Origin of the sequence: Paenalkalicoccus suaedae, assembly GCF_006965545.2 — a bacterium.
Lineage (GTDB): Bacteria > Bacillota > Bacilli > Bacillales > Salisediminibacteriaceae > Paenalkalicoccus > Paenalkalicoccus suaedae.
This window is the reverse complement of record NZ_CP041372.2, coordinates 1-230,686: the sequence shown is the minus strand read 5'-3', so window position 1 is coordinate 230,686 and position 230,686 is coordinate 1. Positions and strand designations below refer to the sequence as shown.

Here is a 230,686-nt window from a genome sequence, read left to right as displayed (position 1 = left end):
TGCAAATTGTCTTGTTGTTGTGCTAGCATCAATCGCAATTATTTCCCCCTCTTGAACAAACTCGAGTGCTTTTTGGGCTATTTTCTTTTTTTCGGAAAGATTATGTTGCTCTCTCTCTAAAGATGGCACTTCGAATCCTTCCGCTCCCGTTTTAACGGCGCCTCCCCTTGTTCTAATCAATACGTTGCTATTTTCAAGGTATTCCAGGTCGCGTCTAATGGTCTCTTCTGTGACCTGAAGCATCTTACTTAAGCCACTCACTTTAACTTTCCCGTTAGACTGAAGTTCTTCTACAATCCGTTGTCGTCTTTTCGCTACTTTTGGCTCTTCTTGAAACATGCTAAAAACTCCTCATTTCATATTCGATCTTTTAACCATCATTATAACGAAATTTAGTAGCCTCGTCTTAATCTCTGTAGTTTTATTTTACAACAAAAATCTTCGTAAACAAAATAATTTATTGAAAACATAAAATACTATCGTTATAATACGTATATCAGACACATTCTTATGGAGGTAATCATGGTTAAAAATTTATGGAATACACAAGATGAAGCGTCGTTGTCAACAGGACTTGATGAATTAGTTTATCGCTCAAATTTAATTGGAACAGACAGAGCTGTTTGTAACTTTGGTGGCGGAAACACGTCGATGAAAACGACTGAAAAGGATTTTAGAGGTCGAGATATAGAGGTGATGTGGGTAAAAGGAAGCGGCTCAGATCTCGCCACATTGAAGCATCATAATTTCACAGGCTTAAATCTAACAGACATTCTTCCTTTACAAGATAAAGAGGATATGTCTGACGAAGATATGGTGAACTATCTTTCCCATTGTATGATTGATAGTAAACATCCCCGTGCATCCATTGAAACGCTCTTACACGCTTTTCTTCCATATAAGAATGTGGATCATACACATCCTGACGCCATTATTAGTATTTGCTGTGCAGATAACGGACAGGAAATTGCGAAAGACATATTTGGAGACCGATTTGTATGGGTTCCTTATATCCGTCCAGGCTTTAAGTTGTCTAAAATGATCGCCGATGGGGTAAAAGCCAACCCTAACGCAGAGCTTGTACTAATGGAAAAGCATGGTCTAGTTGTTTGGGGTGACACGGCAAAAGAAAGCTACTACAAAACCATTGATGTGATTAATGAAGCGGAAGCATATATTAAAAAAGCAGCCGAACAAAAACAAACCTTTGGCGGTGTAAAGTATTCGTCCTTATCTGAGGATCAACGGAAGGAGAGCTTGTCCGCTGTCCTACCTCATCTCAGAGGACAGGTTTTTGAAGAGAAGGCGATGATTTTAACGTACGACGATAATACCGAAATCCTTTCATTTGTAAACAGTCAGCATGCAGAGAATCTCTCGCAGGTTGGAGCGGCATGTCCGGACCATCTTGTCCACACAAAACGGACTCCTCTCTTTATTGACTGGGATCCTTCCAGTCAATCAACGGATGAGTTAAAACAGCTAATCACAGACAAAGTCGCTTCTTATAAAAACGAGTATCGAGAATACTTTGAGCGCAATAAAAACGAAGGGGATATCATGTTTGAGCCATCCCCGCGTGTTATCTTGATTCCAGGAATCGGGATGATTAATACAGGTAAAGATTTGAAGATGGCGAATGTTAGTGGCGCTCTTTACAATCGTGCCGTGCAAGTGATGAAAGGGGCAACTGCGCTAGGAGAGTTTGTCTCTCTTAATGAGAACGAGTCTTACGAAATCGAATACTGGCCACTTGAGCTTTATAAGCTTTCCTTAGCCCCTGCAGAAGCAGAGTTTTCTAGAAAAGTGGCTCTAGTCACCGGTGGCGCAGGAGGAATTGGCAGCGAAACATGTAAGCTGTATGCGGAGGGTGGCGCCCATGTGGTAGTAACTGACCTAAATCTCCAAGGTGCAGAGCATGTGGCTAAAGAGATTAATCAGCAATATGGAGATAAGCAGGCCATTGCGCTGAAAATGGATGTAACGAAGGAAGAGGATATTCAAGCTGCCTACAAGGAAGCTATTTTACAGTATGGTGGCGTTGACATGATTGTGAATAATGCCGGGTTAGCAACATCTAATCCTATCGAAGAAACCACGTTAAAAGAGTGGCAACTAAATATGGATGTCTTAGGAACTGGTTATTTCCTCGTCGGACGGGAAGCGTTTAAGCTAATGAAGGAACAGGGAACCGGCGGCTCTATGGTCTTTGTAGGATCAAAAAATTCTGTGTATGCAGGAAGAAATGCATCCGCCTATAGTTCAGTAAAGGCTTTGGAAACACATTTAGCTCGTTGCCTCGCTGCAGAAGGGGGACAATATGGAATTCGTGTTAATTCGGTATTACCTGATGCAGTACTTCAAGGGTCTGCTATTTGGAATTCCTCTTGGAAGGAAGAACGTGCTGCTGCCTATGGGATTGAACCAGATGAATTAGAAGACCATTACCGTAAGCGGACTGCACTGCTTGTAAATATCCTTCCAAAGGATATTGCAGAATCTATCGCATTTTTATCCTCTAGTAAGGCTGCGAAAACAACAGGCTGTATGATAACAGTTGATGGCGGTGTTCCTGCTGCATTTACTCGCTAATAGGAGGAAGAGAATTTACAGGCCTAACTAGTTTGTTAGCTGGTAAACGCTTAACGATTACAGCCCCCTCTCTCTTCGCAAAGAGAGAGGGGGGATAATAGGGGTGATGTGCAATGAGTACCTCGCTAGCTGTTGATATTGGTGCCTCAAGTGGACGAGTTATTGCTGGGACCATTAAAAACGGAAAGCTATCGATGCAAGATATTCACCGTTTTTCTAATACAATGGTGAAGGATGGGCCTTATGAATGCTGGGATATAGAAAGGCTTTATAAAGAAATCGTAATTGGCATGAAAAAAGCCGCAGATTTAGGATTAAACCCCCAGAGCATTGGGATTGATACATGGGCTGTTGATTACGTGCTACTTGACGAAAAGGATGAGCTGTTAATGAAGCCTATTGCATATAGGGATAGTCGTACGCAAAGCATCATTGATGACGTACAAGGTGTGATAAATCAAGAAGCCTTATATGACCGTACGGGCATTCAGTACCAGCCATTCAATACCATTTATCAGCTTTATGCACACAAAAAACAAGAACCAACCGTATATAAAAAAGCAACAACTTTGCTAATGATTCCCGACTATCTTCACTTCCTCCTCACTGGGGTTAAAGGGAGTGAGTATACAAATGCCACCACTACTCAACTCGTGAATGCTCAGTCAGGAAATTGGGATCAAGATATTCTAAACAAATTAGGGATTGATCAACACCTTCTTCCTACAATTAGAATGCCCGGGGAACGTCTCGGCAGAATAAAGCCTGAAATAAGGGAGGCTACAGGACTAGACCTAGACGTTATCCTTCCCCCCACTCACGATACCGGCTCTGCAGTAGCTGCTGTGCCTGCAAACGAACAGGCGCTTTATATTAGCTCGGGTACATGGAGTCTTTTTGGAACGGAACATGACACCCCAGTTAACCATCATCGCGCCCGCTCCTATAATTTAACGAATGAAGGCGGGTATAATAAGCAGTTTCGATTGTTAAAAAACATCATGGGATTGTGGATGATTCAGGAATTGAAACGGGAATACGATGACGCTTATTCTTTTGCCGAATTTGTTGAACTGGCCAAAAAATCAACTTATGAAGAGTATATCTCTGTAAATGAAGAACAATTTTTACGGCCTGCTTCTATGAAGGATGCTATTCGACAGGTGACAAGACAAAATGGAGTAGCTGCGCCTGAATCACCAGGGGATTTCGCCCGATGTATATTTAATAGTCTTGCTATCTCTTATCAACGTACAGCAAAAGAGATTGAAGAAGCTACAGGTACATCGTTTAGTACCATTCATATTATTGGAGGCGGTTCACAGAATGAATGGCTGAATCAGCTGACAGCGGATAAAAGTGGTAAAGTGGTAAAGGCAGGGCCGATTGAAGCAACAGCCCTAGGAAATTTAGTCGTACAATTTATCGGTATAGGCCATTTTCAATCGTTATCCGAAGCGAGACAGATGATTCAACATTCTTTTGAGATTAAAACCTTCAGACCGAATGAGGAGGCTTCACTATGAGTGTGAAAGAACGATATGAACTAGCAAAAAAACAGTATGAAGCATGGGGCGTAGATGTAGAAAGCGCTATGAAAACTGTTACAAATATTCCTATATCCATTCACTGCTGGCAAGGGGATGATGTGACAGGATTTGAGACAAACGATCAGGAGCTGTCTGGGGGGATTGAGGTCACAGGCAATTATCCTGGCAAGGCAACTACACCGGAGGAGCTTCGTCAGGATATTGCGAAAGCGCTCTCTCTTATTCCTGGTAAGCATCGTCTCAATCTACATGCTATTTATGCTGAAACTGGAGAAGAAAAAATCGATCGTCATCAGCTAAAACCCGAGCACTTTAAAAATTGGGTTGCTTTCGCAAAAGAACATGGAGTGGGTCTTGATTTTAATCCAACATTATTTTCTCACGACAAGGCAAGTGACGGGCTAACGTTATCTCATCCAGATAAAGAAATACGTGACTTTTGGATTGAGCACTGCATTGCTTCACGGAAAATTGGCGCATACTTTGGAGAAGAATTAGGCGCACCTGCTCTGACAAACATTTGGATTCCGGACGGCTATAAAGACGTCCCTTCTGATCGACTCACACCACGAATTCGTTTAAAGGAATCTTTGGATCGTATCTTTGCCGCCGATATATCGGCAGAGCATAACCTCGATGCAGTTGAAAGTAAGCTTTTTGGCATCGGTTCAGAGGCTTACGTCGTTGGTTCACACGAATTTTATATGAGCTATGCGCTTAAAAATAACATCATGTGCTTATTGGATACTGGACATTATCACCCAACGGAAATGGTGTCCAACAAAATTTCAGCTATGCTACCCTTTAACGATATCTTGGCACTACATGTCTCTAGACCAGTACGCTGGGATAGTGATCATGTAGTCGCTTTTGATGATGAACTAAAAGAAATTGCTCTTGAGATCGTCAGAAATGATGCTGTTGACCGCGTAAAAATAGGTCTAGATTTCTTTGATGCTAGCATTAACCGAATTGCCGCTTGGGCCATTGGCACACGCAATATGATGAAGGCTCTACTATTTGCCGCTCTAATGCCTAACAACCATTTAAAAAAGCTACAGGACGAAGGTAATTTTACGGAGAGGCTTGCCATTCAAGAAGAATTCAAAACCTTTCCTCTTGGTGCAATATGGGATTATTACTGCGAGCAAGAAAACGTCCCTTCTGGCACAGACTGGCTAAAGAATGTCCAAAAGTACGAAGAAGAAGTCCTGTCAAAGCGGGACTGATTAAAGGAGTGAAGCATCATGTCTCAAGGAAAAAAAACGTGGTACATTCCCGATGGATTTATCCCACCTGAAAGCAGCGGGAGACATATCAGTCATGAAGCTATTTGTGTGCTAAATGACAGCGGTCATTCGGCATCCCTCACGATGACCGTTTATTTTGAAGATCAAGAGCCAATTAGAGATCTTACCGCAACTGTGGAAAATGAACGGACGGCTCATATCAAAACCAATGAGCTCAAAAACCAAAACGGAGCTACGATTCCTGTTGGCGTTCCATATGCTATGAAAGTTGAAGCGAATACAGATATTATCGTTCAGTATAGTCGTCTGGATTCTACGCAGCCTGAATTAGCGCTTATGTCAACAATCGCTTATTAATTTCCCCTTTATCTAATAAAAAACGGAGGCTGTCCCCTATTAAGGTGACAGCCTCCGTTTTAGTTGAGAATAACGAGGAAGCTCTACATGGATCTCAATTTGCAGACTTGTTAAAAGCTAATAACGGATACATGCACGAAGCTTTATTCAACCAGCTATAAATCGAAACCAAATAGTCCTCATTATACTTGTTTACGCACGTTTATCTGCACTGGCCCAAGTAAGCCAGAAGGGAATGGGATCTGATCCATCTCGCATGCTTTACTGTTTGTTACACTTACCGTCAATCGATTAGATGTTTGTTTGAGTAGCATGGGATTGACTGTGAATATGTACGGTTGCCACATGCCTACACCGATCTTTTTCCCATTAAGATGGACCTCTGCAATCTCGTAAACCTCTCCTAAATCCAATAAGAGCTCTCTTTCATTGGGGAGAGGGTCCCAATCAAAGACTGTTTGGTAAGTGACAGTCCCCGACCATGTTTGAAATCCTGTTATATCAGTCCATGAGACTAGTTGCGTAACCTCGTTATTAAATATTCGATCTGCTGACCAGGATGTCAAGAGACGACCAGTCTCCCATTCCTCCTTGCTGACGTATGATAAAGGAAGTCGAAGCTCTTGCTCGGGATTCATTGTAATTACCACAAGCTCCCGTCGATTTAGTGTAAAAAGAATGGTCGTTCCTTCCTCTGATTTTTGGTACTCCAACCGACACATCGTCCCTTCCCACGGAGACCAGGCTTCAGGATAGCCCGTTTCATTAATAAAAATACTTCCTTTATAAAAGGATTCCCCCTCATTAGAAACGATGAAAAACGTCTTACCCATTTTACGTACGTGAGCTAGTCTTATATGGTCATTGGTAGGAATTAGTCTCGCACGCTGCGGACGCATCTCCTCTAGAATTTCTATCAATTTAGAGTCAGTCGTTGCTCGCCGTGCCCAAGTTCGTCTATCCCCCCTTGTCAAAACCAAGACTCCTGCATCAGCTACTTGGTGAAGAGAGGAGATAAGCGAATCGGACAAGGGAAGGTCCTCATCAATAATCAAAACGCGATACGCATGCTCCCTTACGTGGATATGTCTATCAAACACGTTAAAAGGTTCATGTAAAAAAGATGACTCTAGATAATGAAATTCCACCTGATTCTCGTACAAAGGTTTTACGACCTTCCACGGAACATGTAGATCGGTACAAAGAACAGCTATTTCTACGTGGTTCGTACTATCTGTTAAAAGCCAGCTCATCCGCTTTATATACTGAGAAAAACGACCAAAAAATGGCCACCAGCCACTGTGAAGACCTATATCTGGTGGACGCTCGTGACTACGTTCCCTTCCACGAATAGAATAGTAAAAGGCATGAGGAACAATCATATTGACACCCCGGACAAATAGCCAGTCAAGGTACCATTTCACGTCATCTAATGGTAAATGCCAGCTACCATTTCGTCCACATGCACCGAGGACTTCATTTAAATTACGTCTTCTGCCTCTATGTCGAGCCGCATCTGCTGCTGACTTACCTAAAACAGAATGAGAGCCAGTGAGACTATTTTCTTTATCTGGAGAAACCCACCTCCAAACAAGATCCTGCCCAGGAATATGAAACGTATCTAGCAAACTCATATCATCACTTTCTGCAGGATGTCCTGTTAACGCGATACCATTGCTCTCACACCAATCTGAAAGCTGTTTGTAATAGCTTAATTGTAGTTGATCATGTAATAAGGAGGAGTATGCTGTTCGTATTTTCTCGCAGTCTTTTGTTTCTATCCAAAGGGAAAGAAGATCTCTTTCCTTGAGCCCTCGGGCCTTCCAATCAGATAGCAAACCTGACGTCCATGGCTTCATTCCCGGTTTAGCCTGGCGCCCAACAATATCCGGCTCATCTGTAAACATAGCGATGACTGTTTTCCCAAAATAATCAGATAGCCATGCTTTATAACGCTCGTGAGTGAGAGATATAAAGGCTTGTACGGCTTTTGGATTCAATAGGTCAGCAGAGCGCGGTGCCCCCGGTTCTCCATCATCCTCCCCTGGATGTACCCCTCTAATTGTGCCTTGCGTGTATCCTTCGATGATCCATACAAACATCCATTCCTCCCCGGAAGAGGCATTAAATCTATATGCTCCATCACCTTCTTCGGGAATTAGGATCGACACATTTTTAACATCATTCGTGATCCTCTGAGGAATCACGCCAACAAATAGTAGCTCCTCTCCTTCTTGAAGCTCTGGTTTTAATACATTCATTCCTTGTTTGCAATTCTGCTCTATATACGCAATTCCTTTACTAGCAAAGGACTGGTTTTGTCTAACAACCTCTCCATTGGCTGAGCCAGATGGGTACATGCCTTCATCATATAAAATAACCTGCATACCTTCTCTCTTCGCTGTCTCTACGGCAAATTGAACTAATGTCATAAAAGAGTCAGATAAATAGCTAAGCCGTTTTGAGAGGCCCATTCTTGGATGCAAGATAAAGCCGGTTACCCCCTTCTCTTTAAATGCAAACAGCTGCCTCTCAATTTCAGCAGCTGTCACATCATCGTTCCAGAACCATAATGGAAATGGTGTAAATTCATCATCAGGTTTTATAAAAGCTTGACGCAGTTCCTTCATCTCGCTCACCTCTATTATGTGAGGAGGGAGTTCTCTTAACAACAGCCCCCTCCTTCCCTTATTCTCTCTTTACACACATGCGCAACTGGCCCTATCAATCATTCTTTCTGTTCATTTTTCTGTATTGGCCTGGCGGCATCCCATAGTGTTTTTTGAAAATACGATTAAAATACGTATGACGATAGCCAACCTGTTCTGCAATATCATTAATTTTCATATTCGTGTCTGCTAACAAACGTTTGGCCTCGTCCATTCTTAGATCCGTTAAATAATCAATAAAATTAATCCCCTGAATCTTTTTAAAGGATTTACTTAACGTGTAGGGGTTCACCCCAATCTTCTCCGCACACGACTCTAAAGAAATATCCTCATGATAGTGCTCATGAATATATAGAACAACTTCCTCCACGTTACGTTTTGTTTCTAAATTAAGTTTCCCTTCCATTACTCGGATAAATGGTCGAATGACTTCGTTCATCATCCAATCGATCATTTGGCGATCTTCTCGGATATGCTGCAATTCCTCTAAAAGATTTCTTCCAGTGAATAAGTGCTCTGGATGAATACCTGTATGCAAAATCTCGTGTTGGATCTTTCCATATAGCTGAATCATCCCTGGAAGTATCTGCATTTCACTGACACCTTTTACAGTCATTTCGTTAACGAATTTCTCCAGTAATAGCTCTGTATCCTCGAGATCACCTTTACGTACAGACTGAATAATTTCTTTTTCTGTTTCGAAAGGATAGTAGATTCGCTTTTCCTGAACGCGATTATGTTCTTCATTATTTAAGTCAATCAGCTGATTTTTGTTTTCGAATTTTCTATACCGCTTACCATGACTAACATCTTCAAATAACGTTGGGATCTGCTTTACCTCATCGGTTATTCCGCTTATTGTAAGCGTTACTTTCATCTCTGTTAAATCATTAATTTTTTCCATGACATCATGACTAAAATGGATGACTACATGATGATTGTACTCTTTACGACTTACGCAAATAAACACACTTAAAGATAGGTCATAGTGATTCATCAGGGTAATATCTGAAAAATAGTCGTCCGCTGTCGTCTGAACTATATTCATAGAGCTAAATATCGCCACTGTTTCATCCTGGTCATCAATTGTAGTAGAATCATAAAGACCGGTTAACTGGAGGTCTATAACAATAAAAACTGCCTCCTCTACCTCCCAGCCAAAATTACTCATTCTTTTCCTCAAGCTTTCCTCTGTACTATCGTATAGGTAGCCTTTTGTTAATTGGTGCAGAAAGTTCTCTCGAAGCTGGGGCTCCTGTTCCGAGAGTTTATTTTGAAGAGAGACGCGTTCATTCGTTAATGTTTCCCATCGCTCCTCGATAATCTCTAATTCATTCATCGGAGCGTGATTGTGCCCTTCATCAGACAGCTTTTTGGAAAGTCTGCGAATAGGTTTAAAAATATTGCGGGATGCAAGCCACGTAAAGATAAAAGCAATAATTACAATACCTGCGCTACCAGCTAATACAATTTGAGAAATAAATAGAATTGGGGAAGTGATAGAAGAAATGGGAGCTGCCGACACGTACGTCCACTCGTCTGATAAACGAGCCATTGACCCAGTTGAAACCGTATACACTTCGTCCCCTGCCTCGTATTGAAAGGACGTTTCCCCTTCAGCTAGTCGGGCTACTTCAATAGTGAGGTCCTCTATAAAATACTCCAATTCGGTCTCATTAGAAGATAACAACACTTCTCCATTGCCATTGAGCAGAATGGTTGCCCCAAATTCATATGGAGCCAACGTTTCAAGGTGTCTCATTAAAGCGTTTACATCTAAATGAACGACTAATGCGCCGTAAGGATTTCTACTGACCCCCGGTACACTATGCATGAGCATCAATGAATAGTAGTTGGAATCTATTCCTTCGGGAGACTCGGTCTGCCAATCGATATAGCGTGGGCTATCTGCGTAGCCTCGGTACCACTCGACTAATTCTTGATTCTCTACTAATGTAAAGCTCGGTCGGAACAATACTGGACCTCTATCTGTATCCATAAATAATTCGACATTTCTGACAAGTGGATTACTCCCCTCCAACGTTTGAAGAGTCCGAACAATGTCTCTCGTCTCTAAGAAATCAAAAGTAAAATTCACGTCGACAATATCCGTACTAAACCTCGGTTCAAATGCCCAGTAAGACAGCGCATTCTCCAGAGCATCTAGTTGTTCATTTATATGCTGAGCCCTTGTATCGATTTGAGTTCTATGAAGGTTCTGAAGCTGATTTTCGACTTCCTTGACTCCAATAAAATAGATGGCTGAGCCCACAATAATCCCGGGAATAGCAGATATAAATAAAATAATAATAAAGCTTTTTCGATAATACCTACTACGCCAATTATCCTTAGTCCCTTTCATCCAGTTAGCTAAAATTCCGAGCATTCCTATCACCCGCCTGCCCTGCACAAGTTTCATTACTGTTACAGAAATAATTTTTGCATTTCAAATAATTTAGACTTATCCTAAAGTCTACCATTGTACAGGGCTTTTGACTATGGGGAGTAATGGTTTTCCTATTAGATGAATACCTACTAATAGTAAATAGAGATAAAACGAACGTAGAGGGTCATGTAAAGCCGTTTCGCTTCACATTGCCCCAACCGCTCTTTACCACGTGTACCGTTCTGGTATATATATAGGTTGTTATTACTGTTTTAAATCTGCTGCTTACTATCCTTTAACAGAACCGAGAAGCATTCCCTTCGCAAAATATTTTTGCAAGAAAGGATATACAAACATAATTGGAATAGTCGCTACTACGATGACAGCCAGCGTTAAAGATTGATCTGGCTGTTCAACTAACTGATCGACTTCTCCAAACCGAACATCTGCCATCGTCATAATATTTTGTAATAAAAGCATAACCGGATATTTTGCATTGTCAGTTATATAGAGTAATGCGTTAAAATAATCTCCCCAATATTGAACGGCATAAAAGAGGGTAAATGTTGCAATAATCGGTTTTGATAGTGGCAATGCAATTTTTAGGAAAACTCCCATATCCGTTGCACCATCAAGCTTGGCAGACTCCTCTAATTCAACTGGAAGTGTACGGAAGAATGAGATGACGATAATGAGCCACATTGGGTTCATCGCAATAGGCAGGATTAATGCCCAGAGCGAATCAAGTAAACCAAGATCTCTAATAAGTAAGTACGTAGGCACCATACCACCTTGGAAAATAATCGTGAAAATAACGAGATAAATCATTACCGTATGTCCAATTATCCTTGTTTTGGATAAGGCATACCCCATCGTTAACGTTAACGCAAGACTCGTAATTGTGCCTCCAACTGTTACTAGTATGGATACTCCAATACTTCTTAAAAAGGTAGTGGTCGAGAAGATATACTCATAGGCTGCAAAAGTAATTGTTTCTGGCAAAATAAAGAATGGTCGTGCAGCTAATTCTGCCTCTGTAGCTAGTGAACCGGCAATGACATACATAAACGGAAGGACCATCGCCAGACCAATAATACCAAGAAATATATAGTTAAATACGTCAAACACTCTTCCCATAGGTGTATTGTGCTGTTTCATTTAGGGAACCCTCCATTTCCATCCATTAAAATAACGTTTCCTGATTCAATCTCTTGGCAATATAGCGTGTACCAAGGATAAGAACAATTCCAACGACACCTTTGAATAAGCCGACTGCTGTACTGTGACTAAACGCGCCTTGTGTGATACCAGTAAAGTAGATGTACACATCAAAGACCTCTGCCACTTGCCGGTTCAAAGCGTTTGTCATTAGATAAATTTGCTGGAAGCCCTGATCAAGGAAGTTACCCATACGGAGAATTAACAAAATAATAATGACGTGGCGGATCGCCGGTAAGGTTACATGCCACATACGACGAAATCGTCCAGCACCATCCACAATCGCTGCCTCGTATTGTTCTTTACTAACACTTGTTAATGCTGCTAAAAATATTATTGTACCAAAACCCGCATCCTTCCAAATTTGTTGACCAATGATCATCGTTCTAAACCAATTTGGATCTCCCAAAAAGTTAACGGTAGAACCAGTAAAGTATTCAATGATCATGTTAACAACGCCACCATTTGTTGTGAAGAAAACAAACGTTAGACTTGCAATAATAACCCAAGACAAGAAGTTCGGCATATACACTAGCGTTTGAATCGTTCGCTTGTAGCCAGTCATGCGAATCTCATTTAGCATTAGAGCAAGTATAATGGGTGCAGGAAAGACAAAAATTGTTTCATAAAAGGCTAGAATTAATGTGTTACGAAGTACTCTGAAAAAATCCGGGTTTTGAAACAGTCTCTCAAAGTGATCGAATCCAACCCATTCACTCCCCCAAAATCCTAAAAAGGGTGAGTAGTTTTGAAATGCTATCAATGTCCCCCACATTGGCACGTACTTAAATACGATGAACCAAATTAGACCAGGTAGCACGAGGAAATAAAGCCACCGATCCCGTTTCATTTTATCCCAGAACGATATTTTGTTCGTTTCCAGTGCTTGAGTGGTATTCTTAGCCATAGCGACGTCTTCCCCTTTCAGTCATGACGAAGCAGGACAAAGCCTGCTCCGTCACCTACTTCTCTCTTCGCTGTATTACTGTGCTGCCTGAGCCTCCTGATAGGCTTCATTAATTTCCTGCATATATTCTGTTCCTCCGGAATTTAACCATCTTTCCACAGCTTCATCTAATCCACTCTCGTCAATTTGACCGACGATATATTGGATACGAGCATCATCAATGATGTTATCTAATTGAGACCCACGCTCTCTATACGTATTTGATACAAGTGGTTCAGCTGGGTTTGGAACAACATACTCCATATTCTCCTCCATTACTTCATCCGCTCTCTGCTGAAGAGCTGACTGTGGAGGTAATTTGAATTTTTCTTCTGGAATTGCTACTTGGAACTGGTTAAGGTCACGAACCTCACGATCAAACAGGTCTCCGCCCTCACTTTGCGAAGTGATGTCGACTGTACCATCTTCGTTAACCTCGTGGTGCACGCCTTCTACCCCATTGTAGGAAAGATTCTGAGGCTCCTCATCGCTTAGATCATTTAAGAATTGGAGAACTCGGCGAAGCTCCTCTTCGGTTTCGACTGAGGTAGTCGAAATAGCAAGCACACCATGATAGCCAGTTGTCGGTTTAATTTGAAGTCCGTTTGGTCCTTCAACGCCACCAAATACATCAACAATTATTTCATCATCTGAATAGTCATCTGTAATTTGGTTCTGTAAGCGATTTGCTTGGTCAGCTACATCGACTACCATTCCTGCCTGTTGGCTCACAAACGGATCAAACCATTCGCCAGAGTCCATGATTGCAAAGTCTTCATTGACTAACCCTTCTTCATACATTTCTCTGAAAAACGCTAACGCATCACGATATTCGTCTGACATAAAGTCTGGTTCGAGTTCTCCATTCTCATTTTCGCCCCATTCATTAGGTGTACCAAACCAGACTTGCATTTGGTCCCAAGGGCCTTCCCACTCAGAGACAACCATGCCATAGGTATCGTCTTGACCGGACTGGTTTGGATCATCATAAGTAAAGGCCCGAAGAACCTCGTGGAATTCTTCAATAGTTGTTGGCATTTCCAAACCAAGATTCTCTAGCCACTGAGTATTAATCGTAGCAGCGTTACGCCCTAAAGGACGAGATCGATAAATACCATATTGGCGTCCATTAATACTTGCGTTATTTAAAACAACCTCGTTGGCACCGCTCAGATTCTCATAGTCATCAAGATAATCGGTTACATCCCAAAATGCACCGTCCTCAGCTGCACTAATAAAAGAGGCATCCTTATAAGCAACGATGATTTCAGGTAAATCCCCTGATGCAAGTGTGACATTAAATCGATCTTCGTAGTTTGCATTTGCAACGAATTGTAGCTCTATATCCATATTTGTGTAATCCTCAATTGCTTGAAGGGCTGGGCTATCATTGCCAACCGGATCGGGTGCAAAGGAAGGCGCCATAATTCTAACCGACATCCTCTCTTCTGACAGATCACCATTTGAATTTGTTCCATTGTTACTTGCGTTAGCACTTTCATCATTATTACCACCACACGCGGCAAGTCCAGCAACTACTACCATACCCGCTACAGGTAAAAGAACCTTTTTCTTATAACGCTTCATTCATCTTCCCCCTCTTTTTAAATTGGAATTCGATTTAAACCAGTTCATCAAAGCTGGTTCTCCTTAAAATTAAAGCGTTTTCATTTTACAAGCAATAAGACATTTTTATCCTTTATCAGAAAATTCTAAAAGGCTAATATATCAATGGTTTAAGCGCTTTCTTTAGCACTTTTTCACTTGTTAATACTTTCTTGCAATGCCCCTTAAATCTGTAAATGTGGCTTACAAAGAGGAATTATGAGCAGGTATATGATAGCGCATACATTTTTGTGCATTCTGACAATTCAAATGGGTAGCCTTGCAATAATAACTATTACTTTTACTAGGTACTTATTTCTAATTGTTCATTTCGTTTTTCTACAGCAGCAAATGTAAAACGCGTAATGAACATAATAACAAACGCTGACAAGCTTATCCCAAGAAATATAATGAATATTGGAAATACGTATAGAAATTGTGACAACAGAATACATGCGCCTACTAGTAGGATCGTTCGGAACGGCCGATAAATAATAAGCTGTAACGATCCTTTTACATGCGTCAGGATCGGAGCCTCATAGTGTACTAAAAGCGGAAATACATATAGAAGCATGAGAGAAGCTACAACGATAACCCCAATTGTTACAAAACGAATAGCGATGAATACCCATGTAATATCCGTTGTAAAAAGTTCAATATTTGTATAGAGAACTGACCCAAACAACATGATGATAAACCCAATTATATTAGCTTTTACAAAAAGCTCTTTATATACGGACCAAAACTTCTTCCAAGTGTTTGTCTGCTTTCCCATGAGTCGTTCTCGGATGACGGCAAACACGGCTGCTAAAGCAGGAGCCCATCCAAGTGCTACGGCCCCCAATGCAGTAAACAGTATCCATAATACATTTAAATACAATAAAAGAACGAAGTACTCACCAAATTTCATAAACCCACCAAAAATAGATGCTAATGCTCCTTCTCTCATGTACAATCACCTCTTTGTTCGTTTAAATAGTTGTGGATGCAGGAACACCTGGTAACGTATCGAACTCAGGCACCTGAACTTTATATATATTCCCGTATCCATCTTTGTCACTTGTAAATAAGACATAGGTGGAATCTGGGCTGAATCGTGGATGAACATGGACCTTTTGAGAATGAAAGCTTCCGCGGTGTTTACAAAGGATACGGGGTCCTTCCATCTTCTCCCCAATGCGCTTCCAAATAAAAATACAGTCTTTATATGTCTCTCCATGATATGCACTTGCCTGTTGTCCATCCCCAATAATAAACGTGGCGTCGTTAGAATGAATGTGCATATTTTGATAAGGGAAATGAAATTCTTCTTTAAAAGAATTATCGTATGAGGTATAGCCAAGAAGTTTCCCCTCTGCTTGGTCTAACGATTCCGTATACCCGTGATATCCAATCGTTTCTCCATCTGCATACCAATATTCATGACCAGCATATTCATTGTCAGCACCTTCACGTATTTTCTTTGGAAGCCTTTCATGTATATCCATGACCCATATTCTATGATCAACTTGATCCCAAGGACCTTCATGACAAAAACTAATGAGCTCTGGACGAGTTGGCGATGCATTCACATGCCCGATCCATCGCTTTCTTTCTAAAATAATCTCTAATTCCCCAGACTCTAGATCCAGCATACATATTTTACTCATCGGTCTCGCTTTTTCTATTTCTTCAAATCCAGCGTATCCACTTCCCAGATTAGTTGCAATTTGCTCACTCAAATCCTCAACTTGGGCGAATACTATCCTTTTACCATCCGCCGTACAGCTAACATTGCTAAAATTCCAGCCCTTTTGCAGGTTAAGAAGTTCTGATCGTTCCTTCGTTTCTAAATGTAAACACTGTATCGTACCATTAGCGATAAAATAGGCCTCATTACCAAGCGGATTAATAAAAGCGGCCTGAAGGGAAGTATCATCATATGATGTAAAATCAGTCAATCGTTCCATTTCGCCTGAAGTTAAATCCAGAGCATATAAATTTTCAGAATTGCCACGATCTGAACAAAACAATAGAAAACGATTGTCTTCTCCAAACCAGCCATTATTCGTAAAGTACGTATGATAGCTGTGAGCAAAATGATTGGTCAATTGCTCTACTGTTACTCCGCTTAAAGAATCCTTATACGTTTTTCTTTCTGACGGCCATTTTTGCTGTTGCATTTTTTTACCTCCTTAAGAAATAGCTATTAGTCATTGGATCAACCATAACGTGTATCTTACTTCCCGACAATAATACTTTTTTGCATATGTAAGCGCTACCTTATTTCTTTCTACCTTCTCTCTTCTACGAAAGCGAGAAAGTCTCATCCTGATCTCTAGGATGCTTTCATAGATAAAAAAATCCGAGGGCTCCCTAAAAGGAGGGAACCACTCGAATTTTAGTTTTTGAGTATGTCTTACTTTAATTAGCAGGCTGAGATTTTAATCTTTCCCTCAGATAGCCATAGGAGTTATGAAATATTTCGTTGTTCTAGAAGGGAGGCCAGAAACACTAAAGCAAGTCCTTGTCCCCATCCCTGTACGCGCTTCGCTGGTACTTTCTCATAGCCTTCTTGATTATTCATAACGGCTGTACCAGCAGAAACATTCATCACGGAACCATCTTCTTTAATATTCTTTAATACACCAGCAATAGATTTTTGGATGTATTTATTGTATAACTTCCCACGCACGAGTAACGATGCAGCTATGCCGCATGACCCCGATAGTTCATCATAAGAGTCCGGATTCAGTAGAACCGTAGACCACAGGCCTGAGTCATTTTGTAAGCGGACTAATGCACTTTGTTGATCACGAAGCGAGCCATCAATGATCATGTATGATGGATGCTGTACTTCAACGAATTCTAGTGCTCTAGCCATCGTTATAGCTGCCCAGCTGTTCCCACGTGCCCAAAATATTCCGGACATATTTGTACCAGCGATATTATCCCATCCGTGGTAGTAAAGGTTAGTAGCGTCGTCTTGAAGAAATTTTTCATGTCCGTGGTACTGTTTTAAACCAAAATCAAAGAAATCTTCTCGATCCAGAAGTTTGCCAATTCTCAGTAGGAAATATCCAGCCATAAACATCGTATCTACCCATGCTTGCTCAGGAAACGTATACTTATCTCCATTCACTGTATGCTGTAGCACATCATCATCAAATTTTTCGGCATCATGGATTAAATATTCCGCCATTTCAATGGCAATATTCAGGTATTTTTCATCCTCTGTGTATTCATGCATAGACAACATAATATGTCCAATAGAAGAGGCATTTACTGTTAATCGTGGTAAGCCATCTTCAAGCTCTTGATCAATCCAATCCTTCAAACGATCCATGTATTCAGATTTACCTGTTGCTTTGTAAGCCTCTGTAATACCATAAAATGCAACACCTCCTGGCCAATCCCAAGGATAGTCCATATTAAAAGTACGTTCCACAACGCTATCAATCACATCTCTAATTTCCTGTTCATTAAATTCAAGCTTTGGCATCGTATATCTTCCTCTCTGTTAAAAAATATAATAATGGTTAAGACATTTTTATGATGACAACTTCTCTAGATTCAATTGTTAGAGTATCATCGATTGGTTCATCCTTTAATAACGCAACACCTTTCCATCCTGTCTTTACTGTCTTTGTTTCTTTTGAATGGTTTAATAAGAAGAGGAAGCGTCCATTCTCCCCTGTTCGTTCCTGAATTTCCAAGCCCTCCTGGTGCGCTTTAGGGGACGCAATTCCAGCGTCCTTTAGTCGACTCAGTATGAATTCGGAGAGCCATTCTGGATCTGGACTTGTTCCTATATAAAACACATCTCCGTCACCATAACGATTATGCGTCACAGCAGGATACTCATTCAGCCAAGTATCGGTAAAGGCAGCTAACGCCTCTGCGTTTTCAAGCTGTATACTTTCTGTCCAGGTTTGGCAGGCGTAAACACCCGATTTATCACGAAGTTTAACCTGTTCACCTTCCGCTAAGGGGACAAATTCATCTATCGATAAACCTAAAAGCTTTCGGATTGGACCTGGATAACCGCCAACATAAATGCGGTCATGCAGATCAGCTATACCACTAAAGTAGGAAAATACCATCTTCCCCCCCTTACGTACATAAGTTTCAAATGAGGTAGCAGTACTCTCCTTCATGGCATAAAGCATGGGGGCAATAACAAGCTCGTATCCGGATAAATCTGTATCCGGATGTACGATGTCTATGGCTACGTTTACGTCATATAGCGGCTTGTAATACGCCATCACTGTCTCCATGTAATCCAATTTATTATGTGGTTTCCCTTCAAGCTCAACTGCCCACCAATTCTCCCAGTCGAACAGAATAGCAACCTTTGCCTCTACTTTACTACCCGTAAGCTCTCCTAGCTTTTTAAGCTCGTTACCAAGAGCTTGAACTTCTCGATACGTCCTACTTTCTTCAGAATCAGAATGAGGGATCATTGCAGAATGGAATTTCTCTGCACCAGCTTTCCCTTGGCGCCACTGGAAGTACATAATGGCATCAGCGCCTCGTGCTACAGCACTGTAGCTCCACAGCCTCATCTCGCCTGGTTCTTTTGTTAGGTTTATATCTCGCCAGTTCACATGTCCGCTCGCTTGCTCCATAATAAAAAATGGCTGGCCGTGGCGAAGACTTCTCATTAAATCGTGGTGAAAGGCATGTCTATACGGGACACCCTCTCGAGGGTCTGGATATGTATCCCAGGTTACAACGTCTGTTTCCTTCGCCCACTCGTGGTAGTCCAATGGTTTAAACTGATACATGAAATTAGTGAATACAGGAATAGTTGGAGTTACATCTCGCAAAATACGCTTTTCGATCATATACAGCTCAAATAGACTATCATTCATAAAACGCTTGTAATCCAATTTTTGTCCGGGGTTATAAAAAGTAGCCTGTCGGACAGGAAAATCAATTTCTGACCATTCTGTGTAACGCTGACTCCAAAATGAGGTTCCCCATGCCTGATTTAACTCTTCAATTGTCCCATACCTCTTTTTAAGCCAATCTCGAAAAGCGTAGAGAGAATAGGTGCTATAGCATTCTGAAACATGGCAGCCGTACTCATTATTGATGTGCCACATTTTCACACCTGGGTGATCCTTATAGCGCTCTGCCAGTGCGCTTACAAGTTTCTCTACAGCTCTCTTATAGGAGGGACTGTTGGGGGAGTAATGCTGTCTTGAGCCAAAATGATACGGTTGGCCCTGTTCATTTACTGCTGTCACGTCCGGATACTTTTTAGTTAACCATGCTGGTGGAGAGGCTGTAGCGGTTGCTAGACAAGCATAGATGCCATGCTCATAGAGAAGGTCAAGGACACGATCTAGCCACTCAAATTCAAACTGGTCTTCCTGAGTCTCAAGTACAGACCAGCTAAATATACCAACGGAAACGAGATTAACACCTGCCTTTTTCATAAGCTCGGCATCTCGTTTCCACACTGACTCATCCCATTGTTCCGGATTGTAGTCCCCGCCAAACGACATGTTTGGCAAAATTTCCTGAATCGATTTCATCCGTTCTTTCACTCCTTTTCCTTAGATCTTGGTAAAGTAACGCGAGGAATTGGTACATTCCCCCAATCTATATCCGATGCAAAATAAAAGGAGGGGTATGCTGGCTGATTGTAACAAATATTCTGATTAGCTGTACCTGCTCGATATTGACTATCATGCATTAACGTGTACATCTTTCTATCCGTTATTTCTGTATTTGTAAAAATACGGATAGCAGAGCTGTCTTTTAAAGGGACAAGTAGTTCCTCCCTCCAGTCTCCAAACAGATCAGCTACTAGTCCAGGATTCCCTTTTGTTCCATTGTTCGTTACTGTACCTTCTGCTTTTAGCTGTTCGCCTCTTAGCCAATCCATGATAACTGGGGCATCACCTTGAGCACCTTCAATGATTTGCGTACTCATATCGCCCTTCCAACGAATACTCATATTCGTACCAGGCATCTCTTTACTCATCTTGGTACCTTCGGCTGTAAATAAGCCTTCTGCCCACGTTTCTAATCCTCTTTGTCCAGGTATAACGTCTCCAATCATGCCTCTACCAGTATCGTAGCCACTGTACTCGCCATAGAGGACCCTTCCATCCTCCGCTTGACGCAATGCATAGCCATATGGAGCCCACGTGCCACCTTCATGAACCATAAATATTTCCTGACCCGGTCTATCCGGAATGATAGTAGCTACATGAATGGCATCTCCGTGACCCAGCTTCGCAACCGCTCCTGGCTTAGCGCTTTGCTCAGGAAGGGTATCAGAAGAGCTATATAACAGACTTCCGTCATGGTCAATTGTAGCCCCACCGTAAATAATCTCCTGCTTACCGTCAAAATCAACATCTGCGATTGTTAAGAAGTGTGCCCCTTGTGTGCTTAATGCACCGTGATGAGCATCTTCTCCTTCTACAAGATGAGGATTATCGTTAAAGGGATTTGTCATTGGAGTCCAACCGCTATCCGTCACAAATCGCTCCTTTAAGCTGGTCCCATCCCAATCATATGCCACGACACATGCCCTCGTGTAATATCCTCTAGCAAACACAGCCGAGGGCCGCTCCCCATCTAGATACACAACCCCCCCTAGAAACCGATCGACGCGATTCCCCGGCTCGATATGTGACATGGCATAATCGCCCCACATTAACCCGTCGTCAAAACGACCGGGTTTATAACGTATGGTCTGAAGCTCTCGCCCTGTTTCCCCTTCAAATACAGTTAAATACTCTGGTCCCTCCACAATAAAACCTTCAAAAGCGGAAAGGTTATTTCTTTCGCTTCTAGATTTAGCGTAGTCCTCCATGAAATATGTCACCATTTCCAGCGCGTTCTCTTCCGAAAGTGGATAATCATATTTTTTATCGATCCCGAAGCATTCCTCGAGGGTCGAAGGCCATCTGCCTCCTGTAACTTCAGGATGCCTATGCCAATTCATAAACCTGTTTTTTAAATAGTGGCGGTAATCATCTGTGCTCATTCTGTAATCATCCTGATGAGCATAGCCTGCCTTTATATCCTCATCTGGCATTGTAATAAATACTGTTTCTCCATTTCGGATTGTGTGTGTGCCAGGAGCCGTTTTAAACATAAGCTCCGCTTTCCCATCTCCATCAAAATCTGCTACAAGGAATTGCGTGTAGTGTGCCCCCGAGCGAATATTTTTACCTATATCAATTCGGTAAAGCTGCGTACCGTCAAGCTTATATGCGTCTATCAAGGTAGGCCCCGTATAGCCAGTGTGAGAAACATCTTTAGAATTGGATGGATCCCATTTCACGATTAGCTCATATTCGCCGTCTCCATCTACATCTCCTACACTTAGATCGTTAGCATGATAGGTAAACGCTTCCCCAACAGGTGTAACCCCATCTTTTGGCTTTTGTAATGGAACGTCTACATACGCATTCTCCCATGGCGTTACTGCTGTACAAGGCTCATGTTCTTTTTCGTTCATTATTAGGGAGACTTGATAGCTGTCTTTCCTAGTTCCATGCTTATCCAAATAATTCGTGCTATCCGTCACTTCAACGAGACGCTCACCATTACGATAAACAACAAAATCACCTGCCTGAAGACCTTCTGGTAAAGCTTTTTGTACTTCACTTACAAGAAGTCGCCAGCTAAGAAAAATTCCTTCATTTGTAGGGACGGCGAGTAAACCGCGATCCAGATACTCCAGTTGAATGGTTTTAGGATTGACAGCCTCTACTGTCAAAATCTCTGAGTGATCGTACTCTTCTCCATCTTTCAAAGCAACAATCTGTAAATACTGCTTACTATGTGTACTCAGATGTAATACGGTGTGGGGCTCCGTCACTTCTTGCACCGTTTTTAGCTTCATTTGGCCTGTCATTTTATCGGACCAAGCAAGCCGATAATACTCTGCATCTGCTACTCGTTCCCATTTTATCGCTATACGGTCTGGCGATACGTCTTTTTCTACAAGATTAATCACATAGTCCCCTCCCTTACCTTCCATTTAAAATAGCATTTAATAAGTTAGTAGTTGTTCAAGCAATAAAATAGAGTCTTCTGTCTTAACAGAATACAAAGGTACAGCCGCAGCCATCGGACGATCTGGCTCAATTCCCAGCTCCTTAAGAAGGTACATATTTGCATCTAATGGAACTGCAAATACGTGTTTAGACCCAGATTCAGGAAGAATTTGCTCGTAAAACGTCCCTTCAAGGTCCAAGGATTCTGGTAAAATGTCGTCTAGAGGCGCCAAACCTTCTGGCTCCATGATCTGCTCAATCATATGCTCGTCCATAATTAATAAATCGCCTAATTCCGCAGAGACGTCTACAAAGAATTTTTCATCCAACGGGATATGAAAAGTAACACGTACATCCTCTTCCAAAGTATGCGGTAATTGTTGAACAAGGTCTCTAAACGTATCCTCTTCAATCTGATCACTAATGCCATTTGTATATACATATATGTCATAGTTTTCTTCAGAATCAGTGCTACAACCACTCACCAGGAAGAAAACGGTTACAATAAGAAACAAACGCATCGTTCCTCGCCCCTTTTTTTAGTTGTGTAAAAAGGATTCCACATAGCGCTTTGAAGCCCTCATCTCTTCTGGGGAGCATTCTTCAAGAATAATAGGAACACCAGGCTTATATGCACGGAGCCTTTTCATGTATAGTTCATAATTCATCGTTCCTTGACCCGCTGGGACAACCTCCAATGTACCGTCTTCCCCAAATCTTCTATCCTTTGCATGAGCAGCCAAAATGCGATCTCCCAATAGGTCAAATGCCTCTTCTATAATGTCATCCTGCTGTTTAAAGTTAACTTCCGTCATTAAATTACCAGGATCCAAGATGACTCCTATATTGGAAGAATCCACTTGATCTAGCAACCATCTTAACTGCTTGGCTGTATGGAGGAGATGACCATTAGCCGCTTCCAGCGCTAAAAACACTCCCCATTGTTCCGCCTCTTTAACAAGCTCTTGTACATTTTGAACGAGTCGGTTCCATTCGGCTTCTGAACCCCCTTCTTCGGCAGGACCTGTTTCTGTCCCAACCATCGGCGCTCCAAAAAATCGAGCATAACGAATACATTCTTTATACCGTGCTATCGTTTTAGATCGGGAGGCTTCATCTGTTTCATGAAGATGAAGGTAGGACGCTAAAACAGCGATGGATATTCCTTGTTTTTCGAATGATTTACCGATGTCCATTGCAAGTGCCGGACTCAGCTTACCTGGTTCACTGAAATCAGCATCGTCCAGAGCTTTCCACAAAGCAAGCTGTATCTGAGTAAATCCCTTCTTTCCAATTCGAGCTGCTAAGTCTGTGGCTGGACGCTGACCATACAAATGTGCGAGCAATCCTACTGACATGATAATGTCCCCCTTAATAAAAATGTTGGTTTCACAGATTTCACATGAAATGATTTAGATTATTTTTATCTAAATAAGCATTGTCGAGTTCGCTTATGTTCGTTATAGTGTGATTATAGCAACTATATTCGCAAGGAACAACCCGAATCACTGAATAAATAGCGTCTAGGTTATGTAAGCAAACCATAAAATGAGAGAGCAATATCTAGTAAACTACTACGTTAACAGGCATTTTGTCTCTTCCTTACTTCGCATATTTTTTGTGTAAAACAAATATTTTTGTTGGTTTTTTGTCAAATGAAAGAGTTATTCTACTCCTTTCTTCTTACACATATTTCGTAATTGACAAAAACGATTTAGATAGATAAGGCATAAAAGGTAGGAATAGATCGAATGCTTTTACTTACATATATGTCTCTTTCACGTATTTTAAGATCTAATGCACTATGGAAAGGAGCTTATTATGTTATCAATTGAACGATACGAAAAAATCATGAATGAACTCGATAAAAACGGTACCGTCCGCGTATCTTTTTTGAGTAAAGCACTACATGTTACCAACAAGACAATTCGTATTGACTTAGAACACTTGGAAGAAAAGGGGCTTCTCCAACGTATACACGGCGGCGCTATCCTTCCAAAAAGTGAGAATCAACTACTTCCAATAAAGGATCGACAAGAGGATCTCACTGATGTCAAGCATGCCATAGCGCTTGAGGCCATTAAAGAGATACAGGACGGCGATACGATCCTTATTGATGGGGGAAGTACAACATACGCCTTTGCTAAAGCCCTGCCAGACATTCCGATCACCGTTATTACAAACGATATTCATATCGCCTCCGCTATCTTAAGGAAAAGTCAGATTCAACTGATGGTCACGGGTGGAACGAGAATTGGGGAATCAGCTGCCTTGTTTGGTTCTGAAGCAGAAAGAATGCTTCAACATATACGCGTCAATAAAATATTTTTTGGTACGACTGGTCTGTCTTTAGAGGGCGGTCTCACCGTGTTTAATGCTATCCATGCCGATTGGAAGCGTAAAGCACTAAACTGCTCCAAAAAGTATATTCTGCTAGCTGATGCGAGTAAATTTGATAAGGATGCGCTTATTCAATTCTCATCCATTGAACAAGTAGGGACGATTATTACAGACGATCAGCTTTCCGAAGAAATAGCTACTCGCTATAAGAGTAAAGGCATTCACCTTATTATTGCGTCAGGGGGAAAAGAATAATGCATCTCACACCTTTACATAGACTCCCGTCCGGAAATCATGGTATCTCATGGGGGGTACCGTGGAAGCAGGGAGAAAGATGGCCAAAACAATCCCTTCAGCTTTTAGCGGAGAAGGGGCAAACCTTTCCATTAACAAGCTGGGTTATGGCTACATGGCCTGATGGTAGTGTGAAATGGACAGGACACTCGGCTGTCATTGACGGTAGCATAGCAAACTATGAGCTTGTTACAGAGGATCCTTTTATAAACAGCCCTAAAGGTCAGTTGCGCATGAAAGAAACAGATGAATCCTTTGAGATCCATACTGGAGCTGCTACATTTTGCATAGCCAAAAAGGGGACCAAGTGGCTGAAGATAGGTTCTATTCAACACCAGGATATTCTTAAAGAAGCGGAAATTGTAACAATTACAGAAGCTATATCTTTTTCAGACGAAACAAAAATCACAAAAGAGAATTCATATATAGGGACTATTAGCGAGGTTGTAGTAGACCAACTAAATGATGTGACATGCGTCCTGCATGTGAAAGGAAACTCTCTTCACCACACCTCTCTAGAGCTCCCGTTTTCCTTTCGCATCTATTTTTATTCAAACATTGCTACCTTTCGAATTGTTCATACGACAACGATTGACACCGATGACTATTCCGTACAAATTAAAGGACTCGGAATTCGTTTTCGTACGTCTCTGACTGGAGATTATTGGTCACGCCACGTGAAATGGAGCGGGGAAACCGGAATGTATAGTGAGCCAGCACAGCTCCTCTCGACTCGAAAATATCGAAATGAGAAAAACTTATTTGCACGTCAAATTCATTCCTCTTCTACACTTACTGACGTGCCGGATACACTTTCACAAGAAGCAAGTCAGCAGGCTGTGTGGAATGATTTCCTTTTGTTCCAATCTTCTCCTGATCAATACCGCTATCAAAAGCGCACTTCTCCACCATGTAGATGGGTTGATGGTGATGTTGGAACGGCTGCAGGAGGCCTCTGTTATGTTGGAGATTCACAACTAGGCATCTCCGTAAGTATTAAAAGCTTTAGAGAAAAATACCCGAGCGCCTTTCAAGTTACAGGTTTGGCCGAATCTAACACGACACTTGACTGCTGGCTTTGGCCGCCTCAATCGGATGCCATGGACCTTCGACATTACAGTGATAAAACTTATGTGGAAGCCGCCTATGAAGGTTTTCCTGAGCTACGAGCGACACCACATGGTATTGCCAACACAAATGAGCTAATAGTAACCCTCTTTGAGCAACCACCAGCGCACGAAGCTCTTTATGAAAGAAGTCTTATGGAACAGCAGTCCAATTTGCTTATAGCTACTCCACAAACGTACGCGGAAAGTGGTGCTTGTGGCCAATGGTCCGTACCAGATCGTTCCTCTAGGGAAAAACGATTTTTAGAGGATCAGCTCGATTCCGCTTTCTCTTTCTATAAGAAGGAAATAGAACAACGAAAATGGTACGGCTATTGGAATTACGGCGATGTCATGCATACTTATGACCCAGTAAGACATCAATGGCTCTATGATATGGGCGGCTTTGCGTGGCAAAACACAGAGCTAGTCCCAAATACATGGCTTTGGTACAGCTTCTTTCGATCAGGGGACCCTGAAAAGTTCGAGATGGCCGCAGCCATGACCCGCCACACTTCAGAGGTCGATCAGTATCATCTTGGTCCGTACAAGGGGCTGGGCTCGCGACATAATGTAAGTCATTGGGGATGTGGCTGTAAAGAAGTCCGTATCAGTATGGCCTGGCTCCATCATTATTTTGCCTATTTAACAACAGACGATCGACTCTTTGATATTCTCCATGAGGGTAGAAATGCCGAATATGCAATAGAACAGCTTGATCCGCTACGCGAGTTTTTTGACCCTAGTCAGGACTTCTCAGTTCATATTCGCACTGGTCCAGACTGGTCTGCACTGGTATCCAACTGGTTGTTAGCATGGGAACGAAGCGGCGATGAAATGTATCGTAAAAAGATTGAGAGAGGTCTAAGCGATATTAAAGATACCCAGCTTCGACTATTATCGGGCCCAGCCTTTGGATTTGAACCAAAGAGTGGGCGCCTTATTGAACTGGAGAATGGTGTTATTGGAGGATACCATATGATGATTGCCTTTGGAGCACCTCAAGTGTGGATTGATGCATCTAACCTCTTAGAAGACAACGAGTGGAAGGAAATGCTAGCAGAATATGCTCGCTTGTATTACGCTGACCAGGAGGAGAAAAATAGTTTCTCAAACAATCAGTTACAGGACACGTATTTTCATTGGCCAATGTTTAATGCTGGACTGGCTGCCTTTGCTGCAGACCATTCCCAAGACTGTGAACTGGCGCAAAAGGCTTGGTATAATCTGCTAAATCGTGAACGAAGTCATACACCACTGCCTATTCTATCAACAAGCATTGATGCTTGGCGTCCACTCACCGAAATACCGTGGATCACGACAAATACAATCTCACAATGGTGCTTAAATCTAATGATGGCTCTACACTTTATACCAGACGCAATGCCTAAAGAAGAACTAACAGATTTGATGAAGGAGGAGACGATATGACACATTCGCAAGAGCTTGTAACCTACGATCATGATTTTTCTGACAATAGCGTGTTTGATGATTGGATATTTGAAGGACCTGGAAAGGGAACGATTGAATCAGGGCGGCTTGTTCTTGAAAGTACAGTTGATGCAGAGGCTTACGAGGATCATGCTCATTGGGTGCTTTGGTGTAAGCAACGATTCAGCGATCACATCAAAATCGAATGGACGTTTTTACCGCTTGAAGAACCAGGATTGTGTATGATTTTTTTCTCGGCGGATGGTAAGGATCAGCTAGATCTCTTTGATTCGTCCTTATCAAAGCGAACTGGCTATTATCCGCAGTATCATTCAAGTGATATTCACGCGCTACATCTGTCTTACTTTAGGCACCGGCACCCTGAAGAACGTCATTTCCGAACGTGCAACCTCCGTAAAAGCGCAGGTTTTCACCTGTGCAAAACGGCAGCAGACCCTCTCCCGCCGGCAAAGGATGCTCTAGAGCCTTACCGAATGAAGCTCATTAAATCTGGCAAGAAGGTGTCCTTCTCTATTAACGACTTTCCTGTGCTTGATTGGGAGGATGATGGCAAGGAATATGGGCCAACTCTCAAAGAGGGGTATATCGGATTTCGTCAAATGGCGCCGATGAGAGCGGCCTACAGTGATTTTAGCGTTACTTCCATTTCTCCAAGAGATACATGATATACCTCGTAACCTAGCAACGATAGTTTATAAGGGGCGGGGACAACAGTCCCCTATAATTAAAAAAATGGACGAACCTCCCAATTAGATGAGGTCGTCCACTTTTCGTTGCTTTTTATGTCCTACCGTCAAAGGAAGCTCCTGGTCTGTTTATGAAATCTCAGTAGCATATTGAACAACCTTTATTAATGGAGAATCTAGTTAAAATCTAAAAGAGAGTCTACTCGAATGGCTTGCTCTCTTTTAAGGGAGTAATTTCCAGCAATACCTGTCAAAATCGACTTTGCCCCATCGATATGGTTGGCAGCACGATTAAATCTATCTTGAACGGGCTCTCCGAATATATCATTTAATAGAATTGGATCTCCACCACCGTGACCACCAACGCCCTCCTCCATTTCCACTTCATAGGACTCTGAAAACATTGGCATAACCATTAATTTCCGCTCTTCAAGTGCACCCTCATCAGCTTTCTTTCCTCCTGAATTAACGTACGAACGCTCTACCACCTTAGCTTCTAGGCGACCTTTTGTTCCATTTAAAATAACATGAAATCCTTCCCAGGACTGATACGCATTAAGAGAATAGCTTAATACTGCCTTGTTTTTATAAACGACATTAACTGCAAGCGTATCTTCAATGTCAATTCCATCTCCAAATACGCTTTGATCCCTCTGATAACCATCTTCCATTTCCGCATCTAGATACATTGATTTTAGGTGTTCGTTTTGGTCGAGATGAAGAGCGAAAGGATCCTCCTTCGCATGCTCACTACCGTAGGCTCGCTGATAAAAATGTTTCACACCTCTTTTTTCGGCATTATCCTTTCCATAAAAGCGTAGTCCGCCAGAGGCAAATACTGTTTTGGGCTCAGAATTTAACCAAAAGTTCACAAGATCAAAGTGATGAGTGGACTTATGTACTAATAGTCCACCGCTGTTTTGTTTGTTTCTGTGCCATCTTCTAAAATAGTCAGCCCCGTGCTGTGTATCAAGTGCCCATTCAAAATGAACAGATGTTACTTCCCCAATAACATCATCCTGAATCAATTCACGAATCTTTGTATTGTGAGGTGCGTACCTGTAATTAAAGGTCACACGTACCTCTTTGCCTGTCCGCTTAACCGTATCAAGTATTTCTTGACACTTTTCTTCGTCTACGGTCATCGGCTTTTCGGTTATTACATGGCAACCTAATTCCATCGCACGGATGATGTATCGGTGGTGGGTACGGTCTACCGTTGTAACGATCACATAATCCGGTCTCTCGTTATGAATCATGTCGTCAAACCGATCTGCTGTATACGTATTAACTCTCGGATGCCGATAAGTTTTTTCTAACAAACCATTCGCATAGTCCATTCGTGTTTGGTTAACGTCGCAGAATGCTTTCAATTCTCCTGTTGCTTGATAATCAGTTACTAGTGCCCCGTAAAAAAATTCTGCGCGACCACCTGTACCTACTAGTACATACGATTTTTTGCTCATCCTTTATCACTCCCATTTTATTATGTTATTTCATTCGTTTTGACATTTATCCTTATCGGTTAAAAAAAGGTAGGGAATCCGTTTTATGCGTTTAACGCTTCCTTATTTAGGTATGGGGTCGTTTTTTAATAATGGTCACCATATTGCTCTTTAACGATTCATTTAAATAGCTAGTAACAGGCTCTGTCAGATTCCCGAGCCAGCGGGCATCTTCTTCCCATATGAGGTGACTGCTTAACACATCCTCAACAAGTTTTTTAAAATTGCCGTGCTTTTGGTAATCGGTCCAAAAGCGATCTAGTTCTAGTAAAATCGTTTCTGATTCATATAACGGATAGAACTCTTCCATTCTCTTCCCAAAATAAACGCTTTCATTTTTTTTAGAAGGCCTAAACATTTGTAGTAACCCTGCAAGTGCTAAAGCGTAAAGGTCCGATATGTCAACCACGCTCTTCTCTCGAATAGCCGGAAGAATTCGTGTCTTGAATTTGCTGACACCACTCATAGAAATGGCATGAAGGTAATGGTCATTATAAGGATTGCAAAAGCGAGCTTGTACGTCCTCTATAAAAGTATGCTTCTCCTCATTTGAATATGGGAGAGAAGCAGCTAGTTCATGAAATACTTCCTCCATCACAGGACTTGATAAGTCACTTTCCATTACATCTCTTACTAAATGATACCCTGCCGGGAAAAATAGTGATGTCATTATCGTGTGTGGGGCGTTTAATAGACGAACCTTTATGTCACTATGTTTTTTTACATTACCCCACCTCACGTTGAAGTCGGTTTCTGCAAATGGGAGACGATGACGTATTCGTTCCTGCCCTTCTATAACAAAAAGATGGTAGGGTTCTCCAATGACAAGCCCCCTGTCCTCGTAGCCTATTGCATCAAAGAAGGCAGCTGCATCCTCTTTTGGGTAGCCCGTTACAATCCGATCTACAAGTGTATTGCAAAAGTCATTTTCTTTAGTCAGCCAGTGATAAAACGATTTATCGTAGTCCCAATCAGCGGCGTGCTGACAAACCATTTCCTTTAGGTTATCTCCATTTTTTTGCACCAACTCACACGGTAAAATATCAATTCCGCCTCCGATACCTTCAAAAGCCTTAAAACGTTCATATAATAAACTCGTTAGTTTTGCAGGGAAGGTAGAGGGGATAGCGCCATTAATAGGACACGCTTGTTTTTGATACGTTAGCCCTGCTTCCGTGGTATTGGAAACAATTACTTCAAGCTCTGGTGAGCGAGCGAGCTTGATTACCTCATTCCATTCCTGATAGGCCAGTGTTCTAGAAACAGACGTGATGAGAGTGTATTCCTCATGTGCCGCCCTATCCACCATCCCTTGTAGACATACGGTATATAAATAATCCTGCGCCTTTAAATAATCATGTGTACTTCCACCAGGATTAGGCTGATATATAACGGTACTTCCCGCATAATCCGTCTCGCGATTAAGGCCTTCTAAGAGCCAGTTGAAAAAACCACGTAAAAAGTTTCCTTTTCCAAACTGGAGGATCTTTTCTGGTCCCCGCTTTATTGTCATGCCTGTTTGTGTATGCAACATTTGCTTTGATAGTTGCTTCATACTCGCCTCCTTTCCTATATCACGATTTGATCTCATCAAGATCAAAGAATTCTACAGCATTGTAATAGCAAATATCTTTTATTATATTTCCTAAAAGCTCGTAATCTTCAGGTACCTCTCCTGCCATCACCCACTCTCCAATCATCGTACAAAGGATACGACGAAAGTATTCATGGCGTGTGAAGGACAGGAAGCTACGTGAATCCGTTAACATTCCGACAAATGTGCTGAGCAAACCATGATTGGATAAGTCAGTTAATTGCTTTCTCATGCCCATTTTCTGATCATTAAACCACCACCCCGAGCCTAATTGAAGCTTTCCACGAATGCCTGAAGATTGGAAGTTGCCGATTGCTGTTGCAACAACCTCGCTATGAATAGGGTTAAGTGGATAAATAATCATTTTTGGTAGCTGGTCTGTCACGTCCAAATTGTTTAAAAAGCCATTAAGTGGTTCAGCTAAATTAAAATCATGAATGGAATCAAATCCAGTATCTGGTCCCAACTTATCAAATTGTCGGTGGTTATTATTTCGTATTGCCCCTATATGCAGCTGCATTACCCAGCCCCTGCGGTGATATTCTTTTCCTAGGAAAAGGAGCATATATGTTTTAAACTGTTCGATTTCCGTGGTGGTAAGTGATTTCCCCTCATGCCTTTTCTTAAAAATTTCTGCCGCCTCTTCCTCGGCGCACGGTTGAAATGGTAAGGTCTGAATACCATGGTCAGAAGCCCGGCAGTCTAGTTCCTCAAAAGCATCCATTCTTTTTGTAAGGGCAGCAAGAAGATCACTTATATGTGTAATTGCCATGCCTGTTACGTTCTCTAGTTTATTCATATATGGGGCAAAGCCGCTCGCCCCAATTTCGATTGCTTTATCTGGTCTAAATGTTGGCTTTACAAAAACCTCTATATCTTCTTTTTTTGCTATTGATTGGTGATGAGCAAGGTCGTCACAAGGATCATCGGTTGTAAAAATAGCTTTTACTTGTGACTGCTGTAAAATATCCTGAACGTTTAATGTGCCTGATTGAAGGCGCTCATTTGTTTCTTTCCAAATATACTCTGAACGGTGTTCATTTAGTAGTTCATCTAGGTCAAAATACCGTTTTAGCTCGAGATGAGTCCAATGATACAAAGGATTCCCAATCGTCTGTGGGACCGTTTTAGACCAGTTACTAAATAGTTGTTTATCAGATTGACTACCGGTAATTTGATCTTCTGTAAACCCTGCCGCTCGCATAGCACGCCATTTATAATGATCTCCATAAAGCCATATCTCCGATATCGTAGTAAATTGATGATTTTCCCTTATCTCCTTTGGGTTAAGGTGACAGTGAAAATCAATTATTGGCATCTTTTTTGCATAGTCGTGATACAGTCTTATAGCTGGTTCATTTTGAAGCATGAAGTTCTCGTGGATAAATGATGTCATTTTAAGACCCCCTCCAACACGAAGTATGTAGGTAGCTGTGCTCCCCAATTTTACAAGTTGCTCACGCGATAGCATAAACTTCCACTAATCACCCTGAAAATAACAACGTTGTTATTTGTGTCATTATAGCATATACGGGTACCCCGCATACCGATGAACGTTAATTTTTATAGGCTTTTTGGTAGAATGGCTTTTCAAACGCTTCTCCTGTAGCGGTTCACGCACAGCTAACGAATATCTCTTGAACCTCCTACCTTTTATGATACGATTAGGGCTAGTTATGCACGTATTCATGGTAAAAGGAATGATTTTATGACTGTCACAATTAAAGATATTGCCAAATCTGCTGGAGTCAGTTACTCTACGGTCTCTAAAGCTTTACGGAATAGTTCTCTTGTTAAGCAACCGACAAAAGAAAAAATTCGTGCCATCGCATTGGAACTTGGCTATGAGCCTAATCTGGCGGCGCAAGTGCTCGTTTCTAGAAAAACGTTTACGATTGGGGTCGTCTGGCCAAGCGTGGATCGCGAGATGCAGGCTGCATTGATTACACTTTTGAATAATCAACTTGAAGAAGAAGGGTATACGACTCTCATTTCTATTAATGATATTTCTCGCTCTGTTAAAGCTTTTCAACGACTCCAGGTTGATGCAATGCTCATTTTTGACGACCAGCAGCATCAGGATACGCTACCGAAAACAACAATCCCGACAGTGCTATTTGGCTTAAAAGAAAGAAGCCAATTTCCTGTGATAGATGTCAATCGGCATGAGGCCGTCAAAAAAATTACGGAATACGTAATAGAGGAAGGTGCCCTTAGCATTCTCTATGCAGGGTTAACAGAGGGGGAAGACCCGCTTCAAGCAGCTAAATTTGAAGGGTTTTTAGCTGCCACATCATCCTTGCAAGGAGCGACTGCTGTATATAACACAAAAGGATTAAATCGCCTTGATGGATATAAAGCAATGAAAGCAATCCTGCAATTAGGAAGTCCACCACATGCCATTATTTTTGGAAGCTATGATTTAACGGTTGGGGCTATAGATGCCATACATGAGTTAAATATCACAAAGACTAACCATTTGCGTATAGCAAGCTACGATAATATGTCTGGACACCATGAACTGACATTCCCGGTGTTATTCACTGGCGTTCCATTAACCATTATTGTTGAAACGCTCGTAGATAAATTGTTGCAAGCTGCTGATGGACAACCTGTCACCTCCATTTCTCTTGATCCGGTTATCCATCCTTCCGATATCCTTTAATGGAATACATCCTCTACACAGGTATTTCTAGTACCTTGTCAAACTGCTTGTCCTTTTTCTAAATCGAACTAACGTTCGTTAAATTTATAAAGTTTGTTATTTTTCAAACTATTTTTAACTTTTTGTATGTATGCATATCTCTTCTCAAACATTATAATTCAAAATGTAAGCACTTACAAAAATAGCTCAAGGGGGGAATTCGTTCATGAGATTTAGATCTGTAAAGGGGTTACTTTTCGTCGTACTTATTATGTCACTCGTCTTTATTTCTGCGTGTGGCGGCGATGGGAGCAACGCTACTAACGGGAATACTACTGGCAGCGCTGGCGATGGCAATAACGACGGGAATGGAGACACAAATGAAACAGCAAGCTCTGGCGATGGTGAGGAAGAGGTTACGATTCGAGTAGCATGGTGGGGTGGTCAAGAACGACATGAAATGACGCTCGATGCCATTGATTTATTTGAGGAAGAGTATCCACATATCACTGTGGAGCCTGAATATACAGATTGGGATGGTTACTGGGAACGACTAAGTACGCAAGGAGCAGGTAATAACCTTCCAGATGTGATCAATATGGATAACTCTAGAATGACAGAGTACAGTAGTCGAGATTTACTCATGGATCTTCAACCACTCATTGATGAGGGTCTCATTAATTTGGACGATGTCGATGATGTCTATCAGGATATCAATGTGACAGAAGATGGCGCTGTTTTAGCCATTTCATTAGGCGCTAATGCGTTGGGTATTATCCAAAATGATGACGTCTTATCTGAATATGGGGTCACTCTCGAGCCTGGATATACCTATGAGGACTTACAAGAAGCAATGACACAAATTGCTTCAGAGACAGACGAAGAATTTTTTGGCTTTGATCTTAACAATGCGGACTTTGAACTATTTTATATTTATGCAAGACAGCATGGACAGTCTGTTTTTAATGAAAACGCTGATGGTCTAGGATTTGATGAAGATATCCTCGTATCCTACTTTGAGTTTATTCAATCAAATGTAAATAATGGGATTTCCCCACCGCATGATGTAACAATGGACTACATCGACGGCGGTAATTCCATGACAGGAGAAGGAACGGCTGCTGCTGCAATGGCGGCTAGTAACCAAATTATCGGGTTGGCCCAAACGACAGATATGGAGTTAAGCTTAAACCTTCCACCTACTTTGAGCGCTGGCGAAAACGGGAACTGGATTCGACCAAGTATGTCATTTGCAATTTCATCAAGCAGTGAGCAACAGGAAGCATCTGCTGCATTCATCGATTTCTTTACAAATAGTATAGAGGCGAATGAAATTTTGCAGGCCGATCGTGGTGTCCCGATTTCTTCAGAAGTAAGAAATCATTTAGCTGACCAAGTAGAAGGTCCAGTGGCTCAAACATTTGAGTATCTCGAATTAGTAGAGGACTACACAAGTCCCGCTGATCCGCTTCCACCACCAGGTGAAGGAGAAGTTCGAGGTTCTTTCCAACGTATGGTAGAGAGCTTGAAATACGATATGGCTACACCTGAAGATGCTGCACAGCAGTTTATGCAAGAGGCCGAATCTATTTTACAATAACCATTTTTGTATGGAGGGCAAATGAAGGGGTACCTTCTGCCCTCTATTTTTACAGGGAGGAACAGCTATGTCTCAATCGAATGTATCAGATCAGCGCAAACATGTATCTAAACTCCCACCGCCTGATGCCGATCAACAAAAGCGGCTTCGTAAAAAAGCCTTTAAGGAGAGCCTGACAGGTTATATGATCATTTCACCTTGGCTGCTTGGCTTCTTTTTGCTCATTTTAGGTCCGATCATTGCTTCACTTTATTTCTCTTTTACTGACTATGACCTACTATCTAGTCCTAACTGGGTTGGATTCGACAACTATATTAACATTCTTACAAATGATCCTCGGTTTCGACAATCCTTAACTGTTACACTTATTTTTGTCTTTGTCTCCACGCCATTAAAGTTAATCTTCGCCTTAGCACTAGCAATGCTTTTTAACACCGGAAGAAAAGGAACTGGCTTTTTTACAACGATTTATTACATTCCTTCTATCATTGGCGGAAGTGTAGCGATCGCGGTTGTATGGAGGATTATTTTTGGTCGCAATGGTGCTGTAAATGAGCTCCTGCAAAGCGTAGGTTTGTCCGGTACTAACTGGATCGGCAATCCTGATACTGCACTATCCATCTTAATTTTATTAATCGTTTGGCAATTTGGCTCTCCAATGATTATCTTTTTGGCTGGTTTACGCCAAATTCCGACGGAGCTTTATGAAGCCGCGTCTGTAGATGGAGCCAATCGCTGGCAATCATTTAAAGGTATTACCATACCAATGCTGACACCTGTTATCTTTTTTAACCTGATCATGCAAACAATCGGCGGATTCATGATATTTACTCAGGCCTACCTCATCACGCAGGGTGGTCCAATGGATTCGACGTTATTTTATGCACTTTATTTATATGAGATGGCCTTTGAATATTTACGAATGGGCTATGCGTCTGCTATGGCATGGATACTTTTAGTAATTATTGCATCTATAACTCTCTTGCTGTTTATTACTTCGAAGAAATGGGTCTTCTATGAGTCAGAAGGAGGGAAATCATGAAAAAGAAACACTCATCCTTTTCAAATTTTATTTACTACACGTTTGTCATTCTCTTTGGATTTGTCATGGTTTACCCGATACTCTGGATGATTATGAGTTCTCTAAAGCCCGAAACAGAAATTTTTGGTAACGCAAGCTCCTTGATTCCTAGCCAATTACTATTTGAAAATTATGCTCGTGGCTGGGAAGGCTTCGGGCGAACAGGGTTTGATTTATATTTTCGAAATTCAATGATCGTGACCTCTCTTGTTGTAATCGGTACCGTCCTGAGTGCCAGCATCGTAGCCTACGGATTTGCACGCTTAAAATTCCGATTTAAACCTATCTTATTTGCTTGCCTAATGGCCACGGTCATGCTTCCAGTACAAATTACATTGATTCCACAATACATTTTGTTTCACAACTTAGGTTGGGTGAATACCTTCATCCCACTCATTCTTCCGGCCTTTCTAGGCGGACAGCCTTTCTTTATTTTTCTGCTGATTCAATTTATTCGCGGCATTCCTAGAGAGTTGGATGAAGCAGCGATCATTGATGGGTGCTCTACGTTTGGTATCTTTACAAGAATCATTTTGCCATTATTAAAGCCTGCACTAGTCACTGTTGTTATTTTTGCTTTCATGTGGACGTGGGATGATTTCCTCGCCCCATTGATTTACTTAAATAATGCCAACCTTCACACTGTCACACTTGGCTTACGCAATTTCATGGACGCAGACTCTGGGACAAATTGGGGACCGCTGTTAGCGATGTCCTCCCTCTCTCTGCTACCTCAGCTTATTCTTTTTGCGTTTTTCCAAAAGTACCTTGTTCAGGGTATTGCTACAACAGGTCTTAAATAAACCTTTGTATCGCCTGCAAAGCAGAGTAACATCCGCTTTGCAGGCGTTTACAGTATAGGATCAGAATTGCAAAAAAGTGTTATTGTAGTAAAATGAAAAACAAGTATGATAAGAGATATACCTGATGGATTAGGGGGAGTAGTTATGAAAGGGCTTACAGACGGTGCTTTTTCTATCTTTGAACGTCTTATGAATCTGGCTATATGGAATATAATCTGGGTTGGTCATACGCTAATGGGATTCATTATCTTTGGCTGGGCGCCAGCTACAGCGGCATTATTTTCCGTCCTTCGTGACGAAAAATTGAAGCAGCGAAATGATAGGAAATTAAAGACCTTCTTTTATTACTATAAGCAACACTTTTTTAAAGCAAATGTGATTGGTTTCCTTTTAATAGGGGGAGGACTCTCTATTATGTTTACCTTTTACACGTTAATCGATATGACATTTTGGATTAGGCTCCTCCTAGGTACAGTGCTGTTTGTTGTCTTTATTCTTTACTTGATCGTTGCTTTTTTTATTTTTCCAGTATTTACTCACTTCCATACAGATCTTAACCTCCACATTCGCTATGCATTAATGATCGGACTTGCATACTTACCGCAGACGTTTTTAATTGCCATGACCTTAGCCCTGACTGGAATCGCCTATCAGCTATTTCCTGGCATTATGCTATTTTACTTAGCCAGTGCACCTGCCGGTATGGTGTTAGCTATCTCACTGCATGTTTTCCAATCTATCGAAGAAAAGGCTCCTCCCGTATCGCTCAAGTATCACGAAGCATAATAAAGGATGAGAGCTATGAATATATTTAAGCGATATAAGGTTCAAAGTATTTTTTTCGGGAGTTTTCTTCTATTTTCCTTTTTGGTGTTAGGGATTACAACCTTTTTTAGCTACCAATTCTCCTCGACTCAGCTGATTGATAAGACAACAGAGTATCAGGAGGAGTCGCTTGAGCGCCTCAGCTTGGAAATCGGAGATAATCTTCAGCGCTTCCAGGAATACTCGGTTATTTTATCAAGACAACAGGCCTTTCGAGACTTGATTGCAGGTCATAGTTCCTCTCGTCTACCAGTCTCTTTTCGGACATCTGTAAATAACGACTTTGCAAATTTTATCTATAGCGCTAAAACGGTTCATTCTGTAGAAATATATATGAATCGACCTCCTGTAGACAACATTTCTCTGCCGGTTCGGTATGAATCACTTGAAACGCTAAGGGAAAGTAGCTGGTTTGAGGAGCTCGATAATATCTCTTATAGCTGGCTTGGTAGTAGACGAACAAACACCGTTGCTGGGGAAACAGATGTCGTCAGTTTTGGAAGGAAAATTAACTCGCCATCAGGTGACTTACTATCCGTTCTCCTTCTTAATCTTGATCCTTTAATCGTAGAGGGCTGGCTCCATAATGCCGAATCAGACTCTGAAGTTCTGCTTATCGATCATAAGGGCAGAACGGTCTCCTCAACAGGAGAAAGTCCCGTTGGCGATACAAATGATCACACGTTCAATAATGCTACTACCAATAAAAACGTAGTCAACACACTTGGCTTAACAGGTCTAGCTTCGGAGGACTTGGTCGTTTCATCCCCTATTCCTGTGCTCAACTGGCACCTTGTTCAGATTACACCTTTTGAGGAAATTACGGAAGACAGTCGAATGATGGCACGAAATTTATTTGCAATTGGTATGATGACGAGCTTATTAATCATCGTCAGCATTCACTTTTTAACAAGGCAATTTACCTATCCCATTCAGCGATTAACTACTGCAATGAAAACGTATCAACTTCATGAAAAGAACCCTGCCCTCCCGAATGACTACGCGAATGAGTTTGGGGAGCTCTTCTCAGGGTTTAATGAGTTAACAGAGCACGTAGAATCACTTTATAAAGAGATAGAAAAACAATATAGGCGACAAAGAGAAGCGGAAATTAAAGCGTTACAAGCGAATATGAATCCTCACTTCATTTACAATACGCTCGATCAGATTAATTGGACCGTTATCGAGCAAGGTAATCTAGAAGCAAGCAACATGATTGAACAATTGGGCAACATGCTCAGGATCGGCCTTTCAAAAGGCGAAAGTATTATTACGATTCAAGAAGAGCTAGATTATCTACAGTATTATATGAACATTCAGCATCTTAAATATGGAGACTCATTCACGTATTCTGTTGATGTGGAGGACTCCCTACGAGCCATGGAGATCCCTAAACTGACTCTTCAGCCTTTTGTAGAGAACTCGTTTATTCATGGGTTCCGAAACCAAGACGAGGGGCATATTCATCTTTTTATTGTGAAGGATGCCAATACAATTATTATTCGTATTTGTGATGATGGCATCGGCTTTGACAAGGTATTGAAACCATCTAATAATCAAGATATCGGAGGGTACGGAATAAAAAATGTACAGGAGCGCTTTGCCATCTATTATGGTGAGCACGCCTCTATTCGCCTCGACAGCTCGACAGACGGCACAACGGTTACACTAAGGTATCCACTGACAGCAGAGCATCTTAATAGGAATGCAACATCACAAAACCAGTAACAGGGAGGGAAGAGCCATGTGTAATGTTGTTATTATTGATGATGATGAAAAGGTTCGAAAGGGCATGAAAGCAATTATTCCTTGGAAAGAATTACACTGCCACTTTGCCGGATTTGCAACCAATGGACAAGAGGGTCTAACACTCATTCACGATACGCAACCGGATCTCATCATCACCGATATTTATATGCCTGTTATGAACGGTTTGGATATGGTCGAAAGTCTTCGCAAGGACGGAATAACGTCTCATATCATTATCTTAAGTGGTTACAGTGAATTTGAATATGCAAGAAAAGCGATGCGATTAGACATAGATGATTACATATCAAAACCCGCTTCTCCACAAACGATCAGTGATGCAATTCGTACGTGTATGAACAAAATGCCTCACTCAAATCACGAATATATTGTTGACTGGAAAGAATCAGCAAAGCCTCCGCTAAAGATTTTACACATACACGATACCCATTCCTTTCTTTCAGCGATTCGGAAAGCCGACTGTGAGCAGGCGTACGCTTTGATTGACTATATCTATCACTATCACGAGAAGGATGTGTTTAATCAGTCCGTTTGCATAGGATACGGGATTGAGATTTGGAATCTCATCACTAGTGCTCTACAGGACCTCGGTTTGAAGACTGAGGATTTCTTTGACGATCCGTTCCATTTTCATCAGCAGCTTTCAAGTCAAAGAAGCTGGGCACACTTTAGTGAATGGGTAAAATCACTTATCAATCAAATATGTACACACGATCAATGGGAGGAAAACATAAAGCATCGTCAATTAGTAGAGGAGATGATTCACTTTATAGATGGTCATCTCTCTGAGAATATTACGCTTCATGATCTATCAGCCGAGCTGTATATTTCCAGGAATTATTTAGGGCAAATCTTTAAACGGGTGACAGGAGAATCCTTTAAAAACTATTTAACGAAGGTACGTATGGAAAAGGCCAAAAAAATGATTCAGGATGGACATTATATGATTTATGAGATTTCGGAAGCGGTAGGGTTTCCGAATCCCGCCTATTTTACAACGACCTTTAAAAAATATACGGGTTATACCCCTTCAGACATGATTAATCGAACGATGCAGAGTTAAAACTCGTAAAATAGGAATACAAACATAAACGAACCACACTTTTTTAATAGATTTAAAAGGTTTCCATCACTTCCCTTGTTTTTATAGATATAGTCTAGTATCATTACAACTATAATGAACATTTTCAAACATTATAGGAGGTTTTTGAACAATGGAAATTCGTCATGCAACGAACCCGACTGACTTTAAGTCTTACACATCTGATCGACTTCGAAACGATTTTTTAATGGAAAACCTATTTGTTCCAGGAGAACTGAACATGGTGTATTCACACTATGATCGCGTGATTACAGGTGGTGTCATTCCGACAACCAGCGAAATAAGGCTAGATGCAGGAGACAAGCTACGTACAGAGTACTTCCTGGAAAGACGTGAAATCGGTATTGTCAATATCGGAGAAAAAGCCGTTGTAACGGTCGAAGGAGAAACGTTCGAATTAAATAAGCGTGATTGTTTGTATGTTGGTAAGGGAAATCAGAACGTGACCTTTGCAAGTGCGGACCCTGATAAGCCAACGAAGCTCTACCTTGTTTCAGCAAATGCACACAAAGAGTACCCAACTCAGCTGATGCCAATTAAAGACGCCACACCGACTAAGCTTGGTAGTGATGCAGAATCGAACAACCGTACTATCTATAAGTATATCCACGGCGATGGCATTCAAAGCTGTCAGCTTATGATGGGGATGACGCTTTTAGAGCCTAACAACATGTGGAATACGATGCCAGCCCACGTCCACGACCGACGCATGGAGGTTTATCTGTATTTTGATATGGACGAAGAGTCTCGAGTCTTTCACTTTATGGGAGAGCCTAAGGAAACAAGACATATGCTTATAAGAAATGAACAAGCTGTCCTCTCTCCACCTTGGTCTATTCACTCAGGTGTCGGAACAAATAACTACACGTTTATTTGGGCAATGGCTGGAGAGAATTATACGTTTACAGATATGGATTTCGTTGATATGAATGATTTACGATAGGAGGATACGTTTAGATGACTAATCTTTTTTCACTATCTGGTAAAACTGCGGTCGTGACTGGGTCTACACGAGGACTTGGACAGGGTATGGCGGTAGGATTAGCGGAGGCCGGTGCCGATATCGTTGGCATCAGCTTCAGTCCTCAGACTGAAACAAAGGCGCTTGTTGAGAAAACGGGCCAGCAGTTTTTTGAAATTCAAGCTGATCTAGCTGATCAATCCAGCCTCACAACAGTCGTCCATGATGCGATCTCCAAAACAGGGCGAGTCGACATTTTAGTCAATAATGCGGGAATTATCCGTCGGGAGGAAGCGGAGAATTTTACGGATCAAGACTGGGATGATGTCATAGATGTCAATTTGAATGCCGTGTTTCGATTAACAAGGGGCTTTGGCAAGCACATGCTTGAAAATGGGTCCGGTAAAATAATCAACATTGCTTCGATGCTATCGTTCCAAGGCGGTATGCGCGTCCCTGCCTATTCTGCAACGAAGCACGCCGTTGCAGGACTAACAAAATCGTTCGCAAACGAGTGGGCTAAAAAGGGTGTGAACGTCAACGCCATAGCACCAGGATATTTTGCTACGGATAATACAGCACCAATCCGAGAGGATAAAGCACGAAATGAGTTTATCACCTCCCGAATTCCACAAGGCGAGTGGGGTAAACCCGAGGACTTGAAGGGTCCCGTTGTCTTTCTCGCTTCCGATGCTGGCCATTACATGAATGGACACATTCTATGTGTAGATGGTGGCTGGATGAGCTCTTAATCTCAGCAAAAAAGCTTTCGCCTACTCTGGCGAAAGCTTTTTTGCTCTATTATCATGTAGCCTTGTGGGAAGAAGTGAGCGACAATTCCTTGCTACTAGTGGTTCCCTTTCAAAGCTGGGCAACGGTCGTTATGTGTAAGGGAAACGTTTTTGCTTATTGTTATAAGACTACTCCGTCTTTAAAAATCGAGATCTCTTTAAAACCATACCGTTCGTTGTTCGTTTTTGTTTTACCAGATGCCAAGTCGATGATATAACGCATGAATTCCTCGGCAAGATCCTCTTTATCTGTCCCTTCCACGAGAACCCCAGCATTAAAGTCAATCCAACGCTTTTTACGAGCGGCTAACGCTGTGTTCGTAGATAGTTTAACCGTCGGCACAGGCCCACCAAAAGGCGTTCCTCTGCCCGTTGTAAAAAGAACTATTTGGGCTCCTGAGGCAGCTAGTGCGGTGACAGATATTAAATCATTACCTGGCCCCTCCAGTAAATTAAGACCAGGAGCTACTAGACGATCCCCGTACTTTAAGACGTCAGATACTTGAGCAAAGCCCCCCTTTTGAACATTTCCCAACGATTTTTCCTCCAGTGTAGTTATTCCTCCATCTTTATTACCCGGTGAAGGGTTCTCATAGATTTGTTGCCCATGTCGTAAAAAGTACTCTTTAAAATCGTTGACCATCGTTACAATGTTATTAAATACACCTTCGTTATCCGCTCGCTCCATTAGCAGGTGTTCTGCTCCGAAGAGTTCCGGTGTCTCCGTCAGAACCGTCGTGCCGCCCTCTGCAATTAACCTATCCGAAAAGGCCCCAAGTAATGGATTGGCTGTTATACCAGACAATCCATCAGACCCGCCGCATTTTAAGCCTACCTTTAATTTAGATAAAGGAATGGGTTCCTTTTGAAAAGTAGAGGCATAGGCAACAAGCTCCTCGATGGCATTCAGTGCTTCTTCTATTTCATCCTCTACCTTTTGCACCTCGAGAAAGGCAATTCGTTCTTGATCAATCTCACCTATGACGTCCTTAAACACTTGGATGTAATTATTTTCACACCCTAATCCCATAACAAGAATAGCAGCTGCATTGGGATGGTGAATTAATCCACTAAGAATTTTTTGTGTGTTATGAAGGTCGTCTCCAAGCTGAGAACAGCCAAATAAATGTGGGAAGTGATAAACGCCGTCAATACCATCCTCTTCTGAAAATGTCTCATTAGCCATTTTGACGACCGTCTCACAGGTTTTATTAATACAACCAACTGTATTAATGACCCATACTTCATTTCGAATTCCTGCCTGCCCATCCTTGCGGTTGTACCCTTCAAATGTATATCCTTGCCTATCAGGCAGGCTCGCCTGAGGTTTTGGTACGTAGTCATAGTTCTGAGTTCCTGATAACGAGGTTTTTAGATTATGAGTGTGTACCCATTGACCTGCTTTAATTTCCTTTGTAGCATGACCTATTGGATACCCAAACTTATAAACGGACTCCCCTTTTGTGATATCCTTGCGCGCTATTTTATGCCCAGATGGGGTATCAGCTTCGACCTTTAAGCTTACTTCCCGCCCTTCGATCTGATCCCCTTTTTTATACTCTCTTAGCGTAATGAACACGTGATCCGCTTCGTTCACCTGAATATAGTCCACATTTGCTTTACTCATGGTAGCCCCCTTCATAATGATGATCACCAAACCGCCTACAGTCAAAATAACAACGTTGTTATTTCGGCTGTAGGCTAGTATACTACTAGCCTTTACGGATTAGTATATCCTTCTTAACGAGTGGTTCCCTGTGTCCCTTCCATAAAATGAGTAAGCTCACTCACGCTAGGATTACCCTCCCAGTCTCCTTTATATTGCGTAGCCAAAGCTCCCATCGCATTAGCACGAGTAGCAGCTGTTGGTATCAAATTCTTTAGGATGGAAGAATTTAACGGCTCTCGCTCTTGTAATAATACGGATAAAAATCCTGCGGAAAAGGCGTCCCCTGCTCCAACCGTATCAACGATGTGAGAGATACGACGAGGTGGCTCTCTGTGGAATGTGTCATTAAAACCTGTTATGGAGCCTTCTTCACCAAGCTTCATGACCACCACTTTGGGACCTTTAGATAAAAACTGAGCAAGGGTCTCCTCTTCTTGGTGACTACCTAGCAAAAGCTCAGCTTCCTCTTTACCAGGCATAAAAATATCAACAAGAGGTAGAAGCTCCATGATAGATTTCTTCCAAAACGATACTGACTGAAGCTTTAAACGAATATTAGGATCAAATGAAACAGTCATACCTCGTTCTTTTGCTTTCTCCATAGTAGCCTTTACCAGATTTGGCGTACTTTTTCCGATTGCAAGAGTGATCCCTGTTACATGCAAATGTCTTGCACCTTCAAACCACGAATCTTGTATATCGTTTACTGATAGCTTACTAGCGGCAGATCCGTTCCTGTAATAATAGACCTTTGGATCTCCTTGAACGGACTTCTCTTTAAAAAATACAGCTGTTTTTTCGCCATCAATTTGCTTTACGTCCTCTACGTCGACACCCTCTCCTGCCAAAGCGGATAGGATTAGCTTCGAGAATGGATCGCTTCCGAGATGACTGATCCACTTCGTAGATAAGCCAAGCCTAGATAAAGCTGTGACTACATTAGACTCCGCCCCACCTACAGATGGAACGAAATAGGGACTGAATGGAATTTGTGCCCCTTCCGTCGGTTGAAACAAAACCATACTTTCTCCAATTGTAACGACATCAATGACTTTCTCCGCCATGTTGTAATCCCCTTTTTATAGCGTGGATATAGGCCTCCGCTTTATCTTGAATCGTTTGGAAATCGCCTTTTTTAATAGCGTCTACATCGCATAAATTCCCACCAAGTCCAGCTGAGAAAGCGCCGGCTTGTAAATAGTCATAGATATTATCCGTGTTGATTCCGCCTGTTACCATCATAGGAATATGACATAAAGGACCACGAATATTTTTTAAATAGCTAGTACCCATCGCTCCGATAGGAAAGACCTTTACTGCCGCTGCGCCTGCCTCATACGCATTTACAATTTCAGTAGGAGTAAAGGTACCTGGCAAAACTTCGACACCTTGAGCTAGGCCATAATCAATAACGGCTTCATTAACGTTTGGAGACACAATGTATTCTGCGCCTGCAGCCACTGCCTCCTTGGCCATCTCTAAATTAAGGACGGTTCCAGCCCCAATCCTCATTTCCTCGCCAAACTGATGTTTAGCATCAGCGATCATGTCCAGTGCTCCATCTGTATTTAAGGTGATTTCAAGGAAGCGGATTCCTCCCGCTCTCAAAGCCTGAGCTGTCGACTTCCCCTCCTTATAAGTAATTCCACGGATAATAGCGATAAGCTTTGCTTCCTCTAATTCTTTTAATAGCTGACTCATTCTCTATCCACCTACTCTTTTTGATAATTTTTCTCTATTAACCTCAGGTTTGAAAATGTTCGTTTACGTTTATTATTGTATCATGCTCCATCATTCCTAAACAATGATTAGTTCAATAAATCTAGTTCTAACATTCACTTCCGATCTGATAGGCATAGTTCGAGTTCTATGGCTACTAATAAGTACCTCAAGTGCTATTACGATCACCGATTTGATAATTATTTTCAACATAACCTCTCTCCTTTACCTATTCATTTTTATTTAAAGTATAAAACGAAGCAAAAGATGCTTGTTGAATTAGAGCTTTCAATAGCAGAAATTTCATTGCTATTACAATTCAGTGATTAGAGCTATTTTTCTAGTACATTTAAAAAGCATAAAGGACTAACGCCTAAGTAATATAGGAATACAAATAATCATTTTTTCAGATTAAAGTTTATAATATTTAAACTATATAGTTAGTTTTTAAGTTAATAGAAAGATTATTAACAATGATTGATATGCATTTTTGGTATTAAATCCTTATCAGTAGTTAATTACTTAAATGCTAAATGATTGTAATTGTTAAATTAAATACTCATCTATACACTTGCATATACAAAAATAGTAGAGTAGAATTAACAAAAATTGCATTCAGTCATCTGATGACCTTATGATTTAGTTGTTGCAAGTAAAGCTTCCCTTTAATTATGAAGAATGGACTTTTAATAAGTAAAAATTTTATTCCTCAAGCTAGAACTACATTTTTTACAGAAGTTGATATACAAGGTCTTAAAATTTTTTATGGGAGAAAGATCGGAGGATAAACGATGAAGGTTTCTTTATTTATTACGTGTTTAGCAGATGTGTTTTATCCGGGTGTCGGACAGGATACAGTCGAGGTGCTAGAGCGTCTTGGCTGTGAGGTCGATTTTCCAACAGGTCAGACGTGCTGTGGGCAACCGGCTTATAATAGCGGCTATAAAAAAGATACGGTAAACGTGGCTAAACATACGATCACCACTTTTGCGCACGCAGAATATGTCGTTTTACCATCAGGATCTTGTGCATCAATGATTCATGAGTACCCACACTTGTTTGAGAGTGATCCCGAATGGAGAGAACGCGCCGAAGCGCTCGTCAAAAAGACGTATGAATTTACGCAGTTCCTCGTTCATGTATTAAAGGTAGAAGACGTTGGTGCAAAGCTATCAGCGCGAGCAACTTACCATACTTCCTGTCACATGACGCGACTACTGGGGGAGAAGGAAGCACCGTTAAAGCTACTTGAAAACGTGGAAGGATTAGATCTGCAACCACTGCCTAACCGGGAATCATGCTGCGGATTCGGAGGCACGTTTTCTGTAAAAATGGGTCAAATCTCAGAGCAAATGGTCGATGAGAAGGTCGAGCATATTAAGGAGACGAAGGCGTCGATTTTGATCGGGGCAGACTGTGGGTGTTTGATGAATATCGGGGGCAGAATGGAACGGAAAGAGGAGCCGGTTAAGGCGATGCATATCGCACAGGTGTTAAATAGTCGCGGGGAGGAGGAATAGCATTGGGGATTAAAATCGGAGATCAAAACTTTAAAAAGCGCGTCGAGGACGGTGTGTCAAATACGTTTATGCGCCAGGCTGTTTCGTCGGCTCAGGAACGTTTGAAGGGTGCCAAGGGTGCGGCTGAAATCGAGCTAGGCGACTGGGAGGAGTGGCGTAGTTTAGCGGAAGAGGTTCGCATGCATACGGTCGAAAATATTGATTACTACTTACATCAGCTAAGCGAAAATGTGAGTGAACTTGGTGGACACGTATTTTTTGCAGAGACAGCCGATGAGGCAAACGCTTATATTACGAAGGTTGCTAAAGAGAAAGAAGCAAAAAAAATCATTAAATCAAAGTCGATGGTGACAGAGGAAATCGGGATGAATGAAGCGTTAGAGTCGCTAGGCTGCGAGGTGATTGAGTCTGATTTAGGAGAGTACATCCTTCAGCTTGATGACCACGATCCGCCGTCACACATTGTTGCGCCAGCGCTTCATAAAAATAAAGATCAAATTCGCGATACGTTTAAGGAGAAGCGCGGCTATGACAAGACATCTGATCCAGAGGAGCTTGCGTTATTTGCTCGTGAGCAGCTTCGGCAAGAGTTTCTCACCGCAGATCTGGGAATAACGGGCTGTAACTTTGCGGTTGCGGAGTCTGGAAGTATCTCGCTTGTTACAAATGAAGGGAATGCGCGGCTTGTGACGGCACTGCCTAAAACGCAGATCACGGTGATGGGAATGGAGCGCGTCGTACCTACGTGGGAGGAGCTCGATGTGCTTGTCAGCATGCTCTGTCGGAGTGCAGTTGGCCAGAAGCTGACGAGCTATGTAACGGGGCTTACCGGACCGCGCGGCGAGGGCGAAGTCGATGGGCCAGAGGAGTTTCACCTAGTCATCGTTGATAACGGGCGTTCAAAGATTTTGGGCACGGAGTTCCAGGCTGCATTAAACTGCATTCGCTGTGCAGCGTGCATTAACGTTTGTCCGGTGTACAGACACGTTGGCGGACATGCTTACGGCTCGATTTATCCAGGACCGATCGGCGCGGTGCTCACTCCTTTACTCGAAGGCTACGACGATCATCAGGAGCTACCTTATGCATCGACGCTATGTGCGGCCTGCACGGATGCGTGTCCGGTCAAGATACCTCTGCACGAACTGCTAATTAAGCATAGACAGAAAATCGCGGAACAAAAGCGCACGCCGTTTTCCGAAACGCTCGCGATGAAAGGCTTTGGAATGGCAGCGAGTGCGCCAACCTTCTTCCATTCCGGCACAAAGTCAGCGCCGTTTATGCTCTCGTCATTTACAAAGAGTGGCTCGATTAAAAAGGGGCCTGGTCCGATGAAGCCGTGGACCGATATTAGAGACTTCCCAGAGCCAAAGAAGGAGCGCTTCCGCGACTGGTATAAAAAGCGTAGCAAGGGAGGCGATGCGCATGATTGAGAATCGTGATCGATTTTTAAAGAGGATAGCTAGCCGACTTGGGCGAGAGGAGCCTAGGCTTACTGGTGTAAAGCGACCAGTCTATTCAAGGTCTCCTCAGCATCGTGTGCTAGAAGGTGCGTCTACAGAGGAGCTTGTTGACGTATTTACGAAGCAGTGTGCGCGAATTCATACGGATGTGAAGGTAGCGACGGTTGATACGCTTGAAGTGGTGTTACAGGGTGCACTTGATGAAATCGGAGCAAAGTCTGTATTGGCATGGGATGACGCCCGATTTTCGCAATATGGATTAGAAGGATTTGTCGGAAAGGTGGATGTGTGGAGGGAAGGTGAGGCGTCTTTAGTCGACACTGCCGAGCGGGCGGATGTTGGTATTACGTTTAGCGATCGTACGCTCGCAGAGTCGGGCACAGTTGTACTTTTTAGTGGTCCAGGTCGAGGACGGTCGGTAAGCTTACTGCCGGAGAGTTACATTGCGATCGTTCCAAAGAGCACGCTCGTGCCACGGATGACGCAGGTGACGACAGAGATCCATGAAAGAGTAGCGCGCGGAGATGATATGCCTTCCTGCATTAATTTTATTAGTGGACCGAGTAACAGCGCAGATATTGAGATGAGCTTAGTCGTTGGAGTTCATGGACCTGTGCGAGCATGCTATATTCTTGTTGATGACGTATAATAAGTCCATAGAGACAAGTGAGGTGCGTCCAATGGAATTTAAGCAAGTACAGACAAAAAAAGTCGCGGAAGTCATTCGCGAAGAACTAGAAGCGATGATTCGTCAAGGCGATCTAAAGCCGGGCGAACGTCTCGATTCCGTCGAAAAGCTATCGCAGCAATTTAAAGTCAGTCGCTCGGCTGTGCGCGAAGCGTTAAGCGCGCTTCGTGCGGTCGGACTAATCACGATTCGTCAAGGAGAAGGAACCTTTGTAAATAAGTTTGATTTCTCTGAGCTCGTCGCGCCAGTTGCAGAGGCGTTTATTTCGAAGCAAGAGGTGTTAGAGCTGTTTCAAGTGCGCAAAATGTTAGAGTCAGGCGCCGCACGAATTTCGGCTAAAGAGCGAACGGAAGAGCAACTGGCTGAGATTCGCCAGGCACTTGAGGAAATGAACCAGGCGGAGGACAACCATGATTTAGGGCAGCAAGCCGACGTTCGCTTACATTTAGCGATTGCCAAAAGCACGGGTAACACACTCCTGCAGGAGCTCATGCAACAGATGGCAGAGACAATTGGCAAAACGATGTACGAGAGTCGCCGTATTGCCTTATTTGGCGATTCGAAGCAGTTCCACCTCCTGCAAGAAGAGCACGAAGCAATCGTTCAAGCTATCGAAGCTCGTGACCCCGAGCGCGCGGAGCAAGCGATGCTCGAGCATTTGATGCGCGTCGAGGATGGGATGATGCTATATAGTGAGTAGAGTATTAAGATAATTTTAAAAATTACACGCACCATCCGCAACTCCGTGGACTTTTTGTGAAGTATTTAATCAGCGGCTAAAAAAACATTGCTTTATTTCTAGCATCTTTACTCTTGTAATATTGATTTGATAATCATGAGACTTACGGGATCAAGGCTCTGAAGCAACAGAAAAGGAGTACCTCCCTAAATGTCGAAATAAGTAGTTACCACACCAACTTATAAGACTTGAGGAAGTCTCCGTATGACTATTATAAATAAGACAAGGAACTCTGTTTGGACTACAAGAATTATATGATATGAAACCTGCCCAACGATTTGAAGATGTTTTCTCTGCCATTAATGTTGACCCTATCTTCGATGTGGTAACGAAGAAATCCTGATTTGGCATGCCAGTAGACTTGAATTATGCAGCAATGATCTACTCTCTGGTCGCTCGTATAACTGAGCAAATTCCTTTCGTCAAAGATCTTGTGAAGCGATTATAGAACGATATGATGTTTCAATTAGATTGCGGCTTTTTAGTCTCTGATTCTGTTCCATCTGAATCGGCTTATTCAAGAATGGTGACTACTCTTAGTGAATCCAACGCTCTTGAAAAAGTGAAAGAACTGATTATCTATTAAGCTATAACAGAAGGGTTTCTCAAAGATGATACTGTTGCATAGATGCGACTCACTTCAAAGCAAAAGATCAAGCGCCTTTAAAGGAAGATAAACCTAAAACAAAACGAAGAAACGCGGACGAAAATCAAAAGAGGAAAGAGAACAATGGGTCATAGAACAAGCGGAACGCGAAGGGTTGGATAAACTTTTCGCTCCGACTTGTTTACGAGAACATTCCTATCGATATGATAGCTATGATAAGAAATACGAAACACTCATGTACACACATCCGAAGGAATGTCATGACTGTCCTCTTTTACATGAAGGCATGTGCCAAAAAGTATATAAAGTAAAAACCACGACAGTCCTGCGTAAATATACCGCATCAGCTAAAAGGCTCCTTAGCTTGGAAAAACATTTTCAATCGTCGCACTGCAGTGAAATGTGTAAACGCGGATTTGAAGGTATATTTTCAACTAGATAATGTCCGTTATCGAACAGGTAGACGTGCGGAAGTTCACGTTTATTTGGCCACGCTCGTTTATAATGCTTCAAAGCTAGCTGCGGATCGCATAAACATTAGATTAAAAATTCAAAAACAACCTGCATAAATTGAAAAAAAGGAAGAAATAAATTCTGCCTCTCTAACTTCACTCAAGAAAAGAGGCATTATGAAATAGATTCAATAGCTTGATTAAATTAAGAAAATAGATAATTATATAGACAATATCTTTCACCAGTCAGGCGTTTCATATGAATTTATTTTAGAAATATCTGGTTATATATTAGTTACACACTCTCGTTTGTTCTTACCCATTAGAATACTTATATCGATTCTTCTATATTTTTGCAATAAGTCAAAGAAAAATTATTTAGAAAACATCAATTCCTTTTAGATTGATCGGTTCTTTTACTATATACTAGATACACAATAGTCTCCTCTAATGAAACTTTATATTCACGCACGAATCAATCAAAAACCTATAATTGGACATTTCAAAAATAATTGTCTTCCTCGCTACATCAATTTGAAGTAATTGTTAAGTAGATCCATGTATTTATAGAAATGGGGACTCACGCTCCCTAATCATTTGTCTATTTTATTTTAGTATAGGGTAGTTACGGATCGCAACAAGCGCATCCATCTTGATTCGTTGGACAATATTAGTGAATCTAAGTGGCATATTCTTATATTTTCACCACGGCGTTATTTATTAGCACCTATTCCTGCTCTGCTAATCTTTTAAGGTTTTTCTTAACATACAAAGCTGTGTAGATCGATACAATCGCTGAAATGGCTGTAATGATAGATAATACGATCACCATGGTAAGACCTCCCTAATTAGAATAAGCTACCTCTCTCCCAACACGTTTTTACTCCTCGCCCGATGCCTCTTTGACCATCTCATGCTGACGAATGGAGGAAACATTCCATCCCATTTGATGAAGCTTGATGGCTAGAGGTCGTTCAGAATCTAGCGCGAGTTCGAGCTCACTACCTAACTGAGAGAGACCCCATGCAACAAAGCGGCCGTCCTCTGTGTTTGCTACGATATTAAGGATCTTGTTGCCGTGCATGGCAACGACTGCGTACTTTCCTTCATCTTCAAATCGATAATAGCTGGCTCCCCTTGCTTCAGCGGCATACGCATCGTGCTGCCAAAACGGTCGACCGTGGAGTAATTCTTCAAAATCAGTTGCCGAGGCAGGCTGCCATTTAGATTCAGATGGTACACCGTGCTTGGGACTTGTGAAGTAATGAATATCTCGAAGCACGCGGAACCCATTTTTCTTATAAAAAGCTAGGGCTGGCTCATTGGCTTGAATGACCTCGAGTATGTGCGTTGCACCGAGCTCTGCCACAAGCTCCTCCTGATCGTCGAGCAAGAGCTGTCCGACTCCGTGCTTACGGTGCGCAGGAATAATTGCAAGTGCTCCGCACCGAAACACCGTCTCCTCACCGTACTGCTTCACACCGCCTAAAATTGCGCCAACGACCTCGTCGCCTTCAAGCGCAACAGCCGAATAGCGAAGCTCGTTTTTATCGAAATCGAAGAAACGCTCTCGGAACTCATCTAACGTCAACGTCACGTCGACATAATAGTCCACAAATCCTTGTGTGATGACTTCGTACACTTGCTCAATCGATGGATTTCGAATAATTTCAACCATGTGCATCCCTCCTACTTGTACATGTACCCTATCTCACGCTCTGCTACTAATGCTTCTATATACTCCCGCGCAGCTAGATCCGTTGCCGCTTGATCGCCTTCGACTATCTCGATATTTTCTAACGCAAAGGTGCTAACTAATTCATGCCGATATATGGCTGGTTCAAAATAAGCATCTATGTACTCTTCTTCCTCTATACCCAAATATTCTGCGCGCTCGGCAATGGCAGCACTATTAGGTTCAATTAATCCTAACTCGGCAGCCCCACCGGCTTCGATCTGAAATCCTTGAGCTTCTGCTTCTTCTACTACCACTAGCTCCTCGACATAGTATCTAATAATAGATTCACGGTGTTCGTGACTATAGTCGAATCGATGCACATACACCTCTTCTTCCGTGATCTCTTCGCCATCAATTGTCGCTACAACATCCGTCGAGATTGACGGTGACTGACACGCGACCGTGAGCATGGCAATAATTATAAGCATCATCTTCACTCTCATCAAAAAATCCCCCTCTATGATCTTTCCATATTTTTATTTACGGAAAAGAGAGGGGGGGGGTGTTTTTTCTGGCTAGAAATAGATTTAATATTGGGTAACTAAATTATTTCTTAAATAATATTTATTATCAGAATCTATTTAATTCATCTAGCTGCATCTAATGACAATGAAATATGCGAGAAGATTAAGGTTAATTCTACTTCATACACATAATTTATTTTAGTAGCTTTTATAATAATTGAAAACATGCACAAACATTTTAGATTTATTATTTTAGTAGCATAATATTTCAAGATTTATAACGAGTCTTTTAATCGTAATCATTATTTGAATTAGTTAAGTTTGAGCTCTTTTTTACTATCTTCCTAATAAATGTATTGTAGGTAATATTCCAATTATAATACGATTCCTGAGTTATGAATCCCCAGATTTCACTTTTTAATTTTTTATCCGAATCATTACCAGTAGAAATTATTTGATGAAATGAAGATATAAGTCTATCATTTAAAGTTTTTCTTTGTTTATCTGAAAAACCAGGATACTTAGCGAAGTCATTCAAATAATAAAAATAATCTGACTCATATATCTTTTCTTTTGCACCTTTAGATATATAATATTTTGTATTAAATTCCACAACATTATACAACTTCATAGCTACAGTCTTATACATTGAGTTAAGACTAGAGTCTTCTTTCTCTAAAATATAATACCCAATGCTACAAGAAATAAAATATTCACTTTTATTTTTGTCTAGAATTTCGCATAAAAAACTGGCTGGCATTCTTTTATCTAACATTCTCATAAACGGAATTAATTCATACATATAATTTATATTTTCTATATTATTTTTTAAAATTATAAATAAATGTTGATACATTTTCTCTTTGAGATAGATTAAGGAATCTTTTTTTTCATCTATTTTAATGAACTCTGTTTTTGTTAATGGAAAAGTTAATCTGCTTAATTCTAAAGTTATTTCATTTTCAATTTTTTTTATAGCATTGAATATTTTAATATATATAGCAATTAAGTAGTTTGTGCTTTTATAATTAATGTTAATACTATAAATATTAGAAACTACTTCGATGGAATGCTCTATTATGTGTTTATGTCTTCCATCAAAAAAGATCGAAGACCTTATGGTCTTCAAGAAATAGTTAATAACTCTCGTATTAGATTGAGGTATACTCGAGAGCATATTCTCCATATTATAAAGTAAATCGTTCCACTCATACCTCGACCCTTTATAATCTGTAAAATCTATCTTTTTTAAAATTGAAGATAACAACTTTTGACTATTAAATCCTTCAAAAGCTTTTTTCAAAATTATTATAGAATTATCTGATATGTTAAATGGCCTTTCTTGTAGCTCGGACTTACTAACATTTAATGAAAGGTTGAATTCCATTAACGCAGAATTTAAATAATTCTCAATTAAATCAATAGTTTTCTTGTTTTTTGCAAATAAAAAATAGTCGTCTATAAACCTGTACATTTTATAATCAAGATGATGTACTAAATTATTCTCTTTAGCAATTGAGAATACCATAGTGTCTATCTTACCTAATAACATTTCCGCTAAAACTCTTGAGAATTCAGGACCAACAATTAACCCGTGAGTCTCATTAAAATTTATTATTTGCGCAATTTTGTCTGTAGCATTTGGAAACGCCTCTTCTAAGTTTTTATATTTTTTTGCTATCGACTTATCTCCAAAAAGTGCCCAAGATAATGAATGAGTATAAATACTCGGGAAACACTTTTGTATATCTAATTTTAAAAAATAATTGTATTTGTATTTATCCCTATTAAATTTAACAGAATTATATAAATTAGTTATTTTTTTATATTTATTATAAGAAAAATAATTATAAAACATAGTTTGATCTTCATCACTTGTAACAGACATTTCATTCAGAAAATTATATTCTTCTTCAATTTTTTTATATTTCTTTCTTTTAAGTTCTAGATCACGATACTTAGGCAAATTACGCTTTATAGGTGCCCTAACACTAAATGGGGATTTTTTACAAAAGGCAGTGATCATTTGTTCGTATGTAATAATATAATTAAACATTTGAATTTGCGCTATAGGATGAACTAATGCTATTTTTCTTCTCTCAGAATCATTTTTCGGAACATAAAAAAATAGAGGAACAGTATCTCGATTTTTAAAATTCTTAATAAATGCCTGAATGTCGACGTCCCTTAAATATTTTTTGGTAATATTTGAATAAACATTTTTATTTGAAAAAGCTATAGGTATCTCTTCAGGTAATACATCCGTCCTTAAAAAAAAGTGTTCATTCAATTTAACACACTCCCAAATATTGATACTTGAACAAAAATGATGTAAAATTTACATTATAATATAGTTAATTATATTATACTCAACCCTTCTGTGCAATTTGTCTTTGCACAAACCTCAATTCATAATGAGAAATCAAATGCTGATGAGAGGTACACACGTGATGGTCACTCAGAACAATTTGTGACCAACAAAGTATTAACTTTGTTTGCCCTTTACCTTGAAATATCGGTAAGGGGTGAAGGGTTGATTTGAAATATTAGGAGGAAATCAATATTAAAAAAATCCCAAGCTTAGATAAAATAATAACTGAAAAAAGAAGCTTTTATACTTTTACAGATAATGAAAAAGACTCTTTTTACAAATTAAAAAATGAACTAGAATACAAATACGGTATTAAGCCACTCTCTAGAGATGCTATTATAAAAGAACTAATCTCCACAATAACTCATGGTGATTATAAGAATTATTCAATTCCTAAAGCTGGACTTTATATTATAAGAACTGATATCAAAAATTTCTTTCCTTCTATTAATAAACATGTTTTATATAGGAAACTTACTAAATCTAGTCTATTATCAAAACAATCATTGGATACTTTAAAACCGATGTTTTTCTCAAGCAAAGTTGATGGAATTCCCCTCGGCCTACCTTTTTCTAGCGCACTATCAGAAATTTATTTAGAACATTTTGATGAAGACTTGCAAAGCACAATAAACCCTCTGTATTACTTCAGATATGTAGACGACATTATACTAATAAATTACATACCCCATGATGGATTAGATCTAAATAATGAAATAAATAAAATTATCGATGTCTTTAAAAAGCATTTTTTAGAACCTAATTTATCGAAAACTGAATTTATTCTTTATGAACCTAAAACTAATGATAAATATTTTAGTTATTTAGGATATCAATTCAATTTTGAGAATAATCAATTAAGAATTAGTATAGCTAGCAGTAAATTTAAAAAAGTCACAGACAGGATTAAAAATTATTGTTTTTTATATAGAAATAGCAATAAAACGAAAAAAGATTATTGGAAATTGTATTACAGATTAAAAAACACTTTATATGGAATTAGATCTTATAACAAAAATAAGAAAATAATGAATTTTGGAGTAGGTTACACATATAAATATGTTAATGATTATGAACAAATTAACGAGATTATTGATGTTACTCAAGCTCAAATTTTAACTTGTAATTTAAAAAATAAAGAGAGAAAGCTCCTAATTAATTTAGTGAAACCCTCTAGTCAAGAAAATAGTTTGTTAAAAAAAAGATATGATTATACTAAGTTAACTCCTAATCAAATGAATAAGATCAAGATGAATTTAAACATCACTAAAAATACAACTGAATTAAAAGATATCTTCTCTGTTATATATAAAAATATTCATAAATTTAAATAATACTAAAACCCTTATTTTTAATTAGTTTATTTAAGTTGCATGAAATCATTTTTATTGCACTTATTACTTTATCTATTTTTATCAAATTAAAGCAAGAGCCTACACCCCCAAGTGTAAACTCTTGCTCTTTACTATCCCAACTACCTCAACTCATCATCCAGCGGCACGATTTGCTCGTCTAACATGTGCTTCCATTCTCGTTTCATCATTTGTGGGTACTGGAATGGTTTTACTTCGGGATGCTGCGCTTTGAATGTTTCGTAGTCCTTGCTTTCGATGATGCTTCTCATGTTTGGGATCGCATCCATGCCAACTGTGTACTGAATCGCAGATGCGTGTAACTCATTAATAGAGATGCACCAGTACGTGCTAAAGCCCTCAATCAACTGATCCTTTTTCTGTGTAAAGAAGTGTCGCTTGACGGCAAATATATCTTGCCCCTCTTTAATGCCTTCCTCATCAATCGCATTCAAAATGCTACGATAGACGTCTTTTACTATCTCGACTTTATTCAATTTCTGGAGCGCCTTCTCGATTTCTTCGCGAACATCCGGATTATTCGCCTGATAAACGCCTAGTAGCTGATCGATATAACTAGAATCTATGTCATAGAGCCTCTTTGTGGAGTCGCTATAAAAAGTGAGTTCGGAGAAGTCTGAATCATTTCCACCATCATCATCTTCATCGATATGGACGAGCGATCCCTTCACCGTCTCATACACACCAACCTCTTCCTTCAGCACACCCACCTGATCCTGGAGCGCGCTTGATGTACCTATATCTTGATTATAAGTATCATACGTCACGAGCGCTTCATATGCATTATTCATCTCTTGGAACGCCTTTACATAGTCCACGCGCGTTTCGACCGACGACTGCTCATCGACATTTCCTTCTGATTCGACAATAGCAGAAAATTCTTTATGCGCCTTTTTAAACCGTTTCTTTGCTTCCTCGTACGTTGGATAAATAAGGCCCGTCTCTTCATTAGCCTGTGAATATAGCTTCGTTGCCTTTTCTACGTTTTGTTCCATGGTGCTCGGCTTTCGGAACGTGACGATTAATCCCTTTGTTTTATCTGGATACGTTCGATTCGTTCGAGAAAATGCTTGGATTAAGCCTGCGTATTCTAAGTTCCGATCCACAAATAACGTTTGAATGGTTGGCGCATCGAATCCTGTTAAGAGTCGATCCACGACGATAACAATATCTACTTGTCGACCAGGCTGCTTAAATTCGGCGCGCTTTCGAGCTAAGCGGTTGTTAATATCGCCATTGTAGCGCTCGATATCTTGCAATGACCAAGCTGTTCCATAATACGTATTATAGTCATCAATAATGCCTTGCATCTCTTTTTGTTGATCAGCCGAGTCTTCGTTATTTTCTTCTAATGAGTACGTAATCGCAATACGCGGAAAGTCCGGATCATCCATTGTGCGTCCCTCACGAATCGGCAAGTCAGGAAAGACGCTTGTCATCCAATCGTCCTGTTGCGTCATTTCTTTAATAGCACGGTAATAGCGCTTTGCCATGGCAATCGAACTCGTCGTCAAAATCGCGGACTTTGTCGGCTTTCCGTTCTTAAAGTCAAACTTCGTATAAGCATTATCTGGTCGCAGAACCTTTTGAATCACTTGCTTGACGTGCTCATCACTTTCATACGTACTACTTTCTATATACTTTTCCTTTTCAACACCGGTCATCTCATCAATCACACGATTAATCTCTGCCCCAGGTTTAGTCGCGTACTTGTCAACCTGCCTCAGCTTTTGATGAATCATATTGTCGATGGACGTTGGTTCAATCGTCGCCTCGTGCTCTACTTGAAATCCAAGTACAGCGCCATCTTCTAGCGCATTTTTAATCGTGTATGTATGGAGGACTTCCCCGTACTGATCAAATGTTGTTCTAGCAAGCTTGCCCTTCGCCTGCTTTTTATTCTCTTCAAAAATAGGTGTGCCAGTGAAACCAAACCAAGTGGATCTAGGAAAGAAGGCTTTAATCTCCTCCATATTCTCTGCACTGAGCGCACGATGGCATTCATCTACAACAAAAACAATGTGTTGCCCTATGAGTTTCTCGTAACGGTTTGTTCCCTTTTGCTCTTCTACCTTTTTAGCATGCTTTAAAGCAGCATCGAGCTTTTGACGCGTCGTGATAATCACGACATTGGAATTCGCGTCTGCTAACAGAGTTTTACTCAGCTCCTGCGCACTACCCGTTCCTACGATGAGGCTGTTCGCAGGCGTCGTTCCTGAAGAAATGCCAGTATTAAACTCTGACGCAAACTTCGTAAATTCACTCGTCGTCTGATTATCTAAATCCTTCCGATCAACTAGCATAATCGTGCGATCAATGCCCGACTTTTTCGCTAGTAGCTTCGTAGATACAAAGCTTGTTAGTGTCTTCCCAGATCCAGTCGCATGCCACACATAGCCGGACTTATTCTTATTTGCGGCTGTAAACAGAGCCTCAATAGCATGTATTTGATACGGATGAAGCACCATTAGCGTCTTATTATCTTGATCCTCACTTACGACCGTATAGTGCGCGATTAGCCGATGTGCATCCGGAATATTAAGCGCCTGCTTACAAAATTCATACAGATTGTCCACCTTTTTATTATCTTTCGTACGCCAGCTAAACATAAACTTCTTGTGCATATTCTTCGGCATCGTATTCGCGATATATCTCGTCGTTTGCTCGTTAGAAACCACGAATAGTTGCAAAGTCGAAAAGATGTTGTTACGAAACACTCCTTCTTCGGCATATTTCTTCACCTGATTAAATGCTTGATAAACACCGTCACGTGCGGTTACCTTTTTCAATTCGATTTGTACAATTGGTAATCCGTTGATCAATAACGTCACATCAAAGCGGCGATCTCGCCCTTCACTTTGGTCTCGCTTTTTCGCAATTTGATTAACGACTTCGTAGCTGGAGATCCCACCGCCAATATCCTGATTTGAATACAAAATGAGCGAAACAAAGCCAGCTTGATCATTCTCCCGCTCAATCGTAATACGCGCGATGCCGTTCTCCCCTTTTAACCACTTTGCCGCATCAAAAGGCGTTTGCGTACGTAAAAGAAGTTCTGTTTTAATCGCCTCAAACTCTTTATCCGTTAATGGCTGATCTCCAAGCTCTGAAAGGTTATTTTGCGTAATTTTTTGACGAAGGTTTTGCCAAAGGTCTTCCTCCGACTTTAAATCGTTCCGATACGTCCACTGGTTATGACCATCTCCGAGTACCTCGATTAAATGCGATTCAATTTCCGCTTCCGAACGATGTGATAATTGATGCAAAAGAGCCACCTCCTATACGAACATTTTCTGTAAAAATCCTCTTTTCGTTTCCTTTAACAGCTCAAGCTCTTTTTCATGAAGGGAAATATTGTCGTCTAGTTGTTTAAAAAATTCACCGATTTTTTGTTGTTCTTCTTTGCTCGGCACTTTAATCAATGCATTTTTTAAATCAGAAGAATTAATAGATTCAAATGTTGACCCACTAGAATAATGCCTCCAATAGTCGTCACCTTTCATTTTTTTTAATGTCTGATAAATAAAGTCGTTCCCTCGAATACTAGCTACACCTCTTCCAATAACAACTTCATAATTAGTTTTTCCTATCTCACCTACAGGGGCCCTCACGCTGATTATCAGATCACCCTCAAAAGCCTGCTTAGTTATTTCTTTAGTCCAAACACGTGGTTTAACCCAACCGTTTTTTATGTCAGCATTACCTTGAACTAATATATAGTCGTTTGGGTTATCAGTATAATTCTCTCCCTTGGGTGAGTGACCCATTGTAATTGTTGTAACATCTTTTAGCTTTATAGAACTCCACTCCCCACTAAACCCCTCAAACCGAACCTCCGGCACTCGTTCGCCGTCTTTCGGAAACATCTTCTGCAAAAATCCTTGTTTGCTCTCTTTTAATAATTCGATTTGACGTTGCTGAAGAGCGATTCGGTCGTCTAGCTCTTTGAAGAAGTCGCCGATTTTTTGTTGTTCATGTATAGTTGGAATATTAATTTTATAAGTTTGAAGTACATTAAAATATAGCCTTACGCGTGTCCCGCCCTTTTTTTGCATAGTAGCAAATCTAGTGAAATCTTTGGAATGATTTAAGTTACGTATCACAAACTCATCATACGCATCTTTATTAGTTGTAAAAACAGGATACTCTTTACTAACGAGAATTGGAGAACCTGTTCTGTTTTTATTGAAATGAAAAATTGAATCATCAGACATATGACGATAAGTAATAAAATTATTTGGTACTAAATGAAAATCCAAACTCTTATCGATGCCACTTCTCTCTCCTTTAAAATAATCAGACTGGAGAAATAATCCTTTTCGTGAAGAGGTAGCAATGGGGTATCTATCGCCTTTACTAATTTCATTATGTTCTTTCAATATTTCTTTCAATTGGTACTCTTCCCACTCTCCACTAAAACCATTAAACCGAACCGCAGGCACATTACTACTTTTCATCATCAAACACCTCTAACGCTCCCTTAATCCACTCGGCATCTTTCTCACTGTATTGAAGGGAAGAGATACTCGCAAATAAGCTTTGCTGTAGTTCTTTTTTGCTCTGTTGAATGTCTTTGATTTCAGTGCCAACTGCTTTCATATCAACTGGTGCTTCTTCTTCAAACGTATCTACGTAGCGCGGAATGTTTAAGTTGTAGTCATTCTCTTTGATCTCTTCAAACGTTGCGAGGTGTGCATACTTCTCTACGCCTTCTCGTTTGTTGTATGTGTCGACGATTTTTTCGATATTTTCTTTCGTCAGCTTGTTTTGGTTCTTACCTTTAATAAATTCTCGGCTAGCGTCAATGAATAGCACGTCGCGTGTACTGCGGTTTTTCTTCAGTATAATAACGGTTGTCGGAATCGATGTTCCAAAGAATAAGTTCCCCGGCATTCCGATGACGGCGTAAATGCTTCCGTCCTCTAATAGCTTTTTACGAATGACACCTTCAGCTGCACCGCGGAAAAGAATACCGTGTGGTAGGACGATTGCCATCGTACCTGTTTCTTTTAAGTGATAGTAGCCGTGCAAGACAAACGCAAAATCAGCCTTTGATTTTGGCGCAAGCTTTCCGTAACGGTTAAAGCGAGAGTCATCCAAGAACGTGTCATCTGCGGACCATTTTGCGGAGTACGGTGGGTTCATGACAACGGAATCAAATGTATATGGTTCATCCGTTGGCCAATCTTTATTTAGCGTGTCCCCGTTGCGAACGCGCATCTCTTCCGGATCGACGCCGTGTAAAATCAAGTTCATCTTTGCTAGGTTGAACGTTGTCGTGTTCAGTTCCTGACCGTGATACTTCACTTTATCTGGGTGCTGAAGGTAGTTTCGTACATTCAGCATTAAAGAACCGGACCCCATCGTTGGGTCAAACACACTAAACCATTTTTTGTCTTCCTGTCCGATTGCGACAATCTGTGACATCATATCTGACACCATATGAGGCGTGTAGAATTCCCCCGCTTTCTTACCCGCTTCAGAGGCAAATTCGCCGATTAAATACTCGTATGCATCCCCAATGACGTCTCCTTCATAGCCAATTAAGTTCACGTCATTGAGCTTTTTTAACACATCCGTCACGGTAACGTTACGCTGCTGGTCATCAGATCCTAGCTTCTTCGACTGCAAATCAATATCATCAAATAAGCCATTAAATGCTTCGTACTTTGTCGATAGCTGAATGAACGCTCTATTTAAGTCATTTAGCTGAAACACATTCTTTTTAGCTTGCTCTGCCAGTACGTTAAATAGATACGGTGGCTCTATGTCATAGCCTAACGTGTCCACAATCGTCGCAATGAGATCTTCCTTTGTATCCTCGTCTGCAAGTAGCTCTTCGTAAAGCTCTGTTTGCTTCTCTATCGTTGCATATGTATCTACTGACTCGTCGGCTAGTTCCACGACTTTTAACAGTAGCTTATCCGATAAATATTTATAAAAAATCAAGCCTAATAAATAGTTCTTATACTCCGATGCATCCATCTTACTGCGAAGATGATCAGCCGCACTAAATAGTTTTTTATTTAAGTCTGCTCCCATAGTCGTCATACTCCTTGTTTGTTCTATTGTTAAGCAAGATACCTTTAATATCTCTCACTCTTTCGTTGATTATCCCCTAATTTTATCAGATATTTGGGTGTCGTGCCGGCCGTCTTCTACTCTTTTAATGTCCTAGACCTTAATCCAATTTCACATTTGGACGCTTTTATATGATCGCAGAGTAAAACGTTAATCATAAAAAAACAAGCACGGATAACAGAAGTAAGCAAACCTATGTTTTAAAATACGATTTGAGCATTAAAAGGGGACCGTGGTGATTTATGGTATTTAATGTTAAAGTCAATACAAAGAGTTTTTATCAACCTATCAAACTATGTAGGAAAAAAGGAATGGAGGAAAAAATGAAAAATGTCTTAACTATTTCTTGTTTAAGCTTCGCTTCTGTCTTTTTAATTGCGTGCTCATCTTCTACTCAATCTGCTGAAGATACCGATCTTCACATTGAAGACTTTTACGGAGAATGGGTATTTAACGAAGTTGCCTATGTTGAACAATCTTCTTCCGTAAGTGACGAGCAATATCAAGATGACGTGAAAGCAATATCTGACCTATTTTCAGGTGCAGAATTTACTATTGGAGAGAGTTATTTTTACGAAACTTCAGGAACGTTTGGTGAAAACCCATCAGAAGGCTTTGAGTTTATACGCGCAGAGGAATATGAAAGTAGATTATACGATGACGCGGCCATAGAGAATTCTGAGAATGTGCAAGAACTAAGCTCTTTGTTCGACTATGAGGAAATTAAAGAAGCATTAGATGTAAATGACATCGAGCATTATCTGATGTATACAGATGGTGGGGTTCTATCAAATCCATTATTCTATGTAACCGAAAACGATATTTTTGTCGCAAATGAATCCATCTCCTTTGGAGAAACAGAGGATTCTATAAAAGGATATACACATTATTTATTGAGGCTTGAAAAGGAATAATGGGTTCTGTATCCCAGTGTAACTGCTAAATAAAACATAGTTACTATTAAGATTCGAACCCATCTTGTCAATTGCATGGAGGGAAACTATCCGCTTCGTCTTGCGATACTCTTTTCTCCAAAGCGCCTAAGTAAATAGAAAGACAGTATTAATCCTACGAAAACCATTCCTAGATGTAAGCCTCCGCTAATATCTGTGAATCTTAGAACGAGTAAAAGGAGGATGACTATGCCGACACCTAGATAGAATTTTGCGTAGTCGTTGTAGCTCATGTGTAGTCCTCCTTTTTTAAAAATGTAAGTACGCATTGTGTACTACTTTAACATGACTATTCTCTTTTTTGGTAAATGTAAACCAGTTATGGATTTATGAAGCTGTTATCCCCAAACCCTCTCCACTTTTCCCGCACTCACCCACCACACATCCGGATTACTCATGTCCCACCACATGTCAAAGCCAATCCGCTCATCATAGTGCATGAGCAATAGCGTCATGATATTTCCGTGCGTGACAACAACGATTGTCTCCGCTTCTCCTGCTAGCACCTCATCCGTCGATTTTACAATCCGGTCCATCGCCTCACGGCTTGATTCGCCACCTGCAAAAGTAAGATCTAGATCGCGAAACGTTTCCTCTAAGCTTTCTAGCCAATTTGGTAGGTCCTCACTACTTAGCCTGCGTTCGGCTAAGCGCTCGTCGACCTCGACTTTAATACCGAGGGATGCGCTGAGTGGCTCGATTGATTGGATCGCGCGTGTAAATGGACTTGCAACGATACGCTCCACCCCTTTGTGGGCGAAAAACGCGGCGAGCTCTTCGGCTTGTATCACTCCCTCTTTTGTAAGGACCGCTTCTGGGGCTTGTCCTTCTGCCTTGCAGTGTCTGACGAGATAAATCGTTTTGTTCATAGGTGTGACCTCCGAATTCGTTTGTATGTATGGACCTATTCGTTTATGTAGCGCCTTCTCATTTAGCGGATTCATACATCCATTTTTTCCTACATTTAGTATACTATGAGTAGCAATTATTTTCATAAAAGGGGTAGTGATAACGATGGATATGATCAAGCAGTGGAGTGATGCAGATGCTCGATTTGTGCGGCAGAAAGTGATTGAGCATAATATGCAAAGGCTACCGGAAGCGCTGAAGACGCCGAATGAGGATGTGAGTGTGATCGTAAAGGATGACGCTGGGACGATTTGTGGAGGCATCACGGCGAAAGTGTTTTGGCATCATATGCACATGGAGTCGCTCTGGGTCGATGAGCGTCTGAGAGGACAGGGCTACGGGAGCGCGCTGTTGAGGGAGCTAGAGGCAATAGCCGTCGAGAAGGGCTGCCGGTTTATTCACTTAGATACGTTCAGCTTTCAGGCCCCCGAATTTTATAAGCAGCACGGCTACGAGGCGTTTGGCATGCTCGAGGATCACCCTAAAGGCTTTACGCAGTATTTTTTGCAGAAAAGGCTTGAAGGAGCGGGTAGGTAGAGAATGGCAATGGTTTCTCTAGCCAAAAAGCCTCTCCCCTACCCAAAACATGCCTAAAAATGCTACATAGGCCAAAACACTGTCTATGATTACCTTCACGGTGAACGCCTTTCGTCCTTTGCAATGGTTACTATAAGCTAATGTAAATAATAGTGCTGGATAGATATAGAAAATCGTATCTGCAATCATCTTGTGAGACCTCCTAGCGAGCCTTAGACGAGATCGCAATTTGCGTGTCGCGTTGCATGTTGGATATTTTTCTTAGAATGCGTGTTACCATTTTGGTTTTGCGAACTACTTCTGCTTTTTTCGCTTTGTGGTCCATTTCTTTCTTTACAGAGTAGCATCCTCTTTCCCTTTTGCCGATAATCGGATTAAAAACACGATGACGAAGCCAATAATGACTCCTGCGATTACTGCTGGAAAAACGTTCATTGTGCCTTCGGACACAAGCTGCCAAAGCTGGACTCCAAGAAATCCGCCGATTCCGCCTAAGAAAGGTGCAGCGAACATATAATTAGTATTCAAGTTACTCCCTCCTTTTCCATATAACATACAGGAGGTGATTAATGATGTCAAAGGGTAGTAATAGACCATTCATCACCTGGCTGTCTCGCGCACAAAGAATACATAAACGAGAGGGATTATTAACATACACAAAAATAAGATGATTCCACTAATTATCCATAAAGCCTCTACATTTGGAACTGTGATAGCAGGCTCTTCTGAAGAGGGGGCTAGTCCATATGTTTGAATGATAGATAAAAAATTAAAGAATACATGTGCCAATATTGGCACAATAATTGTTTGATATCGTATATAGAGAATCGATAGAAAAATAGAAATGATAAATGCGGATAGCATAGATAAGGGATGAATGACTGCAAAAAGGAGCGCTGTTAATACGATACCAATTACACGTCCGTATTTGAACGACAATTTGTTTTGTAGTATGCCTCTAAATAATAACTCTTCCACGATCGGAGCGGTAAGGACGGTAAGCAATATGTGAATGAGTACTCGTAAGAGAGTTTCTTCCACAACAGGTCCACCACTTCCCGCATCCGTAATAAAAGATGGAAAAAGATACATGAGATACAAGATGCCTGCTACTGTTATCGCGGTACTTAACACATACATAAGAGTAGTGGTGATTCCGATTTTTAGCCACGGTACTTTTCGCGTATTACCGATAGTTAATTCTTTAAATGAGATATTATGCTTTTTGAAAAAAAGATAGATCCATAAGAAAATAGTTAAGTATAGGTAAATACCATAAACGTTGAAAGTGTTTAGGTTTTGGGGCAATATTACTGCCAATACTAGGGAACCCCCTCCCCCAATACAGATAATCCAAAGTAAAAGCTTCCAAATCCTAAAGTGCGTCATATTTTGCAATCAATCAGTTCCTCTTCTCATCCACGCTTTTAAATCTATTATACAAAAATTGTATTTTAACTACAATAAAGGATTATCCAGACATCTATTAATACATAAAATGCAAATGAATTTATATCAAAATTATCCCAAAACATATTTTGCTAAATTTAATGTTTGCGTATATAATTTGTCTACATACTATTCCCAAAGTACCACTACCATACAGGAGGTTTACCATGCATACAGACCAGAAAGTGACAGATGATTTAGTGGTAAGTGCTATAGAGGACAATTTAGCTATCATCCGTTTCGATGAAAACCGCAAAATAGCGTACGTCAATCCTATTTTTGCGAAAACCGTTGGATTTGAGGTCCATGACCTTGAGGGTCGGTATCATAAGGAGCTTTGCTTTGATGATTTTGCAAACAGCTCAAGCTACGAGAAGTTTTGGCGCGATTTATTTCACGGTAAATCCTTTCAAGATACAATCGAGCGCAAGCATGCGAATGGGAATCCTATCTGGCTTGAGGCGACCTATATGCCCGTTTTTGACGAACAAAAGCGCACCGTCATCGGCGTTTCTAAAATAGCGACAGATATCACTGCGAGGTATCAAAACTCCAAGGAGATGGCGGAGGATCTGCAGAGCATGTCCGAGCAGCTCAACCAGTGGTCGGCGGAGGGCGTCATTCGGAGTCGCAAATTGCTTGATAAGATCGATCATATCACCACCGTCTCGTCAGAAAATGCGGAGACACTCACCTCACTTAATAAGCGAACAGAGGAGATCAATGGTGTCGTGAAGACGATTAATGGCATCGCAAGTCAAACCAACCTACTCGCATTAAACGCAGCGATCGAAGCTGCACGAGCTGGCGAGCACGGTCGCGGGTTTACGATTGTAGCAAACGAGGTCCGAAAGCTATCGGCGCGCGTGGAGGAAGCCATCGGAGAAGTAAAACAAACGGTCGATGCGATCACGAGAGAAGTCGATACGATCAATACTGGCACACATACGGTCATGGACAACGTGACGGAGAGCCAGGAGCAGATTAAAACAACGGTGGAAGACTTCGAGCGAATCGGCTCGTCAGCACAACAGCTGAACGAGAAGTCGAAGCAGTTTGTGGAGTTGATTTAGGGGGAGTTTCGGGTTCGGGTTCGAGTGGAGAGAAAACACCAGCGACAGATCCTGTGGAGAGGGCTTGGTGCTGGTGTTTTTAGGTTGGGGAGCGGTTACTGCGTTCAGTTCTCATTTAATTGTCCCATTCCGCTCCACCTCTTTATTTCTCGTCACTTCTCCCAACTTGCTCGTCACTTCCAGCATCTTTCTCTTCACAATGGCTACGGTTCGCTTCACTTCCTAATTAAAGACATACAAAAACCCTTCCCGGAAATCAGGAAGGGTGTATAGCCTCAACTATTTCATTCTATTACAAGCTTCCTATCAAGCCCGATCATCATACCGATAGGACTTCGCTCCAGTTACGCCGGGGCTGTATGTAAAGATTCCGCCTGCGTGGGGTTCTTGTTCGAGCTCTTCGTCTGACTTCCCTTCCCGTCCAGTCGTGATATAGAGTACATCCATGTTTTTACCGCCGAAGCAACATGAAGTAACGTTGGTCGCAGCGACGTCCACTGTTTCTAACACCTTCTGATCATCCGGGCAAATGCGTCGCACGCAGCCGCCGTCAAAGAAGGCGACCCAAAGCTTGCCTTCATCATCGATCGTCATACCGTCTGGGTGTCCGAAGTCGTCTGGCGCAGTAAAAACAACCTCTGGCTCTCCAAGCGTACCCGCTTCAACGTCATACGGATAGCGACGGATTTCGTGCGTTGGCGTATCAATATAATAAAATACTTCCTTCCGTTCATCCCACGCTAAACCGTTTGATATGGTTGCGCCTGTCACAACCGTCGAGACCTTACCACCGCTTAGACAGTAAAGCGCAGCGTCTCCATCATCGCCATCTAACACCATTGTTCCAGCATAGAAACGACCTTTTGGATCGCACTTCCCATCATTAAATCGATTCCCTGGCTTATCTTCCTCTGGATCATGAATACTGTGAAGCTTCTTAGATTCCAGCTCATATCGGTAAAGTCCGTTATCGAGACCAACGTAAACATCTCCGCTCATACCGCGAACGGCACAGCCTACCCGTTGCTCAAGTGAATGCTCTTCGTTCTTACCCGATGGATCAAGGAAATTAACCGTCTTCCCTTCAATATCGACCCACATTAGCTGCTCATTATCCTCGTCCCAAACCGGTCCTTCTGCAAGTTTTGCCTTTGCATCGTATAGTAGTTCTGCTTTCCCCATGTTATCACCTCTCCACTCTATTACCATTCCATGACAAATAAAAACCTCATACTACTACTTTACTTCTGGCGAGAAAATAAAGTAGCACTCTTTTAAGTAAGAATTTAACCATATTTTCTAAAGGAGGAAAGGGAGAGATCTGTTTGGTGATCCTGGAACGGAGAGGTTTCGTTCGGCGTTAATAGGGAAAACTTCCACCAAGATTAGGAAAAGGGGTGGAGCACATGGATACATACGGATCATTAGAAGGAAAAGTGGCGGTCATTACAGGCGGAGGCTCGGGAATGGGCAAGGCAGCAGCCCTACAGCTCGCAAAGCAAGGCGTCCGCATCTGTCTCATTGATGTAGATGGAGAGGCTTTAGAAGAAGCCGTGAAGGAATTTGATGGCGATGTCATCTCGGCTGAGGTCGACACGACGGATGAGCAGCAGGTGAAAGACGCCTTTAAGCGTACAGTGGATAAATTTGGTCGCGTAGATATCGTATTCGCGAATGCTGGCGTGAACGGAACTGTGGCTCCTATCGAGGATATTGAAACGTCCGAGTGGAATAAAACGATCGAGATTAATTTGAACGGTACTTTCCATACGGTCAAAGCGGCTATCCCTCATATGAAGGAAAACGGCGGTAGCATTATTTTAACGAGCTCCGTCAACGGCACGCGCGTATTCTCTAACTTTGGCATGTCCGCTTACAGTAGCACAAAAGCCGGGCAACTGGCCTTTGGTAAAATGGCGGCGCTTGAGCTATCAACCTATAAAATCCGCGTCAATATCATCTGCCCAGGCTATATCGAAACAGATATCGTCAACAAAACGCATCCAAAAGAGAAAGAGTTAGAAAAAGTGGAGATCCCCGTTGAGTATCCAGATGGCGATCAACCACTAGAAGGCCCAGGCGCTCCCGAGCAGGTAGCCGACCTCGTGTCCTTCCTTGCATCTGATGCCTCTCAGCATATTACAGGTACGGAGCTGTTTATTGATGGAGGATCGTCGTTGCTGTAGGTGTATGTGGGGAAAGTTGTCGTTACGATAGTGGTAAACAAAGAGGCTGTCTCACAGAGTTTGTGGGGCGGTTTTTGTTGGGTGTGTGGGTCCATAACTTTTAAATTGGGAACATAAACTCTAAGTCAGGAACATCACTCTGCATACATCCATTTTCACTCTCTAAATTTAAAAGAAAAAATGTATGAATAGAACCTTAACTAGCGCGAGAAAAGATGACATCTTATAGATACAGTGGCAATTCGTGCATCAAGCAAGTCTATGCGCGCGTTCAATGGAGGAAGTCCATAACTTCAGAATAAGGCACATATTTCTGAAATGGGGAACATAACTTTATAAATTAGGAACATACATCTACTTTAGACCTTAAAGAAGTCCATAACTCTCAAATGCGGAACATAAAATCCCAATGAGGAACATAACTTTAAAATCAGGAACATAAACCACACGCATACAAGCGCAACTCCTCCGAACCCCCCCACATAAAGCACCTAAACCCGCTCCCCACCCCAAAAAAAACACAAAAAACCCTTCCTGCAAGGGTTGGTAAAAAGCAGGAAGGGTTTGATATGCGAAGGTCTCGTCCACAGAGACACGGCTCGCTTTTGTTGTTGAAAGAATTAACGCTTCGAGAACTGAGGCGCACGACGTGCTGCTTTAAGACCGTATTTCTTACGCTCTTTCATACGTGCGTCACGAGTTAGGAAACCAGCTTTCTTAAGAGCTGGACGGAACTCTGGATCAGCTTGTAGTAGCGCACGAGAAATACCGTGACGTACCGCACCAGCTTGACCAGTGTATCCTCCACCGCTAACACTTACAAGCACATCGTATGTGCCTTCTGTTTGTGTTTCAGCAAGTGGTTGCTTTGCAATAACTTTTAATGTCTCAAGATCGAAGTACTCGTCGATATCACGCTTGTTGATGACAATCTTGCCATCTCCAGGTACTAGACGTACACGTGCAACGGAGTTCTTACGACGACCTGTTCCGTAGTATTGAACTTGTGCCAAGAGAATTCCCTCCTTCTATATTAACCGCGTAGTTCGTAAACTTCTGGCTTTTGCGCAACGTGTGGGTGCTCATTACCAGCATACACGTGCATCTTTTTCGCTACTTGGCGTCCTAAAGAGCCTTTTGGTAGCATTCCCTTTACTGCAAGCTCGATAAGTTGAGTCGGCTTGCGGTCACGCATTTCTCCTGCAGTCATAGACTTAAGAGATCCTGGGTAACGGCTGTGGCGGTAGTACATCTTGTCCGCTAGTTTGTTACCAGTTAGGTGAATCTTTTCAGCATTGATGATAATTACGTTATCACCAGTGTCCATGTGCGGGGTAAACGTTGGCTTGTGCTTGCCACGAAGTAGTGTTGCTACTTCAGAAGCTAGACGACCAAGCGTCTTACCTTCCGCGTCAACGACGAACCATTTGCGATCGATTTCGCTTGGCTTAGCCATATATGTTGTACGCATCATATTAATTTCCCTCCTAATACTCACTCAAAAAAAAATAACCAACATTACGATCAGATTCCGTACCCGGGGCAGTGGGCATAAGAATACCATAGACTATAGTATAATATATAGCAGTCTATGTCAACAGGAAAAAAGCAACTCTTCCTGGTGTTTTCTTATTTTTTTCTTGTTTCCTTTAAATGCGCTGTTAACGCCTTTTCGTCATAAAAAACCTGGGATAAATACAGACCATGACCAGGTGCTGTTTTACCTGCAGCCGCGCGGTCTTGTGCCTCAAGGATCATTTTTACGTCCTCTACCTCACGCATTCCGCGACCGACCTCTAAAAGCGTGCCTGTTAAAACACGCACCATCTGATAAAGAAAGCCGCTCCCAACAAATCGCAACGTCCACTCGTCGCCGTCCCGAATCACATCGATTGCATACATTGTACGCACTTTATCGACCACATCCGTTTTCGGTGACGAATAGCTGGAGAAGTCATGCGTGCCGAGTAGCAAATTTGCCGCTCGTTGCATCGCATCCTCGTTAAGCTCCGCATCAAGCTGATACACATAGTTGCGTCTGAATACGTCTAGCTCGCCCGTGGTGAGCTTGTAGAGGTATTCCTTTGCAACAGCGCCATACCTTGCGTGAAAGTCGTGAGACACGATTTCACAGCTTCTGACGATGATATCATCTGGGAGGAGCGCATTAAGCGCCCTCGGCCACCGCTCTATCGGAATAGAGAGTGGCGAATCGAAGTGAACGGGCTGCAAGATGCCGTGCACGCCTGCATCCGTTCTTCCTGACGATGTAGATCGCCACGAGTCCGCCTTATGGATTTTTGCTAGCGCCTGCTCCATCTCCCCTTGGACAGAGCGAGCGTTTGGCTGTCTCTGATAGCCAGAAAAGCCGCTACCGTCATACGAAATCATAGCGAGTATACGTGTTGTGTTTACCATAGAAGACCTCCCATGATCGTAATCAGTGCAAATCCAACGTAAATAGCTAGTGCGATCGTATCCTTCGTTTGCCATGTAAGCTCTCGATATTTCGTGCGGTGATCGCCACCCTCGTAGCCTCTTGCTTCCATAGCCGTTGCAAGGTCCTCTGCGCGTTGAAAGGACTGGACAAAGAGTGGAATCAGGATTGGGGTTACCGCCTTTAATCGTTGCCATATAGAGCCGTGTACGAAGGCCGCTCCGCGAGCCATTTGTGCGTGTATAATCTTCGATGTTTCCCCCAGAAGAGTTGGGATAAAGCGCAGGGCAATCGACATCATCAGAGCAAGCTCATGAGTCGGTACGTTCAGGCGCTTAGCGGGACTAAGCAAACGCTCAAGTCCATCAGTCAAATCGATCGGGGGCGTGGTGAGCGTGAGGAGTGTCGCCGTCACAATCAGCATCAACAGCCGAAAGGCGATGAGCGCCCCCTCAATGACGCCACCCGTGTAGATGGTAATAAAACCAGCGTCCACGAGCACCGTGCCTGTGCGATTAAGCAACAGTTGCAACGTCCCAGTGATCAAAATCAAGATAAAGATGAACCGAAGCCCTTTTAAAAAGAAGCGCCACGGGACATTTGCTAGGATGACAGCAAGCGTCGTGATCGTCGCACCGACCGTGAGCGCTACTGCATCGCGCGTCGTAAAGATAAACACCATAAAGATCAGCACGCACAAAAACTTCGAGCGTGGATCTAGACGGTGGATAATCGAGTCGCGAGGGACATACTGTCCGATAATGATATTATCTAACATCCCGCTCCCCCTTCAACGCCGCAGCAAGCGCATCCGCAACCGCCTCAAGACGTGTATCCGTCTTAGAGAGCGTCACACCAAGCGCCTCCTCGGCACCCTTTAAGAGCCTCAAAGCATCCGGCAAATCAACCCCCAGCATTCTCTTATTTAAGAAAATATCGAGAGGCTGTCCCTCGGTGATAAGGGCTCCCTCTTTAAACACAAGCATATGCTCGGCATAGGTAAGCACTTGATTCATCTGATGCGTCACCAGCACAATGCTACGTGACGCTTCTTCTTTAAACCACGTAGAAAAGAGCTCCATCACTTCCTGTTGCCCTATTGGGTCCAGGCCTGCTGTTGGTTCATCCAACACAAGTACAGTCGGCTCACAGGCTAATACACCTGCAATCGCAACGCGACGCTTCTGCCCCCCGCTTAGTTCAAAGGGAGACCGATTAAAATCGGCTTCCTTTATACCAACTAGCGTTAAATAACGTATCGCGCGCTCTTTTGCCTCTGTCTGTGTCGCTCCATAATTGAGTGGTCCAAACATGACGTCCTGAAGCACCGTCTCATCAAACAGCTGGTGCTCAGAAAATTGAAAAACCATGCCTACATGACGACGTAACTCATATAGTTCCTTTTGCTTGGTGTCTTTTTTTACTGTTGTTTTGCCAATCGTAATTGAGCCAGCGGTCGGTTTTAACAGACCGTTTAGATGCTGGATGAACGTAGATTTGCCTGATCCCGTCTCTCCAACAATAGCTGTATAGCTTCCGGGCGCAAGTGACACACTAACATCTGTAAGTGCACGCGACTCAAAGGGCGAGCCTTCGCCGTACGTGTGCGTTACGTTTTTTGCGTGTATGTGCATAGGGCCATCACCAGCTCCTCTTCTGTCATCACATCAGGGAGCGCAATGCCTCGAGCTTGTAGCGCACGCGCGACCTGCACCGCATAAGGCGCGACAAGTCCAGCGTGCGCTAAAATCGCATCATCCCGGAAGACTTCTTTAGGGGGTGCATGTGTGACGGTCCTGCCGTCCTTTAAAACAAGCAGATGATCAGCATCAACAGCTTCTGACACATCGTGCGTAATCGTGATGATCGTGACACCACGCTCACGTAGTGTGTGGATCATGGCGAGTACCTCGCTTCGTCCTTTCGGGTCGAGCATCGCGGTTGCTTCGTCTAAAATGACAACGTCAGGCTCTAAAGCCATAATTCCAGCAAGCGCCACCCGCTGCTTCTGACCACCAGACAGGCGATGTGGCTCTGATGCCTCAAGTCCCGTAAGACCGAGTAACGATATACTCTCCTTCACACGTTTACGCATTTGCTCTCTCTCTATCCCCGCATTCTCAAGCCCAAACGCAACATCATCACTAACGGTCGTTGCGACAAGCTGATTATCCGGGTTTTGAAACACCATTCCGACTCTTCTACGAAGCTGCATCACGGTCTCATCGCTACGCGTGTCAAAGCCTGCGGCAGTGACGGTGCCTGAAGATGGCAGATAAAGACCATTCAAACACTTTGCGAGCGTGGATTTGCCTGATCCATTATGACCGAGTACAGCAAGCCATTCACCCTTCTTTACAGTAAAGGTAATGTCGTGAAGCGCATCTTGCTCTGCTCCTTGATAGCGAAATGATAAAGAATCAACCGAGATCACCCATGTCCGCCCCCTTTGACGAAAAGCCTGGTTAAACCAAATAAAAAAGGGCACAGATCCATAACCTACGGAAGGTTAAGGTCTCGCCCCTGTGATAGATACTAGATTAAACTAGTTCTACGACTGCCATTTCTGCACCGTCTCCGCGACGAGGTCCAAGCTTAAGAACTCGTGTGTAGCCGCCTTGACGATCTTCATAACGCTTTGCAACATCGTCGAAAAGCTTTTGAATAGCGTCTTGACCAGACTCTGTGTCTGCTACTTCTTTGCGAACAAATGCAGCAGCTTGACGGCGAGCATGAAGATCTCCACGCTTACCTAGAGTGATCATTTTTTCCGCAACAGAACGAAGTTCCTTTGCCTTTGATTCTGTTGTTTCGATGCGCTCGTTGATGATTAGATCTGTCGTTAAGTCACGTAGTAACGCTTTACGCGCACTGCTGTCACGACCTAATTTTCTGTATGCCATCGTAAATTCCCTCCTTCACCAATGCGTATCTATTAGCCCGAAGCTAATAGAATCTATTCTTCCTTGCGAAGACCTAGGCTTAGTTCAGCAAGTTTCTCCTGAACTTCTTCTAGAGACTTACGTCCGAGGTTACGGACCTTCATCATGTCTTCTTCTGACTTTTGTGTTAGCTCTTGAACGGTATTAATTCCCGCTCTCTTTAAGCAGTTATAAGAACGAACGGATAAGTCTAGCTCTTCGATAGTCATCTCAAGCACTTTTTCCTTCTGATCTTCTTCTTTTTCGACCATGATCTCAGCGTTTTGCGCTTGATCAGTTAGGCCTACAAAGATATTTAAGTGCTCGGTTAAAATCTTCGCACCTAAAGAAACTGCTTCCTCAGGACGGATACTTCCATCTGTCCATACATCAAGTGTTAGCTTGTCGAAGTTTGTTACCTGTCCAACACGAGTGTTTTCAACCTGGTAGTTTGCTCTCGTTACCGGAGTAAAGATCGAGTCTACAGGGATCACACCAATTGGTAGGTCACCTGTGTTATTTCCATCAGCTGGAACATAACCACGGCCACGCTTTGCTGTCACTTTCATTTGGAAGTTCGCACCTTTTGAAAGCGTCGCAATGTGAAGCTCTGGATTTAAAATCTCTACGTCACTATCGTGAGTAAAGTTAGCCGCTGTAATAACGCCTTCTCCGTTTGCTTCAATCTCTAACGTCTTTTCTTCATCTGAGTAGATTTTAAGGGCGAGCTTTTTCAGACTTAAGATGATCGTTGTTACGTCCTCAACGACACCTTCAATCGTAGAAAACTCGTGTAATACTCCGTTAAACTGTACCGTTGTTACGGCAGCTCCCGGTAAAGAGGAGAGCATGATTCTGCGAAGTGAGTTTCCTAGAGTTGTTCCGTATCCACGTTCCAGAGGTTCTACGACGAATTTACCGTACGAGTGATCGTCGCTAAGTTCGACCGCTTCAATTTTCGGCTTTTCTATCTCGATCATTAAACAAACCCTCCTTCAAAACGTCGAAACCCCGGTTGTGATGGAGCCACAACCGGAATCCCTCACTGGGCACACCTTGACCTGCTACGAAACCGTCAATATTATAGTTGCCATTCTGTTAAATGGCTCACTACTGGCTATTAAACCATTATTGACAAAGGTATGGCAACCCATACCTTTTCATGTTGCGATTAAACGCGACGACGTTTTGGTGGACGGCAGCCGTTGTGTGGAACTGGCGTAACATCTTTAATCATGTTTACTTCAAGACCTACAGCTTGAAGGGAACGGATTGCAGCTTCACGACCTGCACCAGGACCTTTTACAGATACTTCGACAGTCTTCATGCCATGTTCCATTGCAGTTTTAGCTGCTGCTTCTGCTGCAGTTTGAGCCGCGAATGGAGTTGACTTACGAGAGCCTTTGAATCCTAATCCTCCAGCGCTTGCCCAAGAGATTGCGTTACCTTGAGGATCTGTGATTGTTACGATCGTGTTGTTAAACGTAGATCGGATGTGTGCAATCCCAGTCTCAATATTTTTCTTTTGACGACGCTTTGAACGATTCGTTTTTGGTTTAGCCATAATTACCGGTTACCTCCCTTACTTTTTCTTGTTCGCTACTGTACGACGAGGACCCTTACGAGTACGTGCATTGTTCTTCGTCTTCTGTCCACGAACTGGTAGTCCACGACGGTGGCGGATACCACGGTATGAACCAATTTCGATTAAACGCTTGATATTAAGAGAAATCTCACGACGAAGATCCCCTTCTACTTTCACTGCATTAACTACTTCACGGATTTTCCCTAACTCGTCTTCTGTTAGATCACGAACGCGTGTATCTTCAGAAACACCAGCTTCCTTAAGAACTTGGATAGCACGAGACTTTCCAATTCCGAAGACGTACGTAAGAGAAACGACTACTCGCTTATCACGAGGAATGTCGACACCTGCTACACGTGCCATGCTTTACACCTCCTGTGGTTTTACCCTTGCTTCTGTTTGTGTTTTGGATTTTCGCAAATTACCATGACGGTACCTTTTCGGCGAATAACTTTGCACTTTTCGCAAATTGGCTTGACTGATGGTCTTACCTTCATGCTCTTTACCTCCTTATAATGCGGAGTGACTAAAACTTGAGTCGAACTTATTTATATCGATACGTAATACGTCCGCGAGTCAAATCATACGGAGATAATTCAACCGTGACTTTGTCTCCTGGTAGGATACGGATGTAGTGCATACGAATCTTACCTGAAACGTGAGCCAGGATCTTATGACCGTTTTCTAACTCTACGCGAAACATTGCATTGGGAAGCGGCTCAATGACCGTTCCTTCTACTTCAATTACATCTTCCTTGGCCATGAATTTACTCTCCTTCCTTCAGTAAATTATCGTTGATATATGATGAAATTGCAAAACGCAATTTTGCATTGGTTACACGACCCGTTTCAACAATACTGTTCTTAACTTCCGGGGAGACAAATTCGCTGCATTCAATGTGCTGAAGATTCTTCTTCTTAGGACGATCAACTTTGCGTTTATCCCCATCGGCGATATGCACAAACTTCTCATCTAGCACCTCGATAATACATGCTACTTGATCTTTATCCCTTCCATGAAGAATTCTCACAAGTTCACCGACTTGCGGAACCGAATCAGGATCTTTCATTTGTTGACCACCTTTATCCACTAATGGATTTTTGTCATAATTTCATATCCTGTATCGACAATAGCAATTGTGTGTTCGAAATGGGCACACCGTTTGCCGTCTGTCGTCACGACCGTCCAGTTATCCGGTAGCGTTCTAACATGACGTCGTCCAGCATTCACCATCGGTTCGATGGCAAGTACCATTCCCGTTTTAAGCCTTGGTCCGCGACCAGCTGGACCAAAGTGCGGGATCGGCGGGTCTTCGTGTAAGCTTTGACCAATTCCGTGACCAACATACTCTCTCACAACGGAAAAACCGTGTTGCTCCACATACGTTTGAATTGCATGGGAGATGTCGGATAATCTAGCTGCGGGCTGTGCAAACTTCAATCCTTCAAAAAGAGCTTGTTCTGTCACGTCAAGCAGTCGCTTGGACTCCTCGTCGATCGTACCTACCGCGTATGTCCACGCTGAATCACCATGGTACCCCTCGTACTCTGCTCCGATATCGATGCTAATAACATCTCCATCGTTGAGTGTACGATTACCGGGAACACCGTGTACCAATTCTTCGTTTACTGAAGTGCAAATACTTCCAGTAAATCCATTATAGCCTTTAAAAGATGGAACCGCATTACATGATCGAATAAATCTATCTGCGATATGGTCCAATTCTTTTGTCGTTATTCCAGGCTTGATGTGCTTTTGCAATTCACTATGCGTTTTTGCGACGATCTCGCCTGCTTGGCGCATAATGTCCAACTCTCGTGGAGTTTTGCAAATGATCATTGATTACTTACTCCCTTGAAGTAAAGAATCAATGTCTTGGAACACAGAATTAATCTCTTGCTGACCATCAATGTTGCGAAGATAGCCTTTAGCCTCGTAGAAGTCTACAAGTGGCTTTGTCTGCTCAAGATTAACCTCCAATCGCTTATCAACCGTTGCCGGCTTATCGTCTTCTCGTTGAATCAAGTCACTACCGTCTTTATCACATTTACCTTGAACCTTTGGAGGATTGTAGATCTCATGATACGTTGCTCCGCATGTTGGGCAGATCCAACGACCAGTCAGACGCTTAAACAAGTCCTCACGAGGTACTTTAATATATAAAACGTGATCAAGCTGACGTCCTAACTCTTCTAGCATATCGTTTAACGCAGAAGCTTGCGCTACCGTTCTTGGGAAGCCGTCTAAAAGAAAGCCATTCTGGCAATCATCTTGACTTAGTCTCTCACGAACAATACCAATTGTTACTTCATCCGGTACTAGTGCACCTTCATCCATAAATGCTTTTGCCTTTAAACCTAAGTCCGTACCTTCTTTAATAGCTGCACGGAACATATCGCCAGTTGAGATATGAGGAACGCCATACTTGTCGACGATTCTTTCTGCTTGAGTTCCTTTACCTGCTCCAGGAAGTCCCATCAAGATTAAGTTCATGTCTTTCCCCTCCATCGTAGAAATCCGAAGGTAAAGGGAGTATTACACTCCCTTATTTGATAAAGCCCTTATAGGATCTCTTAATTAACTGACTTTCTATTTGCTTCATCGTGTCTAAAGCGACACCAACAACGATCAAGAGCCCAGTACCACCGATCTGGACGGCCGGAGGTAATCCTGCTACTTCAGTGAAGAATACAGGAAGGATTGATACGGTTGCCAGGAAAGTTGCTCCAACGAAAGTCAAACGATATAGGATCTTCGTGATGTAATCTTGCGTTGTCTTCCCGGGACGAATACCAGGGATGTACCCACCCTGCTTTTTCAAATTATCTGCCATCTGTTCCGGGTTTACCTGTACGAACGTATAGAAATACGTAAAACCAATAATTAACACAACATAAGCAACTAAGCCAAATGGTTGTGTATAATCGAAGTTTTGCACGACCCAGTTAGCAATTGCATTTTCATCTCCAAAGAATCCAGCCACGGTTGGTGGGAAGATAAAGAGTGAGAGTGCAAAGATAACCGGAATAACCCCGGCAGAGTTAACCTTTAACGGAAGGTGGGTTGATTGACCACCCTGCGGCTTCCCAGCAACTAATCGCTTAGCATACTGGACAGGTATTTTTCTTAGGGCTTGCTGAACAAAAATAACTCCTACAACAATCGCTAGTAGTGCTAACAATAGTAATAGCACGGTTACGATGTTAAGAAACAAGGCATCTCCTGCGCCTTCGAATTGAGTTACATAAATTTGATTAACTCCATTCGGAATCCCAGCAGCAATCCCAGCAAAGATAATAATTGAGATCCCGTTCCCAACTCCGTTTGCCGTAATCTGCTCCCCTAACCAAAGTAGGAAAGCTGTCCCTCCAGTGAGCGTAAGTGCAATAAGCAAGTACGTCTGGATGGATGGATTCGGAACGAGGTTTGGAAATAGATTGTTGAAACCAATAGACATTCCTAAGGCTTGAACAAACGCGATCACAATTGTACCGTATCTTGTCACTTGTGCTAGCTTCTTGCGACCAGCTTCCCCTTGCTTACCCCACTCGGCAAACTTCGGAATGACATCCATTCTTAAGAGTTGCACGATGATGGAAGCTGTAATGTAGGGCATTATTCCTGTCGCAAAAATTGAGAAATTCTCCAACGCACCACCGCCAAAGGTATTAAGAAAACCAAAGGCGTTTAATTCCCCGCCGAAGTCAAGCACATTTGCATCTACTCCTGGCGCGGGGATATGGGCGCCGATTCGAAAGACGATTAAAATCGCTAAGGTGAAGAAGATTTTGTTCCTCAGATCACCCACTCGAAAGATATTGGAGATCGTCTGGAACATTAAACCACCTCAGTAGATCCGCCGGCAGCCTCAATCGCTTCTTTTGCTGTTGTAGAAAACTTACTAGCTTTCACAGTCAGCTTACGCTCTAATGTCCCGTTACCAAGGACCTTCACACCATCACGCTCATTTTTAACTACACCAGTCTCGATTAAGAGCGCTGGAGTAACTTCCGTTCCATCTTCGAAACGGTTTAGCGTGTCAAGATTCACGATCGCGTATTCAGTACGGTTAGGGTTTGTAAATCCGCGCTTTGGAAGACGACGGAAGATAGGCATTTGTCCACCTTCGAACCCTGGGCGTACGCCACCGCCTGAACGTGCGTTTTGACCTTTGTGACCTTTACCTGCTGTCTTACCGTTACCAGTACCGACACCACGTCCTTTGCGCTTACGCTCTTTACGTGATCCTACTGCAGGTTTTAGTTCGTGAAGTTGCATGTTGACACCTCCTCAACTGTTTACTTTTTTATGCGTCAATTTCTTTTACACTGACGAGATGAGAAACTTTGTTTACCATTCCGCGCATTGCATCGTTATCTTCTTGTACGACAGAGTGGTTCATTTTGCGAAGACCAAGAGTCTTCACTGTAATTCGCTGATCTTCCGGACGGCCGATCAAGCTTCTTGTGAGGGTGATTTCTAATTTCTTTGCCATGCCAAATCCCTCCTTAACCTAGCAACTCTTCTACAGATTTGCCGCGTAGTTTTGCAACGTCTTCAGGGCTCTTTAAGCTAGATAGCCCTTCTAATGTTGCACGTACCATATTGATTGGGTTATTAGACCCTAGAGACTTAGATAGAATGTCGCCTACACCAGCTAATTCTAATACCGCACGAACAGGTCCGCCCGCGATAACTCCAGTACCTTCAGATGCTGGCTTTAGAAGCACGCTTCCAGCTCCAAATCCTCCAGTGATCTGGTGAGGAATAGTTGTTCCTTGAATCGGAACACGGATAAGATTTTTCTTACCGTCCTCAATCGCCTTACGAATCGCTTCCGGCACTTCAAGTGCTTTACCCATTCCGAAGCCAACGTGACCGTTTTTGTCTCCGACTACAACTAGTGCAGCAAAACGAAAACGACGTCCACCTTTAACAACCTTAGCTACTCGGTTGACCGTTACGACTCTCTCTTCAATTTCAAGTTTGCTTGGATCGATACGCAATGTGTTTCCCTCCTTTGGCGCTTATTAAAACTTAAGACCTGCTTCACGAGCAGCATCTGCAAGTATTTGGATACGACCGTGATAGAGGTATCCTCCACGATCAAATACAATTGTTTCATATCCTTTATCAAGGGCACGCTTTGCAACAAGTTCGCCAACTTGGCGTGCTGCTTCTTTGTTCCCGCCGTTTTCAACATTAAGTTCTTTATCTAAGCTTGTAGCACTTGCTAATGTAACACCAGCTACATCATCAATTAACTGTGCGTAAATATGCTTACTAGAACGGAAAACATTTAAGCGAGGACGTTCCGCAGTACCAGTGATCGTACGACGAACATGCGCATGTCTTTTCTTACGCGCCGCGTTCTTATCAGTCTTCGTGATCATTGAACGTCAATCCTTTCTTCCCGTTAATTTAGGGGTTTATTTACCAGTCTTACCTTCTTTACGACGTACATATTCACCTTCGTAACGGATACCTTTACCTTTGTAAGGCTCAGGCTTACGAACCGCACGGATGTTTGACGCAAGTGCACCAACGCGCTCTTTGTCAATACCCTTAACAGTGATCTGCGTGTTAGCAGGTACATCGATTTCAAGACCATCTTCAGGTACGAATTCTACTTGGTGAGATAGACCAACGTTTAAGATAAGCTTGTCGCCTGTCTTAGTCGCACGGTAACCGACACCAACTAGTTCTAGTTTCTTCTCGTAACCCTTCGTTACGCCTTCAATCATGTTGCTTACAACGCTACGAGTTGTACCATGCAACGCACGGTGAGTTTTATGATCAGAAGGACGCTCAACAGTGATCGTGTTATCTTCGTGCTTAATGATCATGTCTTGGTGAAGTTCACGAGTGAGCTCACCTTTAGGTCCTTTAACTGTAATCGTTGAGTTGTTGAACTTCACTTCTACATCAGAAGGAACTTCAATAGGTTTTAAACCAATTCGAGACATACGTTACACCTCCATTCTGTTGCTTTTTCTTACCAAACGTACGCTAGTACTTCGCCGCCGACTTTTTGTTGACGAGCTTCTTTGTCCGTGATTAGTCCATTAGATGATGAAATAATCGCGATACCAAGTCCACCTAGTACACGTGGTAGTTCATCAGACTTCGCGTAAACGCGTAGTCCAGGCTTACTGATTTTCTTAAGTCCAGTGATAACCTTTTCGTTATTCGCACCATACTTAAGGAAAATACGAAGAACGCCTTGCTTGCTATCTTCAATAGATTCGTAATCGCGAATGAAACCTTCGCGCTTTAAAATGTCAGCAATTTCTTTCTTGATCTTGGAAGCTGGAAGCTCCAAGCTTGTATGACGTACTGTATTCGCATTACGGATGCGAGTCAGCATATCAGAAATAGGATCTGTCATGACCATCGTATTTTACCTCCTTCCTTTAAACGGAATTACCAGCTAGCTTTTCTAACGCCCGGAATTTGACCTTTGTATGCAAGTTCACGGAAGCAGATACGGCAAAGCTTGAACTTACGGATTACACTGTGAGGGCGTCCACAGCGTTCGCAACGAGTGTATTCTTGTACACCAAACTTCTTCGTGCGCTTCTGTTTTGCGATCATCGATTTTTTCGCCAAGGTCTTCACTCCTCTCTTTGGTCGTTTTTATTATTTTTGGAACGGCATACCCATTTGAGTTAATAGCTCACGCGCTTCTTCGTCCGTGTTAGCAGTTGTAACAATAACGATATCCATACCGCGGACTTTATCAACGTCATCATAGCTAATCTCAGGGAAAATAAGCTGTTCTTTTACACCTAAAGTGTAGTTACCGCGACCGTCAAATGCTTTCTTAGATACACCACGGAAGTCACGTACACGTGGCAATGAAACAGCAATTAGCTTGTCGAGGAAGTCGTACATACGCTCACCGCGTAGTGTAACTTTCGCACCGATTGGCATACCTTCACGAAGCTTGAAGCCCGCGATAGATTTCTTTGCCTTTGTGATTAATGGCTTTTGACCAGTGATTTGAGTTAATTCCTCAACAGCCTTATCAAGAACTTTAGAGTTCTGAACTGCGTCACCGATACCCATGTTCACAACGATCTTCTCTAGACCTGGAACTTCCATAACGGAAGAGTAGTTGAATTTTTCTTTTAGTGCAGGAGTAATCTCCTGATTGTACTTATCTTTCAGACGACTCATCGAATGAACCTCCTTTCAACAGCTGGTCGATTACTTCTTATCAAGTACTTCGCCAGATTTTTTAGCAATACGTACTTTGTCTTTACCTGTTCCTTGGTATCCAATACGCGTTGGCTCACCAGACTTAGGGTCGATGACCATAACGTTTGACACGTGGATCGACGCTTCTTGGTTAAGAATTCCGCCTTGTGGGTTAGCTTGAGATGGCTTCGCATGCTTCTTAACCATGTTTACACCTTCCACAAGCACACGCTGCTTGCTTGGATAAGCTTCAAGAACTGTTCCTTCTTTACCTTTATCTTTACCAGAGATGACTTTTACGTTATCTCCCTTTTTTACGTGCAATTTCGTTTGGGACATGAGGGCACCTCCTCTTTACTCGAATGTTTCCGTTCTATCTATATGCCTTACAGTACTTCTGGAGCAAGAGATACGATCTTCATGAATTGGTTCTCACGAAGTTCACGTGCAACTGGTCCGAAGATACGAGTTCCTCTTGGGCTCTTATCGTCACGTACGATTACTGCAGCGTTCTCGTCAAACTTGATGTAAGATCCGTCTGTACGACGAGCTCCAGTCTTAGTACGTACGATTACCGCACGAACAACTTCACCCTTCTTGACAACGCCACCAGGTGTTGCTTGCTTTACAGAACAAACGATGATATCACCAATGTTTGCAGTCTTACGACCAGTACCGCCTAATACTTTAATACAAAGTAATTCACGTGCACCAGAGTTGTCAGCAACTTTTAAACGACTTTCTGATTGAATCATAGGATCTTTTACCTCCCTTCAAGTGACACTGACTTAGATAATTACAGACTCTTCTACTACCTCAACGAGGCGGAAGCGCTTGTCTTTTGATAGCGGACGAGTTTCAACGATGCGTACAACGTCACCCATCTTAGCTGTATTGTTTTCGTCATGTGCTTTATACTTCTTAGAATATTTAACACGTTTGCCGTATAGCTTGTGCTTCTGATACGTTTCAACAGTAACAGTGATTGTTTTGTCCATCTTATCAGATGTCACACGCCCGACATAACTTTTGCGGTTATTTCGTTCTTGCACAGTGCAGACCTCCTCTCAGGACTATTCGTTCGTGATTCCGAGTTCACGTTCACGTAAAACTGTCTTCGCACGAGCAATTGCCTTCTTTACTTCACGAATGCGGGCTGGATTGTCTAATTGTCCAGTCGCAAGTTGAAAGCGAAGGTTGAATAGCTCTTCTTTTAAAGACTTAGACTTTTGTTCGATTTCTGCAGTGGTAAGGTTGCGGATATCATTAGCTTTCATTTGCGTCACCACCCACTTCTTCACGTTTTACTACCTTTGTTTTGATTGGAAGCTTGTGAGATGCAAGACGTAATGCTTCACGAGCAACCTCCTCAGAAACTCCAGCGATTTCAAACATAATCTTCCCTGGCTTTACTACCGCTACCCATCCTTCAGGAGCACCTTTACCAGAACCCATGCGGACTTCAAGTGGCTTTGCAGTGTAAGGCTTGTCTGGGAAGATCTTAATCCATACTTTACCGCCACGCTTCATGTAACGAGTCATGGCAATACGTGCAGATTCGATCTGACGGTTTGTGATCCAAGAAGCTTCTAAAGCTTGTAGACCATATTCACCGAATGTAACTTCCGTTCCGCCTTTTGCACGTCCGCGCATCTTTCCTCGATGCTCGCGGCGGAATTTAACACGTTTAGGCATTAGCATGATTAATTTCCTCCTTCCTCTTGATTCGTTCCTTTCGTTGGAAGGACTTCACCCTTGTAGATCCAAGTTTTAATTCCGAGCTTACCATAAGTAGTATCTGCTTCAGCAGTACCATATTGGATGTCAGCACGTAGTGTGTGAAGTGGAACAGTTCCTTCGCTGTATGATTCAGAACGAGCAATATCAGCGCCGCCAAGACGACCAGATACCTCAGTCTTGATTCCTTGTGCACCAGAACGCATTGTGCGTTGGATAGTTTGCTTCATCGCACGACGGAATGAGATACGGTTTTCTAATTGACGAGCAATGTTTTCAGCAACAAGCTTCGCATCAAGATCAGGACGCTTAATTTCGTTGATGTTGATGTGTACTCGCTTGCCAGTAAGTTCATTTAATGCGTTGCGAAGTGCTTCAACTTCAGATCCACCCTTACCAATAACCATACCAGGCTTGGCAGTGAAGATCGTTACGTTTACACGGTTTGCAGCACGTTCAATTTCAATAGTAGAAACTGAAGCTTCGCTTAAGCGCTTCTCCAAGTATTCACGAATTTTGATGTCTTCGTGAAGTAGGTCAGCATAGTCTTTGTCAGCGTACCATTTTGACTCCCAGCCACGGATAACACCGATTCGGAGTCCATTAGGATTTACTTTTTGACCCACACTTATCCCTCCTTCTTTTCTGTTAAAACAACGGTAATGTGGCTTGTTCGCTTATTGATTCGGCTCGCGCGACCTTGCGCACGTGGACGGAATCTCTTAAGTGTTACGCCCTCATCTACAAATACTTTACTAACAACTAAGTTGTCAGGTTCTAGGTCATAGTTGTGCTCTGCATTCGCAATAGCTGAGTTTAAAAGCTTCTCAACAATCGGAGATGCTTTCTTTGGAGTAAGACGAAGAATCGAAATCGCTTCTCCAACCTCTTTCCCACGGATTAAGTCTACGACTAGACGAGCTTTGCGAGGAGCAATACGCACTTGACTTGCAACTGCTTTTGCTTCCATGATCAGTACCTCCCCTCTCTAATTAACGTCGTGTTTTCTTATCGTCTGAAGCATGGCCTTTGTAAGTACGAGTTGGTGCGAATTCACCAAGCTTGTGCCCTACCATATCTTCTTGGACGTATACTGGTACGTGCTTGCGACCATCATATACTGCGATTGTGTGGCCAATGAATTGTGGGAAGATCGTTGAACGGCGTGACCAAGTCTTAATGACTTTTCTGTTATCCTCGGCGCTCATTGCTTCAACCTTTTTCATTAGGTGATCATCGACAAATGGTCCCTTTTTTAAGCTGCGACCCATAATGGTACCTCCCTTCGTGATTGCGCTACGGTTCTACCATAGAACCGTAGAACAACCGCGTTATTTTTTACGACGACGCACGATATATTTATCTGTGTCTTTGTTTTTCTTACGAGTTTTGAAGCCAAGAGTTGGCTTGCCCCATGGTGACATAGGTGACTTACGTCCGATTGGCGCACGTCCTTCACCACCACCGTGTGGGTGATCGTTAGGGTTCATTACAGAACCACGAACTGTTGGGCGGATACCCTTCCAACGTGAACGTCCGGCTTTACCGACTTTCACTAGCTCGTGCTCAACATTTCCAACTTGACCTACTGTCGCACGGCAAGTTGCAAGGATGAGGCGAGTTTCACCAGAACGAAGACGTACTAGTACGTAGCTTCCTTCTTTACCAAGAACCTGTGCTTCTGCACCAGCAGAGCGCACTAGCTGTCCGCCCTTACCAGGACGTAGCTCGATGTTGTGGATGATTGTACCAACTGGAATGTCTTTAAGTTGTAGAGCATTACCAACCTTGATGTCAGCATCTTTACCTGACATGATCATCGTTCCAACTTTAAGATTCTTAGGTGCTAGGATGTAACGCTTTTCACCATCAACGTAGTTGATAAGAGCGATATTCGCAGTACGGTTTGGATCATATTCGATCGTAGCAACGCGGCCTGGAATTCCATCTTTGTCACGCTTAAAATCAATAATACGGTATTGACGCTTATGTCCGCCACCCTGGTGACGTACTGTCAATCTACCTTGGTTGTTACGTCCGCCGCGCTTAGATAATGGCGCTAGAAGTGACTTTTCCGGCTTGTCAGTTGTCAAGTCTTGAAAGTCAAGAGTCGTCATTCCACGACGTCCGTTAGTAATCGGTTTATACTTTTTGATAGCCATGAGCTTTTCCCTCCTTCTCTTTAGATTTATTATGCTCCTTCAAAGAACTCTAGTTCTTTGCTGTCAGCAGAAAGCTGAACGATGGCTTTTTTGCGCTTGCGAGTATAGCCGCTGTGACGACCAAAACGCTTGAATTTACCTTTGTAGTTCATTGTGTTTACAGAGTCTACTTCTACACCGAAGATTTCTTCGATTGCAGCGCGGATCTGAGTTTTTGTAGCACGAGTGTCAACTTCGAACGTATATTTCTTCTCTGCCATAAGATCAGCAGTACGTTCTGTGATAATTGGGCGCTTAATAACATCTCTTGCGTTTGCCATTATGCAAGCACCTCCTCTACGTGCTTCACAGCATCTTGAGTAATAACTAGCTTCTCATGGTTAAGAATGTCTAGTACATTGATTCCGTCTGCTGTTACGAATTTCACTCCAGGAAGGTTGCGAACAGAAAGCTCAACTGCTTCGTTCACATCAGCCGTTACAACAAGAACTTTCTTGTTTGCTGATAGACCAGCTAGTACAGCTTTCATTTCCTTCGTTTTAGGAGCGTCAAAGCTCAATCCTTCTAATACTAGAATGTTTGAATCATTCACCTTAGAAGAAAGAGCAGATTTTAGCGCCAAACGACGTTGCTTCTTTGGTAGCTTATATGCGTAGCTACGTGGCGTTGGTCCGAATGTTACACCACCACCAACCCAAATTGGTGAACGCGTGGAACCGTGACGAGCACGTCCTGTTCCTTTTTGTCTCCAAGGCTTACGACCACCACCGCGAACGTCTGAACGACCTTTCGTTGCGTGTGTACCTTGACGACGGGATGCTTGTTGCATGATAACTGCTTCATAAAGAACACTTTCATTTGGTTCAACACCGAAAATACCATCAGATAGTTCGATGTCGCCTACTTGAGAGCCATCCTGTTTGTAAAGAGTAACTTTAGGCATCTGGGCTCCTCCTTTCTTTTTCGAAATTAGTCAGCTTTGATAGCTGATTTAATAGTTACAAAGCTCTTCTTCGCTCCAGGTACGTTACCTTTTACTAGAAGAACGTTTCGCTCAACGTCTACCTTTACGATCTCAAGGTTTTGGACTGTAGTAGTCTCTCCACCCATGCGACCAGGTAGTAGTTTACCAGGACGTACGTGGTTAGGATCTACAGGACCCATTGAACCAGGACGACGGTGGTAACGAGAACCGTGGGACATTGGTCCGCGTGATTGGTTATGACGCTTGATCGCACCTTGGAATCCTTTACCTTTGGACTTCCCAGTTACGTCAACCACATCTCCTTCAGCGAAAATATCTACTTTGACTTCCTGACCAATCTCGTAATCCGCTGCGTCTACGTTACGGATTTCCTTAACGAAGCGCTTAGGAGTAGAGTTTGCTTTATCAGCATGTCCTTTAGCTGGTTTGTTTTGGTGACCTGGCTTTTTGTCAAATGCACCAATTTGAATTGCTTCGTATCCATCAGCTTCGCTTGTCTTCTTTTGAAGAACGACGTTAGCTTCCGCTTGGATTACTGTTACGGGAATTGCTTCACCAGTTTCAGAGAAAATCTGAGTCATGCCTAGCTTTTTACCTAAGATTCCTTTGGTCATTAGTCACACCTCCTGTTAATAGTTAGTTATTATTTATATTACTTATAGTTTGATTTCAATGTCGACACCAGATGGTAGGTCTAAGCGCATTAGCGCGTCTACTGTCTGCGGTGTTGGATCAACGATATCGATTAAACGCTTGTGAGTACGCATCTCGAACTGCTCACGAGAGTCCTTGTACTTGTGCACCGCACGTAGAATCGTATAAATTGTCTTTTCAGTTGGAAGTGGGATCGGGCCAGATACACTAGCACCAGAACGCTTCGCTGTTTCAACAATCTTCTCTGCAGACTGATCTAGGATACGGTGATCGTATGCCTTTAATCGAATGCGAATTTTTTGCTTTGCCATTTTATTACCTCCTTTTTCGCCCATTTTGTTTAAATAGACTTGCTCCACGGAAATCTCCCCCACACCAGGTCCATGGCAAAGGGCCCGGGTGTGTCGGCAACCTCCCGCATCAAAGCCTGTCAAGTGGCCAACATTAAATAGTATACAGGTTTTACACCTGTGATGCAAGACCTTTTATATAAAAATTTATTCAGCCACACTCAAAGTATTATACAGCGTAAGCCTATATATATCAAGGCCTTTTTCGTATTTTAGTTTCTCCCAAAATGCAACTCTACAAACAGTGGTGCTAGGAGGAATAATTCTCTTTCCTTTTCCGATTGCTTAGGGTTAATCACGTTCACAATATCCCCTCGCAAATTCCCAAATAAGCTTATTGCTTCTATTGGAATACCATCGCGTTTGAGCTCGATCACTTGGTCACCCTGCGAATCTTTTATTCGGACGTATTGTCCGGAGAATCCTCCATCATTTTCGCCTAAAAACGTCCCGTCCGCGCAGTAGATCTTTGCGTTTGCCTTTGTCACCTTCCAAAGGTCAAGCTCCACCATACCAAGCTTGTCCTCTCCTTTGTATATATGAAACCTCTCTCTAACTCCCCAATCTTTTTTTAGAAAATAGCGTGGCTCCTCTTCTACATAGACAATTAGCTCTTGCTTAAGAAACGGACGCAAACCTATTAGATGGAGAAGTAGCTTTCCTGCTCGTTTAACCCCTGTCGCTGTTTCTTTCGCATATAGAATTGATTGACCTTTTGGGGTGAAGTAGATGACCTCGCGTAGCCAGTGCACGACAGGAACTGCAATGAGTCGGCGATGCTCTGCAAATGGCGTGAGAGGTTCTTCTTGTGTGATAGTGGGAATCTCACGCTGCTGCGAACGTTTGTATAAAGCTCCGAGTAAAAGTCCAGGTCCCATAATAGCAAGTGGAATGAGAGCTAATAACGTATCTAGTTTATCCTCCACGATGAATAAAGATAGCGATACTCCTATTAATAGAAGAGTAATGAATGAACCTACCCTTATGTAAGTGCGAATTGTTCGTGTGAAGTAATCATAAATTGTCATGTTGTGTTGCGTCCCTTCTATATAAGATGCTGCGGCGAGTATGTTAAGTAATACGTGTAAGGTAGGTGGGGTGTTTCGTTTAGAGTGAATGGTTGTGTAGATTTTAGGGGATGAACAATTTGAGTTAAGGTGGAGTCAGGTGCCCGCAATTAAACTTTATATATATGTATGGGCGCCTAGCTTCTATTTTATATGATTTTTTTGGGATGATGCAGAGCTATTTCCTCGTGTAATATGCATTTTATAGTCGGCGGTGTGCATTTCTTCCATGCTAGTGCGCATTCTCTCTCGTACTGTCTGCATTTCTCCATCCACAGCGTACATTTCCTCTCACAACAACTCATTTATTTCCTACATATAAAAAAAGCCCTAGCGGAAAATCCGCTAGGGCCGTGTAAAAAGCTTATCGCTTTTTATTACTCAGTGATTTCAGCAACTACGCCCGCACCTACAGTACGACCACCTTCACGAATAGAGAACTTAGTTCCTTCTTCGATCGCGATTGGAGAGATTAGTTCAACAGTCATTTCGATGTTGTCTCCAGGCATAACCATCTCAACGCCTTCTGGAAGCATAGTGATTCCAGTTACGTCAGTTGTACGGAAGTAGAACTGTGGACGGTAGTTTGTGAAGAATGGAGTGTGACGTCCACCTTCTTCTTTAGATAGTACATAAACCTCAGCTTTGAACTTTGTGTGAGGAGTGATTGTTCCTGGCTTAGCAAGAACTTGTCCACGGTTGATGTCGTCACGAGATACACCACGTAGTAGTGCACCAATGTTGTCACCAGCTTCAGCGTAGTCAAGAAGCTTACGGAACATTTCAACACCAGTTACAGTAGACTTAGATGGAGCTTCTGCTAGACCGATGATTTCGATTTCGTCACCAACGTTTAGCTGTCCACGCTCAACACGTCCAGTTGCAACTGTTCCACGACCAGTGATAGAGAATACGTCCTCTACTGGCATCATGAATGGCTTGTCCTTGTCACGGTCTGGAGTTGGGATGTAAGAATCAACTTCAGCCATTAGGTCAAGGATGTTTTGCTCGTGAGTAGCGTCTCCTTCAAGTGCTTTAAGAGCAGAACCCTTAACAACAGGAATGTCGTCTCCTGGGAAGTCATACTCAGAAAGAAGGTCGCGTACTTCCATTTCTACTAGCTCTAGTAGTTCCTCATCGTCAACTTGGTCAACTTTGTTTAGGAATACTACGATAGAAGGTACACCTACTTGACGAGATAGTAGGATGTGCTCACGAGTTTGTGGCATTGGGCCATCAGCAGCAGATACTACTAGGATAGCTCCGTCCATTTGTGCAGCACCAGTGATCATGTTTTTAACATAGTCAGCGTGTCCTGGGCAGTCAACGTGCGCATAGTGACGCGCATCTGTTTCGTACTCAACGTGTGCTGTAGAGATTGTGATTCCACGCTCGCGCTCTTCTGGAGCTCCGTCGATTTGGTCGTACGCCATAGCAGTACCTTTACCAGATGACTTAGCTAGTACGTGAGTGATTGCAGCAGTTAAAGTTGTTTTACCGTGGTCAACGTGCCCAATTGTGCCGATATTGGCATGGGTTTTGGAACGATCGAATTTTTCTTTTGACATGATCGAAATCCTCCTTCATATAGTTAAAAAGTTTATTTTTAATGGGTAAGGTGAGAGACAGTGTCTGTCACCTCCCCTAGCTTACAACAAATTCGTTAGAGTGACAATGAAAAACCTATTTAGTTTCCAGCGCTCTTCTTAACGATTTCTTCCGCGATGCTCTTAGGTACTTCTTCATAGTGGTCGAAGTGCATAGAGTAGTTACCGCGTCCTTGTGTGTTAGAACGTAGAGATGTCGCATAACCGAACATTTCAGATAGTGGAACCATCGCTTTAACTGTTTGAGCGTTACCGCGAGCTTCCATTCCTTCTACGCGTCCACGACGTGACGTAATGTCACCCATGATATCTCCCATGTATTCTTCAGGAATAACAACTTCTACCTTCATGAGTGGCTCAAGAAGAACAGGATTACACTTGTTCTTTGCTTCTTTCAAAGCAAGGGAAGCTGCTACCTTAAATGCCATCTCGTTTGAGTCAACATCGTGGTAAGATCCGTCGAATAGACGAGCTTTAATATCAACGATTGGGAATCCAGCAAGCATACCGTTGTCTAATGAACTCTTAACACCGTCAGCAACAGAGTTAATGTATTCACGAGGTACTACACCACCAACGATATTATCGATGAATTCAAAACCTGCTCCTTCGTCGTTTGGAGAGAACTCAATCCATACGTGACCGTACTGACCGCGTCCACCAGACTGACGTACGAACTTACCTTCACACTTCGCAGCTTGGCGAATTGTTTCACGGTAAGATACCTGTGGAGCACCAACATTAGCTTCTACTTTAAACTCACGGCGCATACGGTCAACGATGATATCAAGGTGAAGCTCACCCATACCAGCGATGATTGTTTGGCCTGTTTCGTCATCAGTGTGCGTGCGGAATGTTGGATCTTCTTCTGCAAGCTTAGCAAGTGCCATACCCATCTTATCTTGGTCAGCTTTCGACTTAGGCTCTACAGATAGAGAGATTACTGGATCAGGGAATTCCATAGACTCAAGAATTACAAGACTCTTTTCGTCACATAGAGTATCTCCTGTTGAAGTATCTTTAAGACCTACTCCAGCCGCGATATCTCCAGCGTAACACGTTGGGATTTCTTCACGGTGGTTAGCGTGCATTTGTAGGATACGTCCCATACGCTCACGTTTACCCTTAGAAGAGTTAACAACGTATGAACCAGCGTCTACTTTACCAGAGTAAACTCGGAAGAAAGTAAGCTTACCTACGAATGGGTCTGTTGCTACTTTGAAAGCTAGAGCAGCGAATGGCTGATCGTCGCTAGATTTACGTACAACTTCCTCTTCTGAATCAGGGAGGATACCTTTAATGTCAGCAACATCAGTTGGTGCTGGCAGGTAATCAACAACTGCGTCTAGAAGTAGCTGTACACCTTTGTTTTTGAATGCAGAACCACAAAGTACTGGGTAGAAATCAACGCTGTTCGTTGCGTTACGGATCGCAGCCTTAAGCTCAGGAATCGTAACTTCTTCCCCTTCTAGGTACTTCATCATTAGTTCTTCATCAAGTTCAGATACTGCTTCAATTAGCTTGTCGCGGTATTCTTCAGCTTGTGCTTTGTATTCTTCAGGAATCTCACGAGCTTCCGTTCTAGTACCTTCATCGTCAAGGTAGTAGAAAGCGTTCATCTCAACTAGATCAATGATTCCTTCGAAATCGTCTTCAGCACCAATTGGAAGCTGGATAGCTGCCGCATTAGCACCTAGGCGATCCTTAAGAGTACCTAGTGAGTAAATGAAGTCCGCACCTAACTTATCCATTTTGTTAACGAATACGATACGTGGTACCCCGTAAGTAGTTGCCTGACGCCATACTGTTTCTGTTTGTGGCTCTACACCAGACTGCGCGTCAAGAACGGCTACAGCACCATCAAGTACTCGAAGGGAACGCTCAACTTCTACTGTGAAGTCTACGTGACCAGGAGTATCAATGATATTGATGCGGTGACCTTCCCACTGTGCAGTTGTTGCAGCAGAAGTGATAGTGATCCCACGCTCTTGCTCTTGCTCCATCCAGTCCATTTGAGAACCGCCGTCGTGAGTTTCACCGATTTTATGAATGCGCCCTGTATAGAAAAGAATACGCTCAGTTGCAGTAGTTTTACCTGCATCAATGTGCGCCATGATCCCGATATTACGAGTCTTTTCTAAGGAGAATTCTCTTGGCATATGTCACTTTCTCCTTCCTATATTGAGAGATTTCCGCTCGAAAAGGCATAAGTAGACGGGCCACTATGCCTTTTCAGCTGGAAAAAAGCTTTTATCCTACCAACGGTAGTGAGCAAACGCTTTGTTTGCTTCTGCCATACGGTGAGTTTCTTCGCGCTTCTTGACAGAAGCACCAGTGTTGTTAGCTGCATCTAGAATTTCGTAAGCTAGACGCTCTTCCATTGTCTTCTCTCCGCGTAGTCGTGCATAATTCACTAACCAACGAAGTCCAAGAGTAGTACGGCGCTCAGCCTTTACTTCGATCGGTACCTGATAGTTAGCTCCACCTACACGGCGTGCTTTTACTTCAAGTACAGGCATAATGTTCTTTAGCGCGTTTTCGAAGACTTCATGTGGGTCTTCTCCTGAACGTTCGCGTACAAGATCAAATGCATTATAAAGAATTGACTGTGCTACACCTTTCTTACCGTCAACCATGATGCGGTTGATAAGGCGTGTAACAAGCTTAGACTTGTAAATAGGATCTGCTAATACATCGCGACGAGTTACTGGTCCTTTACGAGGCATTGGAGTCCCTCCTTTCCCATTTTTCTATCGAAATAGATGAATTTAAAAATATTATTTCTTAGGACGCTTTGTTCCGTACTTAGAACGGCTCTGCATACGGTTTTCAACACCTGCAGTATCAAGCGCACCACGAACGATGTGATAACGTACCCCTGGTAAGTCTTTTACTCGTCCACCACGGATAAGAACAACACTGTGCTCTTGTAGGTTGTGTCCGATACCTGGGATATATGCCGTTACCTCAATTTGGTTAGTCAAACGTACACGAGCGTACTTACGAAGTGCAGAGTTTGGCTTCTTAGGAGTCATAGTCCCTACACGAGTACATACACCACGCTTTTGTGGAGAGCTCTCGTTTGTTTGCGACTTCTTAAAGCTGTTGTAGCCTTTATTTAGTGCCGGAGAGTCAGACTTTTGTACCTTTGACTTACGGCCTTGTCGTACCAATTGGTTAATTGTTGGCATGATTGTTTCCTCCTTCCTTATCTAAAAATCTAAGCCCACTGGTCCAGGTGGTTCACAAATGGGTAAAAGGAAAGTCTCTGCCAGCTTTCGCTGGCAAAAACTTTTTTACTTTTTAATGGCTACAATTGCTGCATTGACATCTATTCCACAAGCTTTACCAAGCTTCTTCATAGAGTCGACGTACTCAATAGATACTGATTTGTTCTCTGCGCTTGTAAGTACCTTAGCAAGCACATGCTGATCTGCATCCTTTGCAACAACGAGCTCCTTAACCTGCTCATTTTCCAGTGCTTTTAACGTCTGTTTCGTGCCGACGACTTTATTCGTTGCCTGGGCTACTTTTTCATAAGACATTGTTGATCCTCCAAAGCATCAGGTATTTGGCACACTTTGATATAGTACCACCGTGAGAAAAAAGTGTCAACACTTTTTGAGATTATTCTTGTGCTGTTACTTCTTCAACTGCATTCTCTGGTGCAACTACCTCGTCACCCTGCTTAGGAAATGCTTGACGATAGCGCTGCATACCTGTACCAGCAGGTACGAGCTTACCGATAATAACATTTTCCTTCAGACCAACAAGTTCGTCTCGCTTCCCTTTAATTGCTGCATCAGTTAGGACACGAGTCGTCTCCTGGAAGGATGCTGCAGATAGGAAGGAATCCGTTTCAAGTGAAGCCTTTGTAATACCAAGTAATACTGGACGTCCAGATGCTGGGCGACCGTTCTTGAGGAGAATATCTCTATTAGCCTCGTTAAACTGGTGAATCTCAACAAGAGATCCTGGAAGTACATTTGTATCTCCCGCGTCCATAACACGGATCTTACGCATCATTTGACGAACCATTACCTCGACGTGCTTATCGCCGATTTCTACCCCTTGCATACGATATACTTTTTGTACTTCACGTAGAAGATACTCTTGTACACCGTGTACACCAGATACAGTTAGAAGTTCCTTCGGATCAATAGAACCTTCAGTTAGCTCTTGACCAGGCTTCACTTCTTCTCCAACCTTCACTTTCAGGCGAGCACCGTACATAGTTGGGTAGTTACGTGTTTCAATTGCGCCTTGAACGACGATTTCCTTCTTGTCATTCTGCTCTTTCACATCGATAACCTTACCTTCGATTTCAGAAATAACAGCTTGACCCTTCGGATTACGAGCCTCAAATACCTCTTGGATACGAGGTAGACCCTGTGTAATATCGTCTCCGGCTACACCACCTGTGTGGAACGTACGCATTGTAAGCTGTGTACCTGGCTCTCCGATAGACTGGGCTGCAATAATACCAACTGCCTCTCCAACCTCTACGTTAGATCCAGTAGCTAAGTTACGTCCGTAACACTTCTTACAAGCACCGTGCTTCGTGTCACATGTGAACACAGAACGAATTAATACTTCTTCAATTCCTGCATCTTCAATGACCTTCGCTGTGTCTTCAGAAATGCTTTCGTTACGATCTACAATGACTTCGTTCGTTTCAGGATGGACGATCTTCTGGAAGGATACACGACCTACTAAACGGTCATATAAGCTTTCAATGATTTCCGAGCCTTCGCGAATCGCTTTTACTTCTAAACCACGGTCCGTTCCACAGTCATCCTCACGGATAATAACATCCTGTGCAACGTCTACAAGACGACGAGTTAGGTAACCTGAGTCAGCCGTCTTAAGGGCTGTATCGGCAAGACCTTTACGCGCACCGTGTGTCGAAATAAAGTACTCAAGTACCGTCAGACCCTCACGGAACGAGGACTTGATCGGAAGCTCAATGATTCGACCAGATGGGTTTGCCATCAGACCACGCATACCAGCAAGCTGCGTAAAGTTAGAGGCGTTACCACGGGCACCAGAGTCACTCATCATAAAGATCGGGTTGCGCTTATCAAGTGTTCCGAGAAGCTTCGTCTGAATAACGTCTTTCGCTTTACTCCAGATCTCGATAACTTTATCATAGCGCTCTTCTTCTGTAATAAGACCGCGACGGAATTGCTTCGATACCTTCGAAACTTTTTCGTCAGCCTCATCAAGAATCTCTTTCTTATCCTTTAATACGACGATGTCAGATACACCAATCGTGATACCGGCTTTCGTCGAGTAATGGAAACCAAGGTCCTTCATCTTATCAAGCATGATAGACGTCTCAGAAATCTTAAATTTCTTAAATACCTCTGCGATGATATCTCCAAGGAAGCCTTTCTTAAATGGTGATACAAGATCACGCTCTTTAAATTCCTTCTTCACATCTGTAGTAGATGGGACGAAGTACTTTTCAGGCGTTTCCTTTTCAAGGTTTTCCATAGAAGGTTCATTCATATAAGGGAATGACTCCGGAAGAATTTCGTTAAAGATAATCTTACCTACAGAAGTAAGAAGAAGATCTTCTTGGAATTTCTCCTTGAAGTTTGTTTTGTTTACTTCTTTAACCGGAATACCGATACGCGTGTGAAGGTGCACATAGCCGTTTTGATAAGCTGTTAGCACTTCGTTAGGCGTTGCGAATACCGTACCTTCACCAATTGCATCTTCGCGTTCCATTGTTAGGTAGTAGTTACCTAGTACCATATCCTGGGAAGGCGTTACTACCGGCTTACCATCCTTAGGGTTAAGAATGTTTTGTGCCGCTAGCATAAGAAGACGAGACTCCGCTTGTGCCTCTGCAGATAGTGGAACGTGAACAGCCATTTGGTCACCATCAAAGTCAGCGTTATATGCTGTACATACGAGTGGGTGAAGCTTAATTGCACGACCTTCTACAAGAGTAGGCTCGAATGCCTGAATACCAAGTCTGTGAAGCGTTGGCGCTCGGTTTAATAGAACCGGGTGCTCACGAATTACTTCTTCAAGAACATCCCATACTTCAGGGTGCACACGCTCTACTTTACGCTTTGCGCTCTTGATATTGTGAGCAAGACCTTGACTTACAAGCTCCTTCATAACGAAAGGCTTGAATAGCTCAAGTGCCATTTCCTTCGGTAGACCACACTGATACATCTTTAGGTTAGGTCCTACAACGATTACCGAACGTCCTGAGTAGTCAACACGCTTACCAAGAAGGTTTTGACGGAAACGACCCTGTTTCCCTTTTAACATGTGTGAAAGGGACTTAAGTGGACGGTTACCCGGCCCAGTTACAGGACGTCCGCGACGACCGTTATCGATTAACGCATCGACAGCTTCTTGAAGCATACGCTTCTCGTTTTGAACGATAATGTTTGGCGCACCTAAATCTAAAAGACGCTTTAGACGGTTATTACGGTTAATAACACGGCGATATAGATCGTTTAAGTCAGAAGTTGCAAAACGACCACCATCTAGCTGTACCATCGGGCGAAGCTCAGGTGGGATAACAGGAAGTACGTCTAGTACCATCCAGCTTGGTTCGTTTTCAGAATGACGGAATGCTTCGATTACCTCAAGACGCTTAATCGCACGAGTACGACGCTGTCCTTGAGCTGTCTCTAGCTCTTCCTTCAGTTGAATAGCTTCCTTCTCAAGATCAATATCAGATAAAAGCTTACGAATTGCTTCTGCTCCCATTTCAGCAGTGAAAGAACGGCCATACTTATCGCGATAAGCGCGGTACTCTTTCTCTGAAAGAAGTTGCTTTAATTCAAGTGGTGTATCACCAGCATCTGTTACAACATACGATGCAAAGTAAATAACCTCTTCAAGTGAACGTGGTGACATGTCTAAAACAAGACCCATTCGACTTGGAATACCTTTAAAGTACCAAATGTGGGAGACAGGGGCAGCAAGCTCAATGTGCCCCATACGCTCACGACGAACCTTCGCGCGCGTTACTTCAACTCCACATCTGTCACAAACTACGCCCTTATAACGAACGCGCTTGTATTTACCACAGTGACATTCCCAATCCTTCGTAGGGCCGAAGATACGCTCACAGAAGAGACCGTCTTTCTCCGGCTTCAACGTACGATAGTTGATTGTCTCTGGTTTTTTAACCTCTCCACGGGACCAAGAGCGAATCTTGTCCGAGGATGCTAAGCCGATCTTCATATATTCAAAATTATTTACATCTATCAAGGGGCTAACCTCCCTTTCAGCATTCAAGTTGACTGGTTACGGCCGAATTACTCTCCGCTAGACTCTAAGTTTAAGTTTAGCTTATCGTTTGCTTGATCATCATCGTCATCAATCTCAAGCATGTCGATTTCTTCGTCATTGCTTGAAAGCATCTTAACGTCCATTCCTAGACTTTGAAGCTCTTTGATTAATACTTTAAACGATTCAGGTACTCCAGGTTCTGGTACATTCTCACCTTTAACAATCGCTTCATACGTCTTCACACGTCCGATTGTATCATCGGATTTAACCGTCAAGATTTCTTGAAGCGTGTAGGCAGCACCATATGCCTCAAGTGCCCAAACCTCCATCTCACCAAAACGCTGTCCACCAAACTGGGCTTTACCACCAAGTGGCTGTTGCGTTACTAGAGAGTATGGTCCAGTTGAACGAGCGTGTAGCTTGTCATCAACCATGTGAGCGAGCTTAATCATATACATAACACCAACAGATACACGGTTATCAAATGGCTCACCTGAACGTCCATCATATAAGACTGTCTTACCGTCACGAGCCATGCCCGCTTCAGCAATTGTCGCCCATACATCTTCCTCGTTCGCTCCATCAAATACAGGTGTTGCAATGTGAATGCCTAGCTGACGTGCTGCCATTCCCATGTGTAGCTCTAACACCTGTCCGATGTTCATACGAGAAGGTACCCCAAGTGGGTTAAGCATGATGTCGATCGGCGTACCGTCTGGTAGGTAAGGCATATCTTCTTCTGGAAGAATACGAGAGATTACACCTTTGTTACCATGACGTCCGGCCATCTTGTCACCTTCGTTGATCTTACGCTTTTGAACGATGTAGACACGTACCAATTGGTTTACACCAGGTGGTAGCTCGTCGCCATCTTCACGATTAAAGATTTTCACGTCAAGGACGATTCCATCTCCACCGTGTGGCGCGCGAAGAGATGTATCTCTTACTTCACGAGCCTTTTCACCGAAGATTGCATGTAGAAGACGTTCTTCAGCTGTTAGCTCTGTTACCCCTTTAGGTGTAACCTTACCAACAAGGATGTCGCCATCCTTTACTTCTGCACCGACACGGATAATTCCGCGGTCGTCTAAGTTTTTAAGCGCATCGTCCCCAACATTCGGGATATCACGCGTAATTTCTTCAGGTCCAAGCTTTGTATCACGTGCTTCAGACTCATATTCCTCGATGTGGATAGACGTGTAAACATCGTCTTTTACAAGGCGCTCACTTAAAATGATCGCATCCTCATAGTTATACCCATCCCAAGTCATGAATCCTACTAATACGTTTTGTCCAAGAGCCATCTCACCAAGCTCCATAGAGGAACCGTCAGCAAGAATTTCGCCCGTACGTACATTCATACCTTCCGAAACGATAGGACGCTGGTTGTAGCAGGTACCTTGGTTAGAGCGTTCGAACTTCATAAGGTTATAGCGTTTAATGTCGCCTTCTACCTCACGGCCGTCGACCTCTTTCACTTCACGTACGTCTACAAACTTCGCCGTTACCTTTTCAACGCGACCTGGTGCTTTTGCAACAACAGCAGCTCCAGAATCACGAGCAGATACGTATTCCATACCAGTACCAACTAATGGAGAGTGTGGCTCAATTAGAGGTACAGCTTGACGTTGCATGTTCGCTCCCATAAGTGCACGGTTGGAGTCATCGTTTTCGAGGAAAGGAATACATGCCGTCGCAGCAGATACTACCTGCTTAGGCGAAACGTCCATGTAGTCAACTCGGTCGCGAGGAACGATAATGTTTTCCCCACGGAAACGACAGATGATATTTTCGTCAATGAAGTTACCTTCATCATCGAGCTTGGCATTCGCCTGTGCAACTACATAGTTATCCTCTTCATCAGCAGTTAGGTAGTCTACCTGCTTCGACACCTGTCCTTTATCGTGGTCTACACGACGGTAAGGCGTTTCAATAAATCCAAATGGATTTACCTTTGCGAAAGAAGATAACGAGTTGATTAACCCGATGTTCGGTCCTTCAGGCGTCTCAATCGGACACATACGACCATAGTGAGAGTAGTGAACGTCACGCACTTCAAAGCCTGCGCGCTCACGCGTTAAACCACCGGGTCCTAAGGCAGATAGACGACGCTTATGCGTTAATTCCGCAAGTGGGTTTGTCTGATCCATGAACTGAGATAGCTGCGAGCTACCAAAGAACTCTTTAATAGATGCGATAACAGGGCGAATGTTAATAAGCGCCTGTGGCGTAATCATGCTAGCATCTTGAATCGACATTCTTTCACGTACAACACGCTCCATACGTGATAGACCAATACGGAATTGATTTTGTAGTAGCTCACCAACAGAACGTAGACGACGGTTACCAAGGTGATCGATATCGTCTGTATTTCCTACTCCGTGAAGGAGGTTAAAGAAATAGCTGACAGATGAAATGATATCAGCAGGTGTAATGTGCTTAATCTTTTCGTCGATCTCTCCATTAGCAATAACTCGTGTCGTTGTATCTGGCTCAGCAGCGTTTTGAGAATAAATAAGGACAGACTGAATATCAACGTCCTCATCGTCAATGACGCCTCCGCTAAGATTGATGTGTTTAAAGCCAACGTTATTCTCGAGGTACGGGATAAGCTTATCTAACGTACGACGATCAATAACAGTACCCTCTTCAGCAAGAATTTCGCCAGTCTCAGGGTCTACTAATGTCTCTGCAAGACGCTGATTAAATAGACGATTCTTTATATGAAGCTTTTTGTTCATTTTATAACGACCCACATTTGCTAGATCATAGCGCTTTGGATCGAAGAAACGAGATTCTAAGAGGCTTTTCGCACTCTCAACAGTTGGAGGCTCTCCAGGGCGAAGGCGCTCATAAATCTCAAGCAGGGCCTTCTCTGAGCTGTCCGTGTTATCTTTTTCTAGGGAATTACGAAGATATTCATCTTCACCTAGTAGATCAATAATCTCTTGATCTGTACCAAAGCCTAAAGCACGTAATAAAACAGTTACAGGGATTTTACGTGTGCGGTCGATACGAACGTACACAACATCCTTTGCATCTGTCTCAAGCTCGAGCCATGCTCCACGGTTTGGAATAACCGTTGCTGTAAAGCCACGCTTTCCGTTCTTGTCAATTTTTTTGCTGAAATATACACTTGGTGAACGTACGAGCTGCGATACAATAACGCGCTCTGCACCATTGATAACAAACGTACCTGTGTCTGTCATTAATGGGAAGTCACCCATAAATACTTCTTGCTCTTTTACCTCGCCTGTTTCCTTGTTAATTAACCGTACTTTCACACGAAGTGGAGCAGAATATGTCACATCGCGCTCTTTTGATTCGTCGACTGGATACTTAGGATCTCCTAAGCTATAATCGATAAACTCAAGCACTAAGTTACCTGTGAAATCTTCGATTGGTGAGATGTCTTGAAACATCTCCCGAATCCCTTCATCAAGAAACCATTGATAAGAAGCAGTCTGAATTTCAATCAAGTTTGGAAGATCCAAAACCTCATTAATTCGCGCATAACTTCTTCTCTGGCGGTGGCGTCCATACTGAACTAGTTGACCTGTCAACTCATTCACCCCTCAAACCTAACGTTTTTATCATCAAAAGGTGTACATAGTACAACCTTTGACAGATACATGTTTGTAGTCCCGTTTTTTAACGTAAAGACGTATTAAACTCGACAAGGAAAACCAGTAATTAAACGGGTGTCATGAGAACGATTGACAACCATTTTTCGAAATCTTAAAGGATACAGAGGATGTAATGTAGAATATACGGGTATAGTGAAGAAAGAAATCAATAAATAAATAAAAAAAGGGTATAAAAGTCTTCTAAAATATCGTCGTGTATAAAAGACGTTTCTAGTTTATCCAACTCACCCTTTTTTTAATCATCGTTCTCTATATAAAGTCTATGACACTTACGTAAATCAAGTAATAGAGCGCAATAGCCCTATTATCATTTTATATTCATACGCATTAAATAACACTATCACAATTCACGATGTCAGTCAACGCTTTTTTTCGCATGGTAAATAAAATATCCTTTTGACTTCGCCTTTGTTGTAACATCAAAACCTAGATCCTCGAGCTTTGTCAGCGTAGATGCTGCCCCTTGCTTCTTTTGAATGACAATCCATAGTTCTCCTCCTGGTAGCAACACGTCATATGCTTGCTCATACAGAGCAAAAATCGTTTGCTTCCCAGCTCGGATTGGTGGGTTTGAGATGACAGCAGCCACACTCTCCTTCTCGACCCCATCAAGTAAATTGTTTTCATAGACACGCACATCTGCTTTATTTGCCATTGCGTTTTCTTTTGCAAGCGAAACCGAGCGCTCATTGACATCGACTAGCTCTATTAATCTTCCGGAGAATTCTTTTGATAAGGATATCCCGATAGGTCCCCACCCACAGCCAACATCCATAATCGGCCCTTTTACAGCAGGCTCCTCCATTGTCTCGATCAAAAGCCGAGATCCAAAATCTAAGCCTCCACGAGAAAATACGCCGCGATCAACCGTAAACGTATATGTTCTATCTCGAATCGTTTCTTTGATCTGCTTGCGCTCGCTAGTAGTAGAAGGTGTTTTAGAATAATAGTGATCAGACATCTAGATTCACTCCTCTTATAACAGGTAAAAAAAGAGAACCCGTCAGGAAATCCTGAGTGAGTTCTCTTTGTAAGAAACAATTACTTAAGCTCGATAGAAGCTCCAGCTTCTTCTAGCTTGCTCTTCATTTCTTCAGCTTCAGCCTTATCTACGCCTTCTTTGATTGCTGCTGGCGCGCCATCAACAAGTGCTTTCGCGTCCTTAAGACCAAGACCAGTTAGCTCACGTACTACTTTGATAACACCGATCTTAGAAGATCCAGCGCTCTCAAGAACTACGTCAAATTCAGTTTGCTCAGCAGCTTCTTCTCCGCCGCCAGCACCTGCTGCAGCTACAGGAGCTGCTGCTGTTACTCCAAATTCTTCTTCAATTGCTTTTACTAGATCGTTAAGTTCTAGTACAGACATTTCTTTAATCTGATCAATAATCGCTTGGTGAGACATGATCGAATTCCTCCTAATAATTTTTAATATTTTTTTGCTACGCTATGAAGCGAGTGTGCTTATGCACCCTGCTCTTCTTTTTGATCGGCAACTGCTTTTGTAGCAAGAGCGAAGTTGCGGATTGGTGCTTGTAGGACGCTGAGTACCATTGAAAGAAGGCCTTCGCGAGATGGTAGCTCCGCAAGTGCTTTAACTTCTTCAAGTGCAACAACCTTACCTTCGATGATACCTGCTTTTAGTTCAAGCGCATCGTGCTTCTTCGCGAAGTTATTAAGTACCTTCGCTGGAGCGATAACGTCGTCGTTACTGAATGCGATTGCTGTAGGACCTACTAGGTACTCATCAATCTCAGTTAGTTCAGCTGCCTCAGTCGCGCGACGTACCATAGAGTTCTTGTAAACTTTGAAGTCTACATTAGCTTCACGAAGTTCTTTACGAAGTTCAGTAACTTCAGAAACGTTAAGTCCACGGTAGTCAACTACGATTGTAGATTGGCTGTCCTTAAGCTTAGTTGTAATTTCATCAACTAATTGGCTCTTTTTTTCGATTACTTTGCTCATCATGACACCTCCTGCAAATAAAATCTCATACCGCACGTGGAGATCTCCATTAAAAAAGCCTCCATGTGCAGACATGGAGGCAAAACGATCGGTTCCTAGAAGACTAGGATCTATGCGTTTCAAACCTCGGTAGGAAATTAAGCGGTTAAGCACCTACTGTCTACGGTATGACTTATAAAATTCACTATTTATGAGTGTAACTCGCCACTAAGGCGATGTCAACTACTATTTGAATTCGTTTGTGCTAACTTTTACTCCAGGTCCCATTGTAGCAGCTACAGATACGTTACGTACGTAAGTACCCTTCGCAGCAGCTGGCTTCGCTTTTAGAAGTGTTTCCACCATTGTGCGGAAGTTCTCTTCAAGCTTTTCGTTATCGAAAGAAGCCTTTCCAATCGGTACGTGGATGTTACCAGACTTATCAACGCGGTATTCTACTTTACCAGCTTTGATCTCTTCAACTGCTTTTGTTACATCAAATGTAACTGTACCAGTCTTAGGGTTTGGCATTAGTCCCTTAGGACCAAGCACACGACCAAGCTTACCAACTTGAGCCATCATGTCAGGCGTAGCAACTACTACGTCAAAGTCCATCCAGCCTTGGTTGATCTTGTTGATTAGGTCTTCTTCACCTACGAAGTCTGCTCCAGCAGCTTCAGCTTCTTTTGCTTTTTCGCCTTTAGCGAAAACAAGTACGCTTTGCGTTTTACCCGTTCCGTTCGGAAGGACAACTGCTCCACGAATTTGCTGATCTGCTTTCTTTGGATCTACTCCAAGACGCGCTGCCATTTCAACAGTTTCGTCGAAGTTAGCAGTTGCAGTCTTCTTTACTAATTCAATTGCTTCTGAAACACCGTAAGCTTTTTCACGATCAACAAGCTTTAGTGCATCAGCATACTTTTTGCTCTTTTTAGCCATGTTTAGTTCCTCCTTATGTGGTTTTAGCGGTTAGACCTCCCACTAATAAAGGTTGCGAACCTGAATAAATCAGGCAGGACACCGTCCTTTACTCGCAACCTCAACGTCTTACTTAGGATTAGTCTTCAATAACGATACCCATGCTGCGGGCAGTACCTTCAACCATACGCATAGCTGCTTCTACATCAGCTGCGTTTAGATCAGGCATTTTTGTTTCAGCGATTTCTCTTACTTTATCACGCTTCAATGTAGCAACCTTGTTACGGTTTGGCTCACCAGAAGCAGTTTCAATACCTGCTGCTTTCTTTAAAAGAACAGCTGCAGGTGGAGTTTTTGTGATAAATGTAAATGAACGGTCTTCGAATACCGTGATTTCTACTGGAATGATTAGGCCCGCTTGTTCTTGTGTACGAGCGTTAAATTCCTTACAGAATCCCATGATATTAATCCCCGCTTGACCAAGTGCTGGTCCTACCGGCGGTGCTGGATTAGCTTTACCAGCTGGAATTTGAAGCTTTACCATTTTAATAACCTTCTTTGCCACGTGACACACCTCCTTAAGTCCGTGATGTGGTAACCGAGCACTATATGCTCTCCCACTCATAAAACCTGCTTTATTGCAGGAAAAAACGTGAACAAGTTGTCCACGTCAAATAACAACATTCAAATTCTATCACTTTCAAAAGCCTATGACAAGTTTTTTTTCAAGACTTGACTAGATTTTTTCAACTTGCGTAAATTCTAGCTCAACTGGCGTCTCGCGTCCAAACATGTTTACATGTACCTTTAGCTTCTGCTTTTCGATCGAAATATCTTCGATTGTACCTACGAAGCTTGCGAAAGGACCTTCTTTAACTTTAACCGACTCTTTAAGTTCAAAGTCAATCTCTTGCTTAGGTGCTTCCACACCCATTTGACGCAGAATTGCTTCTGCCTCTTCTGGTAAAAGCGCTGTCGGCTTAGAGCCTGCTCCTGAAGAACCAACAAACCCTGTTACTCCTGGTGTGTTTCGTACAACATACCAAGAATCATCTGTCATGATCATCTCCACGATGACATAACCAGGGAATACTTTCTTCGAAACTTGCTTCGCTTTCCCATTCTTCATTTCTGTTTCTTCTTCGACTGGAACTAAGACGCGAAAGATCTTATCAACCATATCCATTGATTCTACGCGCTTTTCTAAGTTCGTCTTTACTTTGTTTTCGTATCCGGAATACGTGTGTACAACGTACCAATTTTTCTCCATAATTCGTCTAGGACTGAGTGTCCTTCCCTCCTCTGGTGGTAACGATTTAGTATCTTGTCATGACTGGTCTTAGTTTGTTACTAGATCAATGATTGCCGAAATAGCAAAATCAGAAATTGCAAAGAAAATCGCCATGAAAATCACCGTCGTTACCGTTACGATCGTATATTTAGTAAGCTCCTTACGAGTCGGCCAAGTAACTCGCTTCATTTCTGTCGATACTTCTTTTAGGAACTTAACAGGGTTTTTAACAGCTGCCATCTATTCCACCTCCGAACTAATTACTATTTCGTTTCTGCATGTACTGTATGCGCACCGCACGTCTTACAATATTTTTTTATCTCAAGTCGTTCATTGTTATTAGCTAATGTCTTCGTTGTCGTATAATTTCGGGTTTGACAGCGTTGACAGGCGAGAGTAACCTTCATAGACAAACTCTCCCCCTCCTTACACGTTACTTAATACATACTAGTAAAATTTATCATAATAAAAGGCTTAGTGTCAATGTGCTCTCAAAGATCATCCCTTCTAACCAGGACAGAAAATACCGTTTGTTTGCTATTTTTTGTCGTTTTGAGCTTCCTGTAGGTTAGGGCATCCTCCCCCAAGAAAAACCCCATAACAAAAACCGCTGGCACTAAGGCTAGCGGTCTACTAGTAACATACTGAATCTATGAAAAGCGAACGTCCTTCCACTCCACATAGCGTTCAAGCTTTCGCTTTACTCGCTGCAGAGCGTTATCAATCGACTTAATGTGCCGATTGAGATCCACGGAAATCTCTTGATACGAGCGACCATCTAAGTAAAGCATGAGCACTTCTCGCTCTAGTTCACTTAAGATCTCTCCCATTTTGAGCTCGATATTTTCGAATTCTTCTTGGTTAATTAAGAGCTCCTCTGGATCGTTCATGTTTGAGCTACACAACACATCTAATAGCGTGCGGTCAGATTCTTCATCATATATTGGCTTGTCCAATGATACATAAGAGTTGAGAGGTATATGTTTTTGACGTGTTGCTGTTTTTATTGCGGTAATGATCTGGCGCGTAATGCAAAGCTCAGCAAATGCTTTAAATGACGCAAGCTTGTCTCCTTGGAAATCGCGAATGGCCTTGTAGAGTCCGATCATTCCTTCTTGCACAATGTCCTCATGGTCAGCACCTATTAAAAAGTATGACCGTGACTTTGCGCGCACAAAGTTTTTATACTTTGTGATCAAGAATTCTAATGCTGCGCTGTCCCCTTCGCGAACAAATCCTACGAGGGTTTCATCCTGTGCTTCCGAATACTTTTGCTGTCGTCCCGTCTCGATGAGATTTAGAGCCACCGTTAATCCCTCCGACCATGTCTTTTTCTCTTGCAGAAAAAGCCTGTCACTACCGTCCACTTGAACAGCTGCTTTTTAACTTCTCCCCTAACCAACTAATTGTCTAAATATAGCAATAGTATACAGGATAAAAAAGAAAAGCGTCAAGCTGTCACTTTTTACCTCTCCTTAACATTTCTAATTTTTCCGCAATTTCGTCAGATATCGGCAGCTTCGTTCGACGGCGATGTCGATTCGTCTGCTCTACCTCTGTCGAAATCCCTTTTTCAATTTGTTCTACTTCTGTACGTAACTCCCTTGCAGACTTACGAAAAGCACCACTGGCAAAGATTACACGCTGCTCGACAAAATCAGACGTGGCCACATAAATTTGTCGATCGATTCTTTTTCGCTCATGGACAAGTCGTTCAATCCGCTCATCGGCAGATTCCTTCTCCTTCGTGTAAATCACGTCGAGCGAATAAGGCGTATATTTCTTTCCTAGACCAGGTACCATGTGGGCATCGAAGATTATCGTCACTTCGATGCCCGTAAATGCTTGGTACTCTGCCATTTTCTCAATGAGTACATCACGGGCGCCGGCTAAATCCCGCTTTTGTAATTCGCGGAGCTCCGGCCAGTCTCCTATGATGTTATAGCCGTCTACCAGCAATAGCTTTTTCATGCTACTCGCGCTCCAGGCGGTTACGCTTACGGTACACCTCATACATAAGCAGGCTCGCTGCAACGGATGCGTTCAACGATGTTACATGGCCTACTAACGGAATGCTGACTAAGAAGTCACATTTCTCTCCTACTAAACGGCTCATGCCCTTCCCTTCGCTTCCAATAACGAGACAAGTAGGCATGTCCAAATCTGCTTGACGATAATCCTGCTTGCCTTTGGCGTCTGTTCCCACAAACCAAATGCCCTTCTCCTTCAGCTCTTCCATGGTACGAGCTAAATTCGTTACACGTACAACTGGCACGTGCTCAATTGCACCGGTTGATGCTTTTGCGACTGTAGACGTAAGGCCAACAGCTCGTCTCTTCGGAATGATGACCCCGTGTGCACCAGAGGCGTCCGCCGTGCGCAGAATCGATCCAAGGTTATGCGGATCCTCTAATTCATCTAATAGGAGGAAAAATGGAGCTTCTCCCTTTTTTTCTGCTGCAGCAAAAAGGTCGTCAATCTCTGCATAATCAAATACTGCGACGTTAGCAAGCACCCCTTGGTGATTCTCACCCGGCACGAGCTGATCAAGCTTTTTACGAGGCACGAACTGCACCTGCACCTTCTTAATCTTTGCCTCATCTAGGAGTTCATTCACCTGATTACGCTTCACCCCATCTGCGATAAGAAGCTTGTGTACGTCCCGCTCACTCTTTAAAATTTCTAATACGGCATTTTTGCCGATCACGATATCGTGCTTACGATCTGCCATTCTTATTCCTCCTTCCCTTCTACAAATGCAACGCTCATCCACACAACTTCTTCTAGTCGTTCATGCTGTTTCGTTACATATAAATATCCTAATAGTGCCTCAAACGCCGTACTCATCTGGTACGTCGCTCGATCCGTATTTTTGGGGATCGTATGCGACTTTGCATTACGACCTCTTCTTACTACAGCTTGCTCCTCATCCGTAAGTCGCTCGCCATCCACTAAATGTGCCAAGATCTTAGCCTGTGATCTGGCGGAAACATAGTTCGTCGCCTCTCGGTGGAGCTTGTTGGGACGTACTTTCCCACTCGCTAATAAACGGTATCGGACATATAGTTCAAGCACCCCATCTCCCATATAAGCAAGAGCTAAGGCATTCATTTGTTCTGGATCTGTTATCTCTTCGCCAAACGTAAACATGCCGTGTTATCCTCTTTTCCAGCGCGTACCTTGAGGTGTATCCTCAAGTAAAATTCCTTGCGCTTTTAGTTCGTCACGGATCTCATCCGCTCGAGCAAAGTTACGATCACGACGTGCATCAATACGTTCTTGAATAAGAGCGTCGACTTCCTCATCAAGTAGCTCTTTCTCTTCCTTGAGCGTCATACCAAGCACAAACGCCATATCATCAAACTGATCAAGAAAGGCTTGAAGCACTTCTTTGCTTGAATGCTTTTCTTCTAGATACGTGTTTGCCATTTTGACAAGGTCAAACAGGACAGATGTCGCATTCGCACTGTTAAAGTCATCATCCATTGCATCGATGAATCGTTTTTGTTGCTCGCTAATTTTCATTTTCCATGCGTCGACCTGATCACCTAAATCAACCGATTCTTCCAAACGATACGTGACGTTGGCATAAGCTGTTTTAATACGCTCAAGGCTACTCTTCGCACTCGTCAACTGTTCGTCACTAAAGTTGATCGGGCTTCTATAGTGCGCATTGACGATAAAGAAGCGTACAACCTCTGGATCAAAGGTTTTAATAATATCGTTCACTAAGATAAAGTTCCCGAGTGACTTTGACATCTTTTCGTTATCAATATTAATATAGCCGTTATGGATCCAGTAATTCGCCATTTTCTTTTCGTTCAAGGCTTCGGACTGTGCAATTTCATTTTCGTGGTGCGGGAAAGAAAGATCCTGACCACCAGCATGAATATCAATCGTCTCTCCAAGATGGCGTTTCACCATAGCCGAGCACTCAATATGCCAGCCTGGTCTCCCTTCTCCCCATGGGCTTTCCCATGAAATTTCGCCTTCTTTTGCAGCTTTCCAAAGGACGAAGTCAAGTGGATCCTTCTTCTTATCTCCAACTTCAATACGCGCTCCCGACTGCAAGTCATCGATAGACTGATGAGAGAGCTTTCCGTACCCATCAAAGCTACGTGTGTGGAAATAAACGTCGCCGGCTGACTCATAGGCAAACCCTTTTTCAACAAGGCGATCAATGAATGTAATAATGTCATCCATCGAGTCCGTTACACGGGGGTGAGAATCTGCTCTCTGAACACCAAGCGCTTGCGTGTCAGAGTGATACGCTTCGATAAATCTCTCCGCAAGTGTCATAACATCCTCACCAAGCTCGTCAGCAGCTTTAATAATTTTATCATCCACATCGGTAAAGTTAGAGACGTACTTTACTTCATAACCTCGATACTGGAAATAACGTCGCACCATATCAAAGACAACGGCCGGTCTTGCATTCCCAATATGGATGTAGTTATATACGGTTGGCCCGCACACGTACATCATCACTTTACCTTCTTCGATCGGTTTAAAAAGCTCTTTTTTTCGTGTTAATGTGTTATATAGCTGAATGGCCATCGACCATTACACCTTCCCTTCAGTCTGTTCTTTCGTTGCTTGCTCACGCTTCACTTCTTTTAGTTCTTTTTTAACTCGAATCAACTCTCGCTCTAACTGACGGAACTTATCTGCAATTGGGTCTGGCAGGTTAATATGATCAAGGTCATCTCCTACCTTTACTCCATCCTGTACTACCACTCTACCCGGAATACCTACTACAGTAGAATTCGGAGGCACTTCTTTCAATACGACCGATCCCGCTCCGATTCGTGAGTGTTTACCAATGCGCATGGAGCCTAATACTTTTGCTCCGGTAGCAACTAGGACATGGTCCTCTAACGTAGGGTGCCGCTTTCCTTTCTCTTTCCCCGTTCCACCTAAGGTAACGCCTTGAAAGATCGTGACATCATTGCCAATTTCACATGTCTCTCCAATGACGACTCCCATTCCATGATCAATAAACAGTCGTTGCCCGATCACTGCACCTGGATGAATTTCGATCCCTGTAAAGAAGCGGCTAATTTGCGATAAAAGTCTTGCAAGGAAATACAATTTTTTCCCCCACATAAAATGTGCTAATCGATGTGCCCAAATGGCGTGCACACCAGAGTATGTCAGTAAGACCTCCAAACGATTGCGTGCTGCTGGATCTCGATCTAATACAACATCCAAATCCCCTTTTAACGTTTTAAACATACCTGCTACTACCTCCCTTCTTGCCTGCAAGAAAAAAAGCGTCTCTGTGCCGGGTAGGCACAGAGACGCTCATCGCGCGGTTCCACTCTGTTTGGGCGCATAGCGCCCCGCTTTATTATCCAATACGAGCATCAAAAAGGTGCATTCGGCATCCGCCCATTAAGTCGCTTCCAGCCAAACGGCGACTCTCTCTGTAAATGGTAAAGATGCGTACTAATCCTTTTCTCGTACGTTACTCTATGCATGCGTCTTCTTACTTGTGTATGTTATGCAAGAAGCTGATCGATTCGTTTAATAACAACGGTCTTGCCTAATAGAGCAATGGTTTTTGGTAAATCGGGACCGTGCATTTGACCGGTTACAGCTACACGCGCAGGCATAAATAATTTCTTTCCTTTATGACCTGTTTCTTTTTGAACCGCTTTTAGCGCTCCTTTAATTGCGTCTGGCTCAAAGTCTTCAAGCTCTTCAAACTTTTGCTTTAGTACAGTCAGTACTTCCGGTACCTGCTCTTCATCTAAAATTGCTTTTGCTTCCTCATTATAATCGATTTGCTCACGGAAGAACAACTCTGTAAGCTCGACAATTTGAGCAGCATAGCTCATTTTTTCCTGATGAAGCACGATAAGATCATACGCCCAGTTACGCTGTTGCTCTGTCATGTTCTCTGGAAGTCGTCCAGCTTTCACAAGGTGAGGGAGAGCTAACCACACGACACGATCCTCATCTGCCTGCTTCATATATTGATTATTCATCCATTCGAGCTTTTGCGTATCAAACACCGCAGGAGCTTTGATCACTCGCTCTAGCTTAAATTGCTCAATAAGCTCGTCTAGAGAAAGTAGTTCCTCTTCTCCACCCGGAGACCAGCCAAGAAGCGCGATAAAGTTAACGATCGCTTCTGGTAAATATCCAAGCTCACGGTACTGCTCGACAAACTGGATAATCTTCTCGTCGCGCTTACTCATTTTTTGACGATCCTCATTTAAAATAAGGGACGCATGACCGAAGACAGGCACGTCAAAACCTAATGCTTCATAAATTAAGACTTGTCTTGGTGCGTTAGACAGATGCTCTTCGCCACGGATGACGTGCGTAATCTCCATGAGACTATCATCAATCGTAACAGCAAAGTTATACGTTGGTACGCCGTCTTTACGGACAATAACGAAATCTCCAATTCCATCAGATTCAAAGGTGACTGTACCTCTAATCTCATCCTGGACCTTAATTTCCTGACCTTCGGGTACTAAAAAGCGAACAACAGGCTTACGGCCTTCCGCTTCATACGCTGCTTTTTGCTCGTCTGTTAAGTTACGATCGCGTCCGCTGTACTTTGGAGTCTCCCCACGTGAACGTTGCTCTTCGCGCTCCGCTTCAAGCTCCTCCTCTGTCATATAGCAATGAAAGGCTTTGCCTTCCGCTAGTAGCTGATCCACGTATTTTTGATACGTATCAAGACGCTCCATACTACGATAAGGGGCAAAAGGCCCTCCAACGTCGACGCTCTCATCCCAATCAAGACCAAGCCATTTCATACTAGCCATAAGCTTTTCTGTGGCAGTCTCTACGTTACGAGCCTGGTCCGTATCTTCAATACGCACAATAAATTTCCCGTTGTGATGACGGGCAAATAAATAGTTAAATAGCGCAGAACGCGCTCCTCCGATGTGTAAATGCCCAGTCGGACTTGGGGCAAATCGTACACGTACTTCCTTACTCATGTAGGACACCATCCAATCTCTATACTTGTTGCTTTTATTTTATCATGTTACGACGCTGTCATATAGACTTACTTTGTTTGTTCGACAAGTAGGATAACTGCTTGAGATGCAATTCCTTCCTCACGACCAGTAAACCCTAACTTCTCCGTAGTTGTCGCTTTAACATTTACTTGCGTGACATCCGCATCTAATAGCTCGGCAATACGCTGTTGCATCGTTTGGATGTGCGGAGCCATTTTAGGACGTTGTGCCATAATCGTACAGTCTACGTTACCAAGCACGTATCCACGCTTCTTTACAAGCTGCCAAACGTGTTCTAGTAGTTTAGCAGAGTCTGCATCCTTAAATTCTTCGTCTGTGTCAGGGAAATGCTTCCCGATGTCCCCTTCTCCAATTGCCCCTAGTGCGGCATCAGCAATTGTATGTAAAAGTACATCTGCATCTGAATGACCTAATAGTCCTTTTTCATGAGGGATCTCAATTCCGCCTAAAATAAGCGGTCTACCCTCCACTAGCTGATGTACGTCAAATCCTTGTCCAATTCTCATCGTCTACGCTCCCCTCTTCTCCTAGAGGCAACCATCGCTTCAGCAAAGATCAAATCCTCCGGTGTTGTCACCTTAAAGTTCTCATAGTTCCCCTTCACTATTTTAACTTTCCCACCTGAATATTCAAGTATGCTTGCGTCATCTGTACCTTCGTAGCCTTTATCCTCTGCAACCTGATGAGCTGCCATAATATCAGACAGCCAAAAAGCCTGTGGGGTTTGCGCTGCCCACAGCTTCGTACGATCTTCGGTCTTTTCAATTGTATCCTCACTCACAAGCTTAATTGTATCCTTTAACGGCACTGCCACGATGGCAGCTCCACTTCTTTTTGTTTCTTCTACAAGCTCGTGAATAATGGTTGCTGTAATAAATGGTCTCGCGGCATCGTGAATGAGTACAATACCATCGTCTGCTGCCTTAAGCCCTTCAAAAACACTTTGTTGTCTTTCGCGACCGCCGATGACAACCGCTGTTACCTTTTTGATCGAATACTCCTTGAGTAATGATTGGATCTCTTCCGTTTCTTTCTCATTAACTGCAAGAATAATAGATGTACATAGAGAATCCCCCTCAAACACACGAAGCGTGTGAATCAGGAGGGGTACACCATCGATCAGCAAAAACTGTTTGTTGTGGCCAGCTCCCATCCGCTTCCCTTGTCCGGCAGCTGGCAGAACTACTGTGTATGCCTGCATGATCAATCGTCCTTTTTCTCTTTTTGTCATAGAAGCCCGTGTTAGAGTGCCTTCTCGATAGCTTTCGGTTTAGCAAAGATCATTCTACCAGCCGATGTTTGCAGGACGCTCGTTACCACTACTTCAATCGTTTTACCGATATAGTTACGACCATCTTCCACAACGATCATGGTGCCATCATCTAAATACGCTATTCCTTGATTTTGCTCTTTTCCATCCTTAATCATCTGTACTGCCATCTCTTCTCCAGGAAGCACTACTGGCTTAACGGCATTAGCTAGATCATTAATATTTAAAACAGCTACCCCTTGAAGGTCACAGACTTTATTTAAATTAAAGTCATTCGTTACGACATAGCCATTCAGTACTTTTGCAAGCTTAACGAGCTTACTATCAACCTCTTGAATGTCTTCAAAGTCACCCTCATAAATTTCTACGTTAACGTCTAGTTCCTTTTGAATTTTGTTAAGGATATCTAATCCTCGACGACCCCGGTTACGTTTTAACACGTCCGATGAGTCGGCGATATGCTGCAACTCCTCTAAAACAAATTCTGGAATTAGAAGCGTTCCTTCGATAAAGCCTGTTTGACAAATGTCTGCGATACGCCCATCGATAATGACGCTTGTATCAAGGATTTTAATCTTAAGGTGCTCATCTCTCTCATTCGTATTCTCTACTTTATCCTGCTTTGCGGATGACTTCCCGAAGGATGGGAAGAGTGCTAACATTTCATCCCGCTTCTTGTAACCTACTTGGAATCCTAAATACCCGAATAGTAAGGAAACGAGAATTGGTAGCACGGCATTAACAAATGTAATCTCAATGCTGTTTAGCGCTACATTAATTAAGAAGGCTAGCGATAGTCCGAGAACGAGCCCAACCGTCCCAAAAAGTAAATCCATTACTGGAAGTTTAACTAGTGATTCTTCCACATAACGGATAAATCCGACGATGTTGCCCACAAAGAAGTAAAGTATGAAATATAAGATAAGTGCACCTAATATAGCCCCGGCAAACTCACCAACTAGCCACGACGGTACTCCTTCGATTGGGAGTAGTCGAAGTAAATCTGGAAGGAACAAATAACCAACTGTACCTCCAACAAACAAAATGACAGCCTGTACGATTTTATGAAGCATTTCCTTCACCTCCTTCTTTCATTATAGACATCTTGCTGTCTGCCAAACCTCTTTGACAAACCTTTACAAAAAAAGACACGATTTAAAGCAGTTGAAAGAAAAATCAAGAGATAATTTGTAACCTTTAATTATAGTCACTTCATCCTATTGCGTCAATTGATTTCCCTTCCCCTTACTCTAGATGTGACGATCAATAAATAGCTGTTCTTGAATACGTGTCAGACCATCTTTGATCTTTTTCGCTCGTGCCTCACCAATTCCATCTACATCATCTAATTCTTCAATAGAAGCTTTTGTCATCTCAGGTAACTTCTCAAACTGATCGATCAAATTATTGATTACCATCGGTGGGATACGAGGAATCTTATTTAGAATTCGATACCCGCGTGGCGCAATTGGGTGCTCTGCTAAATTAACGATTTTTGTATAGCCGAATAACTTCACAATGACTTGATCATCTAATAGTTCGTCGTTAGATAGCTTTTTTAGTTTCTTTAAAATATCATCCGGGCTTTGATCGTCTTTTTTCATGTAATCCTGAATTAATAAATAGGCTTCTTTCTCTGTATTCATAACGAGTTCAGCTAACTGCATCGAAATGAGACGACCTTCGTCACCAAGCTCATTGATATAGTTCAAAATCTCCGACTTGATCCGTAGCACCATTTCAATTCGGTGCATAACCTGCGATACCTCTTGAAACGTGACGAGCTCCTCGAATTCAAGTGCGCCTAAATTCGTTAAACTTTGATCAAGCACCGATTTATATTTTTCTAACGTTTGAATCGCTTGATTCGCCTTCGTTAAAATCACGCCAATATCCTTTAGCGCGTAGCGATACTCACCTTGATAGAGTGTTATTACATTACGTCGCTGGGAAATAGAGATCACGAGATTGCCCGTCTGTCTCGCTACACGCTGAGCTGTCCGGTGTCTGATCCCTGTCTCTGTAGAATCAATGCCGTTATCAGGGACGAGCTGCGTATTTGCATATAAAATGCGCGTCCCGTCCTCATTCAAAATAATCGCCCCGTCCATCTTAGCTAGCTCATATAGATAAGCCGGCGAAAAGTCTGTATTAATAAAAAATCCACCGTCAACGAGGCTCATCATCTCCTTGTCATAGCCAAGGACAATAAGACCTCCTGTCTTTGCGCGAAGGACGTTATCAATACCCTCACGGAGCGGTGTCCCAGGAGCTACTAGCTGTAGCACCTCCCGAATAAAGTTCTCATCATAGTTCAAACGTTGGTTTTCCACGAGTCTTTCCTCCAATCGCAATATCAAGTGCCTCGCTTACTGTCCCTACGCCCACTACTTGAATGCCATCTGGCACCGTCCAGCCATCTAAGCATTTAGAAGGTAAAATGACACGAGTGAATCCAAGCTTTGCCGCTTCCATCACACGTTGCTCAATTCGAGAAACTCGTCTAACCTCCCCTGTTAGGCCGACTTCTCCTATAATGACATCCGACGGTTCAGTGGGCACGTCACGGAAGCTTGATGCAATTGCCACAGCAATCGCTAAGTCAATGGATGGTTCATCCAATCTTACTCCACCAGCGACCTTTACATAAGCGTCGTGGTTTTGCATCATTAGCCCTACCCGCTTCTCTAATACCGCCATTAACAACGAGATACGATTGTGATCAATTCCCGTCGCCATGCGCCTCGGATTTCCAAAGCTCGTTGGAGAGATAAGAGACTGGATCTCTACTAGCACCGTTCGAGTACCTTCCATTGACGCAACTACTGCCGAACCGGCTGCTCCGGCCGACCTTTCCTCGAGGAAAATCTCAGAAGGATTCAACACTTCAGTAAGACCGCTCTCTTTCATTTCAAAAATCCCTATTTCATTCGTTGATCCAAATCGATTTTTGACAGCTCGCAAAATACGATACGTATGGTGTCTTTCTCCTTCAAAGTAAAGTACGGTATCTACCATGTGCTCTAAAATACGTGGTCCAGCAATCGCACCTTGCTTTGTAACATGCCCAACTAAAAAGATAGCGATTCCTTTCGTTTTAGCAATACGCATAAAGGCAGACGTACATTCACGGACCTGAGATACGCTACCTGGAGCGCTCGTCACGTCCTCCATATGTACCGTTTGTATCGAGTCAATAACAACAAGCGTTGGATTCACTTCTTCAATCACGCTCTCAATTAACTGCACATCTGTCTCAGCTAAAACAAATAGCTCGTCCTCTGCGACACCGAGTCTATCTGCTCTGAGCTTTGTTTGCTTGACTGATTCTTCTCCTGAAATATATAAGACGCGTCCCTTATTCTTAGCTAGCGTAGAGGATACTTGTAGCAAAAGTGTCGATTTCCCAATACCAGGGTCTCCACCAACTAGCACAAGTGAGCCAGGGACAATTCCTCCGCCTAAGACGCGATTCAATTCATTGATATGTGTACTTACTCGAGATTCTTCTCTACGTTCAATCTTTGTAATAGACTCAGGCTTCGATCTTACTCCATCACCTGATGTCACAAAACTACGTCTTTTAGACGTAGGAGTTGCTTCCATTTCTTCGACTAATGTATTCCATTCCTGACATCCCGGACAACGCCCCATCCATTTCGTCGATTCATAGCCACATTCTTGGCATATAAACTTTGTTTTACGCTTGGCCATAAAACCCTCCTATAATCCTCTTACTCTACCCTCTATTTTAGCATGAGTAACCACATATGGGAGTGAGAAAGCCTTCCAAGATCAGCGCTTTTACTAAAAAAAGAGGAGTCTTTCATAGAAGACTCCTCACGGTTGCTTTCTCACTTACACTGTTGCCTCTTCCGTTGAGACGTAAAAGTCTCCTTCACGGATACCTAGCTTCACTTTTTGACCTTTTAATAACTTGCCTCGAAGTAGCTCTTCCGATAGGCGATCCTCTACTTGCTTTTGTAGCGCTCGACGTAATGGACGCGCACCATATTCAGGATCAAAGCCTTCGTCTGCAATCTTCGCTTTCGCAGCATCTGTTAGCTCAAAGTCAATATCTTGTTCAGCAAGACGCTTCTTCAGCTCATTTGCCATAAGCGTGACAATTTGCTTGATGTGTGACTTCTCAAGCGAGTGGAACACGATTGTTTCGTCAATACGGTTTAGGAATTCTGGACGGAAGGCCTTCTTAAGCTCATCTATCACCTTTCCTTTCATATCTCCGTACTTAGCATCAGCTGTTTGTGCAGTAAAGCCTAGGCTCTTTTGCTGACGAAGTGCACTTGCTCCGACGTTTGAAGTCATGATAATTGCCGTATTACGGAAGTCGACACGTCGACCTTTAGAATCTGTTAAGAAACCATCTTCAAGCACTTGAAGCAAGATGTTAAATACTTCTGGGTGTGCTTTCTCAATTTCATCAAGTAGGACAACAGAATATGGCTTACGACGTACCTTCTCAGTCAATTGTCCACCATCTTCATACCCTACATAACCAGGAGGCGAACCAACTAGTCTACTCGTCGTGTGCTTTTCCATATACTCGGACATATCAATTCGGATAATCGCATCCTCATCGCCGAAGAGGGATTCCGCCACAGCACGCGCTAGCTCGGTCTTACCGACACCTGTTGGTCCAAGGAAGATAAACGATCCAATCGGACGCTTCGGATCCTTCAGACCCGCTCTCGCACGACGTACGGCTTTAGATACCGCAGATACCGCTTCGTCTTGACCGATAACACGCTTATGCAGGATCTCCTCCATGCGTAGGAGACGATCTGTCTCTTCCTCCGCTACCTTACTTACAGGAATTCCAGTCCACGTAGACACGACAGCTGCAATATCCTCCGTCGTTACTTCCGAGTCCTCTTGACCTTGCTTCTCTTTCCACTTATCCTTCATCGTCTCTAGCTCTTCGCGTAACTTTTGCTCCTTATCACGAAGTGACGCAGCCTTCTCAAACTCTTGGCTCTGGACAGAAGCATCCTTCTCCTTACGAAGCTCTTCAAGCTCTGTCTCTTTCTCCTTAAGGTTTGGCGGCGCAGTGTAGGAGCGTAGACGCACTTTAGACGCTGCCTCATCAATTAAATCAATTGCCTTATCTGGGAGGAAACGATCGGAAATGTATCGATCCGAGAATTTAACCGCTGACTCAATTGCTTCGTCCGTAATTGTTACACGGTGGTGAGCTTCATAACGATCACGTAGACCCATTAAGATTTGTACAGACTCGCTAGTTGTCGGCTCATCCACCTGAATTGGCTGGAAGCGACGCTCTAACGCAGAGTCTTTCTCAATATATTTACGGTACTCATCAAGCGTTGTCGCACCGATACACTGTAGCTCTCCACGTGCTAGCGACGGCTTAAGAATGTTAGATGCATCAATTGCACCTTCTGCTCCACCTGCACCAATTAGCGTGTGTAGCTCATCAATAAAGAGAATGACGTTTCCAGCCTGACGGATCTCTTCCATCACTTTCTTTAAGCGATCCTCAAATTCACCGCGATATTTAGTACCTGCAACAACGGTACCCATATCAAGCGTCATAACGCGCTTGTTACGGAGAATTTCCGGTACTTCGTTGTTGATAATTTGCTGTGCTAATCCTTCTGCAATAGCGGTCTTACCAACACCAGGTTCTCCAATTAAAACAGGATTGTTTTTCGTACGGCGGCTTAGGATTTGAATAACGCGCTCAATCTCTTTCGCACGACCAATTACAGGATCAATTTGTCCTTCGCGCGCTATTGCCGTTAAATCACGAGCTAAGCTATCAAGCGTTGGTGTGTTGGCATTCGAAGAACTCGTTGACTGTTGATTATTGCTAGATGACTCGCTACTACCTAATAGCTGAAGCACCTGCTGACGTGCTTTATTTAAGCTAACTCCAAGGTTGTTTAATACTCGCGCCGCAACGCCTTCACCCTCACGTATTAGTCCTAATAGAATATGCTCTGTTCCAACGTAGGAGTGACCAAGCTTACGTGCCTCATCCATAGATAGCTCGATAACCTTTTTTGCTCTAGGTGTGTAGTGAATCTGCTTCGACACTTCTTCGCCACGTCCAATAAGATTCTCTACTTCTGTTTGAATTTTTTCTGCTCCAAGACCAAGACCAGTAAGAGCTTTAGCAGCAATACCTTCACCCTCACGTACTAGTCCTAGTAAAATATGCTCTGTACCTATATTGCTATGTGCAAGACGAGCAGCCTCCTCTTGTGCCAATGCCAATACCTTCTGTGCTCGTTCTGTAAATCGTCCAAACATCATTACTCGACACCTCCATCGTGTTCTTCTAATGTTAGTCTTTCGCGGATCAGCGTTGCTCTACGTTGATCCCGTTGCTCAGCGGTTAATGCTTCGCCGGCATAGTGCTGCAAAAATCCTGGCTGTGTTAATACCATCAGCTCATTTAAAATTTTTGCATCAATTCCTTTAATAATCCCTGTATCAATTCCTAGACGGATATCAGAGAGGCGTTGCATCGCTTCCTTCGACTCCATTCGGCGACTATAAGAGAGTATGCCGAGAGAACGATAAATGCGATCCTCTACAATATTAGTAGACTGAGTTAAGAGCTGTTCTCTGGCTGCTCTCTCCCTCTCTACTAATTGCGAAACCACGCTACGCAAGTCCTCCACTATTTCACTCTCCGACTCACCCAAGGTCGTCTGGTTAGAAAGTTGAAATAGGTTACCTAAAGCTTCGCTACCTTCCCCGTAAATTCCTCTAACAACTAAGCCAAGTTGGTTAATTGCCGGTAAAATTCGGTTTAGCTGATTCGTCATAACTAAAGCGGGAAGGTGCATCATTACTGATGACCTGAGACCAGTACCAACGTTTGTCGGACAGCTCGTTAAGTAGCCTCGACGCTGATCGTAAGCGAAGTCTAGCTTCTCCTCCATCCAATCGTCCATGTCATTTGCGTATTTTAGCCCTTCTTGAAGCTGAAAGCCAGGTAATAAACACTGGATGCGGAAATGATCCTCCTCATTGACCATTACGCTCAATGATTCATCCTCACTTAGTAACACTGCGCCAGCCTTTGACTTTCCAGAAAGGTTTGGACTAATTAAGTGCTTCTCCACTAAAATACGCTTCTCATTATCTGTTAAGTCATTCATTTTTATTAAAGAAAGCTCTCCAAATCGCTTATGCGAGTGACCCGCAAAGTGTGCCTCGACCTTTTCAGGTACAGGGGACAGTTCTTCTTCATTTGCGATAATCGGGAACGTAATTCCTTCTAAATTGCGCGCTAATCTTACTCTGCTACTAATCACAATATCCGAATCTGGTCCTTCGTTTTTCATCCAAGGACTAGTCGCATTCTGAATAAACGAATGTAGCGTCATGATGATTCGCCTCCTTTCCCTTTAAGAGAGTGCTCTAAAGAACGAATCTCATCACGGGTAGTAGCGGCTGCTTCGAACTCTTCTTCAGCTATTAACTGCTGAAGCTTTTGCTTTAAATCTTCTATTTGTTTATATACATGAAGGTCCTTTCCTTTACGCTTCGGCACTTTTCCAGTGTGCTGTGCATTTCCTCCATGAATCCTTCTTAGAACAGGATCAAGCTTCTCATCAAAGCTCTCGTAGCAGTCAGCACATCCAAAGCGACCAATCTCAGCAAACTGTCTATATGTCATCCCACAGGACGGACATTGCTTTTCTGCTCGCTGCTGTGCACCTATCTCACGCGATGGCTTTTGTTGCCCCGCAGTATCAAGTAACCCGGAGAGGAGCTGGTGAATCGAAAAGCTGTTTGAGCCAGGAGTGTAATCTCCCCGCTCTTTCGCACAAACATCACAAATGTGGAATTCTGTTTTCTCCCCATTGATAATCTTTGTAAAATGGAGTGTGGCTTCACGCTCCTGACACTCTTGACAAAGCATCTTTACCCCTCCTCTTATCGAAAATTAGGATGATTTATACTTAAGTGTCTTTAACATACCAATCATAAGTCTTGCTCGAAGCTCATCCCGTAAAGGGAGTGGAACTGCTATTATATTTCTTTCAATAACAGTTTTCATTAAATGTGACTCGCGTGGTGTAATTGCCTCTTCTTCTGCCAGCCTATCAATCATATCCTCCGCCTGTGCCTGTGCAATAGTATCACCGACAAGCTTCATTAAATGATCATATAGAGCAGGCTGATTATCTACTTGAAGCTTAATAATGCGAATATACCCTCCGCCACCACGCTTACTCTCCACGAGATAGCCCTTTTCTTCTGTAAATCTCGTACTAATAACATAGTTAATTTGAGAAGGTACACAATCAAACTGTACAGCAAGCTCGCTACGCTTCACTTCAATTATTGCATCCTCATTCTTTTCAATGACCTGCTTTAAATAATGTTCAATAATATCAGACGTATTCCTCATCGCTGTCTCCTCCTTGACCTCTAAAGCAGACGGTCGATCTCTCACATAGCTGGTCAATCTGACTTTGACTATATTTGACGTTAACTATATTATAGCGAATAAAAATCAACTTGCAACTATTTTGCTTCTATGTACACCACTATCTTTTATTCCACAAAAAAGCCCGATCTAATCATCATTCTAGACAGAAAATCGAGTTAATATGTATACGAGGGATGATTTCAATTTGTTGCTTATTTAATAATGGAAGTATTTTTTTACAACATCTGAATGTACTATCTACTTGTTGTATAAGGAAGATTAAATGATGCATCCTCTCTTTGATTTGGTGCATACAGACTTCTAAATGACGCATTCAAGCACGGATGTGATGCAAAGCTAGTTGAACAGACTCATACGAAGACCCAACTGACGCACTCCATCCTAGATGTGATGCAAATGCCGTTCTATCCGATGCATACACTCCTTCATTTGATGCAAATCAATCTGCGGCGACGCATACGGAAGATCAGGTGGCGCACTCACTATCCAATATGATGCAAACGACCTCTAGCCTGACGTAAACGATCGATAAATCAACGACCTTCCCGTTAAAAAGGCAGCTAGTTTCTCTTTTTAACACACAAAAAAACACCCACCATCAGGTGGATGCTCGTTTGCCCAGCAACGTCCTACTCTCACAGGGGGACAGCCCCCAACTACCATCGGCGCTAGAGAGCTTAACTTCCGTGTTCGGCATGGGAACGGGTGTGACCTCTCTGCTATCGTCACTAGACTATGATTTCTTGCTCCGCTATGCGAATCAAGAAAGATAAAGGTCGTTGACCTTTCAAAACTGGATAGTGAACATGTAGAAGAAGAATCGTCTTAGTTGACGCCTTCTGTAAAACTATATATCTTGGTTAAGCCCTCGATCGATTAGTATCTCTCAGCTCCGCATATCGCTATGCTTCCACACGAGACCTATCTACCTCATCATCTCTAAGGGATCTTACTCACTATAAGTGATGGGAAATCTCATCTTGAGGGGGGCTTCATGCTTAGATGCTTTCAGCACTTATCCCGTCCACACGTAGCTACCCAGCTATGCTCCTGGCGGAACAACTGGTACACCAGCGGTGTGTCCATCCCGGTCCTCTCGTACTAAGGACAGCTCCTCTCAAATTTCCAACGCCCGCGACGGATAGGGACCGAACTGTCTCACGACGTTCTGAACCCAGCTCGCGTGCCGCTTTAATGGGCGAACAGCCCAACCCTTGGGACCTACTTCAGCCCCAGGATGCGACGAGCCGACATCGAGGTGCCAAACCTCCCCGTCGATGTGGACTCTTGGGAGAGATTAGCCTGTTATCCCCAGGGTAGCTTTTATCCGTTGAGCGACGGCCCTTCCATACGGTGCCGCCGGATCACTAAGCCCGACTTTCGTCCCTGCTCGACCTGTATGTCTCGCAGTCAAGCTCCCTTATGCCTTTGCACTCTGCGAATGATTTCCAACCATTCTGAGGGAACCTTTGGGCGCCTCCGTTACTTTTTAGGAGGCGACCGCCCCAGTCAAACTGCCCACCTGACACTGTCCCTGAACCGGATCACGGTTCGAGGTTAGAATGTCAAAACAGCCAGGGTAGTATCCCACCAATGCCTCCACCGAAGCTAGCGCTCCGGTTTCCAAGGCTCCTACCTATCCTGTACAAGCTGTTCCAACATCCAATATCAAGCTACAGTAAAGCTCCATGGGGTCTTTCCGTCCTGTCGCGGGTAACCTGCATCTTCACAGGTAATATAATTTCACCGGGTCTCTCGTTGAGACAGTGCCCAAATCGTTGCACCTTTCGTGCGGGTCGGAACTTACCCGACAAGGAATTTCGCTACCTTAGGACCGTTATAGTTACGGCCGCCGTTTACTGGGGCTTCAATTCAGAGCTTCTCCCGTAAGGGATAACCCCTCCTCTTAACCTTCCAGCACCGGGCAGGTGTCAGCCCCTATACTTCGCCTTGCGGCTTCGCAGAGACCTGTGTTTTTGATAAACAGTCGTTTGGGCCTATTCACTGCGGCTCTCTCGGGCTTGCACCCTAATAGAGCACTCCTTCTCCCGAAGTTACGGAGTCATTTTGCCGAGTTCCTTAACGAGAGTTCTCCCGCGCGTCTTAGAATTCTCTTCCCGCCTACCTGTGTCGGTTTGCGGTACGGGCACCAGCTTTCTCACTAGAGGCTTTTCTTGGCAGTGTAGGATCGGGAACTTCGCTACTAAATTTCGCTCGTGATCACAGCTCAACCTTACGGTAGACGGATTTGCCTATCTACCAGCCTCACTGCTTCAGCGCACACTTCCAATCGTGCGCATTCCCTACCTTCCTGCGTCCCCCCATTGCTCAAACAAAAGCGTGGTGGTACAGGAATATCAACCTGTTTGCCATCGCCTACGCCTTTCGGCCTCGGCTTAGGTCCCGACTAACCCTGAGTGGACGAGCCTTCCTCAGGAACCCTTAGGCTTTCGACGGAGGGGATTCTCACCCCTCTTTTCGCTACTCATACCGGCATTCTCACTTCCAAGCGCTCCACAAGTCCTTCCGGTCTTGCTTCGCAGCCCTTGGAACGCTCCCCTACCATTAACACCCTAAGGTGTTAATCCATAGCTTCGGTGATACGTTTAGCCCCGGTACATTTTCGGCGCAGAGTCACTCGACCAGTGAGCTATTACGCACTCTTTCAATGATGGCTGCTTCTAAGCCAACATCCTGGTTGTCTAAGCAACTCCACATCCTTTTCCACTTAACGTATACTTTGGGACCTTAGCTGATGGTCTGGGCTGTTTCCCTTTTGACTACGGATCTTAGCACTCGCAGTCTGACTCCCGAGGATAAGTAATTGGCATTCGGAGTTTGACTGAATTCGGTAATCCTGTGGGGACCCCTAGTCCAATCAGTGCTCTACCTCCAATACTCTTCCCTCGAGGCTAGCCCTAAAGCTATTTCGGGGAGAACCAGCTATTTCCGAGTTCGATTGGCATTTCACCCCTACCCACACCTCATCCCCGCACTTTTCAACGTGCGTGGGTTCGGGCCTCCATCCAGTGTTACCTGGACTTCACCCTGGACATGGGTAGATCACCCGGTTTCGGGTCTACAACCACGTACTATGTCGCCCTATTCAGACTCGCTTTCGCTGCGGCTCCGTCTCTTCAACTTAACCTTGCACGTAATCGTAACTCGCCGGTTCATTCTACAAAAGGCACGCTGTCACCCATTAACGGGCTCCAACTACTTGTAGGCACACGGTTTCAAGATCTCTTTCACTCCCCTCTCGGGGTGCTTTTCACCTTTCCCTCACGGTACTGGTTCACTATCGGTCACTAGGGAGTATTTAGCCTTGGGAGATGGTCCTCCCAGATTCCGACGGGGTTTCACGTGTCCCGCCGTACTCAGGATACACTCCGGAGGAGGGAGTCTTTTGACTACAGGGCTGTTACCTTGTACCGCGGATCTTTCCAGATCGCTTCGTCTAGACTCTCTCTTTCTTACTCCGTATGGAATGTCCTACAACCCCAAAAGGCAAGCCTTTTGGTTTGGGCTAATTCCGTTTCGCTCGCCGCTACTAAGGAAATCGCATTTGCTTTCTCTTCCTCCAGGTACTAAGATGTTTCAGTTCCCTGGGTCTGCCTTCTCATATCCTATGGATTCAGATATGGATCCTACCCCATTACGGGTAGTGGGTTCCCCCATTCGGAAATCTCCGGATCAACGCTTACTTACAGCTCCCCGAAGCATATCGGTGTTCGTCCCGTCCTTCATCGGCTCCTAGTGCCAAGGTATCCACCGTGCGCCCTTATTCGCTTAACCTAACTTACTGTTAGGACGTCGTTTTACTTCTTGGCTATCTTCTAAGACACTCGGAAAAACCTTTCGTTTGTTTCCAAACGGATTGATTTTCCGGTGATTCTTTTCTACATGTTTATTACTATCCAGTTTTCAAAGGTCAATGGTGGAGCCTAGCGGGATCGAACCGCTGACCTCCTGCGTGCAAAGCAGGCGCTCTCCCAGCTGAGCTAAGGCCCCAAAAATTAATTTTGTGCAAAATGGTGGGCCTGAGTGGACTCGAACCACCGACCTCACGCTTATCAGGCGTGCGCTCTAACCAGCTGAGCTACAGGCCCATTTTGACAAAAAAATATAGTGTTTTTAGAGAGATGATCTCTCAAAACTAAACAAAAGGGTCGAATGCGAAGTTCGATTGAGCTTAATGCTCCTTAGAAAGGAGGTGATCCATCCCCACCTTCCGGTAGGGATACCTTGTTACGACTTCACCCCAATCATCTGTCCCACCTTCGGCGGCTGGCTCCATAAAGGTTACCTCACCGACTTCGGGTGTTACAAACTCTCGTGGTGTGACGGGCGGTGTGTACAAGGCCCGGGAACGTATTCACCGCGGCATGCTGATCCGCGATTACTAGCAATTCCGGCTTCATGTAGGCGAGTTGCAGCCTACAATCCGAACTGAGAATGGCTTTATGGGATTTGCTCAACCTCGCGGTTTTGCTGCCCTTTGTACCATCCATTGTAGCACGTGTGTAGCCCAGGTCATAAGGGGCATGATGATTTGACGTCGTCCCCACCTTCCTCCGGTTTGTCACCGGCAGTCACCTTAGAGTGCCCAACTAAATGCTGGCAACTAAGGTCAAGGGTTGCGCTCGTTGCGGGACTTAACCCAACATCTCACGACACGAGCTGACGACAACCATGCACCACCTGTCACTCTGTCCCCCGAAGGGGAACGTCCTATCTCTAGGAGTGGCAGAGGATGTCAAGACCTGGTAAGGTTCTTCGCGTTGCTTCGAATTAAACCACATGCTCCACTGCTTGTGCGGGCCCCCGTCAATTCCTTTGAGTTTCAGCCTTGCGGCCGTACTCCCCAGGCGGAGTGCTTAATGTGTTAACTTCGGCACTAAGGGCATCGAAACCCCTAACACCTAGCACTCATCGTTTACAGCGTGGACTACCAGGGTATCTAATCCTGTTTGCTCCCCACGCTTTCGCGCCTCAGCGTCAGTTGTAAGCCAGAAAGTCGCCTTCGCCACTGGTGTTCCTCCATATATCTACGCATTTCACCGCTACACATGGAATTCCACTTTCCTCTCTTACACTCAAGTCTCCCAGTTTCCAATGACCCTCCACGGTTGAGCCGTGGGCTTTCACATCAGACTTAAGAGACCGCCTGCGCGCGCTTTACGCCCAATAATTCCGGACAACGCTTGCCCCCTACGTATTACCGCGGCTGCTGGCACGTAGTTAGCCGGGGCTTTCTCGTGAGGTACCGTCAAGGTGCCGGTCTATTCGTGCGGCACTTGTTCTTCCTCATAACAGAACTTTACGATCCGAAGACCTTCATCGTTCACGCGGCATTGCACCGTCAGGCTTTCGCCCATTGCGGATGATTCCCTACTGCTGCCTCCCGTAGGAGTCTGGCCGTGTCTCAGTCCCAGTGTGGCCGATCACCCTCTCAGGTCGGCTACGCATCGTCGCCTTGGTAAGCCATTACCTTACCAACTAGCTAATGCGCCGCGGGCCCATCCTGTAGTGTTAGGTAAAACCCAACTTTTACAAGGGAACCATGCGGTTCCTTTGATTATCCGGTATTAGCTTCGGTTTCCCGAAGTTATCCCAGTCTACAGGGCAGGTTGCCCACGTGTTACTCACCCGTCCGCCGCTCATTCCACATCATTCACTCCGAAGAGATCGTGATGCTTCCTGCGCTCGACTTGCATGTATTAGGCATGCCGCCAGCGTTCGTCCTGAGCCAGGATCAAACTCTCCGATAAATCGTCGAAGTTTGAACTTCTGACTAACATTCGAGTAAACTCGAACAACGAATCTAGCGATTCATTTTGAAGAACTAGGTTCTTCATTTAAAAAAATTGACGAGATGGTTTTCATCTCTTTTAATTCCTTCGCTTCGTCTTTTGTTTAGTTTTCAAAGATCAATGGTGGAGCCTAGCGGGATCGAACCGCTGACCTCCTGCGTGCAAAGCAGGCGCTCTCCCAGCTGAGCTAAGGCCCCGTAAAAAATGGTCGGGAAGACAGGATTCGAACCTGCGACCCCTTGGTCCCAAACCAAGTGCTCTACCAAGCTGAGCTACTTCCCGATAATGGCGCGCCCGAGAGGAGTCGAACCCCTAACCTTTTGATCCGTAGTCAAACGCTCTATCCAATTGAGCTACGGGCGCATATAAAATTGGTGCCGAGGGCCGGACTTGAACCGGCACGGTAATCACTTACCGCAGGATTTTAAGTCCTGTGTGTCTGCCAATTCCACCACCCCGGCAAGGGTAGTTATGTAACAGTCATACAGTATAATGTATGGAGCGGAAAACGGGATTCGAACCCGCGACCCCCACCTTGGCAAGGTGGTGCTCTACCACTGAGCTATTTCCGCAAATGGTGCGGGTGAAGGGAGTCGAACCCCCACGCCCGAAGGCACTAGATCCTAAGTCTAGCGCGTCTGCCAGTTCCGCCACACCCGCAAAAATAAAACTATGGTGAGCCATGAAGGACTCGAACCTTCGACCCTCTGATTAAAAGTCAGATGCTCTACCAACTGAGCTAATGGCTCCTAGTGGTGCTGGCCAGAGGACTTGAACCCCCAACCTACTGATTACAAGTCAGTTGCTCTACCAATTGAGCTAGGCCAGCATATAATATAACACTAAGAAGTGATTATTACAATATTTATTTTAAAAAAGTTTTATGGTGGAGGATGACGGGCTCGAACCGCCGACCCCCTGCTTGTAAGGCAGGTGCTCTCCCAACTGAGCTAATCCTCCATATAAAGCCCAGCAACGTCCTACTCTCACAGGGGGACAGCCCCCAACTACCATCGGCGCTAGAGAGCTTAACTTCCGTGTTCGGCATGGGAACGGGTGTGACCTCTCTGCTATCGTCACTAGACTATGATTTCTTGCTCCGCTATGCGAATCAAGAAAGATAAAGGTCGTTGACCTTTCAAAACTGGATAGTGAACATGTAGAAGAAGAATCGTCTTAGTTGACGCCTTCTGTAAAACTATATATCTTGGTTAAGCCCTCGATCGATTAGTATCTCTCAGCTCCGCATATCGCTATGCTTCCACACGAGACCTATCTACCTCATCATCTCTAAGGGATCTTACTCACTATAAGTGATGGGAAATCTCATCTTGAGGGGGGCTTCATGCTTAGATGCTTTCAGCACTTATCCCGTCCACACGTAGCTACCCAGCTATGCTCCTGGCGGAACAACTGGTACACCAGCGGTGTGTCCATCCCGGTCCTCTCGTACTAAGGACAGCTCCTCTCAAATTTCCAACGCCCGCGACGGATAGGGACCGAACTGTCTCACGACGTTCTGAACCCAGCTCGCGTGCCGCTTTAATGGGCGAACAGCCCAACCCTTGGGACCTACTTCAGCCCCAGGATGCGACGAGCCGACATCGAGGTGCCAAACCTCCCCGTCGATGTGGACTCTTGGGAGAGATTAGCCTGTTATCCCCAGGGTAGCTTTTATCCGTTGAGCGACGGCCCTTCCATACGGTGCCGCCGGATCACTAAGCCCGACTTTCGTCCCTGCTCGACCTGTATGTCTCGCAGTCAAGCTCCCTTATGCCTTTGCACTCTGCGAATGATTTCCAACCATTCTGAGGGAACCTTTGGGCGCCTCCGTTACTTTTTAGGAGGCGACCGCCCCAGTCAAACTGCCCACCTGACACTGTCCCTGAACCGGATCACGGTTCGAGGTTAGAATGTCAAAACAGCCAGGGTAGTATCCCACCAATGCCTCCACCGAAGCTAGCGCTCCGGTTTCCAAGGCTCCTACCTATCCTGTACAAGCTGTTCCAACATCCAATATCAAGCTACAGTAAAGCTCCATGGGGTCTTTCCGTCCTGTCGCGGTAACCTGCATCTTCACAGGTAATATAATTTCACCGGGTCTCTCGTTGAGACAGTGCCCAAATCGTTGCACCTTTCGTGCGGGTCGGAACTTACCCGACAAGGAATTTCGCTACCTTAGGACCGTTATAGTTACGGCCGCCGTTTACTGGGGCTTCAATTCAGAGCTTCTCCCGTAAGGGATAACCCCTCCTCTTAACCTTCCAGCACCGGGCAGGTGTCAGCCCCTATACTTCGCCTTGCGGCTTCGCAGAGACCTGTGTTTTTGATAAACAGTCGTTTGGGCCTATTCACTGCGGCTCTCTCGGGCTTGCACCCTAATAGAGCACTCCTTCTCCCGAAGTTACGGAGTCATTTTGCCGAGTTCCTTAACGAGAGTTCTCCCGCGCGTCTTAGAATTCTCTTCCCGCCTACCTGTGTCGGTTTGCGGTACGGGCACCAGCTTTCTCACTAGAGGCTTTTCTTGGCAGTGTAGGATCGGGAACTTCGCTACTAAATTTCGCTCGTGATCACAGCTCAACCTTACGGTAGACGGATTTGCCTATCTACCAGCCTCACTGCTTCAGCGCACACTTCCAATCGTGCGCATTCCCTACCTTCCTGCGTCCCCCCATTGCTCAAACAAAAGCGTGGTGGTACAGGAATATCAACCTGTTTGCCATCGCCTACGCCTTTCGGCCTCGGCTTAGGTCCCGACTAACCCTGAGTGGACGAGCCTTCCTCAGGAACCCTTAGGCTTTCGACGGAGGGGATTCTCACCCCTCTTTTCGCTACTCATACCGGCATTCTCACTTCCAAGCGCTCCACAAGTCCTTCCGGTCTTGCTTCGCAGCCCTTGGAACGCTCCCCTACCATTAACACCAAGGTGTTAATCCATAGCTTCGGTGATACGTTTAGCCCCGGTACATTTTCGGCGCAGAGTCACTCGACCAGTGAGCTATTACGCACTCTTTCAATGATGGCTGCTTCTAAGCCAACATCCTGGTTGTCTAAGCAACTCCACATCCTTTTCCACTTAACGTATACTTTGGGACCTTAGCTGATGGTCTGGGCTGTTTCCCTTTTGACTACGGATCTTAGCACTCGCAGTCTGACTCCCGAGGATAAGTAATTGGCATTCGGAGTTTGACTGAATTCGGTAATCCTGTGGGGACCCCTAGTCCAATCAGTGCTCTACCTCCAATACTCTTCCCTCGAGGCTAGCCCTAAAGCTATTTCGGGGAGAACCAGCTATTTCCGAGTTCGATTGGCATTTCACCCCTACCCACACCTCATCCCCGCACTTTTCAACGTGCGTGGGTTCGGGCCTCCATCCAGTGTTACCTGGACTTCACCCTGGACATGGGTAGATCACCCGGTTTCGGGTCTACAACCACGTACTATGTCGCCCTATTCAGACTCGCTTTCGCTGCGGCTCCGTCTCTTCAACTTAACCTTGCACGTAATCGTAACTCGCCGGTTCATTCTACAAAAGGCACGCTGTCACCCATTAACGGGCTCCAACTACTTGTAGGCACACGGTTTCAAGATCTCTTTCACTCCCCTCTCGGGGTGCTTTTCACCTTTCCCTCACGGTACTGGTTCACTATCGGTCACTAGGGAGTATTTAGCCTTGGGAGATGGTCCTCCCAGATTCCGACGGGGTTTCACGTGTCCCGCCGTACTCAGGATACACTCCGGAGGAGGGAGTCTTTTGACTACAGGGCTGTTACCTTGTACCGCGGATCTTTCCAGATCGCTTCGTCTAGACTCTCTCTTTCTTACTCCGTATGGAATGTCCTACAACCCCAAAAGGCAAGCCTTTTGGTTTGGGCTAATTCCGTTTCGCTCGCCGCTACTAAGGAAATCGCATTTGCTTTCTCTTCCTCCAGGTACTAAGATGTTTCAGTTCCCTGGGTCTGCCTTCTCATATCCTATGGATTCAGATATGGATCCTACCCCATTACGGGTAGTGGGTTCCCCCATTCGGAAATCTCCGGATCAACGCTTACTTACAGCTCCCCGAAGCATATCGGTGTTCGTCCCGTCCTTCATCGGCTCCTAGTGCCAAGGTATCCACCGTGCGCCCTTATTCGCTTAACCTAACTTACTGTTAGGACGTCGTTTTACTTCTTGGCTATCTTCTAAGACACTCGGAAAAACCTTTCGTTTGTTTCCAAACGGATTGATTTTCCGGTGATTCTTTTCTACATGTTCTTACTATCCAGTTTTCAAAGGTCAACTCGGAATAGACCCCACAAGGGGTTCTTCCGGAGAGGCTTACCCTCTCAAAACTAAACAAAAGGATCGAATGCGAAGTTCGATTGAGCTTAATGCTCCTTAGAAAGGAGGTGATCCATCCCCACCTTCCGGTAGGGATACCTTGTTACGACTTCACCCCAATCATCTGTCCCACCTTCGGCGGCTGGCTCCATAAAGGTTACCTCACCGACTTCGGGTGTTACAAACTCTCGTGGTGTGACGGGCGGTGTGTACAAGGCCCGGGAACGTATTCACCGCGGCATGCTGATCCGCGATTACTAGCAATTCCGGCTTCATGTAGGCGAGTTGCAGCCTACAATCCGAACTGAGAATGGCTAATGGGATTTGCTCAACCTCGCGGTTTTGCTGCCCTTTGTACCATCCATTGTAGCACGTGTGTAGCCCAGGTCATAAGGGGCATGATGATTTGACGTCGTCCCCACCTTCCTCCGGTTTGTCACCGGCAGTCACCTTAGAGTGCCCAACTAAATGCTGGCAACTAAGGTCAAGGGTTGCGCTCGTTGCGGGACTTAACCCAACATCTCACGACACGAGCTGACGACAACCATGCACCACCTGTCACTCTGTCCCCCGAAGGGGAACGTCCTATCTCTAGGAGTGGCAGAGGATGTCAAGACCTGGTAAGGTTCTTCGCGTTGCTTCGAATTAAACCACATGCTCCACTGCTTGTGCGGGCCCCCGTCAATTCCTTTGAGTTTCAGCCTTGCGGCCGTACTCCCCAGGCGGAGTGCTTAATGTGTTAACTTCGGCACTAAGGGCATCGAAACCCCTAACACCTAGCACTCATCGTTTACGGCGTGGACTACCAGGGTATCTAATCCTGTTTGCTCCCCACGCTTTCGCGCCTCAGCGTCAGTTGTAAGCCAGAAAGTCGCCTTCGCCACTGGTGTTCCTCCATATATCTACGCATTTCACCGCTACACATGGAATTCCACTTTCCTCTCTTACACTCAAGTCTCCCAGTTTCCAATGACCCTCCACGGTTGAGCCGTGGGCTTTCACATCAGACTTAAGAGACCGCCTGCGCGCGCTTTACGCCCAATAATTCCGGACAACGCTTGCCCCCTACGTATTACCGCGGCTGCTGGCACGTAGTTAGCCGGGGCTTTCTCGTGAGGTACCGTCAAGGTGCCGGTCTATTCGTGCGGCACTTGTTCTTCCCTCATAACAGAACTTTACGATCCGAAGACCTTCATCGTTCACGCGGCATTGCACCGTCAGGCTTTCGCCCATTGCGGATGATTCCCTACTGCTGCCTCCCGTAGGAGTCTGGGCCGTGTCTCAGTCCCAGTGTGGCCGATCACCCTCTCAGGTCGGCTACGCATCGTCGCCTTGGTAAGCCATTACCTTACCAACTAGCTAATGCGCCGCGGGCCCATCCTGTAGTGTTAGGTAAAACCCAACTTTTACAAGGGAACCATGCGGTTCCTTTGATTATCCGGTATTAGCTTCGGTTTCCCGAAGTTATCCCAGTCTACAGGGCAGGTTGCCCACGTGTTACTCACCCGTCCGCCGCTCATTCCACATCATTCACTCCGAAGAGATCGTGATGCTTCCTGCGCTCGACTTGCATGTATTAGGCATGCCGCCAGCGTTCGTCCTGAGCCAGGATCAAACTCTCCGATAAATCGTCGAAGTTTGAACTTCTGACTAACGTTCGAGTAAACTCGAACAACGAATCTAGCGATTCATTTTGAAGAACTAGGTTCTTCATTTAAAAAAAATTGACGAGATGGTTTTCATCTCTTTTAATTCCTTCGCTTCGTCTTTTGTTTAGTTTTCAAAGAGCAATTTCTTGCTTGCCGCTCGTTTTGGCGACTTTATTAGATTAACACAGCCTCTTAATCGAGTCAATAACTTTTTTAAAAAGTTTTTTCTGTGTTTGTCTTTCGTCGTCGTGTTGTCTCGGCGACAAGAAATAATATATCACGATAACTGTTTCTTTGGCAATACATTTTTTAAAAAAAGTTTAAAACAATTATTTTTTCTTTAAACTGAATGAATTCCTCATGACATATAACTCTTCTTTCTAAAGAATAAAAGCGCGTCCGGCGAGAGCCAGGACGCGCTTTTACTAACGTGACTCTTACTCTTCGCCTTCGCGGTTTCTCATTTGAGGGAAGAGAAGAACGTCTCTAATAGATGGAGAATTTGTTAGCAGCATAACGAGACGATCGATACCGATCCCTAAACCACCTGTTGGAGGCATCCCGTATTCAAGTGCTTCTACAAAGTCTTCGTCCATCATGTGTGCTTCATCATCACCTTGTTCACGTTCAACGAGCTGCGCTTCGAATCTTGCGCGCTGATCAATTGGGTCATTAAGCTCTGTAAATGCATTCGCATGCTCGCGACCTACAATAAATAGTTCGAAACGATCCGTAAAGCGAGGGTCCTCTTCATTTTTCTTCGCCAAAGGAGAAATATCTAATGGGTGTCCATATATGAATGTAGGCTGAATAAGCTTTTCTTCTACAAACATTTCGAAGAACTCATTGACTACGTGGCCAAACTTCATCGTATCTTTAACAGGTACCTTGTGTTCTTTTGCTAATGCACGCGCTTCTTCATCGGTCATTTGTTGCCAGAAGTCTACACCTGTCTCTTCTTTAATAGCATCTACCATATGAAGTCTTGTCCATTTCGGTGTTAAATCAATTTCTACGTCATTATAGACTACCTTCGTAGATCCATGTACGTCATTCGCAATATGCGCCACTAGATTTTCTGTAAGAGCCATAATGTCCTCGTAGTCTGCATACGCCTCATAAAGCTCGATCATCGTAAACTCTGGGTTGTGTCGTGTAGATACACCCTCGTTGCGGAAAACACGGCCGATTTCATATACCTTCTCTAGGCCACCGACAATAAGCCGCTTCAGGTGCAATTCAATAGCAATACGCATGTACAACGTCATATCTAGCGCATTATGATGTGTAACAAATGGGCGCGCAGAAGCTCCGCCAGGGATGGAATGCATCGTTGGTGTTTCTACCTCTAAGAAGCCTTGGTCGTCTAGGTAACGGCGCATAGACTGAAGAATGCGGCTACGAGTAACGAATGTATCGCGCACCTCTGGATTCATAATAAGATCCACGTAACGCTGTCTATAACGTTGCTCGACATCCTTTAAGCCATGATACTTGTCAGGAAGTGGACGCAATGACTTAGACAGCATTTGAAGGTCTTGTACTTTAATAGACAGCTCTCCAACCTTTGTTTTGAAGATTTGTCCCTTTACTCCGACAATGTCTCCAATATCTGCGCGTGTGAAAAGATCATATTGCTCGTCTCCTACTGCATCTTTACGAACATACAGTTGGATTTGACCAGTTAGATCTTGAATATGAGCAAAACCAGCTTTCCCTTTGCCTCGCTTTGTCATCATTCGCCCTGCGATTGTAACGTCAACCGCCTTTTCTTCTAATGCTTCCTTCTCCATTTCACCATAGGATTCAAGGATGTCTTTTGCAGCGTGACTACGCTCAAACTTGGCACCGAATGGATCGATCCCTAAATCTAATAGGTTTTGTAGTTTTTCACGACGCACCTGCAGTTGGTCCGTGGATTCGAATTCTTGACTCACCTTCATCAGCTCCTTCAATAAATAAACGTCGTTCTTATTCAGACGTCCTTCAACCATATCTTTATTAAGAAGGGACTGTCTTATCAGGTCGTTAGACAGCCCCTTCTCAAATAATGCTTTGTCATCTATAAGTATAAACGATTTATTCCATTACTTAATAGAGGTAAACTCCGCATATGTGACACCTAGTGTTTTCGTAACTTGTTTTAATAGCTTTTCTTCTGGCATTCGTACGCCACGCTCTACATCTCCTAATACCGATACAGAGACACCGACCTTAGAAGCGAGATCTTCTTGCGTCATGCCCTTTAGTTTGCGAAACGCTCTTATACGTCTCCCCCAAAGTTGCTCTTCCACTTTCTCACACCTTCTTTATCTGTTAATTCGTGAATGTCTGCCTCAATGCTGGCCCCATCTGGATAACGTAGGCCTGGTGCGATTTCCTGAAGGGGTATAAGAACAAATCCCCGCTCATTCATGCGAGGGTGAGGGACTTTTAATGATTCCAACTCAATATTCTCGTTGCTAAACAGCAAAATGTCAAGGTCTATCGTGCGCGGCCCCCACTTTTCCTTACGTTCTCTTCCCATCCGCTTCTCAATAGACTGCGTGTACGCTAAAAGGTCGAGTGGACGAAGTGATGTATGTATCTCCACGACCATATTTAAAAACTCTGGTTGATCCGTAACGCCAACGGGAGCTGTCTCATAGATAGAGGATTCTTTTGTGACACGAACACAGTCGTGCTCGTTTAAATAGTCAATAGAGGATCTCAGCTCTTGAGCCCGATCCCCTATATTTGAGCCTATGCTAATGTACGCCGTTATTTCTTTTTTCACAGCTCTTCAAATCCTCGTTCGCGACGAACCTCTACTGCTACGGAGTCATAGTGACCTGGAATGGGCGGATCTGGCTTTGTAATTTTAACCGTCACGGCTTGAACGAGCTCAAAGCGTTCTAAAATGAGACGAGATAGCTTATCTGTCAACGTCTCGACAAGCTTTACAGGATCACCTTCTAACACTTCTTTCGCAGTTTCATATACTAACGCATAGTTAACCGTGTCATCTAGATCATCTGTTTTACCAGGTTTTTTCGTATCCATTTCCATAATGACATCTGCATAAAAGCGTTGCCCTAGCTTATTTTCTTCTTTAAATGCACCATGAAATCCGTAGAATGCCATGCCTTGTACATATACCTTATCCATTCGATCCTCTCCATTTCCCTACATAGATTTAGCGAGTGAATTATCGCCTTTCCCAACCATTGCATCCATCATTTTAGCCATTCTGCTCATCTCTAAAATATCGTGTACGCGAACGATACTGCAGCCCTGGTCGATACCGCGACACACTGTTGCTCCTGTACCTTCAACGCGCTGGTCTACTGGTAAATCTAATGTTTTTGCTATTAATGATTTCCTTGATGTACCTAATAACAGTGGAAATCCAAGGGTCGTAAATTCTGATAAATGTCGCATCACGTACAGGTTTTCTTCGTGGGTTTTAGCAAAGCCGATACCTGGATCTAAGATAATTCGGTTCGCCTTCACGCCAGCAGCAAGGCAAATATCTACGGACTCCAACAGGTCCTTCTTCATATCCTCAATAATATCGTTGTACGGATGAGCTTCTCGATTGTGCATTAAAACAATCGGTACATCGTAGCGAGCCGCTACCTCGGCCATGCGAGGGTCCGCTTTTGCACCCCAAACGTCATTGATAATATTAGCGCCAGCTAAGATAGCTTCTTCTGCGACCGTGGCTTTATACGTATCTATAGAAATTGGCGTATCTAATGCTTCTCGAATAGCTCGGATGGAGGGCAGGACTCGCTGTAGCTCCTCAAGCTCCTCTACTTTTGTAGCACCAGGGCGCGTAGATTCTCCGCCAAGATCAATAATGTCCGCACCTTGACTGACCATTTTTTGCGCGTGCATGACAGCCCGATCAACCTCGGAATAGCTTCCACCGTCAGAAAAGGAGTCTGGTGTCACATTTAAAATCCCCATAATATACGTTTTACGAGAAAAATCCAGCTCAAATCTATCCCATGTTATTTTCGACTGGTTATACATGCTCATCACCTGTTTTTCGTGTATTTTAGTCTGTAAACTTTTGCAACGTTAATATCGATTTATCCATCTGCGTATAGTGCTCATGAAGAGTTTGTGTGACTGGTCCAGGATGATTAAATACTATACTGTCCCAAGCAGATACCGGGACAATCTCTTGAATCGCATTTGTTATAAACACTTCGTCTGCTTTCTGTGCTTCTGCTAGAGAAAACTCTCCACTATAAACAGAGAAACCGCTCTGCTCGGCTAATAACATCACTGTTTTACGAGTAATACCATTTAGACACCCGGTGCGCAAGGACGGGGTATACAAACACTTGTTCTTAACCCAAAAAATATTCGAAACAACGCCTTCACACACAACGTCGTTCTTGGATAAGAAAATCCCTTCGTTGTATGCTTCCGTTTCCCTTTTTCCTAAAATATTATTCAGATAATGGTGAGATTTACGCCTCGAGGCACCTTCAGGGGTAGACCTCCGAAGCTGTAGGGTTTGAAGTTGCTTGTTGGATGGCTTTGTTTTAGGAAGTGGTTTGACGTAAAGTAGAATAGTTGGCTCTAAATAAGGGTCTGTCGAGAGGCCGATCTCTCTCGCTCCAGCAGAGATATTTAAACGAAAATACCCGTCCTCTAAGTCATTACTACGTAATAAAGGCACAAGGGCTGCATGAATATCTTCTTCTAGCCTTGGCGGAAGGACGATCTGGAGCTCTTCCGCTCCCATCGTGAGTCTCTCCATGTGCTCTCTTAAAAGAAATGGCTCTCCCTGATACGTCCGAAACGTCTCAAATAACCCCAGCCCATATAAATAACCATGATCAAAGGGAGAAATCCGAATGTCTTCCTCCCGTTTGATCTCTCCATTTATATAGAGGTACATGCTTTTGACTCTTCCTTATAGTGATCTAAGAAGTTACGAAGCATGCGTTTACCTGTATCTGTCATGATTGATTCTGGGTGAAACTGTACACCTTCGATCGGTAATTCCTTATGACGAAGACCCATGATCTCTCCCTCAGCTGTTTCTGCTGTTATTTCTAAACAATCAGGCAAGGTCTCCCGTTTTACAATAAGCGAATGATAGCGCGTTGCAATACAAGGATTCTCGAGGCCAGCAAACACAGACTCTCCTTTATGAAGAATCTCCGATGTCTTCCCATGCATGAGACGCTCCGCTCTCACAACATCGCCACCGAATACTTGTGCAATAGACTGGTGACCAAGACAGACGCCAAAGATCGGAATCTCCCCTTTAAACGCTTCGATCGCCTCCATACTGATGCCCGCTTCATTAGGCGAACAAGGTCCTGGTGAAATCATCAAATAATCAGGACTCATCTCGCGAATTTCCTCAATGGTAATCTGATCATTTCGGCGAACCACCAGTTCTTCTCCCATTTCTCCTAAATACTGCACTAAGTTATACGTAAATGAATCGTAGTTATCTATCATTAATATCATGATCGTACCCTCCTATGCTCTATCTCTTCTTCACTCATCTCTTTGGCTCTCCATAACGCTTTCGCTTTCTTCAGCGATTCTAAATACTCAGCTCTCGGGTTTGAATCAATTACTATTCCTGCTCCTGCTTGGACATGCGCCATGCCATCCTTCACGATCATCGTGCGAATCGTAATGTTTACTTCCATGTCGCCGTCAAATCCGATCCATCCCATGGATCCTGTGTAGGCTCCACGCCTGACGGGCTCTAACTCCTCGATTATCTCCATTGTCCGGATCTTAGGTGCGCCAGTAATCGTTCCACCTGGGAAGGTAGCTGCTAACACATCTAATGCATCGATCCCTTCCGCCTTCGTACCAATGACGTTCGAGACAATGTGCATGACATGCGAGTATTTCTCGATCACCATCAGCTCATCAACCTTTACTGAACCATAAGAACATACGCGACCTAAGTCATTTCGCTCTAAGTCAACAAGCATAATATGCTCGGCCCGCTCCTTCTCGTTCTGCAAAAGTGTATCCGCTAGCCGTTGATCCTCTGCATCGTCTCGCCCTCTAGACCTCGTACCCGCGATCGGACGCGTACTTACTTCACGCCCCTTCACCTTTACAAGTAGCTCCGGCGAAGCGCTAACATACTGGATGTCTGGCGTCTCCATATATCCCATATAAGGTGATGGATTCAGCTCTCTTAAGCATTCATACACGTGCATCGGCTCTGTGTAAAGCTCCCTTGATTCTCGGACCGACAAATTCACTTGGAAGACATCACCCGACTCAATGTAGCCCTTCACTTTTTCGACAGCGCGCGTAAACGTTCTTTCAGAGAAGGACCTAACAGCCTCTTTACGCCCCTCTTTGGGAGAAACGTGGGTCGTGGCCTTGTCCCATTCTGATGTGTCATGAGAGGAACGAACCCAAGCAGTCTCAAGCTCCTCCATCATGGTATCCGCTTTTTCAAAAGAATCCGCAATAGCAATAAACCATAGCTCGTTTGTTTGATGATCGTAAACGTAAAGCTGATCGTAGGCAAAAAGATGAAGGTCAGCCGTAGCAAGATCATCCTTCGCAAGCGTTGGTAACTTCTCAATTTCTCGTACGAGATCATAGCTAAACTGCCCAACGACACCTCCACAAAACTCTGGAAGTGAATCACTACGGGTCACCTCATAATAGCTAAGCCAGTCTCTAAGGCTTTGAAGTAAAGGCCCCTCATACTGCTTCGTGTCGCTTTCCGTCACTGTAAGGACGCCGTCCTTTCCGACAAGCTCCGCAAACGGAGTCAGCCCCATGATCGAGTAGCGGCCACCTCTCCCACTTTCTAAAAGTATCGTATGACGATGTTTTTTGGAAAGGGATCGATAAACAGTAAACCACGTTGTATCCCATTTAATTGCTCGACCGTACGCGTTGCGAAAAGACATACTTCCACCTCATAGTGACCTAGTTTTGACATTTCATTGTTTCTTCATTCTTTCATTATAAGGGGCGAGTTAAGGTGGTGCAACAATACAGGACGAAGCTTCTTTTATTTGAGAATGTAGATGGTTGAGCTAGATTGGTTAAGTAGCGTGTTGTGTCGGTAGCTCTTTGAGCATCTTTCAATAGAAAAAAGCGTCCCATGATTTATAGGACGCTTGCATATATACTTATTCTTGTTCTTCGAACTGGTAAAGTGGCGTGCTTAAGTAGCGTTCTCCGTTACTTGGAATAATCGCTACTACTTTCTTGCCTTTACCTAAGTCTTTGGCTACTTCGAGTGCTGCGTAGATTGCAGCTCCTGATGAGATTCCACCAAGGATTCCTTCTTCTGCTGCTGCTCTTCTTGCATATTCAAAGGCTTGGTCTGTCGTGACAGTCATAACTTCATCAATAAGCTCTCGTTCTAAAATAGATGGAACGAAGCCTGCGCCAATCCCTTGTATTTTATGCGGGCCTGGGTTTCCTCCAGATAAGATTGGGGAGTCCTTAGGCTCAAGCGCAACAATACGCATAGATGGGAACTTCTCTTTTAACACGGCGCCGGCACCTGTTATCGTGCCTCCTGTGCCAATACCTGAAATAAATGCGTCAAGTTGATCGCCAACTTGCTCTAACAGCTCTTGACCAGTTGTGTTGCGATGAACGGTTGGGTTTGCTTCATTCTCAAACTGTTGAGGCATGAAATATCCGTGCTCTTCCTGAAGGGCAGTGGCTTTTGCAATTGCGCCTTTCATTCCCTCAGGACCTGGAGTAAGAACTAACTCAGCTCCATAAGCGCGAAGTAGGTTGCGACGCTCCATGCTCATCGTTTCTGGCATCACTAATACGGAGCGGTAACCTTTTGCTGCTGCTACCATCGCTAAGCCAATTCCTGTATTTCCGCTTGTTGGTTCTATGATAGTATCTCCTGGCTGTAGTCTTCCTTTTGCTTCGGCATCCTCAATCATTGCTTTGGCAATACGATCTTTTACGCTACTGCCCGGGTTCATATACTCGAGCTTTAAATAAACATCTGCGTGATCCTCCGTGACGAGTCGACGAAGTTTTACTAGAGGTGTGTCACCAATTAGATCTGTAATAGAGTCAACAACCTTTACCATAGAGATAGCCTCCTTTTTATAAAACCTACTAATTAAATCGGTTTAATACATTTTATCCTAGCAAATGGTAATACTTGCGTCAACTATTGTTGTTTTTCTGTTAGGATCGCTTCAAGGTCTTCTTCAGAAAACTGGTACGTCTGATTACAGAATTGGCAGGTTGTCTCTGCTCCTTTGTCTTCTGCGATCATTTCTTTTAAGTCCTGCTCTTCGAGACCGAATAACGCATTTTGAATACGCTCGCGAGAGCACTGACATTCAAACTCCGTGTCCATTTTTTCTAAAATACGATAGTTGTCAGCGCCAGCTAGGGTCTCAATGATCTCCTCAGGCGTTTTACCTTCACTGATTAGCTGAGATACTGGTGGCATATCGTTTAAGCGCGCTTCGATTTGGTCAATGATCTCATCCGTTGCACCAGGCATCATTTGCAGGATAAATCCTCCTGCAGCAAGTACCTTATCGCCTTCTCCAACGACAACTCCTAGTCCGACAGAGGAAGGCGTTTGCTCACTCGTTGCAAAATAGTACGTGAAATCTTCTCCAAGCTCCCCGGATACAATCGGAATACTCCCGGTAAAGTGATCGCGCATTCCTAGGTCTTTTACAACAGAAATAGACCCCTCTTGCCCAACTGCTGCAGCAACATTTAGCTTACCATTGCTGTGTCTCTCAGGATCTACGTGCGGGTTACTTACATAGCCGCGTGCTTTACCCTTTGCGTTTGCATCGATAATGATCGGGCTAGCAGGTCCACTACCTTCGATTTTAATCGTCAGCTTTTCGTCGCCTTTAAGCATAGACCCCATCATTGTACCTGCTGTGATTGCACGCCCAAGCGCCGCCGTTACTGTGCGCCATGTATCGTGCAAAGCAGATACCTCGCGTACCATTTCTGTTGAACGCATGGCATAAATACGTACCGTATCGTTATAAGCTAGTGATTTCACTAAATAGTCGTTCATGTGTATATCCTCCTTACGTATGATTACGTGTAAATAATAGATGAAGACCTTTAAAGGTCAGATAATCATCAACAGCATGTATGGAAGGTAACTCCTCCTTCATGAGCATAGCATGCGGACCGGTCGCAAGCACAAAAGCCTGCTCACCGGCTTCTTTTAACATACGTGTGATCATGCCCTCTGTTTGACTGACAAAGCCATATAGATAACCAGATTGAATGGCTTGGATGGTGCTTTTGCCAATGACACTACGTGCCTTTCCAAGCGTGTCTACTTGAGGGAGCTTGGACGTTCTTGCATGTAAGCTATCCATGGAAATATCTATACCCGGAAGGATCGCTCCTCCAACGTATTGTTTTTTTGCATTTATATAGCAATAGGTCGTAGCCGTGCCAAAATCAATGACGAGAAGGGGAGAGCCGTAGTAGGCGACACCCGCGACTGCATTCGTAATCCGGTCCGCTCCAACTTCGCGTGGGTTTTCATATAAAATATTCAAGCCCGTTTTTACGCCAGGTCCAACGAATAGTGCTTCTTTACGAAAACATTGTTGCATGACGTGAGCGAGCTTACGATCTATTTCTGGTACAACAGAGCAAATCATGATCCCTTCGACTTGAAGAGGATCTATTTGTTTGGAAGCACACATTTGTGAAATAAAAAGCGCATACTCATCAACTGTTTTCATTCGATCTGTTTTCATCGTCCAATGGCAGGTAAGAGAGTCACCAAGATATACTCCCATCGCAATTTTGGTGTTTCCGATATCGACTACCACATGCACCGTTTTTACCCCCTATCACGTAAAAAAAGAGGGGTTTTCATCGTCTGCATAAGCGTTACCCACTTATACAGACATCGAATGAAAAACCCCTGAATGTTAGCTTATTCGTTTCTGTTACGATCTGTTTCAGAAGATTTCTTCTCCGATGATTTCTCATCAGTCGTCTCAGAGCGGCGATCTTCTTCCGCATTACCTGAGTTTAGAAATTCTTCCATAGCATCTCTTTCTTCTTTAGGCTGGATATTTACTTTCACTTCGCTGTCCTGGCTTTCTCCATTGCGTTTTTTCGTTGCATGGTGATCTTCAGGTAGCTTGCCTTCTTCGATAAGAGAGCGAATTTGCTCGGCATCTAACGTCTCGTATTCAAGAAGCGTTTGTGCAACAAGCTCTAAGCTAGCTTTGTTTTTAAGCAGAATCTGCTTACAGCGCTCATACGACTCTTTAAGAATCGTTTGAACTTCCATATCAATTTCGTGTGCAATTGCATCACTGTAATTTTGCTCATTGTTAAAGTCGCGTCCAAGGAACACTTCTCCTTGTGTACTACCAAATTGAACCGGACCGAGCTTATCACTCATTCCGTACTCCATCACCATTTTACGAGCAATACCTGTCGCACGCTGGAAGTCATTGTGCGCCCCAGTACTAACTTCGTTAAACATGATTTCTTCCGCTACGCGCCCACCTAAGAGTCCGACAATCTTGTCTAAGAGCTCTGGCTTCGTCATAAAGTAACGGTCCTCTTTTGGAAGCATCATTGCGTATCCACCAGCGTTACCACGAGGTACGATGGTTACTTTGTGTACCATATCTGCACTCTCAAGCTTCACACCAACAACGGTGTGTCCTGCTTCGTGGTGCGCAACAATATTACGCTCTTTCTTCGATACAACACGGCTCTTTTTAGAAGGACCGGCAATTGTACGGTCGATCGCTTCTTCAATAGATTCCATATCGATCTTTTTCTTATCAACACGAGCTGCAACTAGGGCTGCTTCGTTTAATAAGTTTTCGAGGTCCGCCCCGGCAAAACCAGGTGTACGCTGTGCGATCGCTTTAAGATCTACATCATCACCAAGTGGCTTATTCTTTGCGTGTACCTTAAGAACTGCTTCACGTCCGATAACATCTGGGCGGCCAACCGTAATTTGACGGTCAAATCGTCCTGGACGAAGTAGTGCAGGGTCAAGAATATCGGCACGGTTTGTTGCTGCGATTAGGATAATACCTTCGTTAACACCAAAGCCGTCCATTTCAACGAGTAGCTGGTTTAACGTTTGCTCACGCTCATCGTGACCACCGCCAAGACCTGCTCCACGACGACGACCAACTGCATCAATCTCATCAATAAAGATGATACATGGGGCGTTTTTCTTTGCATTCTCAAAGAGGTCACGTACTCGAGACGCACCTACCCCGACAAACATCTCAACGAAGTCCGAACCACTAATAGAGAAGAATGGTACTCCCGCTTCTCCGGCTACGGCTCTTGCGATTAATGTTTTACCAGTACCAGGCGGTCCAACTAATAGAACCCCTTTTGGAATTCGGGCACCAATGTCAGAGAATTTACGGGGATCCTTTAAGAAGTCAACAACCTCTTCAAGCTCCGCTTTCTCTTCATCTGCACCGGCAACGTCTTTAAAGCGTGCCTTCTTTTTATCTTCGCTTACAAGCTTTGCCTTACTCTTACCGAAGTTCATCACTCGGCTCCCGCCACCTTGAGCTTGGCTCAATAGGAAGAAGAATAAGATAAAGATGATCACGAATGGAATGATGGCAGTGAAAAAGTTCACCCAACCGCTAGGTTCTTCGGCAGGCTCAATTACTAATTCATCAATACCCTCTGTACCTGATAAGAGCACTAGCTCCTCAAGGAATACTTGTAGGTCTGGAACGTTCACTGTAAAAAATACATCTTCTTCAGCACCGCGTAGTTGTCCTCGCGCTGAATATACATCTAATCTCGGTTGAATCGATAAGGATTCAATATTATCATTTTCTAACTCTTCTCGGAACTCGGTAAAGGTAATCTCCGTCGTGTCAGTTGGGTCTTGTTGAAAGACACTGACAATACCGATAATGACTAGAAAAATCAATAAGTAAAATATCGTATTACGAAAAATGCGATTCATCCTGGACCTCCTCCCACGTCAATTACACTTGAATAATCGTACCATATTACGGTTTTTTTTCACAATAATATTACTTCTCATAGACCTCTGGCTTTAATACTCCGATATACGGGAGGTTACGGTAGCGCTCAATGTAGTCTAGACCGTAGCCGATAACGAATTTATCTGGCACGACAAATCCAGTATAATCTGGTGAAATGTCTACCTGACGTCCGTCTGGCTTATCAAGAAGCGTCACGATCTTTACAGAGTTTGCTTTACGGTAATGGAATAGCTTTACTAAGTAGTCAAGCGTATTACCACTATCGATGATATCTTCGATAATAAGCACGTCACGACCTGCAACAGATGTGTTTAAATCTTTCACAATCTTTACTTCTCCTGATGTTTTAAAGCCATGCCCATAGCTTGATACATCCATCATATCGTATTCTAAATGCGAATCGATTTGCTGAATAAGATCTCCCATAAATGGTAAAGAACCTTTTAAAATCCCTACTACTAGTGGAAACTTATCCTTGTAGTCCTCAGTTAAACGACCACCAAGCTCCTTAATTTTTTCTTGAATTTCCTCTTGTGATACGAGTACCTCTAACACATCTTTGTGCATAATGACATTTGCCTCCTACGGTCCTAAATAGTTATTTTCTATTTGTGTTGCTTATATGCAACGAATACACGATGAGCATCATCCTCTAGTACTTCGATACCTGATGCTACTTGCAAGAATGGAATCCACAAGATCTTTCCAAATGAATCTTCAATGAGCGGCCAAACATCCCGATGTTCTCGAGGGACTTTAGCGTCGATAAAAATCTTTTTCACTTTTTTTGTCCCTGTTCCGCCTTTATACGTCATCACATCTCCTGCGCGACGATTTCGCACATAAAAGGGAGCGTCTTGGGCTTTCAGGGCAATAACTTCTGCCTCTTTAGGGAACGAGGGACTAGGAGCATCATAAGACACGTAAAGTGTACCTAATGGTAAGTCCATTTCCAAGTTATCTAAAAGAGGTTCTCGCCAAATGGAGGGGACGTATGAGGTCTCTACCTGTGTACGTTTTATGTAGACTAATTCATACACTTTTTGGCAAACAAGCTCATGTGGAAAGTGAAGCTCGAATGAAGCTTTTTGAGAGTGGAGCATCATTTGCAAATCTTGAATATGTCTACGTGTAAAATCACCTTCCGCTAAGGGAGATAGGTACTTTAATAGTAGATGAACTACTCTGCTTTGTAAAGCGTGAGGGACGGTTTCAAACTCCTTAATTGGAACAACAATTAAATCTTGCTGATCAATTGTCATAATTCGCTCTGCGTGCTCTTTAGCAACCTCATGTAAATATGCTTCGTCCTCTTGAATTCTCTCTGCCTGCCACTGCATCGTTTCATGGATACGAGGATTTTCCTGCTTTAACAGCGGGAGGACATCCGCACGTAGCCGATTCCTCATATAATCGGGCTTCGCGTTGGAGGAATCATTGCGATATGGCACTGCATGTTGCCTACAGTACGCCTCTATTTCCCTCTTTGCGACGCAAAGAAACGGCCTGATTAAGTAGCCTTCATGAAAGGCTCGGATCGCTTTTATACCACCTCTACCTGAAACGGCACCTCGAATTTGTCTCATCAACATCGTTTCAACTTGGTCATCTCCATGATGGGCAGTTGTTGCATAAATAGCTCCTACCTCGTGCATATATGTACGTATTTGCTCATAGCGAAGTTCCCTTGCACTCTGTTGTAGTGAGTGTCTATTTTGTGACATCTGTGCTTTTACATTAATTCGAACCGTTTTGCACGTTACGTCAAGTTCTGCACAGTAGCGCTTCACTAGTGCCTCATCTTGATCAGACTCTTTCCCTCGCAGTTGATGGTTCAAGTGAATGGCGTAAACATCGCGATGTGTTTGAGCAAAGTAATGAAGGAGCGCCATACTATCCGCTCCACCGGAGACAGCAACGACGATAGATGCGTCTGCGTCTATCAGCTGTAGCCTTGTTACAAATTCATCAATTACCTGTTTCATAGCGATTACCAATTCCTTTACCGAATGAAAAAATCGAGAGGGCAAAAACAAGACCGGCGGCGATTGCTCCTGCAAGTAGCATTGTTTCAACACCATACTCAAGACCTTGAATATAATCTCCTTCTACAAAGGCAAGCATCGTAAAATAGGCACGGCTTCCGGGTACCAGTGGTAAGATCCCAGGAATAGATAAAGTTGTGACGGGGATACGAATGCGTCTCGCAAAAAGATGGGCAATCGTCGCTGCGATTAAGGAAGCAATGACCGTTGCGAATACCGGTGTTGCGCCAAACGCTAGACCTGCCTGTTGCACAAACCACGTGGATGAGCCAATCGCACCACCTAAAAGGAGAGCTCTGCGCGGTACACTAAAAATGACACCGAAGCCTAAAATAGCTGTAAATGTAATAACTATTTCTAATAGTAAATTCATAAGCTCCTCCTTATAAGAATAATGAAATCGATAAGGCTATCCCACTGGCGATCGATAGCGAAGTAAGTAACGCTTCAACACCTCGACTAATTCCCGCTAACAAATCTCCAGAGAGCAGGTCACGGACTGCGTTTGTTAACGGCACCCCCGGCACCAGAGGCATTAAGGAGCCGATAATAATCTGATCCATGTTTGAACCAAATCCGATAAACACGAGGAAGATTGCCGACGTACCACCAATAAAGGCAGCAGCAAATTCGGCCGCGAAGCGTACTTTTAAATACCGCTCAAACTCTACGAGTCCGATGCTCGCTAATATAGCGGCTATAAACGCCGGTAAATAATCAGAAAGTCCTCCACCGAATAAATAGGAAAATCCACCACCAGCAACGCCTGCTCCCAAATGGATCAGCCAAAGCGGGTAATGAATTTTCGCGTGATATATTTCGTTTAGACGCTCCTCGGCGTCTGCGACCGTTAAGGATCCAGATGTAAACTCTCGTGACACCTGGTTTACCTCGGTCACTTTATTTAAATCCTGCATTCTGTTATCTACTCGTACCATTTGCATCATATCACCGCGACCTTTTCGCTCCTCAAAAGACAAAAAGATCCCTGTTGTTGTGGTAAAGCAATGTACGTTGCTAAAGCCAGCTGCCCTAGCCATTCGCTCTAACGTCTCTTCGACTCGGTACGTCTCCGCACCATATGTCAGCATAATCTCTCCTGCCAGTAGGCAAATGTCCATGACTTTATCTGCTTTTGCGCCCATTTTGTCACCCCTCTGCTGGTGAATCTCTACCTTGTATATTAGTTATTTCAGGCACAAAAGTCCATGATTGATTTACTCTAAAGCGCAAGGAGCGAATAACCAAGTAGTGCAGAGCCAAACAAAGCTGTTTCGATCAAGCCTTTAGGAACTCGCCTCTTGCTACTTAAAACTGGCTTTCCTTTTGACATCCTGCTTGTAGCATCAGATAAATCATCTAGCATCTCGCTCGATTGTTCATATACGCCGTTAATCGCTTTATAGGCAATACGTGCAAAGTGGCTTTTCGGCAGTGCTTCCGTGATCTTTTTATCTAAATAAGTTGGGTCTGACGATTTTCTCGTAAATGTTGCTCCAACTAGCACCTGTGTAAGGATCATCCCTACTGCAAATAAATCGTAGGAGGCTTCTGCCGTCCGTTGCCCCTTTCCCCAATATCCACGATCGTAAAACTCCGTATATTCCCGAATCGACCTGCCAAACTTCGTCATCCCTCCAGGGTCGTACCAACGAAGCTGACCACTTGACGTAACTAACAAGTTCTCAGGCTTCATATCACCAAATGCGAATCCCTCTGCATGCAATGCCTGAAGCTCCACTACAAGCTGCTTCATCATCATCCCTAGCCACAGTGACGAACGCCCTTTTAAGTAGTCGAGAAGCGGTTGCCCCTCCAACATTTCCATCACATAAAAGGATTGCCCCATCCATTCATCATGCAAATAAAATGCCGGACCTCTTCTCACATGCTCCATGCTCGCCGTGTGCTTTAAGACAGCAACTTCGTTAGCTAAAATGTGCGAATCCTGCGCAATTTTAAGAGCGTACTTCTTTCCTTCCTGCCAAACCTCATACACACTCCCACAAGCGCCCGCTCCAATAAACTTCTCCACTCGATATGTTTTCCCACTCCATTTCCCGGGCAATAATGCTCCTTTATCCAAGCGATTCGTCATAGTCATCCTGCTTATGACCTTGCTTTAGTCGATACGTCGCATGGATGTCGATGGCTTCAGCTAGTGCCGGTCCTGTTGGTGTCACACCAGAAGACCGCAGTTTTTCAAACATTCCATGTAACGAATCTAATTTATCGGTCCAATTCACACGACGTTCAAGCGTCTTTCTTTTCCCGGGAAATGAATAGACACAAAACATGTTTTCTCCCATTCGAGAAGATAAGCTTAAGGATAAATCCTGAAGCGCCTCCTGCACTAGAGGTAGCTTGTCCTTCATACTTAAGCTTGTATCTACTAAAACGACAACGTGCAAAGAGGCTTCTTCGCTGATTTCCTCTACGATTTCACTTAGCTTCTCTTGCTTCTCAGGTGGCATAGATTCCACTTGAGCAAAGACCCCTTTTAGCTCCTGATGGACGACTCCATAAATTGTTTGCGTCATTGCTTTTCTCGTCACCATTTGCACGGTCTGAGAGAGTTGCGCTTTTCTCACGATATCACTCATTCCCCCGCCAGCTTGAGCAATATTTGTAATCTCGTCCATTCCTGCACCTTCGTGATTCACCACTCCAACAACGTTCACTGTATATCCAGACTCCTTTGCTAATGTAGCAACAGCTACTGGATCTTCCCCCTGATTCGAGCACCCATCTGTTATGACTAAAATTTGACGTAACGTTCCTCGTTTCATCTCATTTCCTCCTTCACGTAAACTATCTCTCATTGTTTACGAGTTTAAGAAGGGTTATACATGCGCTTGAAGCTGTGGTGAGTAGACAGTTGCCCATGCTGGTACGTAATGGTCTATTCTCGCAACAACAATCGTCATATCATCTGATATCGTCCCATTACACTCCCTTACAATACGCTCTAACAAAATATCTGCAATGTCCTGAGGGTTTGTAGTCGTAAGCTCTCGAATCATTCTAGATAGCCACATATCTGCATTTTCGATAAAGCTTGGTGATTCATACACCCCGTCCGAGAGCATGACTAAGAGATCGCCTGCCTTCATTTGTTCCGTCACGACATCAACCTCTACTTCCTGCAATAAGCCTATTGGTAAATTGGAGGCTTCGACTTTAATCACTTTTTGCCCACGCTTAATAAAGCTAGGCGTTGAACCAACCTTTAAAAACCGAGCTCTTGCATCCTGTAAATCAATCATCGCAAGATCAAGCGTTGCAAATACTTCCTCCGTCGTACGTAAGGAGAGAATGGAATTGATCGATTTAATTGCAATCGTTTCTTCAATCCCGGACTGGAGAATTTGTGTGAGCAAATGAATGGTCTCCTTACTCTCCTCATGTGCTCTCTCTCCATTGCCCATCCCATCGCTAATTGCTAAAAGGTGCTTGCCGCGGCCAATTGCCATCATGGAATAACTATCCCCAGATATCCATGTGCCGTTTTTAGCTGCGTGGGCGACGCCTTCGTGTACAATATAGGATTTTGTCGAGCTAAACAGGACCCGGCATGCGCCCGAGCTCTCTGTCTTCATTTGTCGCACAATAACTGTTTCGTTTAAAATTCCTGTTAGGACAGGGGCAATCATCTTCTCTGCTTCTCCATGCGCATTGGATGGGATTGTCATATCGATATCAATCTCTCCTGGATCTAAGCGGAATATCTCGATCTGCTCAATCGTTATCCCAAGCCTCTCTAAAGCCTCAAGCACCTCCTGCTCCTGCTTCTCATACTGTTTTACCTCGCGCTTTATATCCTTCGCAAAATCATCCATTACTTGCGAAACGCCGATGAGTTGATCAGCAACAAAACGCTGTGATTCAAATAGTCTCTTTTGAAGCTGATCACGTAAACGCTTCTCTCGCCATGCTTCCTGCATAAGCGTTATCGTTTTTTGATCCATCATACAATGCTTCTTCCACTTCGCTTCAAGCGTACGATCCTTAACAGCGCCATGCTCCTCTGTCTCTTTCATTAAGGCCTCTAAATATCCATACGTTTTCTCAAAATCCTTTGCCCAGCACTGCTGCTTCTTAAAACAGCTTTGGCACGTATGCTTTGTAACGTCACTTAAAAAGTAATCAACCTGCTTTTCGGACGACACATCCTCCTTCGCCCCGGTAAAGGAGAAGCTCTCCGATAGACGCAGGAATAAGCTCGAGAAGCCCGCCACTTTCTCAGCCGTGACATCTCGGACATTCCTCGCATACGTTTGCTGGTGATCCTCATTCTCCCGCGTCCCCGGGATATAGCTAGCCATTTTTTTAAGAGCTAGTTTGGGGGTGAAAAAAAAGAGAGTCACTGCTACTAAGCTCTCTACCATCGTAATTGTCATAGATGTTTGATTATCTGCATAAAGTGCCATAAGAATCGTTGCAAGCATTAAACCAGCAGCAAGCGCACCTCGACCCGCTTCTTTTAATAAGCCTCCAAGAAGTCCTGAGAAGGCTAATAAACTCATTAAGTAAAGGTTCGTAACATTTGCGAGCGACAAGACAAGTCCCATAATCACGCCAGCTGTCGCTCCTATCGTTGCACCACCCATATAAGCAAAAAGTAAAACAAAGTATCTAGAGAACGCATGATCAAGCGACACCTGGAACATCATCCACCCAGATAATCCAGTGAGCACAGCGCTAAGTAATAGCACGATACAAATCATTTCTTCATGACGCAAATGCATCCGCTTCGCCTTTAGTGCAGTCATACTTTGAAAATAGATAAAGGTAATAACTAACGAAAGTGTCGCTTCTAATGAGCTCATACCAACTTGAAGCCATGTAAGCGGCCCAGCGACAGCAGCAATCGTCACGTTGGCGCTCATCGCTGCAATAAAAACAAAAATGGGAATGGACTGCTCCGATCGTATCGCTCGAAACGCACTGGTCAGCAAACTATAAACAACAATCATCCCAGCGACAACCAACATGCTGTACATCGAAATCGTACTCGCCCCAATGAGTAACGCACAGCTCGCAAAAAATGTGTACGACGGCTTCCACCATCTTACGACTGCATAAAACGGAAGTACAAAAGGAAGTAGTTGCATCAGTAATACTGCTCGTCCCACCAACAGACCAATTGTAATGACGATAAGTGCTGGTGCTAAAATCCGTAAGAGCTCGCCAATCGTTCGTCCCTTACGTAATACTTGCTCGTCCCCAACATTATTTCCTACACTTGCCTCTGTCACCACCATCTAACCACTCCCCTTGAACGCTGAATGGTTTTATTTAAACATGTTTTTCTTTCGGGTTTTGTCAAAGTGTCGTGGCGAAAAAAAAGAACTTATCGACTTATTCTTACATTTGTTAGAATCTACGATCCTCCTGCGCTCCCGGCTGGCGCTTTCCTGAGGAGCTTGCTCAACTATTTTGCCCGTCCAGAGGTCGTGCAAAAGGATTTTCGCTGCGCGGAAGTGCTCCTCTAGGAGACGCCAACCTTCGCTTCGGAGAATCGGAGGTAACAGTTCTTTAATTGACAAAATCTTATTATACTTACATGACTATTCGAAGGATCTTTGCCTAGCTTTTTGTAGATCGAACAATTCTATTACGTGCTTCGACGTTCATTTATTTTGCGTATGGTTCATAGATTTTTTATACGGTTCATACTTTTGTCATACGGTTCATAAATCTCGTATGCGGTTCATTCCTTTCTTCATACGGTTCATAAAATCCAATTGCTCAACTGCCGTGCTATGAAAACCTACATCTATTTGGCGGACGCCCCTTTATCACCTGCTTGTAGAGGTGGCAGACCCGAAGGACATTCGGAGACAATCTATAGGGGAAAGAGTTCTTTGAGATCCCACAGGAGGCGCTTAGGGTAAGGCGGTAGCCGCACCCTGCAGAGCGAGGAAGCTCAAAGACCGGCCCTATGGATGTCGTAGAGTGTCCGTAGGGCTGCACGTAATTAGTCAGCACTTCAGCAACACAAAAAAGCCCCAGTCAAACGGCCAGAGCTCTCCTCGTATATTTATCGATCGTTGCCACGTGAACCGCCGCCACCGCGCTTACGCTTCCCATCAGTTTGGGTACGTAGCGTTGATAGACGTTCTTCACTGTCACGAAGGAATTTATTCATTTTGTCCTCAAACGAAGCCGGACTTTCTGGGCGCTTCTTTGGCTGAGGGCGTCTTGGTGCACTCTCGCGCGTTGGCTTTGGAGGTGCATCCTGCGTTTGACGAATCGATAAGGCAATCTTGCCGTCATCGCCAACCTTTACGATCTTTACTGTGACTTCGTCGCCGACAGTTAAATGATCACTTACTTCCTTTACATAGCTGTGAGAAACCTCACTGATGTGCACAAGCCCCGTTTTTCCTTCCGGAAGCTCAACAAATGCACCGAATTTTGTGATACCTGTTACTTTACCAGTTACTTTGCTACCTGTTTCAATAGCCATTCTCCTGCGTGCTCCTCCTATTCTTACGAAGCATAGATGCTTCGTCTTCCATTTCGATTATACGAAGGACAAATTAGTTCTGTCAATCGTCATTCGTTTGTGAACGAGGTAGCTGAAATAAGATCTCTCCAGGTCTTGTTAAAAAGAAGTCCCGGCGTGCAATTTCCGCTATGTATTCCGGGTCCTGCAAAGATTCTATTTCGTGCTCAAGTGTCACTTGTTCCTGCTTCAACTGTTCCAGTTGTGTTTCAAGCTGTTCATTTTGTGTTCGTTGCTCTGCGATGGACGAAGATTGGTTAACAAGGATAGCGGTGCAAATAATCGTAATAACAAGGAGTGCTCCACCAAATACAGACATCCTTCTCTTTAACCCTCTTCGATGACGTTGTCTTTTTTCCTCCAGCTGCTGTTGCTTTTCGACGTACTCCGTTGTTAAACGCCGAATTTGCGTTTTACGATGCTCCATCCTAATCCCTCCTTCGTAACCATTTGTGTTTAATATGACGATATGCATGCTGTGTTTTCGTTGCTACATAAAGTAGTCCAGTTAGTTTAAAGATAAGTGTGAGAATAGCTGTAAATATTCGCCATGTGTAAGTACCTATTATCATAACGGAGGAAACCATTACTTTCAAGATGGCTTTTGTCGGTATCACAATAATGTAATAAAAGAGCGAATAAACAAGCATACACGTTCGTATCACAAGCTTTTCGACCAGATCAAGAATTTTTGTCACGGTCTTGGCAAATAATCGTAGGTAGAGTAAATATCCGACCACGATAGCTAAAAGCAGATAAATACGGACCTCACCATAATTCACCTGATAAAGCAGATAAAAATACCACGCCGCAAGCGCTATGCCAAGAAGCGGTGCAGCAACATATAACAGCATCCTTGGCGCATAGCGAAAAAAACGGCTGTAGAGGTTAATGCTTGTCCCAATCAGCACTCCCATTAGGAGACTAACTCCTACGGAGAGGAGTTGGACGTCCATACTCACTTGAATAGCTTCCCAATGAGACTTTTTGGTTTGACCGTTTGCTGATCTAAATAAACGATATCGTCAATTCTGCCTGTGATAGAGACATTGCCATCCTCTACATCAAGGTTTTTCATTTGCAAGTTGTGACCTCTCACTGCAAGGAAGCCCATCGAGGTCTCGAGTAAGAACTCTTCGTTGTCAAAGCGGTCAACCTGCTTTACTCCAGTTATATCAAGTCGCTTGCGCCCATCCATCGATAGGGTGTGATCACGAACTGGTCTGTCATAGCTTGTTTGATATTCCATTGTATACTTCCCCCTTAATAGCCTTTGTACAAGTACGTATATGAGGGGGATGTGTATGTTAGAACAAGTCCTCTTGCTCTCGTCTCGTTTCCTTTAGTACCGTATAGAACGTCGCTGCGTCCTCTTTGCGAGCATTCTCTTCCATTCTTTCTACTCGTACAACAACGTCTTTTTGACCGAACTGGATCGTAAGCTCGTCACCTGGCTTTACAGGTGTGCCGGCTTTGGCCTGTAGTCCGTTTACTAAAACGCGACCTTGATCGGCTACTTCTTTGGCCATCGTACGTCGCTTAATTAATCTGGATACTTTTAAGAATTTATCTAAACGCATGTGTGTACACCCCTTGTTAAGTTCGCTTTGACTTTTCCCAAAGCTCATCTAATACGTCTAATGATTGATCCTCCATCGTTAAGCCTTGCTTATGTAGCTCGGCCTCGATGTAGCGAAATCTTGTTGCAAATTTTGTATTCGTGCGCTGGATCGCCTCCTCTGGCTCGATCTCGTAAAATCTCGCCAAATTCACGAGAACAAATAGCACGTCCCCTAATTCCGACACAGCTTTATCTCTATTCCCCATTTTAAGCTCATGTAACCATTCGGATAACTCCTCTTGGAGCTTCATCCACATCGGTGCCGCATCATCCCAATCAAATCCGACACGTGCAGCCTTCTTTTGGAGCTTGTAAGCTTTAAGAAGACCCGGTAAATCCTTCGGAATACCATCGAGACGAGACTCGCGAGCAGCCTCCCCCTCTTTCTCCTGCATCTTAATTTGCTCCCAATTAGCAAGTACTTCTTCCGCGTCCTCCGCAGCTGCATCTCCAAACACATGCGGATGGCGACGAATCATTTTTTGGACAAGCTCTTCGATAATATCCTCGACCGTGTAGTAGCCGTCATCCTCGCCAATTTGAGCATGCAGCATTACCTGCAGGAGCACATCGCCTAATTCCTCAACGATATGATCATCGTCACCGGAGTCAATCGCCTCTAACAGCTCATACACTTCCTCGACCGCATAACGCTTTAAGGACTCGTGCGTTTGTTTTTTATCCCACGGGCATCCGTTAGGACCGCGCAATGTTTTGATGACCTCTCTTAATGTGCGGAATTCGCGGTAAAGGAGCCTTGCGTCCTGCACAGGCGGCACATATACCGCCGTTAAGTTACTAAGCGTCGTGACACGATCAAGCTCAAACAATGGGACAGAAACAATGGACTCCTGCTTCGTACCAGCAGCCGTTACGACCATGACCACATAATCGTCTGGCAAACGTTCCATGAGCGCAAGCTTGACGACAGACGCGCTCATCGCGTCGTACACTTGACCAATAATCACGTGCTGCGTTAAAACAAGATCATCCGCAAGCATCGCGGTACCATCAACTAGCTGAAAGCCGTCGATTGGATCAATGTGCAGGGCGGTAAACATCGGATCCAAAAAGCTTTGACCACCTTCAATCGTTACTGTTACATCATCGTGCGCTAAAAGCTTTTGTACCGTCGACTCTGCCACCATTGGATGTCCTGGAACAGCATAAGTGACTGTGCCTTCTTCCTTTGCAGCATCCATTAATGCGTCAACGATCTGGGTGTACACATCACTAAATTCGTCCGTTGACTCATACAGATGATCGTAGCTTTCAAAAGCTACTCCTTCCTCCTGCAAGCTCTTCACAAGCGGATGATCGAGCGTTCGAATTCTAACAAGCTTCGCTTCCTTTAAACGCTTATACATGCCTAAAGAGAGTTGCTCTAAATCTCCAGCGCCTAAACCAATAATATGTATGTTCATCAGTTGCCTCCTCTATCTCGATATGGGAGTAAAGATCCGAGCTTCGGTAGCCCCTCCCATTCTTTTTGTGAAAATACGGGTAATCGCCAAATACTTAAGATAAATACACCTATTCCAACCCCTACTCCTAGAATAGAAATAACAGCGGATACTAAGCGTGAATCTACTGTAACCATTCCTATTAATGCAACACTTATTCCCATGACGAAGAGGGATAAGGGAAGTCGCACAAATACGTGTTGCTTCGTAAATTCTATAAGCTTCATTTGATAAAGTACCACAAGCATGGTGATGCCCATTACCGTCATCGCACTTAATGAACTCCATGCAGCTCCTATAATATCGTAATGAGGCACAAGCTGCCAGTTCATCACGGCTTTCAGTGTCAATCCTGCGAGCAAGATCCATGCGGCAATACTCGCTCGACCTACTGCATGCAGGAGAGCAGCTCCCGTCATAAAGACGGTTGCACCAAGGATTACAAATGCCATGAGCTGAAGCGCCATCGTACCCTCTCGATTCATAAACATGGCCTGATTTAATACAGGCAAAATCGCCATAAGTCCTACTGCAGCCGCTCCACCAAAGACAAGACTTAGCTTCATGGCGTAGCTTGCTGCTGTCTTAACCGTCTCTTTATCACGCATGAAAAATGCCTGCGCAATAGTCGGCACAGCTGCATAAGACAGGACAGTTGTAAGAATGGCACCAAATTGAATCAAGGGGTAGCTCCTGTCGTATACTCCTTTTAAATTAGCACCGTTTAAGCCTTCTTGAATATTCCGATAGACTGTAAAAGTATCAACGAGCTGGAAGAGCACTAACACCATGGCGCTTGTTGCGACAAGCGCACCTTCTCGTAAGAGAGTCCATACTCGTTGTTGCCAAGCGTGTGGTAACTTACGCGTTAGTGTAGGTTTTACACCCGATTTAACAAAAAGAATGAGTAAGGTTGTGATCCCTAAGATGCCTCCTGCAAGCGCGCCGATTCCGGCTGATGTGCCAGCCTGATAAATGTCGGTGGCGAGCCAGGCGACTGCTAGGATAGCGATGACTCTGGCTAGTTGCTCAATGACCTGCGAAATGGCTGTTGGGGTAGTGTTATTGATGCCTTGATAATACCCTCGTCCGATCGCTAAAAACGGGATGAGGAGGTAGGGTGCTGCGAGCCATCTAATTGCAGGGGTGAGTGCAGGGTCCTGCATGAGGGCTGCGAGTGTCTCTGCTTGGGTAAAAATAATGGTGGCGACAATTGTATGCACGATCATGAGTGTATAAAAGGCGAGGTTAAGTTCCGCCTGTAAACTAGCTTTATTTGTCGCGACGGTTTTGGCAATCACTAAAGGGAATCCGTAGGTACCTAGCACAAGCGCCACTCCGTAAAGTGGATACACTTGCTGATACACGTAAAAACCTTCGTCTCCGGTCATATTTTGGTACGGTATTTTATAAAGTGCGCTCAAGCCTTTTGCAATAAACGCTGCTAATGACAGGTAAAGAGCTCCCTGCATCCATTTAGCCATGTAGCATCTCTCCATTCATCCATTATTATAGCATGGATGATTTTTAACGGGTGAGGTGGGTGGCAGGTGTCGCGTTGGGTATTTTTCTGTTTGCTTTTGCGCGTCCTCCTGCCTAGTTTGGCTCCCACCCCCATCCTAAAAAAACGCCACAACACCATACAGTGTCGTGACGCTTCATCTTATTCGTTTAGTGCTCCATTTGGCGCGCCAAGAAGCTCGCTGCAGTTTCTGCCAGCTTTATTTCAACGTTCGTGATTTCTCCAGTGTCTTTTGCAAGGATAATCACGGCCCCAATAGGGTCACCATTCGCAATAATTGGGGAAATACAGTAACCGTTTAAGTCCTGCATTATTTCCCCGGCAATAATATAGCTTCCCGGCTTCTTTTCGATTTTAGCAGCTCGTTGCTCAATTGCTTCCTCAATCAGCTTACCAATTGGGCGATTTTGATAATCCTTTTTTGCACCGCCTGCAACATTTATAAACGTATCGCGATCAGCGATTAAAATCGTTTGATGGAGACTATCATATAACGCTTCCGCGTATTCTTTCGAAAAGTCGTTGAGCTCTGATATTGGCGAGTACTTCTTTAAGATTACCTCGCCTTCACGGTCAACAAAAATCTCTAGCGGATCCCCTTCGCGAATACGAAGGGTGCGTCTAATTTCTTTCGGGATTACTACTCGTCCTAGATCATCAATACGTCTAACAATTCCTGTAGCCTTCATTCGTGTATATCCTCCTTAGTTGTCTATCGTCTAATACCTAACAGATGCGTTAATGGATATTATCCGATAAATAGGAAGAACTATACATGAATACGTAAAACAATTAGGCTTTTACTAATTCATCCTTTTGGACATCATCTAATTTCTCTAATACTTCGACCAACGCACGTAAATATTCCCCATGCGAAAGCTGCTTCGTTTTTAGATGGATGATGATTTGATTCCCTGAAGATGATAGTGTCATCTTCGAGGAGATCTTATTTACAAGCGTAAACAATTTAGAACCATCGATTTGATTCGTTGTTTCCTCGCTCAACGTCACCTTACACTCGTTATTTTTCTCAATGACAGATTCAATTCGCTTGTCTTTCGCAAACACCTTAATCTTCGAGACAGAAAACAGGTAATCCACCTGCGTTGGATAGTCACCGAAGCGATCCATCATCTCAGACTGTAAATCTTCAATATCGTCTTGTGTATCAATCCCTCTAAAGCGCTTGTACATATCGATCTTTTGCTTGGAATCAGGAATGTACGATTCCGGAATATACGCGTCTACTTTTACGTCTAATTCAATATCCGGACGTTTTTCAACAATTGGAGTTGTAGTGCTAGACGATTCTTTACGATCGTCAATAGCCTCCTTAAGCATTTGCGAGTACAGATCAAATCCAACAGAGGCAATAAATCCGTGCTGCTCTGCTCCAAGTAAGTTACCTGCTCCTCGAATTGATAAGTCTCGCATCGCAATTTTAAATCCGGAACCGAGCTCTGTAAATTCTTTAATTGCCTGCAGTCGTTTTTCTGCGACTTCTGTCAGCACTTTATCACGTTGGTGGGTAAAGTACGCATAGGCGACACGATTGGAACGTCCTACTCGACCACGCAGCTGGTACAACTGTGATAGACCCATGCGGTCTGCGCTGTGAATAATCAATGTGTTTACGTTTGGAATGTCTACCCCAGTTTCGATAATAGTAGTGGTCACAAGTACGTCTGCATTACCCTCCAGGAAATCTAGAATGACCGACTCTAGCTCCGTCTCTGTCATTTGACCATGCGCAAATCGAACGTTTGCATCCGGCACTAGCGTCGCAATTTTATCTGCCATCGACTCAATGTCCTCGACTCGATTATATAGGAAGAAGACCTGCCCACCGCGCGCGAGCTCTCGTTCGATTGCTTCACGCGTTAATGCCTCATTAAACTCCACGACATACGTTTGCACCGGGAAACGATTTTCAGGCGGTGTTTCAATAACAGATAGATCACGTACGCCAAGCATCGACATGTGAAGCGTTCGTGGAATTGGTGTAGCAGTTAGCGTTAGAACATCTACGTTCGCTTTAAGTTGCTTAATCTTCTCTTTATGCGTTACGCCAAAACGTTGCTCTTCATCGACAATGAGTAACCCAAGGTCCTTAAATACAATATCCTTTGATAACAGTCGATGTGTTCCAACAACAATATCGACGGTCCCTTTCTTTAAGCCTTCCCCTGTTTCTTTTAGCTGTTTACGTGAACGGAAGCGGCTTAATAGACCGATGTTAATCGCAAAGTCCTGGAATCGTTCGCGAATTGTTTCGTAGTGCTGCTGAGCAAGAATCGTGGTTGGTACAAGAATCGCCACTTGCTTTCCATCCATAATGGCTTTAAATGCTGCACGCAATGCCACCTCTGTCTTTCCGTATCCCACGTCTCCACAGAGCAGACGGTCCATCGGACGCTCAAGCTCCATATCCTGTTTGATTTCTTCAATTGCGCGTAGCTGATCTTCCGTTTCCTGATATGGGAAGGAGGATTCAAATTCACGCTGCTCATGTCCATCCTTCGAGAACGCGTAGCCCTTCGACTTCTCGCGCTCAGCATAGAGCTTGATGAGATCATCCGCAATATCTTGTACCGATGATTTCACCTTTCGCTTCACTTTCTTCCAATCACTACCGCCTAACGCATAAAGCTTCGGATCCTTTTCTTCGGAACCAACATATTTTTGTACTTGGTCGATTTGATCAACTGGTACATAGAGCTTGTCGTTTCCTGCATAGGAGATATGCATGTAATCTTTATGAATGTCTCCTACCTCAAGCGTCTCAATCCCTAAATATTTACCGATACCGTGATTTACGTGTACGACCCAATCGCCAACCTTTAGCTCTGAATAGCTCTTTATCCGTTCCGCGTTAGAAAGCTTTTGACGACGCTTCGGCTTTTTCGACTGCTTTGTAAAGACCTCTTCCTCTGTGAGGGCAATTAAACGGTGCATCGGAAGTTCAAAGCCCGCTGTTAAGTGACCGATCATGATTTGCGCCTGACCCTTTACTGGCGTATGGTCTTCATCAACAATGGCCGCTTCCATGTCGTAATCCTTTAAGACACTTTGGAGCCTTTCTGCACGGTCCTTACTCGCGCTAAAGAATGTAATCGCGTGGTTATTCTCCTTCCACCTCTTCATCTCTCCTTGTAAGAGATTCATTTGACCATGGAATTGTTGCATCGTTTTGCTTTGGATGTTCACAATATTTTTAGGCTGAACGGACGGAATTTGTCGCATGAATAGACTGAAATAGACGCGAGGTCTCTCCGTTTTCTCCATCTGGTCCTGCCAAGAAGTAGAGAGCGTGATATCTGATACTAGAGAACCTTGTGACAGCATCGTTGTATGCCAATCCGCTTCCTCTTTATCTAAGCTTTGCGCCATTTCTACCACTCTACTAGCTTCGTCTACAAAGATAGATCCGTTCTCTGGGAGATAGTCTAATAGTGTATACGTCTGATCGTAGTAGAGAGACATATATTTATACATCGCATCAAACGACGTTTCTTGACGGAGACGATCTATTTCTTCTTCGACCTGCTCCATCATGGTTTCCTTCGTTCGTGCATCGCTCATTTTTTTGAGACTATCAGACAAACGAGATTCTAGCTTTTCTGCACCCTTACTAAATTCTTCTTTACGAAGTAGAATCTCTTTTGCAGGTCCAATACAGATTGATTTTACTTGGTCGAGTGACCGCTGTGTTTCCACGTCAAAATAACGGATAGAATCGACCTCTGTATCGAATAGCTCGACACGAATTGGATACTCTTCCGTTAATGGATATATATCAATGATTCCTCCGCGCACGCTGATATCTCCTGGTGCCGTAACCATATCAACACGCTGGAAGCCCATCTCCACTAAATTTGCTAATACGGATTCAAGCTTAATGTCTTCTCCTACAGTCAGCTTTAGCTGATAATCCTTCCACATCGTAGGTGGAGGTAGCATTCTCCTTACACCTGCAACTGGCGTAATAATAATTCCCGCTTCTCCACTCGCCCAGTGATTCAAGGCTTCAATACGCTGTCCGCGCATTTCTGGACTTGCAACAGCTATTTCTGAAGAAATGAGCTCGTTAACGGGATAAAGGTACACATGCTCGTCTCCAAGTATGGAGGCAAGATCATCGTACAGCTTTTGAGCCTGAAACAAGTTATGTGTGACAACAAGCTGCGATGTTTGCGTTGCTTTATAAATGGACGCGAGTAGTAATGGACGTACTGAACCCGTTGCGCCGGCAATCATTTGCTCCGATAATGACGCTTCTAATCCACTCGCAATACTCTGGACCTCTTCGCCTTGGTAAATCGTTTTAATAAAGCCTTCCAACCTATTCCCCACCTTTTTTATCCCTCCCCCTTAATGGAGGAAGGATTCATACTCATGATAATTTGGATGCTCGAAAAGTACATCTTCACAATGCTCACAAATGGACTGCACGTGCACATCACCACGCGAATCGTAGTGTAGCATCGTCTGTTTATCCTGTTCGGACAGCAAATGAAATCCTAGGCGCGATGATTCATGCTCATGGTGATGATCTACTTTCCCAAGCTTTTGCTTACAGTGTCTACAATAATAATGAACCATAGTTGCACTCCTCCTGACGCATCTTGTCTATAAGTATGCGCGCAGTGATAAGAGGTTATGCATGCATGATAGTTTATGAAACAACGAGAGCAGTTATGTTAATTAAATGAGTTCATGACTTTTAAAAATTCTTCATGCTTCCAAGCTTCCAGTGCATCTACAGCTTTCTTTGAGGCATCTTCGATAGCAGCTGATTCATCTGGCTTAAACTTTCCTAACACGTAGTCAGGGACTGCGATCCCAGGATCTGGTCGACCGATCCCGATTCGAATTCGATTAAACTCTTCTGTGCCTAGGTGCTTAATTAATGACCTGATACCATTGTGACCACCGTGGCTACCTTTTTGGCGTAAACGAATCTTACCAGGCGGTAAATCTAAATCATCGTACACAACCACTAAGTTATCTGGAGTAATATCATAGTAATTCATCAACGGTACGACAGATTCTCCTGATAAATTCATGTACGTTAACGGCTTCAAATAAAAAATCTTAGTCATTCCTACTCTTTCCACGCCAAAAACGCCTTTAAACTTTTGTTCGTTTAAGGATACCCCAAATCTGTCCTGCGCCATCTCTAATACATCAAAGCCTATATTATGACGCGTCCTTTCGTACTGACGACCAGGATTTCCTAGTCCAACTATTAATTTCATCGTACCTTCCGCTCCTTCATGGTGCTTCTTGTTTCGTTGGAACAGCTTTTTAAATAGCATACGGCCGCTCCTCCTTTATTTATTCATATCATTTAAGTTCCTTACCATTTTCAGTGGATAATGTCGGATATATAAATTAGTTTGCTCATTTATTCACGTAGTTTTTTAGTAAATGCAACGAAACACTCTTCCAAACTTTGGAGAGTGTGTGAAATCGAATTTGTCTATGAAACGTGTCTTATTATACCACAGAAGCTTCTTTTGTTAATGGATTATGCTACGTTTTTAGGGAATCAGTTAGTGCGCTTTAAGTGGACGGTCATCTCTACGTACGCATTAAAATGAGGCGGGTTCCATTTCAAACAAAAAAAGGTGTTTCACGGGAACAGCTTGCGCTGTCCCATGAAACACTCTTTTGATAGCATGATTATTCTTGCTCTTCGCCTTCTGAGTCAGAACCGCCTTCAGCGTCAACAAGCTCAGGCTCGCCTTCTTCTTCAGGTACTTCGTCCTCTTCAGGCTCTTCATCTGGTACACCAATTGCAACAATTGTTTCTTCTGCTTCGTTGTTGATTTCGTAATCCTTACCGGATTTGATATCTCCAACTTGAAGAGAATCATTGATGTCTAAATCAGATACATCTACTTCGATAGAGTCAGGAATGTTTGCTGGTAGTGCGTGTACAGATAGTTCAAATAGAATTTGCTGTAATACGCCACCATCTTTAACACCCTTCGATTCTCCAACGATAGATACAGGTACATCTGCATCCATTTCAACCTTCATATCAACAGCATAGAAGTCAATGTGGATATACTGATTTTTGATAGTGTCAAACTGCGTGTCGTAAACCATCACATCTGTTTTGCCACCATCAACTTCTAATTTGAATACGCCTGTCTTACCTTCAGCGCGTAATACTTGAATGAAATCTGATTCAGAGATAGCAATTGCTTTGCTTCCGAATTTTTTACCATATACTACTGCAGGGATATTTCCCTCTTGACGAACTTTTGATAGTCGTGAACCTCTTAAATCTTCTCTTACAGCTGCTTTTAGAACTGTAGCCATAGTCAATCACCTCATCATTTTTTCGGTTCCACAATTACGTATTCCCCAATAAACGCATGTATAAACATGTTTTTTAAAAGTGTTGGTAGACAGAGTCGTATAACGAGCTATTTTTGTTTCGTTTCAAGCATAGTAACGGTCTTTAAATTAGGACATCCTATTAACGATTAATCAAATAATCGACTAACAGAGCGCTGCTCATGAACGTGAATAATGGCTTTTGCTAACAGCGGTGCAACGGATAGTTGTGTAATGTTTGACGCCTTCTTTTCTTCAGGTAAAACGATTGAGTTTGTCACAACAAGCTCTTTAATTTGAGAATTTTGAATGCGCTCGATTGCTGGACCTGACAAAACAGGGTGCGTACTGCACGCGTATACTTCCTTCGCTCCGCTCTCGATCATTGCGTTTGCAGCAAGCGTCATTGTACCAGCTGTATCAATGATATCATCGATAATAATCGCTGTTTTCCCTTCAACGTTACCAACGATATTCATGACTTCTGCTGTATTCGGCTTTGGACGACGCTTATCTATAATCGCGATTGGCGCCTTTAAGCGATCCGCCATTTTACGTGCGCGGACAACTCCCCCGTGGTCAGGAGAAACGATAACGATATCGTCAAAGTTTTTCTCTTCAAAGTAGTTAGCAAGAATTGGAACACCAACAAGCTGGTCAACTGGAATATCGAAGAATCCTTGAATTTGAGTGGCATGTAAGTCTAGCGTAATAATACGGGTAGCACCAGCTGTTTCAAGTAAGTTTGCAACAAGCTTCGCTGTAATAGGCTCTCTAGATCGCGCTTTACGATCTTGCCTTGCATATCCGTAATAAGGTAAAACAACGTTAATCGTCTTCGCAGAAGCACGTTTTAACGCATCAATCATGATAAGTAACTCCATGATGTGCTCATTAGCAGGAGAAGAAGTCGATTGAATGACAAAAATGTCACACCCACGAATACTTTCTTCAATGTTTATTTGAATTTCTCCATCGCTAAATCGTTGTACAGAGCTCTTCCCCATCGGTACGCCAATCTCTTCTGTGATTTGATGCGCAAGATCCGAATTAGAGTTTAGGGAAAACACCTTTAAATTCTCATCTTTATACTCAGCCATCTCGTTATGCCCTCCAATAGTTGCCTTTAGTTTTTATCTGATAAATAGCCTGACTTCGTTGTTTGACGCTCACGAGCTATCGCAAGTGATTCGCTTGGTACATCTTCTGTAATGGTTGATCCCGCTGCTACATAAGAGCCTTGTCCGATCGTAACAGGAGCAATTAAGTTTGAGTTACAGCCGATAAAAGCACCGTCCTCAATTTTTGTTAAAAACTTATTTTTACCATCGTAGTTAACCGTAATCGATCCACAGCCCACATTTACTCCTGAACCAATCTCCGCATCGCCTAAATAGCTTAAGTGAGAGGCTTTACTACCGTCACCCATTGTCATCTTTTTAAGCTCTACAAAGTTTCCTACTCGGACATCATTTCCTAGGTTCGTCTCGGGACGAAGGTGAGAGAACGGTCCAATGGACACGCGGTTACCAACGTCGCTTCGATGAACAACGGATTGTTTAATCGTTGTTTCGTTTGCGATGCGGCTGTTTTCAATCTCTGTATTAGGTCCAATTGTGCAACGCTCGCCGATCGTTGTTTGGCCAACAATCGTCGTTCCTGGATGAATCACGGTATCACGACCGATCACCGCATCAGAAGAAATATACGTAGCTTCAGGATCAACAATGGTTACACCTTCACGCATCCAATGCTCATTAATGCGACGCTTCATCCATTTCTCTGCTTCACTCAGTGCAACACGATCATTTACTCCCATTGTCTCATGAAAGTTTTCTGATTGATAAGCAAAAACAGGCTCTCCCTGTTGCTGAAGAATTTCAATCACATCAGGTAAGTAATACTCACCCTGTGAATTATCATTGCCCACGTGCTTTAACGCAGCAAATAGTGCCTCATTATCAAAGCAATATGTACCCGTATTAATTTCCTGCACACGTAGCTCTTCAGGAGTAGCATCCTTTTGCTCCACAATTTTAACTACCTTACCAGACTCATCTCGAAGCACACGACCATAGCCAGTCGGATTCTCCGCGTGAGCGGTCAAAATCGTCGCCTTCGCATTCTGATCCTGATGGTGGGCAAAAAGTTGCTCCATCGTTTCGCCTGTTAAAAGAGGGGTATCTCCACATACAACAATCGTTGTGCCTTGCTTATCAGCAAGTTGCTCCTGCGCCTGCATAACAGCATGTCCAGTACCTAGTTGCTCTGCCTGAAGCGCGTAATGAACGCCATCGCCAAGCTGTTCCTGTACCTTTTCCGCTCCATGCCCAACAATTGTGACAATCTCTTCCACGCTACACGTTTGCAACTGATCGACGATATGCTGTACCATCGGCTTACCAGCCACAGGATGTAACACTTTATATAGATCTGACTTCATTCGAGTTCCCTTACCTGCAGCTAAGACTACTGCGAATCGCTTTGTCATGTTTTAACCTCCACGGCCTGAATTTCCCTTATGAATATATCTTATAATCGCCTTTATTTCAAGGGAATATAGGACAACCCAATCGGATTTACTAAGAATACTTGAGCTATGTCACGCCTTCCTCTCTATCTCTTCTTAAATGTAACAAATTAGACACATCCGTCCATAACAAAAAGCCTAGTCACACATTGACCAGGCTTACAAAACAGAGCAGGCTTATGATGCTCCCGCTTCTTCATATTCTTCTGATTTCTCTCCAGCTTCTACATATGCATCGAGTACTGCTTTTTGGATCTTTTCACGCGTGTTTGATGAAATTGGATGCGCGATGTCCCTAAACTCGCCATCCGGAGTACGCTTACTAGGCATTGCTACAAACATACCGTTGTTGCCATCAATCACACGAATATCGTGGACGACGAACTCCTCATCGATTGTTATAGACGCAATTGCCAACATGCGACCCTCCGTACTTACACGGCGAAGTCTAACGTCTGTTACTTCCATGTCTGCCACCACCTTTTTGCATAGAATAGCTCCCGTTCTCTATACTTCGATATGGCAGACCATTTCTCCTTCTTTCTCCGGAGAAAAAAATGTAAAAACATTCTTTTACTGGTTTACTGTCGAGAGATTCCCCATGAAAAAGTCCCTAATCCATTCGATAACTAGGTATTTTAAAGGTGAAAACTATTACGACTGCTGAAAGAAATTACCTTTCTCTACTTGAATGGTGCGTGTCTTAGCATCTACTTTAGATAGCTTCGTTAATGATAAATAATCATCTACTAATTTTTCGTCCTCATGAATCGCTTCGGTTAAGACACCAACTCCGGCAACTGTTGATTGGAATTCCATCACAAGATCCATCATGCCACGGATCGTTCCACCAGCCTTCATAAAGTCATCGATGATGAGCACATTGGAGTTCGGCTTCAAACTACGTCTCGCAAGTGACATTGTCTGAATACGCTTTGTCGATCCAGACACGTAGTTAATGCTCACAATTGATCCCTCTGTAATACGTTGCTCATGTCGGACAATACTAACAGGCACATGAAGTTGCGCTGCTACGGCATATGCTAAAGGAATCCCTTTCGTAGCCATTGTCATCACTGCATCGACTTTCGCGCCTCTATAATGTGAAGCAAATACTCGACCAAGCTTTTGCATGAGCATCGGATCGCCGATAACGTCCATCATGTATAAGTAGCCCCCTGGTAGAATTCGCGCAGGGTCCTCTAGCTTCGTACATAGCTCGTTAATTAAATCAGCAGCATACGCTTCATTGATCATTGGGATAAACATCACGCCACCTGTAGCACCAGCTGATGTCTCCACAATTCCTAGCTGCTTTTCTTCAAATACTTCTTTCATGATCCCTATATCTTCGCTAATGGAGGACTTTGCTGCCCCATATTTCTCTGAAAAATAGGTGAGTGGGATCGATTGATGGGGATGGGCTAAAAAATACTCTGTCATATCCACTAATCGACCACTGCGCCGGTACTTCATCCTATCACTCCTGTTAAATCCGAATATTTTAATAGTAATATACCATTTATATACGGATTTTAGCAATAGAATGTCGGAATACTTTTGTTTTTACTCACCTAAAATACGAACAACAAAGACATGATCCATAAATCCTTTTAACCCGTTCGATAACCGGATCGCCTTTGATTCTGATCTAGCAAGCGCAAAAACTGTCGGTCCACTACCACTCATCACTGTCCCCTCTGCACCAAAGGAAACTAAGCGATCCTTGATCAGCTTTACATCCGGAGCTAGCTCAAATGTCGCCGGCTCCATCACATTTTGTAACAGGGCACAAATCTCACTGAAATTTTGCTCCTCTAGTGCCTTGATCATTTGTTCTGTTTTCGGATGCTCCATCGTTTTAAGATTCAGCTTTCCGTAAATTTCCTTCGTCGATACTCCCATTGGTGGCTTGGCTAACACAACCCAGCATGGTGGTGGCGGATCAATAAACGTCAGTTTTTCGCCTCGACCTGTCGCAAGCGCTGTCTTTCCGTGCACACAAAATGGGACATCCGAGCCAATCTCTGCTCCAATATCCGCAAGCTCTTCAATGGATAAACCAAGCTCCCATAAGTCATTAAGACCGCGTAGCACCGCGGCAGCATCCGTTGAACCACCGGCAAGCCCCGCTGACATAGGAATCAGCTTATCAATAAAGATACGCACACCGCTTTGTACGTGATAGCGCTCTTGAAGAATAAACGCAGCTTGGAAAGCCAAGTTGTTCTTGTCAGTCGGAATAAAGCCATTATTTGATTCTACCGTAATCGCCTTATTCGGACGCACGGTTAAGTGAATACGATCAGCCAAGTCCACTGTCGTCATAATCATCTCTACTTCGTGATAGCCATCATCACGTTTATGTAAGACGTCCAACGTCAGGTTAATCTTCGCTGGCGCCTTTACGATTTTATCTGCCATTACCTACACCTTCCGTTCTTTTTACACTGTCGCTATTTTATCATTACTCACGAATCCATTCTAGGAAAACCTTTATATTACCAAAACCTTCGTTTATCCAGTAACTTCTGCGAGCATGCTTTTTTTAAATAACATCGTTCTACCCTCCGAAGGAATACAACGAATCTACTGCTTCCATTACCATAGAACGGCGCTTTCAAACCAGCATGCTAAATAGGCTCTCCTCATGTTGCACACACGCCCTTCAACCAAACAACAATTTCATTATTTCTGCAAAACAAAAAGAAAAGCTTGCTCAGATTCAATCATCTGAGCAAGCTTTTCCTTCGGATCTAATTATAAGCTGTGAATGTTAGTGCTATGCTTCTTCTGCGACATCTTCTGGCATGGAAAGTACAACAGTTTCTGTAAGTACATCAGTATAACTATAAGAGAGTCTCTCTACAGAGTGCTCGTCTTTATCTAGCTTTACAGTAAATACAGATGGATAAAGGTTCTCAAGCAGTCCAGAACGTTCAATCATCTTCTTACGACCGCCGTTTGCTTGGATTGTAACTTTTTTCCCTACGTTTGCTTCGAGCGCTTTTTTAATTTCCGCTAGCGTTTTAGCCATCCACGACACCTCACTTGTGAATAGTATAGCACAATACCGTAAGGACCGTCAAGCAAAATTTAAATTATATCAATGCCACACAATCATGTCAATATATTTATCTCTAATTTTTGTAGCTATTTTGCCACATCTGCCCCATACCTAGGCACACCGCGACGCATGCATCCAATTGTCTCTAGGCCGCCCAACCCTTCTTCTCCCGAAAATGTTGTTTTAAAGATGTCCCAGAGGCCGACTCGCTCCATAAATGGAGTGAGGCTTATCTTAGAGACGAGGTAAACCGGATCGAGGGCATGGATGTTGACGCGCTTTGGAGAGCTTGCAAAGTTGGCACCTGCTTGAAGGATCGAAGGATAGTGAGACTGGCACGCTCCAGCAAAAATAACTAAGTTATCCATGTAGGGGATAATTTTTCTCGCCTCTCTTACAGCCTCCGTAAAATACTTGGAGTGCCGATAAGCTTTCATCTCATTCCACTTCCCCTTGGCCTCGCTGTATGCATCATGGCCAGTAATCACAAGCAACTGGGGTCGCACCATTTCAATCAAAGAGCCGACTTGACCTGGCATCTCTTTTTCAGGGACGTGTACACCGTAAACAGGTACACCAAGTCGATCGTATAACTCGGTGCATTTTTTTAAATACCCAGCATCACCGTCTAAATGGAGGACTTTCCCGGGCGATTCAAAGTATGTCTGCTCTTTCGTATAGCCCTTTGAGACCTCGTGCTCGCTTTTTTCACGAGTAAGCCTTTTATGCTGTCTAAAAAGCTGATAATGACTTTCCTGTTGGGCTTTTTCTTTATTACGACGCTCTCGTTTTTCTTCCTCTTGAAGAACCTCTAAATCATCAATCGGTGCATCGGCAACGAGACGTACATCTTCTCCTCGTAGCTCTGCCACATCATTTTCGATATGACACACACGAAAGATCACGTCACACCCGTATGAGCGACGTGCTACTGTTTGACCTACTCGAATTTCTGGCATAAAAAAGACCCCCTCCATGTGTAGACTATGAAGAAGGGGGGTGGATTGTGCATCTATTTCCTAAAAAAGACAGAGCTAATCGCAGCAAACTCTTGCATCGTAAGTGACTCTGCACGGCGAGTTGGATCGATTCCAATCTCTTGAAGCGCTGCTTGGACCTCTTGCTTGGACATTGTTGCCTCAAGCTTTTTAGAGAGATTGTTTAATAGCGTCTTACGTCGTTGCGTAAAGGACGCTTGAACGATTTCAAAGAAGAATGCTTCATCGACGACATCAACCGGTGGCTTATCACGAAGCGTCAGTCTAAGAATAGCGGAGTCGACATTAGGCTGAGGCATAAACACGGTTTTAGGTACCATAAACACCGTTTCAGCATCGGCATAATACTGAGCCGCGATTGAAAGCGAACCATATGCTTTTGAGCCAGGCTTAGCAGCGATACGATCCGCAACTTCCGCCTGTAGCATGACGACCATCACTCTCACAGGAACCTGCTCTTGTAGCAGCTTCATGAGGATCGGAGTTGTGACGTAATAAGGGAGGTTTGCGACTACAGCTAAATCCTGCCCCTCTTTAAAGTGTGCGGCGATCTGCTCGTTCATATCGGCCTTTAAGACATCCTGATGAATGACCTCTACGTGCGGGTAAGGTGCCATCGTTTCTTTTAAGATTGGTAAAAGGCGTTGATCTATCTCAAAAGCGAGGACTTTCTCCGCCTGCTTAGCAGATTGCTCTGTTAGCGCTCCAATACCTGGACCGATTTCAATAACGCCAGATTCAGGACTAAGAGACGCGGCCTTCACAATATTAGTGAGAATGTTCGGGTCAATTAAAAAGTTTTGACCAAGGCTCTTTTTAAAGCGAAACTTATATTTTTCAAGTATTTCTTTCGTACGTGTTGGTGTAGCAATATCCTTCATGATTGATCCTCCATCCGTTTCAATGCTGCGTGAAGCTCCTCTTTTGATATGCGAAACTGGTGAAGCCGCTTTAGTAGCTGCTTGCCGTTTGCATATCCAATATGAAGCTCCTCCCCCAGACGCTCTCGTTTTTGCTTCGTACCAGTACCTGCAACAAGCCCTGCCTGATGTAGGTCCTCCCACGTAATTGCCGCATCAAAGCTATCGCCTTGCGCAAGCTTCGCCTCTTGAAGGGCACGCGTTAAGTCCTCTCTCGTTGCATGCTCAATGCCAACCTTATGCTTTCGCTCATCAATGGCCTGCTTTTTTGGCAAAAATGCGTGCTTACAATGTGGTACGGCGTCCTGAATCGTCTGGCGGATTTTTTGGCCGGGGAAATCAGGGTCGGTAAAAATGATGACACCGCGACGCTCTTGCGCAACTCGCACCTTTTCGATTGTCTGAGTGGATACAGCTGATCCATTTGTTTCAATCGTATCACAATCGAAGTAGCGTTTAAGCGTATTTGTATCATTTTTTCCTTCCACGACAATCATCTCATGAATTTGCATCGTACGAACTCCTTTTAGTGGATACTTGCACACAAAAGGATGGCTTTAAAAACGAAGCCATCCTTACTAGTTTAATTTAATACGCGTACTTCAACGGAACGGCGACCAAAGTTTGTTGCATTCCCGTGATTTGGCATAAAGATATCAATTTTACGACCATTGATTGCGCCGCCAGTATCCGCCGCTAAAAATGTCCCGTATCCCTTTACCTCTACGCGAGAGCCTAGTGGGATAACTGCTGGGTCAACAGCGATTACTTTCGCATCAGGATTAGATTTTAGGTTAATTCCTGTACGTGTAATTCCAGAGCAACCAGTACAGTTAGCTGTATACGCTGTTGCTGTGAATGTTTGCCAGCTACCTCCACCTGAGGAGCTGTCCGATTCGCTTGAGCTACTCGAACTACTAGACGAGCTTGATGATGAACGATTGGATGATGACTCACTTGACCCGGACGATGAGGCACTACGAGATACAGTAGGCTGAATTTCCTTCGTCCCTACTGCTACAACACGATCTTTACTTTCTGCGACCGTTTCTTCTCGCAAAAATTCTCTCGAAACCTCTTCGCCATCTTCTAAGATGACTTCGTAGTATTTAGCAATCTTACCGTTTTCGCCTGATTGCTTTACTTCTTCAGAACCTTTTTCAAGACTTTCATCATTTTGTCTTACTGTAGCAAAATCTACGTTTTCTTCCACAACATCGGTGACCTTTTCTACTCGGACAACACGCACATCTGCTTCAGATGAGAGAACCTCCTCACTTGCAGGATCAACGCGGTCCAATTCATTAAGTGTTATTTCACTGGATGCTAAAAGGTCAGCGACCGTCGTCGAAGTCGTCCAAACATCTACTTCCTCTCCATCACTATGTAATGTAACAGGAAATGCTTCTTCGTAGGCGATATTTAATCCGCCAGAAATAGCCGTTTGCGGACTAGGCTCAAGGTGGTCGTGCTCCGATACAGTGATCGATAGCTCTTCCATAAGCTCAGCGACAGTATCTACGACTGTCCAAACGGTTTGTTCTTCTCCTTCAGTTAACACGGTAACTTCTTGTGCTTCTTTAAAATCTATAATGATAGAGTCTGTAATTGGTGTATCGAGTGACGGATCAACAAAATCGTGTTCCCTGACAGTTATCTCTTGCTCAGTTAGTGCTTCTTCTACTGTTTTAGCATGGGTAGAAAATGTTACCTCTTCTCCTTCAGCGGAAACAGTGACATCTGCTTTGGTAAATTCAAATAACAGGATGCCGATTGTACTAAATAATAGCAGAAGACCAACACTGGATGCAGCGGCTTTATTCTGCTTTAAAAGGGCAGAAAAACGCCTAATTCCAGATATCATGGGTAAACCCCTCCTTCAGAAACCGAATTATACTCGCGTGCTCCCCCCTTGTCAACAAAAGATGAGAAGTACTTCCTAATGGATTATCCATTAATTGACGCTTAATGAAAAGAATTTCCCATTGACAAAGTTTGAGGAGAAAGACAAATTTCTACGATTTTCAACGGTTTCATCGAAGGAGGAAGAAAATTCCCTATCGAGATTTACCTATAGATGTCAGGAAAGAGAAAAAAGTTTTTTTGCATTTTGCGTTGTTTGCGTCCGAAGCTCCTCATAAGACACCTCACGAAGCTCGGCAAGTTGCTCTAAAACAAGCTTCACATATGCTGGCTCATTACGCTTCCCTCTGTAAGGATGCGGTGCTAAATATGGAGCATCTGTCTCTATGAGCAACCGATCGTTCGGAATCGTTTTTGCGACCTCTTTTGGGAGCTTCGCATTTTTAAATGTGACAGGACCACCAAAGGAGATATAAAAGTTTATATCTAAGCATGCCTTTGCCATTTCCACGTCTCCCTGGAAGCAGTGCATAATTCCTCCTGCTTCAGCCGCATTCTCCTCTTGAAGAATACGTAACACATCGTCATGAGCATCACGATCATGAATAATGAGTGGTAGCTTCACCTTTTTAGCTAAAGCAATCTGCTTTTTAAATGCCTCGTGCTGTTGCTCCTTTGTCGACGTATCCCAATAGTAATCAAGACCCGTTTCTCCTATTGCCACTACTTTAGGATGCGCAGCAAGCTCCTCAAGCCAAGCAAGCTTTTCGTCATCAAAATCCTTTGCATCGACAGGGTGCCATCCAACAGACGCATAAATAAAGTCATAGTCATTGGCGAGTTGCATCGCCTTATGGATCGTTTTTGTATCAAACCCAACTACGACCATTTCTTGAACGCCTGCTTCCCGCGCTCTGGCAATGACCTCTTCTACATCCTCTTCATACTGATCAGCATTTAAATGGACATGTGTATCAATCATCGTGTGTTCCTCCTATAAAGAGGGGCGTGCTGGCCAATGCCGACACGCCCCATTTGTTTATTTTACTTGCGCGCCATTTGGTAGCGACTGCTCTACTGTAGCCAATGTTAGGCTATCTCCATGTGATCCTGCAAGGATCATGCCTTGTGATAGCTCGCCTCTAAGCTTCACTGGTTTCAGGTTTGTCACACAAATAACCTTCTTCCCTACAAGCTCATCCGGCTCATAAAACTTCGCAATCCCTGATACAACTTGACGCTTTTCGTAGCCTAAATCAAGCTGGATCTTTAAAAGCTTATCGGCTTTTTTCACTTTTTCAGCCGATAGGACCGTCGCAACACGCAGGTCTACCTTCATAAAGTCATCGATCGTAATTTCATCTACCTCAGGAGCTTCTACAACCGCTTCCGCTTCCTCCTCAGGCTCATCCGGCTTCTTCACGCTTCCCATCATATCGAGGATTGCTTGGACCTCTTCTTCTACATCTAAACGTGGGAAAAGTGGTTCACCCTTCTTAATAACCGTCGTTCCCTTTGGAATTTGACCAAATGTACGGAGGGTTGCCCATTCTGTTAAATCAGCATCAATAGATAGCTGTGTCCAAATCTTCGCCGGTGTTTCTGTTAAGAAAGGACGAAGCATAATAGACGTTTGGCGTAGCGATTCGACAAGGTGATGGAGCACGGATCCAAGCTGACCTCGCGACGCCTCATCCTTTGCAAGAATCCAAGGCTGTGTCTCATCAATGTATTTATTGGTACGACTAATGAGCTGACCAATTGCCGCGAGAGCAACAGAGAACTGCATGTCTTCTAAAGAGTCTTCTACTTTATCAACGGTTGCATCCACAAGTTCCACTAAAGAAGCATCAAACGGTGTTGCATCCTTTTCGTAAGCTGGAATTTCACCATCAAAATATTTATTAATCATCGCAATTGTACGGTTTACTAGGTTGCCCAGGTCATTAGCTAAGTCATAGTTCACGCGATCAACAAAGGCCTCTGGCGTAAAGACACCATCTGCGCCAAACGGTACTTCGCGTAGTAAGTAATAGCGCACAGCATCTAGTCCATAGCGATCGATAAGTGGTACAGGGTCTACCACGTTCCCTTTCGACTTGGACATTTTACCATCCTTCATAAGAAGCCAACCGTGCGCAAATACTTTTTTAGGTAACGGCAGGTCAAGCGCCATGAGCATAATTGGCCAGTAGATCGTATGGAAGCGGACAATCTCTTTCCCAACTAGCTGTACATCGGCAGGCCAATGCTTTTGATATAAGCCATCCTCATCTGTCGTATAGCCAAGCGCTGTGATGTAGTTTAATAGTGCGTCGATCCATACATAGATAACATGCTTCGGATCTCGGTTTACTTTTACACCCCATTCATAGGATGTACGAGAAACAGCTAAATCTTCTAAGCCTGGCTTAATGAAGTTATTGATCATTTCATTCTTTCGACTCTCTGGTTGAATAAACTCTGGATTTTCGTCGTAGAAAGCAAGTAGACGGTCTGCATAGTTGCTCATCTTAAAGAAATACGATTCTTCTCGTACTTTTTCTACTGGATGTCCACTATCTGGACTTTTTCCACCCACAATATTTCCATCGCTGTCGAATTCTTTATCATCTAACTGAGTTTCTGTATAGAAGGTTTCATCTGGAATGGAGTACCAACCTTCGTATTCGTCTAAGTAAATATCACCTTGCTCAAGGAGCTGATCAAAAACTTTTGCGACTACCTTCTTATGACGTGTTTCCGTTGTACGGATAAAGTCATCATAAGAGATGTCGAGTTTTTTCCATAGCATTTGAATATCTGCTACTAGCTCATCAACAAATGCTTGTGGCGTTACTCCTTTTTCTTCTGCTTTTTGCTGAATCTTTTGTCCGTGCTCATCTGTCCCTGTTAAGTAGCGGACATCAAAGCCTTGAAGACGTTTGTAGCGAGCAAGAGCATCGCCAGCTACTGTTGTGTAAGCATGACCAATGTGGAGCTTGCCGCTTGGATAATAAATCGGTGTTGTTAAATAAAAGCTATTCGTTGCTTTCGTCATGATAGTCCTCCTAAAAATAAAATGTGGTGTAAAAACAAAAAACTCCCGCCCTATAGCTATAGGGACGAGAGTTATCTCACGCGGTACCACCCGAATTTGCCGGTAACTCCGGCCTCTTACGCTAGTTCAATCTAGCTATGCGTAACGTGCACACACGTATTTCCCTAACAGTACGCTCGGGAAATAGCCTCTACTTGGACCATGTTCGCCATCATTTTTATACCGGTTTGCAGCTACCCCGGCTCTCTGCTTCATAAAAATAAATGGGTACTCATCCAGTCACGGAGGACAACCTATACAGCTATCGCGATCTCTATCTAAAAATATACTGAAACTACTAACAAGTGTCAATGTAAGATGCAGATACTTCTAGGATGTCCAACGACTATTTATTTCATAATTACAAAATAATGGTTTATACTATCTATATATGGGAATGATATTGAAGAAGTCGAAATAAAAGTCGACAAAGATGTATAATTTGTCGAAATATACGTTATTTTGTCGAACTATGATCGTATAACTATAGTTATATCTAATTTTTTGGATACTCTTGACTAAGTTTATTACTTAGAGCCACAAGGGTTTCAGACACTTTACAAATATTCCTTTAAACTTTTTGCACTTTTTATTTGACTTCTTTTGGAAGCATTGGTATTATAACCTTAACAGAATTTTGTCGAATCCTGACACGTACGCAGCCTCGACAAAGATGTGAATTTAAAATTTGAGAGGGGATTTTTATTATGAAATCTACAGGAATTGTAAGAAAAGTTGATGAACTAGGACGCGTGGTTATTCCTATCGAGCTTCGCCGTACACTTGACATTGCAGAGAAGGACGCACTTGAAATCTATGTGGACGACGAGCGTATCGTTCTTAAGAAGTACAAGCCAAACATGACTTGTCAAGTAACTGGAGAAGTTTCTGATGACAACCTATCACTAGCTAACGGTAAAATCATCTTAAGCCCACTTGGTGCAAAAGAAGTTGTAAAAGAGCTTGAAGAATACCTATCTAAGCAAGAGAGCTAATATCTCTTCTTATACAAAAGCCGCGTGACGAGAGATTAACTCCGTTACGCGGCTTTCTTCTGTTTTATTCACTTTCACTTTCGACATGATACGCTTGATATACCTCACGTTTTGGTAGCGAGCGCTCTTTGGCGACTGTTTTTATTGCATCTTTCGATGACTCGCCCTGATCAATAATAGACTGGACATGATCTAAAATCGACAAATGTGCCCACCACGCTTCGCCTTCCGCTTCTTTTTGTTCCTCGTAAGAAGCACCGCTAATGAGTACCACACATTCCCCACGTATTTCTCCTTGCTGTGACCATTCGACAAGTTCTTTTAACGTACCCGTAATAATCGTTTCGTACTGCTTCGTAATTTCTCGACAAACGCTCGCCTCTCGATCCCCAAACACATCATAGGCATCTGCCAACATGTCTTTTAGCCGATGAGGTGCCTCATAAAATAGTAACGTCGAAGCAATAGGCTGCCACTGCTGAAAAATTTCTTTCCGTTTTTTCTTTTTACGGTCAACAAACCCTACAAACGTAAACGAATCCGTTGATAAACCTGATGCAATTAACCCCGTTAACGCTGCGTTTGCTCCCGGTAGCGCAATGACTTTTAATCCTTCTTTCTTTGCTGCTGCCACAAGATCGGCACCAGGATCAGAAATCGCAGGCATGCCGGCATCACTCACTAATGCAATCATCTGACCTTCTCGAATCTTAGCTAGCAGCTGCTCCTCACGCTCTTCTTTATTATGCTCATGATAGCTGATAAGCGATGTTGTAATCTCAAAAGCGTGACACAGTTTTTTCGTATGTCGTGTATCCTCCGCTGCTATTAAATCTGCCTCTTTAAGCGTCGCAATAGCACGATAAGTCATATCCTCTAAATTTCCTATTGGCGTTGGCACTAAATATAAGGCGCCACCATCCTCTTTAAAGCTTCGTTGCTCTCTCATGTTTACCTCCTCAAGCGTCTTGCTTATCCCAATGCTCTGCAAATTCCTTTGTAAAAGACCCATCTTCTTGATACAGCACCCACGGTGGCAAAATCTTCGCCCCAAAGCCTCCGTCTCGAACCGCTTCTATTAACAGCATGTTCGCATCCTTCCCTTTATGCGGGTGTACACACTGGATCCGCTTAGGCGCAAGCTTATACGTATGCATATACGCAATAATTTCATCTAGTCGCTCCGGTCGATGCACAAGTGCTACACGCCCCTTTGATTTCACTAATCGGGACGAAACTCGGATCACATCCTCAAGCGTACAGGCAATTTCGTGCCTCGCCAAGGATTTAAACGTGTTTTCGTTCGTTCCTTTGTCTGCTGTCACTGCAAAGTAAGGAGGGTTGCATGTTACAACGTCATATTTTCCCCACGCGACATCCGTCAATTTGTTCAAGTCTTGTTGAGAAACAGTGATTTGTTCCTCTAATTTATTCTCTGCGACCGACAGCTTCGTTAGTTCGGCCAATGTCTCCTGCAACTCGACTCCTAAAATTGAAGCCTTTGTTCTTAAGCTCATAAGTAAAGGAATAGCCCCCGTTCCCGTACATAAATCAACTACTTTACCTGATGCAGGCAACGTGACAAATCGTGCTAATAAAACAGCATCTATCGAAAACGCGAAAATATCGTCTCTCTGATAAATAACGCGTTGTCTTCCTGGTAAATAATCTAATCGTGTCATCCTGTTACTCCTTCTTTAGATACACAAAAAAGGTCGTGCTGAAAAGAGAAACTCCTCCCATACGACCTTTTATGAGCGATTTAAAAAGGATAAGCAAAAAAGGCAATCTCCTTCTTTCCGAATACTTCCGTAGTGCATGTTGCAAATATGGAAGCCCTCCTGATACAGCCTTGCCAAATTATCATATCCTTCTCCGAAAGCAGCTTGCACGCCTTCGTCTCCATCATTTTCGGATAACGATTTCTCGCGTTGCTCTGCCTCTCGCGTCATTCGCTCACGCAAATGTTCATTTTCCATTTGTAAATGCGTGTTTTCTTCTAAGAGCAAGGCGAGCTGATCCTTCAGCTCACCTAATTCGTGGTGCAACCCACCAATTTGCTCTTCCATTTGACTCACACGCGAAAAAATCTCTTTTTTATTCACGATGCCCACACCTCATTATTTTGTGGTTTCCGTGGCGATCGCTCCCTCTTGCAGGAGTTCATCCATTGTAAATTCAACAATCTGTCCGGATTCTAGCACCTCTACTTGCACAAGGCGCTCCAACATATTAAGTCCAATGACCTTACTATGACCATAGCTTGTTTTAAGCTTTTGATGCAGGTCTGGAAGCTCTTTTTTAGCGGACTCATACATATCATTTTCGTACTTGAGACAGCACATTAATCGACCGCAAAGACCGGAAATCTTCGTTGGGTTGAGCGATAGGTTTTGGTCCTTTGCCATCTTAATGGACACAGGCTCAAAATCACCTAAAAATGTGGAGCAGCACAGCATCCGTCCACAAGGCCCAATGCCTCCAAGCATCTTCGCTTCATCGCGCACGCCAATCTGTCTAAGCTCAATGCGAGTGCGAAATACCGATGCAAGGTCTTTTACTAACTCGCGAAAATCGATTCGGCCATCTGCCGTAAAATAAAAGAGAACTTTATTTCGATCAAAGGTGTATTCTACCTCTACTAGCTTCATATCAAGCTTATGCTCAGCAATCTTCGTTAAGCAGACATCAAATGCCTGTCCTGCTTCTTTTTTGTTTTCTTCCACTGTAAGCTTATCTTTTTCTGTTGCAAGTCGTAATACCTGCTTAAGAGGTAAAACAACATCCTGCTCTTCGACTTCCTTTATGCCGATAACGGCCTTTCCAAACTCTACACCACGTGCTGTTTCGACGATGACGTAGTCATCTTTATTTATGTCAAATTTACCGGGTGAAAAGTAGTATATCTTTCCTGCCTTTTTAAAACGGACTCCTATTACTCGATGCACGTTATCCCTCCTGTATCCGCAGAAGCAGTTGCTCCATTAATAACTGTGGAGTGACATTGGCGCCCACGCGGCGCTTCGCATCCATGACTGCTTGAAGATGATTACCGAGCTTCGCCTGTGATAGCGAAAGTGCTTGCTGCTGAAGCTTGTCCTCTTGATCTATATAAACGAGATGATTTGTGTGACCTACTTGCATACGTAAAATGTCCCGATACCAAAGCATCATTAAATCAAGACCAATCTGAACTTGTTCACGTTCCGTAAAAAACGGTACAAACTCTTCTTGGAGTGTGATTAATGCTTGCGTTGGACGCTGTACGAGATCATCAATTAATTGTATCACTTTCTGTCTGGCTTGTGAAACCCATTCATCCTCTAAAAGAGACTGTGCCTCCTCTAGATCCGAGGTTAGCTTGGACAAAAGTAGCGCATCCTTCTCTGAGGCGTCTTCTTTTAATGCATCGATCATCGCATCTGGTGATAGTGGAGAAAACGATAACACTTGTCCTCTCGACAAAATCGTTGGCAACAATTTATAGGCATTAGCAGTTAGCAAAACAGCGAGCGAATCACCATCTGGCTCTTCTAAAAATTTCAGGATACTATTTGCCGCACTCGTCGACATTTTTTCCGCATCGACAATGACGTATACCTTTTTAGAGGACTCCATTCCTCGCATGCTAAACTCCCTCTTTAGCTCGCGAATTTGATCGACCTTAATTGTTTGTCCATCTGGCTCAATCACGTGTAAATCAGGGTGGTTAGACGAGTCCACGCGCCGACACTCCGAGCATGTCATACACGGTCCATCCTCTGTGCGCGACGTACATAAGAAGGACTTTGCTAACAGCTTAGCTGTTGCCCGTTTGCCTGTGCCCTTGCCACCCTCAAAAATATACGCGTGTGCGAGACGTTCGCGATTCATACTATGCTGCAGTATTTTAGCGATAATTGGCTGTGTCTCTCTAAGCTCTTGCCAGTGCTTCATACGTTGTCCCCTCTATCGTTAAAACTTTTCGAATTCCTCTACTGGTAAAATAAAGACGGTTGCTCCTCCGACCTGCACCTCAACTGGATACGGAACGTAAGAATCTGCATTACCACCCATTGGAGAAATTGGAGCTACGAGCTGTTCTCTTGATTTACAGTTTTCCTTAATAATCTCAAGCACTCGTTCGACATGCGTATCCTCCACACCGATCATAAATGTCGTATTGCCAGCCTTTAAGAAGCCCCCTGTGCTCGATAGCTTCGTCGCTTGAAACTCGTTCTCGACGAGCGCATCTGACAATCGATTACTATCTTTATCTTGAATGACCGCTATGATTAATTTCATGGTCGCTCCTCCTCGCGCTTTTTATCTATTTTATGCAGAAAACAGGTTGCCTGTGCCGCATCTACCTCGACTATACTCTCTTTTAAAAAGAGAGCTTGTTTGTATTATAACAAGAATTCCGTCTATAGAAGGGAGTTTTTCACTAAAAAAGGGTGTATTTCCTTCCAAGTCGCTTCCACAACCTCTTCCACTGTGCCTGATGCATCAATTGTATGAATTCTCTCTGGTTCCTGCTGTTGCAGGTGCACGTAGGTTTCGCGCACTTCTTGGTGGAAGGAGAGAGATTCTTGATCCAATCTGTTAAACTCGCGTCCATTATTTGTTGCGATTCTTGCAAGTCCTTCTTTTGGATCGATATCAAAGTATAGCGTTAAGTCAGGCAGTAAACCGTCTGTCGCAAAATGATTCAACTCACGTACCTCTTCAATCCCAATGCCACGTGCGCCACCTTGATACACAAGACTGCTGTCTACAAAACGATCGCAAAGGACAACGGTACCTGTTTTTAAAGCTGGTAGTACCTTCTCGACTAAGTGCTGCCTTCTTGATGCCGCATAGAGAAGTGCTTCTGTACGCATATCCATCTCCGTATGAATAGGATCTAAAATGATTTCTCGTATTTTTTCCCCAATAATATTCCCACCGGGCTCTCTTGTCGCTAATACATTGACGTGATGTGCCTTTAGCTTCGTCTCTATTTTATGTAAAACCGTTGATTTACCGGCTCCTTCGCCGCCTTCAAACGAAATAAATAAACCTGTCATGCTGTTACTCTCCTTCTTGCTTCACGAGGAAGCCTTCTGTTATCCAATGTGTGCCTGTTTGAAAGGACGCACCCTCCTTTATTAATCGTTGCCACTCATGTAGCTGCGCCTCTGTGATGCGTTCTCCTTCTCTTATAAGAGGAATGCCTGGTGGATAAGGTGTTACGGTCTCCTTTGCAATCCGTCCGACTGTATTCTGATAGGAGACCGTCTCGCTCGGACCGTCTACCAGATACAGTTCACTTAGGGTAGGCTGTTGCTGGATGAGTCGCGCCGTTATTGTGGTTTCTCCCCGAAGCTTGTGTAATGGCTCCTGCCACGCCTTATCGACCGGTAGACGTAGCGGTAACGTGAGGAGTAAATAGTCCGGCGTTGCGAGCTCTGGGTGCCAGCCTGCATGCTCGAGCTGCTTTTTGAGCTGGTAGCCTGGTCCTCGGATCGCGAGTTTGAGTGGATCTTGGACGTAGCCACCAATATGCGCTGGTGTTGCGGGTAGGTGCTCTCTCTGCGCGCGTAGTTCTGTTGCTAGCGTGCCCCAATCCTGCTCTGTCCATTCAGCTATGTACGCTCGTGCGAGGTCAAGCGACGCGAGTAGTGGATAGGAGGGGCTACTAGATTGCACCATCCGTAACGCGCGCTGCACCTCTCTTCGGTCGATGCGTGACGATTGCAGGTGCAGGAATGCGGTCATCGTCATGGCAGGTAACGTTTTATGTGCCGACTGCACGACCATGTCTGCCCCAGCCTGGATCGCACTCGTCGGGAAATGCTTCTCATTGCTCTTTAATAGATGTGCCCCATGCGCTTCATCGATACATGTGAGCATGTTTGCCTGTTTGGCGATCGCGACGTGCTCGCTCAAGTCCTGCCCATAGCCCTCATACGACGGATTGGTGAGGAAAATAGCGACAGCCTCTGGATAGGCGGTAATCGCTTCTTGAAGTGTGTTTACAGACACCCCTAGCGTCAATCGGTTCGTCTCCTCGTACTCTGGTGCAAGTAAAATCGTGCGCACGCCAGCAAGCTCTGCAGCGTGAAACAGAGACTGATGGCTATTACGTTGAAGTAGGATCGTATCGCCTCTTTTAGTAGCTGTTAGCATCATTGCGAGGTTACCTACCGTCGATCCTCCAACTAAAAAGTATGTATCTTCAACACCGTAGAGTGTAGCTGCCAGCTGTTGCGCTTCTTGAATAACTTCAGAGGGATCGTGCAAGTCATCAAGTCCCTCTACTTCCGTCTGATCAATGGATAAAATCTCTTTATAGACACTTGTAGCAACTTCATGAAACACACTCCCATTTTTATGACCAGGGACGTGAAACGATCCTTTTTCTATGCTGCGATGTGCAAGTAGTCGGTCAAACAATGGGGTTTGCTGCTTCAATGCTGTCATCCTCTCGATTCATTCTCCTTCCATTATACATATCGGATATACATACCGAAAGCCTTGCAATCCAACGCTCGGGGTGATTAACTGAAGAAAAGTAGAAAGGGGCACGTTATGAAAGTAAAAATAGTTGTTTTTCTTGCACTGCTAGGCTACGCGCTCTTTTTAGCACCTGGTGCAAATAATGCGGACGATACCATCTTTACCTCGCTAATTACTGGTAGCTTTGACGAAGTCGATCCGCTCGTAGTCGCTGTGTTTTCTATGCTAGGCTTATATCCACTTATCTTTGCCATGCTCCTTCTACCAAAGGATGTCTATCGTATTCCAGCATGGCCCTTTTCAATCTTAGCTTTTGGACTCGGCGCGTTCCCTTTGCTACCTTATCTCATCATCCGTGGTAAAGTAACACGTCAATCGCCAAGAGGTCCCGGATTTTTGCAAAAAGCTCTCTTACATCCGTTACTGATCGTGTTAGCCGCAATCATTGCACTACTCCTTTATGTGACCGCTCTACAAGGTTCTATAAGCGCCTTTCAAGACGCGTTCATGAGCTCTCATTTAGTAAGCGTCATGACGGTTGATTTTCTCGTACTTATCTGGCTTTCTTATGATGTACTGAAAAAAGAGTGGGGCCTTCGCTACAGCTGGCTCGCATTTATACCTGCCTTCGGTCCATTAGTATTATTGTTGATGCGTAAGAGATTCGTGGCATAACAAAGAGATCCTTATTTACTTCCTCGAAAGAGGTTGTAGGTAAGGATTTTTTCTTGTAGATCTCTACTATATTCCTTCTTACGAGTTGCGTACTACTTCTGCTGAGTTGCGTTTTACTTCTCCCACTTTATGTTCTGCTTCTCCATTTTTCCGTGCTATTTCTTTTTTTGCATCTTACTTTGCCGAATTTCTGCACTGTTTCTCGCTTGTTCCACGATATTTCTAGCAATTTCCGTTTTACTTCTTACTATTTATGCGTTACTTCTTTTTTGCATCTTACTTTGTCGAAGTTCCACACTGTTTCTCGCTTGTTCCGCGATACTTTTGGCAATTTGCATTTTATTTCTTGTAGGTTGCGCACCACTTCGTTTCCGGCTTACTTCTCCTGTGTTGCATACTACTTCTTTTGTGACAGACTTCTCCCTTATTTCGGTGTGTGCGATGTTGCACCATACACTTTGACGCATACCAAGTACCAAGTGACGCAACAAACCCCTTGTTTAATGCATACGCCCAGGCGTTTGAAGCAAACAGTTTCCCTCTTGATGCAAAGGTAGTTGAACAGACGCATACGAAGATCCCCCTGACACAGTGGTAGCTAAATGTGATGCAAACGCCTTTCTATCTGATGCATACACCCCTTCATTTGATGCAAACCAAATTGCCTCGACGCATACGGCAGATCAGGTGACGCACTCACTCGCTGATTTGATGCAAGCGACCTCCAACCTGACGTATACGCGCCTCCATGTGGCGCAAACGAACGATGCCACCCAGAATTGAACGATAAAATGAACGACTTTCCACTAAAAAGGCGGTTAGTTTCCTTTTTTAACACACAAAAAAACATCCACCATCAGGTGGATGCTCGTTTGCCCAGCAACGTCCTACTCTCACAGGGGGACAGCCCCCAACTACCATCGGCGCTAGAGAGCTTAACTTCCGTGTTCGGCATGGGAACGGGTGTGACCTCTCTGCTATCGTCACTAGACTATGATTTCTTGCTCCGCTATGCGAATCAAGAAAGATAAAGGTCGTTGACCTTTCAAAACTGGATAGTGAACATGTAGAAGAAGAATCGTCTTAGTTGACGCCTTCTGTAAAACTATATATCTTGGTTAAGCCCTCGATCGATTAGTATCTCTCAGCTCCGCATATCGCTATGCTTCCACACGAGACCTATCTACCTCATCATCTCTAAGGGATCTTACTCACTATAAGTGATGGGAAATCTCATCTTGAGGGGGGCTTCATGCTTAGATGCTTTCAGCACTTATCCCGTCCACACGTAGCTACCCAGCTATGCTCCTGGCGGAACAACTGGTACACCAGCGGTGTGTCCATCCCGGTCCTCTCGTACTAAGGACAGCTCCTCTCAAATTTCCAACGCCCGCGACGGATAGGGACCGAACTGTCTCACGACGTTCTGAACCCAGCTCGCGTGCCGCTTTAATGGGCGAACAGCCCAACCCTTGGGACCTACTTCAGCCCCAGGATGCGACGAGCCGACATCGAGGTGCCAAACCTCCCCGTCGATGTGGACTCTTGGGAGAGATTAGCCTGTTATCCCCAGGGTAGCTTTTATCCGTTGAGCGACGGCCCTTCCATACGGTGCCGCCGGATCACTAAGCCCGACTTTCGTCCCTGCTCGACCTGTATGTCTCGCAGTCAAGCTCCCTTATGCCTTTGCACTCTGCGAATGATTTCCAACCATTCTGAGGGAACCTTTGGGCGCCTCCGTTACTTTTTAGGAGGCGACCGCCCCAGTCAAACTGCCCACCTGACACTGTCCCTGAACCGGATCACGGTTCGAGGTTAGAATGTCAAAACAGCCAGGGTAGTATCCCACCAATGCCTCCACCGAAGCTAGCGCTCCGGTTTCCAAGGCTCCTACCTATCCTGTACAAGCTGTTCCAACATCCAATATCAAGCTACAGTAAAGCTCCATGGGGTCTTTCCGTCCTGTCGCGGGTAACCTGCATCTTCACAGGTAATATAATTTCACCGGGTCTCTCGTTGAGACAGTGCCCAAATCGTTGCACCTTTCGTGCGGGTCGGAACTTACCCGACAAGGAATTTCGCTACCTTAGGACCGTTATAGTTACGGCCGCCGTTTACTGGGGCTTCAATTCAGAGCTTCTCCCGTAAGGGATAACCCCTCCTCTTAACCTTCCAGCACCGGGCAGGTGTCAGCCCCTATACTTCGCCTTGCGGCTTCGCAGAGACCTGTGTTTTTGATAAACAGTCGTTTGGGCCTATTCACTGCGGCTCTCTCGGGCTTGCACCCTAATAGAGCACTCCTTCTCCCGAAGTTACGGAGTCATTTTGCCGAGTTCCTTAACGAGAGTTCTCCCGCGCGTCTTAGAATTCTCTTCCCGCCTACCTGTGTCGGTTTGCGGTACGGGCACCAGCTTTCTCACTAGAGGCTTTTCTTGGCAGTGTAGGATCGGGAACTTCGCTACTAAATTTCGCTCGTGATCACAGCTCAACCTTACGGTAGACGGATTTGCCTATCTACCAGCCTCACTGCTTCAGCGCACACTTCCAATCGTGCGCATTCCCTACCTTCCTGCGTCCCCCCATTGCTCAAACAAAAGCGTGGTGGTACAGGAATATCAACCTGTTTGCCATCGCCTACGCCTTTCGGCCTCGGCTTAGGTCCCGACTAACCCTGAGTGGACGAGCCTTCCTCAGGAACCCTTAGGCTTTCGACGGAGGGGATTCTCACCCCTCTTTTCGCTACTCATACCGGCATTCTCACTTCCAAGCGCTCCACAAGTCCTTCCGGTCTTGCTTCGCAGCCCTTGGAACGCTCCCCTACCATTAACACCCTAAGGTGTTAATCCATAGCTTCGGTGATACGTTTAGCCCCGGTACATTTTCGGCGCAGAGTCACTCGACCAGTGAGCTATTACGCACTCTTTCAATGATGGCTGCTTCTAAGCCAACATCCTGGTTGTCTAAGCAACTCCACATCCTTTTCCACTTAACGTATACTTTGGGACCTTAGCTGATGGTCTGGGCTGTTTCCCTTTTGACTACGGATCTTAGCACTCGCAGTCTGACTCCCGAGGATAAGTAATTGGCATTCGGAGTTTGACTGAATTCGGTAATCCTGTGGGGACCCCTAGTCCAATCAGTGCTCTACCTCCAATACTCTTCCCTCGAGGCTAGCCCTAAAGCTATTTCGGGGAGAACCAGCTATTTCCGAGTTCGATTGGCATTTCACCCCTACCCACACCTCATCCCCGCACTTTTCAACGTGCGTGGGTTCGGGCCTCCATCCAGTGTTACCTGGACTTCACCCTGGACATGGGTAGATCACCCGGTTTCGGGTCTACAACCACGTACTATGTCGCCCTATTCAGACTCGCTTTCGCTGCGGCTCCGTCTCTTCAACTTAACCTTGCACGTAATCGTAACTCGCCGGTTCATTCTACAAAAGGCACGCTGTCACCCATTAACGGGCTCCAACTACTTGTAGGCACACGGTTTCAAGATCTCTTTTCCCCTCTCGGGGTGCTTTTCACCTTTCCCTCACGGTACTGGTTCACTATCGGTCACTAGGGAGTATTTAGCCTTGGGAGATGGTCCTCCCAGATTCCGACGGGGTTTCACGTGTCCCGCCGTACTCAGGATACACTCCGGAGGAGGGAGTCTTTTGACTACAGGGCTGTTACCTTGTACCGCGGATCTTTCCAGATCGCTTCGTCTAGACTCTCTCTTTCTTACTCCGTATGGAATGTCCTACAACCCCAAAAGGCAAGCCTTTTGGTTTGGGCTAATTCCGTTTCGCTCGCCGCTACTAAGGAAATCGCATTTGCTTTCTCTTCCTCCAGGTACTAAGATGTTTCAGTTCCCTGGGTCTGCCTTCTCATATCCTATGGATTCAGATATGGATCCTACCCCATTACGGGTAGTGGGTTCCCCCATTCGGAAATCTCCGGATCAACGCTTACTTACAGCTCCCCGAAGCATATCGGTGTTCGTCCCGTCCTTCATCGGCTCCTAGTGCCAAGGTATCCACCGTGCGCCCTTATTCGCTTAACCTAACTTACTGTTAGGACGTCGTTTTACTTCTTGGCTATCTTCTAAGACACTCGGAAAAACCTTTCGTTTGTTTCCAAACGGATTGATTTTCCGGTGATTCTTTTCTACATGTTCTTACTATCCAGTTTTCAAAGGTCAACTCGGAATAGACCCCACAAGGGGTTCTTCCGGAGAGGCTTACCCTCTCAAAACTAAACAAAAGGATCGAATGCGAAGTTCGATTGAGCTTAATGCTCCTTAGAAAGGAGGTGATCCATCCCCACCTTCCGGTAGGGATACCTTGTTACGACTTCACCCCAATCATCTGTCCCACCTTCGGCGGCTGGCTCCATAAAGGTTACCTCACCGACTTCGGGTGTTACAAACTCTCGTGGTGTGACGGGCGGTGTGTACAAGGCCCGGGAACGTATTCACCGCGGCATGCTGATCCGCGATTACTAGCAATTCCGGCTTCATGTAGGCGAGTTGCAGCCTACAATCCGAACTGAGAATGGCTTTATGGGATTTGCTCAACCTCGCGGTTTTGCTGCCCTTTGTACCATCCATTGTAGCACGTGTGTAGCCCAGGTCATAAGGGGCATGATGATTTGACGTCGTCCCCACCTTCCTCCGGTTTGTCACCGGCAGTCACCTTAGAGTGCCCAACTAAATGCTGGCAACTAAGGTCAAGGGTTGCGCTCGTTGCGGGACTTAACCCAACATCTCACGACACGAGCTGACGACAACCATGCACCACCTGTCACTCTGTCCCCCGAAGGGGAACGTCCTATCTCTAGGAGTGGCAGAGGATGTCAAGACCTGGTAAGGTTCTTCGCGTTGCTTCGAATTAAACCACATGCTCCACTGCTTGTGCGGGCCCCCGTCAATTCCTTTGAGTTTCAGCCTTGCGGCCGTACTCCCCAGGCGGAGTGCTTAATGTGTTAACTTCGGCACTAAGGGCATCGAAACCCCTAACACCTAGCACTCATCGTTTACGGCGTGGACTACCAGGGTATCTAATCCTGTTTGCTCCCCACGCTTTCGCGCCTCAGCGTCAGTTGTAAGCCAGAAAGTCGCCTTCGCCACTGGTGTTCCTCCATATATCTACGCATTTCACCGCTACACATGGAATTCCACTTTCCTCTCTTACACTCAAGTCTCCCAGTTTCCAATGACCCTCCACGGTTGAGCCGTGGGCTTTCACATCAGACTTAAGAGACCGCCTGCGCGCGCTTTACGCCCAATAATTCCGGACAACGCTTGCCCCCTACGTATTACCGCGGCTGCTGGCACGTAGTTAGCCGGGGCTTTCTCGTGAGGTACCGTCAAGGTGCCGGTCTATTCGTGCGGCACTTGTTCTTCCCTCATAACAGAACTTTACGATCCGAAGACCTTCATCGTTCACGCGGCATTGCACCGTCAGGCTTTCGCCCATTGCGGATGATTCCCTACTGCTGCCTCCCGTAGGAGTCTGGGCCGTGTCTCAGTCCCAGTGTGGCCGATCACCCTCTCAGGTCGGCTACGCATCGTCGCCTTGGTAAGCCATTACCTTACCAACTAGCTAATGCGCCGCGGGCCCATCCTGTAGTGTTAGGTAAAACCCAACTTTTACAAGGGAACCATGCGGTTCCTTTGATTATCCGGTATTAGCTTCGGTTTCCCGAAGTTATCCCAGTCTACAGGGCAGGTTGCCCACGTGTTACTCACCCGTCCGCCGCTCATTCCACATCATTCACTCCGAAGAGATCGTGATGCTTCCTGCGCTCGACTTGCATGTATTAGGCATGCCGCCAGCGTTCGTCCTGAGCCAGGATCAAACTCTCCGATAAATCGTCGAAGTTTGAACTTCTGACTAACGTTCGAGTAAACTCGAACAACGAATCTAGCGATTCATTTTGAAGAACTAGGTTCTTCATTTAAAAAAATTGACGAGATGGTTTTCATCTCTTTTAATTCCTTCGCTTCGTCTTTTGTTTAGTTTTCAAAGAGCAATTTCTTGCTTGCCGCTCGTTTTGGCGACTTTATTAGAATAACACGGTGACTCGTTAGAGTCAACAACTTTTTTCAAGTTTGTTTTTCGTGTTACCGTCACCTCGTCGGCGACAAGTAATAATATATCACCTATCGCACCCTAACGTCAACGTTTTTTCGAAAAAAGTTTAAAATAAAAAAATATCCGCGCACACTAAGGCGATAATCCACGGTACACCAAGCCATGCAGCCGTTCCGATTGTTAAACTATTGAACGGTAATCGATAATCAAAGAAGCCACCAATCGTATTTAAAAAGAAAAGAAATAACATACCAATCGCAACACGGATGAATAGAGAACCCAATTTGCGAAACATTGTTGCACCCGTTAATAAAAGAAAAATCATTGCCACTAATCCAATTAAGATCCACGCCTCCATCTTACCCTCACTCCTTTTGATTAAGGTTGTCCTTCTACTATATGAAGTGGCGATAAAAAAAGAAGCTTGATTCGTTTTTCTTCTATATAGATGAATGCATTGCTCTGCGCGATCGTGAAGACAGCCGAGCGACAAAAATAAAGCTACCCACAAATATATAGGGGCAGCTCTTCAAAGCGTCTTAATAAAATGTCGTATTACGAACGCGGGCTTCCTTTAATAAAAAGTAATACTTAGCCCGCTCCAGCTTCGCGCGTCCAATAACGTCCTCGCGAGCATCAAATGAATGCTGCAGATAGCTATCGTGCTGATCTGCTTTTCGTTTAATCGTATCTAGTCGACGGATTAGTTCATCATCAACTTCGCGACGGAGCTTACGCTTTTTGCCTCTAGCCATGCTCATTCCTCCTTACAGTTCACGTCGACCTTCCATCGCCTTCGATAAGGTAACCTCGTCCGCGTATTCTAAATCCCCACCTACAGGCAGACCGTGTGCAATACGCGTCACCTTCATACCAGTCGGTTTTACAAGGCGAGAAATATACATCGCCGTTGCTTCTCCTTCTATATTAGGGTTTGTTGCGATAATCATTTCTTGGATCTCATCATTTTGCAGACGCTTTAACAAATCCGGAATATAAATGTCCTCTGGTCCAATACCCTCAACTGGCGAAATAGCACCGTGTAACACATGATATAAACCAGTGTATTCCTTCATCTTTTCCATCGCTACTACATCCTTCGAATCTTGCACGACGCAAATGACGGTGCGATCACGACTCTGATCCTCACAAATACGGCATGGGTCTGTATCGGTAATGTGATGACACACTTTACAATACGTAAGCTCTCGCTTTACGCTAACTAGCGCCTTAGCAAAATCTAACACGTCATCTTCCTTCATATCTAACACATAAAAAGCTAAACGAGCCGCAGTCTTAGGACCGATCCCCGGTAGACGCATGAACCCGTCGATTAGCTTTGTAATCGGCATAGGGTATTGCAAGCGAACTCCTCCTTCTCTCTTCCTCTCTATTTTACCATGCTTCTATCACGCACACTATGAGCTAAAAGAAAGGAGGCACCCGCTTTTAATCGGGATACCTCCTTTATGAATATTCGTTTCTTTCCTTACATTAATCCAGGAATGTTCATTCCTTTAGTGAATTTACCCATCTTCGTTTGAACAAGCTCATCTACTTGAGTTAGTGCTTCGTTCGTTGCAGCTAATACAAGATCCTCAAGCATTTCCACGTCGTCTGGATCAACCGCTTCTTCATTAATTTGTACGTCTAAGATACGCTTTTCTCCGTTAATGATAACCTTAACCATACCACCACCGGCTGTTGCTTCAACTGTTTCGTCCTTTAACTCCTCTTGCGCCTTTGCCATGTCCTTTTGCATCTTTTGCATTTGCTTCATCATATTACCCATGTTTTTCATCTTTATCGCCCTCTCTATTAGTTACTTATACTTCTATGCTATCCTACTCTTTAATATCAAGCAAATCTCGGCCAACTAACTTAATGGCTTCATCGATAAGTGGATTAGCCTGCTCCTTAGGTTCTCCTCCTTCAGCAGACTCTCCGTCCTCGCTTGCCTGCTCACCAGACTGTTTAATAAAGCTTTCTTTAATTTCTTCCCAATCCGTCACAAGCACCGTGAGCATCGTTGTCGATTGACGCATGATTTGAGACGCCGACTCCTCAACCATCTCCCGAAACTTCTCATCGACCATATTCCGATGCATCTCATTTTTAAAGGCTAAAACAAAATGATCCTCAGAGGCCGCAACCGGCTTACAGTCGTTCAGCCAAGCAGAGGCTGGTACACTTTTTTGGCGCACCTGCTCCACAATATTACCCCACTGACCAGTCATCCCCTGAAGTGCTTGCTTAGAAGCTGCTCGTAGCATCTCCTTGATACGTGCCGCGTTCGCTCGACTTTGTGCACTAGACTGTTGCTTAGGCTTGACCCGTGTAGGCTCTGAGCGCGTCTCCTGTGATGCCTGGACGCCGTCCGTCTGCAGACGCTTAAGCGCCCGCTCCAAACTCTCTACCTTTTGCTCTAATCCTTCAACCGTCGAAGACGCAGGTGCCTGCTCCTTCACCGGCACAGCAGCAATCGTTTGCTGGGCTGCCTGTACGATAAACATCTCGAGAAACACTTGCGGATGGCTCGCCCACTTCATCTCCTGCTGGAAGTGATTTAAACGCTCCATCACTTGGAATATCCAAGCTTGCTCGAGCTTTTCGATAAGAGCATTAAAGGCGTCATCGCCACGCCTACGATCCTGGGACTCTTCTAGCTGAGGCGCTGCTTTAACCATCAGGATATCTCGGAAGAAGAAGATCATATCCTCAATAAATCTATTAGGATCCTTCCCCTCCTGCATTAAGGTATCAATAGCCTGCAGTCCTTCGCCAACATTCCCCTCGTAAATCGCATCAACAACCTTGTGTAAAAGCTCGCGTGAGGCGGAGCCAATGATCTGCAAAATATCCTGCGAGGTAATGGCTCCCTCCGCATAGGAGATCGCCTGATCCAACAGACTAAGAGCATCACGCATCCCACCTTCTGATACTCGTGCAACCAGAGATAGTGCATCTTCTTCAATATCAATATTGCTATGCTCAATGATTTCCTGCATACGGCCAATCATGGCATGTGCGGAGATTCGTTTAAAATCAAAACGCTGACAGCGAGAAATGATCGTTAGAGGAATTTTATGTGGCTCCGTCGTTGCTAAGATAAAAATAACGTGTGGTGGTGGTTCCTCAAGTGTCTTAAGTAAGGCATTGAATGCACCTGTTGTAAGCATGTGCACTTCATCAATAATATAGACTTTAAACGATGCAACACTCGGTGCAAATTTTACTTTATCTCGAATGTCGCGGATTTCATCGACACCGTTATTACTAGCAGCATCAATTTCCATCACATCAACGATGCTTCCATCCTGAATTCCTTTACACGTCGGACACTCGTTACACGGCTCCTCAATTGGAGCTCGTTCACAGTTAATCGCTTTAGCTAAAATTTTAGCCGCACTCGTTTTACCCGTTCCGCGCGGACCTGTAAACAAATAAGCATGGGAGAACTTTTGCTTTCCAAGCGCGTTTTTTAACGTTTTGGTAATGTGCTCTTGCCCGACAACATCCTGAAGCTTGCGCGGACGCCAAACACGGTATAAAGCTTGATAGCTCACAGACTCCCTCCTCTTTCGTCCCTTCCTAATTCCTTCTTTATTATACCGATTTGTAACACGTAATTCAAAGGCAATCTGTACGAAACATTGGGAGCATTTATGTGGGTAGAAGGAGGCGGAGGGCTGGTAATGAAGTAGGGGCGTGCTGTGGTAGTAAATGTGTGCGCAATAAATCTGTCTGCCATAAACAAAAAGGATGAGCATCAGATGCTCATCCTTTGTAAGTGCTATGTATACCGTGCACCTCTCTTCGACTATAGACCCTCAAGCGTTACCTAAGCAGTTTGCTCGATCCAGGCTACTCCGCGGCACACGGAAGAACCTGCTTACTGCTGCTTCCTTCCGGACCTGACAGGGTTCACAGGATTCCGTTGCGCGGAACCCAAATGTCAACACCACTTACTTAGGGCAGACCAGGAAAATCGATAGCCTCAGAGAGGAATTCGGCCTCGCTATAGCGGATTGCGAGTACAGGGCACCGCTACCTCCCCGCTTAGCACGGCAAATACTAGTATATCGGTTTTAACTATTATTTGCAATACCTAAGCATCTTCCTTCTCTTCCTGCTTTTTCTCAAGCTCTGCAAGCTTTGCCATTAGAATGTGTGGTGGCGTATGCATCACATGCTCAAGTGGCATCTTTAGCTTCTCTGAGATCATTTGTGCTGTTTCAAGTGAGATCTGATTCGGTTTCATGACGTCTGGCCTCCTTTCGTGCTCGCTTTAACTGCCTTTTTTCTTTCCTTAGCGATTGAAAAAATGTAGAGAGTCTTGTTCCTGTTTCTTCCTCCAACACGCCGCTTACGACAACCGGCTGGTGGTTAAATCGTGTATCACCTGTAAGATTGTAAAGTGTTCCACAGCAGCCTGCTTTTGCGTCCGTTGCACCAAAAACAACACGATCTAACCTTGAATTAATAATAGCTCCCGCACACATTGGGCATGGCTCAAGCGTCACATAAAGCGTGCATCCATCTAAACGAAAGCTCCCGGTTACACGACAAGCCTCTTCAATAGCTAGTAGCTCCGCATGAGCAGTAGCCATTTGAGATGCTTCTCTTCTATTATAGGCTGTGGCAATAATTTCTTCATCCTTCACAATAACAGCCCCTATTGGCACTTCACCAATACTTGCTGCTTTATCCGCTTCACGAAGTGCAAGCTCCATCCAATACTCATCGTTCATCATCTAATCGCCTCTCTTATGTAGCATCATTGTAGTATGAGGCAGAGAGAATAGCAAGATGTATAAGAAAAGGCTTCGCGCGTAGGAAAAACCTACACGCAAAGCCAGCGATTTCTTACCTTGTAGAACGAGGGTTAAACGCATCCTTAACACCTTCACCTATAAAGTTGATCGAAAGAATCGTAAAGGTGATCGCAAGTGCTGGTGGGATCCATACCCACGGTTGCGTCCGTATAACGTTTGGATTACGTGCTTCTGTCATCATATTACCCCAACTTGGCGTTCCTTGAGGTACACCGAAGCCTAAGAAGCTAAGCGCTGTCTCCGCAACAATCATAACGGCTAAAAGTAACGTAGCTTGTACAATGATTGTTGTCATAACGTTCGGTAAAAGGTGCTTTCGAATAACCTTGAATGGCGTACCACCAATAGAAATAGCGGCCATAACAAACTCATTCTCTTTCTCTGCGAGTGTTTTACTACGAACAACTCGGGCTGCACCTGTCCAACCTAACAGACTAAGTACTGCGATAAGTGCCAAGATACCTGCGTCTCTAAAGATCGATGCAAGAACGATCGCAAAAACTAAGAATGGGAAATTCATAATAAAATCGGTGAATCTCATTAACGCTGCATCGACCCATCCACCGTAGTATCCAGCAACAGATCCAATAAACGTTGCAATAGCTACAATAATGAACGTACAAACGAAGCCAATCGTAAGTGATGTGCGGGCTCCATATAGTAACAGCGTCCAAATATCTCGACCTGCGTTATCTGTCCCTAATAGAAAGCCGTCTCCTGGTGGCAAATTACGGTTCGTAATCTCTACGCGATCAGGTGAAAATGGAGAGATAAAGGGAGCCGCATAAGCTAAGATCGTAACTAGCACTAAAAATGCAAGGCTAATCATCGCTAGCTTATTTTTAAGTAGCTTCCTTCTCGCAATGGCCCAAGGGGACTGCTTTTTCATTGTTTTTTCTAAGCGTTTCTCTTGTGCTGCTTCCATGCTATTCTCCCCTATTCTACTCTAATACGCGGATCTATGACTCCGTAAAGTAAGTCTGCAAGCAGGTTTCCAATTAACGAGGCTGTTGACAACATAAGTGTTATCGCCACTACGACAGCCGAGTCGCGCTGGTTAATAGAAGTGATAAATAGCTCACCAATACCGCGATATGAGAAGATTGTCTCGATGATAATCGCACCACCAATAATACTTGCAATATCAAATCCAAATAGCGTGACGATTGGGATAATCGAGTTTCTTAAGATGTGCTTGTTATAGATTTGATTCTCTGTTGTACCCTTCGCACGTGCTGTACGTACGTAGTCTTTTTGTGCGTTTTCAATGATATCGTTTCGTAAAAATTGCGTGTAACTAGCTGTCGTTAGAGCACCTAGTACAAGCGCAGGCAAGAACGTGTGATGCATTTTACTAATCCAAAAATCGAGTGTACCTGCCGTCATTCCTCGACCTACACTTCCTGTTGCTGGGAACCAGCCTAACTGGAAGGAGAAGAAGAAGATAGCAAATAATGCAGCAACGAAGCTAGGAATAGCGAGCATGAGATAGTTAAAGCCTTGGATTCCATAATCTCCAATAGTATAAGGATTTCTTCCGGCGAATTTCCCCATAAAGAATGCTAAGAAATACGTAATTATTAGCGACATAACCGATAACAAAATAGTATTAGGCAATCTTTCTCCAATGATCTCTGTAACGTCCATTCTATGTACAAAAGAGCGCCCGAAATCCCATTGAACAACGCCGGCAATCCATCTGCCGTACTGAACGTGAATTGGATCATTTAATCCAAGTCGCTCTCTCTGTTCTTCAATATATTCCGGACTGGAGTTTGCTGGATCAATTTGGCCGGAAAGAGCATCCCCTGGCATAGCTAATGCCAGGGCGAATACTACTATAGAGATCATGGCCAATATTGGAATCATGATGAGAACTCTTCTTAATGTGTAAATTAACATGACCATTACCCCTTAATAAATAAATAGTGGATGCTTTTCCGATTTCACTATCTTTTTATTGCTCGATATACCATTCGTGTAGGTCTTTTTGAGCATTTGTAAAGTAAGGTGTAACGCCACCTACATCATTGCTGATACCGAATAGGTTAACCGGTGAGTTAAGTGGGATCATTGGAAGCTCTTCGTTAACAAGCTGGTTCCACTCTTGGTAAACTCCAATACGGTAGTCGATGTCAAATGCTTCTTCGCTTAGTCCACGAGCGATCAGCTCATCAGACTCTTCGTTTACCCAACGAGGGTAGTTCCAAAGATCTGTTGATAGCCATAGACCAGTTGGATCCGGATCTGCAGCAAGTCCCCAAGCTCCTAGGTATACGTCAATTCCTGGATCGTCCTCTTCTACTAAGTCATAGAATAGGTTGAAGTCAAATAGTTGACCATCCATTAGCTGTGCGTTAATTCCAGCATCAGCGAAGTTTTGTAGCATGTACTGAGCACGTGGCTCTGCAATATCAGCAGGCGCGTCCATAGCAGCAACGTTTACGATGAACTCGTTACCATCTGGATCTTCCACAAATCCGTCACCATTTACATCTTCATATCCAGCTTCTGCAAGAAGCTCCATTGCACGCTCTGTATCATACTCATATTGGTTAAGAGCAGACTCGTCTGGGTAAGCCCAACTTACAGTTGCTTGAGGTGCGTTAATTACTGTTCCGTAACCTTCAGAGAATGCATCAATGATACCTTGGCGGTCAATAGCGTGTGCCATTGCTTGACGAAGCTCTTTGCTTTGGAATTTAGGGTTATCCATCACGTTCTTTTCTCCATCCCAGTGTCCAAGCTTGAATCCTAGGTAAGAGTAAGATAGGCGATCAGATTGTTCAACGCGAACATCTTCACTACCTTCTAGTGTTACTGCCTGTCCACCAGTTAGGTCGATGATGTCTACTTCACCTTGCGCTAAAAGCTCAGCGGATTGCGCTCCATCAATAATTCGATAAACAACGCCATCTAGGTTTGGAGCTCCTTGCCAGTAATCAGCAAACGCATCATATTCAATCATTTCGCCAGGTACGATGTTTGTAACTTGGTATGGTCCAAGACCTACTGGGTTACGACGTACTTGATCTGAATCGATCATATCTGCAACCTCTACGCCTTCAAAGTGCGCAGCTGGCATTGGATATGCCCATAGAGCGTCTAAGCTGTTTGGAGAAGCTTGCTTAAATGTTACGCTGAACGTGTATTCATCTGTAATTTCAACACCTGAGATTGTATCTGCTTCACCAGCATGGAACTCATCAAAGCCTTCGATAATGTTTACGTTTGTCACACGTGGACCTTGGTAGTCAGGGTGTGCAATTGTTTCCCAAGCAAATAGGAAGTCATTAGCAGTTAGCTCTTCGCCATTGTGCCACATAACGCCTTGCTCAAGAGAGAATGTTACTGTTAGATTATCTTCAGACCATTCCCAAGTTGCTAAATGTGGCTCAGGAAGTAAATCTTCACCTGTGGCATAAAGACCATCACCATTAAACATTCCTAATGCTAATGCATCATCTTGTCCTTCATAGTGTGCCCAGTCAAGAATTCCTTGGAATGGAGAAGTGTAACCGTATGTTACAATTCCACCTTGTGGAGCGTCACCAGTAGCATCGCCGTTATTTCCTTCGTTGCCTTCATTACCATCAGCATTTGCGTTAGCGTTAGCGTCTGCATCCGCATCCGCATCAACGTTTTCCGTTGTATTGTTCGTACCGCCCTCGTTCGCTGGCTCTGTGTTAGCGTCGTCGTTACCACCACATGCTACTGCAAGCATAGATAGTGAAATAAGAGATGCCCCTAATAAATAATTTGATTTTTTCATCTTTCGTTTCCCCCTCATTCTTAGTAAATTAATCAGTTTAATTAGAATTGCAACTTACTCATAAAGTAGGCAAGACACCCGGTGACCAGGGTTCACCTCCTTTAATTGCGGCTTTTTCTCACTACACTCCGGCATTGCCTTGTGACAACGTGGGTGGAATGGACAGCCGACTGGTGGATTTTGTGGACTTGGTACATCCCCTGAAAGGATGATTCGCTTACTTTTATTACGAGGATCTGGCATCGGAATCGCAGAGATCAATGCCTGCGTATATGGATGCTTTGGATCCTGATAAATTTCTTCGGCACCTGCGACTTCTACAAGGTTACCTAAATACATAACGCCAATTCGATCACTCATATGTTTAACAACACTTAGATCGTGGGCAATGAATAATAAAGTTAAGTTAAATTCCTGCTGTAATTCTTTTAGTAGATTGAGTACCTGCGACTGAACGGATACGTCTAGTGCCGATACTGGCTCATCTGCTACAATCAGCTTTGGCTTCAGTGCCAATGCTCGTGCAATCCCTATACGTTGACGCTGACCACCAGAGAATTCATGCGGATACTTATAGTAAGCATCTTCAGGAAGGCCAACTCGCTCTAATAAAGCAATGACTTCATCCTTATATTTTTTCTCTGAGCCACCCTTAAAGTTAATAATCGGCTCTGTTACAATGCTTCCAACCATCATCTTAGGATTAAGCGATGCGTAAGGGTCCTGGAAAACCATTTGAATATCTTGACGTAGATTACGAAGCTCTGAGCCTCGTAAATTCGTAATATCTTTTCCTTCAAAGAAAATCTTGCCTGCGGTCGGTTTAAAAAGACGAGTGATCGTTCTTCCAGCTGTAGACTTTCCGCAACCAGACTCACCTACAAGACCAAACGTTTCACCACGTTTTAAGTCTAGTGAGATATTATCTACTGCTTTTACATCTCCAATTTTGCGACGGAAGAATCCACCCTTAATTGGATAGTATTTTTGTAGATTATCAACCTTTAATAGTGACTCTTTTTCAGAGGATGAATCTACTCGGACAAGGTGCTCGTGCTTGTCTCTAGTCTCTTGTGCCATCACCTTACCTCCGCTTTCTGACCAGGCTTACTCGCATCATATAGGATGCAACGAACAGCGTGGCCTTTTTCAGTTTCGCCAAGCAGAGGGTCAATCTCGCGACAAGCGTCCATCGCTACTGGACAACGATCGACGAAGCGACATCCCTTCTGCGGCATATTTTTAAGGGATGGTACGATCCCTTTAATCGTATTAAGTACTTCTACTCGCTCGTCCATTTTTGGAATAGAACCTAGTAAAGACTTTGTATAAGGGTGCTGTGGGTTATAAAAAATACGATCAGCGTCAGCTTGTTCGACAACCTGACCTGCGTACATAACAACCACCTGGTCTGCAAGCTCCGCTACAACACCTAAATCGTGTGTAATCAGAAGAACAGCCATGCCCACCTCATCTTGGATTTGTTTGATTAGTTCCAAAATTTGAGCTTGAACAGTAACATCAAGTGCCGTCGTTGGCTCATCTGCAATTAGCAGCTGAGGCTGACAAGCAATAGCGATCGCAATCATGACACGTTGACGCATACCACCAGATAACTGGTGAGGATACTCATTCACAATTTGCTCTGCGCGAGAGATACCTACTTGCTTAAGTAACGATATACTTTTCTTTCGAATCTCTTCTTTACGTGTGGATGTATGATTAAATAGCACTTCTTCAATCTGATAGCCAATTGTTAATACTGGATTTAATGCAGTCATTGGCTCCTGGAAGATCATGCTAATATCTTTCCCACGGATTTTATTCATTTCTTTGTCGTTCAATGGAACAAGATCTTTTCCTTTGAATAAAATCTGTCCCTTATCGATCTTCCCGTTGTGCTTTGGGAGAAGATCCATAATGGACAGGGACATAACACTTTTACCGCACCCAGACTCTCCAACTACACAAACAACTTCCTTAGGCTTTACGCTAAAAGATACACCCTTCACCGCGTGGAATGTTTCCCCGCCGATATCGAATCCCGTGTGTAAATCTTTTATCTCAAGAAGCGCCTCATGATTGCTCATAGGATACCATACCCTTCAATATTTTCTGAAAATAACAAATGTTTTGCGTGAGATATATCTTATTACACATAGAAAATGTTGTCAATATGTAATAAATTTTAATATTCCCTTACAAATATGTAATATTCACTAATTATTTTAATAGTCAGACAACAAAAAGTAAAGGAATATTTTTCGTAACTCTAAGTAATTAGTAGTGTGCAAAAGTTTATGCACACCCGTATAGAGACGTTTCGCTATTGTAATATAAGGTTTGATTAAGTCTATCATATTGATAATTATGTAAAAACCCAACTAACGTACCGTTTTTTTACACTAAACGGATAATAAAGCGTTAGACCTAGAAACACCTTACAAAAGAAGATCTTACTTCCTTTTAGTAATGCACGAGTATTATATACAATAAATCAAGAGAAAGTACAGATTTTTAAGAAAATTTAATATGAATTTAGTTATATTTCATCACGTTACAGCGGTTGTACGTTTAAGAATAAAATCGCAATATCTTGTATGGAATAAGATCTAACACAGGTAACAAAAATGGATCAGTGTTTCTACTCACGAATAGTTAGTCATACGAATAAATATGAATGAATATTCACTAAATTCGAATAGATGATTTCTATTTCCTCTTTACATATTTTCTGTAAACACTGATATATCAAGGTTAGATGCCTTTTATCCTTCTAGTAATTGTTAATTCTTAAGAGCTAGTCATAAATGAATATATATATGAAGAAACGCGACTCCTTTGTCTCAGGAGTCGCGTTAAATGAAGCTTTACATCGCTTATTTTATAACCTCTTTATTACCCATATATGGACGTAGCACTTCTGGAATTACAACCGTACCATCAGCCTGCTGATAGTTTTCGATGATTGCAGCGACTGTGCGTCCAACTGCTAATCCAGATCCATTTAACGTGTGTACGTGCTCTGCTTTTGCTTTAGAATCACGTTTAAAACGAATGTTTGCGCGACGAGCTTGGAATGCTTCGAAATTACTACAAGAAGAGATTTCTTTATACTCTTTATAGCTCGGAAGCCATACTTCAATGTCGTATTTCTTTGCTGCAGTAAAACCAAGATCTCCTGTACACATGCTAAGGATGCGATAAGGGAGCTTGAGCTCTTGTAATACTCGCTCTGCCTGAGACGTTAATAACTCAAGCTGTTTGTAAGAATCCTCAGGCTTAACAAATTGTACAAGCTCTACTTTATTAAACTGGTGTTGTCTAATAAGTCCTCGAGTATCGCGACCAGCAGATCCCGCTTCAGAACGGAAGCATGCACTATAGGCAACATATTGTTTAGGGAGCTCTTCTACTGTCATCATCTCATCGCGGTGCATATTTGTTACTGGCACTTCTGCTGTTGGAACTAAGAAGTAATCTTCTTCACGAATTTTAAAAGAATCTTCCTCGAATTTAGGAAGCTGACCTGTACCTGTCATGCTATCGCGGTTAACCATGTATGGCGGAAGAACTTCCTCATAGCCATGCTCTTCTTGGTGTAGATCCATCATAAAGTTAATAAGTGCACGCTCTAACCTTGCTCCAAGCCCTTTGTAAAAGGCAAAACGGCTACCCGTTACTTTAGCTGCTCGCTCAAAATCGACGATGTTTAGCTCTGTAACAAGATCCCAGTGTGCCTTCTCTTCAAAATCAAAGCTTGGAGTCTCTCCCCACGTGCGAACCTCGATATTGTCATCCTCTGTTGCTCCGACTGGAACACTCTCGTGAGGAATATTTGGAATAGACAATAAAATGAGTTGCATGTCTTCTTCGATCGCACGAAGCTCTTCGTCTAACTTCTTTACATCTGCTGATACCTTTTGCATTTCTGCAATAACCTCAGATGCATCCTGCTTTTCCTTTTTCATCTTAGAGATCTCTTGAGATACCGTATTACGACGGCTCTTCAACTCTTCTACTTGCTGGATAAGCTCTCGACGCTTTGTATCTACCTCTTCAAAACGATCTAATGCAGAAATATCTTCATTCCGCGCTTCTAGCTTTTCTTTAACGCCAGCAAAATCACTGCGCAATACCTTCATATCTAACATAGTATGATCCTCCTCTATTTTTAAATTGCGAAAATGAAAAAGCTCCCGCCCCTGACTACACTTGTAATCAGGGACGAGAGCTAACCCGCGATACCACCCTAGTTGAGAGGATACATCCCTCTCCGGCTTAATCCGGATAACGGTGGATTGCCGTGCCGACTCGTCGCCAGCCACTCCAGGATGGATTCACGGGTATGTTTCACCGATTCACACCAACCATCGGCTCTCTTGAGAAACATAGCATCCGCTACTATTTCCTATCTTCGCGTTTCATCTACACGTAATCATACACAGCTTTTAAAAGAAAATCAAGCTGTCACGAAAGCATTACGTACCATTTCAACAAAATATTGATGCATACGGTGATCTTCTGTTAATTCTGGATGGAACGAGCAAGCAAGGAAATGTCCTTCTCTAGCTGCTACAATGTCCCCCTCATAGGTAGCAAGCACTTCTACTTGATCTCCTACAGAGCGAATGATTGGAGCTCGGATAAAGATAGCTTGAACATCATCGCCAATCCCCTTCATAGGTAGGATCGCTTCAAAGCTCTCACGCTGACGACCAAACGCATTACGCTCTACAGTCATCTCCATCACAGATAAATGCGGCTCATCCTGTCCGACAATTTCTGTTGCCATTAAAATTGCGCCTGCACATGTACCGAAAATCGGCTTATCACTAGCCGCAAACTCTTTTAATGGTTCATAAAAGCCGTACTGGTTAATTAATCGTCGCATTGTAGTGCTCTCACCACCTGGGAAGACAAGTCCATCAATCTCAGCTAGTTGCTCTACTTTTTTGACCACGATTATATTCACGTCTGGTGCTTCAAGTGCCACTACATGCTCACGCACGGCCCCTTGTAGCGCTAAAACTCCAATGTTTGTCATGATGCTCAAAACTCCTTTTATTTAATAGCGTTTACCAGCCTCGCTCTTGCATACGATCTCGTTGCTCGAGTGTTGCAATATCGATTCCTGGCATTGCGCTTCCTAGGTTTTTCGAAAGCTCAACGATTAGTCCATAATCTTGGTAGTGAGTAGTAGCTTCCACAATCGCCTTAGCAAACTTCTCTGGGCTTTCTGACTTAAAGATACCAGAACCAACGAATACTCCGTCTGATCCTAAGTGCATCATAAGCGCTGCATCCGCAGGAGTTGCAATACCACCTGCAGCAAAGTTAACAACAGGAAGACGTCCTAAACGCTTAATTTCAAGCAGGATCTCATAAGGTGCACCAAGATCACGTGCTTCTGTCATAAGCTCGTCTTCAGACATGTTTACGACCTTTAATACTTGAGACTGAACAAGACGCTGGTGACGTACAGCTTCTACGATGTTACCAGTACCTGGCTCACCTTTTGTACGAAGCATAGATGCACCTTCGCCAATACGACGTGCTGCTTCTCCAAGGTTACGCGCACCACATACAAATGGAACGGTAAAGTCACGCTTGTTTAAGTGGAATACCTCATCAGCAGGAGTTAAAACTTCACTCTCATCAATGTAGTCTACGCCCATTGCTTCAAGAACGCGCGCCTCTACAATATGCCCAATACGAGCTTTCGCCATTACTGGGATCGATACTGCATTTTGTACTTCTTCTACGATTGTTGGATCTGCCATACGGGCAACTCCGCCAGCTTTACGTATATCAGAAGGAACTCGCTCAAGTGCCATTACTGCAACTGCTCCAGCTTCCTCCGCAATTTTTGCCTGTTCTGCATTGACAACGTCCATGATAACGCCGCCCTTTTGCATTTCTGCCATACCACGCTTAACTCGATCAGTACCTACACGTTTTTCCATGATGATCCCCTTTCAAAGATGATTCCCTTTTATTTTGGTCTCACAGTGGATCCCAAGTGATTCATACCTTCCATTATAACGAAAAACACTAGTCTAGTAATAGAAATATTGCGATAAAAGATGAATATTTTCCGATAATTAGAGCCAACCACGTACGGTATCGGTTACACTGCCCCATAAACCAGAGAAAAAGTCTCCAATATTACGCATTGTTAGGCTAAACCAACCAGCACGCTCTACAGAAGAAGTGGTAACAATGTCCACACTGTTAGACGTATTTTCGAGACCAGGAAGATAGCTAGGTTGCTCTTCTCCCGTAAACTCCACGATCATTTGCCCGATAACTTGTCCTTCTTCAACAGGTGCTTCGATCTGACCTTCTTCGTTTAGAAGCTCTTGATTCAATTCTACGGAATACGAGAACATCTCTTCTTCACCTTCTGTGATTAATTCACTGAATGCGTCCGATGTTGCGAGTGTAACGGTATCCTCTTCCCCTTTATCGACAGCGAGAGTCTCATACGAATCAAGCGTCATATTAGCAGGGAAGATCTCTTCCTCATAATAACGCCCAAAGCCCCATTCGAGCAAACGTTCTGTTTCATTAAAGCGATGTGCTTCTGAATCAGCGCCCATAACGACTGTAATTAATCGTTCGCCTTCCTTTTCACCAGTACCAGTGAAGGTGTAGCCTGCCGTATTCGTAAACCCTGTCTTAAGACCATCCACGTACTCATAGTCTAGATCTCCATACTGAGTGCCCGGAAGCATCCAATTCCAGTTTTGCATCGTAATAGCGTCTGTTGTTCCCTCGCGGAAAATCTTTTCAGGGATACTTGCAGTATCTAATACTTCTGGATAATTGTTAATGAGGTGGTACGCAAGTGTTGCTGTTGCTTTAGCTGACATATAGTTGTCGTCTTCTTCATTCGTGCCCTCTGGATGACTACCATTAAGTAGTCTGTTTGGAAGACCAGTAGAGTTAACATATTGGAATGTTCCGAGGTTTTGTTCTGCGATAGCATCTAAGTTATCCATGCCTGCTTCAGCGCCGCCAGTGCGAAGAGGTGTACCGAGACCAAGCTCTTCTCCTCGCTCGTTCATAAGCTCAACGAACGCTCCTTCAGAGCCCGCGATATGATCAGCAAGTGCCATAGTCGCTGCGTTAGCTGAATAAATAGCCACTGACTCATATAGCTCCTTTACGCTGTACGTTTGATCAGAGCGCATCATGACATTTGATAACGCGCGGTCCTGTGAAAGACCTGCTAAAAATTCATTTACTTCAACCTGATCATCCCAGGAGATTTGCCCTTCGTTCACGGCCTCTAGGATTAAATACTCACTCATCATTTTTGTCATACTAGCAGGAGGCAGTGCCTGCTCTGCGTTTAACTCATATAAAATGCGACCAGTTTCTGCATCAACTAAAATCGCTGTATCTACTGTCGGCTCAAATGCCTTGACTGGTGTTGCCATTACTCCTGCTAATAAAACAATGCCTGCTAGTGCCGACATGTGTAACTTCTTTGCCATCTATGTCATCCTTTCAACGTATAAACAATTTTTACTCAACAAATTGCATTTTATCACACTTATGTACAGAAAAATAGATAGGGGAGACCCCTATCTATCGTATGATATCCGCTTTTACACGGAATAGTTCGGTGATTCTTTTGTAATTTGAACGTCGTGTGGATGACTCTCTTTCAATCCTGCATTTGTAATTCGGATAAACTGTCCATTATCCTGTAGATCTTTTACTGTAGCAGTTCCGCAATAGCCCATTCCAGCGCGCAATCCACCAACTAGCTGATGGATCGTATCCTTTAGTGGTCCACGGTAAGGAATACGACCTTCAATTCCTTCAGGAACAAGCTTTTTCGCATCCTCTTGGAAGTAACGGTCTTTACTTCCTTTTTCCATCGCACCAAGTGATCCCATGCCTCGATACACTTTAAACTGTCTGCCTTGGAAAATTTCACGCTCACCTGGGCTTTCTGTTACACCAGCAAGCATACTACCTAGCATAACCGCGTGACCACCAGCAGCAAGTGCTTTAGCGATCTCACCAGAGTACTTAATACCTCCATCGGCAATAATAGGTACACCGTGCTTGCGCGCTTCTGTTGCACAATCGTAGATAGCAGTGATCTGTGGTACTCCGATACCTGCAACTACACGAGTTGTACAAATAGAGCCTGGTCCAATACCCACTTTAATGATATTTGCGCCAGCTTCGATCAGCGCCTTCGTAGCCTCAGCTGTCGCTACGTTACCGGCAACAATATTAATGTCTGGATACTGCTCTCGTACACTCTTTACCTTATCTATAACGCCCTGTGAGTGCCCATGAGCCGTATCAATGACTAGTACATCTACTTCCGACGCTACGAGTGCTTTGATACGCGCATCAGAGTCTCCACCTACTCCAACAGCTGCTCCTACTAATAGACGACCTTGCTTATCCTTAGCAGAGTGAGGGAACTCAATTGCTTTCTCAATATCTTTAATAGTAATTAAACCTTTTAGCTTTCCGTTCTCATCGACTAGCGGTAGTTTTTCAATGCGGTGTTTTTGTAAGATTCCTTGCGCTTCTTTTAATGTTGTGCCAACGGGAGCTGTAACAAGACCTTCACTTGTCATGACTTCTTTAATCGGAATCGAGTAGTCCTCAATAAATCGTAAGTCACGATTTGTGATAATACCAACTAGCTTTTGATCCTCATCGGCAATTGGTACTCCTGAGATGCGGTACTTACCCATTAGATGCTCGGCATCAAAAACCTGATGATCTTCCGTTAAATGGAATGGATTTGTGATAACTCCACTCTCAGAGCGCTTTACACGATCAATTTGCTCTGCTTGCTCTTCGATCGACATATTCTTATGCACAATCCCTAGTCCACCAGCACGTGCCATAGCAATTGCCATGCCACTCTCTGTTACCGTGTCCATCCCCGCACTAATAATCGGGATGTTAAGCTGCAACGTATCCGATAGTTTTGTCGCAACGGATACATCTCTAGGTAAAACATTTGATTCTGCAGGCAATAACAAGACATCATCAAATGTTAAGCCCTCTTTAGCAAATTTATTCTCCCACATTACACGCATTCCCCTTTCGCTGCCTGAAAATATTATTAGTAGAGTAACAATATAGCTACCCACTGTCAATCAAACTGGCATAGTTCCATTTTTCTAATAATTTAGACTTGAACCTTTTTACCAGCTTATACATTCTAAGGGGTCTAACCTTTGTTTCATGTGAAACATTTGTAACTTATTGGATTTTAGGTGGTAAGAGATTATGAATACAGATCTGAATTGTTGATGGTATGTGGTAAATCGCATAGTGCTGTAGAATTTATCGATTGAATAGGAGTTACTTTTTGATAGTTAAAGTATGCTTGTATTGTGATACTTTACAGTGCTTGTTCCGCGTTGGTTTTTGGCAAGTTTTGCGCTACTTCTCGCAAATTGCGGACTACTTCGCTTGTTACTTGATTCTATCGGTTTCGGCATTTTTTTTATGATACATTTGGACCCACTATTTACTAGTCATATACGGAAAATTTAGCGACGTACCTACTTTCTGATTTAGTGCAAACGCCGTTCTATCTGATGCATACACTCCTTCATTTGATGCAAATCAATCTGCGGCGACGCATACGAAGATCCAACTGACGCACTCTCGCACCGATTTGATGTAAACCACCTCCTAACAGACGTATACACTCTCTCGATTGACGCAAACGATCGATAAATCAACGACCTTCCCGTTAAAAAGGTAGCTAGTTTCTCTTTTTAACACACAAAAAAACACCCACCATCAGGTGGATGCTCGTTTGCCCAGCAACGTCCTACTCTCACAGGGGGACAGCCCCCAACTACCATCGGCGCTAGAGAGCTTAACTTCCGTGTTCGGCATGGGAACGGGTGTGACCTCTCTGCTATCGTCACTAGACTATGATTTCTTGCTCCGCTATGCGAATCAAGAAAGATAAAGGTCGTTGACCTTTCAAAACTGGATAGTGAACATGTAGAAGAAGAATCGTCTTAGTTGACGCCTTCTGTAAAACTATATATCTTGGTTAAGCCCTCGATCGATTAGTATCTCTCAGCTCCGCATATCGCTATGCTTCCACACGAGACCTATCTACCTCATCATCTCTAAGGGATCTTACTCACTATAAGTGATGGGAAATCTCATCTTGAGGGGGGCTTCATGCTTAGATGCTTTCAGCACTTATCCCGTCCACACGTAGCTACCCAGCTATGCTCCTGGCGGAACAACTGGTACACCAGCGGTGTGTCCATCCCGGTCCTCTCGTACTAAGGACAGCTCCTCTCAAATTTCCAACGCCCGCGACGGATAGGGACCGAACTGTCTCACGACGTTCTGAACCCAGCTCGCGTGCCGCTTTAATGGGCGAACAGCCCAACCCTTGGGACCTACTTCAGCCCCAGGATGCGACGAGCCGACATCGAGGTGCCAAACCTCCCCGTCGATGTGGACTCTTGGGAGAGATTAGCCTGTTATCCCCAGGGTAGCTTTTATCCGTTGAGCGACGGCCCTTCCATACGGTGCCGCCGGATCACTAAGCCCGACTTTCGTCCCTGCTCGACCTGTATGTCTCGCAGTCAAGCTCCCTTATGCCTTTGCACTCTGCGAATGATTTCCAACCATTCTGAGGGAACCTTTGGGCGCCTCCGTTACTTTTTAGGAGGCGACCGCCCCAGTCAAACTGCCCACCTGACACTGTCCCTGAACCGGATCACGGTTCGAGGTTAGAATGTCAAAACAGCCAGGGTAGTATCCCACCAATGCCTCCACCGAAGCTAGCGCTCCGGTTTCCAAGGCTCCTACCTATCCTGTACAAGCTGTTCCAACATCCAATATCAAGCTACAGTAAAGCTCCATGGGGTCTTTCCGTCCTGTCGCGGGTAACCTGCATCTTCACAGGTAATATAATTTCACCGGGTCTCTCGTTGAGACAGTGCCCAAATCGTTGCACCTTTCGTGCGGGTCGGAACTTACCCGACAAGGAATTTCGCTACCTTAGGACCGTTATAGTTACGGCCGCCGTTTACTGGGGCTTCAATTCAGAGCTTCTCCCGTAAGGGATAACCCCTCCTCTTAACCTTCCAGCACCGGGCAGGTGTCAGCCCCTATACTTCGCCTTGCGGCTTCGCAGAGACCTGTGTTTTTGATAAACAGTCGTTTGGGCCTATTCACTGCGGCTCTCTCGGGCTTGCACCCTAATAGAGCACTCCTTCTCCCGAAGTTACGGAGTCATTTTGCCGAGTTCCTTAACGAGAGTTCTCCCGCGCGTCTTAGAATTCTCTTCCCGCCTACCTGTGTCGGTTTGCGGTACGGGCACCAGCTTTCTCACTAGAGGCTTTTCTTGGCAGTGTAGGATCGGGAACTTCGCTACTAAATTTCGCTCGTGATCACAGCTCAACCTTACGGTAGACGGATTTGCCTATCTACCAGCCTCACTGCTTCAGCGCACACTTCCAATCGTGCGCATTCCCTACCTTCCTGCGTCCCCCCATTGCTCAAACAAAAGCGTGGTGGTACAGGAATATCAACCTGTTTGCCATCGCCTACGCCTTTCGGCCTCGGCTTAGGTCCCGACTAACCCTGAGTGGACGAGCCTTCCTCAGGAACCCTTAGGCTTTCGACGGAGGGGATTCTCACCCCTCTTTTCGCTACTCATACCGGCATTCTCACTTCCAAGCGCTCCACAAGTCCTTCCGGTCTTGCTTCGCAGCCCTTGGAACGCTCCCCTACCATTAACACCAAAGGTGTTAATCCATAGCTTCGGTGATACGTTTAGCCCCGGTACATTTTCGGCGCAGAGTCACTCGACCAGTGAGCTATTACGCACTCTTTCAATGATGGCTGCTTCTAAGCCAACATCCTGGTTGTCTAAGCAACTCCACATCCTTTTCCACTTAACGTATACTTTGGGACCTTAGCTGATGGTCTGGGCTGTTTCCCTTTTGACTACGGATCTTAGCACTCGCAGTCTGACTCCCGAGGATAAGTAATTGGCATTCGGAGTTTGACTGAATTCGGTAATCCTGTGGGGACCCCTAGTCCAATCAGTGCTCTACCTCCAATACTCTTCCCTCGAGGCTAGCCCTAAAGCTATTTCGGGGAGAACCAGCTATTTCCGAGTTCGATTGGCATTTCACCCCTACCCACACCTCATCCCCGCACTTTTCAACGTGCGTGGGTTCGGGCCTCCATCCAGTGTTACCTGGACTTCACCCTGGACATGGGTAGATCACCCGGTTTCGGGTCTACAACCACGTACTATGTCGCCCTATTCAGACTCGCTTTCGCTGCGGCTCCGTCTCTTCAACTTAACCTTGCACGTAATCGTAACTCGCCGGTTCATTCTACAAAAGGCACGCTGTCACCCATTAACGGGCTCCAACTACTTGTAGGCACACGGTTTCAAGATCTCTTTCACTCCCCTCTCGGGGTGCTTTTCACCTTTCCCTCACGGTACTGGTTCACTATCGGTCACTAGGGAGTATTTAGCCTTGGGAGATGGTCCTCCCAGATTCCGACGGGGTTTCACGTGTCCCGCCGTACTCAGGATACACTCCGGAGGAGGGAGTCTTTTGACTACAGGGCTGTTACCTTGTACCGCGGATCTTTCCAGATCGCTTCGTCTAGACTCTCTCTTTCTTACTCCGTATGGAATGTCCTACAACCCCAAAAGGCAAGCCTTTTGGTTTGGGCTAATTCCGTTTCGCTCGCCGCTACTAAGGAAATCGCATTTGCTTTCTCTTCCTCCAGGTACTAAGATGTTTCAGTTCCCTGGGTCTGCCTTCTCATATCCTATGGATTCAGATATGGATCCTACCCCATTACGGGTAGTGGGTTCCCCCATTCGGAAATCTCCGGATCAACGCTTACTTACAGCTCCCCGAAGCATATCGGTGTTCGTCCCGTCCTTCATCGGCTCCTAGTGCCAAGGTATCCACCGTGCGCCCTTATTCGCTTAACCTAACTTACTGTTAGGACGTCGTTTTACTTCTTGGCTATCTTCTAAGACACTCGGAAAAACCATTCGTTTGTTTCCAAACGTATAATTTTCCGGTGATTCTTTTCTACATGTTTATTACTATCCAGTTTTCAAAGGTCAACTCGGAATAGACCCCACAAGGGGTTCTTCCGGAGAGGCTTACCCTCTCAAAACTAAACAAAAGGATCGAATGCGAAGTTCGATTGAGCTTAATGCTCCTTAGAAAGGAGGTGATCCATCCCCACCTTCCGGTAGGGATACCTTGTTACGACTTCACCCCAATCATCTGTCCCACCTTCGGCGGCTGGCTCCATAAAGGTTACCTCACCGACTTCGGGTGTTACAAACTCTCGTGGTGTGACGGGCGGTGTGTACAAGGCCCGGGAACGTATTCACCGCGGCATGCTGATCCGCGATTACTAGCAATTCCGGCTTCATGTAGGCGAGTTGCAGCCTACAATCCGAACTGAGAATGGCTTTATGGGATTTGCTCAACCTCGCGGTTTTGCTGCCCTTTGTACCATCCATTGTAGCACGTGTGTAGCCCAGGTCATAAGGGGCATGATGATTTGACGTCGTCCCCACCTTCCTCCGGTTTGTCACCGGCAGTCACCTTAGAGTGCCCAACTAAATGCTGGCAACTAAGGTCAAGGGTTGCGCTCGTTGCGGGACTTAACCCAACATCTCACGACACGAGCTGACGACAACCATGCACCACCTGTCACTCTGTCCCCCGAAGGGGAACGTCCTATCTCTAGGAGTGGCAGAGGATGTCAAGACCTGGTAAGGTTCTTCGCGTTGCTTCGAATTAAACCACATGCTCCACTGCTTGTGCGGGCCCCCGTCAATTCCTTTGAGTTTCAGCCTTGCGGCCGTACTCCCCAGGCGGAGTGCTTAATGTGTTAACTTCGGCACTAAGGGCATCGAAACCCCTAACACCTAGCACTCATCGTTTACGGCGTGGACTACCAGGGTATCTAATCCTGTTTGCTCCCCACGCTTTCGCGCCTCAGCGTCAGTTGTAAGCCAGAAAGTCGCCTTCGCCACTGGTGTTCCTCCATATATCTACGCATTTCACCGCTACACATGGAATTCCACTTTCCTCTCTTACACTCAAGTCTCCCAGTTTCCAATGACCCTCCACGGTTGAGCCGTGGGCTTTCACATCAGACTTAAGAGACCGCCTGCGCGCGCTTTACGCCCAATAATTCCGGACAACGCTTGCCCCCTACGTATTACCGCGGCTGCTGGCACGTAGTTAGCCGGGGCTTTCTCGTGAGGTACCGTCAAGGTGCCGGTCTATTCGTGCGGCACTTGTTCTTCCCTCATAACAGAACTTTACGATCCGAAGACCTTCATCGTTCACGCGGCATTGCACCGTCAGGCTTTCGCCCATTGCGGATGATTCCCTACTGCTGCCTCCCGTAGGAGTCTGGGCCGTGTCTCAGTCCCAGTGTGGCCGATCACCCTCTCAGGTCGGCTACGCATCGTCGCCTTGGTAAGCCATTACCTTACCAACTAGCTAATGCGCCGCGGGCCCATCCTGTAGTGTTAGGTAAAACCCAACTTTTACAAGGGAACCATGCGGTTCCTTTGATTATCCGGTATTAGCTTCGGTTTCCCGAAGTTATCCCAGTCTACAGGGCAGGTTGCCCACGTGTTACTCACCCGTCCGCCGCTCATTCCACATCATTCACTCCGAAGAGATCGTGATGCTTCCTGCGCTCGACTTGCATGTATTAGGCATGCCGCCAGCGTTCGTCCTGAGCCAGGATCAAACTCTCCGATAAATCGTCGAAGTTTGAACTTCTGACTAACGTTCGAGTAAACTCGAACAACGAATCTAGCGATTCATTTTGAAGAACTAGGTTCTTCATTTAAAAAAATTGACGAGATGGTTTTCATCTCTTTTAATTCCTTCGCTTCGTCTTTTGTTTAGTTTTCAAAGAGCAAGTTGTTTCGACGCCGTTCGTTCTTGGCGACTTATTACATTGTATCGCAGCTACTCGACAAAGTCAATACTATTTAAAAATAATTTTGAATTGTTTTTCGCTTTAGTGTTGTTCGCTTTTTGCGGCAACAAAGAATAATATATCATATAAAAAACTAATAGTGCAATAGCTTTTTTAAAGTCAGAATAGTAGATTTACAATCCGTGCGTCAATAGCAAGAGCAAAGTGTAGAGCTTCAAGCAAAGCTTCTAATGTAAAATGAGAGAAAACCTTTATATATAGCGCTCTCCATTTAGTTTTCATTATGGTGGGAACCCTAACTCATAAGGAATTGTCTCATTATAATGGTTAAACTTTATATGCGTTTTGTTTGTTCTCTCTATATTCTCGGAGCACCACATCACTTCGGCCTTCGTTTGCTACCCTATTAGTTTGCTTTGTGTAAAGTTAAGGACCATATGCGTCAAGCGCCTTCCTTTACATCAAGAAAGATCTGTATGCATCAAATCAAGCTCCCTTTGCTCACCCAGACCTCCGCTTGAGTCAATCTTCCCTCCTTTACCACCGTTCACGTGTCAATTTGTAAAGGCTAGTTAACTGAACTGCCAGTCAACAAAATAAACCTTCTCCTTTATATAAAAGCTATTCACAAAAATAAAAAAAGGCTCTATTAGATAAGATGCATCTAATAGAACCTTCCTATACTAAATCTATTAAGCTTTTGCCTGCTGTTGCTCTTCATTTGAAAATACTTCTTCTATATAGATATTCATAGAGCCTGCTAAGTCAAACTGTTCTCCACTATCTAAACGAATCAGTGGTCTTGTAGGGAGTTCTTTATTTAAATAGATGATCTCTCCTTTAGATCCGTTCGTTAATCGAACGCGCTGGCCGATGGCTATTGGGAGCATCATAGAAACAAATTCCTTAACAATGGTATGATCTAGTTTGCCGAATTCATCAACTAACAAAGATTCAATCACTTTGTAAGGAGTTTGCTTGGATCGATAGCGCCTTTCTACAGTCATTGCATGATAGGCATCTACAACTGCAATGATCTTTCCATATTGATGTAGCTTATTTGATTTAATAGACAGAGGATATCCGCTTCCATCTTCTCGTTCATGATGCTGCAATACTCCAAGCATCGCTTTCTTAGAAAACCCCGGAACCTCTTCAAGCATTCTATAGCTGACTACTGGATGCTTCTTCACTTCTTCATATTCACTTTTTGTTAGTGCCGATGCTTTATTAAACACGTTAAATGATATACGAGCCATTCCGCAATCCGCTAAAAGGCCAGCTAAGCCTAATTGAATCACTTCTGCATTCGATAACCCTATCTTCTTTCCAACAAGACTACTTAATATTCCTACCGCTACTGCGTGGTACGAAATATAGTTATCTTTATCACTATAGTGATGCAACTCCATTAGTTGCTCTTTCGTCACTTCTTTTTCGTATAAAGGTAAGAAGATCTCTCGCATTGCATATGGATCTAGCTTGGTGCCACCCTGCCAATGGGCAAACTGTTTTTTATATAGATGAACGGCGCGTAAATATCTGCTTAGGAAGGAATCCTGGTCCGATAGAGAGGACGGGGATTTGCGCTCCTCTTTTGATTCCTCAAGTACAGCCTTGGGGCGATAAGATGCGCCATTTACTAATTTAGGCTCTGTATGAACACTTTCTACAAGAAAAATGGAGAGAACGTGAATATGCTCTGGTGTTAATACGGTTTTCCTCTTTATTAATGGTTTATTTGCTTTTACATAAACATCCTTTGATAAAATGCAGCCTGGTACAAGCTCACTAATTGTTACATGCATGCTGTTCTCTCCCTTCTGTTCCCTCATCGCGTATCCATTCTCTATCAGTTAGTTTGCTACCGTCGAATCCCTCATAATTACCCTTTATTGTATGTTATGCATGAATAAATGCACAATTAAATCTGTGTCAATATACTTATTATAGACTATATGAATCAAATAAAGCGATATATTTCTACTATTACTTATAAAATACCTACTATTCCATCTATAAACGAGTGACTTTTTACCTTTTTGAAAAAAGCCACGTGTGAACATAAATGTTCACACGTGGCTTTTTCATTATGATTATTCTTCTGAGTCAGTGTCTGTTTCGTCTTCCTCACTATCTTCAGTAGGAATAGCTTCATCTGTCGCTTCTACAGATTCTTCTTCTCCTTCTAATAGCTCATCGTCTTCAAGGTCTTCTTCATCAATATTTACTCGTGCTACAGTCGATACGTATTCTTCTTCTCCTACTCGGATCAAACGAACACCTTGTGTATTACGACCTGTTTGCGAGATTTCATCTACGTGCATACGAATGATAACACCATTCGTTGTAATAACCATTAGATCGTGGTCTGGGTGTACCATCTTAAGAGAAATAACGTCTCCGTTCTTATCGGTAATGTTACACGTCTTAATCCCTTTACCACCTCGAGATTGCTCTCGGTACTCATCGATTGGGGTACGCTTTCCAAACCCGTTTTCTGTTACGATAAGGACTGCTTGGTCGCTCTCGATAATATCCATACCGACTACTTCATCGTCCTCCTGGAGCGTAATCCCCTTCACACCAGTTGCAGTTCGGCCCATCTGCCTAACCTGCTTCTCGTGGAAACGAATCGACATACCCTTCTTCGTACCAGTGATGATCTCCTGCTCGCCATTCGTTAGACGTACACCATGCAGTTCATCGCCCTCGCGAAGGTTAATCGCAAAGAGACCGCCGCGTCGAATCTTAGCAAATGCAGATAGTTCCGTACGCTTAGCAAGACCTTGCTTGGTCATGAAGAATAACGAATGTGAATCTGTAAACTCTGAGATCGGGATGATCGCACTGATATATTCCCCTTGCTCAATTTGTAGCAGGTTAATAATCGGGATTCCTTTAGAAGTACGCTTTTGCTCTGGTACCTCATACCCTTTAATGCGATAAACCTTTCCTTTATTCGTGAAGAATAGAAGGTGATCGTGTGAGTTCGTGACAAATAGATGACGAACGAAGTCCTCATCGTGCGTTCCCATTCCTTGCACACCACGTCCACCACGCTTTTGACTACGGTACGTAGATACAGGGAGACGCTTAATATAACCGGAGTGTGAGAGAGTGATAACGACGTTTTGTCGTGGGATTAAATCTTCATCCTCAAACATATCTTCTCCTAAAGAAATAACCGTACGACGATCGTCTGCATAACGATCGCGAATATCAATTAATTCCTCGCGAATGATCTCTAACACTTTTTCGCCATCAGCTAGAATACCTTCAAGCTCTTCAATACGCGCCATAAGCTCTTTATATTCGCCTTCGATCTTGTCACGCTCTAAACCTGTTAAACGCTGTAGACGCATGTCAAGAATCGCTTGAGCTTGGTCATGTGATAGCTCAAAGCGATCAATTAATCCATTACGTGCGATCTCCGTTGTCTGAGATCCTCGAATCAATGAAATAACTTCATCTAGATGATCTAACGCAATACGTAGACCTTCAAGAATGTGCGCACGTGCCGCTGCTTTCTTAAGCTCAAACTCTGTACGACGACGAATAACGACTTTTTGATGCTCTAAATAGTGATACAGCGTCTCTTTTAGGGAGAGAACCTTCGGCTGTCCATCTACTAATGCGAGCATATTAATACCAAAGCTCGACTGAAGTGCCGTTTGCTTATATAAGTTATTCAAAAGAACGTTCGCATTCGCATCGCGACGAAGCTCAATCACAATGCGCATTCCGTTACGGTCTGACTCATCCCGCAAATCGGTAATACCATCGATTTTTTTATCACGAACAAGCTCTGCGATTTTTTCGATAAGACGTGCTTTGTTCACTTGATAAGGTAGCTCATTTACGATAATTCGTGGCTTATTGTTATGCTCATCAATCTCTGCTTTAGCACGAATCGTGATCGATCCTTTTCCAGTCTCATAGGCACGACGAATTCCCGAGATACCCATAATCTCCGCTCCAGTAGGGAAATCTGGTCCAGGGATATGCTCCATTAATTCCATCACAGTAATCTCTGGATCACGAGAAAGCGCTAGAACGCCTTCAATAACTTCACCTAAGTGGTGAGGTGGAATATTCGTTGCCATTCCTACTGCGATACCGGATGTTCCGTTCACAAGTAGATTTGGGAAACGAGCAGGTAACACAATAGGCTCCGATTCGGATCCATCATAGTTATCCTGGTAGTCTATCGTGTCTTTATTGATGTCTCGAACGAGTTCCATCGAGATCTTTGACATTCTTGCTTCTGTATAACGCATTGCCGCTGCCGCATCGCCATCGACAGAACCAAAGTTACCGTGTCCATCGACAAGCATATTACGATAGCTGAAATCCTGCGCCATACGTACCATCGTCTCGTAAACAGCTGAGTCACCGTGTGGGTGATACTTACCGATTACTTCCCCAACGATACGTGCAGATTTTTTATAGGCTTTATCTGCTGTAATACCCAGTTCATTCATGGCAAATAAAATACGTCTGTGCACAGGCTTCAGCCCGTCACGTACGTCTGGTAATGCTCGACTTACAATAACGCTCATCGCATAATCCATAAAGGATGTACGCATCTCTTGACTAATATTTATCTCTTTTACCCTTGATTGATCTTGTTCTTCGGCCATTTCCTCTACCTCCGTTCACCGAATAGCTTTCATCCAAGTCTATTCGTTCCTCACGTAGCTATGTAAATGCCTGTTCCTCTAAAGCTCGCCGCATATCACGACGAGCTTTAAAGGGACCTGGCTTTAAATATCTAAGTTTTTTACGTAGTGCGCGTTCGCCTGAATAAAGTCACGGCGTGGTTCTACGCGATCACCCATCAATGTCTCAAACACTTCATCAGCAAGTAATGCATCATTTAAATTGACCTGTAATAACGTTCTAGACGTAGGATCCATCGTTGTTTCCCAAAGCTGAGTAGGATTCATCTCTCCTAGACCCTTATAGCGCTGTAGGCCTGGCTTTGGCGTCGCATCTAGCTCGCTAAAGATACGCTGCATCTCTTTTTCGTTATAGGCGTATTGTACGGACTTTCCTTGCGAAACCTTGTAGAGAGGTGGCTGCGCGATATAAATGTAGCCTTCCTCAATAAGTGGTCGCATGTACCGATAAAAGAACGTCAACAGAAGCGTACGAATGTGAGCGCCATCGACATCGGCATCCGTCATGATGATCACTTTATGATAACGAGCCTTTGTAATGTCAAACTCGTCTCCAATACCTGTACCGAGAGCCGTAATAATGGCACGCACTTCAGTATTGGATAATATTTTATCTAAACGTGCTTTTTCTACGTTAATAATTTTCCCTCGTAGCGGCAAGATAGCTTGGAAGTGTCGATCACGACCTTGCTTTGCCGACCCACCGGCAGAGTCACCCTCTACGATATAGATCTCACTGATTTTTGCATCTCGTGAGGAGCAGTCAGCAAGCTTACCTGGTAAAGAGCTCACTTCAAGAGCTGATTTACGACGTGTTAATTCGCGCGCTTTTTTAGCTGCGTCACGTGCTCTCGATGCCATTAATCCTTTATCCACAATCTGGCGCGCTACGGTTGGATTCTCCGCTAAAAACTTCGCCATATGCTCGGAGAAAAGGGAGTCGGTAATCGTACGTGCTTCGCTGTTACCGAGCTTCGTTTTCGTTTGCCCTTCAAACTGAGGATCAGGGATTTTAACAGAGATAATGGCAGTTAATCCTTCTCGCACATCGTCTCCGATTAAGTTTGGATCGTTTTCTTTGAATAGATTATTTTTACGCGCATAGTCGTTAATAACACGAGTCAAACCAGTCTTAAAGCCAGATTCGTGCGTTCCACCTTCGTGCGTGTTAATATTATTGGCAAATGAGTAAATATTACTAGCGAATCCATCGTTATACTGAAGGGCTAGCTCAAGCTGGATCCCTTCTTTTTCGCCCTCAATAAAGATAGGTGGCTCATGTAACGCTGTTTTTTTACGGTTAATGTGCTCAACAAAGGAACGAATTCCACCCTCGTAAAAATACGACGCAGATTTATCTTCTTCACGTTCGTCTTTAATATTAATTCGTAGTCCTCGATTTAAAAAGGCAAGCTCGCGTAGACGAGTTGCAAGAATATCGAAGTCATAGACAGTCGTCTCTGTAAAGATCTCTTCGTCTGGCTTAAACGAAATGACGGTACCCGTCTTATCTGTCTCACCAATCACCTTAAGGTCTTCTTGAGGTACACCACGCTTAAATGCGATGTAGTGAACCTTGCCGTCTAAATGTACGTGAACATCTAGGTCACTTGAGAGCGCGTTAACAACCGATGCACCTACACCGTGTAGTCCACCAGATACTTTATAACCACCGCCACCAAACTTACCGCCGGCGTGAAGGACTGTCATAATAACCTCTACAGCTGGTCGTCCCATTTTCTCATGAATACCAACAGGAATACCGCGACCGTTATCCTCTACTTTGATCGAGTTATCCTCGCCAATCGTCACGGAAATCGTGTCACAATAGCCTCCCATTGCCTCATCAATACTATTATCAACAATCTCCCACACAAGGTGATGAAGACCTCGTCCACTTGTTGATCCAATATACATTCCAGGTCGTTTTCTAACGGCTTCTAAGCCTTCAAGGACCTGAATTTGACTTTCATCATAAGAATGTTCCATCGTCATATCCCTTCACCTGCACTTCCACTCGAATCTATTCTCTTATTCCTCTTCTACGACTACCGTGCTTACTTGCGCCCGCCTCTTAAGCGTATGAGACGAAATCGGCGACAAATAAACGCATTCATCTGTTACGACAATTGACTTAGCCTGCTCCTTCGTAACATGCACCGTTGTATCCTTCTTTTGATGTGCCAAAATAAACGATTTGTTTTCGGGTGAGTCATCGTACGTATGATGATCAAGAATCGTAATGATATTTTCAGCTTTTACGACAATATCTCCGCCTAAGTGAATAAACATGGCTGATTCTTCACTCCCTTCGCTCGATTGAGCCCTCTGTCACATAAAAGGTATCTGCTTCTTGCATCATCGAGTGATCGATTCCATCCACACTCGTTGTTGTTACAAAGGTTTGCACCTTGCCCTTGATCGCATTTAAAAGATGTGTTTGTCTATGATCGTCTAATTCGGATAGTACATCATCTAATAATAAAATAGGGTATTCAGATGTTTTCTCATGAATGAGCTCGATTTCGGCAAGCTTTAACGATAAGGCTGTCGTCCGCTGCTGTCCTTGAGAACCAAATGTCTGAATGTCCCGTCCGTTCACAAAAAATGCGAGATCGTCCCTGTGCGGACCAAGCTGAGTGGTCCCGCGTCGGAGCTCTTTTTCTTCTACTTCTGAAAAAGCCTCGCGTAGCGTCTTTACTAGTGTTGGTATATTCATATCCGCTGATACATCGCATGATGCAACATACGTTACTTCTAGTTGCTCACTGCCTCGGCTAATTTCATGATGAATTGGCGCCGCCCATTCCTGAAGCTTTTTAAGAAAAGCAAAGCGACGGAGTAATACCTCGGCTGCTGCTTGTATGAGCTGGTCTGTTATGACTCCGAGAAATGCGGGGTCGTTTTTGCGTTTGTGCTCACGTACTTCTTTTAACCACTGATTCCGTTGCTTTAATATTTTGTGGTATTGCGAGAGATGATACAGATAAATGGGGTGTATTTGCCCCATTTCAAGATCTAGAAAGCGTCTCCTCACCTGCGGACTACCTTTGACTAAGGTTAAATCCTCGGGTGCAAACATCACGATATTACAAGCTCCGATATAGTCGCTAAGCCGCTTCTTTTCCACGTGATTTAACTTTACCTTTTTCCCTCGCCCGGAAAAAATCACGTCCATTTGCAAAGGACCGTGCCTGTTGGTAAATGATCCGCTTACACGTGCAAAATCCTGATCCCACCGAATTAACTCCTTATCTCTAGGAGTTCGATGAGACTTGGCTAATGCAAGTACATAAATAGATTCCATCAGGTTTGTTTTCCCTTGGGCGTTCTCGCCAAGGATCACATTGACGCGATTATGAAATTCTAACGTGAGAGAATCATAGTTGCGATAATCCTTTAGCGTTAATTGATCAATATGCACGTAAATTCCTCACGCATCTTCAGAGACAATCGATAAAGAACCCATGTCCTCAATCGTGACAACGTCTCCTGGGTAGAGCTTTCGTCCTCGGCGATTTTCTGCCTCTTCATTCACCCAAACTGGTATATCCGCTAAAAAGGCCTTTGCTGCTCCGCCTGACGGGATAATAGCAGCTTCCTTTAGCGCTTGTCCTAACGTTATATAATCGCCTCGCACCGTAATGATCTCTTCCATGCTGCTTTCAACTCGCTTTCTCTGTAATACGCACAAAACTACTCATACTATATTGTACTAAAAATTGAGCAAATAAGCCAATACACATTTTTACAGCTTCCCCCAACTTAAAAAACACCTGCAAGGATAGGATTTCTCCATTCCTTACAGGTGTGATAGTGCAGGATTTATTAGTACGTGCGTACTGGTGAAAACAGGTGAAGCATGTAATCACGATCTGCCGGACGCATAATAAACGGGCTCATTGCGCCAGTAAATTGGATTGCTACTTCGGAAGATTCAATAACTCGTAATGCGTCAATAATATTTTTACCGTTAAAGGCAATGCGTAGCTCTTCTCCTTCAAACTTCAGGCTAGTAACATCCTCTGTTACTTTTCCGACCTCAGGAGTAACAGACGTAATTTCTAGATGCTCTTCATCGATCGACTTTAAATTCACAACATTGTTCTTAGCGTCTGAAAGTAAAAGAGCACGCTCAATCGCAGCAAGTAATTTCTTCGCATCGAGCTGAACCATCGTCTTTTGGTTAGTCGGAATCATATTTTTCGTCGCTGGATAATTTCCGTCAAGTAGTCGAGAGAAGAATAATAGATTCTTCGCCTTAAACAAGATCTGGTTATTCGTTACAACGATATCAATGTGTTCTTCGCTATCGTCTAGGATTTTGCTTAGCTCACTCAAGCTCTTTCCAGGAATAACAACGTTTGTGAAGGAAAGATCAGCGGCCTCGGATTCTACTTTTGCTTCACTCATTGCTAAACGGTGGCTATCTGTCGCTGTACACGTTAGTGTGCCATCTTCCATAGACCAGTGAATTCCTGTTAAAACTGGTCTTGTTTCCGATGTTGATACAGCAAAGGCTGTCTGCTTAATCAGTGCTTTAAGTAAATCCGTTTTAAGCTGGAATACGTTCTCTTCTTCAATTTCCGGTAAGCGTGGATATTCGTCTGCGTTCATGCCGTTAATATTAAATACCGATGATCCAGAGCTAATCTGAGCAATGTTTTGTTCGTTTACGCGAATTTCAACCGTTGCTTCCGGTAGCTTCTTCACAATCTCCGCAAAGAATCGTGCTTGTAAGACCGTCGTTCCTTCTTCCTCGATCTCTACAAACTGCTCATCACCAACTTCACTTGGGATAAATGACTCGATAGAAATGTCAGAGTCACTTCCTGTGAGTGTTACTCCGTCTTTGTATGCTTCGATCTTAATTCCTGCGAGCACTGGGATTGTACTTCTCGATGAGATTGCTTTCGAAACATGGTTAATGCTCTGTACAAATTGATCACGTTGGATCGTAAATTTCATGAGCGAATTCCTCCTGCAAATAATAGTTTTAAATGTGTGTTTTTATTAGTTATTAATTAAAGATTTTTTAGAAGTACTAGTAGTAATACCTGTTGATTTGTGGATAACTAAGGAAATAGCCTTGTGTGGCAGGTTATTCACATGTGGATAAGGTGTTGATAACTTCTGTGCGTTTATCCACACTATCCACGGAGCTGCTCACGGATTTCTTTTACCTGTTGCTGTAGCTCCTGATCCGTCGCCATGAGCCTAGAGATCTTTTCATGTGCGTGAATGACAGTTGTATGATCTCGTCCACCAAACTGCGCTCCAATTTTCGGTAAAGAATGATCGGTCATCTCTCTAGATAAATACATAGCGATTTGTCTTGGATAAGCGACCGTCTTAGTGCGCTTCTTTGCTTTCAGCTCCTCCATCTTAATACCAAACGACGCACATACAGCTGACTGGATATCAGGAATAGTAATTTCCTTTGGCTTTGAGTTCGGAATGATGTCCTTTAATGCTACAGCAGCTAAATCAGCATTCATATCTTGATTAATCAGTGAGGAGTACGCAACTACACGAATAAGCGCTCCCTCAAGCTCACGAATGTTCGTATCAATCTGATTTGCTATATAGAGCATGACTTCGTTTGGAATATCTAAGTTCTCGGCCTTTGCTTTCTTACGCAAAATTGCAATGCGTGTCTCCAGGTCTGGCGGAGTGATATCCGTAATGAGTCCCCATTCAAAGCGGGAGCGCAGTCGATCTTCAAGCGTCGGGATCTCTTTTGGAGGTCTGTCACTTGAGATAACAATTTGCTTTCTTTCTTCATGCAAGGAATTAAACGTATGGAAAAATTCCTCCTGCGTTTGTTCTTTTCCTGCTAAAAACTGAATATCATCAATAAGAAGTACATCTACATTTCGATACTTATTGCGAAAATGCACAGCTTTGTTGTCACGAATCGAGTTAATAAACTCGTTCGTAAATTTCTCAGATGATAAATACACGACTTTTGCATTTGGATTATGGTCAATCACATAGTGACCAATCGCGTGCATTAAGTGTGTTTTACCGAGTCCAACTCCCCCATAAATAAACAGCGGATTATATGCCTTTGCAGGTGCTTCTGCTACTGCTAAAGAGGCAGCGTGCGCAAAGCGATTCCCGCTACCGATTACAAAGGTATCAAACTTGTATTTCGGATTTAACATATGCTTTGGTGCTTCTTCGTACGTATCCACTTCTGGCGGAGGATTTTGTTTCATTTTTTCTAAGATATCAAGTTCTTCTTCATTCTCATCACGAGGTAAAATGAATTTTGCTTCAAGCTCTGCTCCAGTGAGCTCCTGAAGCGTATCGGTAATAATATTGAAATATCTGTTCTCAAGCCAGTCACGAGCAAATTCGTTAGGCGCAATCACAGTGATCGTGTTTGAACTCTGATCAATTGAGTCAGCCTTCGTAAACTTAAACCACGTATCGTAGCTCGGTTTACTTACCTTTTCTTCGATCTTAAGTAAGGCTTGCTCCCATAAATCATTTAAATTCTCCACTTACTCCCCTCCCTTTTTCTCTGTTGTGGTACAGCTAGCGGAAAAACCTTCATTTGTATAACGTTTGTACAATGGCGATGAATACGGATGAATAAAAATTATTCGCAGCCATTGTGGAAAATAGGTAATATAGTAGAAACTAGCTTATTAACCAAATGCACATGATTGTGGATAAATGTATAAACGTGTCGTTAATAACTATCCACAAAGTTGTACACAGCTGTGGATAGTTAAAAATAACCCACATATTTTTGATGCGAAAAAACATCATAATGATACCAAAAAAATAGAGTAATGACAATGCTTCTTTAAAGTTA

At 43.8% G+C, this 230,686-nt stretch carries 203 protein-coding genes, 11 tRNA genes, 12 rRNA genes, 1 other RNA gene, 1 pseudogene and 3 other annotated features (1 of these 231 cut by a window edge); of the genes and pseudogenes, 28 read left to right on the top strand and 200 right to left on the bottom strand.

The genetic code is table 11. The features are described 5' to 3' along the window. Positions 1 to 339: the 5' portion of a DeoR/GlpR family DNA-binding transcription regulator gene (locus FLK61_RS01575; RefSeq protein WP_176007801.1), read on the bottom strand. 438 nt of this gene lie to the left of the window's left edge; the window shows 339 of its 777 coding nt (coding positions 1-339); its start codon is at positions 337 to 339; its stop codon lies off the left edge, out of view. A 183-nt stretch (positions 340 to 522) separates the two neighbouring features. Between FLK61_RS01575 and FLK61_RS01570 the strand changes: the two genes are divergently transcribed. The 4 genes from FLK61_RS01570 to FLK61_RS01555 all read left to right on the top strand — a co-directional run bounded on the left by FLK61_RS01570 (position 523) and on the right by FLK61_RS01555 (position 5,749). Continuing rightward, a complete protein-coding gene (locus FLK61_RS01570) occupies positions 523 to 2,592 on the top strand; it encodes a bifunctional aldolase/short-chain dehydrogenase (protein WP_176007800.1) in 2,070 nt (689 codons plus the stop codon). A 113-nt stretch (positions 2,593 to 2,705) separates the two neighbouring features. Further along, complete coding sequence (gene rhaB / locus FLK61_RS01565) at positions 2,706 to 4,118, top strand: rhamnulokinase (protein ID WP_176007799.1); 1,413 nt, start codon at positions 2,706 to 2,708, stop codon at positions 4,116 to 4,118. Beyond that, complete coding sequence (gene rhaA / locus FLK61_RS01560; RefSeq protein WP_176007798.1) at positions 4,115 to 5,371, top strand: L-rhamnose isomerase; 1,257 nt, start codon at positions 4,115 to 4,117, stop codon at positions 5,369 to 5,371. Before rhaB ends, rhaA begins: the two co-directional genes overlap by 4 nt. Positions 5,372 to 5,389: 18 nt before the next feature. Continuing rightward, positions 5,390 to 5,749, top strand: a complete 360-nt coding sequence (locus FLK61_RS01555; protein ID WP_176007797.1) for a sensory rhodopsin transducer — start codon at positions 5,390 to 5,392, stop codon at positions 5,747 to 5,749. A gap of 182 nt (positions 5,750 to 5,931) precedes the next feature. Here the strand turns inward: FLK61_RS01555 and FLK61_RS01550 are convergent, their stop codons facing one another. From FLK61_RS01550 to FLK61_RS01495, 12 genes are all read right to left on the bottom strand, one after another. Continuing rightward, the gene (locus FLK61_RS01550) at positions 5,932 to 8,421 is read right to left on the bottom strand and encodes a glycosylhydrolase-like jelly roll fold domain-containing protein (RefSeq protein WP_176007796.1); all 2,490 of its coding nucleotides are present in this window, start codon (positions 8,419 to 8,421) and stop codon (positions 5,932 to 5,934) included. Positions 8,422 to 8,473: 52 nt separating this feature from the next. After that, positions 8,474 to 10,804, bottom strand: a complete 2,331-nt coding sequence (locus FLK61_RS01545) for a helix-turn-helix domain-containing protein (protein ID WP_176007795.1) — start codon at positions 10,802 to 10,804, stop codon at positions 8,474 to 8,476. A gap of 288 nt (positions 10,805 to 11,092) precedes the next feature. Continuing rightward, positions 11,093 to 11,962: a carbohydrate ABC transporter permease gene (locus FLK61_RS01540; RefSeq protein ID WP_176007794.1), complete on the bottom strand. Its 870-nt coding sequence runs from the start codon at positions 11,960 to 11,962 to the stop codon at positions 11,093 to 11,095. A gap of 25 nt (positions 11,963 to 11,987) precedes the next feature. Then, positions 11,988 to 12,929: an ABC transporter permease gene (locus FLK61_RS01535; RefSeq protein ID WP_176007793.1), complete on the bottom strand. Its 942-nt coding sequence runs from the start codon at positions 12,927 to 12,929 to the stop codon at positions 11,988 to 11,990. Positions 12,930 to 13,004: 75 nt separating this feature from the next. After that, on the bottom strand, positions 13,005 to 14,555 hold the full coding sequence (locus tag FLK61_RS01530) for an extracellular solute-binding protein (RefSeq protein WP_176007792.1): 1,551 nt from the start codon (positions 14,553 to 14,555) through the stop codon (positions 13,005 to 13,007). 322 nt (positions 14,556 to 14,877) lie between these two features. After that, on the bottom strand, positions 14,878 to 15,522 hold the full coding sequence (locus FLK61_RS01525) for a YesL family protein (protein WP_176007791.1): 645 nt from the start codon (positions 15,520 to 15,522) through the stop codon (positions 14,878 to 14,880). A gap of 22 nt (positions 15,523 to 15,544) precedes the next feature. Continuing rightward, positions 15,545 to 16,735, bottom strand: a complete 1,191-nt coding sequence (locus FLK61_RS01520; RefSeq protein WP_176007790.1) for an oligogalacturonate lyase family protein — start codon at positions 16,733 to 16,735, stop codon at positions 15,545 to 15,547. A gap of 290 nt (positions 16,736 to 17,025) precedes the next feature. After that, positions 17,026 to 18,054: a glycoside hydrolase family 88/105 protein gene (locus FLK61_RS01515; protein ID WP_176007789.1), complete on the bottom strand. Its 1,029-nt coding sequence runs from the start codon at positions 18,052 to 18,054 to the stop codon at positions 17,026 to 17,028. Positions 18,055 to 18,091: 37 nt separating this feature from the next. Then, positions 18,092 to 20,095 carry a beta-galactosidase gene (locus tag FLK61_RS01510; protein ID WP_176007788.1) on the bottom strand — a complete coding sequence of 668 codons (2,004 nt, stop codon included), beginning with the start codon at positions 20,093 to 20,095 and terminating at the stop codon, positions 18,092 to 18,094. An 8-nt stretch (positions 20,096 to 20,103) separates the two neighbouring features. Continuing rightward, the gene (locus FLK61_RS01505) at positions 20,104 to 22,563 is read right to left on the bottom strand and encodes a rhamnogalacturonan lyase (protein ID WP_176007787.1); all 2,460 of its coding nucleotides are present in this window, start codon (positions 22,561 to 22,563) and stop codon (positions 20,104 to 20,106) included. Between the two features lie 12 nt (positions 22,564 to 22,575). Beyond that, on the bottom strand, positions 22,576 to 23,100 hold the full coding sequence (locus tag FLK61_RS01500) for a type 2 periplasmic-binding domain-containing protein (protein WP_176007786.1): 525 nt from the start codon (positions 23,098 to 23,100) through the stop codon (positions 22,576 to 22,578). A gap of 18 nt (positions 23,101 to 23,118) precedes the next feature. After that, complete coding sequence (locus FLK61_RS01495; protein ID WP_176007785.1) at positions 23,119 to 23,937, bottom strand: sugar phosphate isomerase/epimerase family protein; 819 nt, start codon at positions 23,935 to 23,937, stop codon at positions 23,119 to 23,121. A 463-nt stretch (positions 23,938 to 24,400) separates the two neighbouring features. Between FLK61_RS01495 and FLK61_RS01490 the strand changes: the two genes are divergently transcribed. Genes FLK61_RS01490 through FLK61_RS01480 form a run of 3 tightly spaced genes read left to right on the top strand, consistent with a single transcriptional unit; the run spans position 24,401 to position 28,436 of the window. Next, positions 24,401 to 25,174 (top strand): DeoR/GlpR family DNA-binding transcription regulator, encoded by a 774-nt coding sequence (locus FLK61_RS01490; RefSeq protein WP_176007784.1) that lies wholly within the window; start codon positions 24,401 to 24,403, stop codon positions 25,172 to 25,174. Beyond that, entirely contained in the window at positions 25,174 to 27,750 is a 2,577-nt protein-coding gene (locus tag FLK61_RS01485; RefSeq protein WP_176007783.1) for an exo-rhamnogalacturonan lyase family protein, read from the top strand. Before FLK61_RS01490 ends, FLK61_RS01485 begins: the two co-directional genes overlap by 1 nt. Then, positions 27,747 to 28,436: a DUF1961 family protein gene (locus FLK61_RS01480; RefSeq protein ID WP_176007782.1), complete on the top strand. Its 690-nt coding sequence runs from the start codon at positions 27,747 to 27,749 to the stop codon at positions 28,434 to 28,436. The genes FLK61_RS01485 and FLK61_RS01480 overlap by 4 nt, the downstream gene beginning before the upstream one ends. A gap of 197 nt (positions 28,437 to 28,633) precedes the next feature. Here FLK61_RS01480 and FLK61_RS01475 read toward each other — a convergent pair whose 3' ends face one another. The 3 genes from FLK61_RS01475 to uxaC all read right to left on the bottom strand — a co-directional run bounded on the left by FLK61_RS01475 (position 28,634) and on the right by uxaC (position 32,952). Then, complete coding sequence (locus FLK61_RS01475) at positions 28,634 to 29,923, bottom strand: Gfo/Idh/MocA family protein (RefSeq protein ID WP_176007781.1); 1,290 nt, start codon at positions 29,921 to 29,923, stop codon at positions 28,634 to 28,636. Positions 29,924 to 30,029: 106 nt separating this feature from the next. Then, the gene (locus FLK61_RS01470; protein ID WP_176007780.1) at positions 30,030 to 31,517 is read right to left on the bottom strand and encodes a tagaturonate reductase; all 1,488 of its coding nucleotides are present in this window, start codon (positions 31,515 to 31,517) and stop codon (positions 30,030 to 30,032) included. Between the two features lie 19 nt (positions 31,518 to 31,536). Next, positions 31,537 to 32,952 carry a glucuronate isomerase gene (uxaC, locus tag FLK61_RS01465; protein ID WP_176007779.1) on the bottom strand — a complete coding sequence of 472 codons (1,416 nt, stop codon included), beginning with the start codon at positions 32,950 to 32,952 and terminating at the stop codon, positions 31,537 to 31,539. A 312-nt stretch (positions 32,953 to 33,264) separates the two neighbouring features. Here uxaC and FLK61_RS01460 point away from each other — a divergent pair, with 312 nt between their 5' ends. The 9 genes from FLK61_RS01460 to kduD all read left to right on the top strand — a co-directional run bounded on the left by FLK61_RS01460 (position 33,265) and on the right by kduD (position 43,091). Then, on the top strand, positions 33,265 to 34,221 hold the full coding sequence (locus FLK61_RS01460) for a LacI family DNA-binding transcriptional regulator (RefSeq protein WP_176007778.1): 957 nt from the start codon (positions 33,265 to 33,267) through the stop codon (positions 34,219 to 34,221). Positions 34,222 to 34,426: 205 nt separating this feature from the next. Then, the gene (locus tag FLK61_RS01455) at positions 34,427 to 35,800 is read left to right on the top strand and encodes an ABC transporter substrate-binding protein (protein ID WP_176007777.1); all 1,374 of its coding nucleotides are present in this window, start codon (positions 34,427 to 34,429) and stop codon (positions 35,798 to 35,800) included. 184 nt (positions 35,801 to 35,984) lie between these two features. Beyond that, a complete protein-coding gene (locus FLK61_RS01450) occupies positions 35,985 to 36,842 on the top strand; it encodes a carbohydrate ABC transporter permease (RefSeq protein WP_249777720.1) in 858 nt (285 codons plus the stop codon). Continuing rightward, positions 36,839 to 37,684, top strand: coding sequence for a carbohydrate ABC transporter permease (locus tag FLK61_RS01445; protein WP_176007775.1), 846 nt, complete (start codon positions 36,839 to 36,841; stop codon positions 37,682 to 37,684). The genes FLK61_RS01450 and FLK61_RS01445 overlap by 4 nt, the downstream gene beginning before the upstream one ends. A gap of 144 nt (positions 37,685 to 37,828) precedes the next feature. After that, the gene (locus FLK61_RS01440) at positions 37,829 to 38,470 is read left to right on the top strand and encodes a YesL family protein (protein ID WP_176007774.1); all 642 of its coding nucleotides are present in this window, start codon (positions 37,829 to 37,831) and stop codon (positions 38,468 to 38,470) included. A 15-nt stretch (positions 38,471 to 38,485) separates the two neighbouring features. Then, the gene (locus FLK61_RS01435; protein ID WP_176007773.1) at positions 38,486 to 40,237 is read left to right on the top strand and encodes a cache domain-containing sensor histidine kinase; all 1,752 of its coding nucleotides are present in this window, start codon (positions 38,486 to 38,488) and stop codon (positions 40,235 to 40,237) included. Between the two features lie 16 nt (positions 40,238 to 40,253). Further along, positions 40,254 to 41,339: a response regulator transcription factor gene (locus FLK61_RS01430; RefSeq protein WP_176007772.1), complete on the top strand. Its 1,086-nt coding sequence runs from the start codon at positions 40,254 to 40,256 to the stop codon at positions 41,337 to 41,339. A 151-nt stretch (positions 41,340 to 41,490) separates the two neighbouring features. After that, positions 41,491 to 42,321: a 5-dehydro-4-deoxy-D-glucuronate isomerase gene (kduI, locus tag FLK61_RS01425; protein ID WP_176007771.1), complete on the top strand. Its 831-nt coding sequence runs from the start codon at positions 41,491 to 41,493 to the stop codon at positions 42,319 to 42,321. 14 nt (positions 42,322 to 42,335) lie between these two features. Beyond that, complete coding sequence (kduD, locus tag FLK61_RS01420) at positions 42,336 to 43,091, top strand: 2-dehydro-3-deoxy-D-gluconate 5-dehydrogenase KduD (protein WP_176007770.1); 756 nt, start codon at positions 42,336 to 42,338, stop codon at positions 43,089 to 43,091. 160 nt (positions 43,092 to 43,251) lie between these two features. Here kduD and FLK61_RS01415 read toward each other — a convergent pair whose 3' ends face one another. The 3 genes from FLK61_RS01415 to FLK61_RS01405 form a co-directional block, all read right to left on the bottom strand. After that, a complete protein-coding gene (locus FLK61_RS01415) occupies positions 43,252 to 44,757 on the bottom strand; it encodes a UxaA family hydrolase (protein ID WP_283811876.1) in 1,506 nt (501 codons plus the stop codon). A gap of 113 nt (positions 44,758 to 44,870) precedes the next feature. After that, positions 44,871 to 45,863, bottom strand: coding sequence for a sugar kinase (locus FLK61_RS01410; protein ID WP_176007769.1), 993 nt, complete (start codon positions 45,861 to 45,863; stop codon positions 44,871 to 44,873). Beyond that, positions 45,844 to 46,500: a bifunctional 4-hydroxy-2-oxoglutarate aldolase/2-dehydro-3-deoxy-phosphogluconate aldolase gene (locus FLK61_RS01405; RefSeq protein ID WP_176007768.1), complete on the bottom strand. Its 657-nt coding sequence runs from the start codon at positions 46,498 to 46,500 to the stop codon at positions 45,844 to 45,846. The genes FLK61_RS01410 and FLK61_RS01405 overlap by 20 nt, the downstream gene beginning before the upstream one ends. Before the next feature lie 809 nt (positions 46,501 to 47,309). On the opposite strand from FLK61_RS01405, the gene FLK61_RS01400 reads away from it, so the two are divergent. From FLK61_RS01400 to FLK61_RS01380, 5 genes and pseudogenes are all read left to right on the top strand, one after another. After that, positions 47,310 to 48,038, top strand: a complete 729-nt coding sequence (locus FLK61_RS01400; protein WP_176007767.1) for a (Fe-S)-binding protein — start codon at positions 47,310 to 47,312, stop codon at positions 48,036 to 48,038. Between the two features lie 2 nt (positions 48,039 to 48,040). Then, positions 48,041 to 49,471, top strand: a complete 1,431-nt coding sequence (locus FLK61_RS01395; RefSeq protein WP_176007766.1) for a LutB/LldF family L-lactate oxidation iron-sulfur protein — start codon at positions 48,041 to 48,043, stop codon at positions 49,469 to 49,471. Further along, positions 49,464 to 50,150, top strand: a complete 687-nt coding sequence (locus FLK61_RS01390; RefSeq protein ID WP_176007765.1) for a LutC/YkgG family protein — start codon at positions 49,464 to 49,466, stop codon at positions 50,148 to 50,150. The genes FLK61_RS01395 and FLK61_RS01390 overlap by 8 nt, the downstream gene beginning before the upstream one ends. Before the next feature lie 31 nt (positions 50,151 to 50,181). Then, positions 50,182 to 50,889, top strand: a complete 708-nt coding sequence (locus FLK61_RS01385; RefSeq protein ID WP_176007764.1) for a FadR/GntR family transcriptional regulator — start codon at positions 50,182 to 50,184, stop codon at positions 50,887 to 50,889. A 298-nt stretch (positions 50,890 to 51,187) separates the two neighbouring features. Continuing rightward, positions 51,188 to 52,104 (top strand): annotated as a pseudogene (locus FLK61_RS01380) (transposase). Positions 52,105 to 52,867: 763 nt separating this feature from the next. Here the strand turns inward: FLK61_RS01380 and FLK61_RS01375 are convergent. The 3 genes from FLK61_RS01375 to FLK61_RS01365 all read right to left on the bottom strand — a co-directional run bounded on the left by FLK61_RS01375 (position 52,868) and on the right by FLK61_RS01365 (position 56,479). After that, a complete protein-coding gene (locus FLK61_RS01375) occupies positions 52,868 to 53,665 on the bottom strand; it encodes a GNAT family N-acetyltransferase (protein WP_176007763.1) in 798 nt (265 codons plus the stop codon). 11 nt (positions 53,666 to 53,676) lie between these two features. Further along, positions 53,677 to 54,168 carry a hypothetical protein gene (locus tag FLK61_RS01370; protein WP_176007762.1) on the bottom strand — a complete coding sequence of 164 codons (492 nt, stop codon included), beginning with the start codon at positions 54,166 to 54,168 and terminating at the stop codon, positions 53,677 to 53,679. A 310-nt stretch (positions 54,169 to 54,478) separates the two neighbouring features. Beyond that, a complete protein-coding gene (locus FLK61_RS01365) occupies positions 54,479 to 56,479 on the bottom strand; it encodes an RNA-directed DNA polymerase (protein ID WP_176007761.1) in 2,001 nt (666 codons plus the stop codon). A 266-nt stretch (positions 56,480 to 56,745) separates the two neighbouring features. On the opposite strand from FLK61_RS01365, the gene FLK61_RS01360 reads away from it, so the two are divergent. Then, on the top strand, positions 56,746 to 57,894 hold the full coding sequence (locus tag FLK61_RS01360) for an RNA-directed DNA polymerase (RefSeq protein ID WP_176011094.1): 1,149 nt from the start codon (positions 56,746 to 56,748) through the stop codon (positions 57,892 to 57,894). 140 nt (positions 57,895 to 58,034) lie between these two features. On the opposite strand, the gene FLK61_RS01355 is transcribed toward FLK61_RS01360, so the two are convergent. Genes FLK61_RS01355 through FLK61_RS01345 form a run of 3 tightly spaced genes read right to left on the bottom strand, consistent with a single transcriptional unit; the run spans position 58,035 to position 63,975 of the window. Beyond that, positions 58,035 to 61,199: a type I restriction endonuclease subunit R gene (locus tag FLK61_RS01355; protein WP_176007760.1), complete on the bottom strand. Its 3,165-nt coding sequence runs from the start codon at positions 61,197 to 61,199 to the stop codon at positions 58,035 to 58,037. 12 nt (positions 61,200 to 61,211) lie between these two features. Next, the gene (locus FLK61_RS01350; RefSeq protein ID WP_217706301.1) at positions 61,212 to 62,393 is read right to left on the bottom strand and encodes a restriction endonuclease subunit S; all 1,182 of its coding nucleotides are present in this window, start codon (positions 62,391 to 62,393) and stop codon (positions 61,212 to 61,214) included. Further along, positions 62,380 to 63,975, bottom strand: a complete 1,596-nt coding sequence (locus FLK61_RS01345; RefSeq protein WP_176007759.1) for a type I restriction-modification system subunit M — start codon at positions 63,973 to 63,975, stop codon at positions 62,380 to 62,382. Before FLK61_RS01345 ends, FLK61_RS01350 begins: the two co-directional genes overlap by 14 nt. Before the next feature lie 362 nt (positions 63,976 to 64,337). Here FLK61_RS01345 and FLK61_RS01340 point away from each other — a divergent pair, with 362 nt between their 5' ends. Further along, a complete protein-coding gene (locus FLK61_RS01340; RefSeq protein WP_176007758.1) occupies positions 64,338 to 64,928 on the top strand; it encodes a hypothetical protein in 591 nt (196 codons plus the stop codon). An 86-nt stretch (positions 64,929 to 65,014) separates the two neighbouring features. On the opposite strand, the gene FLK61_RS01335 is transcribed toward FLK61_RS01340, so the two are convergent. Together FLK61_RS01335 and FLK61_RS01330 are read right to left on the bottom strand one after the other, a co-directional pair. After that, positions 65,015 to 65,200 (bottom strand): hypothetical protein, encoded by a 186-nt coding sequence (locus FLK61_RS01335; protein ID WP_176007757.1) that lies wholly within the window; start codon positions 65,198 to 65,200, stop codon positions 65,015 to 65,017. A 105-nt stretch (positions 65,201 to 65,305) separates the two neighbouring features. After that, positions 65,306 to 65,836, bottom strand: a complete 531-nt coding sequence (locus tag FLK61_RS01330) for a histidine phosphatase family protein (protein ID WP_176007756.1) — start codon at positions 65,834 to 65,836, stop codon at positions 65,306 to 65,308. Between the two features lie 145 nt (positions 65,837 to 65,981). Between FLK61_RS01330 and FLK61_RS01325 the strand changes: the two genes are divergently transcribed. After that, a complete protein-coding gene (locus tag FLK61_RS01325; RefSeq protein WP_176007755.1) occupies positions 65,982 to 66,413 on the top strand; it encodes a GNAT family N-acetyltransferase in 432 nt (143 codons plus the stop codon). Between the two features lie 18 nt (positions 66,414 to 66,431). Here the strand turns inward: FLK61_RS01325 and FLK61_RS01320 are convergent, their stop codons facing one another. From FLK61_RS01320 to FLK61_RS01310, 3 genes are all read right to left on the bottom strand, one after another. Then, on the bottom strand, positions 66,432 to 66,602 hold the full coding sequence (locus tag FLK61_RS01320) for a hypothetical protein (RefSeq protein WP_176007754.1): 171 nt from the start codon (positions 66,600 to 66,602) through the stop codon (positions 66,432 to 66,434). Positions 66,603 to 66,746: 144 nt separating this feature from the next. After that, on the bottom strand, positions 66,747 to 66,941 hold the full coding sequence (locus tag FLK61_RS01315) for a hypothetical protein (RefSeq protein WP_176007753.1): 195 nt from the start codon (positions 66,939 to 66,941) through the stop codon (positions 66,747 to 66,749). Between the two features lie 72 nt (positions 66,942 to 67,013). After that, positions 67,014 to 67,733 (bottom strand): CPBP family intramembrane glutamic endopeptidase, encoded by a 720-nt coding sequence (locus FLK61_RS01310; RefSeq protein ID WP_176007752.1) that lies wholly within the window; start codon positions 67,731 to 67,733, stop codon positions 67,014 to 67,016. Between the two features lie 296 nt (positions 67,734 to 68,029). On the opposite strand from FLK61_RS01310, the gene FLK61_RS01305 reads away from it, so the two are divergent. Further along, a complete protein-coding gene (locus FLK61_RS01305; RefSeq protein ID WP_176007751.1) occupies positions 68,030 to 68,935 on the top strand; it encodes a methyl-accepting chemotaxis protein in 906 nt (301 codons plus the stop codon). 306 nt (positions 68,936 to 69,241) lie between these two features. Here FLK61_RS01305 and FLK61_RS01300 read toward each other — a convergent pair whose 3' ends face one another. Beyond that, complete coding sequence (locus FLK61_RS01300; RefSeq protein WP_176007750.1) at positions 69,242 to 70,117, bottom strand: SMP-30/gluconolactonase/LRE family protein; 876 nt, start codon at positions 70,115 to 70,117, stop codon at positions 69,242 to 69,244. 224 nt (positions 70,118 to 70,341) lie between these two features. Here FLK61_RS01300 and FLK61_RS01295 point away from each other — a divergent pair, with 224 nt between their 5' ends. Further along, positions 70,342 to 71,121 carry an SDR family oxidoreductase gene (locus tag FLK61_RS01295; protein WP_176007749.1) on the top strand — a complete coding sequence of 260 codons (780 nt, stop codon included), beginning with the start codon at positions 70,342 to 70,344 and terminating at the stop codon, positions 71,119 to 71,121. Between the two features lie 620 nt (positions 71,122 to 71,741). Here FLK61_RS01295 and rpsI read toward each other — a convergent pair. The 129 genes from rpsI to metG all read right to left on the bottom strand — a co-directional run bounded on the left by rpsI (position 71,742) and on the right by metG (position 181,315). Beyond that, complete coding sequence (rpsI, locus tag FLK61_RS01290) at positions 71,742 to 72,134, bottom strand: 30S ribosomal protein S9 (RefSeq protein WP_176007748.1); 393 nt, start codon at positions 72,132 to 72,134, stop codon at positions 71,742 to 71,744. A 20-nt stretch (positions 72,135 to 72,154) separates the two neighbouring features. Continuing rightward, positions 72,155 to 72,592 (bottom strand): 50S ribosomal protein L13, encoded by a 438-nt coding sequence (rplM, locus tag FLK61_RS01285; protein ID WP_176011092.1) that lies wholly within the window; start codon positions 72,590 to 72,592, stop codon positions 72,155 to 72,157. A 158-nt stretch (positions 72,593 to 72,750) separates the two neighbouring features. Beyond that, positions 72,751 to 73,539: a tRNA pseudouridine(38-40) synthase TruA gene (gene truA, locus FLK61_RS01280; protein WP_217706300.1), complete on the bottom strand. Its 789-nt coding sequence runs from the start codon at positions 73,537 to 73,539 to the stop codon at positions 72,751 to 72,753. After that, positions 73,533 to 74,336: an energy-coupling factor transporter transmembrane component T family protein gene (locus FLK61_RS01275; RefSeq protein ID WP_176007747.1), complete on the bottom strand. Its 804-nt coding sequence runs from the start codon at positions 74,334 to 74,336 to the stop codon at positions 73,533 to 73,535. Before FLK61_RS01275 ends, truA begins: the two co-directional genes overlap by 7 nt. After that, entirely contained in the window at positions 74,326 to 75,192 is an 867-nt protein-coding gene (locus FLK61_RS01270) for an energy-coupling factor transporter ATPase (protein ID WP_176007746.1), read from the bottom strand. The genes FLK61_RS01275 and FLK61_RS01270 overlap by 11 nt, the downstream gene beginning before the upstream one ends. Next, entirely contained in the window at positions 75,168 to 75,992 is an 825-nt protein-coding gene (locus FLK61_RS01265; RefSeq protein WP_176007745.1) for an energy-coupling factor transporter ATPase, read from the bottom strand. Before FLK61_RS01265 ends, FLK61_RS01270 begins: the two co-directional genes overlap by 25 nt. A gap of 106 nt (positions 75,993 to 76,098) precedes the next feature. Beyond that, the gene (rplQ, locus tag FLK61_RS01260) at positions 76,099 to 76,461 is read right to left on the bottom strand and encodes a 50S ribosomal protein L17 (protein WP_176007744.1); all 363 of its coding nucleotides are present in this window, start codon (positions 76,459 to 76,461) and stop codon (positions 76,099 to 76,101) included. A 53-nt stretch (positions 76,462 to 76,514) separates the two neighbouring features. Continuing rightward, positions 76,515 to 77,459 carry a DNA-directed RNA polymerase subunit alpha gene (locus FLK61_RS01255; RefSeq protein WP_176007743.1) on the bottom strand — a complete coding sequence of 315 codons (945 nt, stop codon included), beginning with the start codon at positions 77,457 to 77,459 and terminating at the stop codon, positions 76,515 to 76,517. 191 nt (positions 77,460 to 77,650) lie between these two features. Next, complete coding sequence (gene rpsK / locus FLK61_RS01250; RefSeq protein WP_249777655.1) at positions 77,651 to 78,043, bottom strand: 30S ribosomal protein S11; 393 nt, start codon at positions 78,041 to 78,043, stop codon at positions 77,651 to 77,653. A gap of 18 nt (positions 78,044 to 78,061) precedes the next feature. Continuing rightward, entirely contained in the window at positions 78,062 to 78,427 is a 366-nt protein-coding gene (rpsM, locus tag FLK61_RS01245) for a 30S ribosomal protein S13 (RefSeq protein WP_176007742.1), read from the bottom strand. Between the two features lie 20 nt (positions 78,428 to 78,447). Next, positions 78,448 to 78,561, bottom strand: a complete 114-nt coding sequence (rpmJ, locus tag FLK61_RS01240; protein ID WP_003322638.1) for a 50S ribosomal protein L36 — start codon at positions 78,559 to 78,561, stop codon at positions 78,448 to 78,450. Between the two features lie 47 nt (positions 78,562 to 78,608). Then, the gene (gene infA / locus FLK61_RS01235) at positions 78,609 to 78,827 is read right to left on the bottom strand and encodes a translation initiation factor IF-1 (RefSeq protein WP_176007741.1); all 219 of its coding nucleotides are present in this window, start codon (positions 78,825 to 78,827) and stop codon (positions 78,609 to 78,611) included. 4 nt (positions 78,828 to 78,831) lie between these two features. Next, positions 78,832 to 79,134 (bottom strand): KOW domain-containing RNA-binding protein, encoded by a 303-nt coding sequence (locus FLK61_RS01230; RefSeq protein ID WP_176007740.1) that lies wholly within the window; start codon positions 79,132 to 79,134, stop codon positions 78,832 to 78,834. Positions 79,135 to 79,154: 20 nt separating this feature from the next. Then, the gene (gene map, locus FLK61_RS01225) at positions 79,155 to 79,904 is read right to left on the bottom strand and encodes a type I methionyl aminopeptidase (RefSeq protein WP_176007739.1); all 750 of its coding nucleotides are present in this window, start codon (positions 79,902 to 79,904) and stop codon (positions 79,155 to 79,157) included. A 3-nt stretch (positions 79,905 to 79,907) separates the two neighbouring features. Beyond that, positions 79,908 to 80,558 (bottom strand): adenylate kinase, encoded by a 651-nt coding sequence (locus FLK61_RS01220; RefSeq protein ID WP_176007738.1) that lies wholly within the window; start codon positions 80,556 to 80,558, stop codon positions 79,908 to 79,910. Positions 80,559 to 80,610: 52 nt separating this feature from the next. Beyond that, complete coding sequence (secY, locus tag FLK61_RS01215) at positions 80,611 to 81,903, bottom strand: preprotein translocase subunit SecY (protein ID WP_176007737.1); 1,293 nt, start codon at positions 81,901 to 81,903, stop codon at positions 80,611 to 80,613. After that, entirely contained in the window at positions 81,903 to 82,343 is a 441-nt protein-coding gene (gene rplO, locus FLK61_RS01210) for a 50S ribosomal protein L15 (RefSeq protein ID WP_176007736.1), read from the bottom strand. Before rplO ends, secY begins: the two co-directional genes overlap by 1 nt. A gap of 28 nt (positions 82,344 to 82,371) precedes the next feature. Next, positions 82,372 to 82,560 carry a 50S ribosomal protein L30 gene (gene rpmD, locus FLK61_RS01205; RefSeq protein WP_176007735.1) on the bottom strand — a complete coding sequence of 63 codons (189 nt, stop codon included), beginning with the start codon at positions 82,558 to 82,560 and terminating at the stop codon, positions 82,372 to 82,374. A gap of 13 nt (positions 82,561 to 82,573) precedes the next feature. Then, the gene (gene rpsE / locus FLK61_RS01200; protein WP_176007734.1) at positions 82,574 to 83,071 is read right to left on the bottom strand and encodes a 30S ribosomal protein S5; all 498 of its coding nucleotides are present in this window, start codon (positions 83,069 to 83,071) and stop codon (positions 82,574 to 82,576) included. A gap of 24 nt (positions 83,072 to 83,095) precedes the next feature. Beyond that, positions 83,096 to 83,458, bottom strand: coding sequence for a 50S ribosomal protein L18 (rplR, locus tag FLK61_RS01195; protein ID WP_176007733.1), 363 nt, complete (start codon positions 83,456 to 83,458; stop codon positions 83,096 to 83,098). A 36-nt stretch (positions 83,459 to 83,494) separates the two neighbouring features. Beyond that, the gene (rplF, locus tag FLK61_RS01190) at positions 83,495 to 84,031 is read right to left on the bottom strand and encodes a 50S ribosomal protein L6 (protein ID WP_176007732.1); all 537 of its coding nucleotides are present in this window, start codon (positions 84,029 to 84,031) and stop codon (positions 83,495 to 83,497) included. A gap of 29 nt (positions 84,032 to 84,060) precedes the next feature. After that, positions 84,061 to 84,459, bottom strand: a complete 399-nt coding sequence (rpsH, locus tag FLK61_RS01185) for a 30S ribosomal protein S8 (RefSeq protein WP_176007731.1) — start codon at positions 84,457 to 84,459, stop codon at positions 84,061 to 84,063. Between the two features lie 29 nt (positions 84,460 to 84,488). Then, entirely contained in the window at positions 84,489 to 84,674 is a 186-nt protein-coding gene (locus FLK61_RS01180) for a type Z 30S ribosomal protein S14 (protein WP_176007730.1), read from the bottom strand. 30 nt (positions 84,675 to 84,704) lie between these two features. Continuing rightward, entirely contained in the window at positions 84,705 to 85,244 is a 540-nt protein-coding gene (gene rplE, locus FLK61_RS01175) for a 50S ribosomal protein L5 (protein WP_176007729.1), read from the bottom strand. Positions 85,245 to 85,274: 30 nt separating this feature from the next. Further along, the gene (gene rplX, locus FLK61_RS01170) at positions 85,275 to 85,589 is read right to left on the bottom strand and encodes a 50S ribosomal protein L24 (RefSeq protein WP_176011089.1); all 315 of its coding nucleotides are present in this window, start codon (positions 85,587 to 85,589) and stop codon (positions 85,275 to 85,277) included. 62 nt (positions 85,590 to 85,651) lie between these two features. Further along, positions 85,652 to 86,020 carry a 50S ribosomal protein L14 gene (gene rplN, locus FLK61_RS01165; RefSeq protein ID WP_176007728.1) on the bottom strand — a complete coding sequence of 123 codons (369 nt, stop codon included), beginning with the start codon at positions 86,018 to 86,020 and terminating at the stop codon, positions 85,652 to 85,654. Between the two features lie 33 nt (positions 86,021 to 86,053). Then, complete coding sequence (rpsQ, locus tag FLK61_RS01160; RefSeq protein ID WP_176007727.1) at positions 86,054 to 86,317, bottom strand: 30S ribosomal protein S17; 264 nt, start codon at positions 86,315 to 86,317, stop codon at positions 86,054 to 86,056. A 21-nt stretch (positions 86,318 to 86,338) separates the two neighbouring features. Beyond that, complete coding sequence (gene rpmC / locus FLK61_RS01155; RefSeq protein ID WP_176007726.1) at positions 86,339 to 86,542, bottom strand: 50S ribosomal protein L29; 204 nt, start codon at positions 86,540 to 86,542, stop codon at positions 86,339 to 86,341. After that, positions 86,532 to 86,966 carry a 50S ribosomal protein L16 gene (rplP, locus tag FLK61_RS01150; protein ID WP_176007725.1) on the bottom strand — a complete coding sequence of 145 codons (435 nt, stop codon included), beginning with the start codon at positions 86,964 to 86,966 and terminating at the stop codon, positions 86,532 to 86,534. Before rplP ends, rpmC begins: the two co-directional genes overlap by 11 nt. A gap of 2 nt (positions 86,967 to 86,968) precedes the next feature. Beyond that, entirely contained in the window at positions 86,969 to 87,628 is a 660-nt protein-coding gene (rpsC, locus tag FLK61_RS01145) for a 30S ribosomal protein S3 (protein WP_176007724.1), read from the bottom strand. Between the two features lie 2 nt (positions 87,629 to 87,630). Beyond that, the gene (rplV, locus tag FLK61_RS01140) at positions 87,631 to 87,972 is read right to left on the bottom strand and encodes a 50S ribosomal protein L22 (protein WP_176007723.1); all 342 of its coding nucleotides are present in this window, start codon (positions 87,970 to 87,972) and stop codon (positions 87,631 to 87,633) included. Positions 87,973 to 87,994: 22 nt separating this feature from the next. Beyond that, positions 87,995 to 88,273 (bottom strand): 30S ribosomal protein S19, encoded by a 279-nt coding sequence (gene rpsS, locus FLK61_RS01135; RefSeq protein ID WP_176007722.1) that lies wholly within the window; start codon positions 88,271 to 88,273, stop codon positions 87,995 to 87,997. Between the two features lie 60 nt (positions 88,274 to 88,333). Continuing rightward, a complete protein-coding gene (rplB, locus tag FLK61_RS01130; protein ID WP_176007721.1) occupies positions 88,334 to 89,164 on the bottom strand; it encodes a 50S ribosomal protein L2 in 831 nt (276 codons plus the stop codon). A gap of 29 nt (positions 89,165 to 89,193) precedes the next feature. After that, positions 89,194 to 89,484, bottom strand: coding sequence for a 50S ribosomal protein L23 (gene rplW, locus FLK61_RS01125; protein ID WP_176007720.1), 291 nt, complete (start codon positions 89,482 to 89,484; stop codon positions 89,194 to 89,196). Continuing rightward, complete coding sequence (gene rplD, locus FLK61_RS01120) at positions 89,484 to 90,107, bottom strand: 50S ribosomal protein L4 (protein WP_176007719.1); 624 nt, start codon at positions 90,105 to 90,107, stop codon at positions 89,484 to 89,486. The genes rplW and rplD overlap by 1 nt, the downstream gene beginning before the upstream one ends. 26 nt (positions 90,108 to 90,133) lie before the next feature. Beyond that, positions 90,134 to 90,763: a 50S ribosomal protein L3 gene (gene rplC, locus FLK61_RS01115; RefSeq protein ID WP_176007718.1), complete on the bottom strand. Its 630-nt coding sequence runs from the start codon at positions 90,761 to 90,763 to the stop codon at positions 90,134 to 90,136. A gap of 42 nt (positions 90,764 to 90,805) precedes the next feature. Continuing rightward, positions 90,806 to 91,114, bottom strand: a complete 309-nt coding sequence (gene rpsJ, locus FLK61_RS01110) for a 30S ribosomal protein S10 (protein ID WP_176007717.1) — start codon at positions 91,112 to 91,114, stop codon at positions 90,806 to 90,808. 251 nt (positions 91,115 to 91,365) lie between these two features. Further along, entirely contained in the window at positions 91,366 to 92,181 is an 816-nt protein-coding gene (locus FLK61_RS01105; protein ID WP_176007716.1) for a hypothetical protein, read from the bottom strand. 416 nt (positions 92,182 to 92,597) lie between these two features. Beyond that, positions 92,598 to 93,788, bottom strand: a complete 1,191-nt coding sequence (tuf, locus tag FLK61_RS01100) for an elongation factor Tu (RefSeq protein ID WP_176007715.1) — start codon at positions 93,786 to 93,788, stop codon at positions 92,598 to 92,600. Positions 93,789 to 93,907: 119 nt separating this feature from the next. Next, on the bottom strand, positions 93,908 to 95,986 hold the full coding sequence (gene fusA, locus FLK61_RS01095) for an elongation factor G (RefSeq protein WP_176007714.1): 2,079 nt from the start codon (positions 95,984 to 95,986) through the stop codon (positions 93,908 to 93,910). A 96-nt stretch (positions 95,987 to 96,082) separates the two neighbouring features. Beyond that, entirely contained in the window at positions 96,083 to 96,553 is a 471-nt protein-coding gene (gene rpsG / locus FLK61_RS01090) for a 30S ribosomal protein S7 (protein ID WP_176007713.1), read from the bottom strand. Positions 96,554 to 96,604: 51 nt separating this feature from the next. Next, entirely contained in the window at positions 96,605 to 97,018 is a 414-nt protein-coding gene (gene rpsL, locus FLK61_RS01085; RefSeq protein ID WP_176007712.1) for a 30S ribosomal protein S12, read from the bottom strand. A 105-nt stretch (positions 97,019 to 97,123) separates the two neighbouring features. Continuing rightward, entirely contained in the window at positions 97,124 to 97,372 is a 249-nt protein-coding gene (locus FLK61_RS01080) for a 50S ribosomal protein L7ae-like protein (RefSeq protein ID WP_176007711.1), read from the bottom strand. An 82-nt stretch (positions 97,373 to 97,454) separates the two neighbouring features. Further along, positions 97,455 to 101,069, bottom strand: coding sequence for a DNA-directed RNA polymerase subunit beta' (rpoC, locus tag FLK61_RS01075; protein ID WP_176007710.1), 3,615 nt, complete (start codon positions 101,067 to 101,069; stop codon positions 97,455 to 97,457). A gap of 47 nt (positions 101,070 to 101,116) precedes the next feature. Then, positions 101,117 to 104,653 (bottom strand): DNA-directed RNA polymerase subunit beta, encoded by a 3,537-nt coding sequence (gene rpoB / locus FLK61_RS01070; protein ID WP_176007709.1) that lies wholly within the window; start codon positions 104,651 to 104,653, stop codon positions 101,117 to 101,119. A gap of 439 nt (positions 104,654 to 105,092) precedes the next feature. Continuing rightward, a complete protein-coding gene (locus FLK61_RS01065) occupies positions 105,093 to 105,698 on the bottom strand; it encodes a class I SAM-dependent methyltransferase (protein WP_176007708.1) in 606 nt (201 codons plus the stop codon). An 80-nt stretch (positions 105,699 to 105,778) separates the two neighbouring features. Beyond that, complete coding sequence (gene rplL, locus FLK61_RS01060; RefSeq protein WP_176007707.1) at positions 105,779 to 106,141, bottom strand: 50S ribosomal protein L7/L12; 363 nt, start codon at positions 106,139 to 106,141, stop codon at positions 105,779 to 105,781. 59 nt (positions 106,142 to 106,200) lie between these two features. Beyond that, complete coding sequence (gene rplJ, locus FLK61_RS01055; protein ID WP_176011088.1) at positions 106,201 to 106,701, bottom strand: 50S ribosomal protein L10; 501 nt, start codon at positions 106,699 to 106,701, stop codon at positions 106,201 to 106,203. A 42-nt stretch (positions 106,702 to 106,743) separates the two neighbouring features. After that, positions 106,744 to 106,885: a sequence feature (ribosomal protein L10 leader region), on the bottom strand. A gap of 41 nt (positions 106,886 to 106,926) precedes the next feature. After that, positions 106,927 to 107,619, bottom strand: coding sequence for a 50S ribosomal protein L1 (gene rplA, locus FLK61_RS01050; RefSeq protein ID WP_176007706.1), 693 nt, complete (start codon positions 107,617 to 107,619; stop codon positions 106,927 to 106,929). Between the two features lie 118 nt (positions 107,620 to 107,737). Then, positions 107,738 to 108,163, bottom strand: a complete 426-nt coding sequence (rplK, locus tag FLK61_RS01045; RefSeq protein WP_176007705.1) for a 50S ribosomal protein L11 — start codon at positions 108,161 to 108,163, stop codon at positions 107,738 to 107,740. A gap of 171 nt (positions 108,164 to 108,334) precedes the next feature. Continuing rightward, on the bottom strand, positions 108,335 to 108,868 hold the full coding sequence (gene nusG / locus FLK61_RS01040) for a transcription termination/antitermination protein NusG (protein ID WP_176007704.1): 534 nt from the start codon (positions 108,866 to 108,868) through the stop codon (positions 108,335 to 108,337). Between the two features lie 69 nt (positions 108,869 to 108,937). Next, positions 108,938 to 109,129, bottom strand: coding sequence for a preprotein translocase subunit SecE (gene secE / locus FLK61_RS01035; protein ID WP_176007703.1), 192 nt, complete (start codon positions 109,127 to 109,129; stop codon positions 108,938 to 108,940). Between the two features lie 23 nt (positions 109,130 to 109,152). Then, positions 109,153 to 109,302: a 50S ribosomal protein L33 gene (rpmG, locus tag FLK61_RS01030; protein WP_176007702.1), complete on the bottom strand. Its 150-nt coding sequence runs from the start codon at positions 109,300 to 109,302 to the stop codon at positions 109,153 to 109,155. A 237-nt stretch (positions 109,303 to 109,539) separates the two neighbouring features. Continuing rightward, positions 109,540 to 110,196, bottom strand: a complete 657-nt coding sequence (gene sigH, locus FLK61_RS01025) for an RNA polymerase sporulation sigma factor SigH (RefSeq protein ID WP_176007701.1) — start codon at positions 110,194 to 110,196, stop codon at positions 109,540 to 109,542. A 151-nt stretch (positions 110,197 to 110,347) separates the two neighbouring features. After that, a complete protein-coding gene (locus tag FLK61_RS01020; protein WP_176007700.1) occupies positions 110,348 to 110,860 on the bottom strand; it encodes an NYN domain-containing protein in 513 nt (170 codons plus the stop codon). Position 110,861: 1 nt separating this feature from the next. Next, positions 110,862 to 111,620, bottom strand: coding sequence for a 23S rRNA (guanosine(2251)-2'-O)-methyltransferase RlmB (gene rlmB / locus FLK61_RS01015; protein WP_176007699.1), 759 nt, complete (start codon positions 111,618 to 111,620; stop codon positions 110,862 to 110,864). Between the two features lie 2 nt (positions 111,621 to 111,622). Further along, positions 111,623 to 112,018, bottom strand: a complete 396-nt coding sequence (locus tag FLK61_RS01010) for a Mini-ribonuclease 3 (RefSeq protein ID WP_283811905.1) — start codon at positions 112,016 to 112,018, stop codon at positions 111,623 to 111,625. Positions 112,019 to 112,045: 27 nt separating this feature from the next. Continuing rightward, positions 112,046 to 113,446 carry a cysteine--tRNA ligase gene (gene cysS / locus FLK61_RS01005; RefSeq protein ID WP_176007697.1) on the bottom strand — a complete coding sequence of 467 codons (1,401 nt, stop codon included), beginning with the start codon at positions 113,444 to 113,446 and terminating at the stop codon, positions 112,046 to 112,048. A gap of 6 nt (positions 113,447 to 113,452) precedes the next feature. Beyond that, entirely contained in the window at positions 113,453 to 114,124 is a 672-nt protein-coding gene (cysE, locus tag FLK61_RS01000) for a serine O-acetyltransferase (RefSeq protein ID WP_176007696.1), read from the bottom strand. A gap of 266 nt (positions 114,125 to 114,390) precedes the next feature. Then, positions 114,391 to 115,848 (bottom strand): glutamate--tRNA ligase, encoded by a 1,458-nt coding sequence (gltX, locus tag FLK61_RS00995; RefSeq protein ID WP_176007695.1) that lies wholly within the window; start codon positions 115,846 to 115,848, stop codon positions 114,391 to 114,393. Positions 115,849 to 115,916: 68 nt separating this feature from the next. Next, positions 115,917 to 116,396, bottom strand: a complete 480-nt coding sequence (gene ispF / locus FLK61_RS00990) for a 2-C-methyl-D-erythritol 2,4-cyclodiphosphate synthase (RefSeq protein WP_176007694.1) — start codon at positions 116,394 to 116,396, stop codon at positions 115,917 to 115,919. Further along, the gene (gene ispD / locus FLK61_RS00985; RefSeq protein WP_176007693.1) at positions 116,393 to 117,091 is read right to left on the bottom strand and encodes a 2-C-methyl-D-erythritol 4-phosphate cytidylyltransferase; all 699 of its coding nucleotides are present in this window, start codon (positions 117,089 to 117,091) and stop codon (positions 116,393 to 116,395) included. Before ispD ends, ispF begins: the two co-directional genes overlap by 4 nt. Positions 117,092 to 117,132: 41 nt before the next feature. Further along, positions 117,133 to 118,233: a PIN/TRAM domain-containing protein gene (locus FLK61_RS00980; RefSeq protein WP_176007692.1), complete on the bottom strand. Its 1,101-nt coding sequence runs from the start codon at positions 118,231 to 118,233 to the stop codon at positions 117,133 to 117,135. Positions 118,234 to 118,410: 177 nt separating this feature from the next. Then, positions 118,411 to 119,493 (bottom strand): DNA integrity scanning diadenylate cyclase DisA, encoded by a 1,083-nt coding sequence (gene disA / locus FLK61_RS00975; RefSeq protein ID WP_176007691.1) that lies wholly within the window; start codon positions 119,491 to 119,493, stop codon positions 118,411 to 118,413. Then, entirely contained in the window at positions 119,468 to 120,874 is a 1,407-nt protein-coding gene (radA, locus tag FLK61_RS00970) for a DNA repair protein RadA (protein WP_176007690.1), read from the bottom strand. Before radA ends, disA begins: the two co-directional genes overlap by 26 nt. 144 nt (positions 120,875 to 121,018) lie before the next feature. Beyond that, positions 121,019 to 123,457 (bottom strand): ATP-dependent protease ATP-binding subunit ClpC, encoded by a 2,439-nt coding sequence (gene clpC / locus FLK61_RS00965; RefSeq protein ID WP_176007689.1) that lies wholly within the window; start codon positions 123,455 to 123,457, stop codon positions 121,019 to 121,021. Continuing rightward, complete coding sequence (gene mcsB, locus FLK61_RS00960) at positions 123,457 to 124,539, bottom strand: protein-arginine kinase McsB (protein ID WP_176007688.1); 1,083 nt, start codon at positions 124,537 to 124,539, stop codon at positions 123,457 to 123,459. The genes clpC and mcsB overlap by 1 nt, the downstream gene beginning before the upstream one ends. After that, the gene (mcsA, locus tag FLK61_RS00955; protein WP_176007687.1) at positions 124,536 to 125,078 is read right to left on the bottom strand and encodes a protein-arginine kinase activator protein McsA; all 543 of its coding nucleotides are present in this window, start codon (positions 125,076 to 125,078) and stop codon (positions 124,536 to 124,538) included. The genes mcsB and mcsA overlap by 4 nt, the downstream gene beginning before the upstream one ends. 24 nt (positions 125,079 to 125,102) lie before the next feature. Continuing rightward, a complete protein-coding gene (locus FLK61_RS00950) occupies positions 125,103 to 125,570 on the bottom strand; it encodes a CtsR family transcriptional regulator (RefSeq protein ID WP_176007686.1) in 468 nt (155 codons plus the stop codon). A gap of 658 nt (positions 125,571 to 126,228) precedes the next feature. Next, positions 126,229 to 126,345, bottom strand: a 5S ribosomal RNA gene (gene rrf, locus FLK61_RS00945). Between the two features lie 123 nt (positions 126,346 to 126,468). Continuing rightward, positions 126,469 to 129,407: ribosomal RNA gene (locus tag FLK61_RS00940) — 23S ribosomal RNA — on the bottom strand. A gap of 140 nt (positions 129,408 to 129,547) precedes the next feature. Further along, positions 129,548 to 129,623: transfer RNA gene (locus FLK61_RS00935), tRNA-Ala, on the bottom strand. A gap of 21 nt (positions 129,624 to 129,644) precedes the next feature. Next, positions 129,645 to 129,721, bottom strand: a tRNA-Ile gene (locus tag FLK61_RS00930). Between the two features lie 97 nt (positions 129,722 to 129,818). Continuing rightward, a 16S ribosomal RNA gene (locus FLK61_RS00925) occupies positions 129,819 to 131,383 on the bottom strand. 163 nt (positions 131,384 to 131,546) lie between these two features. Beyond that, a tRNA-Ala gene (locus FLK61_RS00920) sits at positions 131,547 to 131,622 on the bottom strand. Between the two features lie 8 nt (positions 131,623 to 131,630). Next, positions 131,631 to 131,707: transfer RNA gene (locus tag FLK61_RS00915), tRNA-Pro, on the bottom strand. 4 nt (positions 131,708 to 131,711) lie between these two features. Then, positions 131,712 to 131,788 (bottom strand) — tRNA-Arg (locus FLK61_RS00910). A 9-nt stretch (positions 131,789 to 131,797) separates the two neighbouring features. Then, positions 131,798 to 131,886: transfer RNA gene (locus tag FLK61_RS00905), tRNA-Leu, on the bottom strand. A gap of 36 nt (positions 131,887 to 131,922) precedes the next feature. Then, positions 131,923 to 131,997, bottom strand: a tRNA-Gly gene (locus FLK61_RS00900). A gap of 3 nt (positions 131,998 to 132,000) precedes the next feature. Next, a tRNA-Leu gene (locus FLK61_RS00895) sits at positions 132,001 to 132,085 on the bottom strand. A gap of 13 nt (positions 132,086 to 132,098) precedes the next feature. Further along, a tRNA-Lys gene (locus FLK61_RS00890) sits at positions 132,099 to 132,174 on the bottom strand. Between the two features lie 4 nt (positions 132,175 to 132,178). Further along, a tRNA-Thr gene (locus FLK61_RS00885) sits at positions 132,179 to 132,254 on the bottom strand. 55 nt (positions 132,255 to 132,309) lie between these two features. Then, positions 132,310 to 132,385: transfer RNA gene (locus FLK61_RS00880), tRNA-Val, on the bottom strand. A gap of 7 nt (positions 132,386 to 132,392) precedes the next feature. Continuing rightward, a 5S ribosomal RNA gene (gene rrf, locus FLK61_RS00875) occupies positions 132,393 to 132,509 on the bottom strand. A 123-nt stretch (positions 132,510 to 132,632) separates the two neighbouring features. Then, positions 132,633 to 135,568, bottom strand: a 23S ribosomal RNA gene (locus FLK61_RS00870). Positions 135,569 to 135,809: 241 nt separating this feature from the next. Continuing rightward, positions 135,810 to 137,375, bottom strand: a 16S ribosomal RNA gene (locus tag FLK61_RS00865). Together the 16S, 23S and 5S rRNA genes with 11 tRNA genes alongside form the textbook arrangement of a ribosomal RNA operon. Positions 137,376 to 137,834: 459 nt before the next feature. Beyond that, a complete protein-coding gene (lysS, locus tag FLK61_RS00860) occupies positions 137,835 to 139,340 on the bottom strand; it encodes a lysine--tRNA ligase (protein ID WP_176007685.1) in 1,506 nt (501 codons plus the stop codon). A gap of 144 nt (positions 139,341 to 139,484) precedes the next feature. Then, entirely contained in the window at positions 139,485 to 139,691 is a 207-nt protein-coding gene (locus FLK61_RS00855; protein ID WP_176007684.1) for a helix-turn-helix domain-containing protein, read from the bottom strand. Beyond that, the gene (gene folK, locus FLK61_RS00850; protein ID WP_176007683.1) at positions 139,661 to 140,173 is read right to left on the bottom strand and encodes a 2-amino-4-hydroxy-6-hydroxymethyldihydropteridine diphosphokinase; all 513 of its coding nucleotides are present in this window, start codon (positions 140,171 to 140,173) and stop codon (positions 139,661 to 139,663) included. Before folK ends, FLK61_RS00855 begins: the two co-directional genes overlap by 31 nt. Continuing rightward, positions 140,170 to 140,544 carry a dihydroneopterin aldolase gene (gene folB / locus FLK61_RS00845; protein WP_176007682.1) on the bottom strand — a complete coding sequence of 125 codons (375 nt, stop codon included), beginning with the start codon at positions 140,542 to 140,544 and terminating at the stop codon, positions 140,170 to 140,172. Before folB ends, folK begins: the two co-directional genes overlap by 4 nt. Before the next feature lie 18 nt (positions 140,545 to 140,562). Continuing rightward, the gene (gene folP, locus FLK61_RS00840; RefSeq protein WP_249777653.1) at positions 140,563 to 141,414 is read right to left on the bottom strand and encodes a dihydropteroate synthase; all 852 of its coding nucleotides are present in this window, start codon (positions 141,412 to 141,414) and stop codon (positions 140,563 to 140,565) included. A 25-nt stretch (positions 141,415 to 141,439) separates the two neighbouring features. Next, a complete protein-coding gene (gene pabC / locus FLK61_RS00835; RefSeq protein ID WP_176007680.1) occupies positions 141,440 to 142,294 on the bottom strand; it encodes an aminodeoxychorismate lyase in 855 nt (284 codons plus the stop codon). Beyond that, complete coding sequence (pabA, locus tag FLK61_RS00830) at positions 142,279 to 142,875, bottom strand: aminodeoxychorismate/anthranilate synthase component II (RefSeq protein WP_176007679.1); 597 nt, start codon at positions 142,873 to 142,875, stop codon at positions 142,279 to 142,281. Before pabA ends, pabC begins: the two co-directional genes overlap by 16 nt. Then, the gene (locus tag FLK61_RS00825; RefSeq protein WP_176007678.1) at positions 142,872 to 144,302 is read right to left on the bottom strand and encodes an anthranilate synthase component I family protein; all 1,431 of its coding nucleotides are present in this window, start codon (positions 144,300 to 144,302) and stop codon (positions 142,872 to 142,874) included. The genes pabA and FLK61_RS00825 overlap by 4 nt, the downstream gene beginning before the upstream one ends. Before the next feature lie 225 nt (positions 144,303 to 144,527). Continuing rightward, positions 144,528 to 145,460: a cysteine synthase A gene (cysK, locus tag FLK61_RS00820; protein WP_176007677.1), complete on the bottom strand. Its 933-nt coding sequence runs from the start codon at positions 145,458 to 145,460 to the stop codon at positions 144,528 to 144,530. Between the two features lie 83 nt (positions 145,461 to 145,543). Then, on the bottom strand, positions 145,544 to 146,425 hold the full coding sequence (gene hslO, locus FLK61_RS00815) for an Hsp33 family molecular chaperone HslO (protein ID WP_176007676.1): 882 nt from the start codon (positions 146,423 to 146,425) through the stop codon (positions 145,544 to 145,546). A 13-nt stretch (positions 146,426 to 146,438) separates the two neighbouring features. After that, the gene (locus FLK61_RS00810) at positions 146,439 to 147,209 is read right to left on the bottom strand and encodes a type III pantothenate kinase (protein ID WP_176007675.1); all 771 of its coding nucleotides are present in this window, start codon (positions 147,207 to 147,209) and stop codon (positions 146,439 to 146,441) included. Between the two features lie 101 nt (positions 147,210 to 147,310). Further along, positions 147,311 to 149,344: an ATP-dependent zinc metalloprotease FtsH gene (gene ftsH, locus FLK61_RS00805; RefSeq protein WP_176007674.1), complete on the bottom strand. Its 2,034-nt coding sequence runs from the start codon at positions 149,342 to 149,344 to the stop codon at positions 147,311 to 147,313. A gap of 70 nt (positions 149,345 to 149,414) precedes the next feature. Then, positions 149,415 to 149,954 (bottom strand): hypoxanthine phosphoribosyltransferase, encoded by a 540-nt coding sequence (gene hpt, locus FLK61_RS00800; protein ID WP_176007673.1) that lies wholly within the window; start codon positions 149,952 to 149,954, stop codon positions 149,415 to 149,417. Between the two features lie 38 nt (positions 149,955 to 149,992). Continuing rightward, positions 149,993 to 151,372 carry a tRNA lysidine(34) synthetase TilS gene (tilS, locus tag FLK61_RS00795; protein WP_176007672.1) on the bottom strand — a complete coding sequence of 460 codons (1,380 nt, stop codon included), beginning with the start codon at positions 151,370 to 151,372 and terminating at the stop codon, positions 149,993 to 149,995. Then, positions 151,356 to 151,805, bottom strand: coding sequence for a threonine/serine exporter family protein (locus tag FLK61_RS00790; protein ID WP_176007671.1), 450 nt, complete (start codon positions 151,803 to 151,805; stop codon positions 151,356 to 151,358). The genes tilS and FLK61_RS00790 overlap by 17 nt, the downstream gene beginning before the upstream one ends. 10 nt (positions 151,806 to 151,815) lie before the next feature. Further along, complete coding sequence (locus FLK61_RS00785; RefSeq protein WP_176007670.1) at positions 151,816 to 152,577, bottom strand: threonine/serine exporter family protein; 762 nt, start codon at positions 152,575 to 152,577, stop codon at positions 151,816 to 151,818. Between the two features lie 77 nt (positions 152,578 to 152,654). Beyond that, the gene (locus FLK61_RS00780; protein WP_176007669.1) at positions 152,655 to 153,530 is read right to left on the bottom strand and encodes a protein kinase domain-containing protein; all 876 of its coding nucleotides are present in this window, start codon (positions 153,528 to 153,530) and stop codon (positions 152,655 to 152,657) included. Continuing rightward, positions 153,511 to 154,254 (bottom strand): vWA domain-containing protein, encoded by a 744-nt coding sequence (locus FLK61_RS00775; protein WP_176007668.1) that lies wholly within the window; start codon positions 154,252 to 154,254, stop codon positions 153,511 to 153,513. The genes FLK61_RS00780 and FLK61_RS00775 overlap by 20 nt, the downstream gene beginning before the upstream one ends. A gap of 21 nt (positions 154,255 to 154,275) precedes the next feature. Then, positions 154,276 to 156,696 carry a stage II sporulation protein E gene (spoIIE, locus tag FLK61_RS00770; protein ID WP_176007667.1) on the bottom strand — a complete coding sequence of 807 codons (2,421 nt, stop codon included), beginning with the start codon at positions 156,694 to 156,696 and terminating at the stop codon, positions 154,276 to 154,278. 779 nt (positions 156,697 to 157,475) lie between these two features. Then, the gene (locus FLK61_RS00765) at positions 157,476 to 157,904 is read right to left on the bottom strand and encodes a S1 domain-containing RNA-binding protein (protein WP_176007666.1); all 429 of its coding nucleotides are present in this window, start codon (positions 157,902 to 157,904) and stop codon (positions 157,476 to 157,478) included. Between the two features lie 82 nt (positions 157,905 to 157,986). Next, complete coding sequence (locus FLK61_RS00760) at positions 157,987 to 158,370, bottom strand: FtsB family cell division protein (protein WP_176007665.1); 384 nt, start codon at positions 158,368 to 158,370, stop codon at positions 157,987 to 157,989. Position 158,371: 1 nt separating this feature from the next. Then, entirely contained in the window at positions 158,372 to 158,899 is a 528-nt protein-coding gene (gene yabQ / locus FLK61_RS00755; protein WP_347338995.1) for a spore cortex biosynthesis protein YabQ, read from the bottom strand. Between the two features lie 2 nt (positions 158,900 to 158,901). Further along, positions 158,902 to 159,192 (bottom strand): sporulation protein YabP, encoded by a 291-nt coding sequence (gene yabP / locus FLK61_RS00750; RefSeq protein WP_176007663.1) that lies wholly within the window; start codon positions 159,190 to 159,192, stop codon positions 158,902 to 158,904. A 58-nt stretch (positions 159,193 to 159,250) separates the two neighbouring features. Beyond that, a complete protein-coding gene (locus FLK61_RS00745) occupies positions 159,251 to 159,523 on the bottom strand; it encodes an RNA-binding S4 domain-containing protein (protein WP_176007662.1) in 273 nt (90 codons plus the stop codon). Positions 159,524 to 159,539: 16 nt separating this feature from the next. Next, positions 159,540 to 160,988 carry a bifunctional methyltransferase/pyrophosphohydrolase YabN gene (gene yabN / locus FLK61_RS00740; protein WP_430708781.1) on the bottom strand — a complete coding sequence of 483 codons (1,449 nt, stop codon included), beginning with the start codon at positions 160,986 to 160,988 and terminating at the stop codon, positions 159,540 to 159,542. After that, a complete protein-coding gene (locus FLK61_RS00735; RefSeq protein WP_176007661.1) occupies positions 160,988 to 162,511 on the bottom strand; it encodes a putative polysaccharide biosynthesis protein in 1,524 nt (507 codons plus the stop codon). The genes yabN and FLK61_RS00735 overlap by 1 nt, the downstream gene beginning before the upstream one ends. A 187-nt stretch (positions 162,512 to 162,698) precedes the next feature. Beyond that, a complete protein-coding gene (gene spoVT / locus FLK61_RS00730) occupies positions 162,699 to 163,238 on the bottom strand; it encodes a stage V sporulation protein T (RefSeq protein ID WP_176007660.1) in 540 nt (179 codons plus the stop codon). A gap of 103 nt (positions 163,239 to 163,341) precedes the next feature. Next, positions 163,342 to 166,890: a transcription-repair coupling factor gene (gene mfd / locus FLK61_RS00725; protein WP_430708809.1), complete on the bottom strand. Its 3,549-nt coding sequence runs from the start codon at positions 166,888 to 166,890 to the stop codon at positions 163,342 to 163,344. A gap of 30 nt (positions 166,891 to 166,920) precedes the next feature. Beyond that, positions 166,921 to 167,151, bottom strand: a complete 231-nt coding sequence (locus FLK61_RS00720) for an anti-sigma-F factor Fin (RefSeq protein WP_176007659.1) — start codon at positions 167,149 to 167,151, stop codon at positions 166,921 to 166,923. 98 nt (positions 167,152 to 167,249) lie between these two features. After that, positions 167,250 to 167,807 carry an aminoacyl-tRNA hydrolase gene (gene pth, locus FLK61_RS00715; protein ID WP_176011085.1) on the bottom strand — a complete coding sequence of 186 codons (558 nt, stop codon included), beginning with the start codon at positions 167,805 to 167,807 and terminating at the stop codon, positions 167,250 to 167,252. A 427-nt stretch (positions 167,808 to 168,234) separates the two neighbouring features. After that, the gene (locus tag FLK61_RS00710) at positions 168,235 to 168,879 is read right to left on the bottom strand and encodes a 50S ribosomal protein L25/general stress protein Ctc (RefSeq protein WP_176007658.1); all 645 of its coding nucleotides are present in this window, start codon (positions 168,877 to 168,879) and stop codon (positions 168,235 to 168,237) included. A gap of 167 nt (positions 168,880 to 169,046) precedes the next feature. Continuing rightward, the gene (locus FLK61_RS00705; RefSeq protein WP_176007657.1) at positions 169,047 to 169,997 is read right to left on the bottom strand and encodes a ribose-phosphate diphosphokinase; all 951 of its coding nucleotides are present in this window, start codon (positions 169,995 to 169,997) and stop codon (positions 169,047 to 169,049) included. A 26-nt stretch (positions 169,998 to 170,023) separates the two neighbouring features. Beyond that, positions 170,024 to 171,388 carry a bifunctional UDP-N-acetylglucosamine diphosphorylase/glucosamine-1-phosphate N-acetyltransferase GlmU gene (gene glmU / locus FLK61_RS00700; RefSeq protein WP_176007656.1) on the bottom strand — a complete coding sequence of 455 codons (1,365 nt, stop codon included), beginning with the start codon at positions 171,386 to 171,388 and terminating at the stop codon, positions 170,024 to 170,026. A 216-nt stretch (positions 171,389 to 171,604) separates the two neighbouring features. Then, entirely contained in the window at positions 171,605 to 171,895 is a 291-nt protein-coding gene (gene spoVG, locus FLK61_RS00695) for a septation regulator SpoVG (RefSeq protein WP_176007655.1), read from the bottom strand. A 186-nt stretch (positions 171,896 to 172,081) separates the two neighbouring features. Further along, positions 172,082 to 172,903: a pur operon repressor gene (gene purR, locus FLK61_RS00690; RefSeq protein ID WP_176007654.1), complete on the bottom strand. Its 822-nt coding sequence runs from the start codon at positions 172,901 to 172,903 to the stop codon at positions 172,082 to 172,084. A gap of 90 nt (positions 172,904 to 172,993) precedes the next feature. Then, entirely contained in the window at positions 172,994 to 173,851 is an 858-nt protein-coding gene (ispE, locus tag FLK61_RS00685; protein ID WP_176007653.1) for a 4-(cytidine 5'-diphospho)-2-C-methyl-D-erythritol kinase, read from the bottom strand. A gap of 358 nt (positions 173,852 to 174,209) precedes the next feature. Continuing rightward, complete coding sequence (locus tag FLK61_RS00680; RefSeq protein ID WP_176007652.1) at positions 174,210 to 174,464, bottom strand: Veg family protein; 255 nt, start codon at positions 174,462 to 174,464, stop codon at positions 174,210 to 174,212. A gap of 116 nt (positions 174,465 to 174,580) precedes the next feature. Beyond that, on the bottom strand, positions 174,581 to 175,453 hold the full coding sequence (gene yabG, locus FLK61_RS00675) for a sporulation peptidase YabG (protein ID WP_176007651.1): 873 nt from the start codon (positions 175,451 to 175,453) through the stop codon (positions 174,581 to 174,583). A 53-nt stretch (positions 175,454 to 175,506) separates the two neighbouring features. After that, positions 175,507 to 176,373: a 16S rRNA (adenine(1518)-N(6)/adenine(1519)-N(6))-dimethyltransferase RsmA gene (gene rsmA / locus FLK61_RS00670; RefSeq protein ID WP_176007650.1), complete on the bottom strand. Its 867-nt coding sequence runs from the start codon at positions 176,371 to 176,373 to the stop codon at positions 175,507 to 175,509. Continuing rightward, positions 176,370 to 176,924 carry a ribonuclease M5 gene (gene rnmV / locus FLK61_RS00665; RefSeq protein WP_176007649.1) on the bottom strand — a complete coding sequence of 185 codons (555 nt, stop codon included), beginning with the start codon at positions 176,922 to 176,924 and terminating at the stop codon, positions 176,370 to 176,372. Before rnmV ends, rsmA begins: the two co-directional genes overlap by 4 nt. Positions 176,925 to 176,995: 71 nt before the next feature. Then, positions 176,996 to 178,276: a resuscitation-promoting factor gene (locus FLK61_RS00660; protein ID WP_176007648.1), complete on the bottom strand. Its 1,281-nt coding sequence runs from the start codon at positions 178,274 to 178,276 to the stop codon at positions 176,996 to 176,998. 216 nt (positions 178,277 to 178,492) lie between these two features. Further along, positions 178,493 to 179,257, bottom strand: coding sequence for a TatD family hydrolase (locus FLK61_RS00655; protein ID WP_176007647.1), 765 nt, complete (start codon positions 179,255 to 179,257; stop codon positions 178,493 to 178,495). Between the two features lie 57 nt (positions 179,258 to 179,314). Next, positions 179,315 to 181,315 (bottom strand): methionine--tRNA ligase, encoded by a 2,001-nt coding sequence (gene metG / locus FLK61_RS00650; protein ID WP_176007646.1) that lies wholly within the window; start codon positions 181,313 to 181,315, stop codon positions 179,315 to 179,317. A gap of 57 nt (positions 181,316 to 181,372) precedes the next feature. Then, positions 181,373 to 181,607, bottom strand: a binding site (T-box leader). 454 nt (positions 181,608 to 182,061) lie between these two features. On the opposite strand from metG, the gene abrB reads away from it, so the two are divergent. Further along, positions 182,062 to 182,349, top strand: coding sequence for a transition state genes transcriptional regulator AbrB (gene abrB / locus FLK61_RS00645; protein ID WP_176007645.1), 288 nt, complete (start codon positions 182,062 to 182,064; stop codon positions 182,347 to 182,349). A 64-nt stretch (positions 182,350 to 182,413) separates the two neighbouring features. Here the strand turns inward: abrB and rsmI are convergent, their stop codons facing one another. From rsmI to FLK61_RS00605, 8 genes are all read right to left on the bottom strand, one after another. Then, the gene (gene rsmI / locus FLK61_RS00640) at positions 182,414 to 183,298 is read right to left on the bottom strand and encodes a 16S rRNA (cytidine(1402)-2'-O)-methyltransferase (RefSeq protein WP_176007644.1); all 885 of its coding nucleotides are present in this window, start codon (positions 183,296 to 183,298) and stop codon (positions 182,414 to 182,416) included. 10 nt (positions 183,299 to 183,308) lie between these two features. Beyond that, positions 183,309 to 184,031, bottom strand: coding sequence for a tRNA1(Val) (adenine(37)-N6)-methyltransferase (locus FLK61_RS00635; RefSeq protein WP_176007643.1), 723 nt, complete (start codon positions 184,029 to 184,031; stop codon positions 183,309 to 183,311). Between the two features lie 69 nt (positions 184,032 to 184,100). After that, positions 184,101 to 184,454 carry a DNA replication initiation control protein YabA gene (gene yabA, locus FLK61_RS00630; protein WP_176007642.1) on the bottom strand — a complete coding sequence of 118 codons (354 nt, stop codon included), beginning with the start codon at positions 184,452 to 184,454 and terminating at the stop codon, positions 184,101 to 184,103. A gap of 15 nt (positions 184,455 to 184,469) precedes the next feature. Next, on the bottom strand, positions 184,470 to 185,297 hold the full coding sequence (locus FLK61_RS00625) for a PSP1 domain-containing protein (RefSeq protein WP_176007641.1): 828 nt from the start codon (positions 185,295 to 185,297) through the stop codon (positions 184,470 to 184,472). Position 185,298: 1 nt separating this feature from the next. After that, positions 185,299 to 186,285: a DNA polymerase III subunit delta' gene (gene holB, locus FLK61_RS00620; protein ID WP_176007640.1), complete on the bottom strand. Its 987-nt coding sequence runs from the start codon at positions 186,283 to 186,285 to the stop codon at positions 185,299 to 185,301. 18 nt (positions 186,286 to 186,303) lie between these two features. After that, positions 186,304 to 186,633 (bottom strand): cyclic-di-AMP receptor, encoded by a 330-nt coding sequence (locus FLK61_RS00615; RefSeq protein ID WP_176007639.1) that lies wholly within the window; start codon positions 186,631 to 186,633, stop codon positions 186,304 to 186,306. A gap of 122 nt (positions 186,634 to 186,755) precedes the next feature. After that, entirely contained in the window at positions 186,756 to 187,397 is a 642-nt protein-coding gene (tmk, locus tag FLK61_RS00610; protein ID WP_176007638.1) for a dTMP kinase, read from the bottom strand. A 4-nt stretch (positions 187,398 to 187,401) separates the two neighbouring features. Next, on the bottom strand, positions 187,402 to 188,784 hold the full coding sequence (locus FLK61_RS00605) for an aminotransferase class I/II-fold pyridoxal phosphate-dependent enzyme (RefSeq protein WP_176007637.1): 1,383 nt from the start codon (positions 188,782 to 188,784) through the stop codon (positions 187,402 to 187,404). 117 nt (positions 188,785 to 188,901) lie between these two features. Here FLK61_RS00605 and FLK61_RS00600 point away from each other — a divergent pair, with 117 nt between their 5' ends. Further along, the gene (locus tag FLK61_RS00600) at positions 188,902 to 189,504 is read left to right on the top strand and encodes a hypothetical protein (RefSeq protein ID WP_176007636.1); all 603 of its coding nucleotides are present in this window, start codon (positions 188,902 to 188,904) and stop codon (positions 189,502 to 189,504) included. An 874-nt stretch (positions 189,505 to 190,378) separates the two neighbouring features. Here the strand turns inward: FLK61_RS00600 and rrf (FLK61_RS00595) are convergent. The 32 genes from rrf (FLK61_RS00595) to dnaA all read right to left on the bottom strand — a co-directional run bounded on the left by rrf (FLK61_RS00595) (position 190,379) and on the right by dnaA (position 230,369). Then, positions 190,379 to 190,495, bottom strand: a 5S ribosomal RNA gene (rrf, locus tag FLK61_RS00595). A gap of 123 nt (positions 190,496 to 190,618) precedes the next feature. Beyond that, positions 190,619 to 193,554: ribosomal RNA gene (locus FLK61_RS00590) — 23S ribosomal RNA — on the bottom strand. Between the two features lie 241 nt (positions 193,555 to 193,795). Then, positions 193,796 to 195,362, bottom strand: a 16S ribosomal RNA gene (locus tag FLK61_RS00585). A gap of 330 nt (positions 195,363 to 195,692) precedes the next feature. Next, positions 195,693 to 195,944 carry a pro-sigmaK processing inhibitor BofA family protein gene (locus FLK61_RS00580; RefSeq protein WP_176007635.1) on the bottom strand — a complete coding sequence of 84 codons (252 nt, stop codon included), beginning with the start codon at positions 195,942 to 195,944 and terminating at the stop codon, positions 195,693 to 195,695. A 181-nt stretch (positions 195,945 to 196,125) separates the two neighbouring features. Next, positions 196,126 to 196,341 carry a YaaL family protein gene (locus FLK61_RS00575; protein ID WP_176007634.1) on the bottom strand — a complete coding sequence of 72 codons (216 nt, stop codon included), beginning with the start codon at positions 196,339 to 196,341 and terminating at the stop codon, positions 196,126 to 196,128. Positions 196,342 to 196,353: 12 nt separating this feature from the next. After that, positions 196,354 to 196,950 carry a recombination mediator RecR gene (gene recR / locus FLK61_RS00570; protein WP_176007633.1) on the bottom strand — a complete coding sequence of 199 codons (597 nt, stop codon included), beginning with the start codon at positions 196,948 to 196,950 and terminating at the stop codon, positions 196,354 to 196,356. Positions 196,951 to 197,075: 125 nt separating this feature from the next. Beyond that, a complete protein-coding gene (locus FLK61_RS00565) occupies positions 197,076 to 197,387 on the bottom strand; it encodes a YbaB/EbfC family nucleoid-associated protein (protein ID WP_176007632.1) in 312 nt (103 codons plus the stop codon). Between the two features lie 43 nt (positions 197,388 to 197,430). Next, positions 197,431 to 199,152, bottom strand: a complete 1,722-nt coding sequence (gene dnaX, locus FLK61_RS00560) for a DNA polymerase III subunit gamma/tau (RefSeq protein ID WP_176007631.1) — start codon at positions 199,150 to 199,152, stop codon at positions 197,431 to 197,433. Positions 199,153 to 199,388: 236 nt separating this feature from the next. Next, positions 199,389 to 199,654, bottom strand: an RNA gene (ffs, locus tag FLK61_RS00555) — signal recognition particle sRNA large type. A 40-nt stretch (positions 199,655 to 199,694) separates the two neighbouring features. Next, complete coding sequence (locus FLK61_RS00550; protein WP_176007630.1) at positions 199,695 to 199,847, bottom strand: YycC family protein; 153 nt, start codon at positions 199,845 to 199,847, stop codon at positions 199,695 to 199,697. Further along, positions 199,822 to 200,340, bottom strand: a complete 519-nt coding sequence (gene tadA, locus FLK61_RS00545; protein WP_176007629.1) for a tRNA adenosine(34) deaminase TadA — start codon at positions 200,338 to 200,340, stop codon at positions 199,822 to 199,824. The genes FLK61_RS00550 and tadA overlap by 26 nt, the downstream gene beginning before the upstream one ends. Before the next feature lie 112 nt (positions 200,341 to 200,452). Next, on the bottom strand, positions 200,453 to 201,346 hold the full coding sequence (opp4C, locus tag FLK61_RS00540; protein WP_176007628.1) for an oligopeptide ABC transporter permease: 894 nt from the start codon (positions 201,344 to 201,346) through the stop codon (positions 200,453 to 200,455). A gap of 11 nt (positions 201,347 to 201,357) precedes the next feature. Beyond that, positions 201,358 to 202,323: an oligopeptide ABC transporter permease gene (opp4B, locus tag FLK61_RS00535; protein WP_176007627.1), complete on the bottom strand. Its 966-nt coding sequence runs from the start codon at positions 202,321 to 202,323 to the stop codon at positions 201,358 to 201,360. A 55-nt stretch (positions 202,324 to 202,378) separates the two neighbouring features. Continuing rightward, positions 202,379 to 204,193, bottom strand: coding sequence for an oligopeptide ABC transporter substrate-binding protein (opp4A, locus tag FLK61_RS00530; protein WP_176007626.1), 1,815 nt, complete (start codon positions 204,191 to 204,193; stop codon positions 202,379 to 202,381). Between the two features lie 54 nt (positions 204,194 to 204,247). After that, entirely contained in the window at positions 204,248 to 205,273 is a 1,026-nt protein-coding gene (locus FLK61_RS00525) for an ABC transporter ATP-binding protein (RefSeq protein WP_176007625.1), read from the bottom strand. Further along, positions 205,273 to 206,283: an ABC transporter ATP-binding protein gene (locus FLK61_RS00520; RefSeq protein WP_176007624.1), complete on the bottom strand. Its 1,011-nt coding sequence runs from the start codon at positions 206,281 to 206,283 to the stop codon at positions 205,273 to 205,275. Before FLK61_RS00520 ends, FLK61_RS00525 begins: the two co-directional genes overlap by 1 nt. Positions 206,284 to 207,072: 789 nt before the next feature. Continuing rightward, positions 207,073 to 208,347 carry a serine--tRNA ligase gene (serS, locus tag FLK61_RS00515; RefSeq protein ID WP_176007623.1) on the bottom strand — a complete coding sequence of 425 codons (1,275 nt, stop codon included), beginning with the start codon at positions 208,345 to 208,347 and terminating at the stop codon, positions 207,073 to 207,075. A gap of 66 nt (positions 208,348 to 208,413) precedes the next feature. Continuing rightward, positions 208,414 to 208,620, bottom strand: a binding site (T-box leader). Positions 208,621 to 208,655: 35 nt separating this feature from the next. After that, positions 208,656 to 209,240, bottom strand: coding sequence for a pyridoxal 5'-phosphate synthase glutaminase subunit PdxT (gene pdxT / locus FLK61_RS00510; RefSeq protein ID WP_176007622.1), 585 nt, complete (start codon positions 209,238 to 209,240; stop codon positions 208,656 to 208,658). A gap of 31 nt (positions 209,241 to 209,271) precedes the next feature. Continuing rightward, complete coding sequence (gene pdxS / locus FLK61_RS00505; protein ID WP_176007621.1) at positions 209,272 to 210,159, bottom strand: pyridoxal 5'-phosphate synthase lyase subunit PdxS; 888 nt, start codon at positions 210,157 to 210,159, stop codon at positions 209,272 to 209,274. Positions 210,160 to 210,297: 138 nt separating this feature from the next. Next, positions 210,298 to 211,695: a D-alanyl-D-alanine carboxypeptidase family protein gene (locus FLK61_RS00500; protein WP_176007620.1), complete on the bottom strand. Its 1,398-nt coding sequence runs from the start codon at positions 211,693 to 211,695 to the stop codon at positions 210,298 to 210,300. Positions 211,696 to 211,809: 114 nt separating this feature from the next. Continuing rightward, positions 211,810 to 213,267, bottom strand: coding sequence for an IMP dehydrogenase (guaB, locus tag FLK61_RS00495; RefSeq protein WP_176007619.1), 1,458 nt, complete (start codon positions 213,265 to 213,267; stop codon positions 211,810 to 211,812). A 742-nt stretch (positions 213,268 to 214,009) separates the two neighbouring features. Further along, positions 214,010 to 214,126: ribosomal RNA gene (rrf, locus tag FLK61_RS00490) — 5S ribosomal RNA — on the bottom strand. Positions 214,127 to 214,249: 123 nt separating this feature from the next. Continuing rightward, a 23S ribosomal RNA gene (locus tag FLK61_RS00485) occupies positions 214,250 to 217,187 on the bottom strand. A gap of 241 nt (positions 217,188 to 217,428) precedes the next feature. Then, a 16S ribosomal RNA gene (locus tag FLK61_RS00480) occupies positions 217,429 to 218,995 on the bottom strand. Between the two features lie 875 nt (positions 218,996 to 219,870). Beyond that, on the bottom strand, positions 219,871 to 220,986 hold the full coding sequence (locus FLK61_RS00475) for an HD-GYP domain-containing protein (protein ID WP_176007618.1): 1,116 nt from the start codon (positions 220,984 to 220,986) through the stop codon (positions 219,871 to 219,873). A 288-nt stretch (positions 220,987 to 221,274) separates the two neighbouring features. Further along, a complete protein-coding gene (gene gyrA, locus FLK61_RS00470; RefSeq protein ID WP_176007617.1) occupies positions 221,275 to 223,821 on the bottom strand; it encodes a DNA gyrase subunit A in 2,547 nt (848 codons plus the stop codon). A gap of 123 nt (positions 223,822 to 223,944) precedes the next feature. After that, positions 223,945 to 225,855: a DNA topoisomerase (ATP-hydrolyzing) subunit B gene (gene gyrB, locus FLK61_RS00465; RefSeq protein WP_430708779.1), complete on the bottom strand. Its 1,911-nt coding sequence runs from the start codon at positions 225,853 to 225,855 to the stop codon at positions 223,945 to 223,947. Between the two features lie 36 nt (positions 225,856 to 225,891). Further along, entirely contained in the window at positions 225,892 to 226,152 is a 261-nt protein-coding gene (gene remB / locus FLK61_RS00460; RefSeq protein WP_176007616.1) for an extracellular matrix regulator RemB, read from the bottom strand. A 10-nt stretch (positions 226,153 to 226,162) separates the two neighbouring features. Beyond that, positions 226,163 to 227,284 carry a DNA replication/repair protein RecF gene (recF, locus tag FLK61_RS00455; RefSeq protein ID WP_176007615.1) on the bottom strand — a complete coding sequence of 374 codons (1,122 nt, stop codon included), beginning with the start codon at positions 227,282 to 227,284 and terminating at the stop codon, positions 226,163 to 226,165. A 9-nt stretch (positions 227,285 to 227,293) separates the two neighbouring features. After that, positions 227,294 to 227,518 carry a S4 domain-containing protein YaaA gene (gene yaaA / locus FLK61_RS00450; protein ID WP_176007614.1) on the bottom strand — a complete coding sequence of 75 codons (225 nt, stop codon included), beginning with the start codon at positions 227,516 to 227,518 and terminating at the stop codon, positions 227,294 to 227,296. Between the two features lie 170 nt (positions 227,519 to 227,688). Continuing rightward, a complete protein-coding gene (gene dnaN / locus FLK61_RS00445) occupies positions 227,689 to 228,828 on the bottom strand; it encodes a DNA polymerase III subunit beta (RefSeq protein ID WP_176007613.1) in 1,140 nt (379 codons plus the stop codon). A gap of 182 nt (positions 228,829 to 229,010) precedes the next feature. Next, positions 229,011 to 230,369 (bottom strand): chromosomal replication initiator protein DnaA, encoded by a 1,359-nt coding sequence (gene dnaA / locus FLK61_RS00440; RefSeq protein ID WP_176007612.1) that lies wholly within the window; start codon positions 230,367 to 230,369, stop codon positions 229,011 to 229,013. Positions 230,370 to 230,686: the final 317 nt, after the last annotated feature.

What these genes read in the sequence shown, in the direction of transcription:
- FLK61_RS01400 (WP_176007767.1), top strand. Translation starts at nt 47,310, where the DNA reads ATGAAGGTTTCTTTATTTATTACGTGTTTAGCAGATGTGTTTTATCCG.
- secY (WP_176007737.1), bottom strand. Translation starts at nt 81,903, where the DNA reads ATGTTCCAGACGATCTCCAATATCTTTCGAGTGGGTGATCTGAGGAAC.
- FLK61_RS00615 (WP_176007639.1), bottom strand. Translation starts at nt 186,633, where the DNA reads ATGAAATTAATCATAGCGGTCATTCAAGATAAAGATAGTAATCGATTG.
- FLK61_RS00500 (WP_176007620.1), bottom strand. Translation starts at nt 211,695, where the DNA reads ATGGCAAAGAAGTTACACATGTCGGCACTAGCAGGCATTGTTTTATTA.
- hslO (WP_176007676.1), bottom strand. Translation starts at nt 146,425, where the DNA reads ATGAACGACTATTTAGTGAAATCACTAGCTTATAACGATACGGTACGT.
- map (WP_176007739.1), bottom strand. Translation starts at nt 79,904, where the DNA reads ATGATCATTTGCAAAACTCCACGAGAGTTGGACATTATGCGCCAAGCA.
- pabC (WP_176007680.1), bottom strand. Translation starts at nt 142,294, where the DNA reads ATGTACCTCTATATAAATGGAGAGATCAAACGGGAGGAAGACATTCGG.
- folB (WP_176007682.1), bottom strand. Translation starts at nt 140,544, where the DNA reads ATGGATAAGGTATATGTACAAGGCATGGCATTCTACGGATTTCATGGT.
- FLK61_RS01510 (WP_176007788.1), bottom strand. Translation starts at nt 20,095, where the DNA reads ATGAAATCGATTCAGGAAATTTTGCCAAACATGTCGTTTGGCGGGGAC.
- FLK61_RS01330 (WP_176007756.1), bottom strand. Translation starts at nt 65,836, where the DNA reads ATGAACAAAACGATTTATCTCGTCAGACACTGCAAGGCAGAAGGACAA.
- FLK61_RS01410 (WP_176007769.1), bottom strand. Translation starts at nt 45,863, where the DNA reads ATGGCGGAGAAAGTCATTGATGTCGTTACAATTGGAGAAAGTATGGTT.
- FLK61_RS00680 (WP_176007652.1), bottom strand. Translation starts at nt 174,464, where the DNA reads ATGGCTAAAACGCTAGCGGAAATTAAAAAAGCGCTCGAAGCAAACGTA.
- FLK61_RS00980 (WP_176007692.1), bottom strand. Translation starts at nt 118,233, where the DNA reads ATGCTTCATAAAATCGTACAGGCTGTCATTTTGTTTGTTGGAGGTACA.
- kduI (WP_176007771.1), top strand. Translation starts at nt 41,491, where the DNA reads ATGGAAATTCGTCATGCAACGAACCCGACTGACTTTAAGTCTTACACA.
- FLK61_RS01460 (WP_176007778.1), top strand. Translation starts at nt 33,265, where the DNA reads ATGACTGTCACAATTAAAGATATTGCCAAATCTGCTGGAGTCAGTTAC.
- cysE (WP_176007696.1), bottom strand. Translation starts at nt 114,124, where the DNA reads ATGTTTAAAACGTTAAAAGGGGATTTGGATGTTGTATTAGATCGAGAT.
- yaaA (WP_176007614.1), bottom strand. Translation starts at nt 227,518, where the DNA reads ATGGAAGAGATCATTACGGTGCGAGGCGATTATATAACGTTAGGACAA.
- opp4A (WP_176007626.1), bottom strand. Translation starts at nt 204,193, where the DNA reads ATGAAAAAATCAAATTATTTATTAGGGGCATCTCTTATTTCACTATCT.
- FLK61_RS01540 (WP_176007794.1), bottom strand. Translation starts at nt 11,962, where the DNA reads ATGAAACAGCACAATACACCTATGGGAAGAGTGTTTGACGTATTTAAC.
- FLK61_RS00600 (WP_176007636.1), top strand. Translation starts at nt 188,902, where the DNA reads ATGAAAGTAAAAATAGTTGTTTTTCTTGCACTGCTAGGCTACGCGCTC.
- cysS (WP_176007697.1), bottom strand. Translation starts at nt 113,446, where the DNA reads ATGGCCATTCAGCTATATAACACATTAACACGAAAAAAAGAGCTTTTT.
- FLK61_RS01350 (WP_217706301.1), bottom strand. Translation starts at nt 62,393, where the DNA reads ATGATGAAAAGTAGTAATGTGCCTGCGGTTCGGTTTAATGGTTTTAGT.
- hpt (WP_176007673.1), bottom strand. Translation starts at nt 149,954, where the DNA reads ATGCACAAAGATGTGTTAGAGGTACTCGTATCACAAGAGGAAATTCAA.
- rhaB (WP_176007799.1), top strand. Translation starts at nt 2,706, where the DNA reads ATGAGTACCTCGCTAGCTGTTGATATTGGTGCCTCAAGTGGACGAGTT.
- FLK61_RS00785 (WP_176007670.1), bottom strand. Translation starts at nt 152,577, where the DNA reads ATGGGCGCAAAAGCAGATAAAGTCATGGACATTTGCCTACTGGCAGGA.
- FLK61_RS01480 (WP_176007782.1), top strand. Translation starts at nt 27,747, where the DNA reads ATGACACATTCGCAAGAGCTTGTAACCTACGATCATGATTTTTCTGAC.
- FLK61_RS00720 (WP_176007659.1), bottom strand. Translation starts at nt 167,151, where the DNA reads ATGGTTCATTATTATTGTAGACACTGTAAGCAAAAGCTTGGGAAAGTA.
- FLK61_RS01305 (WP_176007751.1), top strand. Translation starts at nt 68,030, where the DNA reads ATGCATACAGACCAGAAAGTGACAGATGATTTAGTGGTAAGTGCTATA.
- yabN (WP_430708781.1), bottom strand. Translation starts at nt 160,988, where the DNA reads ATGAACATACATATTATTGGTTTAGGCGCTGGAGATTTAGAGCAACTC.
- FLK61_RS01105 (WP_176007716.1), bottom strand. Translation starts at nt 92,181, where the DNA reads ATGACAATTTATGATTACTTCACACGAACAATTCGCACTTACATAAGG.
- metG (WP_176007646.1), bottom strand. Translation starts at nt 181,315, where the DNA reads ATGACGAAAGCAACGAATAGCTTTTATTTAACAACACCGATTTATTAT.
- FLK61_RS00780 (WP_176007669.1), bottom strand. Translation starts at nt 153,530, where the DNA reads ATGACGAATCGCTTGGATAAAGGAGCATTATTGCCCGGGAAATGGAGT.
- FLK61_RS00580 (WP_176007635.1), bottom strand. Translation starts at nt 195,944, where the DNA reads ATGGAGGCGTGGATCTTAATTGGATTAGTGGCAATGATTTTTCTTTTA.
- tilS (WP_176007672.1), bottom strand. Translation starts at nt 151,372, where the DNA reads ATGAAACAGGTAATTGATGAATTTGTAACAAGGCTACAGCTGATAGAC.
- FLK61_RS00790 (WP_176007671.1), bottom strand. Translation starts at nt 151,805, where the DNA reads ATGAATTTACTATTAGAAATAGTTATTACATTTACAGCTATTTTAGGC.
- yabP (WP_176007663.1), bottom strand. Translation starts at nt 159,192, where the DNA reads ATGGAATATCAAACAAGCTATGACAGACCAGTTCGTGATCACACCCTA.
- tmk (WP_176007638.1), bottom strand. Translation starts at nt 187,397, where the DNA reads ATGACAGGTTTATTTATTTCGTTTGAAGGCGGCGAAGGAGCCGGTAAA.
- spoVG (WP_176007655.1), bottom strand. Translation starts at nt 171,895, where the DNA reads ATGGAAGTAACAGACGTTAGACTTCGCCGTGTAAGTACGGAGGGTCGC.
- rpmJ (WP_003322638.1), bottom strand. Translation starts at nt 78,561, where the DNA reads ATGAAGGTAAGACCATCAGTCAAGCCAATTTGCGAAAAGTGCAAAGTT.
- pdxT (WP_176007622.1), bottom strand. Translation starts at nt 209,240, where the DNA reads ATGACAAACATTGGAGTTTTAGCGCTACAAGGGGCCGTGCGTGAGCAT.
- rplF (WP_176007732.1), bottom strand. Translation starts at nt 84,031, where the DNA reads ATGTCTCGAATTGGTTTAAAACCTATTGAAGTTCCTTCTGATGTAGAA.
- yabQ (WP_347338995.1), bottom strand. Translation starts at nt 158,899, where the DNA reads ATGGACGTCCAACTCCTCTCCGTAGGAGTTAGTCTCCTAATGGGAGTG.
- ispF (WP_176007694.1), bottom strand. Translation starts at nt 116,396, where the DNA reads ATGAGAATTGGACAAGGATTTGACGTACATCAGCTAGTGGAGGGTAGA.
- glmU (WP_176007656.1), bottom strand. Translation starts at nt 171,388, where the DNA reads ATGACAAAGCGATTCGCAGTAGTCTTAGCTGCAGGTAAGGGAACTCGA.
- FLK61_RS00565 (WP_176007632.1), bottom strand. Translation starts at nt 197,387, where the DNA reads ATGAAAAACATGGGTAATATGATGAAGCAAATGCAAAAGATGCAAAAG.
- rplW (WP_176007720.1), bottom strand. Translation starts at nt 89,484, where the DNA reads ATGGCAAACGCAAGAGATGTTATTAAGCGCCCAATTATCACAGAACGT.
- FLK61_RS01405 (WP_176007768.1), bottom strand. Translation starts at nt 46,500, where the DNA reads ATGAGTCAGCTATTAAAAGAATTAGAGGAAGCAAAGCTTATCGCTATT.
- spoIIE (WP_176007667.1), bottom strand. Translation starts at nt 156,696, where the DNA reads ATGGTGGTGACAGAGGCAAGTGTAGGAAATAATGTTGGGGACGAGCAA.
- rplB (WP_176007721.1), bottom strand. Translation starts at nt 89,164, where the DNA reads ATGGCTATCAAAAAGTATAAACCGATTACTAACGGACGTCGTGGAATG.
- FLK61_RS01255 (WP_176007743.1), bottom strand. Translation starts at nt 77,459, where the DNA reads ATGATCGAGATAGAAAAGCCGAAAATTGAAGCGGTCGAACTTAGCGAC.
- rplN (WP_176007728.1), bottom strand. Translation starts at nt 86,020, where the DNA reads ATGATTCAATCAGAAAGTCGTTTAAAAGTTGCTGACAACTCTGGTGCA.
- FLK61_RS01440 (WP_176007774.1), top strand. Translation starts at nt 37,829, where the DNA reads ATGAAAGGGCTTACAGACGGTGCTTTTTCTATCTTTGAACGTCTTATG.
- guaB (WP_176007619.1), bottom strand. Translation starts at nt 213,267, where the DNA reads ATGTGGGAGAATAAATTTGCTAAAGAGGGCTTAACATTTGATGATGTC.
- FLK61_RS00760 (WP_176007665.1), bottom strand. Translation starts at nt 158,370, where the DNA reads ATGGAGCATCGTAAAACGCAAATTCGGCGTTTAACAACGGAGTACGTC.
- FLK61_RS00775 (WP_176007668.1), bottom strand. Translation starts at nt 154,254, where the DNA reads ATGAGAGATAGTTTACGTGAAGGAGGAAATGAGATGAAACGAGGAACG.
- FLK61_RS01555 (WP_176007797.1), top strand. Translation starts at nt 5,390, where the DNA reads ATGTCTCAAGGAAAAAAAACGTGGTACATTCCCGATGGATTTATCCCA.
- rplA (WP_176007706.1), bottom strand. Translation starts at nt 107,619, where the DNA reads ATGGCTAAAAAGAGCAAAAAGTATGCTGATGCACTAAAGCTTGTTGAT.
- cysK (WP_176007677.1), bottom strand. Translation starts at nt 145,460, where the DNA reads ATGGTAAAGGTTGTTGACTCTATTACAGATCTAATTGGTGACACACCT.
- rpsJ (WP_176007717.1), bottom strand. Translation starts at nt 91,114, where the DNA reads ATGGCAAAGCAAAAAATTCGCATTCGATTAAAGGCATACGATCACCGT.
- FLK61_RS01535 (WP_176007793.1), bottom strand. Translation starts at nt 12,929, where the DNA reads ATGGCTAAGAATACCACTCAAGCACTGGAAACGAACAAAATATCGTTC.
- opp4C (WP_176007628.1), bottom strand. Translation starts at nt 201,346, where the DNA reads ATGGAAGCAGCACAAGAGAAACGCTTAGAAAAAACAATGAAAAAGCAG.
- FLK61_RS01430 (WP_176007772.1), top strand. Translation starts at nt 40,254, where the DNA reads ATGTGTAATGTTGTTATTATTGATGATGATGAAAAGGTTCGAAAGGGC.
- rpsH (WP_176007731.1), bottom strand. Translation starts at nt 84,459, where the DNA reads ATGGTCATGACAGATCCTATTTCTGATATGCTGACTCGCATCCGTAAT.
- rnmV (WP_176007649.1), bottom strand. Translation starts at nt 176,924, where the DNA reads ATGCAAATTCATGAGATGATTGTCGTGGAAGGAAAAAATGATACAAAT.
- pth (WP_176011085.1), bottom strand. Translation starts at nt 167,807, where the DNA reads ATGAAATTAATAGTTGGACTAGGAAATCCTGGTCGTCAGTACGAAAGG.
- FLK61_RS01270 (WP_176007746.1), bottom strand. Translation starts at nt 75,192, where the DNA reads ATGCACATACACGCAAAAAACGTAACGCACACGTACGGCGAAGGCTCG.
- FLK61_RS00635 (WP_176007643.1), bottom strand. Translation starts at nt 184,031, where the DNA reads ATGACACGATTAGATTATTTACCAGGAAGACAACGCGTTATTTATCAG.
- FLK61_RS01470 (WP_176007780.1), bottom strand. Translation starts at nt 31,517, where the DNA reads ATGAAGCAACTATCAAAGCAAATGTTGCATACACAAACAGGCATGACA.
- mcsB (WP_176007688.1), bottom strand. Translation starts at nt 124,539, where the DNA reads ATGACGCTACATTCGTTTATTCAGAATGCGACTAGTCCTTGGATGAAA.
- FLK61_RS01520 (WP_176007790.1), bottom strand. Translation starts at nt 16,735, where the DNA reads ATGCAACAGCAAAAATGGCCGTCAGAAAGAAAAACGTATAAGGATTCT.
- mcsA (WP_176007687.1), bottom strand. Translation starts at nt 125,078, where the DNA reads ATGCTTTGTCAAGAGTGTCAGGAGCGTGAAGCCACACTCCATTTTACA.
- pabA (WP_176007679.1), bottom strand. Translation starts at nt 142,875, where the DNA reads ATGATATTAATGATAGATAACTACGATTCATTTACGTATAACTTAGTG.
- FLK61_RS01475 (WP_176007781.1), bottom strand. Translation starts at nt 29,923, where the DNA reads ATGAGCAAAAAATCGTATGTACTAGTAGGTACAGGTGGTCGCGCAGAA.
- radA (WP_176007690.1), bottom strand. Translation starts at nt 120,874, where the DNA reads ATGGCCAAGCGTAAAACAAAGTTTATATGCCAAGAATGTGGCTATGAA.
- rpmC (WP_176007726.1), bottom strand. Translation starts at nt 86,542, where the DNA reads ATGAAAGCTAATGATATCCGCAACCTTACCACTGCAGAAATCGAACAA.
- FLK61_RS00550 (WP_176007630.1), bottom strand. Translation starts at nt 199,847, where the DNA reads ATGAAACCGAATCAGATCTCACTTGAAACAGCACAAATGATCTCAGAG.
- FLK61_RS01445 (WP_176007775.1), top strand. Translation starts at nt 36,839, where the DNA reads ATGAAAAAGAAACACTCATCCTTTTCAAATTTTATTTACTACACGTTT.
- FLK61_RS01455 (WP_176007777.1), top strand. Translation starts at nt 34,427, where the DNA reads ATGAGATTTAGATCTGTAAAGGGGTTACTTTTCGTCGTACTTATTATG.
- FLK61_RS01435 (WP_176007773.1), top strand. Translation starts at nt 38,486, where the DNA reads ATGAATATATTTAAGCGATATAAGGTTCAAAGTATTTTTTTCGGGAGT.
- gyrA (WP_176007617.1), bottom strand. Translation starts at nt 223,821, where the DNA reads ATGGCCGAAGAACAAGATCAATCAAGGGTAAAAGAGATAAATATTAGT.
- kduD (WP_176007770.1), top strand. Translation starts at nt 42,336, where the DNA reads ATGACTAATCTTTTTTCACTATCTGGTAAAACTGCGGTCGTGACTGGG.
- FLK61_RS01335 (WP_176007757.1), bottom strand. Translation starts at nt 65,200, where the DNA reads ATGAGCTACAACGACTACGCAAAATTCTATCTAGGTGTCGGCATAGTC.
- ispE (WP_176007653.1), bottom strand. Translation starts at nt 173,851, where the DNA reads ATGGCAGATAAAATCGTAAAGGCGCCAGCGAAGATTAACCTGACGTTG.
- FLK61_RS01275 (WP_176007747.1), bottom strand. Translation starts at nt 74,336, where the DNA reads ATGTTAGATAATATCATTATCGGACAGTATGTCCCTCGCGACTCGATT.
- rpsS (WP_176007722.1), bottom strand. Translation starts at nt 88,273, where the DNA reads ATGGGTCGCAGCTTAAAAAAGGGACCATTTGTCGATGATCACCTAATG.
- rplJ (WP_176011088.1), bottom strand. Translation starts at nt 106,701, where the DNA reads ATGAGCAAAGTAATCGAAAAAAAGAGCCAATTAGTTGATGAAATTACA.
- serS (WP_176007623.1), bottom strand. Translation starts at nt 208,347, where the DNA reads ATGTTAGATATGAAGGTATTGCGCAGTGATTTTGCTGGCGTTAAAGAA.
- rlmB (WP_176007699.1), bottom strand. Translation starts at nt 111,620, where the DNA reads ATGGCAGATCGTAAGCACGATATCGTGATCGGCAAAAATGCCGTATTA.
- FLK61_RS00655 (WP_176007647.1), bottom strand. Translation starts at nt 179,257, where the DNA reads ATGATTGATACACATGTCCATTTAAATGCTGATCAGTATGAAGAGGAT.
- FLK61_RS01490 (WP_176007784.1), top strand. Translation starts at nt 24,401, where the DNA reads ATGTTATCAATTGAACGATACGAAAAAATCATGAATGAACTCGATAAA.
- rpsG (WP_176007713.1), bottom strand. Translation starts at nt 96,553, where the DNA reads ATGCCTCGTAAAGGACCAGTAACTCGTCGCGATGTATTAGCAGATCCT.
- FLK61_RS01390 (WP_176007765.1), top strand. Translation starts at nt 49,464, where the DNA reads ATGATTGAGAATCGTGATCGATTTTTAAAGAGGATAGCTAGCCGACTT.
- FLK61_RS00745 (WP_176007662.1), bottom strand. Translation starts at nt 159,523, where the DNA reads ATGCGTTTAGATAAATTCTTAAAAGTATCCAGATTAATTAAGCGACGT.
- purR (WP_176007654.1), bottom strand. Translation starts at nt 172,903, where the DNA reads ATGAAGTACCGGCGCAGTGGTCGATTAGTGGATATGACAGAGTATTTT.
- FLK61_RS01415 (WP_283811876.1), bottom strand. Translation starts at nt 44,757, where the DNA reads ATGAGTAAAGCAAATGTGGACTATATTCAGGTGAACGAAGCGGATCAC.
- FLK61_RS00705 (WP_176007657.1), bottom strand. Translation starts at nt 169,997, where the DNA reads ATGGCTGAGTATAAAGATGAGAATTTAAAGGTGTTTTCCCTAAACTCT.
- rplR (WP_176007733.1), bottom strand. Translation starts at nt 83,458, where the DNA reads ATGATCACGAAGACTGATAAGAACGCGGCGCGTAAGAAAAGACATGCG.
- FLK61_RS01370 (WP_176007762.1), bottom strand. Translation starts at nt 54,168, where the DNA reads ATGAGAGTGAAGATGATGCTTATAATTATTGCCATGCTCACGGTCGCG.
- rplC (WP_176007718.1), bottom strand. Translation starts at nt 90,763, where the DNA reads ATGACCAAAGGAATCTTAGGTAAAAAGCTAGGCATGACTCAGATTTTC.
- FLK61_RS00520 (WP_176007624.1), bottom strand. Translation starts at nt 206,283, where the DNA reads ATGAGCAATCATGAGGCGCTTCTTGAGATAAAAGATTTACACACGGGA.
- rplQ (WP_176007744.1), bottom strand. Translation starts at nt 76,461, where the DNA reads ATGGCATACAGAAAATTAGGTCGTGACAGCAGTGCGCGTAAAGCGTTA.
- FLK61_RS01485 (WP_176007783.1), top strand. Translation starts at nt 25,174, where the DNA reads ATGCATCTCACACCTTTACATAGACTCCCGTCCGGAAATCATGGTATC.
- FLK61_RS01320 (WP_176007754.1), bottom strand. Translation starts at nt 66,602, where the DNA reads ATGATTGCAGATACGATTTTCTATATCTATCCAGCACTATTATTTACA.
- FLK61_RS01065 (WP_176007708.1), bottom strand. Translation starts at nt 105,698, where the DNA reads ATGTCTGATCACTATTATTCTAAAACACCTTCTACTACTAGCGAGCGC.
- rplM (WP_176011092.1), bottom strand. Translation starts at nt 72,592, where the DNA reads ATGCGTACAACATATATGGCTAAGCCAAGCGAAATCGATCGCAAATGG.
- rsmA (WP_176007650.1), bottom strand. Translation starts at nt 176,373, where the DNA reads ATGAAGGATATTGCTACACCAACACGTACGAAAGAAATACTTGAAAAA.
- clpC (WP_176007689.1), bottom strand. Translation starts at nt 123,457, where the DNA reads ATGATGTTTGGACGATTTACAGAACGAGCACAGAAGGTATTGGCATTG.
- rhaA (WP_176007798.1), top strand. Translation starts at nt 4,115, where the DNA reads ATGAGTGTGAAAGAACGATATGAACTAGCAAAAAAACAGTATGAAGCA.
- tuf (WP_176007715.1), bottom strand. Translation starts at nt 93,788, where the DNA reads ATGTCAAAAGAAAAATTCGATCGTTCCAAAACCCATGCCAATATCGGC.
- rplV (WP_176007723.1), bottom strand. Translation starts at nt 87,972, where the DNA reads ATGGAAGCAAAAGCAGTTGCAAGTCAAGTGCGTATTGCTCCTCGCAAA.
- rpsM (WP_176007742.1), bottom strand. Translation starts at nt 78,427, where the DNA reads ATGGCACGTGTAGCAGGTGTCGACATTCCTCGTGATAAGCGAGTAGTC.
- FLK61_RS01295 (WP_176007749.1), top strand. Translation starts at nt 70,342, where the DNA reads ATGGATACATACGGATCATTAGAAGGAAAAGTGGCGGTCATTACAGGC.
- remB (WP_176007616.1), bottom strand. Translation starts at nt 226,152, where the DNA reads ATGTTTATTCACTTAGGCGGAGATATTGTCGTAAAAGCTGAAAATATC.
- FLK61_RS01020 (WP_176007700.1), bottom strand. Translation starts at nt 110,860, where the DNA reads ATGAAAAAGCTATTGCTGGTAGACGGCTATAACATCATAGGAGACTGG.
- rplE (WP_176007729.1), bottom strand. Translation starts at nt 85,244, where the DNA reads ATGAGTCGTCTGAAAGATAAGTACAATCAGGAGATTACTCCTGCACTA.
- FLK61_RS00710 (WP_176007658.1), bottom strand. Translation starts at nt 168,879, where the DNA reads ATGGCTACAGTTCTAAAAGCAGCTGTAAGAGAAGATTTAAGAGGTTCA.
- FLK61_RS01345 (WP_176007759.1), bottom strand. Translation starts at nt 63,975, where the DNA reads ATGGGAGCAGACTTAAATAAAAAACTATTTAGTGCGGCTGATCATCTT.
- folP (WP_249777653.1), bottom strand. Translation starts at nt 141,414, where the DNA reads ATGTATAACCAGTCGAAAATAACATGGGATAGATTTGAGCTGGATTTT.
- gltX (WP_176007695.1), bottom strand. Translation starts at nt 115,848, where the DNA reads ATGAGTAAGGAAGTACGTGTACGATTTGCCCCAAGTCCGACTGGGCAT.
- dnaN (WP_176007613.1), bottom strand. Translation starts at nt 228,828, where the DNA reads ATGAAATTTACGATCCAACGTGATCAATTTGTACAGAGCATTAACCAT.
- rplD (WP_176007719.1), bottom strand. Translation starts at nt 90,107, where the DNA reads ATGCCTAAAGTTACTCTTTACAAACAGGATGGCTCTCAAGTAGGCGAC.
- pdxS (WP_176007621.1), bottom strand. Translation starts at nt 210,159, where the DNA reads ATGGAAAAACGTGTAGGTACTGATCGAGTTAAGCGTGGTATGGCAGAA.
- rsmI (WP_176007644.1), bottom strand. Translation starts at nt 183,298, where the DNA reads ATGAGAGAGCAACGAAGCTTTAAAGAGGATGGTGGCGCCTTATATTTA.
- rpsK (WP_249777655.1), bottom strand. Translation starts at nt 78,043, where the DNA reads ATGGCTAAACCAAAAACGAATCGTTCAAAGCGTCGTCAAAAGAAAAAT.
- FLK61_RS01500 (WP_176007786.1), bottom strand. Translation starts at nt 23,100, where the DNA reads ATGCGTTTGTTTCTTATTGTAACCGTTTTCTTCCTGGTGAGTGGTTGT.
- FLK61_RS01570 (WP_176007800.1), top strand. Translation starts at nt 523, where the DNA reads ATGGTTAAAAATTTATGGAATACACAAGATGAAGCGTCGTTGTCAACA.
- secE (WP_176007703.1), bottom strand. Translation starts at nt 109,129, where the DNA reads ATGGCAGCTGTTAAAAACCCTGTTAAGTTCCTAAAAGAAGTATCGACA.
- FLK61_RS01545 (WP_176007795.1), bottom strand. Translation starts at nt 10,804, where the DNA reads ATGCTCGGAATTTTAGCTAACTGGATGAAAGGGACTAAGGATAATTGG.
- FLK61_RS01450 (WP_249777720.1), top strand. Translation starts at nt 35,985, where the DNA reads ATGATCATTTCACCTTGGCTGCTTGGCTTCTTTTTGCTCATTTTAGGT.
- FLK61_RS00825 (WP_176007678.1), bottom strand. Translation starts at nt 144,302, where the DNA reads ATGTCTTTTCGCAACGCGTACGGTCGAGCAATTAAATGGGATACAACG.
- ispD (WP_176007693.1), bottom strand. Translation starts at nt 117,091, where the DNA reads ATGCAGGCATACACAGTAGTTCTGCCAGCTGCCGGACAAGGGAAGCGG.
- fusA (WP_176007714.1), bottom strand. Translation starts at nt 95,986, where the DNA reads ATGCCAAGAGAATTCTCCTTAGAAAAGACTCGTAATATCGGGATCATG.
- lysS (WP_176007685.1), bottom strand. Translation starts at nt 139,340, where the DNA reads ATGAAGGTGAGTCAAGAATTCGAATCCACGGACCAACTGCAGGTGCGT.
- FLK61_RS00735 (WP_176007661.1), bottom strand. Translation starts at nt 162,511, where the DNA reads ATGGCTAAATGGATGCAGGGAGCTCTTTACCTGTCATTAGCAGCGTTT.
- FLK61_RS00950 (WP_176007686.1), bottom strand. Translation starts at nt 125,570, where the DNA reads ATGAGGAATACGTCTGATATTATTGAACATTATTTAAAGCAGGTCATT.
- rplO (WP_176007736.1), bottom strand. Translation starts at nt 82,343, where the DNA reads ATGCAACTTCACGAACTAAAACCTGCAGTAGGATCACGTAAAGAGCGT.
- FLK61_RS01505 (WP_176007787.1), bottom strand. Translation starts at nt 22,563, where the DNA reads ATGGAAGGTAAGGGAGGGGACTATGTGATTAATCTTGTAGAAAAAGAC.
- FLK61_RS01340 (WP_176007758.1), top strand. Translation starts at nt 64,338, where the DNA reads ATGAAAAATGTCTTAACTATTTCTTGTTTAAGCTTCGCTTCTGTCTTT.
- infA (WP_176007741.1), bottom strand. Translation starts at nt 78,827, where the DNA reads ATGGCCAAGGAAGATGTAATTGAAGTAGAAGGAACGGTCATTGAGCCG.
- FLK61_RS01515 (WP_176007789.1), bottom strand. Translation starts at nt 18,054, where the DNA reads ATGCCAAAGCTTGAATTTAATGAACAGGAAATTAGAGATGTGATTGAT.
- FLK61_RS01300 (WP_176007750.1), bottom strand. Translation starts at nt 70,117, where the DNA reads ATGGGGAAAGCAGAACTACTATACGATGCAAAGGCAAAACTTGCAGAA.
- rpsL (WP_176007712.1), bottom strand. Translation starts at nt 97,018, where the DNA reads ATGCCAACAATTAACCAATTGGTACGACAAGGCCGTAAGTCAAAGGTA.
- holB (WP_176007640.1), bottom strand. Translation starts at nt 186,285, where the DNA reads ATGAAGCACTGGCAAGAGCTTAGAGAGACACAGCCAATTATCGCTAAA.
- FLK61_RS01220 (WP_176007738.1), bottom strand. Translation starts at nt 80,558, where the DNA reads ATGAACTTAATCTTGATGGGACTTCCTGGAGCAGGTAAAGGAACTCAA.
- abrB (WP_176007645.1), top strand. Translation starts at nt 182,062, where the DNA reads ATGAAATCTACAGGAATTGTAAGAAAAGTTGATGAACTAGGACGCGTG.
- rpmD (WP_176007735.1), bottom strand. Translation starts at nt 82,560, where the DNA reads ATGGCAAAGAAATTAGAAATCACCCTCACAAGAAGCTTGATCGGCCGT.
- yabG (WP_176007651.1), bottom strand. Translation starts at nt 175,453, where the DNA reads ATGCCAGAAATTCGAGTAGGTCAAACAGTAGCACGTCGCTCATACGGG.
- FLK61_RS01375 (WP_176007763.1), bottom strand. Translation starts at nt 53,665, where the DNA reads ATGGTTGAAATTATTCGAAATCCATCGATTGAGCAAGTGTACGAAGTC.
- FLK61_RS00575 (WP_176007634.1), bottom strand. Translation starts at nt 196,341, where the DNA reads ATGGCTAGAGGCAAAAAGCGTAAGCTCCGTCGCGAAGTTGATGATGAA.
- spoVT (WP_176007660.1), bottom strand. Translation starts at nt 163,238, where the DNA reads ATGAAGGCTACAGGAATTGTTAGACGTATTGATGATCTAGGACGAGTA.
- opp4B (WP_176007627.1), bottom strand. Translation starts at nt 202,323, where the DNA reads ATGTTAATTTACACATTAAGAAGAGTTCTCATCATGATTCCAATATTG.
- FLK61_RS00525 (WP_176007625.1), bottom strand. Translation starts at nt 205,273, where the DNA reads ATGGCACAAGAGACTAGAGACAAGCACGAGCACCTTGTCCGAGTAGAT.
- rplP (WP_176007725.1), bottom strand. Translation starts at nt 86,966, where the DNA reads ATGCTAATGCCTAAACGTGTTAAATTCCGCCGCGAGCATCGAGGAAAG.
- truA (WP_217706300.1), bottom strand. Translation starts at nt 73,539, where the DNA reads ATGGTAAACACAACACGTATACTCGCTATGATTTCGTATGACGGTAGC.
- gyrB (WP_430708779.1), bottom strand. Translation starts at nt 225,855, where the DNA reads ATGACGATGGAACATTCTTATGATGAAAGTCAAATTCAGGTCCTTGAA.
- FLK61_RS01525 (WP_176007791.1), bottom strand. Translation starts at nt 15,522, where the DNA reads ATGAGAGAAGGAGCATTAGCATCTATTTTTGGTGGGTTTATGAAATTT.
- tadA (WP_176007629.1), bottom strand. Translation starts at nt 200,340, where the DNA reads ATGATGAACGATGAGTATTGGATGGAGCTTGCACTTCGTGAAGCGGAT.
- FLK61_RS00475 (WP_176007618.1), bottom strand. Translation starts at nt 220,986, where the DNA reads ATGCATGTAACAATTAGTGAGCTTGTACCAGGCTGCATTTTATCAAAG.
- nusG (WP_176007704.1), bottom strand. Translation starts at nt 108,868, where the DNA reads ATGGAGAAAAATTGGTACGTTGTACACACGTATTCCGGATACGAAAAC.
- FLK61_RS01495 (WP_176007785.1), bottom strand. Translation starts at nt 23,937, where the DNA reads ATGTCAGTAGGATTGCTCGCACATTTGTATGGTCAGCGTCCAGCCACA.
- FLK61_RS01080 (WP_176007711.1), bottom strand. Translation starts at nt 97,372, where the DNA reads ATGTCTTATGAAAAAGTAGCCCAGGCAACGAATAAAGTCGTCGGCACG.
- FLK61_RS01385 (WP_176007764.1), top strand. Translation starts at nt 50,182, where the DNA reads ATGGAATTTAAGCAAGTACAGACAAAAAAAGTCGCGGAAGTCATTCGC.
- FLK61_RS01325 (WP_176007755.1), top strand. Translation starts at nt 65,982, where the DNA reads ATGGATATGATCAAGCAGTGGAGTGATGCAGATGCTCGATTTGTGCGG.
- uxaC (WP_176007779.1), bottom strand. Translation starts at nt 32,952, where the DNA reads ATGACATCATTTATCCACGAGAACTTCATGCTTCAAAATGAACCAGCT.
- rplL (WP_176007707.1), bottom strand. Translation starts at nt 106,141, where the DNA reads ATGTCTCACCAAGCGATTATTGATCAGATTAAAGAAATGTCTGTACTA.
- FLK61_RS01230 (WP_176007740.1), bottom strand. Translation starts at nt 79,134, where the DNA reads ATGAAAGATCCTGATTCGGTTCCGCAAGTCGGTGAACTTGTGAGAATT.
- ftsH (WP_176007674.1), bottom strand. Translation starts at nt 149,344, where the DNA reads ATGAATCGCATTTTTCGTAATACGATATTTTACTTATTGATTTTTCTA.
- FLK61_RS00660 (WP_176007648.1), bottom strand. Translation starts at nt 178,276, where the DNA reads ATGATATCTGGAATTAGGCGTTTTTCTGCCCTTTTAAAGCAGAATAAA.
- FLK61_RS01530 (WP_176007792.1), bottom strand. Translation starts at nt 14,555, where the DNA reads ATGAAGCGTTATAAGAAAAAGGTTCTTTTACCTGTAGCGGGTATGGTA.
- FLK61_RS00765 (WP_176007666.1), bottom strand. Translation starts at nt 157,904, where the DNA reads ATGGCTATTGAAACAGGTAGCAAAGTAACTGGTAAAGTAACAGGTATC.